At 67.3% G+C, this 224291-nt stretch carries 226 protein-coding genes, 1 pseudogene and 2 riboswitches (3 of these 229 cut by a window edge); of the genes and pseudogenes, 129 read left to right on the top strand and 98 right to left on the bottom strand.

What is annotated here, in order from left to right; all coding sequences use genetic code 11:
• Positions 1-50: the end of an alanine racemase gene (alr, locus tag ACXPWS_RS27295; protein WP_458709646.1), read on the top strand. 1084 nt of this gene lie to the left of the window's left edge; the window shows 50 of its 1134 coding nt (coding positions 1085-1134); its start codon lies off the left edge, out of view; it ends in the stop codon at positions 48-50.
• Here the strand turns inward: alr and ACXPWS_RS27290 are convergent.
• Together ACXPWS_RS27290 and ACXPWS_RS27285 are read right to left on the bottom strand one after the other, a co-directional pair.
• Positions 1-856 carry the 5' portion of an SDR family oxidoreductase gene (locus tag ACXPWS_RS27290; RefSeq protein WP_458709645.1) on the bottom strand. It extends 5 nt beyond the left edge of the window, so only the first 856 of its 861 coding nucleotides appear in the window; its start codon is at positions 854-856; its stop codon lies off the left edge, out of view. The genes alr and ACXPWS_RS27290 overlap by 55 nt on opposite strands.
• A 20-nt stretch (positions 857-876) precedes the next feature.
• Positions 877-1989, bottom strand: coding sequence for an FAD-dependent oxidoreductase (locus ACXPWS_RS27285; protein ID WP_458709644.1), 1113 nt, complete (start codon positions 1987-1989; stop codon positions 877-879).
• Between the two features lie 72 nt (positions 1990-2061).
• Here ACXPWS_RS27285 and ACXPWS_RS27280 point away from each other — a divergent pair, with 72 nt between their 5' ends.
• Positions 2062-2727, top strand: a complete 666-nt coding sequence (locus ACXPWS_RS27280) for a TetR/AcrR family transcriptional regulator (RefSeq protein ID WP_458709643.1) — start codon at positions 2062-2064, stop codon at positions 2725-2727.
• Here ACXPWS_RS27280 and ACXPWS_RS27275 read toward each other — a convergent pair.
• Positions 2724-3008, bottom strand: a complete 285-nt coding sequence (locus ACXPWS_RS27275; protein ID WP_458709642.1) for a barstar family protein — start codon at positions 3006-3008, stop codon at positions 2724-2726. The two genes, ACXPWS_RS27280 and ACXPWS_RS27275, sit on opposite strands and share 4 nt — an antisense overlap.
• On the bottom strand, positions 3005-3370 hold the full coding sequence (locus tag ACXPWS_RS27270; RefSeq protein ID WP_458709641.1) for a guanyl-specific ribonuclease: 366 nt from the start codon (positions 3368-3370) through the stop codon (positions 3005-3007). Before ACXPWS_RS27270 ends, ACXPWS_RS27275 begins: the two co-directional genes overlap by 4 nt.
• A gap of 93 nt (positions 3371-3463) precedes the next feature.
• Between ACXPWS_RS27270 and ACXPWS_RS27265 the strand changes: the two genes are divergently transcribed.
• A complete protein-coding gene (locus ACXPWS_RS27265) occupies positions 3464-4573 on the top strand; it encodes an LLM class flavin-dependent oxidoreductase (RefSeq protein WP_458709640.1) in 1110 nt (369 codons plus the stop codon).
• A gap of 9 nt (positions 4574-4582) precedes the next feature.
• Entirely contained in the window at positions 4583-4873 is a 291-nt protein-coding gene (locus tag ACXPWS_RS27260; protein WP_458709639.1) for a hypothetical protein, read from the top strand.
• On the opposite strand, the gene ACXPWS_RS27255 is transcribed toward ACXPWS_RS27260, so the two are convergent.
• Entirely contained in the window at positions 4866-5612 is a 747-nt protein-coding gene (locus tag ACXPWS_RS27255) for a class I SAM-dependent methyltransferase (RefSeq protein WP_458713713.1), read from the bottom strand. The genes ACXPWS_RS27260 and ACXPWS_RS27255 overlap by 8 nt on opposite strands.
• Before the next feature lie 14 nt (positions 5613-5626).
• Positions 5627-6358 (bottom strand): MBL fold metallo-hydrolase, encoded by a 732-nt coding sequence (locus ACXPWS_RS27250; RefSeq protein WP_458709638.1) that lies wholly within the window; start codon positions 6356-6358, stop codon positions 5627-5629.
• A gap of 35 nt (positions 6359-6393) precedes the next feature.
• Between ACXPWS_RS27250 and fgd the strand changes: the two genes are divergently transcribed.
• The gene (gene fgd, locus ACXPWS_RS27245; RefSeq protein WP_458709637.1) at positions 6394-7404 is read left to right on the top strand and encodes a glucose-6-phosphate dehydrogenase (coenzyme-F420); all 1011 of its coding nucleotides are present in this window, start codon (positions 6394-6396) and stop codon (positions 7402-7404) included.
• Here the strand turns inward: fgd and ACXPWS_RS27240 are convergent.
• The 3 genes from ACXPWS_RS27240 to ACXPWS_RS27230 are packed head-to-tail and all read right to left on the bottom strand — an operon-like array spanning position 7364 to position 9925.
• On the bottom strand, positions 7364-8131 hold the full coding sequence (locus ACXPWS_RS27240; protein WP_458709636.1) for a GntR family transcriptional regulator: 768 nt from the start codon (positions 8129-8131) through the stop codon (positions 7364-7366). The genes fgd and ACXPWS_RS27240 overlap by 41 nt on opposite strands.
• 19 nt (positions 8132-8150) lie before the next feature.
• Positions 8151-8927: a 3-oxoacyl-ACP reductase FabG gene (fabG, locus tag ACXPWS_RS27235; protein ID WP_458709635.1), complete on the bottom strand. Its 777-nt coding sequence runs from the start codon at positions 8925-8927 to the stop codon at positions 8151-8153.
• Positions 8928-8935: 8 nt separating this feature from the next.
• Positions 8936-9925, bottom strand: a complete 990-nt coding sequence (locus ACXPWS_RS27230; protein ID WP_458709634.1) for a phosphotransferase enzyme family protein — start codon at positions 9923-9925, stop codon at positions 8936-8938.
• Positions 9926-10177: 252 nt separating this feature from the next.
• Between ACXPWS_RS27230 and ACXPWS_RS27225 the strand changes: the two genes are divergently transcribed.
• From ACXPWS_RS27225 to gloA2, 7 genes are all read left to right on the top strand, one after another.
• Positions 10178-11737 carry an APC family permease gene (locus ACXPWS_RS27225; RefSeq protein ID WP_458709633.1) on the top strand — a complete coding sequence of 520 codons (1560 nt, stop codon included), beginning with the start codon at positions 10178-10180 and terminating at the stop codon, positions 11735-11737.
• 8 nt (positions 11738-11745) lie between these two features.
• On the top strand, positions 11746-12990 hold the full coding sequence (locus ACXPWS_RS27220; RefSeq protein WP_458709632.1) for an aspartate aminotransferase family protein: 1245 nt from the start codon (positions 11746-11748) through the stop codon (positions 12988-12990).
• On the top strand, positions 12987-13379 hold the full coding sequence (locus ACXPWS_RS27215; protein ID WP_458709631.1) for a YybH family protein: 393 nt from the start codon (positions 12987-12989) through the stop codon (positions 13377-13379). Before ACXPWS_RS27220 ends, ACXPWS_RS27215 begins: the two co-directional genes overlap by 4 nt.
• A gap of 105 nt (positions 13380-13484) precedes the next feature.
• A complete protein-coding gene (locus ACXPWS_RS27210; RefSeq protein WP_458709630.1) occupies positions 13485-14849 on the top strand; it encodes an HNH endonuclease signature motif containing protein in 1365 nt (454 codons plus the stop codon).
• Between the two features lie 40 nt (positions 14850-14889).
• Positions 14890-16971, top strand: coding sequence for a phosphate acetyltransferase (gene pta / locus ACXPWS_RS27205; protein ID WP_458709629.1), 2082 nt, complete (start codon positions 14890-14892; stop codon positions 16969-16971).
• Positions 16968-18083 (top strand): acetate kinase, encoded by a 1116-nt coding sequence (locus ACXPWS_RS27200; protein WP_458709628.1) that lies wholly within the window; start codon positions 16968-16970, stop codon positions 18081-18083. Before pta ends, ACXPWS_RS27200 begins: the two co-directional genes overlap by 4 nt.
• A gap of 2 nt (positions 18084-18085) precedes the next feature.
• The gene (gene gloA2, locus ACXPWS_RS27195) at positions 18086-18472 is read left to right on the top strand and encodes an SMU1112c/YaeR family gloxylase I-like metalloprotein (protein ID WP_458709627.1); all 387 of its coding nucleotides are present in this window, start codon (positions 18086-18088) and stop codon (positions 18470-18472) included.
• Here the strand turns inward: gloA2 and ACXPWS_RS27190 are convergent.
• Genes ACXPWS_RS27190 through glnX form a run of 3 tightly spaced genes read right to left on the bottom strand, consistent with a single transcriptional unit; the run spans position 18469 to position 23026 of the window.
• Positions 18469-20748 (bottom strand): serine/threonine-protein kinase PknG, encoded by a 2280-nt coding sequence (locus tag ACXPWS_RS27190; protein WP_458709626.1) that lies wholly within the window; start codon positions 20746-20748, stop codon positions 18469-18471. The genes gloA2 and ACXPWS_RS27190 overlap by 4 nt on opposite strands.
• Positions 20748-21710 carry a glutamate ABC transporter substrate-binding protein gene (locus ACXPWS_RS27185; RefSeq protein ID WP_458709625.1) on the bottom strand — a complete coding sequence of 321 codons (963 nt, stop codon included), beginning with the start codon at positions 21708-21710 and terminating at the stop codon, positions 20748-20750. Before ACXPWS_RS27185 ends, ACXPWS_RS27190 begins: the two co-directional genes overlap by 1 nt.
• On the bottom strand, positions 21710-23026 hold the full coding sequence (gene glnX, locus ACXPWS_RS27180; RefSeq protein ID WP_458709624.1) for a protein kinase G-activating protein GlnX: 1317 nt from the start codon (positions 23024-23026) through the stop codon (positions 21710-21712). Before glnX ends, ACXPWS_RS27185 begins: the two co-directional genes overlap by 1 nt.
• A gap of 122 nt (positions 23027-23148) precedes the next feature.
• Between glnX and ACXPWS_RS27175 the strand changes: the two genes are divergently transcribed.
• Positions 23149-23631 carry an NUDIX hydrolase gene (locus ACXPWS_RS27175; RefSeq protein ID WP_458709623.1) on the top strand — a complete coding sequence of 161 codons (483 nt, stop codon included), beginning with the start codon at positions 23149-23151 and terminating at the stop codon, positions 23629-23631.
• Here ACXPWS_RS27175 and thiE read toward each other — a convergent pair.
• The gene (gene thiE, locus ACXPWS_RS27170; protein ID WP_458709622.1) at positions 23621-24256 is read right to left on the bottom strand and encodes a thiamine phosphate synthase; all 636 of its coding nucleotides are present in this window, start codon (positions 24254-24256) and stop codon (positions 23621-23623) included. The two genes, ACXPWS_RS27175 and thiE, sit on opposite strands and share 11 nt — an antisense overlap.
• A 64-nt stretch (positions 24257-24320) precedes the next feature.
• Positions 24321-24432, top strand: a riboswitch (TPP riboswitch).
• On the opposite strand from thiE, the gene thiO reads away from it, so the two are divergent.
• The 12 genes from thiO to ACXPWS_RS27110 all read left to right on the top strand — a co-directional run bounded on the left by thiO (position 24421) and on the right by ACXPWS_RS27110 (position 34842).
• On the top strand, positions 24421-25413 hold the full coding sequence (thiO, locus tag ACXPWS_RS27165; RefSeq protein WP_458709621.1) for a glycine oxidase ThiO: 993 nt from the start codon (positions 24421-24423) through the stop codon (positions 25411-25413). Its footprint overlaps the riboswitch before it by 12 nt.
• Before the next feature lie 7 nt (positions 25414-25420).
• Positions 25421-25618: a sulfur carrier protein ThiS gene (gene thiS / locus ACXPWS_RS27160; RefSeq protein ID WP_458709620.1), complete on the top strand. Its 198-nt coding sequence runs from the start codon at positions 25421-25423 to the stop codon at positions 25616-25618.
• Positions 25619-25667: 49 nt separating this feature from the next.
• A complete protein-coding gene (gene thiG, locus ACXPWS_RS27155; RefSeq protein ID WP_458713712.1) occupies positions 25668-26375 on the top strand; it encodes a thiazole synthase in 708 nt (235 codons plus the stop codon).
• Positions 26372-27130 (top strand): SGNH/GDSL hydrolase family protein, encoded by a 759-nt coding sequence (locus tag ACXPWS_RS27150; RefSeq protein ID WP_458709619.1) that lies wholly within the window; start codon positions 26372-26374, stop codon positions 27128-27130. Before thiG ends, ACXPWS_RS27150 begins: the two co-directional genes overlap by 4 nt.
• Complete coding sequence (locus tag ACXPWS_RS27145; RefSeq protein WP_458709618.1) at positions 27127-28023, top strand: ABC transporter ATP-binding protein; 897 nt, start codon at positions 27127-27129, stop codon at positions 28021-28023. The genes ACXPWS_RS27150 and ACXPWS_RS27145 overlap by 4 nt, the downstream gene beginning before the upstream one ends.
• Before the next feature lie 50 nt (positions 28024-28073).
• Positions 28074-28730 carry an ABC transporter permease gene (locus ACXPWS_RS27140; RefSeq protein ID WP_458713711.1) on the top strand — a complete coding sequence of 219 codons (657 nt, stop codon included), beginning with the start codon at positions 28074-28076 and terminating at the stop codon, positions 28728-28730.
• Positions 28731-28755: 25 nt separating this feature from the next.
• Positions 28756-30258 (top strand): M28 family metallopeptidase, encoded by a 1503-nt coding sequence (locus ACXPWS_RS27135; RefSeq protein ID WP_458709617.1) that lies wholly within the window; start codon positions 28756-28758, stop codon positions 30256-30258.
• Entirely contained in the window at positions 30255-31649 is a 1395-nt protein-coding gene (locus ACXPWS_RS27130) for a M28 family peptidase (protein WP_458709616.1), read from the top strand. The genes ACXPWS_RS27135 and ACXPWS_RS27130 overlap by 4 nt, the downstream gene beginning before the upstream one ends.
• 10 nt (positions 31650-31659) lie before the next feature.
• Positions 31660-31932, top strand: coding sequence for a hypothetical protein (locus ACXPWS_RS27125; protein ID WP_458709615.1), 273 nt, complete (start codon positions 31660-31662; stop codon positions 31930-31932).
• A gap of 276 nt (positions 31933-32208) precedes the next feature.
• Positions 32209-33297: a type III polyketide synthase gene (locus ACXPWS_RS27120; protein ID WP_458709614.1), complete on the top strand. Its 1089-nt coding sequence runs from the start codon at positions 32209-32211 to the stop codon at positions 33295-33297.
• Between the two features lie 5 nt (positions 33298-33302).
• On the top strand, positions 33303-33797 hold the full coding sequence (locus tag ACXPWS_RS27115) for an isoprenylcysteine carboxyl methyltransferase family protein (protein WP_458709613.1): 495 nt from the start codon (positions 33303-33305) through the stop codon (positions 33795-33797).
• A gap of 10 nt (positions 33798-33807) precedes the next feature.
• Positions 33808-34842, top strand: a complete 1035-nt coding sequence (locus ACXPWS_RS27110) for an NAD(P)/FAD-dependent oxidoreductase (protein ID WP_458709612.1) — start codon at positions 33808-33810, stop codon at positions 34840-34842.
• Here the strand turns inward: ACXPWS_RS27110 and ACXPWS_RS27105 are convergent.
• From ACXPWS_RS27105 to thiD, 6 genes are read right to left on the bottom strand one after another with little or no spacing between them, the layout of a single operon-like run.
• Positions 34823-36094, bottom strand: a complete 1272-nt coding sequence (locus ACXPWS_RS27105; RefSeq protein WP_458709611.1) for a uracil-xanthine permease family protein — start codon at positions 36092-36094, stop codon at positions 34823-34825. The two genes, ACXPWS_RS27110 and ACXPWS_RS27105, sit on opposite strands and share 20 nt — an antisense overlap.
• Before the next feature lie 17 nt (positions 36095-36111).
• Positions 36112-36954: a hypothetical protein gene (locus ACXPWS_RS27100; protein WP_458709610.1), complete on the bottom strand. Its 843-nt coding sequence runs from the start codon at positions 36952-36954 to the stop codon at positions 36112-36114.
• Between the two features lie 7 nt (positions 36955-36961).
• Complete coding sequence (locus tag ACXPWS_RS27095; protein ID WP_458709609.1) at positions 36962-37231, bottom strand: hypothetical protein; 270 nt, start codon at positions 37229-37231, stop codon at positions 36962-36964.
• Between the two features lie 20 nt (positions 37232-37251).
• A complete protein-coding gene (locus ACXPWS_RS27090; protein WP_458709608.1) occupies positions 37252-37842 on the bottom strand; it encodes a septum formation family protein in 591 nt (196 codons plus the stop codon).
• Positions 37839-38462 carry an alpha/beta hydrolase family protein gene (locus ACXPWS_RS27085; protein WP_458709607.1) on the bottom strand — a complete coding sequence of 208 codons (624 nt, stop codon included), beginning with the start codon at positions 38460-38462 and terminating at the stop codon, positions 37839-37841. Before ACXPWS_RS27085 ends, ACXPWS_RS27090 begins: the two co-directional genes overlap by 4 nt.
• Positions 38452-39288: a bifunctional hydroxymethylpyrimidine kinase/phosphomethylpyrimidine kinase gene (thiD, locus tag ACXPWS_RS27080; protein WP_458709606.1), complete on the bottom strand. Its 837-nt coding sequence runs from the start codon at positions 39286-39288 to the stop codon at positions 38452-38454. Before thiD ends, ACXPWS_RS27085 begins: the two co-directional genes overlap by 11 nt.
• 163 nt (positions 39289-39451) lie before the next feature.
• Here thiD and ACXPWS_RS27075 point away from each other — a divergent pair, with 163 nt between their 5' ends.
• Positions 39452-40480, top strand: a complete 1029-nt coding sequence (locus tag ACXPWS_RS27075; protein WP_458709605.1) for an adenosine deaminase — start codon at positions 39452-39454, stop codon at positions 40478-40480.
• On the opposite strand, the gene ACXPWS_RS27070 is transcribed toward ACXPWS_RS27075, so the two are convergent.
• From ACXPWS_RS27070 to ACXPWS_RS27055, 4 genes are all read right to left on the bottom strand, one after another.
• Positions 40477-41460 (bottom strand): nucleoside hydrolase, encoded by a 984-nt coding sequence (locus ACXPWS_RS27070; RefSeq protein WP_458709604.1) that lies wholly within the window; start codon positions 41458-41460, stop codon positions 40477-40479. The genes ACXPWS_RS27075 and ACXPWS_RS27070 overlap by 4 nt on opposite strands.
• 8 nt (positions 41461-41468) lie before the next feature.
• On the bottom strand, positions 41469-42497 hold the full coding sequence (gene mgrA, locus ACXPWS_RS27065) for an L-glyceraldehyde 3-phosphate reductase (protein WP_458709603.1): 1029 nt from the start codon (positions 42495-42497) through the stop codon (positions 41469-41471).
• A gap of 133 nt (positions 42498-42630) precedes the next feature.
• Positions 42631-43686, bottom strand: a complete 1056-nt coding sequence (locus tag ACXPWS_RS27060; protein WP_458709602.1) for a LacI family DNA-binding transcriptional regulator — start codon at positions 43684-43686, stop codon at positions 42631-42633.
• Positions 43687-43817: 131 nt separating this feature from the next.
• Positions 43818-45779: a primary-amine oxidase gene (locus ACXPWS_RS27055; protein WP_458709601.1), complete on the bottom strand. Its 1962-nt coding sequence runs from the start codon at positions 45777-45779 to the stop codon at positions 43818-43820.
• 462 nt (positions 45780-46241) lie between these two features.
• Here ACXPWS_RS27055 and ACXPWS_RS27050 point away from each other — a divergent pair, with 462 nt between their 5' ends.
• From ACXPWS_RS27050 to ACXPWS_RS27030, 5 genes are read left to right on the top strand one after another with little or no spacing between them, the layout of a single operon-like run.
• Positions 46242-46835, top strand: a complete 594-nt coding sequence (locus ACXPWS_RS27050; protein WP_458709600.1) for a hypothetical protein — start codon at positions 46242-46244, stop codon at positions 46833-46835.
• Entirely contained in the window at positions 46835-47665 is an 831-nt protein-coding gene (locus ACXPWS_RS27045) for an energy-coupling factor transporter transmembrane component T (RefSeq protein WP_458709599.1), read from the top strand. Before ACXPWS_RS27050 ends, ACXPWS_RS27045 begins: the two co-directional genes overlap by 1 nt.
• Positions 47611-48519, top strand: coding sequence for an energy-coupling factor ABC transporter ATP-binding protein (locus ACXPWS_RS27040; RefSeq protein WP_458709598.1), 909 nt, complete (start codon positions 47611-47613; stop codon positions 48517-48519). Before ACXPWS_RS27045 ends, ACXPWS_RS27040 begins: the two co-directional genes overlap by 55 nt.
• Complete coding sequence (locus ACXPWS_RS27035) at positions 48509-49303, top strand: energy-coupling factor ABC transporter ATP-binding protein (protein ID WP_458709597.1); 795 nt, start codon at positions 48509-48511, stop codon at positions 49301-49303. Before ACXPWS_RS27040 ends, ACXPWS_RS27035 begins: the two co-directional genes overlap by 11 nt.
• Before the next feature lie 7 nt (positions 49304-49310).
• Complete coding sequence (locus ACXPWS_RS27030) at positions 49311-50195, top strand: ribokinase (protein WP_458709596.1); 885 nt, start codon at positions 49311-49313, stop codon at positions 50193-50195.
• On the opposite strand, the gene thiC is transcribed toward ACXPWS_RS27030, so the two are convergent.
• Positions 50178-51734, bottom strand: a complete 1557-nt coding sequence (gene thiC / locus ACXPWS_RS27025) for a phosphomethylpyrimidine synthase ThiC (RefSeq protein ID WP_458709595.1) — start codon at positions 51732-51734, stop codon at positions 50178-50180. The genes ACXPWS_RS27030 and thiC overlap by 18 nt on opposite strands.
• Positions 51727-51838, bottom strand: a riboswitch (TPP riboswitch). (Overlaps the previous gene by 8 nt.)
• A gap of 95 nt (positions 51839-51933) precedes the next feature.
• Here thiC and ACXPWS_RS27020 point away from each other — a divergent pair.
• A complete protein-coding gene (locus tag ACXPWS_RS27020) occupies positions 51934-53673 on the top strand; it encodes an MFS transporter (RefSeq protein ID WP_458709594.1) in 1740 nt (579 codons plus the stop codon).
• A gap of 6 nt (positions 53674-53679) precedes the next feature.
• Here ACXPWS_RS27020 and ACXPWS_RS27015 read toward each other — a convergent pair whose 3' ends face one another.
• The gene (locus ACXPWS_RS27015; RefSeq protein WP_458709593.1) at positions 53680-54771 is read right to left on the bottom strand and encodes a MinD/ParA family ATP-binding protein; all 1092 of its coding nucleotides are present in this window, start codon (positions 54769-54771) and stop codon (positions 53680-53682) included.
• A 4-nt stretch (positions 54772-54775) separates the two neighbouring features.
• On the bottom strand, positions 54776-56593 hold the full coding sequence (gene eccA, locus ACXPWS_RS27010; protein ID WP_458709592.1) for a type VII secretion AAA-ATPase EccA: 1818 nt from the start codon (positions 56591-56593) through the stop codon (positions 54776-54778).
• 160 nt (positions 56594-56753) lie between these two features.
• Between eccA and ACXPWS_RS27005 the strand changes: the two genes are divergently transcribed.
• The 13 genes from ACXPWS_RS27005 (at position 56754) to ACXPWS_RS26945 (ending at position 65824) form a co-directional block, all read left to right on the top strand.
• Positions 56754-57089: a hypothetical protein gene (locus ACXPWS_RS27005; protein WP_458709591.1), complete on the top strand. Its 336-nt coding sequence runs from the start codon at positions 56754-56756 to the stop codon at positions 57087-57089.
• Positions 57086-57436, top strand: coding sequence for a YbaB/EbfC family nucleoid-associated protein (locus ACXPWS_RS27000; RefSeq protein WP_458709590.1), 351 nt, complete (start codon positions 57086-57088; stop codon positions 57434-57436). Before ACXPWS_RS27005 ends, ACXPWS_RS27000 begins: the two co-directional genes overlap by 4 nt.
• A gap of 112 nt (positions 57437-57548) precedes the next feature.
• Entirely contained in the window at positions 57549-57839 is a 291-nt protein-coding gene (locus ACXPWS_RS26995) for a hypothetical protein (protein ID WP_458709589.1), read from the top strand.
• Positions 57840-57852: 13 nt separating this feature from the next.
• Positions 57853-59259 (top strand): hypothetical protein, encoded by a 1407-nt coding sequence (locus ACXPWS_RS26990; protein ID WP_458709588.1) that lies wholly within the window; start codon positions 57853-57855, stop codon positions 59257-59259.
• A 15-nt stretch (positions 59260-59274) separates the two neighbouring features.
• Complete coding sequence (locus ACXPWS_RS26985; RefSeq protein ID WP_458709587.1) at positions 59275-59571, top strand: PE family protein; 297 nt, start codon at positions 59275-59277, stop codon at positions 59569-59571.
• Between the two features lie 46 nt (positions 59572-59617).
• Positions 59618-60694, top strand: a complete 1077-nt coding sequence (locus ACXPWS_RS26980) for a PPE domain-containing protein (protein WP_458709586.1) — start codon at positions 59618-59620, stop codon at positions 60692-60694.
• Positions 60691-61503, top strand: a complete 813-nt coding sequence (locus ACXPWS_RS26975) for an ESX secretion-associated protein EspG (protein WP_458709585.1) — start codon at positions 60691-60693, stop codon at positions 61501-61503. Before ACXPWS_RS26980 ends, ACXPWS_RS26975 begins: the two co-directional genes overlap by 4 nt.
• Before the next feature lie 76 nt (positions 61504-61579).
• Positions 61580-61849, top strand: coding sequence for a hypothetical protein (locus ACXPWS_RS26970; RefSeq protein ID WP_458709584.1), 270 nt, complete (start codon positions 61580-61582; stop codon positions 61847-61849).
• A gap of 16 nt (positions 61850-61865) precedes the next feature.
• Entirely contained in the window at positions 61866-62156 is a 291-nt protein-coding gene (locus tag ACXPWS_RS26965; protein ID WP_458709583.1) for a hypothetical protein, read from the top strand.
• A gap of 94 nt (positions 62157-62250) precedes the next feature.
• Positions 62251-62589 (top strand): hypothetical protein, encoded by a 339-nt coding sequence (locus tag ACXPWS_RS26960; protein WP_458709582.1) that lies wholly within the window; start codon positions 62251-62253, stop codon positions 62587-62589.
• Between the two features lie 27 nt (positions 62590-62616).
• Positions 62617-64065, top strand: coding sequence for a hypothetical protein (locus ACXPWS_RS26955; RefSeq protein WP_458709581.1), 1449 nt, complete (start codon positions 62617-62619; stop codon positions 64063-64065).
• Between the two features lie 116 nt (positions 64066-64181).
• A complete protein-coding gene (locus ACXPWS_RS26950; RefSeq protein ID WP_458709580.1) occupies positions 64182-65060 on the top strand; it encodes a beta-ketoacyl-[acyl-carrier-protein] synthase family protein in 879 nt (292 codons plus the stop codon).
• A gap of 11 nt (positions 65061-65071) precedes the next feature.
• Entirely contained in the window at positions 65072-65824 is a 753-nt protein-coding gene (locus ACXPWS_RS26945) for an ESX secretion-associated protein EspG (RefSeq protein WP_458709579.1), read from the top strand.
• A 5-nt stretch (positions 65825-65829) separates the two neighbouring features.
• Here the strand turns inward: ACXPWS_RS26945 and ACXPWS_RS26940 are convergent, their stop codons facing one another.
• The 16 genes and pseudogenes from ACXPWS_RS26940 to eccCa all read right to left on the bottom strand — a co-directional run bounded on the left by ACXPWS_RS26940 (position 65830) and on the right by eccCa (position 87499).
• Positions 65830-67095 carry a hypothetical protein gene (locus tag ACXPWS_RS26940; RefSeq protein WP_458709578.1) on the bottom strand — a complete coding sequence of 422 codons (1266 nt, stop codon included), beginning with the start codon at positions 67093-67095 and terminating at the stop codon, positions 65830-65832.
• 243 nt (positions 67096-67338) lie between these two features.
• Positions 67339-67794: a hypothetical protein gene (locus ACXPWS_RS26935; RefSeq protein ID WP_458709577.1), complete on the bottom strand. Its 456-nt coding sequence runs from the start codon at positions 67792-67794 to the stop codon at positions 67339-67341.
• On the bottom strand, positions 67787-68584 hold the full coding sequence (locus ACXPWS_RS26930) for a hypothetical protein (protein ID WP_458709576.1): 798 nt from the start codon (positions 68582-68584) through the stop codon (positions 67787-67789). The genes ACXPWS_RS26935 and ACXPWS_RS26930 overlap by 8 nt, the downstream gene beginning before the upstream one ends.
• An 86-nt stretch (positions 68585-68670) precedes the next feature.
• Positions 68671-70053: a hypothetical protein gene (locus ACXPWS_RS26925; protein WP_458709575.1), complete on the bottom strand. Its 1383-nt coding sequence runs from the start codon at positions 70051-70053 to the stop codon at positions 68671-68673.
• A gap of 16 nt (positions 70054-70069) precedes the next feature.
• Positions 70070-70546, bottom strand: a complete 477-nt coding sequence (locus tag ACXPWS_RS26920) for a hypothetical protein (RefSeq protein WP_458709574.1) — start codon at positions 70544-70546, stop codon at positions 70070-70072.
• Positions 70543-71073, bottom strand: coding sequence for a hypothetical protein (locus tag ACXPWS_RS26915; protein ID WP_458709573.1), 531 nt, complete (start codon positions 71071-71073; stop codon positions 70543-70545). The genes ACXPWS_RS26920 and ACXPWS_RS26915 overlap by 4 nt, the downstream gene beginning before the upstream one ends.
• Before the next feature lie 77 nt (positions 71074-71150).
• Complete coding sequence (locus ACXPWS_RS26910; protein WP_458709572.1) at positions 71151-71825, bottom strand: hypothetical protein; 675 nt, start codon at positions 71823-71825, stop codon at positions 71151-71153.
• 13 nt (positions 71826-71838) lie between these two features.
• Positions 71839-72156: a hypothetical protein gene (locus tag ACXPWS_RS26905; protein WP_458709571.1), complete on the bottom strand. Its 318-nt coding sequence runs from the start codon at positions 72154-72156 to the stop codon at positions 71839-71841.
• 18 nt (positions 72157-72174) lie between these two features.
• Positions 72175-73644, bottom strand: coding sequence for a hypothetical protein (locus ACXPWS_RS26900; protein ID WP_458709570.1), 1470 nt, complete (start codon positions 73642-73644; stop codon positions 72175-72177).
• Complete coding sequence (locus tag ACXPWS_RS26895) at positions 73641-77396, bottom strand: alpha/beta hydrolase (protein ID WP_458709569.1); 3756 nt, start codon at positions 77394-77396, stop codon at positions 73641-73643. Before ACXPWS_RS26895 ends, ACXPWS_RS26900 begins: the two co-directional genes overlap by 4 nt.
• A 67-nt stretch (positions 77397-77463) precedes the next feature.
• On the bottom strand, positions 77464-77751 hold the full coding sequence (locus ACXPWS_RS26890) for a hypothetical protein (protein WP_458709568.1): 288 nt from the start codon (positions 77749-77751) through the stop codon (positions 77464-77466).
• A gap of 46 nt (positions 77752-77797) precedes the next feature.
• Positions 77798-78292 (bottom strand): YbaB/EbfC family nucleoid-associated protein, encoded by a 495-nt coding sequence (locus tag ACXPWS_RS26885; RefSeq protein ID WP_458709567.1) that lies wholly within the window; start codon positions 78290-78292, stop codon positions 77798-77800.
• Between the two features lie 28 nt (positions 78293-78320).
• Positions 78321-79751, bottom strand: a pseudogene (locus tag ACXPWS_RS26880) (MinD/ParA family ATP-binding protein); the annotation flags it as partial.
• 859 nt (positions 79752-80610) lie between these two features.
• The gene (gene mycP / locus ACXPWS_RS26875) at positions 80611-81975 is read right to left on the bottom strand and encodes a type VII secretion-associated serine protease mycosin (RefSeq protein ID WP_458709566.1); all 1365 of its coding nucleotides are present in this window, start codon (positions 81973-81975) and stop codon (positions 80611-80613) included.
• Positions 81975-83474 (bottom strand): type VII secretion integral membrane protein EccD, encoded by a 1500-nt coding sequence (gene eccD, locus ACXPWS_RS26870; RefSeq protein ID WP_458709565.1) that lies wholly within the window; start codon positions 83472-83474, stop codon positions 81975-81977. Before eccD (ACXPWS_RS26870) ends, mycP begins: the two co-directional genes overlap by 1 nt.
• Positions 83471-87499: a type VII secretion protein EccCa gene (gene eccCa, locus ACXPWS_RS26865; RefSeq protein ID WP_458709564.1), complete on the bottom strand. Its 4029-nt coding sequence runs from the start codon at positions 87497-87499 to the stop codon at positions 83471-83473. The genes eccD (ACXPWS_RS26870) and eccCa overlap by 4 nt, the downstream gene beginning before the upstream one ends.
• 91 nt (positions 87500-87590) lie before the next feature.
• Here eccCa and eccD (ACXPWS_RS26860) point away from each other — a divergent pair, with 91 nt between their 5' ends.
• Complete coding sequence (eccD, locus tag ACXPWS_RS26860) at positions 87591-89090, top strand: type VII secretion integral membrane protein EccD (RefSeq protein WP_458709563.1); 1500 nt, start codon at positions 87591-87593, stop codon at positions 89088-89090.
• A gap of 4 nt (positions 89091-89094) precedes the next feature.
• On the opposite strand, the gene eccB is transcribed toward eccD (ACXPWS_RS26860), so the two are convergent.
• Positions 89095-90600 (bottom strand): type VII secretion protein EccB, encoded by a 1506-nt coding sequence (gene eccB, locus ACXPWS_RS26855; protein ID WP_458709562.1) that lies wholly within the window; start codon positions 90598-90600, stop codon positions 89095-89097.
• 59 nt (positions 90601-90659) lie between these two features.
• Between eccB and eccE the strand changes: the two genes are divergently transcribed.
• Both eccE and ACXPWS_RS26845 read left to right on the top strand, forming a co-directional pair.
• Positions 90660-92363, top strand: a complete 1704-nt coding sequence (eccE, locus tag ACXPWS_RS26850) for a type VII secretion protein EccE (protein WP_458709561.1) — start codon at positions 90660-90662, stop codon at positions 92361-92363.
• Between the two features lie 33 nt (positions 92364-92396).
• Positions 92397-93188 carry a DUF5336 domain-containing protein gene (locus ACXPWS_RS26845; RefSeq protein WP_458709560.1) on the top strand — a complete coding sequence of 264 codons (792 nt, stop codon included), beginning with the start codon at positions 92397-92399 and terminating at the stop codon, positions 93186-93188.
• Between the two features lie 37 nt (positions 93189-93225).
• On the opposite strand, the gene ACXPWS_RS26840 is transcribed toward ACXPWS_RS26845, so the two are convergent.
• The 5 genes from ACXPWS_RS26840 to ACXPWS_RS26820 all read right to left on the bottom strand — a co-directional run bounded on the left by ACXPWS_RS26840 (position 93226) and on the right by ACXPWS_RS26820 (position 102904).
• Positions 93226-93729, bottom strand: coding sequence for a hypothetical protein (locus ACXPWS_RS26840; RefSeq protein WP_458709559.1), 504 nt, complete (start codon positions 93727-93729; stop codon positions 93226-93228).
• An 874-nt stretch (positions 93730-94603) separates the two neighbouring features.
• Positions 94604-95422, bottom strand: a complete 819-nt coding sequence (locus ACXPWS_RS26835; protein ID WP_458713710.1) for an RHS repeat-associated core domain-containing protein — start codon at positions 95420-95422, stop codon at positions 94604-94606.
• A gap of 448 nt (positions 95423-95870) precedes the next feature.
• A complete protein-coding gene (locus ACXPWS_RS26830) occupies positions 95871-101840 on the bottom strand; it encodes a putative T7SS-secreted protein (RefSeq protein WP_458709558.1) in 5970 nt (1989 codons plus the stop codon).
• 3 nt (positions 101841-101843) lie between these two features.
• Positions 101844-102506 (bottom strand): hypothetical protein, encoded by a 663-nt coding sequence (locus ACXPWS_RS26825; protein WP_458709557.1) that lies wholly within the window; start codon positions 102504-102506, stop codon positions 101844-101846.
• Positions 102494-102904, bottom strand: coding sequence for an SseB family protein (locus ACXPWS_RS26820; RefSeq protein WP_458709556.1), 411 nt, complete (start codon positions 102902-102904; stop codon positions 102494-102496). The genes ACXPWS_RS26825 and ACXPWS_RS26820 overlap by 13 nt, the downstream gene beginning before the upstream one ends.
• A gap of 116 nt (positions 102905-103020) precedes the next feature.
• On the opposite strand from ACXPWS_RS26820, the gene ACXPWS_RS26815 reads away from it, so the two are divergent.
• From ACXPWS_RS26815 to ACXPWS_RS26780, 8 genes are all read left to right on the top strand, one after another.
• Positions 103021-103728 carry a hypothetical protein gene (locus tag ACXPWS_RS26815; protein ID WP_458709555.1) on the top strand — a complete coding sequence of 236 codons (708 nt, stop codon included), beginning with the start codon at positions 103021-103023 and terminating at the stop codon, positions 103726-103728.
• Positions 103729-103933: 205 nt separating this feature from the next.
• The gene (locus tag ACXPWS_RS26810; protein WP_458709554.1) at positions 103934-104785 is read left to right on the top strand and encodes an alpha/beta hydrolase; all 852 of its coding nucleotides are present in this window, start codon (positions 103934-103936) and stop codon (positions 104783-104785) included.
• The gene (locus tag ACXPWS_RS26805) at positions 104785-105624 is read left to right on the top strand and encodes an SDR family NAD(P)-dependent oxidoreductase (protein ID WP_458709553.1); all 840 of its coding nucleotides are present in this window, start codon (positions 104785-104787) and stop codon (positions 105622-105624) included. Before ACXPWS_RS26810 ends, ACXPWS_RS26805 begins: the two co-directional genes overlap by 1 nt.
• 14 nt (positions 105625-105638) lie before the next feature.
• A complete protein-coding gene (locus tag ACXPWS_RS26800) occupies positions 105639-106559 on the top strand; it encodes a ferritin-like domain-containing protein (protein ID WP_458709552.1) in 921 nt (306 codons plus the stop codon).
• Positions 106560-106569: 10 nt separating this feature from the next.
• Positions 106570-108039, top strand: a complete 1470-nt coding sequence (locus ACXPWS_RS26795) for a flavin-containing monooxygenase (RefSeq protein ID WP_458709551.1) — start codon at positions 106570-106572, stop codon at positions 108037-108039.
• Positions 108040-108048: 9 nt separating this feature from the next.
• Positions 108049-108795 carry a MerR family transcriptional regulator gene (locus ACXPWS_RS26790; RefSeq protein ID WP_458709550.1) on the top strand — a complete coding sequence of 249 codons (747 nt, stop codon included), beginning with the start codon at positions 108049-108051 and terminating at the stop codon, positions 108793-108795.
• Complete coding sequence (locus ACXPWS_RS26785) at positions 108792-109118, top strand: hypothetical protein (protein WP_458709549.1); 327 nt, start codon at positions 108792-108794, stop codon at positions 109116-109118. Before ACXPWS_RS26790 ends, ACXPWS_RS26785 begins: the two co-directional genes overlap by 4 nt.
• Entirely contained in the window at positions 109115-109750 is a 636-nt protein-coding gene (locus ACXPWS_RS26780; RefSeq protein WP_458709548.1) for a class I SAM-dependent methyltransferase, read from the top strand. The genes ACXPWS_RS26785 and ACXPWS_RS26780 overlap by 4 nt, the downstream gene beginning before the upstream one ends.
• Here ACXPWS_RS26780 and ACXPWS_RS26775 read toward each other — a convergent pair.
• The 7 genes from ACXPWS_RS26775 to ACXPWS_RS26745 are packed head-to-tail and all read right to left on the bottom strand — an operon-like array spanning position 109728 to position 118047.
• Positions 109728-110369, bottom strand: coding sequence for a DUF1275 family protein (locus ACXPWS_RS26775; RefSeq protein ID WP_458709547.1), 642 nt, complete (start codon positions 110367-110369; stop codon positions 109728-109730). The two genes, ACXPWS_RS26780 and ACXPWS_RS26775, sit on opposite strands and share 23 nt — an antisense overlap.
• A complete protein-coding gene (locus ACXPWS_RS26770) occupies positions 110366-111133 on the bottom strand; it encodes an exodeoxyribonuclease III (protein ID WP_458709546.1) in 768 nt (255 codons plus the stop codon). The genes ACXPWS_RS26775 and ACXPWS_RS26770 overlap by 4 nt, the downstream gene beginning before the upstream one ends.
• Positions 111124-114456, bottom strand: coding sequence for an ATP-binding protein (locus ACXPWS_RS26765; protein WP_458709545.1), 3333 nt, complete (start codon positions 114454-114456; stop codon positions 111124-111126). Before ACXPWS_RS26765 ends, ACXPWS_RS26770 begins: the two co-directional genes overlap by 10 nt.
• Positions 114449-115120 (bottom strand): DUF4194 domain-containing protein, encoded by a 672-nt coding sequence (locus ACXPWS_RS26760; RefSeq protein WP_458709544.1) that lies wholly within the window; start codon positions 115118-115120, stop codon positions 114449-114451. The genes ACXPWS_RS26765 and ACXPWS_RS26760 overlap by 8 nt, the downstream gene beginning before the upstream one ends.
• Before the next feature lie 32 nt (positions 115121-115152).
• Positions 115153-116583 carry a DUF3375 domain-containing protein gene (locus ACXPWS_RS26755; RefSeq protein WP_458709543.1) on the bottom strand — a complete coding sequence of 477 codons (1431 nt, stop codon included), beginning with the start codon at positions 116581-116583 and terminating at the stop codon, positions 115153-115155.
• Positions 116576-117454, bottom strand: a complete 879-nt coding sequence (locus ACXPWS_RS26750) for an N-acetylglutamate synthase, CG3035 family (RefSeq protein WP_458709542.1) — start codon at positions 117452-117454, stop codon at positions 116576-116578. The genes ACXPWS_RS26755 and ACXPWS_RS26750 overlap by 8 nt, the downstream gene beginning before the upstream one ends.
• The gene (locus ACXPWS_RS26745) at positions 117454-118047 is read right to left on the bottom strand and encodes a peptide deformylase (protein WP_458709541.1); all 594 of its coding nucleotides are present in this window, start codon (positions 118045-118047) and stop codon (positions 117454-117456) included. Before ACXPWS_RS26745 ends, ACXPWS_RS26750 begins: the two co-directional genes overlap by 1 nt.
• A gap of 128 nt (positions 118048-118175) precedes the next feature.
• Here ACXPWS_RS26745 and ACXPWS_RS26740 point away from each other — a divergent pair, with 128 nt between their 5' ends.
• Genes ACXPWS_RS26740 through ACXPWS_RS26715 form a run of 6 tightly spaced genes read left to right on the top strand, consistent with a single transcriptional unit; the run spans position 118176 to position 121836 of the window.
• Positions 118176-118484, top strand: a complete 309-nt coding sequence (locus tag ACXPWS_RS26740) for a DUF3263 domain-containing protein (RefSeq protein WP_458709540.1) — start codon at positions 118176-118178, stop codon at positions 118482-118484.
• A 19-nt stretch (positions 118485-118503) separates the two neighbouring features.
• Complete coding sequence (locus ACXPWS_RS26735) at positions 118504-118971, top strand: LytR C-terminal domain-containing protein (RefSeq protein WP_458709539.1); 468 nt, start codon at positions 118504-118506, stop codon at positions 118969-118971.
• A 9-nt stretch (positions 118972-118980) separates the two neighbouring features.
• Complete coding sequence (sodC, locus tag ACXPWS_RS26730) at positions 118981-119658, top strand: superoxide dismutase[Cu-Zn] (RefSeq protein ID WP_458709538.1); 678 nt, start codon at positions 118981-118983, stop codon at positions 119656-119658.
• Entirely contained in the window at positions 119615-120781 is a 1167-nt protein-coding gene (locus ACXPWS_RS26725) for a glutamate--cysteine ligase (protein WP_458709537.1), read from the top strand. Before sodC ends, ACXPWS_RS26725 begins: the two co-directional genes overlap by 44 nt.
• Complete coding sequence (locus ACXPWS_RS26720; protein WP_458709536.1) at positions 120782-121207, top strand: hypothetical protein; 426 nt, start codon at positions 120782-120784, stop codon at positions 121205-121207.
• A complete protein-coding gene (locus tag ACXPWS_RS26715; RefSeq protein ID WP_458709535.1) occupies positions 121204-121836 on the top strand; it encodes an LON peptidase substrate-binding domain-containing protein in 633 nt (210 codons plus the stop codon). The genes ACXPWS_RS26720 and ACXPWS_RS26715 overlap by 4 nt, the downstream gene beginning before the upstream one ends.
• Here the strand turns inward: ACXPWS_RS26715 and mnhG are convergent, their stop codons facing one another.
• From mnhG to ACXPWS_RS26680, 7 genes are read right to left on the bottom strand one after another with little or no spacing between them, the layout of a single operon-like run.
• Positions 121837-122163 carry a monovalent cation/H(+) antiporter subunit G gene (gene mnhG, locus ACXPWS_RS26710; protein ID WP_458709534.1) on the bottom strand — a complete coding sequence of 109 codons (327 nt, stop codon included), beginning with the start codon at positions 122161-122163 and terminating at the stop codon, positions 121837-121839.
• Positions 122160-122453: a monovalent cation/H+ antiporter complex subunit F gene (locus ACXPWS_RS26705; RefSeq protein WP_458709533.1), complete on the bottom strand. Its 294-nt coding sequence runs from the start codon at positions 122451-122453 to the stop codon at positions 122160-122162. Before ACXPWS_RS26705 ends, mnhG begins: the two co-directional genes overlap by 4 nt.
• Complete coding sequence (locus ACXPWS_RS26700) at positions 122450-122989, bottom strand: Na+/H+ antiporter subunit E (RefSeq protein WP_458709532.1); 540 nt, start codon at positions 122987-122989, stop codon at positions 122450-122452. The genes ACXPWS_RS26705 and ACXPWS_RS26700 overlap by 4 nt, the downstream gene beginning before the upstream one ends.
• Positions 122986-124575, bottom strand: coding sequence for a Na+/H+ antiporter subunit D (locus ACXPWS_RS26695; RefSeq protein ID WP_458709531.1), 1590 nt, complete (start codon positions 124573-124575; stop codon positions 122986-122988). Before ACXPWS_RS26695 ends, ACXPWS_RS26700 begins: the two co-directional genes overlap by 4 nt.
• Complete coding sequence (locus tag ACXPWS_RS26690; protein WP_458709530.1) at positions 124572-125030, bottom strand: Na(+)/H(+) antiporter subunit C; 459 nt, start codon at positions 125028-125030, stop codon at positions 124572-124574. Before ACXPWS_RS26690 ends, ACXPWS_RS26695 begins: the two co-directional genes overlap by 4 nt.
• On the bottom strand, positions 125027-127885 hold the full coding sequence (locus ACXPWS_RS26685) for a Na+/H+ antiporter subunit A (RefSeq protein WP_458709529.1): 2859 nt from the start codon (positions 127883-127885) through the stop codon (positions 125027-125029). Before ACXPWS_RS26685 ends, ACXPWS_RS26690 begins: the two co-directional genes overlap by 4 nt.
• Before the next feature lie 42 nt (positions 127886-127927).
• On the bottom strand, positions 127928-128344 hold the full coding sequence (locus ACXPWS_RS26680) for a DUF1707 domain-containing protein (RefSeq protein WP_458709528.1): 417 nt from the start codon (positions 128342-128344) through the stop codon (positions 127928-127930).
• Between the two features lie 156 nt (positions 128345-128500).
• Between ACXPWS_RS26680 and ACXPWS_RS26675 the strand changes: the two genes are divergently transcribed.
• The 5 genes from ACXPWS_RS26675 to ACXPWS_RS26655 all read left to right on the top strand — a co-directional run bounded on the left by ACXPWS_RS26675 (position 128501) and on the right by ACXPWS_RS26655 (position 133084).
• Positions 128501-128941: an SRPBCC family protein gene (locus ACXPWS_RS26675; RefSeq protein WP_458709527.1), complete on the top strand. Its 441-nt coding sequence runs from the start codon at positions 128501-128503 to the stop codon at positions 128939-128941.
• Positions 128942-128983: 42 nt separating this feature from the next.
• Complete coding sequence (locus tag ACXPWS_RS26670) at positions 128984-129568, top strand: GntR family transcriptional regulator (RefSeq protein ID WP_458709526.1); 585 nt, start codon at positions 128984-128986, stop codon at positions 129566-129568.
• A 135-nt stretch (positions 129569-129703) separates the two neighbouring features.
• Complete coding sequence (locus tag ACXPWS_RS26665) at positions 129704-131158, top strand: MFS transporter (protein ID WP_458709525.1); 1455 nt, start codon at positions 129704-129706, stop codon at positions 131156-131158.
• A 25-nt stretch (positions 131159-131183) separates the two neighbouring features.
• Positions 131184-132107, top strand: a complete 924-nt coding sequence (locus tag ACXPWS_RS26660) for an ABC transporter substrate-binding protein (protein ID WP_458709524.1) — start codon at positions 131184-131186, stop codon at positions 132105-132107.
• A complete protein-coding gene (locus ACXPWS_RS26655; RefSeq protein ID WP_458709523.1) occupies positions 132104-133084 on the top strand; it encodes an ornithine cyclodeaminase family protein in 981 nt (326 codons plus the stop codon). Before ACXPWS_RS26660 ends, ACXPWS_RS26655 begins: the two co-directional genes overlap by 4 nt.
• Here ACXPWS_RS26655 and ACXPWS_RS26650 read toward each other — a convergent pair.
• From ACXPWS_RS26650 to ACXPWS_RS26630, 5 genes are read right to left on the bottom strand one after another with little or no spacing between them, the layout of a single operon-like run.
• Positions 133081-135225, bottom strand: coding sequence for an AAA family ATPase (locus ACXPWS_RS26650; RefSeq protein ID WP_458709522.1), 2145 nt, complete (start codon positions 135223-135225; stop codon positions 133081-133083). The genes ACXPWS_RS26655 and ACXPWS_RS26650 overlap by 4 nt on opposite strands.
• Positions 135222-136088 carry a CDP-alcohol phosphatidyltransferase family protein gene (locus ACXPWS_RS26645; protein WP_458709521.1) on the bottom strand — a complete coding sequence of 289 codons (867 nt, stop codon included), beginning with the start codon at positions 136086-136088 and terminating at the stop codon, positions 135222-135224. The genes ACXPWS_RS26650 and ACXPWS_RS26645 overlap by 4 nt, the downstream gene beginning before the upstream one ends.
• Entirely contained in the window at positions 136085-136795 is a 711-nt protein-coding gene (locus ACXPWS_RS26640) for a phosphatidylserine decarboxylase (RefSeq protein ID WP_458709520.1), read from the bottom strand. Before ACXPWS_RS26640 ends, ACXPWS_RS26645 begins: the two co-directional genes overlap by 4 nt.
• A 49-nt stretch (positions 136796-136844) precedes the next feature.
• Positions 136845-138047, bottom strand: coding sequence for a molybdopterin molybdotransferase MoeA (moeA, locus tag ACXPWS_RS26635; protein ID WP_458709519.1), 1203 nt, complete (start codon positions 138045-138047; stop codon positions 136845-136847).
• Complete coding sequence (locus ACXPWS_RS26630; protein WP_458709518.1) at positions 138047-138991, bottom strand: SDR family NAD(P)-dependent oxidoreductase; 945 nt, start codon at positions 138989-138991, stop codon at positions 138047-138049. The genes moeA and ACXPWS_RS26630 overlap by 1 nt, the downstream gene beginning before the upstream one ends.
• Positions 138992-139053: 62 nt before the next feature.
• Here ACXPWS_RS26630 and ACXPWS_RS26625 point away from each other — a divergent pair, with 62 nt between their 5' ends.
• Complete coding sequence (locus ACXPWS_RS26625) at positions 139054-139869, top strand: HAD-IIA family hydrolase (RefSeq protein WP_458709517.1); 816 nt, start codon at positions 139054-139056, stop codon at positions 139867-139869.
• Here ACXPWS_RS26625 and ACXPWS_RS26620 read toward each other — a convergent pair.
• Positions 139866-141572 carry a DEAD/DEAH box helicase gene (locus ACXPWS_RS26620; RefSeq protein ID WP_458709516.1) on the bottom strand — a complete coding sequence of 569 codons (1707 nt, stop codon included), beginning with the start codon at positions 141570-141572 and terminating at the stop codon, positions 139866-139868. The two genes, ACXPWS_RS26625 and ACXPWS_RS26620, sit on opposite strands and share 4 nt — an antisense overlap.
• Positions 141573-141660: 88 nt before the next feature.
• Positions 141661-142167, bottom strand: a complete 507-nt coding sequence (locus ACXPWS_RS26615) for a cupin domain-containing protein (protein ID WP_458709515.1) — start codon at positions 142165-142167, stop codon at positions 141661-141663.
• A gap of 77 nt (positions 142168-142244) precedes the next feature.
• Here ACXPWS_RS26615 and ACXPWS_RS26610 point away from each other — a divergent pair, with 77 nt between their 5' ends.
• Positions 142245-143024 (top strand): polysaccharide deacetylase family protein, encoded by a 780-nt coding sequence (locus ACXPWS_RS26610; protein ID WP_458709514.1) that lies wholly within the window; start codon positions 142245-142247, stop codon positions 143022-143024.
• Here the strand turns inward: ACXPWS_RS26610 and ACXPWS_RS26605 are convergent.
• A complete protein-coding gene (locus ACXPWS_RS26605; RefSeq protein WP_458709513.1) occupies positions 142971-143912 on the bottom strand; it encodes an SDR family NAD(P)-dependent oxidoreductase in 942 nt (313 codons plus the stop codon). The genes ACXPWS_RS26610 and ACXPWS_RS26605 overlap by 54 nt on opposite strands.
• A 99-nt stretch (positions 143913-144011) precedes the next feature.
• On the opposite strand from ACXPWS_RS26605, the gene ACXPWS_RS26600 reads away from it, so the two are divergent.
• On the top strand, positions 144012-144554 hold the full coding sequence (locus ACXPWS_RS26600; RefSeq protein ID WP_458709512.1) for a TetR/AcrR family transcriptional regulator: 543 nt from the start codon (positions 144012-144014) through the stop codon (positions 144552-144554).
• 231 nt (positions 144555-144785) lie between these two features.
• On the top strand, positions 144786-146411 hold the full coding sequence (gene groL, locus ACXPWS_RS26595; protein WP_458709511.1) for a chaperonin GroEL: 1626 nt from the start codon (positions 144786-144788) through the stop codon (positions 146409-146411).
• 75 nt (positions 146412-146486) lie between these two features.
• On the opposite strand, the gene ACXPWS_RS26590 is transcribed toward groL, so the two are convergent.
• Positions 146487-146816: a hypothetical protein gene (locus ACXPWS_RS26590; protein ID WP_458709510.1), complete on the bottom strand. Its 330-nt coding sequence runs from the start codon at positions 146814-146816 to the stop codon at positions 146487-146489.
• 174 nt (positions 146817-146990) lie between these two features.
• On the opposite strand from ACXPWS_RS26590, the gene ACXPWS_RS26585 reads away from it, so the two are divergent.
• Entirely contained in the window at positions 146991-147824 is an 834-nt protein-coding gene (locus tag ACXPWS_RS26585) for an endonuclease domain-containing protein (RefSeq protein WP_458709509.1), read from the top strand.
• Between the two features lie 66 nt (positions 147825-147890).
• Here ACXPWS_RS26585 and ACXPWS_RS26580 read toward each other — a convergent pair whose 3' ends face one another.
• Positions 147891-149207, bottom strand: a complete 1317-nt coding sequence (locus ACXPWS_RS26580; protein ID WP_458709508.1) for an MFS transporter — start codon at positions 149205-149207, stop codon at positions 147891-147893.
• 74 nt (positions 149208-149281) lie between these two features.
• Positions 149282-150355: an oxygenase MpaB family protein gene (locus ACXPWS_RS26575; RefSeq protein ID WP_458709507.1), complete on the bottom strand. Its 1074-nt coding sequence runs from the start codon at positions 150353-150355 to the stop codon at positions 149282-149284.
• Positions 150356-150412: 57 nt separating this feature from the next.
• Between ACXPWS_RS26575 and ACXPWS_RS26570 the strand changes: the two genes are divergently transcribed.
• On the top strand, positions 150413-151039 hold the full coding sequence (locus ACXPWS_RS26570; RefSeq protein ID WP_458709506.1) for a TetR/AcrR family transcriptional regulator: 627 nt from the start codon (positions 150413-150415) through the stop codon (positions 151037-151039).
• On the opposite strand, the gene ACXPWS_RS26565 is transcribed toward ACXPWS_RS26570, so the two are convergent.
• Positions 151036-152772, bottom strand: coding sequence for an N-acyl-D-amino-acid deacylase family protein (locus ACXPWS_RS26565; protein WP_458713709.1), 1737 nt, complete (start codon positions 152770-152772; stop codon positions 151036-151038). The genes ACXPWS_RS26570 and ACXPWS_RS26565 overlap by 4 nt on opposite strands.
• A 52-nt stretch (positions 152773-152824) precedes the next feature.
• Here ACXPWS_RS26565 and ACXPWS_RS26560 point away from each other — a divergent pair, with 52 nt between their 5' ends.
• The 6 genes from ACXPWS_RS26560 (at position 152825) to ACXPWS_RS26535 (ending at position 158145) form a co-directional block, all read left to right on the top strand.
• Entirely contained in the window at positions 152825-153208 is a 384-nt protein-coding gene (locus ACXPWS_RS26560) for a VOC family protein (RefSeq protein ID WP_458709505.1), read from the top strand.
• A 36-nt stretch (positions 153209-153244) separates the two neighbouring features.
• Complete coding sequence (locus tag ACXPWS_RS26555; protein WP_458709504.1) at positions 153245-154204, top strand: SDR family NAD(P)-dependent oxidoreductase; 960 nt, start codon at positions 153245-153247, stop codon at positions 154202-154204.
• Positions 154205-154239: 35 nt separating this feature from the next.
• Positions 154240-154764: a mycothiol transferase gene (locus ACXPWS_RS26550; RefSeq protein ID WP_458709503.1), complete on the top strand. Its 525-nt coding sequence runs from the start codon at positions 154240-154242 to the stop codon at positions 154762-154764.
• Positions 154765-154817: 53 nt separating this feature from the next.
• Complete coding sequence (locus ACXPWS_RS26545) at positions 154818-156329, top strand: aldehyde dehydrogenase family protein (RefSeq protein WP_458709502.1); 1512 nt, start codon at positions 154818-154820, stop codon at positions 156327-156329.
• 66 nt (positions 156330-156395) lie between these two features.
• Positions 156396-157250 (top strand): polyphosphate kinase 2, encoded by an 855-nt coding sequence (gene ppk2, locus ACXPWS_RS26540; protein WP_458713708.1) that lies wholly within the window; start codon positions 156396-156398, stop codon positions 157248-157250.
• A 37-nt stretch (positions 157251-157287) separates the two neighbouring features.
• Complete coding sequence (locus ACXPWS_RS26535) at positions 157288-158145, top strand: hypothetical protein (protein ID WP_458709501.1); 858 nt, start codon at positions 157288-157290, stop codon at positions 158143-158145.
• Here the strand turns inward: ACXPWS_RS26535 and ACXPWS_RS26530 are convergent.
• The 3 genes from ACXPWS_RS26530 to ACXPWS_RS26520 form a co-directional block, all read right to left on the bottom strand.
• The gene (locus ACXPWS_RS26530) at positions 158125-159018 is read right to left on the bottom strand and encodes a crotonase/enoyl-CoA hydratase family protein (RefSeq protein ID WP_458709500.1); all 894 of its coding nucleotides are present in this window, start codon (positions 159016-159018) and stop codon (positions 158125-158127) included. The genes ACXPWS_RS26535 and ACXPWS_RS26530 overlap by 21 nt on opposite strands.
• A 31-nt stretch (positions 159019-159049) precedes the next feature.
• Positions 159050-159292: a hypothetical protein gene (locus ACXPWS_RS26525; RefSeq protein WP_458709499.1), complete on the bottom strand. Its 243-nt coding sequence runs from the start codon at positions 159290-159292 to the stop codon at positions 159050-159052.
• Between the two features lie 73 nt (positions 159293-159365).
• The gene (locus ACXPWS_RS26520) at positions 159366-161480 is read right to left on the bottom strand and encodes a prolyl oligopeptidase family serine peptidase (RefSeq protein WP_458709498.1); all 2115 of its coding nucleotides are present in this window, start codon (positions 161478-161480) and stop codon (positions 159366-159368) included.
• A 33-nt stretch (positions 161481-161513) separates the two neighbouring features.
• Here ACXPWS_RS26520 and ACXPWS_RS26515 point away from each other — a divergent pair, with 33 nt between their 5' ends.
• Positions 161514-161990, top strand: a complete 477-nt coding sequence (locus tag ACXPWS_RS26515; protein WP_458709497.1) for a DUF779 domain-containing protein — start codon at positions 161514-161516, stop codon at positions 161988-161990.
• On the opposite strand, the gene ACXPWS_RS26510 is transcribed toward ACXPWS_RS26515, so the two are convergent.
• Positions 161974-162837 carry a cyclopropane mycolic acid synthase family methyltransferase gene (locus ACXPWS_RS26510; protein WP_458709496.1) on the bottom strand — a complete coding sequence of 288 codons (864 nt, stop codon included), beginning with the start codon at positions 162835-162837 and terminating at the stop codon, positions 161974-161976. The two genes, ACXPWS_RS26515 and ACXPWS_RS26510, sit on opposite strands and share 17 nt — an antisense overlap.
• Positions 162838-163032: 195 nt before the next feature.
• Here ACXPWS_RS26510 and lpdA point away from each other — a divergent pair, with 195 nt between their 5' ends.
• Together lpdA and ACXPWS_RS26500 are read left to right on the top strand one after the other, a co-directional pair.
• Positions 163033-164427: a dihydrolipoyl dehydrogenase gene (gene lpdA, locus ACXPWS_RS26505; protein ID WP_458709495.1), complete on the top strand. Its 1395-nt coding sequence runs from the start codon at positions 163033-163035 to the stop codon at positions 164425-164427.
• Positions 164428-164432: 5 nt separating this feature from the next.
• A complete protein-coding gene (locus tag ACXPWS_RS26500; RefSeq protein ID WP_458709494.1) occupies positions 164433-164702 on the top strand; it encodes a hypothetical protein in 270 nt (89 codons plus the stop codon).
• 3 nt (positions 164703-164705) lie between these two features.
• On the opposite strand, the gene ACXPWS_RS26495 is transcribed toward ACXPWS_RS26500, so the two are convergent.
• Both ACXPWS_RS26495 and ramB read right to left on the bottom strand, forming a co-directional pair.
• The gene (locus ACXPWS_RS26495; RefSeq protein WP_458709493.1) at positions 164706-165281 is read right to left on the bottom strand and encodes a carboxymuconolactone decarboxylase family protein; all 576 of its coding nucleotides are present in this window, start codon (positions 165279-165281) and stop codon (positions 164706-164708) included.
• Positions 165278-166714: an acetate metabolism transcriptional regulator RamB gene (gene ramB / locus ACXPWS_RS26490; RefSeq protein WP_458709492.1), complete on the bottom strand. Its 1437-nt coding sequence runs from the start codon at positions 166712-166714 to the stop codon at positions 165278-165280. Before ramB ends, ACXPWS_RS26495 begins: the two co-directional genes overlap by 4 nt.
• Before the next feature lie 90 nt (positions 166715-166804).
• Between ramB and ACXPWS_RS26485 the strand changes: the two genes are divergently transcribed.
• The 4 genes from ACXPWS_RS26485 to ACXPWS_RS26470 all read left to right on the top strand — a co-directional run bounded on the left by ACXPWS_RS26485 (position 166805) and on the right by ACXPWS_RS26470 (position 171089).
• Positions 166805-167602, top strand: coding sequence for an acyl-ACP thioesterase domain-containing protein (locus tag ACXPWS_RS26485; protein ID WP_458709491.1), 798 nt, complete (start codon positions 166805-166807; stop codon positions 167600-167602).
• A gap of 273 nt (positions 167603-167875) precedes the next feature.
• On the top strand, positions 167876-169162 hold the full coding sequence (gene aceA, locus ACXPWS_RS26480; RefSeq protein WP_458709490.1) for an isocitrate lyase: 1287 nt from the start codon (positions 167876-167878) through the stop codon (positions 169160-169162).
• A gap of 117 nt (positions 169163-169279) precedes the next feature.
• On the top strand, positions 169280-170095 hold the full coding sequence (locus ACXPWS_RS26475; RefSeq protein ID WP_458713707.1) for a 3-hydroxybutyryl-CoA dehydrogenase: 816 nt from the start codon (positions 169280-169282) through the stop codon (positions 170093-170095).
• A gap of 121 nt (positions 170096-170216) precedes the next feature.
• On the top strand, positions 170217-171089 hold the full coding sequence (locus tag ACXPWS_RS26470) for a cyclopropane mycolic acid synthase family methyltransferase (RefSeq protein ID WP_458709489.1): 873 nt from the start codon (positions 170217-170219) through the stop codon (positions 171087-171089).
• Positions 171090-171160: 71 nt separating this feature from the next.
• Here ACXPWS_RS26470 and ACXPWS_RS26465 read toward each other — a convergent pair whose 3' ends face one another.
• Positions 171161-172024, bottom strand: coding sequence for a polyphosphate kinase 2 family protein (locus ACXPWS_RS26465; protein ID WP_458709488.1), 864 nt, complete (start codon positions 172022-172024; stop codon positions 171161-171163).
• Positions 172025-172028: 4 nt separating this feature from the next.
• The gene (locus ACXPWS_RS26460) at positions 172029-172733 is read right to left on the bottom strand and encodes a TetR/AcrR family transcriptional regulator (RefSeq protein WP_458709487.1); all 705 of its coding nucleotides are present in this window, start codon (positions 172731-172733) and stop codon (positions 172029-172031) included.
• Positions 172734-172838: 105 nt separating this feature from the next.
• On the opposite strand from ACXPWS_RS26460, the gene ACXPWS_RS26455 reads away from it, so the two are divergent.
• The 6 genes from ACXPWS_RS26455 (at position 172839) to deoC (ending at position 176897) form a co-directional block, all read left to right on the top strand.
• Positions 172839-174170, top strand: coding sequence for a DUF445 domain-containing protein (locus ACXPWS_RS26455; RefSeq protein WP_458709486.1), 1332 nt, complete (start codon positions 172839-172841; stop codon positions 174168-174170).
• An 83-nt stretch (positions 174171-174253) separates the two neighbouring features.
• Complete coding sequence (locus ACXPWS_RS26450; protein WP_458709485.1) at positions 174254-174799, top strand: helix-turn-helix domain-containing protein; 546 nt, start codon at positions 174254-174256, stop codon at positions 174797-174799.
• A 16-nt stretch (positions 174800-174815) separates the two neighbouring features.
• Positions 174816-175454 carry a heparin-binding hemagglutinin gene (locus ACXPWS_RS26445; protein WP_458709484.1) on the top strand — a complete coding sequence of 213 codons (639 nt, stop codon included), beginning with the start codon at positions 174816-174818 and terminating at the stop codon, positions 175452-175454.
• A gap of 38 nt (positions 175455-175492) precedes the next feature.
• Positions 175493-175777 (top strand): DUF2516 family protein, encoded by a 285-nt coding sequence (locus ACXPWS_RS26440; RefSeq protein WP_458709483.1) that lies wholly within the window; start codon positions 175493-175495, stop codon positions 175775-175777.
• A gap of 47 nt (positions 175778-175824) precedes the next feature.
• Positions 175825-176220, top strand: coding sequence for a DUF2599 domain-containing protein (locus tag ACXPWS_RS26435; RefSeq protein ID WP_458713706.1), 396 nt, complete (start codon positions 175825-175827; stop codon positions 176218-176220).
• Positions 176217-176897 (top strand): deoxyribose-phosphate aldolase, encoded by a 681-nt coding sequence (deoC, locus tag ACXPWS_RS26430; protein ID WP_458713705.1) that lies wholly within the window; start codon positions 176217-176219, stop codon positions 176895-176897. The genes ACXPWS_RS26435 and deoC overlap by 4 nt, the downstream gene beginning before the upstream one ends.
• Before the next feature lies 1 nt (position 176898).
• On the opposite strand, the gene ACXPWS_RS26425 is transcribed toward deoC, so the two are convergent.
• Genes ACXPWS_RS26425 through ACXPWS_RS26410 form a run of 4 tightly spaced genes read right to left on the bottom strand, consistent with a single transcriptional unit; the run spans position 176899 to position 179891 of the window.
• Positions 176899-177765, bottom strand: coding sequence for an LmeA family phospholipid-binding protein (locus tag ACXPWS_RS26425; RefSeq protein ID WP_458709482.1), 867 nt, complete (start codon positions 177763-177765; stop codon positions 176899-176901).
• Entirely contained in the window at positions 177762-178598 is an 837-nt protein-coding gene (locus ACXPWS_RS26420) for a carbon-nitrogen hydrolase family protein (protein WP_458709481.1), read from the bottom strand. Before ACXPWS_RS26420 ends, ACXPWS_RS26425 begins: the two co-directional genes overlap by 4 nt.
• A 10-nt stretch (positions 178599-178608) precedes the next feature.
• On the bottom strand, positions 178609-179388 hold the full coding sequence (locus ACXPWS_RS26415; RefSeq protein WP_458713704.1) for a class I SAM-dependent methyltransferase: 780 nt from the start codon (positions 179386-179388) through the stop codon (positions 178609-178611).
• Positions 179385-179891, bottom strand: a complete 507-nt coding sequence (locus tag ACXPWS_RS26410) for a DUF2505 domain-containing protein (protein WP_458709480.1) — start codon at positions 179889-179891, stop codon at positions 179385-179387. Before ACXPWS_RS26410 ends, ACXPWS_RS26415 begins: the two co-directional genes overlap by 4 nt.
• Between ACXPWS_RS26410 and ACXPWS_RS26405 the strand changes: the two genes are divergently transcribed.
• Positions 179890-180972, top strand: a complete 1083-nt coding sequence (locus ACXPWS_RS26405) for a UDP-N-acetylmuramate dehydrogenase (RefSeq protein WP_458709479.1) — start codon at positions 179890-179892, stop codon at positions 180970-180972. The two genes, ACXPWS_RS26410 and ACXPWS_RS26405, sit on opposite strands and share 2 nt — an antisense overlap.
• A 6-nt stretch (positions 180973-180978) precedes the next feature.
• Positions 180979-182316 carry a L,D-transpeptidase gene (locus ACXPWS_RS26400; RefSeq protein ID WP_458709478.1) on the top strand — a complete coding sequence of 446 codons (1338 nt, stop codon included), beginning with the start codon at positions 180979-180981 and terminating at the stop codon, positions 182314-182316.
• Here ACXPWS_RS26400 and ACXPWS_RS26395 read toward each other — a convergent pair.
• Positions 182300-183049, bottom strand: a complete 750-nt coding sequence (locus tag ACXPWS_RS26395; protein ID WP_458709477.1) for an SDR family NAD(P)-dependent oxidoreductase — start codon at positions 183047-183049, stop codon at positions 182300-182302. The two genes, ACXPWS_RS26400 and ACXPWS_RS26395, sit on opposite strands and share 17 nt — an antisense overlap.
• A gap of 276 nt (positions 183050-183325) precedes the next feature.
• Between ACXPWS_RS26395 and ACXPWS_RS26390 the strand changes: the two genes are divergently transcribed.
• The 6 genes from ACXPWS_RS26390 (at position 183326) to regX (ending at position 189341) form a co-directional block, all read left to right on the top strand.
• Positions 183326-184546 carry an ROK family protein gene (locus ACXPWS_RS26390; RefSeq protein WP_458713703.1) on the top strand — a complete coding sequence of 407 codons (1221 nt, stop codon included), beginning with the start codon at positions 183326-183328 and terminating at the stop codon, positions 184544-184546.
• Between the two features lie 178 nt (positions 184547-184724).
• On the top strand, positions 184725-186041 hold the full coding sequence (gene mshA / locus ACXPWS_RS26385; protein ID WP_458709476.1) for a D-inositol-3-phosphate glycosyltransferase: 1317 nt from the start codon (positions 184725-184727) through the stop codon (positions 186039-186041).
• The gene (locus tag ACXPWS_RS26380; RefSeq protein ID WP_458709475.1) at positions 186038-186535 is read left to right on the top strand and encodes a type III secretion system chaperone family protein; all 498 of its coding nucleotides are present in this window, start codon (positions 186038-186040) and stop codon (positions 186533-186535) included. The genes mshA and ACXPWS_RS26380 overlap by 4 nt, the downstream gene beginning before the upstream one ends.
• 44 nt (positions 186536-186579) lie before the next feature.
• Positions 186580-187323: a phosphoglyceromutase gene (locus ACXPWS_RS26375; protein WP_458709474.1), complete on the top strand. Its 744-nt coding sequence runs from the start codon at positions 186580-186582 to the stop codon at positions 187321-187323.
• Positions 187324-187457: 134 nt separating this feature from the next.
• The gene (locus tag ACXPWS_RS26370; protein ID WP_458709473.1) at positions 187458-188648 is read left to right on the top strand and encodes a sensor histidine kinase; all 1191 of its coding nucleotides are present in this window, start codon (positions 187458-187460) and stop codon (positions 188646-188648) included.
• Between the two features lie 6 nt (positions 188649-188654).
• Positions 188655-189341 carry a two-component sensory transduction protein RegX gene (regX, locus tag ACXPWS_RS26365; protein ID WP_458709472.1) on the top strand — a complete coding sequence of 229 codons (687 nt, stop codon included), beginning with the start codon at positions 188655-188657 and terminating at the stop codon, positions 189339-189341.
• Between the two features lie 33 nt (positions 189342-189374).
• Here regX and ACXPWS_RS26360 read toward each other — a convergent pair whose 3' ends face one another.
• The gene (locus ACXPWS_RS26360) at positions 189375-190184 is read right to left on the bottom strand and encodes a hypothetical protein (protein WP_458709471.1); all 810 of its coding nucleotides are present in this window, start codon (positions 190182-190184) and stop codon (positions 189375-189377) included.
• 13 nt (positions 190185-190197) lie between these two features.
• Here ACXPWS_RS26360 and ACXPWS_RS26355 point away from each other — a divergent pair, with 13 nt between their 5' ends.
• From ACXPWS_RS26355 to ACXPWS_RS26320, 8 genes are all read left to right on the top strand, one after another.
• Positions 190198-191208 (top strand): Ppx/GppA family phosphatase, encoded by a 1011-nt coding sequence (locus tag ACXPWS_RS26355; RefSeq protein ID WP_458709470.1) that lies wholly within the window; start codon positions 190198-190200, stop codon positions 191206-191208.
• Positions 191205-192254: an FUSC family protein gene (locus tag ACXPWS_RS26350; RefSeq protein ID WP_458709469.1), complete on the top strand. Its 1050-nt coding sequence runs from the start codon at positions 191205-191207 to the stop codon at positions 192252-192254. The genes ACXPWS_RS26355 and ACXPWS_RS26350 overlap by 4 nt, the downstream gene beginning before the upstream one ends.
• An 18-nt stretch (positions 192255-192272) precedes the next feature.
• On the top strand, positions 192273-193118 hold the full coding sequence (locus tag ACXPWS_RS26345) for a sugar phosphate isomerase/epimerase family protein (RefSeq protein ID WP_458709468.1): 846 nt from the start codon (positions 192273-192275) through the stop codon (positions 193116-193118).
• Between the two features lie 142 nt (positions 193119-193260).
• Positions 193261-194112, top strand: a complete 852-nt coding sequence (gene proC, locus ACXPWS_RS26340; RefSeq protein ID WP_458709467.1) for a pyrroline-5-carboxylate reductase — start codon at positions 193261-193263, stop codon at positions 194110-194112.
• Between the two features lie 139 nt (positions 194113-194251).
• A complete protein-coding gene (locus ACXPWS_RS26335; RefSeq protein ID WP_024453219.1) occupies positions 194252-194482 on the top strand; it encodes a cell division/environmental response transcriptional regulator in 231 nt (76 codons plus the stop codon).
• Between the two features lie 100 nt (positions 194483-194582).
• The gene (locus tag ACXPWS_RS26330) at positions 194583-194684 is read left to right on the top strand and encodes a 30S ribosomal protein bS22 (protein WP_003402602.1); all 102 of its coding nucleotides are present in this window, start codon (positions 194583-194585) and stop codon (positions 194682-194684) included.
• 28 nt (positions 194685-194712) lie between these two features.
• Positions 194713-195792, top strand: a complete 1080-nt coding sequence (locus ACXPWS_RS26325; RefSeq protein WP_458709466.1) for an SDR family oxidoreductase — start codon at positions 194713-194715, stop codon at positions 195790-195792.
• Positions 195780-196901, top strand: a complete 1122-nt coding sequence (locus tag ACXPWS_RS26320) for a lysophospholipid acyltransferase family protein (RefSeq protein WP_458709465.1) — start codon at positions 195780-195782, stop codon at positions 196899-196901. The genes ACXPWS_RS26325 and ACXPWS_RS26320 overlap by 13 nt, the downstream gene beginning before the upstream one ends.
• Before the next feature lie 19 nt (positions 196902-196920).
• On the opposite strand, the gene ACXPWS_RS26315 is transcribed toward ACXPWS_RS26320, so the two are convergent.
• Positions 196921-197448, bottom strand: coding sequence for an FAS1-like dehydratase domain-containing protein (locus tag ACXPWS_RS26315; protein ID WP_458709464.1), 528 nt, complete (start codon positions 197446-197448; stop codon positions 196921-196923).
• 14 nt (positions 197449-197462) lie between these two features.
• On the bottom strand, positions 197463-198296 hold the full coding sequence (locus ACXPWS_RS26310) for an HAD family hydrolase (protein WP_458713702.1): 834 nt from the start codon (positions 198294-198296) through the stop codon (positions 197463-197465).
• A gap of 125 nt (positions 198297-198421) precedes the next feature.
• Here ACXPWS_RS26310 and ACXPWS_RS26305 point away from each other — a divergent pair, with 125 nt between their 5' ends.
• The 9 genes from ACXPWS_RS26305 (at position 198422) to ACXPWS_RS26265 (ending at position 205399) form a co-directional block, all read left to right on the top strand.
• Positions 198422-198679: a glutaredoxin family protein gene (locus ACXPWS_RS26305; RefSeq protein ID WP_458709463.1), complete on the top strand. Its 258-nt coding sequence runs from the start codon at positions 198422-198424 to the stop codon at positions 198677-198679.
• 130 nt (positions 198680-198809) lie between these two features.
• On the top strand, positions 198810-200159 hold the full coding sequence (locus tag ACXPWS_RS26300; protein ID WP_458709462.1) for a glutamyl-tRNA reductase: 1350 nt from the start codon (positions 198810-198812) through the stop codon (positions 200157-200159).
• Between the two features lie 31 nt (positions 200160-200190).
• On the top strand, positions 200191-201126 hold the full coding sequence (hemC, locus tag ACXPWS_RS26295) for a hydroxymethylbilane synthase (protein ID WP_458713701.1): 936 nt from the start codon (positions 200191-200193) through the stop codon (positions 201124-201126).
• A complete protein-coding gene (locus tag ACXPWS_RS26290) occupies positions 201123-202778 on the top strand; it encodes a bifunctional uroporphyrinogen-III C-methyltransferase/uroporphyrinogen-III synthase (protein ID WP_458709461.1) in 1656 nt (551 codons plus the stop codon). Before hemC ends, ACXPWS_RS26290 begins: the two co-directional genes overlap by 4 nt.
• 62 nt (positions 202779-202840) lie before the next feature.
• A complete protein-coding gene (gene hemB, locus ACXPWS_RS26285; protein WP_458709460.1) occupies positions 202841-203773 on the top strand; it encodes a porphobilinogen synthase in 933 nt (310 codons plus the stop codon).
• The gene (locus tag ACXPWS_RS26280; protein WP_458709459.1) at positions 203770-204198 is read left to right on the top strand and encodes a hypothetical protein; all 429 of its coding nucleotides are present in this window, start codon (positions 203770-203772) and stop codon (positions 204196-204198) included. The genes hemB and ACXPWS_RS26280 overlap by 4 nt, the downstream gene beginning before the upstream one ends.
• Before the next feature lie 12 nt (positions 204199-204210).
• Entirely contained in the window at positions 204211-204645 is a 435-nt protein-coding gene (locus tag ACXPWS_RS26275; protein ID WP_458709458.1) for a hypothetical protein, read from the top strand.
• Positions 204642-205124 (top strand): DUF3093 domain-containing protein, encoded by a 483-nt coding sequence (locus ACXPWS_RS26270; RefSeq protein ID WP_458709457.1) that lies wholly within the window; start codon positions 204642-204644, stop codon positions 205122-205124. The genes ACXPWS_RS26275 and ACXPWS_RS26270 overlap by 4 nt, the downstream gene beginning before the upstream one ends.
• Entirely contained in the window at positions 205121-205399 is a 279-nt protein-coding gene (locus ACXPWS_RS26265; RefSeq protein WP_458709456.1) for a hypothetical protein, read from the top strand. Before ACXPWS_RS26270 ends, ACXPWS_RS26265 begins: the two co-directional genes overlap by 4 nt.
• Here the strand turns inward: ACXPWS_RS26265 and ACXPWS_RS26260 are convergent.
• Positions 205345-205482, bottom strand: coding sequence for a hypothetical protein (locus tag ACXPWS_RS26260; protein WP_458709455.1), 138 nt, complete (start codon positions 205480-205482; stop codon positions 205345-205347). The two genes, ACXPWS_RS26265 and ACXPWS_RS26260, sit on opposite strands and share 55 nt — an antisense overlap.
• Before the next feature lie 217 nt (positions 205483-205699).
• On the opposite strand from ACXPWS_RS26260, the gene ACXPWS_RS26255 reads away from it, so the two are divergent.
• The 4 genes from ACXPWS_RS26255 to ACXPWS_RS26240 are packed head-to-tail and all read left to right on the top strand — an operon-like array spanning position 205700 to position 207895.
• Positions 205700-206569 (top strand): oxygenase MpaB family protein, encoded by an 870-nt coding sequence (locus ACXPWS_RS26255; protein ID WP_458709454.1) that lies wholly within the window; start codon positions 205700-205702, stop codon positions 206567-206569.
• Positions 206556-207146: a TetR/AcrR family transcriptional regulator gene (locus ACXPWS_RS26250; protein ID WP_458709453.1), complete on the top strand. Its 591-nt coding sequence runs from the start codon at positions 206556-206558 to the stop codon at positions 207144-207146. The genes ACXPWS_RS26255 and ACXPWS_RS26250 overlap by 14 nt, the downstream gene beginning before the upstream one ends.
• A gap of 49 nt (positions 207147-207195) precedes the next feature.
• Positions 207196-207405: a hypothetical protein gene (locus ACXPWS_RS26245; protein ID WP_458709452.1), complete on the top strand. Its 210-nt coding sequence runs from the start codon at positions 207196-207198 to the stop codon at positions 207403-207405.
• The gene (locus ACXPWS_RS26240; protein ID WP_458709451.1) at positions 207362-207895 is read left to right on the top strand and encodes a pyridoxamine 5'-phosphate oxidase family protein; all 534 of its coding nucleotides are present in this window, start codon (positions 207362-207364) and stop codon (positions 207893-207895) included. The genes ACXPWS_RS26245 and ACXPWS_RS26240 overlap by 44 nt, the downstream gene beginning before the upstream one ends.
• A 47-nt stretch (positions 207896-207942) precedes the next feature.
• Here the strand turns inward: ACXPWS_RS26240 and ACXPWS_RS26235 are convergent, their stop codons facing one another.
• Both ACXPWS_RS26235 and ACXPWS_RS26230 read right to left on the bottom strand, forming a co-directional pair.
• Positions 207943-208326 (bottom strand): nitroreductase family deazaflavin-dependent oxidoreductase, encoded by a 384-nt coding sequence (locus ACXPWS_RS26235; RefSeq protein WP_458709450.1) that lies wholly within the window; start codon positions 208324-208326, stop codon positions 207943-207945.
• 31 nt (positions 208327-208357) lie between these two features.
• Positions 208358-209512, bottom strand: a complete 1155-nt coding sequence (locus ACXPWS_RS26230; RefSeq protein ID WP_458709449.1) for a PE-PPE domain-containing protein — start codon at positions 209510-209512, stop codon at positions 208358-208360.
• 366 nt (positions 209513-209878) lie between these two features.
• Between ACXPWS_RS26230 and ACXPWS_RS26225 the strand changes: the two genes are divergently transcribed.
• Entirely contained in the window at positions 209879-211876 is a 1998-nt protein-coding gene (locus ACXPWS_RS26225) for a prolyl oligopeptidase family serine peptidase (protein WP_458709448.1), read from the top strand.
• Between the two features lie 2 nt (positions 211877-211878).
• Here the strand turns inward: ACXPWS_RS26225 and ACXPWS_RS26220 are convergent, their stop codons facing one another.
• Both ACXPWS_RS26220 and ACXPWS_RS26215 read right to left on the bottom strand, forming a co-directional pair.
• Complete coding sequence (locus ACXPWS_RS26220) at positions 211879-212448, bottom strand: TetR/AcrR family transcriptional regulator (RefSeq protein WP_458709447.1); 570 nt, start codon at positions 212446-212448, stop codon at positions 211879-211881.
• Between the two features lie 47 nt (positions 212449-212495).
• Positions 212496-213323 (bottom strand): enoyl-CoA hydratase/isomerase family protein, encoded by an 828-nt coding sequence (locus ACXPWS_RS26215; RefSeq protein WP_458709446.1) that lies wholly within the window; start codon positions 213321-213323, stop codon positions 212496-212498.
• A 184-nt stretch (positions 213324-213507) separates the two neighbouring features.
• Here ACXPWS_RS26215 and ACXPWS_RS26210 point away from each other — a divergent pair, with 184 nt between their 5' ends.
• On the top strand, positions 213508-214674 hold the full coding sequence (locus tag ACXPWS_RS26210) for a serine hydrolase domain-containing protein (protein ID WP_458709445.1): 1167 nt from the start codon (positions 213508-213510) through the stop codon (positions 214672-214674).
• 22 nt (positions 214675-214696) lie between these two features.
• Here the strand turns inward: ACXPWS_RS26210 and ACXPWS_RS26205 are convergent, their stop codons facing one another.
• Both ACXPWS_RS26205 and ACXPWS_RS26200 read right to left on the bottom strand, forming a co-directional pair.
• Entirely contained in the window at positions 214697-215575 is an 879-nt protein-coding gene (locus ACXPWS_RS26205; protein ID WP_458709444.1) for a TIGR03620 family F420-dependent LLM class oxidoreductase, read from the bottom strand.
• A gap of 45 nt (positions 215576-215620) precedes the next feature.
• Positions 215621-216232, bottom strand: a complete 612-nt coding sequence (locus ACXPWS_RS26200; RefSeq protein WP_458709443.1) for a TetR/AcrR family transcriptional regulator — start codon at positions 216230-216232, stop codon at positions 215621-215623.
• A gap of 115 nt (positions 216233-216347) precedes the next feature.
• On the opposite strand from ACXPWS_RS26200, the gene ACXPWS_RS26195 reads away from it, so the two are divergent.
• Both ACXPWS_RS26195 and ACXPWS_RS26190 read left to right on the top strand, forming a co-directional pair.
• Positions 216348-217256: a carbon-nitrogen hydrolase family protein gene (locus ACXPWS_RS26195; protein ID WP_458709442.1), complete on the top strand. Its 909-nt coding sequence runs from the start codon at positions 216348-216350 to the stop codon at positions 217254-217256.
• A gap of 1 nt (position 217257) precedes the next feature.
• Complete coding sequence (locus tag ACXPWS_RS26190) at positions 217258-218631, top strand: APC family permease (protein WP_458709441.1); 1374 nt, start codon at positions 217258-217260, stop codon at positions 218629-218631.
• 10 nt (positions 218632-218641) lie between these two features.
• Here the strand turns inward: ACXPWS_RS26190 and ACXPWS_RS26185 are convergent, their stop codons facing one another.
• Positions 218642-219538: a LysR family transcriptional regulator gene (locus tag ACXPWS_RS26185; RefSeq protein WP_458709440.1), complete on the bottom strand. Its 897-nt coding sequence runs from the start codon at positions 219536-219538 to the stop codon at positions 218642-218644.
• Between the two features lie 92 nt (positions 219539-219630).
• On the opposite strand from ACXPWS_RS26185, the gene gabT reads away from it, so the two are divergent.
• The 4 genes from gabT to ACXPWS_RS26165 form a co-directional block, all read left to right on the top strand.
• Entirely contained in the window at positions 219631-220965 is a 1335-nt protein-coding gene (gene gabT / locus ACXPWS_RS26180) for a 4-aminobutyrate--2-oxoglutarate transaminase (RefSeq protein ID WP_458709439.1), read from the top strand.
• Positions 220962-222230 carry a Glu/Leu/Phe/Val family dehydrogenase gene (locus ACXPWS_RS26175; protein WP_458709438.1) on the top strand — a complete coding sequence of 423 codons (1269 nt, stop codon included), beginning with the start codon at positions 220962-220964 and terminating at the stop codon, positions 222228-222230. Before gabT ends, ACXPWS_RS26175 begins: the two co-directional genes overlap by 4 nt.
• Positions 222227-223714 carry an NAD-dependent succinate-semialdehyde dehydrogenase gene (locus tag ACXPWS_RS26170; protein ID WP_458709437.1) on the top strand — a complete coding sequence of 496 codons (1488 nt, stop codon included), beginning with the start codon at positions 222227-222229 and terminating at the stop codon, positions 223712-223714. The genes ACXPWS_RS26175 and ACXPWS_RS26170 overlap by 4 nt, the downstream gene beginning before the upstream one ends.
• A 186-nt stretch (positions 223715-223900) precedes the next feature.
• Positions 223901-224291: the 5' end (the start) of an alcohol dehydrogenase catalytic domain-containing protein gene (locus ACXPWS_RS26165; RefSeq protein WP_458709436.1), read on the top strand. 602 nt of this gene lie beyond the right edge of the window; the window shows 391 of its 993 coding nt (coding positions 1-391); its start codon is at positions 223901-223903; the stop codon falls past the right edge of the window.

Raw genomic sequence — 224291 nt, 5'->3', positions numbered from 1 at the left:
TGCCGTCGGACTCGATGACGCCCTGGGCGGCCCGCGCGCGGTCCTCGTAGCTCTTGCGCTTGGCCTTGTCGAACTCCAGGAACACCCGGTCCAGGCCGAGTGCCTTGTTCATCGCGCGCCGGGCCTTGGGGGGCAGCATCTGGGCGGCTTGCGCGGTGAACCGCAACGGTGGGGGCACCGACACGTGGGTCTTCGGCTTCTCCAGCGTCTTGATGATGGCCGCGGCGATGTCCTCAGGCTCGACCGGTTTGATGGCGCCGCTGGACTTGGTGCCCGCGATCAGCTCCGTATTGGTGAACGGCGGCATGACCACCGAGACGTTCACCCCATAGGGCGCCATCTCGTCGGCGAGCGCGGTGGACAGACCGACGACGGCGTACTTGGCGCCGACGTAGACCACCTGCCCGGGCAGCGGGATCAGGCCCGACAGCGAGGCGATGTTGATGATATGGCCGCTGCGGCGTTTGACCATGTCCGGCAGTGCCAGCTGCGAGCCGGTGAGCACGCCGTACACGTTCACCTCGAGGGAGGACCGGATCGACTGTTCGGTCTCGTCCAGGAACGGGCCCACCGGCATCACCCCGGCATTGTTGATGAGCACGTCGATGTGGCCGCCACCGTCGGTGCGGGCCTTGTCCAGGAAGGTCGCGAACGATTCCCGGTCGGTGACGTCCAGCGGATAGCCGGAGACCTGTCCCAGCTTGGTGAGTTCGACGACCGCCGACTCCTGCAGCGCGACATCACGGTCACCGATGACGACGCGGGCGCCGCGGGCCAGCAGGGCTTTGGCGGTGGCATAGCCGATACCGCGGGCGGCTCCGGTGATCGCGATGGTCTTGCCACTGATGTTGTCCATGGCGGCGAACTTTACACGTGTCAAGTTTTTCGCGAAAGGGTGGCCATCAGGTCGGGTTGGGCCTGTTCGCCGTGCAACGCGGCCTGCATCTGTAGCGCTTCCCGTGCGGCAGACTCGCTGCGCGGGAACATCACCGCCTCGTATGCGCTCAGGGCGGCCTCGACGTCACCGGGGTGTGCGGCGATCGCCGCGGCGAGTTCGGCACCGTCGCGCATCGCCAGGTTTGCGCCCTCACCCGATGGCGGCGACAGGTGGGCGGCATCACCGAGCAGCGTCACGCCCGCGACGCGGTCCCAGCGGTGATCGGCGGGCAGGGTGTAGATCTTGCGCACGGTGGGGCCGGCGTCGCAGTCGGTGATCAGTGCGGTGAGTTCGGTTGCCCAGCCATCGAATTCGGCGGCGACACGGGTGGGATCGGTGAGGTCGACGGATTCGATCCAGTCGGCGGATCGGTGCAGGGCGATGTAGCTGTGCAGCACGTTGTCCGGTTCGCGGTGCGCACCGATCCACTGTCCGGCGGCCACGGCGAACATCGATCCGGCGCCGACCGCCTCGGCCGCCGCCGGGTGTTTTTCGTCCGCGTCGTACAGATAGGTTTCGACGAATGTCATCCCGGCGTAGACGGGCGTCGCGTCCGACAGCAGGGGCCGCACCTTGGACCACGCACCGTCGGCGCCCACGAGCAGGTCGGTGGTGACAGATAGGCCGTTGGCGAAGTGCAGTTCGTGGCGTCCGGCCCGGACCGTGCGGACGCCGGACACCTTGTGGCCCCAGCGCACGGTGTCCGCGGGCAGGGAGTTCAGAAGTACCCGGCGCAACTCCCCGCGCAGCACCTCCGGGCGGTCCCCGGCGCCGTCGTCGGGCTGGTCGAGCAGCACCGTGCCGTCGGGGGCGAGCACGCGGTCCGCCTCGGCGCCGTGATGGATGACGGCGCGGAACTGCTCGGTCAGCCCGGCCATCGCGAGGGCGGGCTGACCGGTGTCGGAGTGGATGTCGAGCTGTCCGCCCTGCGTGCGGCTGCCCGGCGAGGGCTCCGCTTCGTAGACGGTGCTCGCGATGCCGTGCACGTGCAGTGTCCGCGCCAGCGTGAGACCGCCGATTCCGGCGCCCACGATCGTGACGTGTGGCGTCATCCAGACCTCCTTGGTTGGAACGTTGTTCCAACCAAGGTTGGAACAACGTTCCATGCATGTCAAGATGGGCAGGTGACGGAACGCCGGGTCGACGCCCTGTCGAAGGAGCGCATCGTGGAGGCGGCGATCGACATCCTCGATACCGAGGGCGAGAACGCTTTGACCTTCCGCGCCCTCGGCGCCCGGCTGGCCACCGGCAGCGGGGCGATCTATCACCACGTGGCCGACAAGAACGCGCTACTGGCCGCGGCGGCCGACACCGTCGTCACCCGCGTCCTGACCGGCGCCACGGGAGCTGTGAATTCCTCCCCGTCGGAACCAGAGGCCGGCATCCGGGCCATCGCGCTGGGCCTGTTCGACGCCATCGACGAGCACCCCTGGGTGGGCGCCCAGTTGCATCGCCACCCCTGGTCGGCGCTGTTGCAGATCTTCGAAGGTATCGGTGGCAGGATTCAAGCGCTCGGGATTCCCGAAGCGGCGCAGTTCAACTCGGCATCTGCGCTGTCGAACTACATCCTGGGGGTCGCGGGGCAGAACGCCGAGAACGCCCGTTCCCAGGTGGCCGGAGCGGACCGCGCGGCCTTTCTCGCCGAGGTCGCGCGGCAGTGGACGCAGCACGATCCCGCGCGCTACCCGTTCGTACATCAGGTGGCCGCCCAGCTTCGCGATCACGACGACCGCGACCAGTTCCTGGCCGGGATCGACCTCATCCTGGCCGGGATCGCGACCGTTCGCTAAGCGGCGTTCGTCAGCCAGAGGTCCACGCCGGAGTCGGCGAACACCCTCAGCAGCGTGCTCCACACCGGTTCGCCGATGGCCGCCCTGGCCTGCTTGTACGGCGCCAGCACGAACCGGAAGCCGCCGTCGGCCGGGGTTCCGAAACCCCCTCGCAGGCAGTCGGCCAGCGCATCGAGATTCGACCCGAAATAGCCGCCGTCGCCGTTGACCGCCCTGCCGATCTCGGTGAAGAAATCGGCCTTCGAACCGATCCGGCTCCCGTCGATCAGGTAGCTCTTCATACCCCTCCGATCAGGCAGAACGACTCGTAGTGATCACCGGTGTAGTAGAACTCGGGCGGGTCGGTGAGGGGTTTCCCGCCGGTGATCACCCGCCGGGTGCCGCGGTGCGACACGCCGGGGGTCGGCACGGTGTACTCGTGGTAGTAGCCGCGCTCGTGCTGCGGCAGCCTGCCCTCGAAGTTGCCGAACACCACGCCGTCGTTGCGGGGATAGGGAAACGGGCCGCCGGATTCGATGCGGTGCACGGTCTCGCCGGCCTGTGCCGGCAGGCCGCGCAGATCGCAGGTACCGTCCGGTTGGGGGTCCGCGCCGCAGCCGGAAAGCAGCGTGCACACCAGTGCCACCAGAGCCGCCGCGCGCATCGGGACGACGCTAGCAGGCCGAAATTCTGATCATGGTGATTCGATCACCCCCATCCGGAATGTGCGCACTCCCGGCACGTTAGACATGAGGTGATGACCGTTCCGCTTTCCATCCTCGATCTCGCGCCGATCAGCGCGGGCAGTGACGCGGCCACGGCACTGCGCAACACCGTCGACCTGGCCCAGCACGCCGAGCTGTGGGGTTATCGCCGCTACTGGGTGGCCGAGCACCACTATGTCGCGGTGGCCAGCTCGTCGCCCGCGGTGCTGATCGGGCAGATCGCGGCGGCGACCAACAGCATCAACGTGGGAGCGGCCGCCGTTCAGCTGGGGCACACCACGGCGATCGCCGTGGTCGAGAGCTTCGGCATCCTGGATGCCTTCTACCCGGGCCGTATCGATCTCGGTGTCGGCCGCTCCGGCCAGCGGCGTGCCGAGTCGCTGCGCGAGGGTCCGCGCACCCCGAAACCACCGCGGGAACGCCACGAGGTGGACGGCGTGGTGATACCCGCCCCGTTCGACGTCGGGGCGTTGATGCGCAATCCGCGGCTGCGCGCCATCATGGCGACATTGCAACAACCCGAGGCCGTTGCACCGGATTTCGGTGATCAGGTGGCCGATATCGTGGCGCTGCTGCGTGGCACCTACCGTGCCGGGGACTTCGAGGCGCACGCCACGCCCGGTGACTCGACCACGTTGCGACCCTGGATCTTCGGCAGCTCGAAGGGTCAGAGTGCACAGGTGGCCGGTGCGCTGGGGCTGCCGTTCGTGGCCGCCTATCACATCGCGCCCGCGACCGCGCTGGAGGCAGTTGCGGCCTATCGCAACGCTTTTGCGCCTTCGCCCGAGCTCGCCGAGCCCTATGTGGTGCTATCGGCCGACGTGCTGGCGGCCGATGATGAGAAGACCGCGCGCCACCTGGCGGCCAGCTTCGGCCATTGGGTGCATTCCATCCGCGCCGACGGCGGCGCCGCCCCGTACCCGGATCCCGACACCGTCGCCCCGCTGACCGACGAGCAGCTGGCCCTGGTCCAGGACCGGCTGGAAACCCAGTTCGTCGGCGACCCGGACCAGGTGGTAGACCGGCTGGCCGCGCTGCAGCGGGTGACCGGTGCCGACGAGCTCGTGATCACCTCGGTGGCGTTCCGGCACGAGGATCGGCTGCGTTCGCATGAGCTCGTCGCCAAACGGTGGGCAGGCTAATCTGATTCGGTGTCGCAAACGACCGTCGGGCTGCTGATCCTGGCGGCGGCCCTGTTGACGGCACTGGCCGGGGTGGGCTTGCGTCTTGCCGTCGGCCGCAAGAGCGAGTCCCCGGGCGTCCGCCGGGTGGTGATCACCCTGCGCGGCAATGTGATCGGCAGGGTGCTGTTCGGCCGGGTGCTCACCGATCCCTTCGACGACGACGAACTGGACGGGATGATCCTGATGCCGGCCATCGTCTTGGCCTGCGGACTGTTCTTGACCGGAGTGTTCCTTCTCGGTTACGGCGTGCTCACCTAGGCGTGCCGTCCGTGGCACGACACAGCACGGTCAGCGCGTCATTGGCGGCGTGCACGCCGGCGTCGCCGATGGTCGCGGTGAGCCGGGCACGCAGCGTGTCCTGATCGGCGGCGGGCAGTCGCAGCACGTTGGAGTAGGTGGTGACCAGGTCCACCCAGTCGGCGCAGGCATAGTGCGGCTGCTCGACGTAGCGGTGGCGCTCACCGGTGAAACCGGCGGCGGCCAGCAACGGGTCGAGGTCGGCGCCCTCGATATCGGTCGACGGCCGCTGCCATTGCGCGAGGATCCCGTCGTACGCCGAGCCGAGTCGGTCCGGTGTCGGCGTGACGGGCACGATGCGGTTCCACAACAGCGCCAGCCTGCCGCCGGCGGTCAGCAGTGCGCGAACCTTGGGTAAAGCGGTCGTCGGATCCACCCAATGGAAGGACTGCGCGAACACCACCAGTTCGAAGGTGCGGCCCGCCGGGTCCCAGTCCTCGAAGGTGGCCACCTCGACGGTCAGGCCATTCCGTTCGGCGATCTCGGCCATCTGCGGGTCCGGTTCCACCGCCAGCACATGGGCGCCCGCGTCGCGCAGCTGGGCGCTGGCTATCCCGGTACCAGCGCCCACATCGAGCACCCGAATTCCTTGGCGGTCAACAAGATCGGTGATGAGTGCGGCAGGATAGCGTGGCCGGTGCCGGTCATAACGCGCGGCCGCGGACCCGAACGAGTTCGCTCGCAGCCGGTCCCGGTGCAGCGGTGCCGGGTCGCTCACCGGGCGGCCTGTTCGGCCGCATCGAGGATCCGGCCGCGCCAGGCCGGGCCGTGCCCGGGCAGCAGCACCTCGGTGTCGAGCATGCCGAGCGCGGCCAGGCTGCGCACACACCCGTCCTGATCGTGGTTGAACAGACCCGGCAGCAGCTGCGGGCCGCGGCGGGTGCTTACCGGGTGGCCGGTGATCAGAGCGTCCCCGGCCACCAGCACCCCGTCGACCAGATAGGAACAGTGTCCACCGGTGTGTCCGGGTGTCGGAACGGCGATCGGGGCACCGGGCAGGGTGGCCGCGATGTTCTCGTCGAACGCCGCGGCCGTCGGGATGCCCTCATGGGTCAGGCCGCCCTTGCGAATCAGTGCCAGCGACCACGCGAGGTAGCGCGGATTCCAGGCGCGGGCCAGCACATCCACCGGCGACGCCTGCTCCAGGTACTGCCGCTTGGCGTGTCCGACCTCCGTGGCGTGCGTATACACCGGTGTGCCATGGGTTTTCGCGAACCAGATGGCCGAGCCGAGGTGGTCCACGTGGGCGTGGGTCAGCAGGATGGCCCGCACATCCTCGGGGCCGAAGCCCAGCTCGCGCACCGAGTCGAGGACCTCCTCACGGCTCCCCGGATACCCGGCGTCGATCAGGATGACGCCGTCGTCATCGGCCACCAGCGTCCAGTTCACCAAATCGGTCTGGACGAAATAGATGGTGTCGGTGATACGGGTCAGGGCTGCCGGCATGCCCGCGAGTGTAGGCGGGGAGTAAAAAGGACTCTGTGGCTGAACTCAAACTGGGGTACAAGGCATCAGCGGAACAGTTCGCTCCGCGCGAACTGGTGGAGTTGGCGGTGGAGGCCGAGGCGCACGGCATGGACAGCGCGACGGTCAGCGATCACTTCCAGCCATGGCGGCACGAGGGCGGGCACGCGCCGTTCTCACTGGCATGGATGACAGCGGTGGGGGAGCGCACCAAGCGGCTGGTGCTGGGCACCTCGGTGCTGACCCCGACCTTCCGGTACAACCCGGCGGTGATCGCGCAGGCGTTCGCCACCATGGGGTGTCTGTACCCGGACCGGATTTTCCTCGGTGTCGGCACCGGGGAGTCGCTCAACGAGATCGCCACCGGCTATGAGGGCGAGTGGCCGGAGTTCAAGGAGCGTTACGCGCGGTTGCGCGAATCGGTGCGGCTGATGCGGGAATTGTGGCTGGGCGACCGGGTCGACTTCGAGGGCGAGTACTACAAGACCAAGGGCGCCTCGATCTACGACGTGCCCGAGGGCGGCATCCCGATCTACATCGCCGCCGGTGGTCCCCAGGTGGCCAAGTACGCGGGTCGCGCGGGCGACGGTTTCATCTGCACCTCGGGTAAGGGCGAGGAGCTGTACAAGGACAAGCTGATTCCGGCGATGCGCGAGGGCGCCGAGGCGGCGGGCAAGAATCCCGACGACGTGGACCGGATGATCGAGATCAAGATCTCCTACGACACCGATCCCGAACTGGCTCTGGAGAACACCCGCTTCTGGGCGCCGCTGTCACTGACCGCCGAGCAGAAGACCAACATCCACGATCCGCTGGAGATGGAAAAGGCCGCCGACGAGCTGCCCATCGAGCAGGTCGCCAAGCGCTGGATCGTGGCATCGGATCCCGACGAGGCCGTCGCGAAGGTCAAGGATTACGTGGATTGGGGCCTGAACCACCTGGTGTTCCACGCGCCCGGACATGACCAGCGGCGGTTCCTGGAGTTGTTCAAGCGAGATCTCGAACCTCGGCTGCGCGCGCTAGCGTGATGCGGGTGTTGCTGGTCGCGGTCAGCCGCACCCGGTCCGCCCGGAACAGGTCGTAGGCGTACTCGAACGGTCGGCCGGTGGTATCGCGGGCCACCCGGGTGATGGCCAGCAGTGGCCTGCGGTGCGCGATGTCGAGCCACTGCGCCTCCCGCGGACTGGCGCTGACCACCTCGATCGTCTCGTTCGTGGTGGCCGGCGCCAGCCCGTAGCGCACCCGCAACAGTTCGTAGAGCGATCCCCCCAGCGGCTGTTCCAGCAGATCGCCCACCTGGTCGGCGACGAAGCAGGACATGTCCACCGACAGCGGTACCCCGTCGGCGTAGCGCAGCCGCCGGATGACGAACACCTCGGCGTCCTCGGCGATTTCCAGTGCTGCGGACTCGGCGAAGGTCGCGGGCCTGCGGTCGGTGGCCAGCACCTTGGTGGCGCTGGTGTGGCCGCCGCTCTGCAGCAGGGCGGGCAGACCGGCCAGCTCGGCGGCGTTGCGCTGCACCATATCCGCGCGCACGAAGGTGCCCCCGGAGCGGCCGGTGCGCCGTTCCAGCACCCCGGCCTGGCTCAGCGGCAGCAGTGCGCTGCGCAGTGTCGCCCGGGACACCGCGAAGCTCTCGGCCATCTCCCGCTCGGTGCCGAGTCGCGAGCCCGGCCGCAACGCCCCGCTGGACAGCATGGACAGAATTCGCCGGCGCACATCCTCGGCGACGGCGCCCCCCGCCGTCTCTTCCATGATCAGGCCTCTTCCACGATCAGTTGATGATCGCATCCAGGGATTCGGGCAGCACCTGGCCGCCGTCGACGGCGATCGCCTGGCCGGTGATGTACCCGGCTTCGGCGGTGGCCAGGAACGCCGCCAGGTGACCGATGTCCTCCGGGGTGCCCAGGGCGCCGGCCGGGATGGACCGCGCCATGCTGGCGATGTACTCCTCGCCGTTGGCGATCATGCCTTCGCTCATGATGTTGCCGGGCAGAATCGCGTTCACGGTGATCTTGTGTGGTGCCAATTCGATTGCCGCCGTGCGCATGAAGCCCAGCTGCGCGGCCTTTGTGGCACCGTAGTGGGACCAGCCGGGGTAACCGGTGATCGGCCCGGTGATGGACGAGGTCAGGACCACCCGGCCGCGCCCGGAAGCGATCAGCGCATCCAGGCAGGCCTGCACGGCGAAGAAGGTGCCGTTGACATTGATGCCCATGATCTCGTTCAGTTGGTCAGGCGTCATGGTGGCCAGCGGCGCATCGGGGAAGATCCCGGCGTTCGCGCACAGCACGTCCAGACCGCCGAACGCCTCGACCACCGTCGCCGCCATCTCGTTGCAGGACTGCCGGTCGCTGACATCGACACGGACGCCGACGACCTTGCCCGGTCCCAATCCGTCCAGGGCTCCGACGGCCTCGTCGAGATCGGCCGCGGAACGGGCCGCGACCGCGACATCGGCCCCGGCGCGGGCGAACACGGTGGCGATGCCGCGGCCGATTCCCTTGCTTCCGCCGGTCACCAGTACCGAGCGGGACTGCAGGTCGAACATCTGTCTCCTTAACGTAACCAGGTGTGATCGTCGAGATAGCGCTCGGCGAGACGCGCTGTGCCGACGGCGAATCCGGGACCGACGGCGATAGCGGCGTCGGCATCGGAGTGCGAGGCGATCCATGCGGTGAGCTGGATGCGCCGCAGCATCACGAACGTCGGGATGAGGGCCAGATGCGCCGCGGGCAGCGTGCGCACCTTCAGGTAGCCGCGCAGCCATTCGTCCACGATGCGTTCGGCCTCGGGGGTGTCCTCGATCCACGACACCACCGCGCCCAGATCGGCCAGGTGCCAGCCCCAGCCGGAGTCGTCGAAGTCGATCACGGTGATGCCGTCCGACGGCGCCGCCGGGTCGACCATCAGGTTGGACAGCCGCAGATCCGCGTGGATCAGGCCGAATCTGTCTGCACCGGTACCGAATTCGGCCAGTTGCTCGGTGATGTGGTGCACCGCGCGCATGATCGAGACCCGGTCGGCGTCAGCCAGGGCCGGCGCCGCGCGCCAATCACCCCACCGGGCGCCGGGGCCGAGGATGTCGTCCAGATCCCAGCGGAACCTGGTGAAGTCCGCCGGCACGGACCAGTTCTGGACGTGTTCGTGCATGATGGCCGTCAACTCGCCCAAGGTGGCGAAGCCGACCGAGTCCGGCACCTCTTCTGCGGTACAGCCCGGAATCAGGGTGACGGCGTCGACGTACAGTTCGCGGCCGTCCACCGCGGCGGTCACCACCTCTTGGCCGGCGCCCGCGAGCACCAGCTCGGGGGTGCGCACCGAGGTCTCCCGGCGCAGGGCGCTCATCCAGGCCAGCTCCGAGCGGATGGCCGCCTCCGTGTGGTACCCCGGGCGGTGCACCCGCAGCACGATCGGGGCATCGTCGTCCACCAGGTAGGTGGCGTTCTCGGACAGGCTCAGCAGGCGTAGCGGTGTCTCCGGGTCACGCCGGTAGGCGGGAAGTGCCGTCCGGGCGAAGCGCTGATGATCGGCAGGCAGTCCCGGCATGCCGAACAGTGTGAAGCAAGGATCGGTCCAAAGCAGACCAAATAGGCGAGATTTACCTCGCTGTTGCAAACTCTCCCAGGCTCGAAACATGTCCGAAACAATGGGTGTGACGACCGAGTTTCCCGGTTGACCAAGCATTCTGGACGAGGTAACAATGGCCGACGTTGCACTACGTCGCCGGCATCGAGGCAGGTGACGTTTGGATACCAGACCAAATATCGGTCACCAGAAATGCCCTCAGATTGGGATTCAATGAGCGAGATCATCGATCCACCGGCGCCCGCGGGTGCCGACTCCATCCAGCGCCTCAAACCGAATGCCGTCGGTCTGGTCGGTGTGTTGTTCATGGCAGTGGCCACCGCCGCGCCCATCACCGCAATGGTCGGCAATGTGCCTATCTCGGTGGGCTTCGGCAACGGCGCCTATGCGCCGGCCGGCTATTTCGTCGCCACCATCGTGCTGACCCTGTTCGCCATCGGCTACGCCGCGATGAGCAAGCACATCACCGCCACCGGTGCCTTCTACGGTTACATCTCGCACGGGCTGGGCCGAATCGTCGGACTTGGCGCGGGTTTCCTGACCGCTCTGGCCTACATGGTGTTCGAGGCATCGCTCATCGGAATCTTCTCGTTCTTCGGTAACGACCTGTTCTCATCGCTGTTCAACATCCACGTGCCGTGGATCGTCTTCGCGCTGGTGATGCTGGCGATCAACGCCCTGCTCACCTATTTCGACATCAACCTGGCCGCCAAGGTGCTCGGCGTCTTCCTGATCACCGAGATCGTGATGTTGGCGCTGATGGCGTTCTCGGTGCTGTTCACCGGTGGCGGCCCGCAGGGCTGGTCGTGGGGATCGCTGAACCCGCTCAACGGTTTTCACAGCCTGTCCGGTGTGGTCGCGGGCGCCGACGGTCACATGATGACCGTCGCCGGATCTGCCGGCGTCGGCCTGTTCTTCGCCTTCTGGTCCTGGGTCGGGTTCGAATCCAGCGCCATGTACGGCGAGGAATCGCGCAATCCCAAGAAGATCATCCCGATCGCCGTGGTCAGCTCCGTCATCGGTATCGGCGTGTTCTACGTGCTGGTGTCCTGGTTGGCTATCGTCGGTACCGGACCGGATAATGCCGTTGCGCTGGCACAGGATTCGACGACGGCGGGCAATATCTTCTTCAACCCGGTGCACGAGCATCTCGGGCAGTGGGCGGTCGACCTGTTCAAGATCCTGCTGATGACCGGATCGTTCGCCTGCGGGATGGCGTTCCACAACTGTGCCGCCCGCTACCTGTACGCGCTGGGCCGCGAAGATGTCATCCCCGGGATGCGTAAGACTGTCGGCGCCACCCACCCGCTGCACGGCTCTCCGCACGTCGCCGGGTTCGTGCAGACCGGCTTCGCCACGGTGGTGGTGCTGTTCTTCGACCTGACCGGCCGCGATCCCTACACCGGCCTCTACGGCCTGATGGCGCTACTGGGCACCACCGCGATCATGATCGTGCAGGCGCTGGCGGCTTTCTCGGTGATCTCGTATTTCCATGTGCAGAAACGTCATCCGGAGACCGCCAACTGGTTCACCACGTTCCTGGCTCCACTGCTGGGTGGGCTCGGCATGGTGTACGTGATCTATCTGTTGGCCAAGAACGCGTCGTTCGCCGCGGGCACCGCGGCCAGTGACTGGGTCTTCGCGGCCATCCCCTGGGTCGTCGCGGTGGTCGGCATCGGCGGCGTGCTGTGGGCCGTCTTCCTGAAGTTCAGGGAACCCACCCGGTACGCCGAACTGGGCCGTACCGTGTTGGAAGAAGCGCACGAGCGCTGACCACGACTATGGCATTTTCCAACATCATGGATTCCAACAGCTATCAGGGCGGTCGGCAGGACGACCCCCTGATAGCCGCCAGGGATCGGATGCTGGGCCCGGCGTACCGGCTGTTCTACGAACGGCCGGTACACCTGGTTCGGGGCCAGGGCACCCGGCTCTACGACGCCGACGGAAACGATTACCTGGATGCCTACAACAACGTCGCCAGCGTCGGGCACTGCCACCCGCACGTCGTCGCGGCGGTGACCCGGCAGCTGGGTCTGCTCAACACTCACACCCGGTATCTGCACGACGGGATCGTGGACTACTCCGAGCGCCTGCTCGCGACCTTCCCGGACGAAGTCGATCAGGTGATGTACGCCTGCACCGGGTCGGAGGTCAATGACCTGGCGCTGCGGGTGGCGCAGACCTACACCGGGGCGACCGGCGTCATCATCACTTCCGACGCCTATCACGGCAATACCGCTGCGGTGACCGCGATTTCGCCGTCGATCGGCGGGGCGGCCATGGTCGGTGCACACGTCCGCACCGTTGATCCCGGCCTGGCCGGCGTGCCTGCGGCGATCGCCGACCTGCAGGAGTCCGGGCTCGGGGTGAGCGCGCTGATCGTCGACACCATCTTCTCCTCGGATGGCATCTATCCGGATCCGTCCGTGCTCGCGCCCGCGGTCGCGGCGGTGCGTGCCGCCGGCGGGGTGTTCATCGCCGACGAGGTACAGCCGGGATTCGGGCGTACCGGGGAGGCCATGTGGGGATTCGAACGTCACGGCGTGGTGCCCGATCTGGCCACCATGGGTAAACCGATGGCCAACGGACTGCCGGTTGCCGCGATGGCGGCCCGCAGTACCGTCCTCGGCGAATTCGCCAGGGGAATACCGTATTTCAACACCTTCGGGGGCAACCCGGTGTCGATGGTGGCGGCGGCTGCGGTGCTCGACGTGATCGAGGACGAGAAGCTGGTCGCCAATGCCTTGGAGGTGGGCACCGCACTGCGCGAGGAGCTGACCCGGCTGGCCGCCGGGCATCCGGCCATCGGCGAGGTGCGCGGGGCCGGGTTGTACATCGGCGTCGAGGTCGCCACTAGGGACGATGCCAAGCGTATGGTCAATGCCATGCGGGAGCGCCGGGTGCTGATCTCGGTCTGTGGGGCGCACGGCAATGTTCTCAAAGTGCGTCCCCCGCTGGTGTTCTCGATGGCCGACGTGGACCGCTTCTGTACCGAGTTCGAGGGGACGCTGGCGCAACTGTGAATTCCGAAGACGTCCTCGCCGCCGCCGATCACCTGATCGGGGCCTTCGCCGCGACGGACACCGCGGGGTACTTCGCGTGGTTCAGCCCGGATGCGACGTTCGTGTTCCATCCCGAAGATGCCCGCCTGAACGACCGCGCCGAGTACGAGGCCCTGTGGGCCGGCTGGCTGGCGGCCGGCTGGCGGGTGCGCTCGTGCACCAGCAGCGACCAGCTCGTCCAGTTGTACGGCGACGTCGCTGTGTTCACCCATACGGTGCGCACCACCACCGCCCAGAACGGCATCGAGACCACCTCCGATGAGCGGGAGACGATCGTGTTCGTCCGGGACGGTGACCGGCTGGTTGCCGTGCACGAACATTTGTCGCCGGTTCCCGCGGTCGACGACTAGGCCGTTTGTCAATCCCCAAACCCGTTGTCCACCTTGATCTGTGGATGAATCGGTGACTGTGGATAACGTCGGGTTTTGTCGGTGTCTCGTACTAATGTTCGATTCATGGAGGGCGTCGGCGATCTTGCGGCCATGGTGGACAAACTGTCCGCGGCCGCGTTCGATGACGCCACGGTGGCCGAATTGCTCGAGGTGCAGTCGGCCCTGGAGCAGGTCTACCGACGCATCCCGGCGGTCCAGCATCAGGTGTTGGCGGCGGTCAAGGCTCAGTCCAGCCCCGGCGAGTTGGGGATCCGCAGTTGGGCCGACGTGTTGTCGATCAGGTTGCGGGTCTCGCACACCGAAGCCTGCCGGCGCCTCGCCGAGGGTGAGCTGCTCGGGCCGCGCCGCGCGCTGACCGGTGGAGCACTGGAGGCGGTGTATCCGGCGACGGCCGCGGCGTTGGCGCGGGGCGAGTTGACCGCCGAGCACGTCCGCATCATCACCACGACCATGAAGAAGATCCCATTCCAGGTCGATGACCAGGGCCGTACCGAGGCCGAAGTGACGCTGGCGGCGGTTGCAGCCACCCAAACACCGGAAGGTTTACGCCGCGCTGCGCGGTTGCTGCTGGAGTTGCTGGACCCCGACGGACCCGAACCCAACGACGACGACTCCGCCGACCGAAGAGAGCTGCTGCGGGGGCTGTTCCTGGGGCCACAGGACGCCGACGGGATGTCGGAGTTCCGGGGCAGGATCACCCCCGAATTCCGGGCCTACCTGGAGCCGTTGTTCGCCAAGCGCGCCGCCAAGGGCATGTGCAACCCCGATGACGTGCAGCCGTGCACCACGGGCACGCCGTCAAGCGTGGCGGTGGCCGCCGACACCCGCAGCCTCGGCCAACGCCAACACGATGCGCTGATGACCCTGGCCCGTACCGCCCTGGCCTCAGGAGACCTCGGCGAGCACAACGGCCTGCCCGTCAGCGTGGTGGTCAGCACCACCGTGAACCAACTGCAGGACGCCGCCGGGGTGGCCCGCACCGGAGGGGGATCGGCCCTCCCGATGCGGGACCTGATCCGCCTTGCCAGCCACTCCTACCTGTGGCTGACCGTCTTCGATGACGCCACCGGCATACCTCTCTATCTGGGACGGACCAAGCGCATCGCTTCACAGGGCCAACGCATCGTCCTCTACGCCCGCGATCGTGGCTGCACATTTCCCGATTGCTCGATCCCGGCTTATCTGTGCCAGACCCATCACGCCGTCACCGACTTCGGTGCCGGCGGGGGAACCGATATCGACAACGAGACCCTGGCCTGCGGTCCCCACAACCGCCTCGTCAAAGAAGGCGGCTGGCGCACCACCATCAACCCCACCACCGGCCGCGCCCATTGGCACCCGCCCCCACTACTGGACACCGGCCAAGACCGAACCAACCACCACTTCCACCCCGAGGAACTCCTCGGGGACGATGCCGATGACCCGTGACGAGTTGGCTCAGCATCTGTGATTTGGTTGGCTCTTACCCATGGCCCCAGAGTCAGCGGCATCCGCGATCTACATCGCCTCCCCCGAAGGGGACACCGGCAAGTCCACCATCGCATTGGGCATCCTGGCGCGGCTGGCGGCCACCGTCGCCAAGGTGGGGGTGTTCAGGCCGATCGCCCGCACCGAGGGGGAGCGGCGCGACTACATCCTGGAACTGCTGCTGGCCCGCACCACCGCTGGGCTGAGCTACCAGGACTGCGTCGGGGTCAGCTACCAGCGCCTGCACGAAGATCTGGACGGCGCCATCGCCGAGATCGTCGAGCGCTACCACCATGTGGCCGACAAGTGCGATGCCGTCGTCATCGTGGGCAGCGACTACACCGATGTGGCCAGCCCCAGCGAGCTGGCGGTCAACGCCCGCATCGCCGTCAACCTGGGTGCTCCGGTGGTGCTGGCGGTACGCGCGTCGGATCGGACCCCGGTCGAAGTCGCCCAGGTGGTGGAACTGTGTCTGGCCGAACTGACCGCCCAGCACGCGCACACCGCGGCGGTGGTGGCCAACCGATGTGACCCGACCCAGCTGACCGAAGTGGCAGCCGCCCTGGCCCCGCTGGCGCCGAAAAGCTATGTGCTGCCAGAGGAACCGCTGCTGGTGGCGCCGTCGGTCGCCGAACTGCGGGATGCGGTGCACGGCATCCAGACCGGCGGTGACGAGGCGCTGCTGCACCGAGAGGCCCTCAGCGTGCTGGTAGCCGGGATGACCGCCGAACACGTGTTGGAACGGCTGAAAGACGGCATGGCCGTCATCACCCCCGGTGACCGCTCCGATGTGGTGATGGCGGTGATGGGCGCGCACGCCGCCGAGAACTTCCCGTCGCTGGCCTGCCTCATTCTCAACGGTGGACTGGAATTGCATCCGGCGGTCGCCAAACTCGTCGACGGACTCAAGCTGCGGTTACCGGTCATTGCCACCGAATCGGGCACCTACGACACGGCGCGGGCGGTGGCCAAGGCCCGCGGACGGGTGACGACGGCCTCCACCCGCAAGATCGACACGGCGCTGGCGCTGATGGAGATGCATGTTGATGTCGCGGATCTGCTTGCCCAGCTTGCGATTCCGATACCCGAGGTGATCACCCCGCAGATGTTCACCTATCAGCTGCAGGACAGGGCCCGCAACGACCGTAAACGCATCGTGCTGCCCGAGGGTGACGACGATCGGATTCTGCGTGCAGCGGGCCGGCTGCTGGCGCACCGGGTGGCCGATCTGACCATTTTGGGCGACGAGTCCGCGGTGCGGGCCCGCGCCGCGGAACTGGGTGTCGACCTCGACGGTGCCCAGGTGCTCGACCCGCGCACCAGCGAGCTGTGTGACCAATTCGCCCGGCAATACGCCGAATTGCGGCGCAAGAAGGGCATCACCGTCGAACAGGCCCGCGAGATCATCCACGACGTCTCATATTTCGGCACCATGCTGGTGCACAACGACATGGTCGACGGCATGGTGTCGGGCGCTGCGCACACCACCGCCCATACCGTGCGGCCGGCCTTCGAGATCATCAAGACGCAGTCGGGGGTCTCCACGGTCTCCTCCATCTTCCTGATGTGTCTGGAGGACCGCGTGCTGGCCTACGGCGACTGCGCGATCGTGCCCGACCCGACCTCGGAACAGCTCGCCGATATCGCGATCTCCTCGGCCGGCACCGCCGCCCAGTTCGGCATCGAGCCCAGGGTCGCCATGCTGTCCTACTCCACCGGCACCTCGGGTACCGGAGTTGACGTCGACAAGGTCAGGGCGGCAACGGAACTCGTGCGTAAGCGGGATCCGAATCTGCTGGTGGAAGGTCCCATCCAGTACGACGCCGCGGTCGAACCGTCGGTGGCGGTCACCAAGATGCCGGACTCGCCGGTCGCCGGCCGGGCCACCGTGCTGATCTTCCCGGACCTCAACACCGGCAACAACACCTACAAAGCGGTGCAGCGCAGTGCCGGGGCCATCGCCATCGGACCGGTGCTGCAGGGCCTGAACAAACCCGTCAACGACCTCTCCCGGGGTGCGCTGGTGGAGGATATCGTCAACACCGTGGCGATCACGGCGATCCAGGCGCAGGGTGCGAAGTGAAGATCCTGGTACTGAACTGCGGCTCGTCCTCGATCAAATATCAAGTCCTGGAGCCCCATTCTGGGGAATCCGTATGCAGCGGCCTGATCGAACGGGTGATCGACTACAGTGCCGCACTGCAGGAGGTCTTCGACGGCCTGACGTCGGCGGGGGTGCACACCGACGAGCTGGCGGCGGTGGGGCACCGGGTGGTGCACGGCGGACGCCGCTTCTACCAACCGACCGTAATCGACGACGAGCTGCTGGCCAGGCTCGACGAACTGGCCCCGCTGGCTCCGCTACACAATCCGCCGGCGATCCTGGGGATCCGGGAAGCCCGAAAGTTGCTGCCCGGTCTGGCTCATGTCGCGGTGTTCGACACCGCGTTCTTCCACGATCTGCCCGCGGCTGCGGCGGAGTACGCCATCGACCGCGAGATCGCCGAGAAGTGGCACATCCGGCGCTATGGCTTCCACGGCACGTCCCATCGGTACGTGAGCGAACAGGCGGCCCTGTTCCTGGACGCACCGCTGGACTCACTGAATCAAATTGTGCTGCACCTGGGTAACGGCGCCTCGGCATCGGCCATCGCGGGTGGCCGGCCGATCGACACATCGATGGGCCTGACCCCGATGGAGGGACTGGTGATGGGCACCCGATCCGGCGACCTGGACCCCGGCATCATCATGTACCTGAACCGCACCGCCGGAATGACGGTGCAGGACATCGAAACCATGCTCAACCGCCGGTCCGGTGTCTTGGGCTTGGGCGGACAGACCGATTTCCGGGAGTTGCACAAGCAGATCGACGCCGGTGACGCGGACGCACGGCTGGCGTACGACGTCTACATCCACCGGTTGCGAAAGTACGTCGGGGCCTACCTGGCGCTGCTGGGCCGCGCGGACGTCATCACGTTCACCGCCGGGGTGGGGGAGAACGACGCCCTGGTCCGACGGGACGCCCTGTCCGGATTGTCCGCGCTCGGAATCGAACTCGACGAGGCGCTCAACGCGGCGCCCGAGCGGGGAGCCCGGCGGATCTCGGTGGACAAGTCGCCGACCACCGTGCTGGTGATCCCCACCAACGAGGAACTCGCCATCGCCAGGGCCTGCGCGACAGTGCTGGAGGCGTAGCCGTGCGGATCGAAGGCATTCACCACGTCGCGGTGATCTGCTCGGATTACCAGGTGTCCAAACGGTTCTACACCCAGACGCTGGGCCTGCCGGTGATCCGCGAGGTGCACCGCGCCGAGCGGGATTCCTACAAACTGGATCTGGCCCTGCCCGGCGGCGCGCAGATCGAACTGTTCTCCTTCCCGGACCCGCCGCCGCGACCCAGCCGGCCCGAGGCCCAGGGCCTGCGGCATCTGGCGTTCTCCGTCGGTGACCTCGACGACGCGGTACGCGAATTGCAATCCAAAGGCGTTGCCGTGGAACCGGTCCGCGTAGACGAACACACCGGCCGCCGATTCACCTTCTTCAAGGATCCCGACGGCCTGCCGCTGGAACTCTACGAACGTTAGAACGTGCTCATCGGCCGCACACTGTTGGCCAGGTCGACCAGCGCATAGCGGTGCGCCTGGGTGGGCGCCACCCTGGCCAGGCTGCGCAGCGAGGCCTCCACCCCCAGTTGCAGGCCGTGCTGGGTGAATGGGAAACCCAGAATGTGGTTGGTGCTGGCCGTGTTGTCGGCCAGCCAGTCCATCGCGGTGCCCAGCACCAGGGCACGGATCTGCAGCACGCGCGGTTCGCCCTCGGGCAGTGCCTCCACCCGCCGCGCGGCGTCCCGGATCTGCCGTTCGGACACCTCGTTGATGGACCGGCCGGACAGCAGCGTCACCGCACTGGTCAACCGCGCCGTGGTGAAATGCCTTGAGGTGGCGGGCACCAGGTCCAGGGTGCGGACGGCATCGTCGCGGTCGCCGTCCGCGGACTGGGCACGGGCCAGCCCGAAACCGGCGGAGATGACGCCGTTGTCGGTACGCCACACCGTGCCGTAGAACTTGCGTTCGTCGGCGGTGCCGGCCAGTTCGGCGGTCGCGGCCAGTGCCACCTTCGGTGCCAGCTCGCCGGGCAGCGTGTCGAGCACCTCGGTGAAGTACTTGGTGGCGGTGTCATAGTCGGCGGTCAGCAGCGCCGCCACCCCGCGAAACCAGGTCAACCGCCAACGCCAGCCGATCCGCTCGGCCAGGTCCTCCAGTTTGCGGGTGGCCTTGGCGACGTCGCCCAGATCCAGCAGGGCGCGCACCTCCATCAGCGGCAGTTCCACCGACTCGGACAGGTCGATGCCCTCGGAGTCCAGGGTGCCGTGCCGGGCGGAACGCAGCGAATCCAGGGTCTGCACAGGCTGACTGAGCACCGTGGCGGACAAGATCGGCGCGCCGACGTCCGCCGGGTCCACCAGCGGCACCTGCAGTGCTTTGACGATCTCCGGTGCCGTCAGCTTCGCCGAATGTACCTGCCCGTCCAGATAGACGTCGGTGTGCGCGACCAGCAGATCGACCCCGAACGTGGACCTGGGCGGGCTGAACACCGTCGACAGGCCGGGCCGCGGCACCCGGGAATCCTGGGCGACCACCTCACGCAGCACGCCGAGCAACTGACTGGACATCTCCTCGGCGCTGGTGAACCGCCGCCGCGGATCGGGGTCGATGGCGCGGTGCAGCAGGCGGCCGAACGAGTCATAGGAGGCCAGTACCGGGTCGTCATCGGGCACGCCGTCGACGTAACGGCCCCGGCGGGTGCGCAGGTTCAAAGTCAGCGCGGCCAGGGTACGGCCGACGGTGTAGATGTCGGTCTGCACCGTCGGCCCGGTACGCACGATCTCCGGTGCCTGGTAACCCGGTGTGCCGTAGAGGAATCCGAACGAATTGATCCGCGACACCGCGCCGAGGTCGATCAGCTTGAGCTGCTCCTCGGTGACCATGATGTTCTCGGGTTTGAGATCGTTGTACACCAGACCCAGCGAGTGCAGGTAGCCGAGCGCGGGCAGGATCTCCAGCATGTATGCAATGGCCTGCGCGACAGGTAGTTTGGCGCCTTTGCGCTGCTTGAGTGACGTTCCGCCGACGTACTCCATCACGATGTAGCCGACCGGATCGCCCTGCTTGTCGTCGTGTTCGACGAAGTTGAAGATCTTCACGATCGCCGGGTGGGTCACCTCGGCCAGGAACTGGCGCTCTGCCATCGCGGTGGCTTGGGCCTCGGCGTCACCGGAATGCACCAGGCCTTTGAGCACCACCGGCCGGTAATTCACATTGGTGTCGAAGGCCAGGTACACCCAGCCCAGGCCGCCGTGCGCGATGCAACCCTTGACCAGGTACTGGTCCACCACCATGTCGCCCGGACTGAGCTGGGGCAGAAACGAATACGCGCTCCCGCAATAGGGGCAATTGCCCTCGGACTGCGCCGGACCGTCCTTGGACGCGCGGCCGACCGGTTTACCGCAGTTCCAGCAGAACCGTTTCCGCTCGGCCACCACCGGATTGGTCATCAAGGCGGCCAGCGGGTTGCGTTCGGTCACCCGTGGGATCTCGACGAGGCCACCGCCGAGCCGCCGGATCGGGGACCGCGGCCGGGTCGCCGGCGTCATGGAATCGGTCGGTTCGGTCGATGCGGCACCGTCGGTGGACCGGGTGGTTTTCTCGGTGTCGCCGAAGTCCGGCCGATACACCGCCTGGGTGGCCATCGGCCGTGCCGTCGCCACGGAGTCGTCGTCCTGGAAGTCCTCCAGGTCGGCCAGGCTGGCCGGCCGGGTTCCCGGGCCTTCGGTGTCGGGGCCTGCGTCGGGGTCGGTCATCAGTCCACGTACCTCGCCACCGGAGGTGCCGGAGCGGGGCCGAGCACCGTCAACCATTTGCGGTACAACGTGTTCCACGTGCCGTCGCGCCGGATGCGTTCCAGGGTGCCGTTGACGAAGCGGACCAGACCGGGGTTCTCCTTGCCGATCCCGATGCCGTAGGGCTCCTCGGCCATGCTCGGGCCGACGATGTGCAGGTACGGGTCCTGGCTGACCAGACCGGCCAGGATGGTGTCATCGGTGCTGACCGCGTCGACCTGGCGTTGTTGCAGCGCCACCAGGCAGTCCGCCCAGGTCACCGTCTCGACGATGACCGGCGGCGGGTCGATCTGTTTCACCCGCTCCAGCGAGGTGGTGCCGGTCGCCGCGCAGACCCGCTTGCCCGCGAGATCCTTGGCTTGCCTGATCTGCGAATCGCGCGGGGCCAGGATGCGCTGGTTGGCCGACAGGTACTCGGTGGAGAACGCCACCAGCTCCTTGCGTTCGCAGGTGATGCTCATGGTCTTGACGACGATGTCGACCTGGTCGTTCTGCAGGGCGGTCAGCCGGTCGGCCGAGGACAGGATGCGGTACTCCACCTGCGACGGGGTGCCGAAGATGTCGCGGGCCACCTCACCGGCGATATCGACGTCGAAACCGGTGATGGTCCCGGTGATGGGGTCGCGGAAGGCGAATAGGTTGCTGCCGATGTCCAGCCCGACGATCAGCCTGCCGCGATTGCGGATCTTCTCCACGGCCTCGTCGGCCTGTCTGCGGTCGAGGAACGGCCGCAGGCTGGCGGTGCGGTCACAGTGCTCGTTGGCCGGGACCGGGTCCGGTGCCCGATCGGGTGCCAGTTGCTGCATGCCGGCCGGCGTGGGTGGGGCCAGCGTCACCTCCGGCAGCGGGGCGGCGGGGGCGCTCTGGGAGCAGCCCGCGAGCACCAGCACCGCGGCGAACAGAACTGCGCGTTTGTCGACCACTAGCGGTACTCACTCAGTCGGGGCCACAGGCCCAGCGCGACGGCGATCGCCGCGATCACGCTCAGCGCCGCAGCGCCGAACGTCGCCCCGGACAGCACCCGGCGGGCGTTGAGGATATCGGTGCGCAGTTGATTGCGGCTGTCGGCGATGCCCTTGGTGAGCGCCTCGTCGAGCTTGCCGAAGGCGGGGGTGGAGTCGTCCTCGCCGGTGCCGAGGGCCACCTGGGTGGCGGCCTGGTAGTCACCGACGGCGATATAGGCGTTGATCCGGTCGTCGGCGGCGCGCCATTTGCGCAACAACTGCTCGGCGTCGGCGAGGTCGCCCTTGTTGTTGTCATCGCTGCTCAGGTAGATCGACAGTTGCTGCTGCATGGCATCGATGCGCTGGTAGTAGGACTGTTTGCGGACGTCCTCGTCACCGCGGCGCACCAGGGCCAGAGTCTCGTCGGCGCGGGCCTGCTGCGCGGTGATCGCCATCGTGGTGACCGTCTTGAGCGATTGCGCCGCAGTATTTTTCGCACTGCGACTGTCGGTGGTCGAGATGACCAGTGCGGTACCCACCCAGACCACCATAATCAGCACCGCCAGTCCGCCCGCGACGAAACCGATGTTCACCCGCCGCCGGGTTCGCCGGGCCAGCCAGCGGTTGGCGAACAACCCGAACAGGATCGTCACGGTGACCACGACGATGACCGACGCCGGGATCCGCGCCGAAGCGGCGGTCTCGGCGTCCACGCGCGAGGAGGTCGCCTCGTAGAGCCGCTGGGCGTCGGGCAGGATCTGGGTCTGCATCAGGGCCGACGCTTCGGACAGATACGACGAACCGACCGGATTTCCGGCCCGGTTGTTGGTCCTGGCCGTCTCCACCAGGCCGGTGTAGACCGCCAGCTCCGCGTTGACCCGGCCGAGCACCTGGATCATCGGCTCATCGGTCAGCCCGCTGGACGCTCGGGTGACGGCCACCGAGGCATCGGTGATGGCCTGTTCGTAGCGCTTGCGGACATCGCTGGGTTCGGCGCCGGCGATGAAGGCGGTGGCCGCCGCGGCGTCGGCCACCGACAGCGTGGTGTACAGCTGGCCGGCGGCGAAGGACAGCGGCTCGGTGTGGTTGAGCACGGTGGTCAGCGCCTGCTGGCGGTCGTTGACGGTCTTGGACGTCGCGAACGCGCACGCGATGACGAGTGCGGACAGCACCATGCCGATGGTGAGGATGCGCCCCGGTGTGGTCCACAGGAACCACCATCGGGGGTGCGCCGGGGCGGCCGGCGACCGTGACGCCAGCGGTTCGGTCGACGGATGCGCCAACTCCACGGTCACGGGTTCGCGGACCTCCCTCCAAGGCGATTAATGAAAGTCTAAGAGAGATTGGTGTGACGTGTGGGAATTCCGAGCTCACACTGCGTGGCCAAAAGTCGGCACGGGTTCCCTATTGTGAATCTGTGCGTGGCGACGGTGACGGCTGGGTGATGTCCGACGGCGGTGCGCACTTCTGGGGCCGCCATGGTGCGGCCGGGTTGCTGCTGCGGGCGCCGGGCCCGGGCGGCGCGGCCGCCGTGCTGCTCCAGCATCGCGCTCCGTGGAGTCATCAGGGCGGCACCTGGGGGTTGCCCGGGGGCGCCAGGGACAGTCATGAGTCGGTCGAGGAGGCCGCGGTCCGGGAGGCGCACGAAGAGGCGGGGCTGACGCCGGATCAGATGACGGTCCGGATCACCGTGGTCACCCACGAGGTGCCGGGTTGGTCGTACACGACCGTCATCGCCGACGCCGTCGAGATGTTGGTCACGACGCCGAACCGGGAGAGCTCGGAATTGCGCTGGGTGGCCGAGGACGAGGTGACCGGCCTGCCTTTGCACCCGGGATTCGCGGCCAGCTGGGACCGGCTGCGCACCGTGACCGCGACCCTCCCACTGCTCAGGCCGTGAGCGCGGATTTGAGGTGACGCGCGGCGGCCTGCGGGTCGTCGGCCTCGGTGATGGCGCGCACCACCACGATCCGCTGGGCCCCGGCGGCCAGCACCTCGGGCAGCCGGTCGGCGTCGATACCGCCGATGGCGAACCACGGCTTGTCCGGTGCCAACGCGGCGGTGTGCCGGACCAAGTCCAGGCCGGGGGCCGGTCTGCCGGGTTTGGTGGGGGTGGGCCAGCACGGCCCGGTGCAGAAGTAGTCGACGGCTTCGTCCACGGCGGCCGCCACCTGCCGCACGTCATGGGTGGACCGGCCGATCACGGGATCGGTGCCGATGATGGCGCGGGCCACCTCCAGCGGAAGATCGTCCTGCCCGAGGTGCAGCACGTCCGAACCCGCCGCCCGCGCCACGTCGGCCCGGTCGTTCACCGCCAGCAGCGCGCCGTGCCTGCGGGCGGCATCTCCCAGGATCTCCAGCGCTTCCAGCTCTTGGCGGGCTTCCAGGCCCTTGTCCCGCAACTGGATGATGTCCACGCCGCCGGCCAGTGCGGCGTCGGCGAATTCGGCGAGATCGCCCCGGGCCAGCCGCGCGTCGGTACAGAGATACAGCCGGGCGTCGGCGAGACGCGTACGTGGATCCACGTGCCGACATTAACGGGCGCGAGATCGGCGGGGCGAAGTGGAAACCATCGGGCCGAGTAGGCTGGGCAGCCGACACGGGAGTCCCGGGACCGGGACTGAGAGTGGGCCAATTGCCGGCCCTGACCGTTACACCTGATCCGGGTCATGCCGGCGAAGGGAGAGGGATGTCTGAACGCTCACTGGCAGTGATCGGCGGCGGAGTCATCGGACTGTCCGTGGCGCGGCGGGCAGCCCAGGACGGCTGGTCGGTTCGGGTACACCGCACCGACGCCCATGGTGCGTCCTGGGTGGCCGGCGGCATGCTGGCCCCGCACAGCGAGGGCTGGCCCGGCGAGGATGCCCAGCTGGCTCTGGGCCTGGAATCGCTGAAACTGTGGCACACCGGCTTCCTGGACGGACTGCCCGAGGACGTGGTGACGGCGCGTGAATCGCTGGTGGTGGCGGTTGACCGGGCCGACGTGGCCGACCTGCGCACCGTCGCGGATTGGCTCTTGGCGCAGGGGCACCCCGTCACGGCGACGACCGCCGCCCGCGATATCGAGCCGCTGCTGGCTCAGGGCATCCGGCACGGTTTCCGCGCCGAGACCGAACTGGCGGTGGACAACCGCAGGCTGGTCGAGGCGTTGCAGTCCGCGTGTGCGGCCGCGGGCGTGCAATGGGCGCCACCGGTCACCGACCTGGCCGACGTGCCCGGGTTGCGGGTGATCGCCAACGGGATCGACGCCCCGGCACTGTGGCCGGGCCTGCAGGTGCGTCCGGTCAAGGGTGAGGTGCTGCGACTGCGATGGCGTAAGGGGTGTATGCCGGTGCCGGACAGGGTCATTCGAGCCCGGGTGCACGGCAGGCAGGTGTACCTGGTGCCCCGCGTCGACGGTGTGGTGGTCGGCGCCACCCAGTACGAGCACGGCCGGGACACCGCGCCGGTGGTCACCGGGGTGCGTGATCTGCTCGACGACGCGTGCGCGGTGATACCGGCGCTGGGGGAGTACGAACTGGCCGAGTGCGCCGCCGGACTGCGGCCGATGACACCCGATGGGTTGCCCGTGGTCGGCAGACTGGATGAACGCACGCTGGTGGCCACCGGTCACGGCCGCAACGGTTTCCTGCTGGCGCCGTGGACCGCGGAGCGGATCGCCGCCGAACTGGCCGGGTGTTAGGAGCACGATGAAATTGCTGGTCAACGGCGAACAGGCCGAGGTGAGAGACGACATCACCGTCGAAGAACTGGTGGGTGAATTGGGCTTTCCGGACAAGGGCATCGCGGTGGCTGTCGATTGGGAGGTGCTGCCGCGTTCGGCCTGGCACACCGTGCTCTGCGACGGTGCCCGGGTGGAAGTGGTGACGGCGGTGCAGGGTGGCTGATTACCCGAAGCTCACCATCGCGGGCCGTGAGTTCAGTTCGCGGCTCATCATGGGCACCGGCGGCGCGGCCAACCTCGCCGTGCTTGAGGAGGCGCTGATCGCCTCCGGCACGGAACTGACCACGGTGGCGATGCGCCGCGTCGACGCCGACACCGGCACCGGGGTGCTTGATCTGCTCGGCCGCCTCGGTATCACCCCGCTGCCCAACACCGCGGGTTGCCGCGGCGCGGCCGAGGCGGTGCTCACCGCCCGGCTGGCGCGCGAGGCACTCGGCACCGAGTGGGTGAAACTCGAAGTCATCGCCGACGAGCGCACGCTGCTCCCCGATGCCATCGAATTGGTCAGGGCCGCAGAACAACTGGTGGACGACGGGTTCGTGGTGCTGCCCTATACCAATGACGATCCGGTGCTGGCGCGCCGGCTGGAGGACACCGGCTGCGCGGCCGTGATGCCGCTGGGATCGCCGATCGGGACCGGGCTGGGCATCGCCAACCCGCACCACATCGAGATGATCGTGGACCGGGCCGGAGTTCCGGTAATCCTGGACGCCGGCATCGGCACCGCCAGTGACGCCGCGCTGGCCATGGAACTCGGATGTGACGCCGTGCTGCTGGCCACCGCCGTGACCCGGTCCGCCGACCCGCCGGTGATGGCCGCGGCGATGGCCTCGGCCGTCAACGCCGGCTACCTGGCCCGGCGCGCCGGGCGGATCCCGAAACGGTTCTGGGCACAGGCTTCCAGCCCGGCCGCTCCGTGAAACGCTATGTGGCGCTGGGCAGCTCGATGGCCGCCGGCCCCGGTATCACGCCGCACGCCGCCGGGGCGCCCCGGCTGGCCATGCGCTCTGCGCGCAACTACCCGCATCTGGCCGCCGCGCGGCTCGGGCTCGACCTGATCGACGTCACGTACTCCGGCGCCACCACCGCGCACATCCTGACCGAATGCCAGCACGGCGCGCCCCCGCAGATCGAGGCACTCGACGGTTCCGAGTCGCTGGTGACGGTGACCGTCGGCGGGAACGACGTCGGCTACGTGCCGCTGCTCAGCGTGGCCGCACTGCCGTCGCTGCTGCGCCGGATGACCCCGGTCGGCGACCTGTTCGACGAAGCCGCGCGCGACGCCGCACTGGCGACGGTGCGCGACGCGCTGGTCCGGGTCGGCACCGCCATCCGGGAGTGTGCGCCGGGAGCGTTGGTGGTGTTCGTCGACTACCTCACCCTGCTGCCCGCACCGGACACCACGCCACCGCCGCTGCCCGCGGAACTGTTCGCGCTCGGCCACCGCGTCGCCGACGGTCTGGAGCGGGCCACCGCGGAGGCCGCCGCGGAGACCGGTTGTCACCTGGTGCGCGCCGCGGCCGCCAGCCGGGAACACCATCCCTGGTCGCGGGAACCCTGGACCACCAGGCCGAGCTGGATCGTGCTGCCACTGCCCGGCCGTGGCCCCGCGCCGCTGCACCCCAATGCCGCGGGCATGCGCGCGGTCGCCGACCTGGTCGTAGAGGCCGTGTGATCCAGCTAACCGGACTCACCAAACGCTTCGGCCGCACCACCGCCGTCGACGACCTCACCTGCACGGTCGAATCCGGGGTCGTCACTGGGTTTCTCGGGCCCAACGGGGCCGGCAAGTCGACCACCATGCGGATGATCCTCGGCTTGGACCGGCCGACCGCGGGCACCGCGACCGTGCTGGGCCGGCGCTACCACGAGCACACCCATCCGCTGCGGACGGTCGGCGCGCTGCTGGACGCCCGGCAGGTGCACCCGAACCGGTCGGCCCGCGCGCATCTGCGCTGGATCGCCGCCAGCAACCGGATCCCGGCCGCCCGGGTGGACGAGGTGCTGGAGACCGTCGGGCTCACCGACGTCGCCGGTAAACGCGCCGGGGCGTTCTCGCTGGGAATGAGCCAACGCCTCGGTATCGCGACCGCCCTGCTGGGCGACCCGCAGGTGCTGCTGTTCGACGAGCCGGTCAACGGCCTGGACCCCGAAGGCATCCGGTGGGTGCGGACCTTCATGCGCTCGCTGGCCGCCGAAGGGCGCACCGTATTCGTCTCCAGTCACCTACTCGCCGAGATGGCCAACACCGCCGACCGGCTGGTGGTGATCGGCCGCGGCAAACTGATCGCCGCCACCACCATGGACGAGTTCGTGGCCTCCGCGGTCGACGTTCTGGTCCGCAGCCCGCAGGTCGACCGACTGGCCGAGGCGCTCATGGCCGAAGGCATCGAGGTCATCCGCGACGGCGCCGCGCTGCGGGTGCGCGGTGTGCCGACCGAACGAGTGGGCGACCTGGCCGCCCGGCACGGCGTCACCCTGCACGAGTTGACGGCGATGCGGGCCTCACTGGAGGAGGCGTACCTGAACCTCACCGCCGACACCACCGAATACCGGGCGGGCGCGTGACCATCTTCAGCGAGTACCTCAAACTGCGGACCACCCGGTCTCCGCTCTGGATGGCGCTGACGGTGGTGGTGCTCAGTCTCGGCCTGGCCGCCATCCAGGCCTACGCGTCCTACGGTCCGCTGGACCCCGATCGGGCCGCCCAGGGTGCCGCCACGTTCGGTGTTCCGGTACTGATGATCCTGTCTGCGCTGACCGTCACCGGCGAGTACCGCACGGCCATGATCCGCACCACGTTCCTGGCCACCCCGAACCGGGTCCGCGTGCTCGGCGCCAAAGCTCTTGTCGCCGCGGTGTTCTCCGCAGCGGTGACACTGCTGGCCACGCTGGGTTCGATCCTGCTGGCTGCCGGGGCGTCGTTGTCGGGTGTGCCGGCGTGGCGGACGGTGGGCGCGGTGACGCTGTATGCGGCCCTGGGCGCGGTGTTGGCCGTCGGCCTGGGCGCCGTGGTGCGGCACAGCGCGGCCGCCATCGCCGTGCTGCTGCTGGCGCCCTTCGTGGTGGAACCGCTGCTGGGAGTGACACCCCGGCTGGGCGCGCGCCTCGGCCCGCTGTTGCCGTTCACCAACGCCAACGCGTTCACCGGCGTCACCTGGATCCAGAGTTTCACCATGTGGTGGGGTCCGGCGGGTTCGGCGTTGTACTTCGCCGCCGTGGCCGCAACGGTCTTCGCCGTGGGCGCCGTGGTGGTGACGCGGCGGGATGCCTGACGGCCGTCCGCTACCGTGGGGTCCTATGCGGCTCAGATCACACGCGGCCATCGCCTTCGTCTCCGTCGCCGCAGTCCTGGCCGGGTGTGCCCACGCGCCCGCACCGCAACCCACCGCCGTCCCGCCGAGCCCGGCCACGCCGGCTTCCGACTACGCGGGCACCGTTCGGGACCGGGTCACCGCCGACGCCATGCTGGCCCACATGAAGAAGCTGCAGGAGATCGCCGATGCCAACAACGGCACCAGGGCGATGGGCACTCCCGGATACACGGCAAGTGTCGAGTTCGTGGCGAACATGCTGCGGGACAAGGGCTTCGACGTGCAAACCCCGGAGTTCGAGGTCCGGCTGCCGTTCGCCGAGGAGCCGGTGCTGACGGTGTCGGGAGCCAAGGTGACCGCCAAGCCGTTCAACTACACCATCGGCACACCGGAGGGCGGTGTGCGCGGACCTCTGGTCGCCGCGCGGGCCGACGACACTCCGGGATGCGCGGAGTCGGACTACGACGGCCTGCCGGTACAGGGTGCGCTGGTGCTGGTCGACCGCGGCTCCTGTCCGTTCGGCGACAAGCAGGCCGTCGCCGCCAAACGCGGGGCGGTGGCCCTGATCGTGGCCAACAATGTCGACGGCGACGAATTCGGCGGCACCCTCGGTGAAACCACCGACGTGTTGATCCCGGTGATCAGCGTGAGCAAAGCCGACGGAGCCCGGCTACGCGCCGCCCCCGGTCCGGCGAGTCTGACGCTCAAGGCCGGTGTCAACGTCGACCGCACCCGCAACGTCATCGCCCAGACCAAGACCGGGTCGCCGTCGGATGTGGTGATGGTGGGCGCTCACCTGGACAGCGTGCCGGAAGGGCCCGGCATCAACGACAACGGGTCGGGTACCGCGGCGGTGCTGGAAACCGCGCTGCAGATGGGCAGTTCGCCGAACGTGCGAAACGCCGTGCGGTTCGGGTTCTGGGGCGCCGAGGAGCTCGGCCTGCTGGGCTCCAGCAATTACGTGTCCACCCTCGGTGTCGACCAGCTCAAAGACATTTCGCTGTACCTGAACTTCGACATGCTCGGCTCACCCAATCCCGGCTACTTCACCTACGACGGTGATCAGTCCCTGCCGCCGGCCAAGGACGGCGACGTGCCCAGGGTGCCGGAGGGGTCCGCCGGTATCGAACGGACGCTGGTGGCCTACCTCGACGGTGCAGGTAAGCCCGCCCGGGACACCTCGTTCGACGGAAGGTCCGACTATGACGGGTTCACCAAGGCCGGAATCCCTTCCGGTGGACTGTTTTCCGGCGCCGAGGAGAACATGACCGAGGAGCAGGCGCAGCTCTGGGGCGGCAAGGCCAACCAGCCGTTCGATCCGAATTACCACAAGGCCACCGACACGCTCGACCACGTGGACCGCACCTCGCTGGAGATCCAGGGCAAGGGCGTCGCCTACGCGGTGGGGCTGTATGCCCAGGATCAGAGCGGCCGCAACGGGGTTCCGGTCCGCGACGACCGCACCCGGCACACTGTGTCGGCCTCATGAGGCGGCGCCTCACCGTCCTGGCGTGTACCGTCCTGGCCCTGAGCGCCTGCTCGTCGGCCCCGCCGCCGCCGGAACCGTTCTCACCGCACGAGCTGGCGGGCAAGGTGACCGCCGATGCGATGTATCCGCACCTGCTGAAGCTCGGCGAGATCGGCAGCCGTGAGCCCGGTACGCCCGGCTATGACGCCGCCGTGGACTATGTCGCGGGTGTGCTGCGCGACAAGGGTTTCGACGTGCAGACCCCGGAGTTCGAGTGGCTCAAGACCGGCGATCCGGGGGCGCCGACGCTGGAGGTGGCCGGTCAGCGCTACCCCGTGGACCAGGGTTCGCCGCTGGCCCCCACCGCGGCGGGCGGGTTGAGCGCATTGAGCGTCCGCCCGGCCAAGCCGTCGGGCTGCGCCACCGCGGACTACCGCAAAGCCCGCGCGGCGCTGGTGATCGTCGATGCCCTGGGATGTTCGGTGGTGGACAAGCAGAACGCGGCGGTGGCGGCGGGGGCGGCCGGCCTGCTGGTGGTGGCCACCGACGGTGTGCCCGGACTGTTCCCGCTGGGTTACTACCAGCAACTCAAGGTCCCGGTCGCGATCATCGACCGGGAGGTGGACGCCGCCCTGCGCCGCACCAACTCCCCGGTTCGGTTGACGCTGAACGGGAAAGCCAGCTTGGCGCGCTCCCGCAATGTCATCGCACAGACCCACACCGGGGCCACCGGGAACGTGATCACCGCCGGTGCCCAATTGGACAGCGCGCCGGGCAGTCCGGGCGTCAACGACAACGGGACGGGGGTGGCCGCGTTGCTGGCCACCGCGACGGCACTGGGGTCGAAACCGGCCGTGGCGAACGCCGTGCGGTTCGCCTTCTGGGGTTCGGAAAGTCTCGGTGCCGCAGCGAAATACCTGGCCGGCCTGGATGCCGGCCAACGTGACGACATTGCCCTGTATCTGGACGCCGATATGCTGGGCTCGCCCAACGCCGGCTTCTTCACCTACGACGGCGATCAATCGGGTGCGCCCAACCCCGACATCACCTCGGTCCCGGACGGTTCGGCGGGGGTGGAGCGCACCCTGGCCGGTTATCTCAATCTCGCCGGGGTGCGGCCCGCCGATATGCCGCTGGACCGGATCAGTGACTACAGCCCCTTCCTGGCCGCCGGTATCCCCGTCGGCGGCGTCACCACCGGCGCACTGCAGAAGAAGACACCGGTGCAGGCCCGGCTGTGGGGCGGCAAGGCCGGTGCGCCGTTCGACCCGAACACCGGTGGACCGCGCGACGGCATCGACAACGTCGACCGGCGCGCCCTGTCGGTCACCGGCCCGGCGATCGCGTTCGCGGTCGGCACCTACGCCCAGTCCACCGACGGCGCCAACGGCGTCCCGCATCGCGGATCCTGAAAGGAGTGCTGTGTACCTGCGCATCGATACCCGCACCGTCCCGCCGCACGTCGAGGTCTGCGAGCCGGAGGACTTCACCGCCTTCAAGGTCGTCGTGGTGACCGCGGCGCATTCGTGGGTGGATCCGGCCGACCTCAGCGCGCTCGCGGGCCGGACCGGGGACGCCGAATGGCAGCACAAACTCGCCGCGATGATCGGTTACGCGGAGTCCAAGGGCTGGACCGACGAAGCCGGCCGGATCCGCGCGCACGTCGAATTGGATGAGCAAGCGCGCGACAGCTGACACCCGCCAGGCACCCGGCCCATGTTGGCCGGCGGCGCCCTGGTAGCTGCACCTGCTCGACGGCCGGAGCCGATCTCACCCCGAAAAGGCTTGTTCGCACGCTGTTTTCGGGCGCACCCGGATTCGTCGGCTGCGATACTGGCATCGTTTGCTGTGCCGGACGTGGCTAACCTCGTGGCGGAAAGCGTTGGCGCGGTTGCGAGATCAGTTCGGATTCACAGCGCAATTCCAGGAAGCCGCATTGAACCGGATGAGGTAGCGCCCCGTGTGAAGGGCATGGGAACTAATGTCGCCGCAGTGTCCAGCTACAGCACCATCGCCGGAGTCCACGGCGTTCTTCCGCCTCATCGATACACCCAAGACGAGGTGACCGAAGCGCTGTTGACCTTTCCCGGCTATCAGGAACATGAGGAGATCGTTCGGGCCCTGCACAAGAGCGCCAAGGTGCAGAGCAGGTACCTGGTCCGGCCGCTGGAGGAGTATGCGCAACTCACGGATTTCGGTGAAGCGAACAACTTGTTCATCGAGCACGCCACCGACCTCGGGTGCGCGGCACTGTCCGGTGCGCTCGACGAGGCCGGCCTGCGGCCCGAGGACGTGGATCTGATCATCACCACCACGGTGACTGGAGCGGTGGTGCCGTCGCTGGACGCCCGCATCGCCGGCCGGCTCGGCCTGCGGCCCGATGTGCGCCGGGTTCCGATCTTCGGGCTGGGTTGTGTGGCCGGGGCCGCCGGGGTCGCCCGGCTCAACGATTACCTGCGCGGCGCCCCGGACAAGGTGGCGGTGTTGGTCTCGGTGGAACTCTGTTCGCTGACCAGCAAGCACCATCCGTCGATGCCGACACTGGTGGCCGGCGCCCTGTTCGGTGACGGCGCGTCCGCCGTGGTGGCCGTCGGGCGCGACGTGGCCGAACGGATGGACCCCACCGGACCCGATGTGCTCGACTCGACCAGCCACCTGTACCCGAATTCGCTGCATGCCATGGGTTGGGACATCGGCACCAAGGGTTTCGAGATAGTGCTGAGCGCCGAGGTGCCCGGATTCGTCGGCCGCTATCTCGGTGACGATGTCACGAATTTCCTTACCGGCCATGGTCTCACCATCGAAGACATCGGCACCTGGGTGAGTCATCCCGGTGGCCCCAAGGTCATCGAAGCGATCATCGATACGCTCGGGTTGCCGCCGGATGCGCTCGATCTGACCTGGCAGTCGCTGGCCGAGGTGGGCAACCTGTCCTCCTCATCGGTGTTGCACGTGTTGCGCGACACCATTCGCAAGCGGCCCGCTGCCGGCACGCCCGGCGTGCTGATGGCCATGGGGCCGGGCTTTTGCTCGGAACTCGTCCTGCTGCGCTGGCGCTGATCGCGATGCGCGGTTTTCTGACGCTGATCCTGCTGGTGGCCGTCGAGCGAGTGGCCGAACTGGTGGTATCCAAGCGCAACCTGGCGTGGAGTGTTGCCCACGGCGGCAAGGAATTCGGTGCCGGTCACTATCCGGTGATGGTGGCGCTGCACACCGGGCTGTTGGCGGGTGCCGTTGCCGAGGCGCGGCTGCGCAAGCGCCGATTCTGGCCCGCGCTCTGGGTGGTGCTGGCCGCGCAGGTCCTGCGGTGGTGGTGTATCACCACGCTGGGCAAGCAGTGGAACACCCGGGTGGTCGTGGTGCCCGGTGCCGCCCGTATCGACGGCGGTCCGTATCGCTATGTGCCGCATCCGAATTACGTAGCGGTGGTGGCCGAAGGGGTGGCACTGCCGTTGGTCGGTGGTGCCTGGGTCACCGCCCTGGTGTTCTCTTTCGCCAATGCGGTTCTGCTGCGCACCAGGATCCGTGTGGAAGACGAAGCACTCCGGAGCCTGCAGTGAGCGGCCCGTCGTGATCGACCTGCTCGTCGCCGGGGGCGGCCCGGCCGGGCTGGCCACCGCGGCGCACGCGGCTCGCGCCGGGCTGCAGGTCGTCGTCGTCGAACACCGCCGCGGCCCGATCGACAAGGCGTGCGGCGAAGGCCTGATGCCGCATTCCCTCGGCCATCTGCGGCGGATCGGCGTCGATCCCGACGGGCAGAGCTTCCACGGAATCCGTTACCTGGACGGCAAACACACCGCCGAGGCGCGGTTCACCCACGGCGCCGGACGTGGCGTCCGGCGCACCGTTCTGCACGCCGCGCTGTCCGAGGCGGTGGCCGCGGCAGGCGTGCGAGTCGTGCATGCCGAAGTCGGTGAAGTCACCCAGGATGCGGAATCGGTGTCGGCGGCCGGATTCCGGGCCCGGTACCTGGCCGCCGCCGACGGCCTGCACTCGCCGATCCGGCAGGGCCTCGGCCTGTCGGTGGCGGACGGACGGCGGTGGTCGCCGAATACGCCCCGCAGGTGGGGGATTCGGCGGCATGTGCAGGTGGCACCCTGGTCCGATTGTGTGGAGGTGTACTGGTCCCGCGACACCGAGGCATATGTGACGCCGATCAGTGCGGACTGCGTGGGCGTCGCGATTCTGAAGTCGACCCGCGGCGGCTTCGCCGAGCACTTGAAACAGTTTCCGGCACTGACGGACCGGCTCGACGGCCTGCCGCACGGTCAGGACAGGGCGGCTGGACCGCTGCGGCAGAAGGTGCGCGACCGGACCGCGGGGCGGGTGCTGTTGGTCGGCGACGCCGCGGGGTACGTGGACGCACTGACCGGGGAGGGAATGGGACTGGCCTTCGGCGCGGCCGAACTCCTGGTCGATTGCGTCGTCACCGGGCGCACAGCCGACTACGACCGGCGTTGGCGCGCCCTGACCCGGCGCTATCGGTTCTTGACGGCGGGGCTGTTGCACGCCAGCAGGTTTCGTCCGGTGCGCGCCACCATCACACCGGCATCGGCGGCGCTGCCCGGGATGTTCTCCCGCGTCGTCAACGCCCTTGGTGAATAGGCTCAAGGTGGCTGGGCGCGCCGAGTAGCCGCATCCCGTGGTACACCACCAGCGCCGCGATAGCCCCGAGCGCGATCCCGGTGAATGTCAAAGAGCCGATCTGCCAGGTGAAGTCGGCGATGCCGATGATCAACGGGATCGCCGCGGTCATCTGGTTGACCGGTAGCGAGAAGTCCACATGGTTGGTCAGCCAGATGCGGATGCCCAGCACCCCGACGAGCCCGTACAGCACGATCGTCGCGCCGCCGAGCACACCGGGCGGGACCGCCGAGATGGTCGCGCCGACCTTGGGGCACAACGACAGGACGATGGCCACCGCGGCGGCCACCCAGTACGCCGCGGTCGAGTAGATCCGGGTCGCCGCCATCACGCCGATGTTCTCGGCATAGGTGGTGGTGGCCGAACCGCCGCCGGCACCGGCCAGCACGGTGGCCACGCCGTCGGCGGCCAGCGCCCGGCCCAGCACCGGATTCAGATCGGTGCCGGTCATCTGGCCGACGGATTTGACGTGCCCGATGTTCTCGGCGACCAGCGCGATCACCGCAGGCAGGAACAGCGGCAACACGGACAGGTCGAACGACGGCGTCTGGAATTGCGGAAGCCCGATCCAGGGTGCGGCCGCGATGGCCGCGGTATCCACCTCGCCGAGGGCCAGCGCCAGCAGATAGCCGATCACCACGGCAAGGAAGATCGCCAGCCTGCCGATCATCCCCTTGAAGAACGCGAGCACACCGACGAGCAGCACCAGCGTCACGATGCCGACCAGCGGGCCCTTGTCGAAGTTGTTCTTTGCCGCCGGCGCCAGGTTGAAGCCGATGAGCGCCACGATCGCGCCCGTCACCACCGGGGGCAGGGACACGTCGAGCCAGTGCGTGCCGACCACGTGCACGATCCCGCCGATCAGGATGAGCAACAGACCTACCGCCACCAAACCGCCCAGCGCACTGCCTGTCCCGTGGGAGGCGACGGCCGCGGTGACCGGGGCGATCACCGAGAAGCTGGAACCCAGATAGCTGGGTAACCGGTTGCCGGTGATGAGCAGGAATGCGATGGTCCCCACACCCGAGAACAGCAGGGTGGTGGCCGGCGGGAACCCGGTGAGCACCGGCACCAGGAAGGTGGCACCGAACATGGCCACCACGTGCTGGGCGCCGATGCCGATGGTTCGCGGCCAGCTCAGCCGCTCGCCCGGCCCGACGACGAAGTTGCCGTCACCGGGGGCCTCGACATACTTCCAGCGCAGTGTGCTCATCTGCGGGATGTTAGCGGCTAACCGTCGACCGTTCCGAACATCGCCACCGCCACCGCGCCCGCCACGGCAGTGCAGAATGCGAGCACGACCAGCCAGTCGAACCCGGGCCGGGCGGTGTCGCCGAGCAGTACGACGCCGATGATGCCCGGTATCACCGTCTCGCCGACCACCAGTGCGGCCGCGGCGCCGTTGACCGACCCCAATTGCAAAGCGACGGTGAACAAATAGAAGCCACCCACCCCGGCGATGGCGACGGTCCACGCCGCCGGATCGGCAAGCAGCACGCCCGGCTGCAGTGGTTCGACACCGTCGGCGACCCGCACCGCCACCGACATCGTGCCGAACAGGATGCCGGCGACCAGGCCGGCCGGGATCGCGGCACGGGCGCCGAGGAACCGGATGAGCGCGGCCCCGCAGCCGAGGATGACCACGGCAGCGATCAGCAGTACCCAATGCAGACCGGGCGGGCCCGCACTGCTGCCGGTACCACCGGCGCCGAACCCGAGCACCAGCAGCGCCGCCACCACGGTTCCGATGGCCAGCCAATCCCTGCGCTGCAGACGCACATTGAGCACGAAGATGCCCATGACCGCGGTCACCACCAGGTTGGCGCTGATGATGGTCTGGGACAGAAACAGCGGTACCAACCTGGCCGAGACCAGGCTGCCGACGAAACCGAGCGCGTCGAGCACCATGCCCGCGAGGAACATCGGGGCCAATGCCGCGCGGATCGTCGAGCGCAGCGTCGGCCCGCCGGTCTGCGATGGGTCCCGGGTACTGCGTGCGCCATACGCCTGCAGCACCGAGGCCGTGCCGTAGCTGACGCAGGCCAGCCCCGCGACAGCGACACCGGCCAGCATCCGGCAGCTACCGGTTGCGAATCGCGTTGGCGGCCAGATAGCCGATGTACCCCAGCGAGCCGAGCTTGGCCAGCTTGCGGGTTTTGGGGACCAGCAGGCCGACGCCGATCGCGGTCTCGATGCTGCCGTTTATCTTGATGTGGCGTTCGGTGTCGCGCGGGAACGCGGGCCGGGTGGCCGAATCGAACACCTTCGGTGCGATGAAATGCGTGACACCGGCGCCCGCCAGGGCCAATCCGGTGAGGACGACGGCCGGGGACTTCTTCTTCTCTGACACGGAACCGACGGTACCGTAGGTCATCCTTTGATCGATCCGGTCCTCGGTGTGTCGGTGGTCGCGATGCAGGTGACGGCGCGGTCCCCGCGCTTCCACGATGCCTCGGTCGGGTACAGGACGAACATGCCGACCTCGGAATCCGCCAGGGCCGCCGACGAATACGCCGCCAGCGCGGGCTGGCACTTGTCCTGGTAGCCGACGATCTTCGATTGGCCGGGGAAGTCGTCGCCCGCCACGGTGATGACGGCGAACACCTCGCCCTTGTGCGGCCGGCTGCACTCGACGGTTTTCACCGCTGACACCAGGCTCGAATCCGAGGGGATATCGGTCAGGCAGTCACCCACTGCGATCTCGGCGGCGTCGACCACATCGGAGTTCTTCATCAACAGTACGATCCCGACCACCCCCACGACGGCCAGCAGTGCGAACCCGCCCGCGATGAGCCCGATGATCAAACCCCACCGGGTCTTGCGCGGCGGCGGTGGTGGCGCCTGGTACGGGTAGCCGTACGAATACGGCTGCGGGGGTGGCGGTGGCGCCCCATAAGCCGGCGGTGTATGTCCCCCGTCGCTTCGCTCGCCCCAGGGCGGCCCGTAGGGCGGCTGCGTCATGGGATGACGATAACCGCCGCCGACACCGCGAGCGCGGGAACGTCCAGGGTCTTGGAGCCCAGATCGTGCCGGGCTCCGGTGATCTCCACGACCGTGGTGGGACCGGTGATCAGGGCCGCGGCGGCGGTGATCTCGTCGATTCTGCCGAACGGATCGGCGGTGCCGTGGGTGAACACCGTCGGCACGCCGATCTGCGGCAGGTGCTCGGTGCGGGCTCGTTCCGGCTTACCCGGTGGGTGCAGGGGATAGGAGAACAACGTCAGCACATCCGGGCCGTCGTTTCCGGCCGCGACCATCGATGTCATCCGTCCGCCATAGGAGTGACCACCGGCGAGCACCGGGCCGTGGCCCAGTGCGCGCGCCCATCCGATCGCCTCGGCGATGCCTTCCTGATCGGCCTTCGCGGAACCCGACGGCGGCCCTTTGGGGCGGCGCCGCCGGTAAGGCAGGTTGTACCGGACCGCGAGGAAGCCGTTGCGTGCCCACTGTTCGCAGATCCGGATCAGCAGCGGGGAGTCCCGGCTACCGCCCGCGCCATGGGTGAGCAGCACCACGCCTTTTGGGCCCGTCGGGCCCACCTCGGGTTCGTGCGCCACCCCGGCCAGTTCGTCAAGACTCATGGGCGAGCCTGAACAGGGCGTTCACCGGGCCATGGCCCCGACCCAACGGGTATGCGGCGCGCAGGCACTCGGTGACCCAACGTTTGGCGAAGGCCACTGCGTCGGGGACGGTGTAACCGTGCGCCAGCGCGCAGGTGGTGGCCGCGGCCAGGGTGTCACCGGCGCCGTGGTCGTGGCCGGTGTCGATGCGTTCGGCATCGAATTCGTAGAAGTCGGTGCCGTTATAGAGCAGGTCGGGGCTGTGTGCGGAGGATCGCAGGTGGCCACCCTTGACCAGAGCCCACTTCGGCCCCAGTGCGTGCAGAGCCTTGACGGCGTCGCGCTGGGTGGCGGCGTCGATCACGTCGATCCCGGTGATCAGCCGGACCTCGTCGAGGTTCGGTGTCACCAGGGTGGCGATCGGAAACAGTTGGGTGCGAACCGAATCCAGTGCCGACGGATGCAGCAGCGGGTCGCCGTGCATGGACGCGCACACCGGGTCGACCACCAGGGGCGCCTCGATGTCCAGGCCGCGCCAGGTGTCGGCGACCACACCGATGATCTCCGCGGAGGCCAGCATGCCGGTCTTGGCGGCCTCGATGCCGATATCGCCGGCGACCGACTCGAGCTGGCCGGCGATGATGTCCAGTGGGATCTCGTGAAAACCCTTCACGCCCACTGAGTTCTGCACCGTCACCGCGGCGACGGTGACCAGGCCGTGCAGCCCGAGCATCGCGAAGGTGCGCAGATCGGCCTGGATGCCTGCCCCACCGCCGGAATCACTGCCGGCGATGGTCATGACGCGTAACGGGGTCTGGCCCGCCTGCGCGAGCGGTAGGTACTCCACGTGACATCTCCCTGCTCCGGCGGTCCCTGAGTGCAACTTTAGTCAGTTCGCAATGTGGAACCAGCTGGGGGACGCAGTACCGGGGTGGGGGTGTCCGGGAATGGGAGCGAGCGATTCCGTCAAACCCTTGACGTAAAGCGTGTAACGCGGTTCTATCAGGGGCATGTCGAACGCCGGAACGTCACCACACTCCGCCTTCATCGCCGGGCTTCCCAAGGCGGAACTGCACGTACACCATGTCGGCTCCGCATCGCCACGCATCGTCTCCGAGTTGGCGACCCGACACCCCGGCACGGTGCCTTCGGACCTCGACGAACTCAAAGACTTCTTCAAGTTTCGGGACTTCGACCACTTCACCGACGTCTATGAAGCGGTGGTCGCCCTCATCCGCGATCCGGAAGACATCCGGCTCCTCACCTATGAGGTCGCCTCCGAACTGGCCGCCCAGAACGTCAGGTACGTCGAACTGACGTGCACGCCGTACACGTCTATCGAAGCGGGAGTGCCGATCGAGGCATATGTCGAGGCGATCGAGGCGGCGCGCGTCGAAGCCGAGCGAGAACTCGGTGTGGTCATGCGGTGGATCTTCGACATACCCGGTGAATTCGGACTCCCCGCAGCCGATGTCACCCTCGACGCCGCGCTACGGCACGGGCCGCCGGCCCTGGTCGGCTTCGGACTTGGCGGCCCCGAGGTAGGGGTCGGGAGGCCGCAGTTCAAACCGCATTTCCAGAAGGCGGTTGCCGCGGGTCTGCACAGCGTTCCTCACGCAGGCGAGACCACCGGCCCGGAGACTATTTGGGACGCCCTCCGCGACCTTGGCGCCGAACGCATTGGACACGGTACGTCGTCGACCCAAGATCCCACGCTGATGGCGCATCTCAAGGAGCACGGAATCGCACTCGAGGTGTGCCCGTCGTCGAACATCGCCACCCGAGCGGTCGCATCGCTCGACGTGCATCCGATCGTCGACATGTGGGCTGCGGGCGCCATGGTGACGATCAACTCCGACGACCCACCGATGTTCGGCACCACGCTCAACCGCGAGTACGAGATCGCTGCTGAACTCTTGAGTCTCGACGAAGCTGGAATCGCCCAGCTGGCGCGCAACGCGGTGGAGGCATCGTTCTTGGATGGCCCTGGGCGTGCAGCGTTGGCGGCGGAGATCGATGCCTACCTCGGCAGTCGCTAGAGCGGTTGACGGGTTTGCCGCGGGCCGGTCAGCGTCTCGATGAGATGTGGCGCAACTCCGGCGTCGGTCGCGAGGGTGATGCGGGTGCGCACACCCAGGTGGTCGCCGTCGCCCCGCCGCTGTCCCCGCATATCGCAGATCGTCTGTCCACGCCCCGGTCCGTGCGTCGTGTCGACTTCGATCGGCACTGCGGGGGCCACGGTTGGGTTGATGTTGCCCGCGGCGATCGCCGCTGCGAGCGGATCATGAAGCGCGCAGCACCGCCGACCGTATACGGACTGGTAGAACCCGAAGTAGTAGTCGAGCATCTCGCCAACGTGGCCGGCCAGGGGATTGTCGGAGTCGCTAAGCAGTCGTTGATGCTCGTCGTGGAAGGTGTTCTCCATCGTGACGTCCAACGGGACGAGATTGACGTCCCAGTCGGCGGAGATGACCCGCTGTGCCGCGTCGGGGTCGTGCCAGATGTTCGCTTCGGCAACGGGAGTGACGTTGCCGGGAACGAGTGCGGCGCCACCCATTACGGTGACCGAGGCGACGCGCGATGGCAGGCCCGGTTGCCGATCGAGCGCGTGCGCAAGGTTCGTCAATGGCCCAATGGCCAGCACATGCAACGTGCCGTGGTACTCGTCCGATAGTTGGATGAGCAGCTCGGCGGCGTCCACGTTGGCGGGGCCGTGGGGAGCCCGGGGGAGTTCGACGTCGCCGATTCCGTTGTGTCCGTGCACCGATGGCGAGCCACCATCGAAGGGCTGGGTGAGCCAGTCGTGCCCGCCGATCGCGACCGGCACGTCGAGGCGCCCGGCCACGGCAAGGAGGTCGAGTGTGTTCTGTCCCGCCTGGGCGGCGCTGGTGTTGCCGCTGACTGTGCCGACGCCAACCAGGTCGACCGCGGATGAGGCCAGCAGGTACGCCAGGGCCAGTGCGTCGTCGATCCCGGTGTCGCAGTCGAGGAAGATGGGACGAGGGTCGGAGTTGAGCATGGTTGACCTCAGTTCTCGCTAGAGTCGTGCCAGAGATTGACGCCGAGATCGACTGCGTGCTCGTCGATCTGGGCGAGTTCGTTCGCCGTCAGATCTAGGTTCCCGACGACTGCCAAGTTGTCGTCGAGTTGCGCCGTGCTGGATGCACCGATGAGAACCGAGGCGACAGTGGTGTCGCGCAGGGCCCACGCGAGAGCAAGCTGTGCCAGTGACTGCCCGCGCTGCTCGGCGATCATGTTGAGCTTGCGAACGCGCGCCAGGTTCTCCTCTGTGAGGAACGCGGGGCGCAATGACCCCTCCCGTGCTCCGCGTGAACCCTTGGGGGTGCCCGACAGGTAGCGGTCCGTGAGGAGACCTTGGGCCAGCGGGGAGAACGCGATCAGCCCGATGCCCAATGTCTTTGCCTCGTCGATCAGCTCGCTCTCGATCCATCGATTGACCATCGAGTACGAAGGTTGATGGATGAGCAGAGGCGTTCCCAGGTCCTGCAGGATGGCGGCCGCTTCTCTCGTTCGTTGCGCGGAGTAGCTCGAGATGCCGGCGTAGAGCGCCTTACCGGAGGTGACGGCCGAATGTAGTGCCCCCATGGTTTCCTCGAGAGGAGTGTTCGGGTCGAACCGGTGAGAGTAGAAGATGTCGACGTAGTCCAGGCCCATCCGTCGTAGCGACTGATCGAGGCTGGCTACCAAGTGCTTTCGCGATCCCCATTCTCCGTACGGGCCTTGCCACATGTCGTAGCCCGCCTTGGTCGAGATGACTATCTCGTCGCGGTGCTGACTGAGATCTTCTTGGAGGATTCTGCCGAAGTTGATCTCTGCACTGCCGTATGGCGGTCCGTAGTTATTCGCCAGGTCGAAGTGGGTGACACCACAGTCGAAGGCTCGCAATATGATTGAACGCTGGGTGTCCAGCGGAGCCTCGTCTCCGAAGTTCTGCCACAGACCCAGTGATATGGCCGGCAACTGCAGACCACTCCTTCCCACCCGGCGGTACACAGCGGATTCGTACCGGTCCGCGATGGGGAGATGGTTGGGCATGGGTGTCCTTTCGGTGGGGTAGGTGTACCCGGGTCGTCGTTCGGTTGATCAAACGTTTGCCGTTATACGTTTGACGTGGGTGATTCTGTTCTCGTAAGAGGTATGCGTTGTGGGCCGCTGTTGGCCCTAGGCGTTACGGACTACCGAAAGTGTGCCGCGCAGGGCCAGTCGATGCTCGAACGATGAGCTCGGTGGGCACTTGAATCGTCGGCGGCGCGATCTCCGGCTGTTGCTCGATGAGGTCGAGCAGCACCGTGGCACCCATTCGCCCAAGGGTGGCGGCAGGCAGATCGACAGTCGTGAGGCTCGGAGTCATCAACGACGAGAACGGCAGATTGTCGAATGCGGCAACCGATACCTCGCCGGGGACGGCAACGCCGAGATCGGCGAGCGCTGCGAGAACTCCGTATGCCTGCACGTCGGTGGCAGCGACGATGACACTGATGCCGCTATCGCGCCAGGCCGACCACTCTTGCATGACGTGCGCTTTCGTATCTTCGATGGAGGAGCTGGCTCTCGTCAATTTGATCTCGGGTTCGTGCGCGAGCCGCGAGAACTCGGATGTCAAGGCCTGTCGCCGCCGCTGGAATGTCGACACCCTCCGAACGAAGTCGACGTAGACCATTCGTTGGTGGCCTAGTTCTACGAGATGGCGGGCCAGCTCGGCGGCGCCAGTTGAGGCCTTGTAGGAGATTCGCGCGAATTCCCGCTTGGCACGCGGCTGGTAGTCCAGAAGCACGGCGGGGGTGTGTGCGGGCACCTGGGCGACCTGCTCCGGAGTGGGGGCATGCAGCAGGATGCCATCTACGCCGAATCCGATGACCTTCGCGATGTCCGATTCGGCATCTTCGGGTTCGGACACAGCCAGCATGAGTTGGATGTCCCTGCCGATCAGCACTTCGGAAATGGCAGAGGCCATCAACGACATGACGGGGTTCGTCAGGTCACGGGTGACCAGGGCCAAGCAGCTACGTCGACCGGTGACGAGGCTGCTCGCGGAACGATTCACCACGTAGCCGAGGTCGGTGATCGCCTGCTGCACGCGTTCCTGCAGCTGCAGCGAGATCCTGCCCTCGGCCTTACCGTTGGCGATCAACGAGACGGTGGCGGTCGACACCCCAGCGCGTCGCGCGACGTCTATGGCTCGCGCAGGCCTGCGCGGCGGGTCGAGTACCTTCTCGTCGGTCATGAAGTCCTGCGTTTCACGTCAGTGGTGCGGGCTTCGGATGGTACCGGAAGCCACGGTGGCTCTGCCGTCGCAGCGCCGTGGTGCGGCCGGGTGATTGGCTGGTATCGGCGTCCGAACATCGTCAACGGTGCTCAATCATCTACGGACGCATGGCAATGCGACGACTTCACCGCGGTTGGTCGAGGCAGGTCGAGCGCTGGGTTACCGTCGAAGAAGCCGATGGGCCGCAGATCGAATCCGGCGTGGGCGACGGGCATGACCGGCCAGTCTTCTGGCCGCACGATGTGGTGGACGCCGAAGACGTACCAAACGACGAGATCCACGTCGACTACGTCGCGGTCGCGAGCCGCGAACTGCGGAAGTCCCTGGCCGATACCGAAACTGCGGTGGGGGAACTCGCCGGCGGCGTAGAGCTCGTTGGGCTCGTACCTTGTGACCCACAGGTGGTAGTCGACGAAGCCGGCGCGGCGGCGCACGGGTGCGTTGGCGGTGAACATCGGGTTGGCGTTCATGCCGGGGACCAATCCGTACGCGGTCGGTTGTCCAAGCCGGTTTCGTGCGTTGTCGTTGGCGATGGTCCAAAGTCGCTGCTTGTCGAAGCTGACGTGGCGGCGTGCGGACTGCTCGGTCTTGAGCGCACTGGATTCGACGTACCAGGCGTTGCCGCGCACGTTGTCAGGGTCGTGTTCGGCGAGCACACTGTTGTGCTCGTAAACGGTGTTGGTGGCTCCGTCGACCATCGGGTCGATGCGTACGCAGAAGAAGTGTTGATGATTGGGTCCGTAGAGCCCAGGGGCGACGGGCACCCCATACCGCGGCTCGTTACAGGAGTCGTAGGCGCCGGTGGCGATGATTCCCGTCAGTTTGACTTCGAACTGGATGCTGCCGTCGATGTTGAAACACCAGTAGAAGCCATAGTCGTAGTTTCCGATCGTGGTGAACGACGAGACGATGAACCTACGACCGCGTCGCACGTGGCTGCCTGCGGCGTCGGTGTGTTTCCAGGCGATGCCGTCATCCTCCTCGTGCATGCAGATCGCGTTCGCGATCACCTGTGCCTCACCGGTCTCGGTGTTGATCACGGCATCCAGGTATTGAGTACCACCCGGACAGTCGCAACCCAGCGACAGACTGTTGGCGGTCATGCCGAGCCCGCACTCGCCGGCATCGAAGGCGTTCCGCAGGCGGTGCATGGGCGCGGTATCGCCATACGGCACCACCATTTCCGACACCGCAGCGCGGTAGGCCACCGGCCTGCGCTCACCGCGGTCGCTGTAATGAACGTCGTAGATCACCAGCCCTTCCCGCGTCGACCAACCGACCCGGAACTCCCAATTGCTCCAGGTAACCCGGTGGCCGTCGATCTGGAAGGTCACACCGTCGGGCTGGACGGTATCGATCGCTGCAAGGCCGGAGCGTTCGCCGTCAGGAAAGGTGGGTACGTTGCCCGGCGCACGGAAGAGTTCGGGGGTGTAGTTGCCGTCGTGCTCGGGGATCGACACGACGCCGTAGTCGAAGACCTTCACCACCTGCTCCCGATCCAGGTCGACACGAACGATGAGGCCCTCGACCGGTCGTGCGTATTCGTTGTCACCCTCGTTGCGGTGCAGCATCGTGATGGTGTCGACGAACCGGTCGTCGGGGGAGATCACATCTTCTTCGGCATCGGGTGTGATGCCCCATGGCGAGATCGACGTCAGCGCCGGATCGGTGATCCCCCGCTTGCCAAGCGCTTCGAGCCACTCCGGGTTGGACCGGACGACCTGCTCGGCGCGCAGGCAGTCCTCGTAGATGAGCGCGGTCTGCTCCCCGGGGCGCTCCGTCCAGGACAGAACCGCACCATCGGTCAGCGAAACCGTTCCGCTGTACGTCTTGCGGGCGGCAGGATCGCGGGCGGTGAGAATTGCGCGCCGTTCGATTGCCTTGTCACCCGAGGTGGCGTCCTTGGCCGGTTCCAACAGGTCCACCGTTGCGATGCGCAAGGGTCCGTCGTGATGGCCGAGCAGCAGTCTGGCTGCCGCTTCGATCTCGCTAGCGGACAACGGATCCAAGGGGTGCCGATGCTGCTCGGGGTGAGGGCCGGTGGGAAACATGTTGTCCTTTCGTCAGTGCTGCCTATCAGCCACGGGCATTCGCGTCGGTCGGGTGTAGGTGAGTAACGAGATTCGACGAGGACCGTGGCGATTAACGACTGGACACTGCTGCACTTGCAATCGACGGTCGCGTGGCCGGCAGTGCAACCATGTCAATGTCAAGCGCTTTACGTCAAGCCTTTGACTAATTTCGCCCAGAGTATTGCGGTGCCAACGCAGCGTTGTTAACCTCACTCAAATGCTCGACACGCGACCCGTGTCACGGAAACACCTGATTGCAGCCGCTCAATGCGAGCCACATCAGCGCAACAGCAGGGGCGACGGCGCCTACGCAATGTTCTCGAATCTGTTCGCACACAGGCGAGTTACTCCGAATCCGCCTCTACTGAAGGAGAATCCAGCGTGGCAAATGACGGGAGGTTCGTCCGCTTCCTCAAGGGGTATGGACGCCTCACTATCTTCATGATCCCAATCGGCATCGCGATCAACATCGTGGGCGGTCAGATCGCGATCCTGCTGAAGCTGCCTGCCTACCTCGACAGCGTCGGCACGATCCTCATCGGCGCATTGTGCGGCTGTTGGCCCGGTGCAATCGTCGGCGCGGTCTCCAACCTGCTCAACGCGATCACTCTGCCGACCGCGGCCCCGTACACACTTCTCAGCATTCTGTTCGGCCTGCTCGCCGGCTACCTATCCAGGCTGGGCGTGTTCCGTGTCTTCTGGAAGGCGCTGCTGAGCGCAATTCCGTTCTCGATCATCGGTGGTGGGGCCGGGGCATGCATCACCTTGGCGCTCTACGGCGGATTCGGCGGCCAAGGAACCGATTTCATCACCACCAGCTTCATCGCGGCGGGCATTTCCAAGAACGTTGCGGTGTTCTTGGCGGCGGTACCGGTGGACGTCATCGACAAGATCCCGACGGTCATCTTGGTGTACTTGATCATCGGGCGCATCTCCAAGCGACTCATGTCTAAGATGCCGCTGGGTTACGTCTATCTCGAAAAGCCCAAGAAGGCGGCCAAGGCGGCGACAGCCTCCGAGACCGCCGGCGCCTGATGAGCCGCCCGATCGCCTCTGCGTCCGGAACGGCGCTCAACAAGGACGCCATCTGTCAGCGCTTCCGAGAGCCTCAAACGCTGCACAATCGGATTCGGGACTGCACTCCAGGAACGATCTTCGTCGTCGTGCTGTCCATGGCCGTCGTCGCAGCCTCCCGCGACGGCTACTGGTGGAAGGCGGCGATGTGCGTTGCCTATCTGGTGCTGGCCTATATGGCGGGCGTTGGCACGTCCTTCCTGCTGGCCTTTCTTCGGCTGGGTCTGGTGGTCGGTGGGATCCTGTTCGTCGCGCGGTCGCTGGTGCTGCCGGGGGAGCACGTGCTCTTGACGATCGGCGCGCTGAAGGTCAGTCGCGAAAGCATCGACGGTGCAGGAAGATTCGCGCTCGTCGTGGTGGTGATCTCTGGCGCGGTGATCCTGCTCTTCAAGATCGTGCCCATGAAGAACATGATGCAGGCGCTCGAATCGTCCGGCCTGACCCCACGGGCAACGTTCGTCGTGCTGGCGTCGATCCAATCTATCACCAGCCTCGGCGAGCACTCTCGCATCGTGTCGGAAGCGCAGGAATCGCGGGGCATCGAAATGGGCGGCTCACTGCCCCGAAAGGTCAAGGCGTTCTTCTCGATTGTCGCGCCAGTGTTCCTTGCCGCGATCAGCGAGACCGAGGAGCGCGCCCTGGCTCTGGATGCGCGCGCGTTCAATGCGTCCAACAAGCACACGCACCTCGTTCAGATGAAGCCGGCGTCGATCGGGCAAAGGATCGCGGCGCTGGCATGCCTGACACTGGCAGTGCTCTCGGTTCTGGGAGCGGTGACATCGTGGTCCTAGCCAGGCTCAGAGACGTCACGTTCACCTACGAGTACACCGAAACCCCCGCACTCCAGAATGTTTCGGTCGACATCGAGGAAGGCAAGCTCACCGGCATCGTGGGGCTCAACGCCAGCGGAAAGAGCACGCTATGCAGTCTGTTGCGCGGCATCATCCCGCACTTCCACAAGGGAGACTTGGAGGGGCAGGTCGAGATATTGGGCCGCGACCTCGCCGACTGGGATCCCGGTGAACTGTCGGTCAAGATCGGCTACGTCTTCGAGAACCCGTTCACGCAGATCAGCGGCGTCAAGGAGACGGTCTTCGAGGAGATCGCCCTTGGCTTGGAGAACCTTGGCACCGAGCGTGAGCTGATCATTCAGCGTGTAGCGGGTGTCATCGACGAGCTCGCGCTCTGGCCGATCGCCGAGAAGAACCCAAACTCGTTGTCCGGAGGGCAGCGTCAAAAGGTCGCCTTCGCATCGATCATCGCCATGGACGCAGACGTGCTCGTCATCGACGAGCCCACGTCCCAACTGGATCCCGAATCCTCGGACGAGGTGTTGCAGATCATCAGCCAGCTCAAGGACGACGGTAAGTCCATCGTGCTTGTCGAGCACAAGATCGACTTGCTCGCCCAATACGCCGACCGCCTCGTCGTCATGCACGAAGGCTCTGTGGCCTTCGAGGGCGCCGCGCGCGAGGTGCTGACGTCTCCGAAACTGCTCCAAGCCGGCGTTGCCCCACCGGATGTCACCGATTTGGCACTGCGGCTTCAGGCCGTAGGCCGAGGTCTTGACTTCCTGCCGATAACCCGCGGGGAGGCTCGGCCCCTCATCGAGGCCCGCCTAGAAGGAGCCATCGGTGCCCATTGAGCTGAACGAGGTGTCATTCGCCTACCCGGACGGCTCACTCGCCATCGAGTCTGTCTCACTACGGGTCGGCGATGGGGAGCGGTTGGCGATCGTTGGTCAGAACGGTGCGGGCAAGACCACGACGGCCAAGATGATGAACGGACTGCTCAAACCTACCAGCGGGGTCGTCCGGGTCAATGGTCAAGAGACGGCTGGACGTTCCACCGCGGCCATCGCCAAGGACGTCGGCTACGTCTTTCAGAACCCCGACGACCAGATCTTCTCCAGCACGGTCAAGGACGAGTTGGAGTACATGCCGCACTACTTCAAGTGGGACGACGACCGCACTGGGCAACGGGTGCATCGCGCTGCGGACATGGCCGGGGTTGCTGAATTTCTAGACGAAAACCCCAACGACCTTCCGTTTGCGGTCAAGAAGTTCGTCGCGATGGCGGCGATTCTCGTCGCCGATCTCCGATTCATCGTGCTCGACGAACCGACGGCCGGGCTCGATCACCGCGGCATCGCACTCCTCAACGGCGTGATCGATCAGCTTCGCGGAGAGGGTGTCGGCGTCGTAACCATCACCCACGACATGCGTTTCGTGGTCGAGAGCTTCGACCGCGTCGTGGTGATGGCCAACCGGCGGGTCGTCGCGGACGGTCCTTGTCGCGACGTCTTCTCCGACAGCTCGCTACTTCAAACCGCCCGCCTGCGCCGACCCGAAGCGACACAACTCGCCAACGACCTGAACCTCGGCCGTGAAGCTCTCCGCCTGGTCGACATCGTGGCTCGGATTCCCTGACCGGGCCGTGAGCATCGCCGAAACGAAAGGCATTTCCTGCATGGCTGTTTCACCGAAGATCGCCGTCGTTGGAAGCATCAACGTCGACCTGACCGCACGGGTTGACCGTCTCCCAGCTCCCGGCGAGACCATCGGCGGCGGAACCCTACAGCGGGCACCGGGTGGCAAAGGAGCAAACCAAGCTGTTGCCGCCGCCCGGCTCGGCGCAACTGTGCGCATGATCGGCGCTGTCGGAGATGATCCCGACGGGCGCTGGTCCGTCGCGCAACTCCAGGCAGCCGGCATCGACGCCACCGGTGTCAAGGTGGTGGGCGAGGCCACCGGGATTGCGCTGATCGGCGTCGATGACAACGGCGAGAACCAGATCATGGTCTGCTCCGGCGCCAACACCACTGTGAGCATCGATCAAGTGCAGCTCGCGCCAGACGAGACGGTCCTTACTCAGCTGGAGATCAGCGTCGGCGTCTTGGTAGCACTCGCCAGACGACGCCCAGGGTTTCTCGTCGTGAATGCCGCACCCGCGCAAGAACTCCCGCAAGAGCTGATCGCAGGTGTCGACCTGTTCGTCGTCAACGAGACTGAGTACGCGCTGATGCCCGAACTGCGCTCCGCGCGGCGAGTCGCCGTCACCTACGGCGAACGGGGGGCCTGTTTGGTGACCGGCGGCGTCGAGAGCGCCCGCGTACCCGCCGTCCGTACAGACGTCGTCAACACCGTAGGAGCCGGTGACGCGTTCTGCGCCGCCCTCGTGTTGGCGCTGCGCCTTGGCGCCTCCGACACCGATGCATTAGCTACCGCGTGTGCAGTCGGTGCCGCCGCCGTCGAACACCCGGACAGTCAACCGCCGTTCCAGCCGATCGACTGGTACAGCCCGTCAGGTGCTCAACGGTAGATACACCCGGTTGCCGTGTTCGGCGAACTCCTGCGATTTCTCCGCCATGGCGTCACGAATATCCTGGGTGATCCGCATCGAGCAGAACTTCGGGCCGCACATCGAACAGAAGTGCGCGGTCTTGGCCGGTTCGGCGGGCAGCGTCTCATCGTGGAACTCGCGCGCGGTATCCGGGTCCAGGGACAGTGCGAACTGGTCGTGCCAGCGGAACTCGAAGCGGGCTTTGGACAGTGCGTTGTCGCGGTCCTGGGCACGGGGATGACCCTTGGCCAGGTCCGCGGCGTGTGCGGCGATCTTGTAGGCGATCACCCCGTCCTTGACGTCCTTGCGGTCCGGCAGCCCCAGGTGCTCCTTGGGGGTGACGTAACAGAGCATCGCGGTGCCGGCCTGGGCGATGATGGCCGCCCCGATCGCGGAGGTGATGTGGTCGTATGCCGGGGCGATATCGGTGGTCAGCGGGCCCAGAGTGTAGAACGGGGCCTCCTCGCAGAGCTCTTCCTCCAGCCGGACGTTCTCCACGATCTTGTGCATCGGGACATGCCCAGGGCCTTCGATCATCACCTGCACGCCATGGGCTTTCGCGATCTTGGTGAGCTCACCGAGGGTTTCCAGCTCCGCGAACTGCGCGGCGTCGTTCGCATCGGCGATGGACCCGGGACGCAGGCCGTCGCCGAGAGAAAAGGTGACGTCGTAACGGGCCAGAATGTCGCAGAGCTCGGCGAAGTTCTCGTACAGGAACGATTCCCGATGGTGTGCCAGCATCCAGGCCGCCATGATCGAGCCGCCTCGGCTGACGATGCCGGTGACCCGGTTGACGGTCAGCGGGATGTAGCGCAGCAGTACCCCCGCGTGCACCGTCATGTAGTCCACGCCTTGCTCGCACTGCTCGATCACGGTGTCGCGGTAGGCCTCCCAGGTGAGCTTGGTGGGATCGCCGTCGACCTTCTCCAGCGCCTGGTAGATCGGCACGGTGCCGACCGGCACAGGGGAGTTGCGCAGGATCCATTCGCGGGTCAGGTGGATATCGCGCCCGGTAGACAGGTCCATGATGGTGTCCGCGCCCCAGCGCGTCGCCCAGACCATCTTGTCGACTTCTTCGGCGATCGAGCTGGTGACCGCCGAGTTGCCGATATTGGCGTTGATCTTCACTGCGAACGCCTTGCCGATGATCATCGGCTCGGATTCGGGGTGGTTGTGGTTGGCCGGGATCACGGCACGGCCGCGGGCGACCTCGTCGCGCACCAGCTCGGCCGGTACGCCCTCGCGTTCGGCGATGAACGCCATCTCCGCGGTGATCTCGCCGGTGCGCGCCCGTTGCAACTGGGTGCCCTTGTCGCGGAGCACGCCGGGTCGCGGCCGTAGACCTTTCTCCAGGTCGATGGTGGCGTGCTCGTCGGTGTACGGCCCCGACGTGTCGTACAGATCGAAATGCTCACCGGTGGTCAGGTGCACACGGCGTAACGGCACGCCTTGCTCGGTGTACACCTTCGAGCTGCCCGCGATCGGGCCGAGGGTCACGGCATCAACAGAAACGGTCATCAACAGATCTCCCTACGCCGGCATTACCCGGTCAGGTTCGTACGGTCGACGGCCCGACTAGCCGTCCTCTCAGCGCACTTGGGTGCGCTCCCGCGTTGGACGGTTCCAAGCTAGCCCACGCCGCCCGGAATGTGAATTGCCGGGGGATCGTTTGGATAGCTAATATATGTTTTTTCCCGATACGTAGAGCTGAAGGTTGATGACGACCGACATTGAGCTGACTGCCGAGGCCGACACCGCCCGCCGTCGCACGCGGATGGACCACGATCACCCGTTCTACAAGTGGGTGGTGCTGTCCAACACGACGCTGGGCATCCTGCTGGCGGCCATCAACGCGTCCATCGTGCTGATCTCGCTACCCGCCATTTTCCGGGGCATCGGGCTCAACCCGCTGGCCCCCGGCAACGTCAGCTACCTGCTGTGGATGCTGATGGGTTACCTGGTGGTGACGGCCGTGTTGGTGGTCCCGTTCGGCCGGCTCGGCGACATGTACGGCCGGGTGCGCATCTACAACCTCGGGTTCGTGGTGTTCACGGTGGCGGCGATCGCGCTGTCCTTCGACCCGTTCCACCTCGGTGGCGGCGCGGTGTGGTTGATCGCATGGCGGGTCATCCAGGGCATCGGCGGCGCCATGCTGATGGCTTCCTCGTCGGCGATCCTGACCGACGCGTTCCCGGCCAACCAGCGCGGGATGGCGCTCGGCACCAACATGGTGGCCGCCGTGGCCGGGTCCTTCCTGGGCCTGCTGATCGGCGGATTCCTGTCCGAATGGCACTGGAAGGCCGTCTTCTGGGTGGGCGTGCCGATCGGCGTGCTCGGCACCATCTGGAGCTACCGGTCGCTGCGCGAACTGGGCAGCCGCACGTCCGGCCGGCTGGACTGGGCCGGCACGGTGACATTCGGGCTGGGCCTGACGGTGTTGCTGATCGGCATCACTTACGGCATCCAGCCCTACGGCGACTCGACCACCGGGTGGACCAGCCCGTGGGTGCTCGGTGCGATCGCGGCCGGGCTGGTGCTGCTGGTGGTGTTCTGCCTCATCGAATTGCGGGTCGAGTCCCCGATGGTCGACATCCGGCTCTTCAAATCGGCCGCGTTCGGGATGGGCAACCTGGCCGGGCTGATGTCGTCGATGGGCCGGGGTGGTCTGCAGTTCATGCTCATCATCTGGCTGCAGGGCATCTGGTTACCGCTGCACGGCTACACCTTCGAGTCCACACCGCTGTGGGCCGGTATCTATCTGCTTCCGGTGACCGTCGGGTTCCTGATCGCCGCACCCCTTGCCGGGTGGCTGTCCGACCGGATGGGCGCGCGGCCGCTGACCGTCGGCGGGATGTTGCTGATGGCAGCCACTTTCGTTGCGCTGCTGCTCATCCCGGTCAATTTCGACTATTGGATGTTCGCGGTCCTGGTGTTCCTCAACGGGCTCGGCGGCGGCATCTTCACCGCCCCCAACACGGCGGCTATCATGTCGAGCGTGCCGGCCGATCAGCGCGGCGCCGCCTCCGGCGTACGGTCGACGTTCTTCAACGGCGGCAATTCGCTGTCGATCGGTATCTTCTTCTCGCTGATGATCATCGGTCTGGCCAACACGCTGCCCGCCGCCATGTCCAGTGGCCTTGCCGCACAGGGTGTTTCGTCACAAGTGGCGCACGATGTGGCGAACTTGCCGCCGGTCGGCAGCCTGTTCGCCGCGTTTCTCGGCTACAACCCGATGGCCGAGTTGCTGGCCCCCTCGGGTGCACTGCATCAGCCGGGCGTGAACGCCGACGTGCTCACCGGGCAGACCTTCTTCCCGCAGTTGATCACCGAACCGTTCCACTCCGGTCTGGTGGTGGTCTTCAGCGCAGCCGCGGTGATGATGATCATCGGTGCGATCGCCTCGTTGTTCAGCGCCGGTAGGTACGGGACGGAGCCGGGCGCCGACAACGCGGCGTGAGGTTTCTCAGCCCAGCCGGGGGGCGTGCCGGCTGCGCGTGAAGGCGTCGGACAGCGACGCGACCAGTTCGCCGAAGGCCTGCCGGGTCTTGCGGTTCAGCAGCTCCATCGAGATCTCGGCGCCCTCGGCGAGATGGTCGTCGAACGGTATGACGAACACCGCGCGCACCCGCGAGCGGAAATGCTGTGTCAGCCTTGCGATGTCGACCGGGACGGCGCCGGGGCGGGCCGAGCTCAACACCACGGTGGCGTCGGGAACCAGATGGGCGTAGCCGTGGTACTGCAGCCAGTCCAACGTGGCAAGCGCGCTGCGCGCGGAGTCGATCGCCGGTGAGGCGACGAGCACCAGCGCGTCGGCGGTGTCCAGCACGCCGGTCATCGCCGAGTGCGTCAGCCCGGTGCCGCAGTCGGTCAGGATGATGTTGTAATACCGATCCAGGATGTCGTGCACCGCGCGGTAGTCGGCTTCGGAAAACGCTTCGGACACGGCCGGATCCCGCTCGGAAGCCAAGATCTCGAGCCGGCTCGCACTCTGCGAGGTGTGCCGCCGGACATCCGAATAGCGGAAGATCTCCTGATCTGCCAACAGATCCCGCACTGTGGAGCGGGTGGTGTTGGGGCCGCGCTGGGCCAGTGTCCCGAAGTCGGGGTTGGCGTCCACGGCGATGACGCGGTCACCACGGGTGGTGGCGAACATCGACCCCATGCACACCGTGGTGGTGGTCTTCCCGACGCCACCCTTCAGTGACAGCACGGCGATGCTGTACGCACCGCGCGCCGGCTGGGCCGACCGCTGCGGCGCCGCCGGATCCTGGTGTGCGCCAGTCGGATCGACGGTGCCGCCGGTCATCCGATTCATCGCCTTGCGCCAGCTGTTCTGTTGCGCCGGCTTGCGGCGCAACAAGCCGAGGTCCTCGGCGGTGGTACGCACGGTGTACTCGCGGGCCGGGTCGTCGGGAACGGCGGTGGTGAAATTGGTGGCGATCGGGACCACACCGGGATGGGTGGGGTGCGCCGCCTCGGGCGCGACCGGTATCCGGATAGGACCGGTCGGCGCCTCGGAATCGCGGTGGTCGTCCGGGTGTGAAGGTGTTGTCACTGTCTCACGAACTCAGATTGAGGGTCTGCAGGATGGCGCTCAGCGCTGCCTTCATGTCGACGGCCTCGATGCGCATCAGCGCGTCTTCGTCGAGATCCGCCAGTTCGGCGCCGTGGCTCTCGCTGAGCCGGTACTCGCGCTCCTCCTCGGCCGACTCGATGACATTGCGGACGAACCGGCCGTTGCCGGCCAGGTCGATCACGCGCCGTATCTTGCCATCCTGGTCGGTGGATTCCTGGTTGTACAGCCGCGTGCAGGCGGCCACCAGCTCGTCGTACGCGTCCGAGCTGAGCTCGGAGTCGCGCGTCCGCGCCGTCAGCCGGCCGATGTCGCCGAGTTCGGCCGGTGTGTAGGAATTGAACCGGATCCGCTTGGTGAAGCGCGAGGACAAGCCTTCGTTCGCGGCGAGGAACCGATCGATCTCGTTGTCGTACCCGGCGATGATGACCACCAGCCGGTCGCGATCGTTCTCCATACGGGCCAGCAGTGTGTCGACGGCCTCCCGGCCGAACGCGTCACCACCGGACAGGCCGGTCTGGATCAGGGTGTAGGCCTCGTCGATGAACAGCACGCCGTCCATGGCGCTGTCGATCAGCGCCGAGGTCTTGATCGCGGTGCTGCCCAGGTGCTGGCCGACGAAGTCCTGACGCTTGGCCTCGATCACCGCCGGAGTCTTCAAAAGTCCCAGACCGCAATAGGTCTGGGCGACAATGCGGGCAATGGTGGTCTTGCCCGTGCCGGGCGGCCCGGTGAAGGCCAGGTGCAGGCTGCGCGCCGCGGTGGTCAGGCCCTTGTCCTCACGCACCTTCGCCAGCCGTGCCGCCGAGCGCAACTTGGCCACCTGGAGTTTCACATCGGCCAGTCCGACTTGGCGGTCCAGCTCGTCCTGCGCCGCGCGCAGGTACTCGTTTCCGCGTTCGGTCAGGCTCTCGGCGTCGACATCGGCGGCGGTCCGGGCGGATGCCGGATCCCATTTGTCGGTGCGCGAGTCGATGGTCTCTTTGGTGGTGACGATGAGCCGGTACTTCGGGTCGTTGAGCGCGGCGTAGTTCGCCTCGAAACCGGGCTCCTCGCTGTAGATCCGTTCGAAGATCTGGCGGGCTTCGGGTTCGTTGCCCATCTCGCGCAGCGTGAGGCCTTTGCAGAATTCGGCCGCGCGCCGCGCCGCCGGGATCGGCCCCTCGATGGCCTGGTCCAGCCGGCGCAGGCCCTCGCCGAACAGCCCCATCTGCGCGCAGGCCGAACCCACCATCAGATGGGCGCCCGCGGAGATGTACTCATCGGTGAACGATGCCGACGCGGCCAGCGCCGTCAGTACGTCGGGCCAACGCTGGGTGGTGAAGTGCAGCACGCCGCGGACATAGGCGCAGATCTCATTCGACGCCGAGTCGTCGGGCATCTGCGCGCGCAGGGCGTCCAGGCCGTTGAGTGCCTTCTCGGCTTCCTCGTAATCGTGGCCCGCAATCATGCTGGCGGCGTACGCCAGCCAGACCTCGGTCAGCGAGCTCAGCGTGTAATCGAGGTAGAGGCCGGTCTGGAACCGGCCGCCGAGCGCCCGTGGGGCCAGGCCCAGGCGGCGCTGTTCGCGGCCCAGGTTCTTGCTGGTGCGGTGCAGGTGGTGGATGACCTCGGGGGTGGATTCCCCGGCGGCGGCGCGGCCGAGCCAGGCGTCGCACATGTCGGGGTCGTACTCGGTGGCCCGGGTGAATGCCAATGCGGCGTACTGGACATCGCGCTCGGTCTCCAACCCGTCGATCGCGATACCGAGCGAGAGCACACCGGCGTCGAAGACCCGTTGTGCGTCCCTGGTGCCACCACTCATCCGTGGGTTACCTGTCCTTGCCTTCGGTTCATCCGGGCGGGTTCGCGGAATGGCCGATACGGGTTCGCCCCCCTCGGGCACAAGATTTCTGCGGCCCGGCCGAGCGCCAGTGTACTAAGTTCGGGGTGGTACAGCGCCGGAGGTGGGGAGGTGCATGACGATGGTTGACCGGGTTGACCGGCCGGTTCGCTCGCCGGGTGGCGGTATTCAGGTCGTGACGACGGATCGCGGCCTGCCGATCCGCCTCAAGCTCCAGCAGCGCGAGCTCAATCGGCAGCCGCAGGACCTGGCCAGGGAGATCCTGGCGCTCTGCCAGCTCTCCGCCAAACGGGCCCAGGTGGAGATCCGGCAGGACATGGCCGCCCGCGGCGCGAGCCCGCAGACTCTGCGCGGGATGAACCTGGCCACCGAGGATGAATTCCAGGCGGCCAAGACGGCCCTGTTCGGCGGGGGCGATGACGACGAGCAACCCGACACCTGGTTGAGGTCGGTATGACCAGCCTCGCGGAATCGCTGATCGCGCGCATCATCAAACAGCGCGACCTGATGCAGGCGATGAACGAGCACCTCAACACCATCTCCGTGCGGGTCACCAGCAAGGATCAGTCGGTCAGCGTCGAGGTGGACGGGCTCGGGGCGATGACGGGGCTGTGGCTGACCGATGCGGCGTACCGGCACGGGGCCGACGGACTGTCCAAGCTCATCGTCGACACCGCCCAGGCGGCGGCGAAACTGGCCATGGAACGGCAGAGCTACCTGGTGAAGGAATTCAACCAGCGAATGTCCGGATTGCAGGAATCGCCGTTGACCAGGTGGGACGGCAGTACGGTCATACCGTCCTGAGTAAGAATTTGCTGAGCAGAAAATTCATTTCGGCTCACAGTGCATCCGCAGGATATAATCGACCGCAACAGCATTGTCGCGACGAATGTCGCTGATGGGGGGAGGGGTCCCTATGGCAGGCCAGGATCTAGGGGTTGTTCCTGCAGGTATGGAAATGGTTTCGTCCGTACAGCAGGCAGCATCGACCATGATTTCGACAGCCGGAACGGTTGATTCCGAAGCCATGATGATGGCGGTTGCGCAGGCGATCGGGCCGATCGGTGCCGCTCCGTACTTCGCGCCCTACGGGATGGCGCAGTCGAGCAACCTGGCTGCGACTTTGCTCACGGCCATGGTGCACGCCGGTATCGGCGCGGCCACCGAAGGGTCGAAGCTGGGTTATATCGCCACCGACAGCGTCTAACAGCGGGGCTGCCATGCCGATCACTCCGTCGCCGGCCCCGGTCAACCCGGGCGCAGGCAGTGGATCTTCCTATGTTCCGTCCAATCCGACGGGACAGCTCGCACAGGCATTCCCCGGGTTCGATCCGGCGCCGGCGATCAACGCCCAGGAGCAGATTCTCTCGGACTACCTGAACCAGCCGGTACAGGACATTCTGGCCAAGCTGGGCTTGTCACCGTTGCCCAACGGCGCTCCGCCACCGGGCGCGCCGCCCCCGGAGGGTGCACCGGCCGGCGGCAATCCGATGGACCCGAGCTCGCTGATCCAGCCGGTCACCGACGCGCTCGGCACTCTCGGCGACGGCCTGTTCAAGAACCTCGATCCGACGAAGATGTTCGAGGGCATCTCCAAAGCGTTCGAGTCGGCGGGCAGTTCGGTGCAGCAAGCGCTGGGCTCTCTGGAGGGCATCTGGTCGGGCGCGGGTGGACCGGCGGCCGCGGCGAAGACCGGTGAGGCCCTTGCCAACGGAGCCGAGGTCGGTGCGCAGTCGGCCGGTATCGGCAGCAATGTGGCGACATCGGCGGCCAACGTGCAGCAAGCGCAGGCACGTCTGATCGAGATCATCAACGAGTTCCACGCCAAGATCGAAGCCATCGGCCCGAACATCGTCTTCCCCTGGGGACAGGCGCAGGCGGTCGAGGCCGCCACCCAAGCCATCACGATGACCACCGAGGTCATCACCGAACTGCAGAGCACCCTTGGCGCCCAAGGTGCCGCGGTCGCGGCTACCGGTGCGCCGGTTGCCGTCACCGCCGCACCGGAGATGGGCGCCCAGATGATCGGCCCGATGATCCAGGTGGCCACCGGCATGGCGTCGCCGCTGATGCAGATGGCGACTCAGGGGTTGTCGCAGGGCATGCAGGCCATCACCGGTGCGGTGCAGACCGGCGTGCAGACCGCCACCGGGCTGGCGTCCAGCCTCGGCGGGGCGGCCGGGGGTGCGGCCGGCGGTCCGGCAAGTGGTGCCGGGGGTGCGGCCGCAGCGCTGAGCAAGATGAGCGGTGCCGCCGGCGGTGGAGCCCATGTCGGCGGCGGTGGCGGTGGCGGAGGCGGGGGGATCGGCGCCGTGGCCCCGTCTCGCTCGATGACGCCGATGTCGGTGCCCACCTCGGAGAACGGCACGGCTGCTGTGCAGAGCGTCGCCAAGACCGGAGCCGCAGGCGTGGCCGGTGGCGGCGGCATGATGGGTGGTGGCGGCGCCATGGGAGGCGCCGGGCACGGTGGGAAGGCCGGGGTGGACGGCAGCGGTCACAACGCCGCGAGCTTCCTGCACACGTCCGATCAGGGCGATGAAATCGTCGGCGATCTCGGCAATGTGGCACCGCCGGTGATCGGCGAGATCGACCCCAATGACAGTCCCGATATCGAATTGCGGATTTAGGACAGGAGATTCGACATGGCGAACAACAACGATTTCGCGATGGCGCCGGCGGAGGTGGCCGACGCCACCAAGCAGCTCGACGAGCTGGCCAGCCGGGTGGAGAAGGTGCTGCAGACCGAGGCGCCCAACCTGACGGTGACGGCATCGGGTCGCGACGAGGTGTCCCAGCGGGTGGCCTCGACGCTGAACCAGGTGCACGATGCTTTCGGTAAATCGTCGGAGCAGGGCATCACGGAGATCCGTGAGGTCGCCGCGACATTGCGTCAGCACACCGACAACGTGGTCGCAGCCGACCAGGGCTTCGTGGTCTGAAACGGTTTTCGCCGTTCACGGCAATTTGTTGAGGGGGGGTTAGAGCATGGGTTTCACCAACGTCAACTGGGAATCACGCAGCACGGAGCAGCTTGCCCGTGATCTGACCGACGGTCCCGGACCGAACTCGGTGGGGCAGGCCGGTGCCGCCTGGGTCCGGGTTGCCAATGAATTGGCAAGTGTCTCAGCCGACTTCGACAAGATCAATGAACGAATCAAGGCCTCGTTCGCCAGCCAGGGCTCCGATGCCGCCACCCGTAAGCTCGAAGAGTTCGGTAAGTGGTTGCAGGCCATCAGCCTGAGCGCCGCGGCAAACGGACAGCGGGCCGAGCAGGCCGCGGTCGCCAATACCGTTGCCATTCTGGCGATGCCGAGCGTGTCGGAGGCCATCGAGGCCAAGGCGTCCCAGGACATGATGGCCTCGCTGGCCGCCTACAACGGTGCCGTACTGACCGGAACGTTCGCCGAGTTCGACGAAGCCGCCACCGCCGATCAGGCCAATGCGGCGGCCGTCATGCAGCAGTACGAAGACGCTTGCGTCGAACTGGCCGAACCGTGGGAGCAGCCGCTGCCGCCGGACGTGGCCAAGAGTGACGCTCTCAAAGCCGAGCAGGATGCTAAGGCCGGGGAAGGTTCCGGCGGCGGAGGGGGAGGTGGCGGAGCCGGTGTGGCACCGCCGCCGCTGTCGCCGTTCCGTGTCACCAGCGCCGCGTCCAGCACCGAGCCCAAGAATCTGCAGAAGGTGGCTGCCGCCAGCGCCGGGGGCGCCGGCATGGGTGGTGGTGGATACGGGCCGATGGCCGGTGCACATGGTCGTGGGGACAACAACCGTGAGCATGAATCATCCATTCCGGCAGCCGCTTTGGATGGTGGCGGCGAACCCGGTGCCGGCCTGTCCGACAACGGGGGCGCGTGGCTGCCCGCGGCGGCGCAGAGTGACGCGCCGTTCAGCGTGGCCAACGTCAGCTGGGGTCCGAACACCTCGGTGTTCGACGAACTGGTGGTACCCGACGGACCGGAAGCGCCCAGCTTTGCCGAAGAGCCCGAGCGCGCGCTGGAGCAGGTGTCTGACCGCTGGGTGGCGCCGCCCGTGATCGGCGTGGACAAGGAGCTGTCGATATGACGGCCTCCGTCGCGCCGCAGTTCGCGCTCACCGATGACGAATTGCAGGTGGCGGCGGCGCGCATCGGGGTGCAGAACTTCCCGACGGTGCTTGCGGTGCGGTCCAGGCACAGCACGCTGGACCGACTCGACGCTGCCGTCGACCGCGCCACGCAGACGCTGACGGCGCGCGAGGTGATTGTCGACGGTGTCGTCGACGCAGACCTGGTGGCACTGCTGCATGTGCTCCAGCGCCCGGACCGCGAGCTGGCGATGCGACTGGTGACACCGGAGGGCACGGCGCGGATCTGCGTGGCTCGCCGTGGCGGGTTGTGCGTGCTGGCCCGGCGGATCGGTCACGACCTGGTGTTGCGGGCGGTCGGCCACGGCGCCGAGTTGCGGGACGCGGTCTCGGCGGTGCTGGCCGAGCTGCCGCGCTCGGCCGCTGCCGACATCACGCCCGTCGGTGCCCCGCTCGCGGCGGTGGCCGAAAAGCTTTCCGGCACACATGATCCCGCTGTGCTGGCCGACCGGATTCGCGCGCTGGGCGCGGAGCCGCGGGCGGCCATGCTGCTGGGTTCGGCGCTGGCGTCGCGCCAGGCCTTCGCCGAGATCGTCTATTACACGCTGATCAACGAGGAAGGCCGGATTGCCCGCAGTCCAGCCGCGGTCGGCGTGTTCTACACCAAACGGGGCCGAATTGTCGGCGCCCCCAGTGCATCTCCGGCAGGGCAGCTGTGGACGACCCTGAAAGCCGGCTCCGATCACGCCGTCAGTCAGGCGATCGGCCAGTTGGTGGAGCTTTCCGGCGAGGGATGGGGGGACCTTTAACGGGAATGCACGTTGGCCCAGAGGCGCAAACATCATGGACGACAACAGATCACGACAACAGAGAGAGAAGTGACACATGACGGTTTCACTCACCCCGGCCGAAGCCGAGGCGAAGATCGAGCAGATCAACGCCGCGCGTGACCAGGCCGTGCAGAAGTTGAACCAGATCGAGGACGCCCAGCAGCAGATGCTGTCGGCCTCCTGGCACGGTGACTCGGCCGGTAGCTACGGCCGGGTGTCGCAGGGTCAGCGCGAGGAGTTCGACCAGATCATCTCCACGTTGAACAACATCGTCGAAAAGGGCTCCGAGCACATGCGTTCGGTCGCCAACCTGGACCAGAGCTAAGGAAAGGTAGAACACCATGGCTGCAGACGGCATTCTCTACAACTTCGGCGCCAACGCCGGACACCTCGAAGACATCACCGGGATGACCAACGCCATCCAGGATGTCCGCGAGGATATTCAGAGCATCTTCCAGACCCTGGCCGAGGTGTACGAAGGTGAAGGCGCACTCGCGCTGAACCAGGCGCACCAGCAGGTCAACAACATGCTCGAAGAAGCGCTGAACACGACTGTGAACACGCAGAAGCAGGCCCAGGAGCAGCAGGACGCCATGCAGGCGATGGACCGGGCCAACGCTGCCGCGTTCTGACCGGTGACCGTGGAGCCCGGGCCCGCTGTGTGGTGGGCCCGGGCTTTGCGGGTCGTATGGAACGAACCACATCTGAGTGCTGGAGGCTTGGGAAATGGCTGATGACAGCCAGCTCGGAACACTGACTGACCAAATGAAGGGCTGGCAGTCGGGTGCCGGTGATGCTGATCTGAAGATTTCGGTGGCGGGACGCGATCAGTACGTAAAGGCGATCGACGCGCTGCGCTCGGACCTGGTGTCGGCCAAAGCGCAACTTTCCCAGCTGAAGGCGATCGGGAACGCCGGCACGTACCCGTCGGCCACCGACACCAAGGCTGGGCTCGAGGGCGATGCGCAGACCCTTGAGGACACGTTGACCGGGTACATCGCCTACCTCGACGCCTACAAGCAGACCGTGATCGATGCTTGCAACCGCATGATCCAATCTGGATAGACGGTTCGGTGACGGTGAGGCATCAGGATGGAGGGCATCGTGTGCTGGAGTGATATCGGCGACGGTATCGAAAGCGGCGCCGAGTGGCTCGATAACTGGGGTGAGGAAACCCTGGGCCTGCCGGGCATGTTCACTGATTGGACCACCTACGACGGTGAGTACGACCCGTCGAAGGGCAAGATCGACCTGTCCGACATGCCGGGCGGAAACCCGCTGAAACCGCTTGATGTGGCTCCGGGTTCATACACAACTGTGAGCTTCGACGACGTGTACGACCACATGAAAGACGCCGGTGAGGACATCACCAGCGGGCACGGCGCCATCTGGGAGACCATCGCCAACAAGATGTCGCAATCCGTGCGCGACTACCGAACCTTCCTGGAAGGTATGAAGGGTTCGGAGCACAACTGGGTTGGTTCGGCCGCCGACGCCGCGAAGCAGAACATCGACGCATCGTTCGTCCAGCTGAACGGGGCCTCGCAAGCCGCGACGGGCATGGTGCACCTGTCACCGGCCTTTGCGACGACCATCGGCAACGTGGTGCGTGAAGTCGTGCACCGCAAGAGCGACTACGACGACGACATGAATTCCTGGCCGGAGCACCGCAACGAAATCAAGCAGGAGTACGACACTCTCGCACAGCAGGTGATGACCAACTATGCGTTCAACATCGGCCAGATCGCCGCACGCAACCCCGACCTGACCGGCGGTGTTGCGACGCCGCAGAATCCGGGACCCGTTGCCCCCACGCACCGCCCGAACATCGGCGGCGGTGGCGGTGTTGGCGGCGGTGGTGGTATTTCCGCCGGAGGCGCAGGCAAGCCTGATTTCAAGATTCCGGACAAGCTGACCGCTTCGCCACCCGGACTTGCCGATCCCGGCAAGTCCGATCTCTCGCAGCAAACCACACCGCAGTCGGCAATGCCCGAGTTGCCGACGGACGCGCTGTCGGACGCGGCGGGTGCGGCTAAGGACGCGGCCGGGCAGGCCACCGACGCGGTCAAACAAGCCGTCGGTCAGGCACTCAGCGGCATCAATGATCCACAGTCGCAGGGTCTTCCGGAGGGGATGTTGGGCCTCGGCCCGAACGGTCTGAGGGGCGAAGCCGCCAAGGGGCTGGGCGCTGGCGGCGGCGCCAAAGGCGGCGGCGGTCCGGGTATGCGCAGCGCACCCCTAGCACGAAACATGGGCGTGTCGGCCGCCACGCCGGCCAGCGGAGCGGGCACACCGATGCAGGCCTCCAGAGCCGGGCTCTCCGGCGGAGCCGGGTCAGGTTCGGCCGGGGGCGCCGGCGCCCCGGCGGCGGGCCATCGCGGAGGCGGGGCAGACGGATCGGTCCACAAGGCCAACAAGGCGTTGCGTCGCAAGAAGAACGGCGAAGAGGTAATCGGTGCCACCGAGGCCGTGGTGGCGGTCGTGGGTGACGAGGCACGGGAACTCGCCGAAGGGCCCCCGACGGCACCTGCTGACAGGTGACGGCACTGTCATCGCTGGCACTGTTGTCGCCACCAGCTGTGCCGATACCGGAGCGGGTGCGCAACAGGACTGGTTGGCGTGCGGTCTGTGAGTTGCCGAATTCGTCGCCTGCCGAAATGGCGATTCAGGCCGGGCGGGCGGCGGTGACGGCTTCGGGTGTGGATCCTGGCGACATCCGGTGGGCGCTCCACGCCGGCTCGGGCTACCAAGGTCCCATGGGGTGGCCGGTACATCACCACATCAAGCTGGGTGTGGTGGGGCACGCCGGAAACGCCTTGGAGCTGAAGCAATATTGTGCGGCGGGCCTGACGTCATGGTTGGTTGCCGCGGGTCTGCAGGCCGGCAGCGATGCCGGGGCCATCGTGTGTACCGGTGCCGACAACTGGTCGTGGGGTGATCGTTTCGCGGTACTGCGTGCGGTCGGAGGTGAACCTCACTCCGACGTCGCGCACGCTGCGGTGCTCACGACGGATCATGGCTTCGCCGATATTCTCGGGACCGGGACGGCGAGCCATCCGGAGACCGTCGATCTGTGGAAGACCCGAGACAGATTCTCAGACCACGCGTCGATGGACGACTATCAGGCGTCGTACCGTCGGGCCGTGGCGGCAGCCGACGTGGATACGGCCGGGAACTGGGTCAGGGTGCTGGCTACTGCCACCCGTACCGCCTTGACGGGCGCCGGCGTGAGTCCGCAGTACGTCACACACTTTGTCCCGCACGGCTCTGGCAGCGGTGAACCGTATCGGACGCTGGCGAAGAAGATGGCATTGCCGTGGTCGGAGTCGCTGCACGAGCACCAGATGGGGCTGGGCTACCTGGGTGTCAGCAGCCACGCCGCGGGCCTGATCTGGTGTTGTGAAACGGGGTTGGTGGCCGACTCGATCGTCCTTCTGCTGGCGGCGGAGTACCAGTTGAGCGCGACGGCCGTCGTTTTGAGAATCCGCAGGACACCGGGCGTGAAGGCAGAGGGCGACCTCAAGGTGGTGGCGTGAAACGTATCTCGATGAAGCAGGTCGGCTCGATCTCGGTAGTCGACCTCACCGCGGTGAGTAGTCACTACGGCCGTGACTTCATCCCATTCCCGTTCATGCAGACGATGGCCCCGCAGTTCTCGCCCGAAGCCTTCGCTGTGCACGAGCGGGACGTGGTCGAGCGCTTTCAGAACGGCGATCTGCGGGTGCTGCAGAACTGGGCGGGCACGTACACTCGGGCCGACATCCGAGTGGAGGCCCATGTGCAGTTCGTCGCCTCGGACAGCACCAGCGTTCGCGTTGTTGCGCACCGCAAAGGCGAATTGGGCTATCTGGCGCGCCAGAACTATGCCGACGTCATCGAGATGTTCTCGCTATCGCCCTATGACCTGGGCGGGGCCGTAGCGGACGCGATGGGCGACATCACGCCCGGCACCAAAGCCGCCATCATGGTTCCCGAGTATCGGGGTCGAGAAACCGTCCATGAGGAGTTCGACCCTGCGGTGCGGGCATACAGCGAGGCTTTGGACGTCGTGCGGGTCGCCCGGAGCGATATCGCCGCCGTCGGGACGGTGCAGAGTCACTGGCGCCCGACGCGGCGATGGGGAGTGGACCGGGGAAAGAACGCGGTCGTGTGGCTGCGGTTGCGCGGCGATGGTGATTACCTGTACGCACCGGACTTCAGCGCCGCGCAGCCGATCTCGAAGGACAAACTGGCCGACCGTATCGATCGGCTCATCGCCGACGACGTAGCTGTGTTACGCCAATTCCGCAATGGCGCGTAGGCTTTTCATCCGGCCGTCAGTGCGTTGATCTGGTCCCGGGTTGCTTGGATGAGTCCGGTGCCGACCTGCCAGAGATGTAACGGCTCGTTCGGCTGCTCCGGGTCGATCTGCCAGACCGTCTCGCAGGTGCTGGGGTCGATGGCGGTTACGGTACTGGAGTTGGGGCCGCTGCCCGTGACGATGATCGAGCCGTCCGACCCGACGTAGTCATATCCGAGGCCCAGCGCACACACCTGACCTGATGCCCCCGTCTTGAGATCCCACTGCTGCCAACGGTCCTCGGCACCGGGCTGGCTGATGAACAATCGGGTGCCCACGATCTTGAAACTGACGTCGGGGTCGGGCGCCGGCAGCGTTTGCACCATGTCACCGGCCGCCGAGAGCACCAGCCACTTGGCCGGGTCTGAACGAAGCCGCGCCATCGGCATCACCGGATTGTCCACGGCTGTCAGATCTTCGGTCTTGTCCTGGTATCGGCCCACCGGGTTGCCGTCGGTGTCGTAGAACAACAGGCCGTCGGGTTTACCGGATTGCTGGAAGCTGTAGGCGAAGCCTTCGTTGTATACCAGTGATTTCCGGATCGCGGTGCCTTCCGGAGGGCTGGGTGTCAAGTCCTTGCCGTCGACGACGGAGAACACTCGATAGGGGGCGTCCGGGGTGTCGATCGGTGCATTCTGCGTGGCGATCGTCGGCGCAGGGACGCCGCTCTGTTCGCGATAACCCGGGTCGAAGATCTCACCGCCGCCCGCGACGAACCACGTTCGTTCGGCCTTGGGACCTATCCCATAGACGCCCTCACCTTCACGCGCGGCGACCAATCGCGTCTCGGCCCGGTAGCTGCCGATGGCGAAAACGGAGTACTTGTCGGCGCCGCCGTCTCCTTGCAGGTGCAGATCTGTCTCACCGGTGAACGTCACCCGGCCCTGCTTCAAGTCGACAACCCAAACCGTCTGCGGCACTCCATGATCAATGTTGGCATCGGCTAGACACAGCGCAACTCCCGGTCCGTTTCCGTAGCACTCACCCAGCGGATAACCACGGAACCCCATGAGCTCGACGGGCGGAAAGAGAGGCTTGCCGGACTGGGTGTCCACGCCGTAAATCCAGCCGGCTGAGGCTGCACCGGCCGGATCGGTTCGGTCGGTGACGAAATACGCCTTATCGCCGGTACTCGCAAACAACGTGCCGACCGAAACTCCTTCGGGGAGGCCGATCTCGGCAGCATTGAGCCGCCAGCCGGGTACCGGTTTTCGGCTGAGCTGGAAGGACACGAGCCGGTCCTGCGGTGATCCGATCGTGGCGTCTATGTGCGTGCCCGAGCCGCGGAATGATCGCCATACCAGCACACCGCCCACCACCAGAACCGCTACGAGCAGGAATGCGAGACCCGCGAAAAGGAGCCGCCGTCGACGGCCGTGCGGCGCACCGGTGGCGCCAGCGCCTGTCGGCGGATCGATCCAACGAAATCCGTTTTGTGGTAGTCGATTCGGTCCGGGAGTGGTCACATTCATCTCCTAACTGCTCGGCACGGGCACGGGACCCATTTCACATACCCGAAGTCGGCCGTTTTCGATGTGCAGGGTGAACATGCCGCCGTGGTCTGGGCTCAATCCGTTGATCGTCCAAGACTGGCCGCGCCGACTGAATCCGGTCAAAGCGGTGATCTTCCAGGGTTCGAGTGAGATTCCCTCGCGGGCGTGATCCAACTGGCGGGAGACCCACGATTGCGGGGGGTCGGAGCAGGTCAGTTCCTGGAGATTCTCGAAGCGGCCGGCATTGCGTTCCCGTGCCCACGCCAGCACCGTCTTCTCGGCGACGGTGCGGGCTTCGTCGTCGTGCATCGAATTGTCGGCCGGGATGGCACTCAATGTCGGGCCGTCGCCCCGGCCGACCACGGCGACGACGAGCAGGCCCACCGACGCTATAGCGATCAGCCACAGCCACAACGGGGCTCGCTTGCCGTTACGCACCGTCACACACCTTCCACGAACCGGATTCGTTCACCAAGGTGATGGTGCGGTTGGCGAGTCCCGATCCGTTGCGCTGGTTGTCGGCCACAGCTTTTTTCTGGAGGTCGCTGATGGGGTGCACGCGCAGCAACACCTTGGCGACCATGGTCGGTCCGTTGTCGCGAAAATCGACGATTGCCTCGAGGTGATCCACACTGCCGAGATAGTCGCCGCGCAATGCGTCGATGTCATTGCGGACCGAGCCAGCAGGATTTCGGCAGCTCAGTTCCTGCGCCGCAGTCGCGTCTCGGGCGTCGAGCGCCCCGAGCCAATCGTCGATGACATTGAATGCCTGTTGTTGCTGGGGCGACGGTGCGGGCAACAGATCGGCATCAGCGGCAGGTGGTGCAGACCAGCGCCATCCGAACATGAAGACGGCGCCCGCCGCGGCACAACAGGCCACCGAGAGTCCGATCAGTGAGTATCTGATCCAGGGGCTGGGCCGCGCCCCCGGGGCAGGTTCCGTTCGGGCGGAGAGCCGGCCATCCGGGTAGACATCGACGACGAGTTGCTGTGACCCCGAGGTGGCCGCCCTGGCGAGATAGGTATGCAGTGGCGCAACGCCTTGCGGCGGTACGTTCACCGGTTGGGCGGGCGTCCCCGCAGTTCCGGTCCAGAATGCCTGAACCTCGCCCGACGGCGCACACTCGATGTGAAGATGCGTCCATCCGGGCGCCAATGACGCCCGCAGAAGCGTCACAGCACGTTCGACGAGTTCGCGGTCACCGTTGCCGGCCGGATTCAGCGACATGGGGACAGCCTAGGTGTGATGTCCGAGGAGGTTGGTCAGTCTGGTGATTGGCCGCCTCCGATGGCGGCGTGTTGCCTAGCGACCGATCAGCTCCGTAGCCCGTTGTACTGCGCGTCGGAACTCTGTACCAGCGCGTTGCCAATTTTGACGATGCCATCGTCTCTGCCGGTGATCGACCAGAGCGTCTGGCAGGTGTCGGCGCTGACCGCACTTTCGGTGATTTCGCGGTTGGGTTCGAATCTTGCCGACAGGATGGTTTTACCGTCGGACGCGACGTAGCCGCGCATGTTGAGATCATTGCAGGTCCGCAGGAACGACCCGGTGCTGAGATCGATCTGCTTCCAGGGGTTGTCCTTGTCGGTGTTCTCGGTACCGACGATCTGCGAGACGTACATCTTGTCGCCGGCGACGATGACGCGCTGCTTGTCCGGGTCGGCGGGGGCGGGGAATTCGGAGATCTTGGTACCGGACTTGTCGAACACTTGCCAGCGTCCCTCTGGGGCATCGGGTTCGCGGAAGTCCAGGACCAGAAGTTCACCACGGGTGGCCATCGACTTGACCAACTGCTTGGCGTCCATCTTCAACTGCGACAACTGATTTCCGGATTCGTCAAAGAACGTGACCGTTCCGGCCGGATCGGCCTTTGATCGGGACGGTACGGCGTACCCGCCGCTGTAGAGCCAGGGGCGGCCCGGGAGCTTCTCCGCGAGGACTCTGCCGTCGCTGGCTGAAAAGACCTGAAACTGGCCGTCCTTGTCTTCGGCAGCGACCAGTCGCTGTGGTGGAACATCCTCGGACCAGGGGATGTCTGCGGTTGACAGGCCATTTCCGGGAACGAACCAGGTGCGTTCGCCGTGGGCGCCGATGCCGTACCAGCCGGTGCCGAAGACCGACGCCACTGGGTAATTGCCGACGCTGTAAACCTTCATGTCGCCGACGGTGTCATTGTGGATATCGGTTGCCCCGCTATAGGTCAGCGCGCCGGTATGGCTGTCGATAACCCAAGCCGTGGGCTGGGCATCGGTCGATGACGCGTCCTGCCGGCCGAGGCAGACGAGTAGGTCCGGACCGTTGATGTAGCACTCGTCGGGGCTTCCCACCATCTCGACGGGAGGGAACAGCACGTCGCCGTTGTGGTAGTCGAACGAGTAGACCCAGGCGTGCGTGCGCCCAGCCTTCTCGTCCGCAGGATAGACGAAGCTGAAGGCCCGGTTGTCGACGTAGCCCGGGATGATGCCCTGCCGGAGGTCCGGTACCTGAATCAGGTCACCGAGTTTGACCGTCCAGCTGGGTTCAGGCTTGCTGGTAGGTATCTCGGCCAACAGGTCGGCGGGCGTACCCATCGCGGATGTCTGCGGCGGCGAGGCGCTGTCGGCTCCGGTGAACTTCCAGATCGCCACGCCGATACCGGCGATCAGCGCCAGGACGAGAACGATCGCGGCGCCAATGAGTGCGCGGTTCCTGCTCATGGACGGGCTCTCTCCTTCATTGCAGTACCGGTGGGTCAGTGATGTCGCAGAGTCGCATTTCGCCGTCTTCGACCGCGAAATGGAAGATCTTGCCGTTATCGCTGGCGCCGGGCCAGAAGAAGAAGACCGGCAGCGACCATCCCGATGGGCCTTCGCGTGTCAGGTCGCCGAACCCGAGAATCTCGATGGGCGTGTGTGGTTTGCCGACGCGGGCGAGGTGCCGGCCGCCGGCGTCGCCACCGCGCGATGCGCTGCAACTCAGAGCCGCCAGGTTCACAGCGTTGCCCGCGCGGACCTCCTGGGCCCACAGTCGTGCGGTGCTCTGCACAGTGGTCAGGGCTTGCTGCTCAGACATCCCGGGCGAGGCGGCGATCGGCCGCAGCGTGACTCGCTGGTGGGTGAATGCCAGGACCAGTGACACCGCCAACGCGCCGATACCAATGACGCCGGCGCCTATCGGTGCCCAGCTTTTCGCCGGACTCTCCCGCGTCACGCGATTCCCCCGCACAACTTGAGGGCTCCATCTTCTTCCACCAGCACATACGTCTCGCCGAAGTAGTTGTTGGCGGCAATGTCCGCGTTCGCCTGGCCTTTCGGGGTGAGGCCTCTTTCGCGGTACATGATGTCGATCTGAGCTCCATCGCGTGTCGGCGTAAAACGAACGAAAGCATCGATGTGCGTCTGCGCGATTACGTCATACCCGGTCGGGTACTCGATCTCCTTGAGATCGCGGGCCACGAGCCCGGTGGGGTTCGCGCACGTCACCTCCTGCACCGCCGCAACGTCTTTCGCCTCGGCAGCCCTGAAGAACCGGGTGATGACCTCTTGAGCGCGCACCTGATCGGCAGAGGGTTGCGGTGTGTCGGTCAAGCCCGCTCGCGGGGCCGGCCAGAACGTCAAGCACAGCACCGCTATCGCCGCGATCAGCGAAAGCCCACCGACCGCCCAGAGCACTCCTCGTATTACCCGCTCACTACGGCCGGGTGCGTCGTCGCCGGTCCGCGATGAATCGCTCAACACGAAGTGTTCCCCTCCACAACGATGCGGCGCTGCCGTTGCCGCCTGTCAGTCTACTGAACGCCGAGCGATCGTCCGACTCACCCGAGTGTTCGGATATCCGGTCGGTAATGGCGGAGCCAACTCCCGATGACGCCATTGCGCCAGTCGGATTCGAATTCGGAGGGGAAGATCAGAGCGCGGTCGGTGTTGTTCACGTCGCCGAACTGGAGCCTTGAGCCGTTGCGCTCGTCGTGCAGTTGCAGGGCCCGCTGCGTGGCCCCCGGTCGTGGGGCGACGGTGCCGACACCGAGGAGGCCCAGTGCCGTCGTGGAGTGCGCAGCCCTTTTCGCCGCGTTGGCGACACCTGTCACCGGAAAGACGATGGGCCCTTTGGAGTTGGCGGCGAAGCTCACGGGCTCTTCTTGAAAGCGGGTGACTCCGTGCCACGAGATCTCTACGACGGTCGTCCCGTCCGTTCGGCGCAACCCTTCCGGCGATAACCGAAGCGTCTTGTTCAGCCGGTACTCGTCATTCAGTTGCCGGCGTTTCTGCACATACATCAGAGTCGGAACTGCCACGGCCAGAGCCACACTGGCGGGGTAATAGACGCCTGGAACGCCAGGCATCAGCAGTCCGAGAATGAGCAGGGTCAACACCAGAACCCCACCAGCCATCAGCACCAGGACGGGCAGGAATCGCACGAGGGTCCGGTCCGCGCTCTGGATGCTTCTCAGCTCTACCGGAGTGGTGAAATCCGACGGTGGTGCGGGCATCGCGATGTACTCCTCATCTTCGTCGGACAATTCGATCGGCGAGACCGCTCAGACCGACGGTCAACAGAGCGCCGACGAGCAGCGCCACGACCGGATAGAAGAACGTGTATCCGTCTGTGTTCCAAGCGAGTACAACTGCCGCGACGTACACGGCGACCGCCCCGATCGGAACGCCCACCACGCCCAGCAGGACACCCGAGAACCCGCGCTTGTCCGAAACCCCGTCACCCAGCATCGCCATGTGCAGACCGACGAACACCGCTGCGATGACAGCGGGTATGAGCGCGACGAACAGCACGATGGTGACGACGGTGTCGGTTGTTTCGCTCATGGATTCATCAGCCCGCGCTCAGGGTGCCAGGCCGGCCAGCGACAACTGGTCATACGCGGCATCGAGATCGGCGTCGGCGCCCACGAGCATGGCTGCCAATTCGGACCTGGAGGCGGTCCGGGCGTGCGCCGCCGCGATGAGCGACATCGCCAGCTCCCGACGCTCCGCGCCGAGTTCGGCCGCGATGGCATCTACTGCTTCCTCATCCGTCCAGATTGCAGGAAGTGGGTCGTCGAGTTCGTCGAAGGTGTCTGTTCCGCCTCGATACCACCGGCCATCAAACCACCAGTAGCAGAACGTGAGTGCGCCCCGCTGCGATCGAGGGTTCAGCACGGAGTCGGTCACCCATTCCGGGGCACCGTCATATAGCTGCGGTAGTGCACCGCCGCCGTTGTAGGCGGCGTCGAGCAACGGCGAATTCCACAGTCCGCCCGACAGCACGGCGCGTTCGCGAGGCAACACGCACAATGTCGCGCCGCTGCCCGCACCGTTCTCGAATATCGCCGTGGCGGGTTCGATCCAGGCCCCCGTGATGCGCCGCAACCCCGCCCGGACGGCCGCGAGCACGGCCCACCGGGCCCAGGCTTCCTCGAGCGGAACGATGTCGTCCGTGGGCGTACCGGAGACACCGTTCTCGGCGTCGGCACGTGCCGCAGCCACGGCACGATCGGGACTACGCCCTTGAGCCACGGGGCCTTCGACGTATCCGGCCAACCAGACCGGAACCCGTCGGCGCGGGAATGCCTCGAGGTCTGCGCGGTAGTCCTCGGGCCGGAACAATTGATCCTCGGGGAATGGTTCGTCGCCGTAGTCGAAGTGCTGGGACACCTGCCCTCGATTATCGACTTCCAGTCGCATCCGCCACCACGGCCCTGCCGACATCCGGCCAGAAACGGCGCGGTGTTCCCGGACAAGTCCCATGATTTCGCGGGGCACCGGGATCGGGGTGGAATCATCTCCGCGCGCGAAGATCAACGTGGCGACCTCGGCAGGGCCCGCGACGGCGAAGGTCGCGGTAAACGAATCCCAGCTCGCGGGCCCCAGGACGGCCAGTTCCTGGACGATCGGCTCGATCAGTTTTCCGGCAGCGGTGGAGAGTTCGGCATCCTGTTGAGTGGAGTCACCGCCGTCGGCCGTCTTCTCGGTATACCTGCGCTGCGGCTCAGGCTGGTTTCGAACCGTTGCCCGAAAGCCCGCAGCTTCGACAGCGCGGACGAGTTCATCACCGATCTTCTCGAGTTCTGCGCTGCCGGAGGGGAACTGGCTGGTTGAGAGGATTTGCAGGTTCCAGGAGTTGTCGAATTGGCGGAGCAAGCCGGTATTGAAGTGACCGTCGCCTGGACTGTCGTCGATCCGATAGCCGAATTCCTGATCCCAGTCGTCACTCAGGCGGCCCTGCTTGTGCAGTCCGAGGCTGGCGCGCAAGCGATCTAGGCCGGACTGGTCCACGTCGCCGTGGATGTCGATCACCAGGACGAGATGCATCATCGTGGCTCGGTCCTTTCAGGGTGGATGCGCCAGTCGGTGTCACGAAAATGCGAGGAGACGCCGGTTGTTGAGGTGTCGGGCGGTCCGGAGCCAGGAAACAATGCGGGGACCACGGGTCTGCCGGTTGATGTAATCCATTCATCCGCCCACTGCCATAGGGCGGGGAACATCTGTTTGAAGATGTCTTTCGTGACGAATCCGTACTTGGGATGAACGAGGTCGTCGGGCGCACCGAGGGCTTCCCACCGTTGCTTGCATGCCTCCACCATCGCATCCGACGAGATCTGGATGTCGTAGTCGCTGGGTTCGGAGTCGAGTTTCAGGCGATACATCGAGTCGAAAGGGCGGCGTAACGGGTGGTTGGTGTCACTGCCGAACCAGTCCGACATGCGGGCTTGTGCCTCGGCATCGCCGTGGAGATCCGAATACGCCGGGAGCTCTTTGTGTTCACCAGAGAAGAAGCGCGCTGAGGAACCTTGCAAGCGGATGTCCACCTCCTGTGGGCCGAAGCCGTCCCGCGTCAGCGCGTGCCCGAGGGAGCTACTGAATTCTTTGAACTCGGCCGGCGTCATGCCGAGCGGAGCCTCCCTGGCCGCCCACGCCTGCACCTGTTCTGGAGTGATGCCGAGGAACTCACAATCTCGGGGCGTAATTCGGTACCCGGAGTCGTCGGTTGGCAACAAGTGCGCTGCCTGTTCGCCCGCCGGACCTTCCCAGCTTGATGAGGAATCGCGGGGAACGTGGTGGTCCGCCGCGCCCGCGCCGTCGTCCAGTGGACGCTGTGGCCGGTCTGATGACTGATCTGCCGATCCAGCCTCCCCTCGATGCCAACGCGGGTCGAAAGGCTTTCTCTCCACGGAGTGCTCGTGACCGGAGGTGTCGTCATCGAGCCGCAGCGGCCTTCCCACAGCAGGCTCTTCGGTGCGCAGGCCGGGCAACCACCCGGACCTGCCGGTGTCACGCCGGTGTTGTTCGGCATCAAGGCGTTCCGGATGCCCGGCGGCGATGCGACCGAAGTTCGCCAGTGACTCGCTGCGTACCCCTGGATGAGTCCCCGAGGGACCTTCGACGTAGTGGTAGTACGCGGTGTGCGTTCCGACGGTCCCGGCGGTATCCATATCGGCCGGGAACTCGGAGGTGATCCGGTGTCCGCCCCAGGTGTCCATCGCCGGGTCTCGGCCCAACCCGAATCGGCCGAGGAAACGGCCACCGGAATCCCGTCCGCCCAACGTGGTGACCCAGTCCCGTGACGACGAGGCGACGTAGACGTTGTCACCGATTCCGAAACCCTCGGCGGTGTGGTGCGGGCCGGCGCCGGGCGAACCCAGCAGGGTCACGGTCGTCACCTGGTCGTGCAGCCGGCCGCCTTCGCCGGCGTAGCTGGTGGTGGTGGACCCGTAGGAGTGGCCGAAGACATGGTTGTTGTTGAAGTGGCTACCGTCACCGGCCAGAGCATCGCGGGCAGCGTTGAATCCGGCGATATCGCTGTGCAGGATGTCGCCGCCCTCGTGGGCCAGCCCGTGGAACGCGACTCGCCAACTGCCCAACCCGCTCGGGGCGTCGTAGCCGATCCAGGCGATGGACGATGCCGAGATCCCCGGCCGTTCCAGATGGGTGGACTGCAGGTGGTTCAGCGCGTTCGTCATGTTGGTGCCGAGACTGTCGACCGTTGTGGTCAACCCGGGTACATGCCACGAAACCGAATCAGCCCGGTAAGGATCGTCACCGAAAGCGACGACGGCACGGCCGTCGCCACCGAACGCACGCGGGTCGAAAGCCATGACGTAGGGGCCGCCGACGCCGGCGTCCTCCGCGGTTCGCCGCGCCTCCTGCAGCGCGTCGTCGATCTTGTCGAGTCGGTTGAGGTATTTCTGTTCGGCGCGGGTGAGTCGTTCGCCGCTTTCCTGACGACTCCTCAGCTGATCGCGGTCATGGGCGATCGAGTGGGTGTTCGCCTCGTGGCGAGCCGCGGCCGGGATCCCTTCGGCATTGCCGATGTCGCGGGGGTAGGAGTCGATCAGCGCGCGTTGCTCATCGCCGGTCAAACCGTGCCACCAGTCGGCATTGTCGTGTGCCCGGGCCAGTGCCTGATCGCGGAAGCCTTGGGGCGTGCGCAGCGCCTCCGGTTCGACGGGCGGGATGCGACGGGACAGCGCGTCGTCGGCGAGTGCTCGGGCGTGTGACTCGTCGGTGTGACGTGCCGCGTCCTGCCAACGGTCACCGGGGTGCTGGGCTTCAGGAGCGGAGTGTTCGGTCCGCTCCGGGGTACCGGTTGAGTGCGAGGAATCCGGTTCGACGGGGGTAGGGGCTTCTGCCGAGGTATGCGGCGTGGACCGAGGTTCGTCGGGCGTCAGCGCTTCGCGGCGTGGCGCACCGTCGGTAGCTGCGGCGGCACGCGGCGCCGGCGAATCTGCAACCCGCGCCGCGGGTTCCACTGGGGCACCGGCGTGGCCCGCCGGAGCTGCCGCCAATCCGGATTTGGGGGTCGCCGACGGTGAAGGTGTTGCGCTGGAATTCGGGGTCGAAGTCACCGGCGCGTCCTGGCGTGCCGGAGGCGCCGTGGGCGGCGCCTCCGGTGCGCGCACCGCAGGCCCCGCGGTGGTGGTGGCGCTACTGCCGGCCGCGGTGTGCGCGGCCGTGTTCGGCTCGGCCACTGCCGGTGAATGAGCCTCGGGGGAACCGATATTCAGCGGCCGATCGACCTCGGTGACACCCGCGCTGCGGGTATTGGAATTTGTTGCGTCGGCCATTGTGGGGTCTGGTGACCGGCTTCCCTGGGGCGCCGTCCCGTGTTCGTCGCTGCCGAACGATGCTCGGTCCGAACCGAGCGCGCCGAGCCCCGATTCGGCCGAAAGATGCGGAACGCGTGCTGCATTCGGATGAGCCCCATCGATGCCTCCGAACAGCAGCCCGGACATGGTCGCATCACCGAAATTGACATGTCCGGTCAGTGCATACTGGGAGGCAATGCTACCGGTGGTGTTGGCGGCGAAGCTGGCACCAAAGGTCTTGAACTGGTTGCCCAGCGGCGAGCCGGCATCGACGAACCTGGCGCCGTGTAACAGCGGACCTGCTATCGCCCCCGCCAGCAGACCGCCCTTGATGTCGTTGCCGAGTGATGCGCCGTCGAATTCGTGGCGGTGGCCTTGCAGCATCTGCAGGCCCTGGACACCGGCGTTGAGACCGCCGGACACGATGGCATTGATGGCGGCACCCTGAAGCGCACGCAGGGCCAGCTCGGTGATGATCTTGCTGGCGCCGGCTTCGACCACCTTGGCGATGGCCGCGCGGATGATCTGCGAGATGGTGAATTCGGTGGCGGCGATCGCCGCGGCACCTTCGACCGGCGCGCCCCAGTTGATCCAGGCCGACGCTGCGAGAGCGATCAATGTGGCGGCCAGGATCGCCAGGTTCGCGATGTACATCTCTTTGGCGAACTCGATCTCGGTGCCGGTCTTGTCGACCGCATCCGACAGTTCACGCAGCTGTTGGACCAGAACGTCGAGCGATGCATCACCCGACGTCAGCGTCTGGAACTCCGTGCTCATCGCCGTGTGGGCTTGCCCTTGGGCGAAGCCACTCAAAGTGGTACGCGAGGCCGCTTCGATCGCGGACTTCTGAGCTTCCAGTTGATCGGCGAAGTCTTTCCATCGCCGCGCCTGCGCCCAGACCTTGTCCTCGTCACCGTCGGGAAAATCCTCACCGATCAGGTCGCCGACCCAACGCAGCCAGCCGGGAATCTCGATGCTCATTGTGGTGGTGTGATGATGGCCCAACCAGCCGATTCAGCTGATTGCGTATCCACGGTCAGACCCGAGATCAGTCCGGGGTGTCGGTGCGGACGACGCCGTTGGCAGCGTCGGTGATGGCAGGACCGTAGCTGGAGACCTTGGACGCGAAGTTCTTGACGTTGCTGATCGCCGTCGCCCGATGCGGGTCGAACTGCGAACCGAAACTCGACCCGATCTTGTCCTCTGACCAGGGCGAATCGTTACCCACCTCGGACTCCAGGCTGCTGCCGATGCGACTCAGTGTCTCGCCGATGTCCTCGAACTGACTCGCACCTGCCCGAGCGCGGCTGTTGTGGTAGTCCAGATTGTCGGTCATGGGCCTCCCCTCCCGGTTCCCTGCGTTCATCGTAGAACGACTCGCGTCATCCCCGAAGCGTGAAGTCCCAACCGTCCTGATCGCCGGCGTTTCCACCGCTCGTCGTTTCCTGGTTTGACGTGGCGTTATCCAGCCTATCGCGGGCAGTGGGAGGAGACGTCGGAATGGACGGCTGCACGATCCCGAGTTCGGGGATGTCGGTCAAGGACGTCATGGCGGCCGGTGCGAGCCCGGCGAGGCGTTGCCGTAGATCGGCCTGGAACGCAGTCACCTTCTCCTGCATCTTGGCCGCCGCGGCTTGAGCTGCCTGTACCGTCGCGGCGGCGATGCCCTCGGCCGTGGCGGAGGGGAGTTCACGCTCGTCCACCTCGGCGTCGATCACGACTCCTCGAGCGTTGACCCACACGCGAACCAGGTGATCCTCGGACCATGCGTCGGCGACCTCGACCGCAAGGCGTTGGCTGGAGCCGGCCACGTCCTGCTGGAACTTCTGCACGCCCTCCAGCAGGCCTTCCAGGTCGAATTCACCGCCGCTCGTCACTCGGCCAGGCTAACAGTGGCGCGAACTGTCAGCGCCCGTCGTACGAGACCCGCAACCGCGAGAACTTCTCCGACACCGCTCCTGCAAGCTCGATGTAGGCCTGCATGGTTGCCGGCTTCAACAGGCTGAAATCGATATCGGCGCCTTCGGCGAGGTGCTGATCGAACGGGATCATATGGATCGACTGGCAGCGGGCTTCGAAATGCTCGTACACCTTGTCCATCTTCAGCGCGGCCGAACCGGGCCGTGAGGCGCTGAGCACCACGTGGGCCTCGCGTACCAGACCACCATGACCATGCTGGGTCAGCCAATCCAGGGTGGCCGAGGCGCTGCGGGCCGCGTCGATGGCCGGCGAGCTCACCAGCACGATGGCATGGGCAAGGTCGAGCACACCGGACATGGCCGAATGCATGATGCCGGTACCGCAATCGGTGAGGATGACGTTGTAGTAGTGCCGCAGAATATCCATGGTGTGCCGGTAGTCCTCTTCGCCGAACACCTCGGCGACGGCCGGATCCTGCTCACTGGCAAGCACTTCCAGCCGGCTGGACGCCATCCTGGTATGGGCCCTGACATCTGCATACCGACGGATATTGGGATCGCGCAACAGGTCGCGCACCGTCGACTGGGTCGAGTAGTCGCGAACGCGTTCGGCAAGGGTGCCGCGGTCCGGGTTGGCGTCCACCGCGATCACGCGGTCGGTGCGCACCATCGCCAGCGCGGAGCCCAAACCTAAAGTGGTGGTGGTCTTTCCAACCCCGCCCTTGATGGAGAGCACCGCGATGCGGAAGTCGCCGGCGATGGGTTGCCGGATCTGCGCGAGCAGCTCCTCCATCTCACGGTTCTTGCGGGAGTCACCCGGGTTCACCCGGCCGCCGGTGGCCTTGTGCAGGGTTCGTCGCCATCCCGACTGCGGTGCATGCCGGGCCCGGTTGAACACCTCGGCTTCATCCAGCGAGGTGGGTATCCGATATGCCTGCGGCGGACGGTAATCCGGCGGCGCGGAGTGGCGCGGCTGTCGAACCTCGTCAGAGTCGTAGCCGCCGTTGTGCGGCGGCTCGTTACCGCTTGCGTGCGCGGCGGGCGGACGCCAGCCCGGGGGCGGTGGGGGAGGCGCGACCGGCCACGGAGGCGCGCCGGCCGGCCAGCCCGGCGGCGGAGGCGGTGGTGGCAGCGCTCCCCAGCCCGGCGGCGGTCCGGGAGCCGGCAGTGGCGGCGGCGGCCAATCGGCCGGCGGCGCGGGGCGCTGCGGCAACTCCTGTCGCGGCGGCTCGACCGCGACGGTCCGCTCGACTGGTGGTTCTGGAACATATTGCGGCGCAGGATCATCCGGGACTGGCGGGACGATATTCGGCTGGACCGGTTCGGCCGCTTGCGGTTGTTCGGCGACAGGTTCCTCGGCCACCTGCTCAACCGGGGCGTCGGTGACACCCGCGGGCGCCGGTTCCGGCTCAGGGGCCGGTTCGGTGGCGACTGGTGGCGCGGGTTCCGGGTCGGCGGGCCGCTGGGTCCGCCGAGATTCCATGAGCTCCACCAACTTCGCGGCCCGGGCATCGACATCGTCGAGTTCGGGACGCTCCGCCGGTTCCGGTTCTGGTTCGGCAGCTGCCACGCGCTGAGACTCGACGCGCGCCAGCAGCTTGGCTGCGCGCGCTTCGATGTCATCGAAGTCCGGCGGTGCGGGCACTGGTGCCGCTGGCGTGGGCTTCGGTTCAGGTTCAGGTTCGGGTTCCGGTGACTGGGCGGCGATGGCCGGTTCCGGTTCGGCGGCGACAGGCTCCGGCACCACCGGCGGTGCCTGCTGCGGTGCAGGTACAGGTACAGGTGCGGGTGCCGGTGCTGGGGGCCGTGGAGCCGGGGCGTGGTAGTCGCGGGCCACCTCGTTGAACAACGGCGAATCGGTCATCGATGCGGGTGCAGTCCACGCCGGCGGTGGGGCCGGTTCCCACTGCGGGGGCCGTTGTTGGGACGGTGCCTGGGGCAGCTCGGCAACCGGCGGTGGCGGTGGCAACCGATCAGGCAGCGACGGCGCGGGCGGCTCGCTGAACAACGGCGGCAGCGGTTCGGACTCCAGCTCCGGATCGGCGCGATGCGATTGTTTGCCACGCCTCGAGCGGCGACGTTCCTCGCGGGGCTCGTCCTGCACCGGCATGTGGGACAGCCAGGGAGGACGCGCGGGCCCGCTACGCTCCGCCGGCGGCGGTTCGTGATCGGCCAAGATTCCTCGATCCCCTCAGGACACCCAACCAGTCAATCCTACGGGGATTCTGTGGGCGGGTAAGGCGCGGCCGCTGCGGGTGCTGGTGGGCACGCCGCCGCTAGCCCCTGGCCTTCTTCACCACTGCCAGCGCGATGGCCGCGGCGGCCGCGGACAAGCCCAGCACCGCGAGCACGATATTGCGGGCCAGCAGGCTGGCCGGATCGGGCTGCGGAGGCCCGGCGATGGGACGGCCGGTGTCCGGGTCGGGCAGGTCGGCAGCCGGTGGCAATTCATGGGTGAGCGCGGCGACGGGGTCGACAACGCCGTATCCGGTGGCCAGGTTCGGGCCGGCCTCCGGGGTGTGGGCGGTGCGCTTGATCCGATCCATCACCTCACCGGCGGACAGCGCGGGAAAACGCGCGCGCACCAGTGCCACCACGCCGGATACGAACGGGGTGGCGAAGCTGGTCCCGTTGATCGGCACCAGCGCACCGTTCTGATCGACGAAAGCGTTCACCAGGCCGGGCCCGTTCGGGCTGAGCGAGGTGATCTTCTCGCCCGGTGCTGCCAAGTCCAGCCACGGACCGTGCAAGGTGAAATCGGCGGGCTCGGCCTCCGGGGTCAAAGCGCCGACGCTGAGGACGTAATCCTGGAACCACGCCGGACTGGCGATGGTGCGGACCGACTTCCACGCATCGGCCAGCGGCAGGTTGGGATCGCTGATCTCGTTCTGGGTGCTGCACAGGCCCTGCTTGTTGAAATTGCCTGCGGCGGCCACCACCACGACGTTGCGCTCGAAGGCGAACCGGACCGCCTGGCCGAGCTCGGCGTCGTCCATCCCGGCACCCACCGGCGCGCAGGCCACCTCGGACAGGTTGATGACGGTGGCCCCCATATCGACCGCGCGCACGATCGCCCGCGCCAGCGTCTGGGTGCTGCCATACCCCAGTGACACGGCGTTCGGGTCGTTCTGCGCCGAACTGGATCCGCGCACCGCGTACACGCTGCTGTTCTGCCGGATCGAGAGAATCGCCGCATCGGGGGCCACGCCGGCAAAGGCGTCCTCGGGGCTCGGCGACGCCGCGATGAGCCCGGCCACCAGCGTGCCGTGCGCATCGCAGTCCACCAGGCCGTCCGAGGACGACACGAAGTCGCCGCCGCCCTCGAGCACCCGCAGCCGCGGATTGGGGGCCACCCCGGTGTCGATGACCGCGACTTTCTGCCCGGCACCGGTGGAGAACTTCCAGGCGTCGGAAAAATTCAGCATGGCGTCCGCATTGGGCTGCAGGCTGAAATCGGTATTCGGAAACACCCCGCCGATACCGCAGATCGACTTCTGCTCCGTTGCGTCGGGTGCGCCGCCGGCCCCGCTGGGCGGGCCTCCGGGTGGCACCACCGGCGGACTGATCGCGTGCGCCGCCGGTGCCACTTCGAAAGCCGCAACGATCAGCGTGGCGGCTGTGGCCGCCGCCCAGCGTCGCATCAGATGACCAGCCGGCTGTACACCCCGGCCACCCACAGCGCCAACGGGATCAGGGCGGCCGACGCCAGATAGTCCAGGTAGGTCAGTGTGGTGACGAGACGGGCGGGCGCGTCGCCGTCATGCACCGTCATCCCGATCACCGCTGCCACCACGGCGGCCAGCAGCAAGACTCCGAACGCCACCAGCGGTATCGGCTGGCTGCCGTCCTGGGCGGCCCAGCACGCGTAGCCGGTCAACGCCACCGCCGGAATCGCGAGCGACGCCCGCTCCAGCACGCTCGACGGTCGCCGGACGTAGAGGCCCAGCGCGGCCGCACAGGTCAGAGCGAACACCAGAGCGGACCAATGCGGAACAGGCGCGGCGGCCAGCACCACCGACGCACCCACGGCGGCGCCGGCTCCGAAGCCGGCGTACAGCGCCGACCTGGTCAGCAGCGCCGTGCGCACCCGGTCCCACACCCCCTCGGCGGTGGGTGTCTGCTGGGCAGGCTCATCGGCGTCGGCCTGCGGGATGGCCGCTGCAGCGCCGCCGAACGGATTCTCGAACAGGGATGCCTCGGGTTCGGCCTGCACGCGAGTGCCCGGTGGGGTGAATCGGCCCATCGGGGCGATCAGCCACGGCACGATCAGACAGGCCAGCGTGGACACCACGGCCAGGCCGGCGCCGACCAGGTCGGCGCGCACGCCGACCTGATGCACCACCAGCGCGATGCCGCCCAATGCGAAGAAGGCGCCCGCCGCGAGGTAGCCCCACCGGCCGGTCCCGACGGTCCGATACAGGCCGTACAGCACCAGCACCAACGTCGCGCACCCGGCGGCGAGGCCGTAACCGCCGAACCTGGACAGCACCGCCCACACGATCCCCGCGCTGACCGGGATGGCCGCCCAGCCCAGCGTCGCACCTGCCGATGGCCGGCCGTATGAGCGAGCCACCAGCGCACCCACCCCGGTCAGCGCCAGCGCGACCACCACCGACACGCCCACCAGAGCGGCTCGGTGGGGTGTGAAAGCTTCTCCGACAAGGAAATACAGCAGGGCCAATGCGCAAAGATGGATCCCGACGAATGCCATCCAGCCGGCGGCGGTGGCGTCCCATCCCGCGTACGCGGCCTTGTTCAGCCGCGCGGCGGCGTCCACGACGTCGTCATAGAGGGTGGGGGCGGACAGCGCCCGTTCGGCGCTCAGTCGCAGCAGTGAACCGTTGGAGACCCCGGCTTCCCGCAACGTCGAGTCCGGTGCCAACGGCTGGTCGTCGTCGGCGGTGGAGAGCACCCAGAAGTTGCGTTTGGCGTCCTTGGCCGTCGACTCCTCGGGCGGGGCCCCGGCCAGGCCGTCCCGCGAACGGACCAGCTTGACCAACTCAGGCAGCACGCTGGCGACGGGGGCGTCCAGCGGTAGGGACACGTCGAGTTGGGTGCTGGCCGAGACGACGGACAGCCGGACATGTTCGGGAGCAGCCGGCACCACCCGGACCTGAACCAGTTCGCGTGCGCCGGTCACAGGTCGGGCATCTTCGACAGCTGGACGACGTCACTGCGCACGGTCCGGGAGACCAACATGCCGCGCCCCGGCGGCATCTGCTGGGGCTTGTATCCGAACAGTGCGCCCTCCTCCTTGGTGCCGTTCATCACCAGGCCATTGCAGGACAGGTCGCGCAGGCGCCCGATGATCGGGTCCATGATCGCGCGTCCGGCACCGCCGATGCGTCGCGAGATGATCACGCGCAGACCGATATCGCGGGCTTGCGGCAGATACTCGATGAGCGGGGCCAGCGGATGGTTCAGCGAGCCGCCGGGTATCAGGTCGTAGTCGTCGATCAGCACGTACAGGTCGGGGCCGGTCCACCAGGAGCGGTCTTTGAGCTGTTGCTGGGTGACATCGCTGGGCGGCAGACGGTCTTTGAGCGAGTCGCCAAGAGCCTTCATCAGTTCCGCGCACGACTGGGCGGCGGTGGCATAGCCACCGAGGTAGTCGTTGTCGACCACGCCCAGCATGGTGCGCCGGAAGTCGACGAGGATGAGCTTGGCCTCGCTGGGGGAGGCGTTCTCCATGATGCCGGCGGCGATGTTGCGCAGCAGGTTCGTCTTGCCGCACTCGGTGTCGCCGAACACCACCAGATGCGGCTGGGCGTCGAAATCCAGTACCACAGGTGCCAATTCGGACTCGCCGATGCCGATGGCCACCCTGGCCTTACCCAGGGCGCCGGCCCGGCGGGCGGCTTCGACCACTTCGGTGCGGTCCAGTTCGTGCGGGAGCATCCGCAGCCGCGGGGCCTGACGCTCGCCGTAGAACTGGCGTACCGCCTCGCACGATCCGGCGACACCGGCGGGCAGTGATTCGACATCGGAGCTGGAGTCCAGCCGGGGCAACCCGATCAGGATGTGCAGCCGGTCGGGGCTCATGCCGCGACCGGGCCGGCCCAGCGGAACCAGCTCGGCGAACTTGCGGCCCACGTCGCTGTCGATCGGGTCACCCATCCGCAGTTCGATGCGGGTGCCCAGCATGTCCTTGACCGCCGGACGGATCTCCATCCAGCGAGTCGCGCTGACCGCCAAGTGGATTCCGTAGGACAGGCCCTGAATGGCGATCGCCTGAAGGGCCGGTTCCAAGATGTCGAAGTCGGCTTTGATGGTCGCCCAGCCGTCCACCACCAACACGACATCGCCGAATCGGTCACGGCTCAGCGGATCCTGGGCGGCCACCTCAGGCGGCAACTTGGCCAGCTCGGCCTTGCGCTGCCGGAAGTCGCGCATCGACTCGATGCCGAGGTCGCGGAAGCGCAGTTCACGTTCGCGCAGCAGTCCGGTGACCTCGGCAACGGTACGCCGGATGCGGTCGGAGTCCATCCGGCCCGCCACGCTGCCCACGTGCGGCAGGCTGGACAGGCTGCCCAGCGTGCCGCCACCGAAGTCCAGGCAGAAGAACTGCAACTGTTCGGGGGTGTGGGTGGCCGCGGCCGACATGATCATGGTCCGCAGCGCGGTCGACTTGCCCGACTGCGGGCCGCCGACCACCGCCACGTTGCCCTGGGCGCCCGACAGGTCGACGGTCAGCACATCGCGGCGCTGATCGTAGGGACGGTCCACCACACCGATCGGAAGCAGCAACCGGCCGTTGACGTTTCGTGGGTCGTTCCACGTCGAATCGGGCAGCAGATCGTTGACGGCAGGGCTTTCCTCCAGCGGCGGCAGCCACACCTCGTGCGCCGGCCGGCCGTGACCACGCAGCCTGCTGACCACCATGTCCAGCAGGGTGACCTTGGTTGGCGAAGACGGGGTTTCGGCGGCGCGATCGGGCTCGACGGCCTCAACCGGTGCGGCGGGCACCGGGTCTTTTTTGACCGGGGTCGCGGTGAACAACTTCGGGGCCAGCGCACCCAGTTGCGACGAGCGGCCCGACCGCGCCGACACCCGAGGTTTGACGTATTCACCCGACACGTAGCAGGTGTTGAAGCGAAGCGGTTCGTCGGCATCGCATTTGAGGAACGCGGAGCCGGGCACGCTGGGTAGGTGGTAGGCGTCCGGGACGCCCAGCACACTGCGAGATTCACCGGCCGAGAAGGTTTTGAGGCCGATTCGGTAGGACAGGTGCGAGTCCAGGCCGCGCAGCTTGCCTTCCTCCAGGCGTTGCGAAGCGAGCAGCAGATGGATGTGCAGAGAGCGGCCCAGCCGGCCGATCATCACGAACAGCTCGGCGAAATCCGGCTTCTGGGATAGCAATTCGGAGAACTCGTCGACGACGATGAACAGTGCGGGAAGCGGGTCGAGGTCCGCCCCACTGGCGCGGGCGCGTTCGTACTCGGTGACGTTGGGGAAATTGCCCGCCGAGCGCAGCAGCTCCTGGCGGCGGTTCATCTCGCCGGCCAGGGCGTCGCGCATCCGGTCGACCATGGTCAGTTCGTCTTCGAGGTTGGTGATGATCGCCGCGATGTGCGGTGCGCCGTCCAATCCGAGGAAGGTGGCGCCACCCTTGAAGTCGACCAGCACCAGGTTCAGCGCCTCGGGCGAATGGGAGGTGATCATGGCCAGCACCAAGGTGCGCAAGAACTCCGATTTGCCGGATCCGGTTGCGCCGATGCACAACCCGTGCGGGCCCATGCCGTTCTCGGCGGACTCCTTGATGTCCAGCTCCAGCGGCTGCCCGGACGGGGTGTAGCCGATCGGCACCCGCAGCCGCTCGCGGGGAGACCGTTGACGCCACACCTCTTCGGGCACGATGTCGGCGGCGTCGGGAATCTTCAACAACGCCATCAGGCCAGGATCGGTGGCCCGGCTCTCGGCCTCCAAGCTCACGATGTGGGCGGCGTTTCCGGGGCGGTAGCGGCCGAACCGGCGGGCGGTGGCCTGGGCCTCGGCGACCGTCAAACGGTCCGGGGTGGCGAATCTTTCCGTGCCCGCGGCGGTCTTGGCGCCGATGTCGTCGTTGTCGACGACCAGCTGCAGGCCGCGGCGCGCGGCGGCGCCGTCGGGCGGCCCGTTCAGGTCGAGCACCGTGACGCTGTCCAGGCCGGCGTCGGTGACCAGGCGTTCGTCACCGGTGACATAACCGTCGTCGATCACGATCACCAGCTGCTTGGTGCCCTGCGGGAGTTGGGAATTGCGGTTGAACCGGCCGCGCTCGGACAGGTCTGCCGACAGCGAGCTCTCCAGCAGTTCCAGCGACGGGTAGAGCATTCGCATGGTGCCGCAGCCGTCGTGGGCGGTGGCGTGCTGCGCCTGCGGCAGCCACTTGACCCAACTCCAGTTCTCGTTGTCGGGGTTGGCCGTGACGATCGCCACCTGCAAATGGTCGGGGCCGTGAAAGGCGCAGAGCTCCAAGATCATTGACCGCACGAGTTGCTGAGCGAGCTTGCGGTCACCTTCGAACGTGACGGTGGGGAACGCCCGCAGCGACACCGCGGTGGGCAGTGCGTGCACCACCGAATGGGTCTTGACGAAGCGCCGCAGCGCCACGGTGGACACCGGTTCCAGGTCCTCGGGCGGACCCGTTTCGGGGGCCAGCAGGCGGGTTGCCAGCCGGTGCGTGCCGACGCCGACGCGCACATGGCAGAAATCCTGATCGTTGGGGCGACGCTCCCACATCCGGCGGGTGCCCGCCACGTCGATGAGGGTGCGCGGGTCCGGGTGGCTCCACTCCAGTGCCGTGCGCTGCGAGTCCCCGGTGTCGTCGGCGTCATCGCGCAGATTGGCCAGGTAACTGAAGTAGTCCTTGCGTTCCTCGTTCAGCTCGGCCGCGGCCTTACCCGACCGGCCGCCACCGCCCATGAACATGCCGGCCATCGACATGATCATCATCATCGGGAAGATCAGGAACATCGGGTTGCGCGTCAGGTCGCGGCCGCCGACCGTCACCATCAGCGCGAGCATCCCGACGACCGCGACGATCATCACGAACGGCATCAGCTTCATCAACAGATTGCCGGGGATGACGCGGGGCACCTCGGGTGGTGACTGCAGGTTCACCTCGCCGCCGGGCATTCGCGGCGGCGATACCCGTAGACGACGAACAAACCCCTGCGTGGCCACGTGACTCCCCCCGAATACTCGCTTTGTCAGGCTAACGAGCGATCGTCGGTATTGTCACACCATCGGGAGACGAGGTGGGAGGCCCTATCCGATGACGTTGCCGTTATCGCTGTCGGAACTGGATTCGCAGTCCGAATCCGAGCAGGAGCTCAGCCGCGTCTCGGTGCTCATCGGCGGACTGGTGCTCGATATCGGGCTGCCCACCCACGTCAGCATCGGTGCGGTCATCTTCGACGTCATCGACCTGGCCAACGATCAGCTTCCCGTCGTCAGCGACCTGGAGGACGTCCAGTTCGACAACGTCGAAGGCAAGTGGACGTTCGCCCGGCTGGGCGGCGGTGCGATCGATCCCAGCAGGTCACTGGCCGAGGCCGGCATCTACGACGGTGATTTCCTGGTGGTGCAGCAGGTGGGTGTGCCCTCGGCACCACTGTTGTTCGACGACGTCGAGGCGCTCGCCGCAGAGACCGACAGCCGCAAGGCGTGGCTGGTGCAGAACGCCCGCCCGGCAGCCTGGTTCGGGTTGAGCATTCTGATGGGTGTGCTGGTGGCGGTGTTGTTGCCTCGGCAGGCCGTTGTCCCGCTGGTTCCCGCGGTCCCGATCGCCGCGCTGGCCGCGCTCGTCGTCGGGGTGGTGTGCGCCGCGGTCGCGTGCGTGCTGCCCTACCGGTCCGGGGCGGGTCGCCGGTCGGCGTGGCTGGCCGGCGCGGCGATGCCGCTGATCTTCGGTGGCTCGCTGTTCGTGGTGCCCGGTGCGCACGGGGTCAAGGCGCTGCCCATGGCGTTCGGCCTGACCGCCCTGGTGGCCTTGCTGATCCTGCTGATCTCCGGTCGCGGCCGGTCGCTGTACACGACGGTGATCGCGGTGGCGGTGCTGTGCGTGCCCGCCGCGGTGGCCGAATTGGTGCTCAACCCGGCCCCACGCTCCATCGGCGCCATCCTGGCGACGGTGGCGGTGATCATCGTCTACCTGGCCCCGCGAACCACCATCATGCTGTCCAAGCTGCCGGTGCCGCGGGTGCCCACCGCCGGTGAGCCGCTCGATGACATCGAAACTCAGGGCGGCACAACGGTCGAAGGTGTCAACGCCATCGGTAAGCAGGTGATCCCCACCGAGGAGGGGATGGCCGAGCGGGTGCGTCGGGCCAACGAATACCTGACCGGCATCATCGCTGCGGCCGGGGTGGCCGCCATCGTCGGCTGCTACCTGGCCGTGGATGTGAGCAACGGGTTCTTCTGGCAGGGAACGGCATTTTCCATCGCCGTCGCCACGGTGCTGTGCCTGCGCGGACGCAGCCACCACGACCTGGTGCAGTCGGCAACGCTGATCGGTGCGGGCCTGCTGATCGTGCTCGCCATGATCGTCAAGACCGCAGTCAATCTCGACGGCTGGCAAGTCAATTCGGCGCTGCTGCTGGTGGCCCTCGGTGTCCTGGTGGTGTGCACCGGGCTGGTGGCGCCGCGGCTGGAATTCTCGCCCGTGATGCGACGGCGAGTGGAACTGCTCGAGTACCTGGCCATCGCTCTGGTCTTCCCGCTGGCGTGCTGGATCATCCGGTTGTATGCGTTCTTCCGGGAGCTGCGGATCTAACGCCCTACTTCGGCGGGACCACCTTGAACCCGTCGGGATCGGCGGCCATCCCGTCGTGGGCGATGAGTGCGGCCTGCTGAGACAGCTCCGGTCCCGGCGGCAACAGCGAGATCACCGGCCACGGCGCGAACTGCGGTGTCTCTTTGGGATTGTCGGGGTCTTTGACACCGACGACGCCGAGTGCGGTCGCGGTCGGCAGATCCTTGATGTGGTAGCGCACGCCCGTGTCGGCGATGTAGAACAACTGGCCCATGGCCCTGCTGTTGGGCTCGCCGCCGGTGGACTGAACGTATTCTCCGGTACCGGGTTTGAGGTAGGCATAGTCCAGACCGGGGCCGTTGCCGTCGGCCGTCGCCAACCGCACCGGCTGCGCGTCCTTGGGCAGCGGCAGCCGGTGACCGACCAGCAGTCGGTTGGTCGCCTCGGCGGCGGTGTTGCTGCGCTGCCAGGACAGGCAGATCACCCGATCGGGTTCGACATTGATGAATTGCGGTGAGGCCGTTGGGTAGTGGTCGACGTGCAAGGCGTGCACGATCGGAGCATTGCTGATGACCGCCGGTGAGATGGTGTTGGGGTCCGACAGCGTCGGCGACCCCGCGTCGCCGTACCGGATGATGTCCGCGGTGGCTTCCGAAATGGGCTGCAGCCCTTCCCGAAGCACGACGTAGAGCTGGGTGCCGCGGGAGTCGACCGTCTTGACGATCGAGCCCACCCGGTATTGCGCGTCGAGGAAGTTGACGGGCTCGCCGACACCGTCGATGGTGATCGGCTGAATCGGGTCGACCAAGGGGAACGCGTTGAGCAACCCGGGGGAGACCTCGCGCACTTCGGCATCGCCGAGGTGCAGGGCGCTGTGCAGCACGGGATTTGCCGGGTCGATCGGGGCGCGCACCCCGTTGTAGATCAGAAACGTGGTGTCACCGGTCTTTGTGAGCAGCATCTGCGCGGGCGTGGCCGCGCGGATGTCGTCGGTGAGCACCGGATTGTTGCCCAGCACGGTGGTCTCCACCGCGAAACTGCCGATGTTCTCGGTGACCTTCGGGGTCTGGGTGGTATCGCACACCGTCCACGACGACAGGTTCATATCGTCGCCCTGATGGATGGCGGCGGGACCGCCCACCACGCCCACCATGGGGCCCAGCGGGACGGTGTTGAGGAACTTGTCGTCCACCTGTTTTGGTGGGTCGTTCTTGCCGGCGATCATGCGGGCCGAGGCCAGGTTCAACACCGGATGCAGCTTGTCGCCGATGCGGACGAAGATGGCACCGTTCGACTTGCTGAGCATGATCGTCGAATTGCCGAAGTTGGGCATCGGTTTGAAGAAGGCCAGCACGCCCCCCGCGCCGGCGATGAGAATCGCGATCACCATGCCGACCAGCAGCGCGCGCATCTGGCCACGCATCGGGTCGTGGATCATCCGTGAATCGCCGCGAATCAGGGCATGTTCGAGGCGCCGGATAAGAAAGCGATACCCATTGACCTGAGCACGCGTGGTAACTTGCGCTGGCATGGCTGCTCCCCCAATCAGCGATCAGGGTACAGCCGTTCAACGAATGAGGGACCGGGGGTGTGACAGTTCGTCGTAGGTCCGAGCGAGGCCGGGGGGACACGGCTGCGCCGGGATATTTCGCGTCGACCGTCGACATCATCCCGCAGCGCGCCCTGCCCTTACGGGATCTGCTCCTGGTCGAATTGCTCGTCGGAATCGGTGTCGCCACCGCGTTGCTGTTGCACCAGCCCGGTTGGTACGGCGCGGCCGCCGGGCTCGGGGTGGCCCTGCTGTTCGTGGTCCGGGTACGAGGGCTGACCCTGCCGCGCTGGATCGGGATGCGCGCGGGGTTTGCGCGGGACCGTCGTCGCCGCACCAAACGCAGTGTGCGCCACGAGCCGTTCGACGCCGAACTGCCCGACGGTGCGCAGATCGGCTTCCACTGGGACGGCAAGACACTGCTGTCCGTGGTGCGGATTCAGGAGAACCCGCAGGCGCTGACGGTGTTGGAGCCCGGCGTCACGGTGTCCGGCGAGATGGTGTCGGTGCAGATGGTCGCCGACTGCCTGCAGCAGTTCGATATCACCCTCGACTCGATCGACGTGATCAGCCAGGGCGCGCGCTCCCAGGGGCACGGCCAGATCGCCGCGATCTACGACGCGGTGCTGGGCCCGCTGCCGGCCATCGCGCAACGCACCGTGTGGGTGGCCGTGCGCTTCGATCCCACCCGATGCCCCGATGCGGTGCGCAACCGCGGCGGTGGGCGCGAAGGGATCATCAGAACCGCAGGAACCGCGACCCGACGGGTGGCCAATCGGCTGGCCGAAGCCGGTCTGCGACCGCACATCATGACCGCCAGCGAAATCGCCCAGGCCACCAATCAACTGTCCGACGGGGTGGCCCTGAGCAGCGTCGAGGAAACCTGGTTCACCTGCCAGGAGGGGCTTTTCCAGCTGCGTAGCTTCGCGGTGCAGCCGTCGATGTTCGACACCGCAGGCCTCGGCCTGCTGTGGACGGTGCCGAGCTACTCGACCACGGTGTGTGTGTCACTGCGCCGCGACCAGGACAACGACCTGGTGAAAATCCGTGGGCTGGTGCGGTTCAACAGCCACGGCCGGATCCGGGCGCGGCTGCGCGGGCTGAGTCACCTGCGCGGATACCAATTCTCCGCGCTGGCGTCCAGCCTGCCCCTGCCGCCGCCACGGCGAGTGGTCGACCGCTGGGCATTCGCCACCGACGCCGACGCACTCAAAGACCTGGCACTGCCCGCCTCCGGGTGCGGGCAGGTGATCGGCGCCGACGCGCACGGACGCGCCGTCGCGCTGCCACTGTTCGGTCCGCAGATCGAACGGGTAGAGGTCTGCGGAACTCTGCACCTGGCGCAACAGGCCGTGCTGCGGTCGTTGGCGCTCGGGGCGCGGGTGCGCGTGCACACCCGCCGGCCGGCGGCGTGGCGGGACATGGTCGAAGCCGTCGCCGATCAGAACGTCCTGCGGGTCACCGACTTCAACCGCGGGTCCATGCAAGCCGGTGCGGAACGCAACTACTCGGTAGAGATGTTCGACGGGGTGGCTGAGCAGGCGGTGCGGGTCGGGGTGACCGCGATTGTGGTGAAGCCGCCGCAGGCCGCGCCGTCGCGGGATGTCGATGTGAGCCTGCGGCTGATCGACCCGAAGAACGACGTGGTGGCGGTGCGCACCCGGTCCGGGTCCGCCGAGGTCACGATGGTGGCCACGGACGACGAGATGCGATATATCAAAGCGTCGTTCAATTCGGCTGACTGACGTAATAGGTTGGAATTCCAGGGAGGGACAGCCATGACGAATTCGCCGGACTATTACGCGGGGTATGGCGGTTATGAGCTGGCCGCCGAGCCGGAAGGCAATACCCAACGCGCACGGGCGTTATGGATCGCCACTGCGGTATTGGGCCTTCTGACCTTCGGCGTCAGCTTCGGGTCACCGGTGACGCTCGGTTGGGCCGTGTGGTTCAGCGTGTTGGCAGCGGTGATCGCCGGGATCGGTCTGTTGCCCCGGCAGGGTGATCACGGTTGGCTGGCCGCCGCGCTCGCGGTGACCGGATTCCTGGTGGCACTGAGTACCTGGCTGACCGCCGACGACGCAGGCGGGGCCGGCTGGGCGGTCGTGGTGATCGTGGTGCTCAACCTGCTGCAAGGCGCGGTGGCGCTGGCCGCGTTGCTGCTCGGCGGCGAGGACAAACCCGCGCAGACCGGGCCGGACTACGCCGCCTATGCCCAGTACATGCAGGCCTACCAGGCCTACGCGCAATATCAGCAGGTTCCGCCAGCGCAGGCTGTGGCGCAGGGTCAGGCGACCGCGCAGGCGCAGGCCCACGGTGCGGCGACCGCGCAGGCTCGCGGGGTGTCCGGGGTGCGCGCCGATGCCGCTCAGGACTCCTACGAGGCACTACAGCAGCGTTACCGGCAGGCCGGATATCCGCCGGCGCCGCAGCAACGTGGTGCGGCCGGAGCGCCGGCGCCCGCTGCTGGGGCGGATCCGGGGATTCCGAGTTACGGGCGTGGCGGCGCCGCGGGTGTGCAGCAGCCGGGGGTGCGCGGCGAGGAGCCGGGTGAGGTGTCGTCGAACTGAGCCGCGGCCACGTGAATGTCGTGCCGGGTTCGTCGAGTCACGGTGTTGCGCCGAGAGGGCCTGTGGAACCGATAGTGCCTGGTGATTCGGTGGTGTGCAGGCTGGTGGTGGCACCCATACCGTAGGAGTGCTTATCGTGGTGAATGAGCTTGCCGATGGTGCCGAGCACAACGAGCAGCACGAATAGCAGGACGGGAATGGCCACTACGATCAGCAGGATTCGCAGCCCCCATCGGGGGCGTTGCGGCAGTGCGGGTGGTGGTGGAAACACCCGCGCCCGATCCTGATCGGTGCCGTAATACGTGGCCCACCACCATGCATACTCGTGAGCCCGCTGAGCCTCCTGATAGAGAGTGCGTCGCGCAGAACTATTGTGCGACAGCGCAATCCAGTTCCACAACACGATCGAAGGCAGACTCCACCAACCGGCACCGATGCAGTAATCACGCGCCTGCCGGATGGCAGCGTCGCATTGAGCGAAAGTGCCCGTGACAGTGCTGTACTGGTTAAGCCAGAACAGCACGATGCCCGTGTGCTTCATGACTCGTACCTGAAAGTACGGCTCGGCCGGCGGTGGTTGTGGCACAGCGGATTGCGGCATTGACATGGTGATTCCCCCCGAATGTTCCCCACGTTTGAGGGCAGTCTAGTCGTGTCGGTGGTCCCGTTTGCGTCAAAAAGACAGCGCGCCTACGTAGTCCGTGGATCACGTCAGAAGATCAGGATGGCGCGATCCCGTTGTTCAGTCGCGGGTATGTTGGAAGCATAGGCGCACGGGGGTGTACGTGAGATATCGATTACAGTCGGGTTGCGCTGCTGTGGTGACCATGCTTGCGGTTGGCTGCGGCGGACCAAGTAGTGAGGTCCAAGCGGCCCGATCCATTTGAGACTCCGGGTCAGAAGCCTTTCGCTGGTCTCAACGTAGGCGAATGCATATCATCGCAGGAAGTTCAGAGCAGAAAAGGTTCCGTGTGGTCGGTCGCTTGCCCAGCGAACTCCAGTCCGTACGAACTGGCGTATAGAGGCGCGGCTGAAAAAGGATGTCCCGACGGGAAGACGATCGAACAAAAAACGATCTACACTTCGGTGACGGAAACCGGAGCCAAGACACCAACAACTCCTTTTCCCCGACAATGATCTCCTGTTTCGTGCTGAACATGGTGCCTGGTGAATGCTATTTCAGCGGGTCGGTGAGCAACTACTTCACGCATACAGCAGGCTGTCAGATCCCCGGCGAAAAATTCAGAGTGGCCAGTCAGCGACCCGATCCGAACGTCAAATGTGAACCTGGGCAGGAGCGGTACTCGTGGCCCGTTCCTCCACGGACAGTTTGCCTCACGCCGATCTCTTGATGAGCTATGTGAGAAGACCGTTCGAGTTGGACCCTCTTGTTGAGCGTTCGTCCGCATACGGCTTTAAGAACTACGGATGTATAGAAACGAAGTCGGTAACGCATTCCTCATTAGAAATATCCAGCGTTCCGTGCCACGCGAAAGTGTGAAGAATTCAACATCTCCGGGTTCATTAAGTGCGCACAGAAAGTCATCGAAGTTTTCGATATATGGACCATCTCCTGCCCGGTATGCTTCATGTCTGACTGAGTATATCTTCCGTAAATCGTGAGCGGAAACTCGTTGGATCCGGATCATCGATGAGGGTCCATAATCTGCCAGCAATTCAATTGCAATTTTGCTTCCGTGCGCGCTAGATGTTAGAAAGCGACGTCGAAGCGATTCCGCAGGCATTTCGAGAGTCATCGTAGAATTTCTGCTCCCTCGACCGGTCCTCGAATTAAGGATCTCACTTTCGTAGAATACGTCAGGGCTCCACTCATACGATCGCCCTGGGGCTGGGCCGGCAGGGGGCCGAAGAATTACGCCGTCTTCTCCGGCATAACGGGTGGCGACGTCTATATCTCTTGTCCACGAAGTGAATGGCGAGCGCGTGTTACCGAGGTTGTGTTCCTCGCCAGTTACGGTGCTGAGTGGGTCACGGGGGTATACGTTGCCTTGTATAGCATCGGGGTATCCGGGGTGGTCGGCTGCAACTCCACGATAAAGATAAGAACGTTCGGTCTGGGCCGGGTCACACGGGTTCAGCCCGTATGGATCCGTGAAGGCCGTCGGGTTTCCCACGTATCCATAGGGATTGGGTGCGGGTGCGAGTCCGAGTGGGTCGGGTGAGAGGTATCTGCCGGTGCCGGGTTGGTAGTAGCGGTGGTGGTTGTAGTGCAGGCCGGTTTCGCAATGATAGGCGATTCAATGCGCGCGCGAGTGAGCTCAGCCCCGTGCCCGTCGGATCTGCTAACGAAAAGCATGGTCGCTACAGACTTTCACGGACTTCTTGCAGGAACCTCTACCAAGGGCTTGATACTGCAATAGAGGACGTGTCATCTATGAGGGAGGAAAGTCGTCAAATATGGCGTAGTGAGTGATACGTTGGAGTAGATCTTGATCGATCCCGTTGAAACCTTCGAGTAACTCTTTGATAACCGATAGTTCGAGGTAGTATGTCCAATCGCCAGCGTCCCGCAATGTCGATTCGGAGATATAGGCCGGAGTCTCAAGAGTGATCTGCCGATTCGAGTAGGACTCTTTGGGCACGAAGATGGATCCATCTGGAATTTCGGTGTATGAGCTTTCAAATACTTGCTCGAGCAGCGTTCGTATGGGTTTCGGGTGCTCAGCCCCAAATTGCCATTCCACCGCGTCCTCCCGGATGCATCAATCGCCAGGTATTGGGTTTACCACCAGCGCCGACTGGGTGGTGTATCTCGGGCACCAGCTGCATTCTTCCTGGATCGACATGATGGTGCCAGGTCCATCCTAGCTCTGCCGGTGAACGAGGACGTGCAGCGCCGGTAGGACCTTGGATCGAGTCACGAATGCCCGGGATGAGATTCTCCATCGCTTCAGCGAAGCGGGGGTCCGCGTCGATCGCGTCCAGAAGCGCCTGGTTGGCCGCTCGGAAGTGTTCACCCCGCGTATGCCCCGGAAAGAGATCGGGTTCGATCGTGGTGTCGTACGCGACCGTGTAGGCATTACCGTTACCGTACCGTTCGCCTGACCGGTTTCCGCGATCCTGCGCGTTGGGTTCACACGGGTTCAGCCCGTATGGATCTACGAACGCCGTCGGATTCCCCACGTATCCATAGGGATTGGGTGCTGGTGCGAGCCCGAGTGGGTCGGGTGAGAGATACCGTCCGGAGTGGGGTTGGTAGTAGCGGTGGTGGTTGTAGTGCAGGCCGGTTTCGGGGTCGTGGTACTGGCCGGGGTAGCGCCAGGGAGTATCGGTGCCGGTCCAGGTGGTCTGGCCCCACATGCTGGCGTGGGCCTGGCCGGCCAGGGTTCCGGTGGTGGGATCCAGAAGACCGACCGGGGTGTCGATGTGGTCGGTGACCAGTGCGTAGAAGCGGCGGTCGATCTCGGTCTGCGGGGCGAGTGCGGCCGGTGTATCGAGGGAGAGTTCACCGGCGCGCAGATCCGACGTGGTTGCGGTGGTGTGGGTTTGGGTGCGCGGGGTGAACTGGCCGGGTAGATACGACCAGGAGGTGACCTGCCCGGTGGTGGTGGTCTGCTCGACCAGTTGGGTGCCGTGCCAGGCGAAGGTGACGGTTTCCTGGTCGCTGATCTTGGTGAGTCGGCGCCCGGATGGGTCGTATGTATAGCGGTAGGTCTGTCCATCGGGGGTGACGACGGTGCGCAGCCGGTCCCACGCATCCCAGTGGTAGTGCCAGACATCGGGTTTGCGGCTCAGCCGTTTGGTGACGGTCTGGATCAACCGACCTGCGGCGTCGTAGTGATAGCGCGCCCGGCCGTCATCGATCAGCCGGGTGCCCTCATACCGCCAACCCGCAGTGGCCGCGGATCCCTCGGTGATGGTCGGGTTTTGCGCGGCGTCGAACACGGTGGACTCGGCCACCGCATCGGCGGGTCGACGGGAGACCAGTCTGCCCAGGATGTCGGTGCCGTAGGAGGCGGCCGTACCCAGCACGGGCGCGGTGGGATCGGCGGTGCTGACCTCAGCCAGGGTGTCATCCGGCCGGAAGGTGTAGGACGCTGCGGCCAATACCTGTGTCGCACCACCGGATCCGGTGCCCAGGTTCAGCACCGACAGATCCCGCAACCCGGCCAGCACCCGGCGGCCGGTCAGCCGACCGGCGGTGTCGAACGCCGAGTCGATGGCCGTCGTGCCGTACTGCAACCGCGTCGTCCGGCCCAGCTCGTCGCTGGTGATCTCACAACGCTGCCCCGCGGTGGACAGCGACTCGACCAACCCGCGCCGGTCATAGGACAACGCGGTCCGCAACCCCGACGGGGTGAACGTCTCCACCGCATCGCCGGCGGCATTGAACACCGACTGCACCACCCGGTCATCGGTGGTCTCCGAGATCACCCGGCCGGCCGCGTCGTACCCGTATTCGATGTGGGCCCAGGGCATCACGACGGACAGCAGCTTGCCGGCCGCGTCGTAGGTGTAGTCGACGCGCTCGCCGCCGAAATCACCGTCGCCGCTCGATTCGGAAATCATCCGGCCGGCCGCGTCGTAGCTGTAGGTCACCGTCTGACCGACCGCGTTGGTACGTGAGGCCAGCCGGCCCGCCGCGTCGTAGGTGTATCGGGTGGTGGCCCCATCGAAATCGGTTTGCGCGGCCAGCATTCCGTCGGCTGCGTACTGGTAACTCCACGTCAGCCCGGCCGCGTTGGTGACGGCGATGAGTCTGCGGGCATTGTCGTAACTGAAATGCGTGCGGGAACCGTCGGCGTCGATCCGTGCCACCGGCAAATCGTAGAACCCGTACTCCCACCGGGTCGTGGCACCGACCGCGTTGGTGTAGGAGATGCGGTTGCCCTCACCGTCATAGCTCCAGGATTCCGACGACCCGTCGGGTGCAGTCCGGGACGTCACCCGGCCGGCGCGGTCATAGCTCAGGTGCGTCCGCGCGCCATCGAGGCCGAGAATTTCGATGAGCTGGCCGAAATCATCGTAAGAGCAGTGCGTTTCGAAACCTGCGGCATCGGTGATGGTGACAGGCAACCCGGCAGGATTGGTGGCGTACCGGGTGCGCCGGTCCATCGGGTCGATCCGCTCGGCCACCGCGCCTGACCCGTCGTACACCCAGCGCCACACCCCGCCGGCCGCGTCACGCATCTGCACCCTGTTACCGGAATCGTCGTAGCCGAACACGGTGACCGCGCCGTCCGGCGCGGTGACCTGCGCGGGCCGTGGACCGGCGGCGGTAGTGACGTAATTGATGGTGGTGACGCCGCCGAGCGGATCGGTGATCTGCGCGGGCAGCCCGTCGGGGGTGTAGCGCAATGTTGTTGTCGCGCCGGTGGGATCGGAAATGGCCAGTGGATCACGATCGGCGTTGAAGTCGGTGCGCGTCACCCGGCCCAGTGGGTCGGCAACGGCCCGCGGCCGCAGGTCGGTGTCGAACCCGTACACGGTGGTGTTGCCGACGGCGTCGGTGAAGGTGCTGGTGCGTCCGCCGGCATCATCGGTATAGGTGAAGGTGCCCGACCAGACGCCCCGATCGCCGACCTGGCGGACCACCCGGCCCTGTTCGTCGAACGTGTTCGCGTAGTGCGCGCCGGACGAATCCGTCCACGCGAGCATCCGGTGCTGGTCGTCGTACTCGAATGAGGTGGTGGCTCCGGCGGCATCGGTCACCGCGGTGAGATCGCCCCGGGTGTAGCCGAACCGGCGCAGCACCGTGGATTCGGTGTCCGTTGCCAGGGTGTAGCCGCGGATGCGTGATCCGGCGCAGTCCACGCCGATGCGGTAGCCGCCCGAGTGCACGACCCCGGACGGAGCGCCGGAATCGTTGTAGGTGAACAAGATCCGATTGTTGTGGGCATCGGTGATCGCCGAGATGAAGATGACTCCGTCGGCGGCGTCCGCGCCGCCCAGATGTGGTTTCGGCGCGAAGTGATAACTGAGCCCGGCATGCGGTGGCTGCAGCCGGTACCCGCCATTGGGCGCATTCCACAGCTGCCAGGGCCGGCCGATCCGGGCCACGCTGGGCTCATCGGCGACCGGCGGGTCGAAGGACAGCATGGTGCCGTCGGCGTCGACGGTGGTGACCGAATCGGCGGTGACGATGACGCGGGAATCGAAGGTGCAGGACCAGGACGGACCCAGCCAGATCCCGGCCCGGTAATTCGACTTGTGGGTGCGGGACAGGCGCAGCCCCAGGACTGCGGGCAGGTCGACATCCACCGCGGGCAACACGTATGCGCCGGTGGCCATGTCCACCGGGTCATTACAGGTCTTGGTGTCGTGCGGTTGATTCGACGCGGCCGGGTCGTTCTTGGCGGTTTCGGGCGTGTCCTGCTTGTCGTGGTAGCCGCCGTCCTCGGGGCCGTCCGGATGGTGATCGTCGGGCTTGTGGCCGATGCCGGGACCGTCGCCGCCGTGGCCGCCGGACTTCGTCGGCATGGTCCGGTCGCCGCCACCGGGATGCGCCGGCCCGCGGTCCATCACCGCGACCGCCTCGCCGGGTCGGGCCGCCTCGGTCGGGTTGACCGCGTCCTTGGCGGCTGCCGCGGCGGGCTTGGGCGCGTTGTCGGCCGCCGCGGCGGGGCTGGGTTTGGCTGCGGGCGCCTCTGGAGGTCGCGATACCGGTGCTTCCCTGGCGGTCGGCACCTCGCGGGCGGCTTGAGTGGGAGCGTCACGCATCGGGCTCGGCGTTTCGGCGCGGGCCGGATTCACCGGAGTCTGCGGGGCCGGCGAATTGCTGTGCGGTGCGGTCGAAGGCGTGCTCGACGGCGCCGGATCCGTGCGGGCCGGGGTGGGCGACTCGTCGCGGACGGCCGGGGTCTCGGGCCTGGGTGTGGTGCTGTCGTGCGGCGCGCTGGCCGGTTCGGTCTTGTCGGTGTGCGGTGTCTCGGCGGGCCGGTCACCGTCGGGCCTGGGGTTCTCGGTGGGGCGTTCGGCCGGTGTGCTGTCGTGCGGGCGTTCGGTGGGGGTGCCGTCATGCTCCCGGGGAGTGGGGCTTTCGTCGGGCACGCGTTCCTGACGAGGTTCGGGATCACGCCCCTCGGGATCACGCGGGGATGGTTCGGGATCGTCACCGTGGCGGCCGCCGGGCTCCGGGGACCGGTCGTGTGGCGCGGGGGAGTCGGTGCGCGGTTCCGGTGTGCGGTCCGCGGGAGGCGTCTCCTGGCGCGGCTCCGGGTCGGGACCGCGGTCATGAAGCGCCGCCTGATCGGGGTCGTGGCGTTCCGGTGCCGACGGTGAGTGCTCGGCCGGGGGCCGCTCGGCCGACGGCGGATCGGCGGCGCGGGGCGGCTCCGGTGCGGGCTCGTGCGGTGATTCCACGCGGGGTTGGGTTTCGGCCGGCGCGTCGGCGTGCGGATGCTGCGCCGGAGCTGCCGGTGCCTCGTGGGTGGTGGCCGCGGGTGTCGCGTCGTGCCCGCCGGTGTGCGGCGACACCGAGGCCTCGGGCGGGCTGTGCGGCGTGCTGTGGGATGCCAGGCCTTCGGCGGGCCGGGAATGCGTGGCCGCGCCGGCGGCGGTGCGGCCCACGTCGCGAGCCCCACCCTCGGCCGCGTCCTTGAGCACGGTCTTGATGGCGCCCGTGCCCTTGGGGCCGAACGGGATGAAGTTGGACGCGAAGGTGCCGAACGCCTGGCCGGGGTCCTTGCCCCAGCCGTCGCCGATGAACCCCTTGATCAACTGGTCGGGGTGGGCGGCCATGTTGGTCAGCCCGGCACCGACGGCGGTGGTGTTGCGGACGTATTCAGCCGGGTGCGCGATGTTGTACGGGTTGGTCGGGTCGACGGTGCGGACCAGCTTGCCCAGATCGGTGACGGCACCGACCAGCCCGACCACCGAATGGCTGTTGAACATCGCGGCGGTGTCGGCGAAGTCTTTGAAGTCCGCCGCGACGCGTTGCGAGGGCGGCGGTTCCGGTGGCGCCTCGTTGGCCGCATTGTTGAACGCCGACGCCGCGGACGATGCCCCTTCGTTGCGTGCCTTGCGGGCGTCGTTGAGGATCTGGACCGCTTCCTCGCAGAGCTTCTTGCCCGGGTCTTCGTCGGGCGGCTTGGGCGGCAGGGTGTCGGCGTCGCTGTCCACCGCGGCGTTGTACTCGTTGCAGGCCTGCACCCACTGCTCGTGCTGGCGCAGGCCTTCCTTCCACTTCTCGATGGCCTCGGCGGCGCGCTGCTGGGCGGCTTCGACGATGGGCGCGAAGGTGTTCAGCGCCGCCGCGGCGCTCTTGCAGGCGCTGGCGGCATCGCGCCACTTCGGGATCTCCTGGCTGATCTTCTGGTGATAGGCATCGGCGGCTTCGCCCTGGAATTCGCCGACGTTGATGCCGGCCAGTCCGTCGGCGGCGGTGCTGAAGTTGGTGGACAGCCCCTCCAGCTTGCCGGCGCGGTCGCGCATCACTCCCGGTTCGCCGTGGATCAGGTCCTTCGGGACGTCGCTTTCGTTCAGGTTCTTCTCGTCCGGGGTGGCGCCGAGTTCGTCGGCGATGTGATCGCCCCACTCGCGGATATTGTCGGCCACCCCGTCGGCGCCCAGCGCGTCGGCGACATCGGCCACCGCGTCGGAGCCGACATCGACGACCTTGCCGACGACCTCCTTGGTGTCGTCCCAGAGGTCCTCGGCGTCGCCGATCAGGTCGTCGAGACCCCAGCCCATCGGTCAGAGCCTCGGGTCGGGGGCCTGTTCAACCGGGGGCGCCGGCGCCTGGTCGCCGTTGAGGAAGCCGTCGACGGTCACCCTGGCGGCTTCGGCGGGATTGACGGCGTTGAGGCCGGCTTGCAGCGAGTTGTCCTTCATGGCCTGCAGGTTCTGATCGATCTGGTCGTTGACCTTGTCGAACGATTCAGCCGACCAGTCCGGGTGGGACAGCCGGTTGGCGTTGTAATCGACCATGTCGCCCCACGACATGTCGTCGGTGCCGCGGACGACGATGTTGCCGTCGGCGTCTTTCACGGACTCCTTCTGCAGCGACGGGTCGCCGGCCAGGTCATTGACCATGTCCTTGGCGGCGTCGTTGAAGTACTTCTCCTGGAGCTCGTAGCGCCCGGCACCCAGGTCGAGCGCCGAACCGATATCGCTGGCCGCGGTGATCAGGGCGCGGGTGCCCCATTCCCAGCGGTTGGTGAAGTTGGCGAAGCCGGACTGCACGTCGGGGTGGCTGGCCTCCAGGCCCGTCATGGCGAGGTCGCCGAACCCGCGGCCGAGTTGGCCCTGGTAGCTGCCCATCATGCCGCTGGAGATGCCTTCGATGACCCCATTGATGCCGGTCGCGGCCTGCCTGAGGGTGTCGGGGTTGACGCCGAGAACCTTTACGCCGCCCATGTGCGGACCGCCTTCCCTGTCGCTTCGTCGATATAGCAGTGCGGGGTGATCGTCTTGACCGGGGGAAACACCATGGCCTCGGCGTGGGCCGCGTCGACCACCAGACCCGTGGGCTCCGGGGCGCGGTCCAGGCCGTCGAGCACCGCGGCGCCGCGGACCCGGCAGATCTGCACGGCGGCGCTGTCACGGCCGGCTGCCTCGGCGAACGCGGCGCAGCGGTTCACCCCGGTGAACGCCACCAACCACGGCAGACCACCCCAGACCCAGGTGAACACCGCCCCCTGCTCATCCAGCGGCACCACCAGCTCGGCGGCGCGAAGGCCGGCGAGCAGCGCCGAGGGGTCACCGAAACCCCCCAAGAACGCTGAACGCTCCACCTCGAACGGAAACACGGCCACCCCCGCCAGAAAGTCCTGGCTAGCATCCTACTTAACTGTGCGTTGGCTACCAGGTGTCAGTTGCCCGCGTGCGATATTGGGGCGCGTGAGTTCGCGAGGATGGGGGAAGACTCGGCGTGAATACACCGCAGCCACCGTGGGGGCCGAACGGCCCCGATCCCAGGGACTGGCGCGCGGCGCCGCCGCCCGGCGGCCCGGCGTGGGACCAGCTCTTCGAACTCGACGACATCCGCCGGCCGGTACCGCGTCAGCGCGAGAACGGACCCGGTCCGAAGCTGGCGCTGGGCGCCATCGCACTGGTGGTCGTGATCGTCATCGCGGCCGTTGTCGGCTGGCTGGTGACCCGCGACGGCGGCGAAACATCCACCACGGCAACATCTTCGGTGGACCCGACGGTGACCCAGGCGCAGGCCCGGTTGGCGGCCCTGTTGCCGGCCGGGTATCCGGAAGGCAGTTGCGAGCAGGCCCAGCCCGGTGACGGCGGCGCGGCTGCGATGTCGTGCAAACGGAACACCGATGCCGGCGGGCCGACGGCGGCGACGTTCACGCTCGCCAAGGACAAGGCCGCGCTGGATGCAGCGCTCAACGGGGTGGTCGGCGCGTCGACGACCGTCGAATGCCCCGGGCGGATCCAGTCACCGGGTCCGTGGCGGCGCAATGCCACTCCGCAATTGGTCAGCGGCACGCTGTTCTGTGGCTACGTCGGCAGCAGGCCCGTCGTGGCCTGGACCGACAACGCAAAACTGCTGTTGGGCGAGGTTCGCGGGGAGACCGGCGGACCAGCGTTGACCGACCTGTACGCCTGGTGGTCCTCGCACTCCTGACGCGCGGAAGAAGCTGTCGCCACCAACTGTGCCATTGACAAATGACACAGTTGGTGATGACCTATTTGGCGTGACGGACTGTGTTGTGCCGAACCGCGGCGTTGTGCCGAACCCCGGCGATGTACCGACCCGCGCAACGGCGCGCGCGGTGATTTCCGCCCTGGCCACCCGATGGACGCTGGGCTGTCTCACCAGCGTGCTCCCGATGACCCCTCCCGGTGTGTGGTTCGGCCGCCGGCTGATTGCCACCATCATGGCCGCCGGTGGATCCATGCCGGCCGGGACGACGATCATCCCGGAGGAAGCCGGCGAGTGGGTGCTCGGACCCGGAGTCGAATTCGGTAGGCGGGCAGGCTATTACGTGCACGGCAGTGCCTACGTCATCTGCTCGGCCCGAACGCACCGCAAGTTGGTGGCCCGGTTGTCCGAGGCCACCGGCATGCCGTTCTTTGTGGTGGACTACCGGTTGGCGCCCGAACACCGCTTCCCGGCTGCGGCCCAGGACGTCGAGGCCGGCTACCGGTGGCTGCTGGCGCAGGGCTACCAGGCCTCCGACGTCGTGATCGGAGCGGACTCCGCGGGTGGGCATCTGACCTGCGACATGCTGCTGGCCCATGCCGGCGACGCCGCCTTCCAGCCCGCGGGTGTGGTGCTGTTCTCCCCGCTGATCGACCTCACCCTCGGCCTGGCCGAGCAGCAGGAGAAGCAGCGTCGCGACCCGGCGATGTCGGCGGCCGCGGCACGCAAGATGGTGGGGCTCTACACGCAGGGCCAGGACCCCGACCATCAACGGCTGCGACTCGACTTCACCGGCGCGCGCACCTTGCCGCCCATGCTGATCCAGGTCGGTGATTACGAAATGCTCAGCGCCGACGCGCGATACCTGGCCGCCGAGCTCGAGAAGGCAGGTGGCACCGGCACCCTCGAGGTATGGCCGGGCATGGTGCACGTCTTCCAGGCGCTACCGAACCTGGCGCCCGAGGCGAAGGTGGCGCTGCGCCGGGCGGCGGACTTCATCGCCGGCCGGTTTTCCGACGAACTCCAGGAGATCTGTTGATGTTCAACCTGTTCGGCGGTCCCAAGCGCACCGCTGACGCCAAGGCCGTGGTGACCGGCGCCGGCAGCGGTATCGGGCGGTCGTTCGCCCTTGAGCTCGCCCGGCGGGGTGGCGAGGTCATCTGCGCCGACATCGATGCCGAGCGCGCCGCCGAGACGGTTGCCCTGATCGACCGGCTGCCGACCGGCGCCGGTCACGCCGTGCAGTGCGACGTGTCCGACCGCAGCGCGATCGAACTGCTGGCCAAACAGGCGCAGCAGATCTTCGGCGGTGCGCCCACCTGCGTGATCAACAACGCCGGCGTCGGAATCGGTGGAAAACCGGTCGGCGACATCGGTTTCGAGGACTGGGAGTGGGCGCTCGGGATCAACCTGTGGGGCGTGGTCTACGGGTGCGAGGTCTTCACCCCGATCCTGCGCGAAGCCGGCCGGGGCGGAATCATCAACGTCGCGTCCGCGGCGGGATTCGCCGCGGCACCCTCGATGGCCGCCTACAACGTGTCCAAGGCCGGGGTGATGTCACTGTCGGAGACCCTGGCCGCGGAACTGAACGGCACCGATATCGCCGTCACCGTGCTGTGCCCGACGTTCGTGAAAACCAACGTCTTCACCGACGGGCGCATCACTCCGGCATCGATGAACCTGAGCCAGCAGCTGGCGCGCTGGACCGGACTGTCCGCCGACAATGTCGCCGCGCGGACCCTCGACGCCCACGACGGCGGCCGGCTGTACGTCGTCCCGCAGTTGGACGCGACCGTCATCTGGCATCTCAAGCGGCACTTCCCAGCCCTCTACGTGCGCGGCGCCGGGCTGCTCGGCCGCCTCCTCCCCGACAACTGAAAGGACCGGCAATCATGGCGATGAATCTCGACGAGATGTTGCAGAAGATCAAGGACAAGCAGTGGGCCCTGGTCGACATCGACTGGGACGCACCGGGAGCCGAGCTGATCGAGCCCGAGCTGTGGACCAAGCTCAAGCCGTTCATGACCGATCTGATGTGGATCGAGAACGTCGGTGCCCGTGGCTTCGCGGCCCTGGCCAAGAAGGCCCCCACCCCGACGCTGAAGAGCATCTACGAGCACTTCCACGCCGAGGAGCAGAAGCACGCCAACGCCGAGCTGGCGCTGATGCGGCGCTGGGGCATGCTGGAGAATGACGAAATCCCGCCGCCGAGCGTCAACGTGCAACTGGTGATCACCTGGCTGGACAAGTTCTCCGACGGCATGTCCCTGTCCATCCTGGGCACCGTCATCCCGATGCTGGAGGTCGCACTCGATGGTGCGTTGATCAAGTTCATCACCGACGAGGTGAAAGACCCGGTGGCGCAAGAGGTGTTCAAGCGGATCAACTCCGACGAATCCCGGCACCTGGCGGTGGACTTCGAGGTCATGGACATCCTGGGCCACGCCGGAATGCGCAAGTTGGCGGTCGAATTCGTCGGCAGCTGGATGAACCCCGCGCTGGTGATCGGCACGCTCAGCTACTTCCCGCTGCTTAACAAGATGCGCGACAACATCGTGGCCATGGGCGTCAACGAGGAACGGCTGTACCAGGCCATGCGCCGCTTCCGGAGTGTCGGTGAGCGAAGCGAATTCGTCCACCGGGTACCGATGTACCGGTTCATCTCGTGGCACAGCAAGAAGGTCATCGACCGTAGCTCCAAGTATCACTGGCTGGCCGACTCGCTGGTGAAGGCCACCGGCGCCATCCCGATCTCGATGGTGCGCAACACCCCGACCTGGTCGCAGGAACTGACCTACGAACCCGTGGCTTGAGGAGCTCACCATGACTGTTTCCGTAGCCATCATCGGCGCCGGCTTCGCCGGGATCGGCGCCGCCATCCGCCTCCAGGATCAGGGCGTCACCGACTTCGTCATCTACGAACGTGGCACCCGGGTCGGAGGCACCTGGCGCGACAACACCTACCCCGGGGCGGCGTGCGATATCCCGTCGCGGCTGTACTCCTACAGTTTCGCGCCCAACCCGGACTGGTCACACACCTACTCCGGCAGTGCCGAGATCCTGCAGTACATCGACACTATGGTCGAATCCGCGGGCATCGCCCCGCAGATCCGTTTCGAACACAACGTCACCGGGGTGGTCTACGACGAGGCCGCGGGCGAGTGGACGGTGAGTTTCGCCGGCCGCGACAGCGTGCGGGCCCGCACCGTGATCGTCGCCTCCGGCCCGCTGGCGAACGTGAGCCTGCCGGACATCCCGGGTATCGAATCCTATGAGGGCAAGAAAATCCACAGTGCCCGTTGGGATCACGACTACGACTTCACCGGCAAGAAGGTCGCCGTCGTCGGTACCGGCGCCAGCGGGGTCCAGATCGTGCCGGAACTGGTCAAGGTCGCCGATTCGGTCAAGGTGTTCCAGCGCACCGCGGGCTGGGTGTTGCCGCGCGTCAACACCCCCACCGCCGGCTGGGCCAAGCGGATCTACCAGAAATCGCCACTGGCCGAGAAGATCATCCGGTCGGCATGGTTCTGGGGCCATGAGTCGGTGGCGCTCGGCGTGGTGTGGGACACCCCGTTCACCCGGTTGGTGGAGACCGTCAGTTTGGCCAATCTGCGTCTGCAGGTGAAGGATTCGTGGCTGCGCAGGCAACTGAAGCCAGACTTCTCGGCCGGCTGCAAGCGGCTGCTGATGACCAGCGACTACTACCCTGCGCTGCAGGCAGACAACTGCAAGCTGGTGACATGGCCGATAGCCCGGTTGTCGCCCAACGGTATCCGCACGGTCGAGGGTATCGAGCACCAGTTCGACGCCATCGTCTTCGCGACCGGGTTCGAGGTGTCCAAGGCGGGTACGCCGTTCCCGGTCACCGGCATCGACGGGCGGGATCTGGCGTCGGAATGGAGCCGCGGCGCCTACGCCTACCGCAGCGTGGCGGTATCGGGTTACCCCAACCTGTACTTCACCTTCGGCCCGAACTCCGGCCCCGGGCACAGCTCCGCGCTGGTGTACATGGAAGCCCAGATCGACTACATCACCGAGGCGATCGCCAAGCTGCTGCAATTCGGCTGGAAGGCGCTGGACGTCCGGCCCGAGGTGCAGGCCCGCTACAACGAGGACATCCAGCGCCGGCTGCAGTCCACCACCTGGAACTCGGGATGCCAGAGCTGGTACCTGACCGAGGACGGCTTCAACGCGACGATGTTCCCCGGCTTCGCCACCCAGTACGTCAACCAGTTGAAGCGCCTCGAGCTGCAGGACTACCGAATCACCGTGCCCGATCTCGTGACCGCATAGAATTCGCTGGTGACCGAGTACCGGATCGACGACCTCGCACGCGTGGCGGGGACGACCACCCGGAACGTTCGCGTCTACCAGGAGAGCGGGCTGCTGCCCCGGCCCCAGCGCCGGGGCCGGGTGGCGATCTACACCGACAAGCACCTCAGCCAATTGCAGGCGATCATCCGGTTGCTCAGCGAGGGCTTCACGGTCAAGCACATCCTGAAGTTCCTGACCGGGCTGCAGCGCGGTCAGGAACTGGTCGAGGTGCTGGATTTGGCCGACCTGGGCGAGCTGGTGACCGAGCCGTGGTCACACCCGGTGCCCGAGACGATGACCCGCGAGCAACTGGAAAGCCGGCTCGGCAAGCTCGACGCCGCGATCCTGCGGCGGCTGGCCGCCAACGGGATCATCGAGCCCGCCGAGGACGCGGGTTCCTATCTGGTGCGGGACAAGCGGGTCATCGACGACTTCGGCACGCTGGTGTCCCGTGGCATGCCGTTGCCGGCGATCCTGAAGACCACCGCGGCGGTGGACAAGAAGCTCGACGAGGCGGCGCGGGCACTGTCCGGCGCCGGCCATGCCGAGGTGGTGCGGCAACGGGGGACAGGCTGGTACCCGGAAACCGATGTGGAACTCGCCTGGGCCGCCGACCTCATCGATGCCATGCGCCGGGTGGCCCGGCGTTCTGCCCACGCCAGCCTGGATCGCGCGCTGGACGAAGCCGTCCGGGCCGAGCTGCGGGACTACCAGCAAGGAGAGCGCAACACGTGAAACGACTCAAGGTCCTGGAGGACATCTCCGAGCTGCGGCGGTCGGCGCAGTTCATCGCCCAGAACATCGCCGAGCTCAGCGAGAGCGCCGCGGGTATCAACCGGCACGCCGAGATGATCGCCGACGAGATCGCGACCCTGACCGAGGCCGCCGCCGGCATCGACGCGTCGGCGGAGAAGATCGCCGCGGGAGCCAATTCGATCGCCGACGCGCTGCCCAGGATCCAGCGGCTGGCCGAGGTGGTCGACCCGCTGGAGAGCACCGTGGCGCGATTGGGCTGGGTTGTCGACAAGATTCCCGGCGGAAAGCGAACGCAGTCATGACGACCACGCAACGCAGAGGTTTCAACGACGCGGTCACCCGGTTCTGGAGTTTCGCCGCCCCGGCGTATGACCAGCAGTGCCTGCAGCGCTGGGTGTACAAACCGGCCCAAGACGAGGTCATCGCGGCGCTCCGGCAGCGCGGTTCCCGCCAGATCGCCGATATCGCCTGTGGCACCGGCATTCTGTCTGACCGGATGCAGCGCGAGCTGCGCCCCGACGAGGTCTACGGCATCGACTTGTCCGACGGCATGCTGGCTCAGGCGCGTAAGCGGTCCGACCGGGTGCGGTGGATGTCGGCGCCCGCCGAGGCACTGCCGTTCGAGGACGGATTCCTGGACGCGGTGGTGACGACGTCGGCGTTCCACTTCTTCGACCAGCCCGCTGCGCTGCGGGAGTTCCGGCGGGTGCTGGCCCCGGGCGGTGTGGTGGCGGTGACCACCATCAGTCCCCGTCAGGCGCTACCGCTGCATGCGCTGTCGGCGGCATTGTGGAATCCCGCGCACAACCCCAGCGAGCAGGAGATGCGGACACTGTTCACCGACGCCGGTTTCACCGTTGCCGACCAGCACCGGGTGCGCCGGCCGTTCTGGACTCCCGTCTCGGACCTGATCACAGTCGGCGTGCGGCCGTAACCACAACAGCCAGCAGCAGTCCGGCCAGCCCGAGCGCCCACGCGTGGTACCCGGGTATCACCAGGGCCGCGCCGGCCAGCGCACCGCCGAACATGGCCAGCACCGGCACCAGCCGGCGGCCGGCCTTGCTGCCGTGCCCGGAAGTGGCGTCGGCGGCGATCCCGGTAAGCGTCAAGGTCAGCACCGTGGTGGTCAGATCGGGCACGGCCAGCGCCCGCGCGGTCGCGTTCTGCAGCCCCATGCCCACCCCGAGCAGCACGATCAGCGACGTCAGCACCCACCCGCCGTACGGTGCGGGGGCGACCAGCGTCACCGCCAATGCTGCCGCGACACAGCATAATTCGATGAGCGTCGAGGTGAACAGGTGGCGGCGTGGCAGCCGGCGCAACCGGCCGCCGAGCGCGGCTCCCAGCAGAAAGGCCGCCACCGCCAGCAGCAGTGCCCACCACACGAAACCGGGTGCGCCGGCCAGTGCGAAGCCGCTGAACACCACATTTCCGGTCATGTTGGCCACCAGCACATGGCCCAGCGCCAGGTAGCTGAAGGCGTCCACCACGCCGGTCACCACCGTCAGCAGCAACAGCAACCGCGGGAGCGGGTCGAGAAGCCGCCCGGTCACGCCAGTTCGACCATGACCGGTGCGTGGTCGCTGGGTTGCTTGCCTTTTCGCTCGTCCCGGACGATCTCGGCATGGGTGACGCGGGCGGCGAACTCCGGTGAGCCGAGGATGAAGTCGATGCGCATGCCCTGCTTCTTCGGGAAACGCAGCTGGGTGTAATCCCAATAGGTGTACACGCCCGGGCCCGGCGTGTAGGGCCGCACCACATCGGTGAACCCGGCGTCGTTGATGGCTTGGAACGCGGCCCGCTCCGGCTCGGAGACGTGGGTGGCGCCGCGGAAAACCTCGGGGTCCCAGACATCCTCGTCGGTGGGCGCGATGTTCCAGTCGCCCATCAGTGCCACCGGGCCGGGCCACGCCGCCGAGGAACTGCGCAGCGCCTCAAGCCATTCCAGCTTGTAGGTGTAGTGCTTGTCGGCCAGCGTGCGGCCGTTGGGAATGTAAAGGCTCCACAACTTCACCCCGGCGCAGGTGGCGCCGATGGCGCGCGCCTCGACCAGGCCATCCCACAGCGGCTGGCCGGGGAAGCCGATCTCGATGTCGTCGAGGCCGACCCGGGAGGCGATGGCCACCCCGTTCCACTGGTTGAGCCCGATATGCGCGACCTCATAACCCAGCGCCGCGAACGGCATCGACGGGAACTGCGCGTCGGTGCACTTGGTCTCCTGCATGGCCAGCACATCGACGTCGGCGCGGGCCAGCCAGTCGGTGACGCGGTCGACACGAGTGCGGATGGAGTTGACGTTCCAGGTGGCTACACGCACGCGAGATCCTTACGCAGGGCGGTGAAATCGGAGATGGTCTTCGTGGCCACGGACGCCACCGGGCGAGCGTTGCGGCCGGTCGCCTCGGTCTTGGAGACCATCACCACGCCGTCGATATAGGGCTGGATGGTGGTGGCGTTCTGCACGGTCGCGACGATCACGAGCTGGAAACCGAACTTGCGGAACGCCTCCAGCGCCTGCGAGGCGAACTGCGGATCCGACTTGGAGAATGCCTCGTCCAGCATGAGCTGAGCGAAAACCGGTGTGTTGTCCCCACTCTCGGGATTGGCCAGGTTGAAGCTCAACGCACCGGCCAGGCAGAACGCCATCAGCTTCTCCTGCTCACCGCCGGAGTTGTCGCCGGCGTTGCTGTGCGTGCGGATCAGCTCGTCGCTGCGCACATCCCATTCGGCGCAGTCGAAGGTGAACCGGTTGCGCACATCCAGCGCGTCGCGGGTCCAGTTGCGGTCCTCGGGGGCGGTGCTGGACAGCCGGTTGCGCAGCCGCAGGATGTCGGCGTACTGCTCCAGGATGGCCTTCTTGTCGCCCATGCTCACCTCGGTGACGCGCCGCGATATCGCCTTGACCACCTCGGTCAGCTCGGCGACCGCAGCCAGGCTCCGGGGCGTGGCACGCAGCGTCAGCCGGGTGCCGCGGTTGAACTCCACCGCGCTCAAACCGCCGTTGACCCGGTCGATCTGCTCGCTGATCCGCCGGGTCTCCTGCTCGGCCACCCGGTGCAAGGTCAGGATTGCGTCGGGCGCCTGCTCGGTGATCAGCCGCATCATCCGGTCATAGGCGTCCGGCAGTTCGCGTTCGTCGATATGCCGGCACACCGCCACGTAGTCGTGCACCCGCTCGTCGAGGTCGTCGGAGTCATTGGGAATGGCGTCGGGGAACGACGTGTCGAAGGTCGTGATGATGCGGGACAGCTCATCGTAAGAGCGCCTGCGGCTTTCGGTCAGCTGATCGCGCTCCCGCCGGATCGCCGAGTACAGGGCGTCGCGGTGCGGCTCGGGGTTCAGCAGTTCCAGCGCAACCGGCACCTCGGCCGAGTAGCGACGCAACAGTTCGGTGGCCGGTTCGGATACCGCGGCCGGCGCCAGCCGGTCGGCAAGCTCCAGCAACCGAGTGCGACGGCTGTCCAGGTCGTCACGGCGGGTCTGGATCGCGCCGCGCCGCGTCATCAGCGTCTGGATGCCCGTCCAGCACTCCTCGGCGCGCGCGCTGAGTGCCTCGATGTCCGGATGATCGGCCAGCAGCAGCTCGTACTGGTCGCGCAGCCGGTCGGCGTGCCCGTCGGCCGTCTCGATGTCGATCTGGCTCCACTGCGGGAACTGCTCGTAGATCGCCTTACAGGCGGTGGCCCGGTCCCGCCACCGCTGGCGTTGCGCGGCAATGTCATCGGCGGCCTTGCGGGCACGCTGGAAACTGTCTTCGGCCTCGGCCAGTTCGGTGTGCAGCGCCTCCAGTTTGGCGCCGATATCGCCCTGGTAGATGTACTCGGACGGTTTCAGCGGTTGCCGGTCGTCCTTGACGGCCAACCGGTCGGAGTCCTTGTACAGACCCGAGTCGGTGACCGCGCGGCGGAATCGGGCGAACACATCGGGGGTGTCGACGCAGATGTGGTCACCGGTGGCGGCGATGATGTCGAGTGCTTCGGCGGCACATGCGTGATCGGGGTTGACCAGGAACAGCTTGCCGGCCAGGGTGTTGGGCTCGGCGGCTGTTCCGCCGGCGCTGTTGCGCACGTGATGCAGTGCCAGCCGGCCGCGCATGTTCGTCTCGTTGACGAACCGCAGCACCTTCGCGTGGTGGCGGTCGGGCACCAGCAGTCGCAGGCCGACGCCGCGCAGCACCTTCTCCACCGCCACGCGCCAGCGCTGCTGATCCGGGCGCAGATCGAAAAGTTCTGCCACATAAGGCAGTTCGGTCGGGTCGACACCGACGGCGGTGCAGATGTGGTCACGCATCATGATGGCGAACTCGGGGAGTGCCGAACCTACCTGTTCGACCCGTTTGAGTTCCTTGGCGGCGTTGTCGCGCAGGATGCGGGCCGACTTCTGGGCGTACTCGGCGTCGGTGGAGGCCTCGCGGCCCCATTCCAGCTTGCCCAGCATCTCGGTGGCCTGCTTGGTCAGGTCCTCCCGCAGATTCCAGAACTCGTCGGCGCTTTCCGGGATCTCGATACCCTGGGCGGTGACCAGTTCCTCGAACGCGGCGCGCCGCCGGGATACCTCTTCGGCCTGCGATTCGGCGGCGGTGACCTGCGCCTGCAGCGGTCCCACGTTCGCGCTGGCGCCGGTGATCTGCGCGTTGAGCGAATCACCCTCGGCCTTGGCCAGATTGAGCTGACGGGTCAGGTCGGCGTATTCGTGGTCCAGCTGGGTGACGGTGGCGTCCAGCGCCTCGACCTGGGCCGGGCATTCGCGCAGCCGGACATGATCGGTGTAGGCCCGCACCATCGGCGGGTCCACCAGATCGATGATGCCCAGATCGCTGGACTCCGAGGCGTAGCGCACCTGGACGGCCTCGATATCGCCCAGGATCTTGCGTTTGCGCTGCGCGACGGCCAACAGCTCGCGGGCCTCGACCAAGGGATCGATCTGCTTGAGCGCCTCCGGCAGCCGGGCCAGGCTGTCGGGCTCGTCGAGCATGAAGTCACGTACGAACTGCTCAAGTCCACCAACGCTTTTCAGCGACTTGGCTTTGCCGAGCAGCTGCTGGGCGGCATCCGATGCCCGGATGCCGATGGCCGAATACAGCTGGGCCAGGTACTGCGACTCCACTTTGGTGGAGAACCGCCAAGGGCCGTCCCTGAAGACGTTGGCGTCGAAACGCCCCGCCGCCCAGCGGTTGCAGACATCCTCGATGTCCAGATCACCGTCACCGAGCACGTAGCGACTGGAGGAATCCGAACGCGATTCACCGGTGAGCCATTTGAGCACCAGGCCGGTGATGGTGCGCCCGGTGTTGCTGGTGTAGGTGACCGCGATCGCCGACCAGGTGGTGCCCTCGCCCCGCAGGTACATCACCTGGCTGGTGCCCGCGTCGCTGCGCTGCCCCCACGCGCCGCGGACATACTTGTCCACGGTGCGCCGCCCCGCGCTGGACCCGGCGGCCGTGTTGTCACCGGAGGCGTTGAAGTTACGGCGGTTGAACGGCAGGAAGCCCAGCGAGATCGCGTCCAGCAGTGACGATTTGCCGCTACCTGAGGCCCCGGCGATCAGGGCGCCGCCCGGACCGAACCCGATGGAGTGGTATCCGTCGAACACGCCCCAGTTGATGACCTGCAGCCGGGACAGGTGGAACTGCTCACTCATCGGTGCCGCTTCCCTTGCGCAATTCCTCGAACTGCTGCTGCAGTTCGGTGATCACCGAGGCCGTCATGATCGCGCTGATCACCGGGCTGACGGTGTAACTGTCTTCGTCGTCGCGGGTTTTGCGCAGGATCTCCAGGCCGGCCAGCCGCGCGATGGCGGCGTCGACGCGCGCGGTGAAGGTGACGGCATCCCGGTCGGTGTCGTTGAGCACCCCGGAGAACAGGCCGTGGATCTCGTCGCGGCTGATGACGAAGCCGGTGTCGCCCCCGGCCCGCATCATCTGGGCGAGGTGCAGTGCCAGGATCGAGTCGTAGGTGCCCAGCGGTTCGCGGCGCAACAACTTGACCCCACGGGCGGATTCGTACCGGGCCTGTTCGATGAACGCGATCTCCACACTCTCGGCGATCTGCAGTTGTAGGTCCAGCTCGGACAACCGCACCGCCAGATCGGCGCGGTACTCCTTGATCCAGCTGTAGATGTCGGCATCGGACTCGTTGCTGACGAAGCGCCGGGTGAGCAGGTGCTGCAACGCCCAGCACGCGCGGTCGGGCAGCGCGCTGACATCACCGTCGAAGCGGGGGCGGCGCTGCTGCGGTTGGGCGCTGCGGCCGGTCCGCTCGACCTCGGGCAGCGAGGCGAAATCAACCGGCACTTCTTCAGTCATGCGCGATCCGCCTTCGGCTCCTCGCTGGGAATTCACGATGCAACTCCAGCAATCGGTTCGGTGAACATCAGGCTCGGAACCTCCATCTCGCGGTCACGGCCGTCGAGCGAGTGGAACCGGACTCGCACCGGTTCGGCGCCCGAATGGCCGTCGCCGGTGGCGGGTTGCTTGAGCGCCCACGACCACAGCACGATCACATGCCCCAGATAGGCGGTGTCCAGCAGGGACACCGCATCGGGCAGCGACAGCGGGGCCTCGCGCAGGGCGGTGTTGATCATGGCCGTCATCGCCGGTGCATCCACCTGGGTGGTCAGCGACGCGAAGGTGGACAGGTCGACATCGCCCTCGGCGACGGCCGCCGGTTTGGGGGCGGACAGGTCGTTGATGCGGAAGCTCAGGGCGCCGATCGAACTGATGGTGTGCCGGGCCAGCGGCACGTCGAGATCGAGGCGGGAATCGGTCAGCGAAACCTTCAGCAGGGCGCGGGCCGCGCCGATGGCCTCGTTGAGCTGGCGCGCCACCCCGCGGCTCTGCTCGAGCGTGCCGAACGCGGTGAACCGCTTGACCCGCTGCGCGCACCGCTGCTGGATGCGTTCCACCTCATCGATCTGATGCCCCACCAGTTCGAAGAATCCCGCCATCACCTTGCGCAGCGCGGGGTCCAGCTCGGGCAGGGCGCCGGCCACCGCCGCGATATCGCCCTCGAACGCGTTGCGCTGCTCGGGGTCGTTGATCATCCGCAGGAACGCCCGGTGCGAGTCGCGGCCGGCCGACTCCCAGGCCTGCTGATAGTCGGCATACATCTGCCGCTGCCGGTCGCGGTACTCGGTGTTGGTCTCGATCGGATCGTCGAGTGCCTGGGTGGCCTGCTCGATCATGGTGCCGTACAAGCCGATATCGGTGATCAGGCGTTCCATTTGCAGCGCGATGGCGCGGGCCTCGTCGTACATCGAGGTGACATCGGGTTCCGGCCGCAGCCCGGCATCCAGTTCGTCGAGTTCGCGGTTCAGGGCGGCGATCTCGGCTTCGATGCCGGCCCGGATACGGTCGGGGTCGTTGTCCACGCGGACGGCGACCTGCTTGAGCCGGGAAGCGATGCCGTTGATGGATCCACCGGTGGCGATGGTGTCGTTGCGGCGCATTCCGCGCACGAAGTCCAGGGCGCGGCGCGCATCCTGGGTCAGGTAGCAGATGTTTCGTTCGTGCCCGGCGCGTGTTTCGAGCACCCGGTGCAGCCAGCCTTGACTGGCCCACGTCTTGATCAGCGCCAGCCCGGACTGCTCACCCTCGTCGAGCGCTTCCAGGTCGCGATCCAGGGCGACCACCAGGTCTGTTTCGGCCACCACCCCGTCGAGCAGGTGGCGCTCCATCAGCGTGGCGTAAACCCCGAGGTTCAGGGTTGCCAGCAGCCGCACTGCGCGCGAGCTCTGCACGTCGCGGTTGAGTTGGAGTAGCTCATGCATGGGGTAGGAGGCTTTCTGCGCGCAGGTACCGCAGCGTGTGGTGCAGGCGGAAACCCATCGAGTGGTACAGCGTTGCGGCGGGCTCGTTGTCGGCGAGCACTTGCACATAGGCGCGGGTGGCGCCGCGGGCGGCCGCCCAGCCGAGCAGTGCCGAACATACCGCGCGGCCGTGCCCGCGGCGACGGTGCTCCTCGGCCACCCGGACCGCCGACAGCCCGGCCCACCGGGTGCCGTCCGGTGCCGTCGTCACCGCGGCGCGCCCGACGGCTGCGTCCGCGACGGTCGCGAACCGCACCTCGCCGTCGACCACGGCGGTCAGCACATCGACGGGGACGTCGCGGTGGTAGATCCGCAGCCACTGCGCATCGGGTGTGGGGGAGAGCGCGGCGGCGGGGGAGTCGGTGGGCGAGATGTCACGGACCAGGACGCGGGTGGGTTTGATGCCGGTCGCCTTGACCGGCAGCAGGCGCTCGGGCAGCGCCAGCCAGGCCGGCAGCCCGCGCGCGGCGTACCAGTCGACGATGCCGGGCAGTGCGTGCACATCGGCTTCGAAGAGCAGTGGCACCGCCGAATTGGCGCGGCTGGTGTGACCCCCGCCGGCCCGCAGCAGCCAGCCGTCCAGCCAGTGCTGCTCGGTGCCCGGCCACGCCAACGCGGCCGCGTGCTCGAGCGCGCGGATCTGCGAGTTGCGCACCGTGACGTGTGACAGTTCACGCACCGCGACCACGTCGGCGGGTGAAATCTGGACCGCTTCGCCGGATTTGGTGCGTACCGCCACCAGCGGGGTGAGGGCTTCGATCACGCCGACGACGTCGGTCAGGCCGTCTGGCCGGCGGTAGCGCAGCGACACCCGGTCACCGATCGATGGCACTAGTGCCCGAAGGGGTCGGGATCCTCGCCGGGCAGCCAGCTGCGCCCGGGCACCCCCCAATCGTTGGCCTTGACCATGCGCTTGGCCGCGCGGGCGTGCCGGCCGATCAGCCCGTCCAGGTAGGTGAAACCGTCGAGGTGGCCGGTCTCGTGCTGCAGCATCCGGGCGAACAGCCCGGTGCCCTCCAGGGTGATCGCCGTGCCGTCGGCGTCCAGGCCGGTGACGCGGGCCCATTCGGCGCGGCCGCGCGGGAACGACTCGCCCGGCACCGACAGGCAACCCTCGTCGTCGTTGTCCGGGTCGGGCATGGTCTCGGGCAGCTCGGAGGTCTCCAGCACCGGGTTGATCACCACGCCGCGTCTGCGGGTGGTGCGGCCGCGCTCGTCGGCGCAGTCGTAGACGAACACACGCTCGGTACGGCCAATCTGGTTGGCGGCCAGGCCAACCCCGTTGGCGGCGTCCATGGTCTCGTACAGGTCGGTGATCAGATCGGCCAGCCCGGCGGGCAGCGAGCCGTCGGGTCCGACGGGTACGGGGGTGGTCGCGGTGTGCAAGACGGGATCGCCCACGATGCGAATCGGTACAACAGCCACGGTTGGCAAGCTTAAGTCAGCCGACTCGCGGGTAACGATCACGCCCGCGCTACCGCAGCCGTGATTGAATGAGCGCCGAACAACAGTCTTGTAATTTCGGCATGTATCGGAAGGGCCCAAGGAGCGATATGGACGGCGCTATTGCGCGGACTGAGCAATCCGGGGACGGTACCGAGCCCGCGGACGGTTTGAGCCGCCGCGAACACGACATTCTGGCCTTCGAGCGCCAGTGGTGGAAGTACGCGGGATCCAAAGAAGAAGCCATCAAGGAACTGTTCGGCTTGTCGCCGTCGCGGTACTACCAGGTGCTCAACGCGCTGGTGGACCGTCCGGAAGCGCTGGCCGCCGACCCGATGCTGGTCAAGCGGCTGCGGCGGGTGCGCGCCAGCCGGCAGAAGGCCAAGGCCGCACGGCGGCTGGGCTTCGAGGTCACCTAGACCGCTAGTCTGGGCTCCGATGAATCAGCGTGACTCCTCCGGGCTGCCCCTGCGCGCCATGGTCATGGTGCTGTTGTTCCTCGGCGTGGTCTTCTTGCTGGTCGCATTCCAGTACCTGGGCCCCGACGACGACAGTGACAGCAGCGACTCGACCTCGGCCAGCGTGACCACCAGTGCCACCCCCACCTCGAAGACCTCCGCCGCGCCCGCGCCGGCGAAGGTCGACGTGCGGGTGTTCAACATCTCGGAGGTGGCCGGCGCCGCGGAGAACACCGCCACCAAATTGCGCGACGCGCAGTGGAACGTGACCGAGACCGGCAACCTCGCCTTGGAGGGCGTCACCGCCACGACGGTCTACTTCGGTGAGGCCGCCGGGGAGAAGGAAGCGGCCGAAGAGGTGGGCAAACTCCTCAACGCCCCCGTCGAACCGCGTCTGCCTGCACTCGCCGAGCAACCGCCGGGCGTCATCGTGGCGGTCACCGGCTAGGCTCTCGGCATGCCGATTTCAGCCTCGCTTCGTCTGCTCGCCGCCGTCGCGGTCATCGTGCCGATCGCCAGTGCCTGCGCTCCCTCCGAGCCCGTCGCCACCCAGCCCGGCACCCCGCCGCCCGTCTGGACCGGGTCGGCCGCCCCCACCGCGACGGCCGGTCACGGCGAGGGCAGTTCGCAGGCCCCCGCCGCCGCGCACGGCCAGAAATTGAGCGCGCAACTGAAGCTGGCCGACGGGACCGCCGTGGCCACCGCCGACTTCGAATTCGCCGACGGTTTCGCCACCGTCACCGTCGAGACCACCACCGCGGGCAAGCTGGCCCCCGGTTTCCACGGCCTGCACATCCATTCGGTGGGCAAGTGTGAGGGCGACTTCACCAGCGCCGGCGCTCATCTGCAGGTACCCGGCCACACCACCCACCCGGCCAGTGGCGACCTGAGTTCGCTGCAGGTCCGCGGTGACGGCACCGGCAAGCTGGTGACGACGACGGACGGGTTCACCGCCGAGCAGCTGCTGGCGGGCACCCAGACCGCGATCATCATCCACGAGAAGGCCGACAACTTCGCCAACATTCCTGCCGAGCGCTACCAGCAGGTGAACGGCACCCCCGGCCCGGACGAGACGACCATGGCAACCGGCGATGCAGGCAAGCGGGTGGCTTGCGGTGTCATCTCCGCGCAGTAGTCCGCAACAAAGGACGCGAATCGACTTCGCTGGGTCACCCCGGCCGACCCTCGGCGTCGAGTGGGAGTTCGCCCTGATCGACCCGGTCACCCGCGACCTGGCCAACGAGGCCGCTGCGGTGATCGCCGAGCTCGGCGAAACCCCGCACGTGCACAAGGAATTGCTGCGCAACACCGTCGAGATCGTCACCGGCATCTGTGACACCGTGCCCCAGGCGATCGACGATCTGGACGGCACGCTGTCCACGGTGCAGCGCATCGTGCGGGCCCGCGGGATGGAACTGTTCTGTGCGGGCACCCACCCGTTCGCCGAGTGGGAGATGCAGCAGCTCACCGACGGCGCCCGCTACGCCGAACTGATCAAGCGCACCCAGTGGTGGGGCCGCCAGATGCTGATCTGGGGCGTGCACGTGCATGTCGGGATCTCCTCGGCGCACAAGGTGATGCCGATCATCACCTCGCTGCTCAACCAGTACCCGCACCTGCTGGCGCTGTCCGCGTCGTCGCCGTACTGGGACGGTGAGGACACCGGGTACGCGAGCAACCGCGCGATGATGTTCCAGCAGCTGCCGACGGCGGGCCTGCCGTTCCATTTCCAGAAGTGGTCGCATTTCGAGAGGTTCGTCGCCGACCAGAAGAAGACCGGCATCATCGACCACATGAACGAAATCCGGTGGGACATCCGGCCTTCACCGCATCTGGGCACCATCGAGGTGCGCGTCTTCGACGGCGTGTCGAATCTCGCGGAGCTCGGTGCGCTGGTGGCGCTGACGCACTGCCTGATCGTCGACCTGGACCGGCGCCTGGACGCCGGTGAGCAGCTGCCCACCATGCCGCCCTGGCATGTGCAGGAGAACAAGTGGCGCGCGGCCCGGTACGGCCTGGACGCCGAGATCATCCTGGACGCCGACAGCAACGAGCGCCTGGTGACCGATGATCTCGACGATCTGCTGACCCGCCTCGAGCCGGTGGCGGCGTCGCTGGGGTGCGCGAAGGAACTGGCGCGGGTGGAGACCATCTACCGGCTGGGCGGGTCGTATCAGCGGCAGCGCCGGGTGGCCGAGGAACACGACGGTGATCTGCGGGCCGTCGTCGACGCGTTGATCGGGGAGTTGGTGCTGTAGATGCGTGCCGTCATGGTGGGACTGCTGGTCGCTGCGGCAGCGGCCGGACTGGCCGGGTGCAGCAAGGAGATCACCGGCACCCCAATGGCCGATCCGGCCGCGACGGTATCTGAAACACCCAGCACCACAAGGGCTCCCAGGACCATCCAGATTCCCATCCCGTCGTTCCCGAATCTGCCGATTCCGGGACTGCCCGGCCCCACCACCAGCGGGCCGCCGCCGACCGGACTGGCCGCCACCACGTGCGGTGACTACCTGACGATGACCAAGCAACAGCAGCGCCAGGTGATCGACGCGATCGGCAAGGACAATGAGCTGGTCCAGATGAACCCCGAGCTGTGGGTCGGACTGGGCACCGCGATGTGTTCGTTCACCCCGAAGACCACCCTGGTCAAGGATGCCGTTGCCGGACAGGGCTTCCGGTGAGCGCGACGCCGATGTTCCCGCTCGAGGTGGCCATGCTGCCCGGCGAGCAGCTGCCACTGCGGATTTTCGAACCGCGCTATTCGGCCATGATTTCCGACTGCCTGGCCGGGGACCGCTCGTTCGGGGTGGTGCTGATCGCCGCGGGCCGTGAAGTCGGTGGTGGCGACGCCCGCAACGATGTGGGATCGCTGGCCACGATCGCCGAGTGCACCGAGCAGGGCGCGGGCCGATACCGGTTGCGCTGCGAACTGGCCGACCGGTTCCGGGTGATCCGCTGGCTCGACGACGATCCGTACCCGCGGGCCGAAGTGGTGCGCTGGCCCGACGAGCCGGGCATGCCGGTCACCGGTTCGGACATCGCGGATGTGGAAGACACCGTGCTGAGCGTGTTCTCCCTGGTCGCCGAAGCCAAGGGACAAGGACTTCCGTCCCGCGAGGAACTGCTGGGCGGACCCGAGCCCGGTGAGGACGCCGGACACCGGCTGTATGCCCTTGCCGCCCGGCTGCCGATCGGACAGGCCGACCGCTACGCGGTGCTGGCCGCGCCCAGTGCGTCGGCCCGGCTGGCCGTGCTGCAGGAGGCGGTCGAGACGCTGCGGGCGATGGTGGAGTTCCAGCTGTCGGAATAGTCAGTCCGACAGTTCGCCCAGCTCATCGGCGGCCAACTGGTCCTTCACGTTCTGCTCGCGGTAGGCCAGCTGACCCACCCGGTTGGCCACCACCGGCGCGGTGATCAAGGTGAACAACCCGGCCAGGACGACCATGCCGACATCGGCGTTGCCGCGCAACCGGATTGCCGCGCCCGCCAGCACCAACAACAGCCCGAGCACCTGCGGCTTGGACGCGGCGTGCATGCGCGACAAGGTGTCCCGGAACCGCACCACGCCGATGGCGGCGGTCAGCGCCAGCGCCGAACCGGCCAGCACCAGGACGGCGGCGAGCACGTCCAGGATCATGAGCGGTTCCGTTCGTCGGGCGGGCCGGCCGGCATCTCGTCGCGCACCCGGAACCGGGCCACACTGACCGAACCGACGAAACTGATCAGGGCCAGCGCGGTCAGGCTGTAGGTCACCGTGGTGTCCAGACTGAATGCCGCCCAGGTGCCGATCGCGCACATCGACACCGCCACAAAGGTGTCCAGCGCCACCAGCCGATCCAGGGTGCTGGGCCCGGCCAGCAGCCGGAACATCGTCACCGCCGCCGCGGCCGACAGCATCACCGCGGCGATGATCCACACCCAATTCATCCGCGGGCCCCCTGCCAATCGGAATCCCGCTCGAACGCGGCGATCATCAACCGCTCCACCGTGGCGGTCTGACGATAGAACCGGTCCACCGCGCGTTCGGAACCGACATCGATGACGTGGACGTAGATCAGTCTGCGCGTCTGGTCGATCTCCAGCACGATCGAGCCCGGGATGAGGTTGATCACGTTGACCGCCAGTGCCAGAACGAGATCGGACTTGATGTTCAGCGCGGCGCGCAGCACCGCGGTGGGCGGTGGCGGGCCCGGCTTGATGGCCAGCCACGCCACCTGCACCGAGGACAGCACCAGCGACCACGTGACATAGGCGACCAGCACCGCGAACGACAGCGGGCGCAACCGTCCCTCCACGGGCACCGCGGGCAGCGGCAGCAGCAGGGTGATCACCAGGGCGATCACCAGACCGCTGATGATATTGGCCGCGGACACGGTGCCCCACAACAGGATCCACACCAGTGTCAGCCAGCACAGCGTCCAGATGCGAAGGGCCGTCTTCCGCGGCTGGGTCCGGGCGCTCATCGCAACACCGCGGAGATGTACTGGCCCCGGTCGAGCACCTGGGCGGCCGCGCGCTCGCTGTAGGCGAAGATGGGTCCGGCCGCGACGGTGAGCACCAGACCGACGACGATCAGCGCGCCCGTCGGGATCAGCATCCCCACCGGCATCCGGCCGACATCGTCGCGGTCGGCGAAGTCGATATCGTCGGCGTCGTCGATCAGCGCCACCGGGACCGCGGCGGCCAGGTTTCCCTCGGGCGCATCGGCGCGGGAGCGCCAGAAGGCCTTGGTCCACACCCTGGTCACCGCGTACAACGTCAGCAGACTCGTCACCACGCTGCCGGCGACCAGCATCCAGGCCAATGGGGTGCCCGCCGCTCCACCTGCCTGCAACAGCGCCACCTTGCCGACGAACCCGGAGAACGGCGGAATACCACCGAGATTCAGCGCCGGGATGACGAAGACGAATGCCAGTACCGGGCTGGCCGCGGCCAGCCCGCCGAGCCGTTGCAGGGTGGACGCCCCGGCTTGGCGTTCGATGAGTCCGACGACCAAGAACAGCGTGGTCTGCACGATGATGTGGTGCGCGACGTAATAGATGGCGCCGGACATGCCGAGCTGATTGGACAGCGCGATGCCGAACACCATGTAACCGATATGGCTGACCAGGGTGAACGACAGCAGCCGTTTGATGTCGTTCTGAGCCAGTGCGCCGAGGATGCCGAGCACCATGGTCAACAGTGCGGCGACCAGCAGCACGTTGTCCAGACGACCGCCGGGGAACAGCAGCGAATGGGCCCGGATGATCGCGTACACACCGACTTTGGTGAGCAGGCCGGCGAACACGGCCGTCACCGGGGCCGGGGCGGTGGGGTAGGACTCCGGTAGCCAGGCCGACAGCGGGAACACCGCGGCTTTGATGCCGAATGCCACCAGCAGCACCGCGAACAACGCGGTGCGGGTACCCGAGGGCACGTCGTCGAGGCGCACCGCCAGCTCGGCCATGTTCAGGGTGCCCGCCGCCGCGTACACCATGGCCAACCCGATGAGGAACACCAGCGAGGACACCATGGACACCATCACGTAGGCGATCCCGGCGCGCACCCGGTCGGCGCTGCCGCCGATGGTCAGCAGTACGAAGCTCGCCGACAGCAGCACCTCGAATCCGACGAACAGGTTGAACAGGTCACCGGCCAGGAACGCGGTGCACACGCCGGCCGACAGGATCAGATAGGTCGGCAGGAAGATCGACACCGGCTGGCGGTCGTTGCCGTCGCGGATACCCTGCCCGATGGCGTAGAAGACGACCGCCAGCAGCACGATTGCCGACACCACCAGCATCAGCGACGACAACCGGTCGGCGACCAGGGTGATGCCCAGCGGCCCCATTCCCGGCTCGCTCTGGCCCCAGCCGCCGACCTGCACGGCGGTGGTGCCGTCGCGGTCCACCAGGTACAGCAGGGTGGCGCACACACCGACCACCGCGGTCAGTGCGGTCAGGGTGACCAGCTGCTGCAGCCGCGGGGTACGTCCGGCGAACAACGTGACGGCCGCGGCGATCGTCGGGATCAGCACCGGCAGTGGTGTCAGCACCGTCGAGAGACTCATCGTGACCCCTCCGCGCCTGGCAGGGCGTCGAGCTCGTCGGCCTCATCGGTGTCCCGCGAGGGCACCACATCGGGAATGTCGTCGTCGTCCATCTCGGTGCCTTCGGCCACTCGGGTGGTCTCCGGATCGTTCTCGACTTCCTCGGCCGTGGTCAGCTGGTACGACCGGTACGCCAACGCCAGCACGAAGGCCGCGATGCCCATGCTGATGACGATGGCGGTCAGGATCATGCCCTGGGCCAGTGGATCTGCGGTGGTGGTCTGCCCGTCGCTGGTGCGCCCGCGGATCGGTGGATTGCCCGCATCACCACCGACGGTGAGGATGAGCAGGTTCACGGCATTGCCGATCAGCAACAGCCCCAGCAGCATTCGGGTCAGGTTGCGTTCCAGCAGGAGATAGACGCCGGCGCTGGTGAGGCCGCCGATCATGATCAGCGGGAGCAGGTGAGCGGTCATGTCCGAACCATCTCCACGTCGACGCGGGCACCCAGGCTGCGCAGGATGTCGAGCACCAGGCCCACCACGATCAGGTACACCCCGAGATCGAAGAACAGCGCGGTCACCAGCTTGACCGGGCCGAGCACCGGGACGTCGAGATGGATGACCGCCGAGGACAGCACCGGCGCGCCCAGGAACAGTGACGTCACGGCGGTGCCCGCGGACAGGGCGAGACCGGCACCCAAGATCTTGCCGGCGTCCAGCGGCAGGGTCTCGCCCAGTTCGTAGCGGCCGCCGGCCAGGTAGCGCAGCACCAGGGCGAGCCCGGCGGTCAGCCCTCCGGCGAAACCCCCGCCCGGGGTGTTGTGCCCGGCGAAGAAGAAGTAGGCCGACAGCACCATGATGAGCGGGAAGATCAGGCGGGTGGCGACCTCGAGGACCAGCGAGCGGTGCCGTGGGTCGCGCAGATCGCTGCCGCGCAGCCAGGTGATGTCCCCGACAGCGGGACTGTAGGCACTGACCGGCCCGATGTCGGGCTGCCCGGCAGACGCCTGCGGTACCCGTGGTGCGGCGCCGAACCTCCGGTGCCGGAACACCATCGACGCCACACCCGTCGCGGCGACCAGCAGCACCGAGATCTCGCCCATGGTGTCCCAGGCGCGGATGTCGACGAGCAGCACGTTGACGGTGTTGGCGCCGTGGCCGCGGTAATACGCCGCGTCGGGCAGCAGGGCGGCGATCGGGGTGGTGCGCCGCGCGGCCATCGCGAACACGGCGAGCCCGGTCACCGACACACCGACCGCCAGCGCCAGCGCCGCGCGCGGCAACCGGTTGCGTTTGAGGTTGGTGCGGTCCGCCTCGGCGGGCAGGGTCCGCAGCACCAGCACGAAGATCACCAGCACCAGCGTCTCGACCAGGAACTGCGTCAGTGCCAGGTCCGGCGCGCCGTGGAAGACGAAGATGACACCGCAGCCGTACCCGGTCACCCCGACCAGCAGGACCGCCGCGAGCCGGTTGCGCATGACCGTCGCGCCGACGGCGGCGGCCAGCATCACCAGGCCGACCACCACCTGCAGCGGCGAATCCCAGAGCCGCATTTCGGGACGGTCCCGGGCGCCGGACAACAGTGCGCCGACGGGCAGCACGATGAGGGTGCACAAGATGACGGCCTGCGTCGCCGGAATGGACCCGCGTTGGGTCTGGGCGGTCAGCCGGACGGCCACGATATCGAGTCCGCGGATCACGGCGTCGTAGATGCGGTCGGCATTGCCCAACGGCAGATAGGCACTGCGGGTGCGCGGCAGCCGGTTGCGGCCGAAGAACAGGGCGGCGCCGGCGGCGAGCACCACGGCGGAGAGCAGCAGCGGCAGCCCGAGGCCGTGCCACAGCGCCAGGTGGTAGTCCGACTCACCCGGCATGGTGTCCGCGTAGTCGTCGAGCTTGTCGTCCAGGGTGGCGGGGAACAGCCCGAACAGCAGGCCGGCGGCGGCCAGGATGGCCGGCGAGGCAAGGAAACTCCGCGACGGATAGTGCATTTCGGCGACCCGCACGCTCGGGGTGGCCGACCCCTTGCCCGCGAAGGCGCCCCACAGGAAACGGAGGCTGTAGACGGTGGTGAACACCGATCCGATCACGATACCGGCCAATACGAACGGCGCGGCAGAGCCGAGGGATGCCGAGTGCAGCACCGTTTCCAGGTCGGCCTCTTTGGCGATGAAGCCGAAGAACGGTGGCAGCGCCGCCATGCTGGCGGTGGCGCCGGTGGCGATGATCGCCAGCGGTGGGTACTGCCGGCCGAGTCCGGCCAGTTTGCGGATATCGCGCGTTCCGGTGGCGTGATCGATGACGCCGACGACCATGAACAGCGCGGCCTTGAACATGGCGTGGGCGCACAGCATGGCCAGGCCGGCGAGCATCATGTCCGGCCCACCGGCCCCGACCATGACGGTGATCAGGCCGAGCTGGCTGACGGTGCCGAAGGCCAGGATCAGCTTCAGGTCGTACTCACGGACCGCGCGCCAGCCGGCCATCAACATGGTCAGCAGGCCCAGCCCCACCACCATCGGTCGCCACAGTGGGTTGTCGGCGAAGCCCGGGGTCAACCGCGCCACCAGATAGACACCGGCCTTCACCATCGCCGCCGCGTGCAGATACGCGCTGACCGGAGTGGGCGCCGCCATCGCGCCGGGCAACCAGAAGTGCAGCGGCACGATGGCGGATTTGGACAGCGCGCCGACGAGTATCAACCCCACCGCGATGGACGCCGCGGTTCCGGTGGGCGGCGCAGCGATCAGCTCGGAGAGCAGGTAGGTGCCCGACAGCTGGCCCAGCACGACGATGCCGACCAGCATCGCCAGGCCGCCGAAGGTGGTGACCAGCAGTGCCTGGGTGGCGGCGCGGCGGCTGGTGGCGCGCTCGGCGTAGTGACCGACGAGCAGGAACGACAGGACGGTGGTGGTTTCCCAGAAGATGTAGAGCACCAGCATGTTGTCGCTGACCACCAGGCCGAACATCGCGCCGGAGAAGGCGACGAGCTCGGCGGCGAAACTCGGCAACCGTTTCTCGGTGTGGCCGTCGTGGTGGTGGAAGTAGCCGGCGCAGTAGAACAGGACGAGAGCGCCGATACCCAGCACCAGCACGCTCATGATCGCGGCCAGCGAATCGAACCGGAGCGCGATGTCCATCGACAGCTCCGGCACCCAGGAAATGTGGCGCGTGGGTACGCGGTCATCACCCGGCCAGTTCTGCACCACCCAGATCAGCGAACCGAGCGGGACCAACGCGAGTGGATAGAACGCTGCCCGGCCCCACCTGGCCACCAAAAGCGGCGCCAGCGCGGTCGCGACCGCGTGGGCGAGCAGGACGGTGAGCATGGCACTCCGATCGGGTTGGGTCGGGGTGTCAGCCGATTAAGGCTAGGGAACTGACTTTGTCTTGACAGCCATCCTAGTTGGGCCGATGTGCGACACGACGCCGATGCCCCAGCCGAGGATCGGCCATACCGGCCAGAAATACCACTCGCCCGCGCTGAGGCCGATGATCAGCCAGATGGCCAGCATGAGTGCGCATCCGGCGAGGTACGCGCCGAGATGGATCTGCATGCCGAGCCGCGCCGCGCGCAGCCGGGCTTCTCGGCGGCGTGGGTCGAAGCGGCGCAGCCGGGCCGTCGGCAGGTCGGCGGTCAGCGAGTGCAACTCGTCGGCGGTGTGCGCGGCGAACGCCCGCTGCAGCCGCTCTTCGTACTCGGTCATCGGCAGGTAGCCCTGGGTCAGGGCCAGCCCCAGATCGCCCGCCGTCCGTTCCCGTTCCCGATCGCCTACCAAGGTCGCCATGGCGTCTCCCCAGAATCTAGTCAGTGTCTAGTTAAATATCGCACCGGCAACTTGTCAACGTCAAGATCGACTTCTCTGTTACCCCTTCTCGGCCGGCGGCGCTCGCCCGGCTGACTGGACGACGATCTAGCCGACTCGATCCGTAAGCTGTTGCGGGTGAGCACAATCGTCACCGTCAGCCGGACCATCGCAGCACCCGCCGGCACGATTTTCGAACTGATCGCCGATCCGGCGCAGCAGCCCCGCTGGGACGGCAACGACAATCTCGCCGAGGCTGCCGCCGGTCAGCGGGTGCACGCCGTCGGCGACGTGTTCCGGATGGTCCTCACCAACGGCGCGGTGCGGGTCAATCACATCGTCGAGTTCGATGAAGGCCGGAGCATCGCCTGGCTGCCGTCCGAGGAAGGCAAGGAACCGCCGGGGCATCTGTGGCGGTGGGAGCTCGAACCGGTGGACGAGACCACGACACGCGTCACCCACACCTACGACTGGACCCGGCTGACCGACGAGAAGCGGCTGGAGCGGGCCCGCGCGACCACCGCCGACAAGCTGCTCGGGTCGATCGACCGGCTGGCGAAGGTGAGCGAGAGCTCCTAGTTCGCGGCGTCGAATCTGCCGGTGGCTGGGTAAGTTCGACGCATGACCAGCTCGACGGGCGATTCGATAGCTCTCGCGTTGCGCGAGGAGATCCTCGCCGGCCAACTGATCGCAGGCGAACGTCTGGTCGAGGAGGCGATCGCCAAACGTTATGGCGTCTCCCGTGTACCGGTTCGCGAGGCGCTGAACAGGTTGCAGTCGGAAGGCTTCGTGACCATCGTTCGCTACCGGGGCGCGGCGGTGTCGGAGACTTTGGTGCAGGACGGCCGCGAGCTGCTCCAGATCCGGCGCGGGCTGGAAGTCCTGGCCGCACAATTGGCCGCGCACAATCGCGGCGGGTCGGTGGCCAGGGAACTGGTGGCTGCGGCGGAGCGTGACACACCCGAGGGCTCGTTTCATGAGTTCGTCGCCACCGCGTCGGGCAACAGGCAACTGGGCGAGATGCTGGCCGGCGTCACCCGTCGCGTGCGGTGGGCACTGGGGCACAACCCCGATGCCTCGACCAGTGACCACCGGGTGCTTGCCGGCGCGATCATCGATGGTGCCGCGGTGCAGGCCGGCTACCTGATGAACGAGCACCTGCAGCGCGACGAAGTCTATTTCGCGGAGAAGTTCGACAGGCGATGACAGCCCAGTTTGTATACAATTCTTGGCATATATCCGTCGTGTAACGTCAAATAACCTGGATAGAAACGCCATTGTAATCGCAGTTGTATACAAATTGCTCCAGCATGATTCACCTCGACTTCGCTGGAGCACACCATGTACCTCGACCGTTCAACCACCTCCGTCCCCCCTGAACACACCTGTGCCGATGATCCCGCGGCAGCGCCCGCCCTGTCCGCCGCGCTGGACCGCATCGGGTTCGGCCGCGTGCAAGCGGTGTTGATCCTGCTGCTGATGGCCGGACTGTTCTTCGATTCGCTCGAACAGAACTCGACCGGAGCGATGGGACCACTGCTCAAAGAGTCCTTCGGCATCGGTAACGCCGAACTGACCATGATCAACACCGCCACGGTGCTCGGCGGACTGGCCGGTCGACTGATCGGTGGCTACATCGCCGATCGATGGGGGCGCCGGGCAGCACTGAGCCTGAACCTGCTGGTGTACACACTCGGCGGGCTGGTCAGTGCCGCCGCGCTGAACTACGAGATGCTGCTGGCCAGCCGCTTCGTCGTGGGCGTCGGACTGGGTGGCGAATTCACCGTCGGTTTGGCGATCCTCGCCGAGATCGTCGCAACGCGGCACCGTGGCTCATTGCTCGCCACGCTGAACATCTCCTCGGGCGGCGTCGGAAACATCGCCTCCTTCGGATTCTTCTGGCTGGTTCTCGGACCACTGAACGGTGTTCTGGGCGGCAATGAATCCGCGTGGCGCTGGACCTACGTGATGCTCGCCGTCCCGGCAGTGCTGGTGGTGTACTTCCGTCGTTATCTGCCCGAATCACCGCGCTTCCTGTTGTCGAAGGGGCGCGTCGAGGAAGCCAACAAGAGTCTCACCCGCCTGGCGGGCGGCAGCATATCGGGACTGCGAAAGTCCGGGCGGACAACACAATTCGTCACCATCGCCGATATCCCCGCGCAGACCAGGAGCAGCTACCTCGAGGTTTTCAAGGGTCAGAGTTTGCGACGTACGGCCGCGATCGGCGCGGCGTCGTGGATGTCCTTCGGTGCACAGGTCACTCTGCTGTTCCTGATGCCGATCCTGCTGGTGTCGCGCGGCTACTCGCTGTCTGACTCACTGGCCTTCACGATGATCATGAACATCGGTTCCCTGTTCGGGGCGTGCGCGGCCTCGTATCTGGCAGGTAAGGCGCCGCGCCGGATGACCGTCAGCATCGCCGCCGTCCTGGGCTGTATCTCGGCAATCTGCTTTGCGTCCTTCGCCCATACCACCGTCCTGATCTTGTTGCTGGGCATGATCTTCCAGTTCTTCACCATGATGCTCAACACCATGCTCTCGGTGTGGTCGCCGGAGTTGTACCCGACATCGGTGCGAGCCATGGGTGCCTCGGTGGTCAACGGAATCGGCAATGTGGCCGGAGCAGTCATGCCGTTCGCCGCCCTGTTCTTCTTCGACCGGGCGGGCGTGGCCGGCGTGTTCGGCATGATCGCGGTGATGTACGCCCTCTTGGTCGTCGCTGCCCGCTTCGGTCCAGAGACGTTCGGCAGGTCACTGGAAGCCGTTGCCGAACAACCTGTACCCGCACACCTATGACAACCGTCCATCGAGGAGCCCGAAAATGTTGCACCTGAACATATCCGCCACCGCGCACGCACCCAACTACCTGCCGCAGTATCACGCCGACGCCCTCGGCTTGTTCGCCGAACGCGGCCTGACGGTCACCGCCACCGCGCGCGATCCATGGACCGGGGTTCTCGACGACCTGGACAGCGGTGCCGCTGATATCGCGCTTGGCGGATTGTGGGTGCCGGCCATGTATTGGGACACCCCCCGCGAGCTCACGGTGTTCGCCCAGGTGAATCACCAATTCCCCAAGGCGCTGGTCACCAGGACTGCGCAAGCGGACTTCAGCTGGTCCCATCTCATGGGTGCGACGGTGCTGGCACCGGGTATAGGCGGCAGTGCGCCCTACGCCTTCACCGCCGGACTCATCCGCGAAGCCGGAATCGACCCGGCATCGATCACTTTCCTGCGCGATCTGTCCACGCCGATGTTCGTCGAGCTGTTCGAAGCAGGTCTCGGTGATGCCGTCGTGCTGGATCTGGTGAATGCGGAAGTCCTGCAGGACAGGGGAACCGGGTTCATCGCAGACGACTACACCCGCACCGGCGGGATCGGCCCCAACAGCGTCTATTACTGCCGCACAGATCGGTTCGGGGAACTCGCCGACCGCTTGATCGCGTTCACCGCGGCGCTACAGGAGTCGATGCAGCTGATGAAATCGGTGGACCTTGCCGACCTTCATCCGCTGCTGGCGCGACATTGGCCCGGTACGCCACAGGAGCCGCTGCGTGCCGCCTGCGACCGGATGCAGCAATCCCGGACCTGGGAGACCGTACGGATCGATGACACGGCGACCGAACGCTGGTTGCAAATCCTGCTGGACGAGAAGATGGTTCGGGAAGCGCCCAAATTCTCAGACCTGGTGGACACCAGCATCGTCGACCACATCGAGTCGGCGCGAGCGGCATCCGCGCGATGACGTTGATACTGTCGCACTCCGATATCAGCGCCGTGCTGGACCGGGCGCAGGTGCACAAGGCCGTCGAGACGGCGTTCGCCGACCTCGCCTGCGGTGACTGCCAGAATCCGGCACCTCGCGCGCTGGCCATGGCGGGCGGTGACGGCCTCGCGCTCCCCATGGTGGCAACCTCCCGCGATCGCGTGGCCGTCAAGCTGCTCTGCGACCTGCCGGGCAACCGCGACAGCGGCCTGCCGGTGCAGCGGTCAACCATCATGCTGACCTCCGCACGGACCGGTGAGTGCATGGCAATCCTCGATGGCCGAGCCGTCACCGCGATACGGACCGCGGCGGCCAGTGCGGTGGCCACCGACCACCTCGCGGCGCCGTCCGCCCACATCCTGGGACTGATCGGGGCCGGCAAGCTCGCCGTCCAGCATGCCCACGCCATCGCCGCGGTGCGATACCTCGACTCGATCCGGGTGTGGTCCCGCAGCGCCGCCACACTTCGGGATTTCCGGTCGGCGACCGAAGTCCTGGGTATCCCCGTTGTCGCAGCGGAATCACCCGAATCGGTGGTGGCACACGCAGATATCGTGTGCACACTCACGCCCTCGCGTGAGCCCGTGGTGCGAGGTGACTGGCTGCGCCCCGGCCAACACGTGAACTGTGTCGGATCGCCACCACGACCGGACCACCGGGAGATCGATGCCGCCGGCATGCGCCGATCCCGCATCGTCGTCGACAGTCACGCCACCGCGCTGGCCAAGTCCGGCGCCGTGCTGCTGGCGCTTGCTGAAGGGGCCGTCACCACCGACGATGTGCGCACCGAATTGGGTGGTGTCGTAGCGGGATCGGGCGAGGGTCGCACCGCGGCAGACCAAATCACCATGTTCGTCTCCGTTGGCCTCGCGCTGCAGGATCTGGTCACCGCCGATCTGGTGGTCGCGCGGGCACGAGAGCTGGGTCTCGGCACGGAGATCGGGCTGTCGAGCTAGCGGTTATCCGCGAACGCCCGCAACGACGCCACCTGCTCGGGATCCAGCGACGGGCGCACCGCCTCGCGTGCCTTGGCCACATCGTCCATGGTGACGTCGGCGGCGTCGATCGACCGGCGCATCGCCGCCAGCGCCGCCTCTCGAAGCAGGGCCACACAGTCGGCGGCGCTGTACCCGTCCAGTTCCACCGCCAGGGCGTCCAGATCGACATCGGGTGCCAGCGGAATGGATTTGCCCGCGGTGCGCAGAATGTCCTTGCGCGCCTCGCCATCCGGCGGCTCGACGAACACCAGCTTCTCCAGCCGGCCGGGGCGCAGCAGGGCCGGGTCGATCAGATCCGGCCGGTTGGTGGCCCCGAGCACCACGACGTCGCGCAGCGGGTCGATACCGTCCATCTCGGTCAGCAGCGCGGCCACCACCCGGTCGGTGACGCCGGAGTCGTGGCTCTGCCCACGTCGCGGCGCCAGCGCGTCGATCTCGTCGAGGAAGACCAGCGACGGTGCCGAATCGCGTGCCCGGCGGAACAATTCGCGCACCGCCTTCTCCGAGGCGCCGACCCATTTGTCCATCAATTCGGCGCCCTTGACGGCGTGCACACTGAGGCGGCCCGAACTGGCCAGGGCGCGCACCACGAACGTCTTGCCACAACCCGGCGGGCCGTAGAGCAGCACGCCGCGCGGCGGCTGAACGCCGAGCCGGGCGAAGGTATCCGGATGCTGCAGCGGCCACAGGACGGCTTCGGTGAGTGCCTGCTTGGTCTGCACCATATCGCCGACGTCGTCGAGGGTGACCGAACCGACCGCCACCTCTTCGGTCGCCGACCGGGACAGCGGACGGATCACCGACAGCGCGCCGGTGAGATCGGCTTGGATCAGGGCCGGCGGCTGCCCGTCGGCGCTGGCCCGCGCCGCGGCTCGCAACGCGGCCTCGCGCACCAGGGCGGCCAGATCGGCGACCACGAAACCCGGTGTGCGCTCGGCAATCTCGTCCAAGTTGAGGTCTCCGGCGGGGACGCCGCGCAGCAGCACCTCCAGCAGCGACTTGCGGGTGCCCGCGTCCGGCAGGCTGACGCCGAGTTCGCGGTCGCACAACTCGGGTGCACGCAGCCGGGCGTCCACGTTGTCCGGCACCGCCGAGGTGGCGATGAACGCGACCCCCGTGGTGGCCACCGCGTTGCGCAACTCGGTGAAGATGAGCGTCGCGACGGGTTCGCCCGTCGCCGGGAGCAGCGCGTCGATGTCGGTGATGAGCAGCACTCCGCCGCCGGCCCGCACCTTGGCGACCGCCGCGGCCACCGCGGCCAGTCGGTCCTCGGCCCGCAGCGCGCCGATCTCGGGTCCGTCGAGTTCGACGAGCGTACGCTGGGCGCAGACCGCCCGGACCAGCGTTGCCTTGCCCGCGCCGGCAGGGCCGGACACCAGCACTCCGAGATTGGCTGTGGCGCCCAGGGTTTCGAGCAGCTGGGGTTCGTCGAGCGCGAGCTTCAACCACTCGGTGAGTTTTCCGGCCTGGACGTGCGCACCCTTGAGATCGTCGAACGGCACCGCGACGATGTCCGTCGCTGGGGTCCGCAGTGGCACGGGTTCGGAAAGCCCGTCACCCCAGGACACCATCGAATTCGGTTGCACGCTGACCGTTCCGGCCGGATCCACGCCGGTGACGGTGAGCAACTCGGAGGTCCAGGTGATCCCGACCGTGGTGGTCAGGGCGGTGGTCGCCGCCGACGTGGAGGTGCCGGGGCCGAGATCGCGCGGCAGCAGCGACACGGTGTCGCCGACCGTCATCACCTTGCCCAGCAGAGCCATTCGCAAGGTCGCGGGGGAGACCGACTGGGTGGCCAGCCGCGACCCGGTCAGGGTGACCGACTTCGCGCCGTTCACCGTCACCGGCGCCACCACCACGGCGGCGTCCTCCCGCAGGCCCGCGTTGGACAGCGTCACATCGTCGAGCAGGGCGACACCGGCGGGCGTGCCGGCCGGGGCCACGCCGACCACCGCGGCGGTGGTCCGCGAACCCAGCAGGGACACCGCGTCCCACTCCCGGATGCCCAGCGCCGCGATGGCCTCCGGGTGCAGGCGCACCACCCCACGGCGCGAATCCAGGGCGGAAGTGTTCAGGCGTGCGGTCAGCGACAGCGTCATTGGCGGCCCGGCGGCTTGCGCAGACCGAGACGCGAGACCGAGCGGCGGTGCGGTTGGGTGCGGCGGATGGCCCGCCGGGCCGCGCGCTGTTGGCGCGGTTTGTCGTTCCAGGCCTCCGGATGCGCGGCCACCCAGCGCTTGCTGCGCACGGCGAACGGGATGTGGATGACGTAGGCCAGGATGATCACCATGATCACCACATAGCCGTACAGCACCGAGGCGGCCACGCCGATCGCCAGCAGGGCCAGCAGCGGGGCCACCATGTTCGGCGGCACCGTGAAGGTGTGCACCTTGCGCATCGGGATGGCGCTGACCACCAGCAGCGAGACGCCGATCATCCAGGCGATGACCAGCCATTCGGCCAGCGGGCTGTTCCACCAGTCACCGGGGAACTGCAGTTTGGCGGCGATCGGCCCGATCGCGCCGATCGCGCCTGCCGGCGCCGGCATCCCCATGAAGTACTCCTTCTCGTACGCCGGCAGATCGGCGTCGAGCATGGCGTTGAACCGGGCCAGTCGCAGCACGATGCAGACCGAGAAGAACAGCACCACGATCCAGCCGATCTGGGAATGCGACAGCAGCGTGGCGTAGACGATGAAAGCCGGTGCGACACCGAAATTCACGGCGTCGGCCAGCGAGTCGATCTCCTCGCCCATCTTGGAGGTGGCGTTGAGCATCCGGGCGGTGCGGCCGTCGAGGGCATCGAGGATCGCGGCGACGGCCAGCAGCGCCATCGCCTCGGTGGGTCTGCCGTCCAGGGCGAATTTCACCCCCGACAGGGCCAGGCAGATGGCCGCGACGGTCATGGCGCTGGGCAGGAACCGCAGGCTCACCGTCGGTGATTTGATTCGGGCCTTGATCACGGCAACTCAGCCAACACGGTTTCGCCGCCGATCGCGCGCTGACCGATCTCGACGCCCACGGTGGCGCCGACGGGCAGGTAGGTATCCAGCCGCGAGCCGAACCGGATCAGCCCGTAGGTCTCACCGAGCGCGAGTTTGTCCCCGGCCCGTGCGCTGCACACGATGCGCCGCGCCAGCAGGCCGGCGATCTGCACGACGACCACGTCGACGCCTTCGGGGGTGCGGATCAACAGGCTGTTGCGTTCGTTGGCCTCGCTGGCGGTGTCCTTGTCAGCGGACTGGAACTGGCCGGGGCGGTGCTGGGCGGCCACCACCTCGCCGGCGACGGGTGCGCGCTGCACGTGAGCGTCGAACAGCGACAAGAAGATGCTGATCCGCGTCATCGGGGTGGCGGGCAGTCCGAGTTCGGCCGGTGGCACCGCCTCGTCGATCAGGGTGACCCTGCCGTCGGCGGGGGCCACCACGACCCCGTGCCGGGTCGGCGGCACCCGCGACGGGTGCCGGAAGAACAGCGCGCAGAAGCCGGCGGCGGACAGTCCGGTGTTGCGCAGCCAGCGCCGGTTGCGGCCGGCGATGGCGATACCCAGCCCGCCCGCGATGAACGGCAGGCCGGCCGGGTGAACCGGGGGGACGGTGGAACGGACGAGTTCGGCGAAGCGTTGCGCTTCGGACGCGGTGTCGTCGGAGGGGCGGGCAGGTCTGGCCATGGCGGCTCCCGATTCTACGTGGATTCAGGCCTTTGACAGGTCGGCGACGTCAGCGACCGGACAAATCCCACACCTCGACCGGGGATCCGGCCGAGAGCTGGTCGACATCCGCGCCGATGTCCAGCAGGCAATTCGACGACGCCAGCCAGCGCAGATGGTGTGAGGCCGGGGGGCCGTAACCGGTGACGGTGGTGCCGGCGAGCACACCGCGGCGGAACTGGCGTTTACCCTTCGGCGACGTCAGATCCTCGGTGAGGGTGGCGGTCAGCCGGGGCCGCTCGGGCGGCAAGCCCATCGCCGCGCGCAGCGGGGCGCGAACGAACACCTCGAAGGACACCAGCGAGCTCACCGGGTTTCCGGGCAGCGTGACGATCGGCGTCCCGTCGACTCTTCCGCTGCCCTGAGGCATACCCGGCTGCATGGCCACCTTGACGAACTCCGCACCGTCGGTGAGGGCATCTTTGACCACCTCGTACGCGCCGGCGCTGACGCCGCCGGTGGTGATGATCAGGTCGGCGGTGCCGGCGTGTGCGGCCAGTGCGGCGCGGAACGCGTCGACGTCGTCACCGACCATCGGGGCGGCCACCACCTCGCCGCCGGCGTCGCGCACCGCCGCGGCCAGCATCACCGCGTTGGACTCGTAGATCTGTCCGGGTAGCAGCGCGGTGCCCGGCGCCACCAGCTCCGAGCCGGTCGACATCACCAGCACACGCTGGCGGGGCAGCACCGTCAGCTCGCCGAACCCGAGCGCGGCGGCCAGACCCAGCGCCGCCGGGGTGAGCACCTGGCCCGCCCTGGCCACCGTCGTCCCGGCCGCGACATCCTCGCCGGCGCGCCGAACGTGCTGGCCGGTCCGGGCGGCGCTGCGGATGGCCACCTGCGCGGCCGTGGTGGTGAAGTCGGCGTCGGTGGCCTCGACCGGGATCACCGCCGTCGCCCCCGCCGGAAGCGGTGCGCCGGTCATGATCCGCTGTGCGGTACCACGTTTCAATGAGCCGGTATCGGTGCGTCCGGCCGGGATGTCATCGGCGACGGGCAGGATGACCGGCCGCTCGGCGCTCGCGTCGGCGATGTCGTCGGCGTAGACCGCGAATCCGTCCATGGCCGAGTTGTCGAATCCCGGCAGCGACAGCGGCGCCACCACATCGGCGGCCAGGGCCAGTCCCAGCGCCTCGGCCAGCGGCACTCGCACCGGCGCGCGCGGCGAGATCAGGTTCGCGATGACGCGCTGGTGCTCGTCGACGGATCGCATCAGACGGGGAACGTCACGCCGGTGAGTTCCTCGGACACCTGCCAGAGCCGGCGGGCCAGCGCCACATCGTGGGACTGCGCACTCGAGCTCACCAGCTGTGGATACCCGACCAGGCCGAACGAGGGGACCGGGAGCGCGGGTCCGTAGTACTGGCCACCGCGCACGGCGGGATCGGTGGCGGCGCGCAGCGTGCCCAGCGCGCCGATCTCGGGACTGTTGGTGACCAGCCCGGACAGCGTGCTGAAGCCGGGCAGTCCGTTGCCCGGGGTGTGGCGCATCAGTTCGGTGTTGGAGATTCCGGGGTGGGCGGCCACCGCGATCGTCGGGTTGTGGTGCGAGGTGAGCCGGCGCTGCAGCTCATAGGTGAACAGCAGGTTGGACAGCTTGGACTGACCGTAGGCGGCCACCCGGTTGTAGCTGCGCTCCCACTGTAAGTCGTCGAAATGGATACCGGCCTGGATCCGGTGGGCGATGCTGGCGACCGCCACCACCCGCGAATTCGCCACGGGCAGAAGACGATCCAGCAGCAAGCCGGTCAGGGCGAAGGCGCCCAGATGGTTGGTGCCGAACTGCAGCTCGAATCCGTCGGCGGTGGTCTGCTTGGGCGGATACATCACGCCGGCGTTGTTGATCAGCAGATCGATCTTGTCGAATTGCGACCGCAGCTGCTCGGCCGCGGTGCGCACCGAGTCCAGCGATCCGAGATCCAGCGGCTGCACGCTGACCTCGGCGTCGCGGGACGCCGTCGTGATCCGGGCGGCGGCGGCCTCACCTTTGGCGGTGTCGCGCGCCGCGATGACGACGCGTGCGCCGCGGGCGGCCAGCACCCGCGCGGTCTCGAAGCCGAGGCCGGTATTGGCGCCGGTGACGATAGCGATTCGGCCGCTCTGGTCCGGAACGTCGGTTTCGGTCCAGCGTTCTCCGAAAAACGGAAGGCTCCCCATGATGGGCAACACTACTGGGCGGCCCGAGTTGCGCCGAAGGGTTGGCCGTTTACTGTCGGCACATGGCGATCGGTGGGGTGCTTTTCGATATAGACGGTGTGCTGGTGACGTCGTGGCAACCGATCGATGGCGCGGCCCAAGCGTTGCGCACGTTGTCGGACCACCAGATTGCGCGTAGCTACCTGACCAACACCACCACCCGCACCCGCACCCAGATCGCCGACCTGCTCACCGCGGCGGGGATGGCCGTGTCGCCGGACGAGGTGGTGACCTCGGCGCTGCTCACCGCCGACTATGTACGCGATCACTATCCGGGCGCCCGGTGTTTTCTGGTGAACAGTGGCGATATCGCCGAGGACATGGCGGGTGTGGATTTCGTCTATTCACACGAGTACACCGGACCCGCCACCCCGGAGACCCCGGATGTGGTGCTGCTCGGCGGGGCCGGCCCGGAGTACACGCACCTGACCCTGAGCTGGGTGTACGACTGGATGGCCCAGGGCGTCCCGGTGGTCGCGATGCACCGCAGCACGGCCTGGACCACCACCGACGGACTGCGGGTGGATACCGGGATGTACCTGACCGGGATGGAGGAGACCTCGGGGCGCAAAGCCACCGCCGTCGGTAAGCCCGCGCCGCGGGGATTCCTGGCGGCCGCCAACCGGCTAGGGGTGGATCCCGACGAGATGTACATGGTCGGCGACGACCTGAACAACGATGTGCTGGCCGGTCAGGTGGTCGGTATGACGGGCGTGCTGGTGCGCACCGGGAAATTCCGGCAGGCCACATTGGACCGTTGGGCCACAGACGAATTCGCGATGCAGCCCAATCACGTCATCGACTCGGTGGCCGACCTGCCCGCGCTGCTGGGGCTCTAGCCGCCCGACAGCTCGCGCTGCATCTCCCGCACCGCCTCGATCCGCTCCTGCAGTTGTTCACGGGTGGCGGCGGCGACCGGAGGACCGCCCCGGCGGCGGCGCAGCTCGTTGTGGATCCAGCCGTGCGGCCGGCCGGTGCGGTGATGGAACGCGGACACCAGCACGTTGAGTTCACGGCGCAGATCGCGCAGCTGATTGTGGGTGGTCGGTGGCGGCACCGCACCGGAGGCGGTGCGCTTCTGCAGCTGCGCGTCCTGGCGGCGGTTCAGCAGGTCGCGCATCTGGGTGGTGTCGAGGAGGCCGGGGATGCCCAGGTAGTCGGCCTCCTCGTCGCTGCCGGCCGGGGTGGCGGTGCCGAACGACGAGCCTTCGAAGATCACCTGGTCCAGCTCGGCGTCGGCGCCGAGGTACTCGAAACCCCGGTCCATATCCGACTTCTCGTCCTTGCGCTTCTCGGCGTCCGCGAGCAGCTCGTCGTCGAGCCCGTCGGATTCCCGGTGCGGCTTGCCCAGCACGTGGTTGCGCTGCGCCTCCATCTCGGAGGCCAGCTGCAGCAGGTTGGGCACCGAGGGCAGGAAGATGCTGGCGGTCTCGCCGGCCCGGCGGCTGCGCACGAACCGTCCGATGGCCTGGGCGAAGAACAGCGGGGTGGACGCGCTGGTCGCGTACACCCCGACGGACAGCCGAGGTACGTCCACGCCTTCGGACACCATCCGCACCGCGACCATCCACCGGCTCGACGATTCGGAGAACTGCGAGATCTTGTTCGACGCCGTCGGGTCGTCCGACAGCACCACGGTCGGCTCTTCACCGGTGATGGTGTGCAGCAACTTGGCGTACGCCCGGGCCGCGGTCTGGTCGGAGGCGATGACCATGCCGCCCGCGTCGGGGACGTGCTGGCGTTTCTGCTGCAACCGGGTGTCCGCGGCGGCCAGCACCGCGGGCATCCATTCGCCGGCCGGGTTGAGCGCGGTGCGCCAGGCCCGGGCGTTCTGCTCGGCTGTGAGCGGCTCGCCGAGGCGCGCGGCGTGTTCCTCGCCGGCGCTGTCCCGCCAGCGCGCCTCGCCGGAGTAGGCCATGAAGACCACCGGGCGCACCACGCCGTCGGCCAGGGCATCGGCATAGCCGTAGATGTGGTCGGCTTGCGAACGCTGGAATCCCGCGCCGTCGGCCTCATAGGTGACGAACGGGATGGGGCTGTCGTCACTGCGGAACGGGGTACCGGTCAGCGCCAGCCGCCGGGTCGCGTCGCCGTAGGCCTCCCGGATGGCATCACCCCAGGTCTTCGCGTCGCCGCCGTGGTGGATCTCATCGAAGATGACCAGCGTCTTGTGGTTCTCGGTGCGCACCCGGTGCCGGGTGGGATGGCTCGCGACCTGCGCATAGGTGACGGCGATGCCGTGGTAGTCGCTGGAGGTGTGGCCGGCCGAGTTGCTGAATTTCGGGTCGAGGGCGATGCCGACCCGCGCCGCGGCCTGTGACCACTGGGTCTTGAGGTGTTCGGTGGGGACCACCACCACGACCTGTTCCACGCTGCGGTCGGCCAGCAACTCCCCGGCGATGCGCAGAGCGAATGTCGTCTTGCCGGCGCCGGGCGTCGCGACTGCCAGGAAATCTTTGGGCTTGGCGGATAGATACTTCACCAGCGCTCGACGCTGCCAGCCCCGCAAAGCCTGGGTGCTGGGCGCTTCGTAAGGCCGCACCCGAGACTCCTATCTGGTCGAAGGGCAGTCTAGGGCAAGGGGTTACGGGATCGCACACCCGCAGCACGTGTCGGGCGCGGCGCGCCGGTCAGACGAAGAAATTGTCGTTTTTGACGAACCACTCGGCGCGTTCGGCGTCGGTCATCTCACCGAGTTGGGCCAACCCTTCGAAGTAGTGCTCACGCGGCGCGCCGGGGGCAAACAGCATCAGCAGGGACGCCGGAGCGTCGGCGACGTTGCGGAAGCCGTGTACCCCGCCGGGCGGCACATAGAGGAAGTCATTGGCCGCCGCGGTAGACCAGTCGGTGCCGTCGTGGATCTCCACCTCGCCGCCGAGCACGAAGAATGCTTCGGACATGGCGCGGTGATAGTGCGGTGCCGGGCCGCCGCCGCGTGGGCTGATCTCGACGCGGTAGAGGCCGTAGTCGCCGTCGGTCTGCTGCTGGTTGGCCAGGTAGTGGTACTTCACCAGGCCGAAAGCGTCGTAGTCGGCGGGGGGCCCGCCGTTTTCGGGGGCCCGGCGCACCCACGCGCTGACCTCGGGTTCGTCCGCGGTGTACCGGGGCGGGGGATAGGGCGGCACGATCAGCGACATCGCTGCCGATCGTACGACAGCAACCGCACAGCCGACCCGCACAGCGGTTGCAGAGTCGGCACATAGCCTCCGGACGTGTGATCGACAGACGGGCTTTGCTGGCCACGGCGGCGCTGGGCGCGGCAAGCATGTGGCTGGGCACGCCACGCGCGCGGGCCGCGCTGGACCCGACGGTCGTCGCGGGCGAGTACGCCCGGCGCGCACCCACCCAATGGGGAATGGCGCTGCCCGGCATCGCCACCTCGTTCGTCCCGAACGGGCGGCAGATCGCGCTGACCTTCGACGCCTGCATGGGCGGGTGCGATGACGCGCTGCTGGACACGCTGCGTCGCAACGACGTGCCCGCCGTGCTCTTCTTCAACGCCAAGTGGATGGACCAGCACCCCGACCGGGCCGCGCAACTGGCGGCCGATCCGTTGTTCGAGATCGGCAATCACGGCACCCGCCACGTCCCGTTGTCGGTGACCGGGCGGGCGGCCTACGGCATCGCCGGCACCCGCTCGGCGGCCGAGGTGGTCGACGAGGTGTGGGCCAGCCACCAGAAGATCACCGCCTTGGCCGGCAAGCCACCGACCTGGTTCCGGCCGGGCACCGCGCACTACGACGACGTCGGCGTGGCGATCGTCCAGGAACTCGGTGAGCGGCCGCTGGGCTTCACCGTCAACGGTGATGCAGGGGCGACGCTGCCCGCGGCGAAGGTGCGCGCCAACGTCGTCGGCGCTGCCCCCGGATCGATCGTGATCTCGCACATGAATCATCCGCGGGCGGGGACCGCGGCGGGATACGCCGCGGCCATCCCGCAGTTACGCGCGGCCGGTTGGGAGTTCGTCCCACTGCGTGACCGGGTGGTCCAGTGAGTCCGGGAACGTCACCCCGGTGAGTTCCTCGGACACCGCCCACAGCCGGCGCTGCGCCTCGATGTCATAGGAGTATTCGGTCGACGTGACCACCTTCGGGTGGCCTTTCTGCTCGGCGAAACCGTCGGGACCGTAGTACTGACCTCCGAGCGCTCCGGGGTCCGTCGCGGCGCGCAGCGTCGGCAGCGCACCCATGGCTGCGGGTTGGAACAGCGCGCGCGCCGCGGGCAGGGCCAGCTGGAAGGCGCGTGGCAGGTGCCGCACGAGTTCGGTGTCGGACCCGCCCGGGTGCGCGGCCAGCGCCGTGGTGCGTTGCCCGGTCAGTCGGCGCTGCAGCTCATAGGTGAACATCAGGTTGGCGAGCTTGGACTGGCCGTAGGCGACGATCCGGTTGTAGTCGCGCTCCCACTGCAGATCCTCGAATCGGATGGACCGGGCGAACCGGTGTCCGACGCTGCTCACGGTGACGATGCGGGAGCCGGTCACCGGCAGCAGCCGGTCCAGCAGCAGGCCGGTGAGGGCGAAGTGGCCGAGATGATTGGTGCCGAACTGTAGCTCGAAACCGTCGGTGGTGTTCTGCTTGGGCGGGGTCATCACGCCCGCGTTGTTGATCAGCAGGTCGATGCTGGCGTAGGTGTCCTTGAGCTTCGCGGCGGCGGCGCGGACCGAGTCCAGGGAGCCGAGGTCGAGCTGCTCGACGACGACGTCGCCGCCGATCTGGTGGGCGGCCGCGCGGCCCTTGTCGAGATTGCGGACGGCGAGCACGACGTGTGCGCCCCGGCTGGCGAGTGCCTTAGCGGTTTCGAGGCCCAGCCCGGTATTGGCGCCGGTGACGACCGCGGTGCGGCCGGCCTGATCGGGAATGTTGGCGGTGGTCCAGTTCGACATGAGAAACTCCTGGTGTGGGTTAAGCGGGGTGCGTTCTCCGGTTGGTTCCGACTATACGGAACCTGCGCCCCGTTTGTTTGATTCCCTGGGAGGTGGGTCATGCGCGCCGATGCGGCACGGAACCGCGCGCGGGTGCTCGAGGTGGCCTACGAGACCTTCGCGGCCGAAGGGCTGGGTGTGCCGATCGACGAGATCGCGCGCCGGGCAGGTGTGGGTGCGGGCACGGTGTACCGGCACTTCCCTGCCAAGGAGGACCTGTACCGGGCCGTGGTGGCCGAGCGGATCCGCGGCATCGTCGAGCTCGGCCGCGGGTTCCTGGAGTCGCAGGATCCCGGCGCCGGACTGTTCGAGTTCCTCCGGGCGCTGGTGCTGCAGTGGGGTGCCGCCGACCGCGGCCTGGTCGACGCACTGGCCGGGCTGGGCATCGACATCAACTGTGTCGTGCCCGAATCCGAGGTCGATTTCCTGGCGCTGCTCGGCGAACTGCTGGCCGCGGCGCAGCGGGCCGGAGCCGTGCGCCCCGACGTCACGGTGCCGGAGGTCAAGGCCCTGTTGGTGGGTTGCCAGGCCGTCCAGGCCTACAACCCCGCGGTCGCCGAACACGCCACGAACGTGGTGTTCGACGGGCTCCGGGCCCGCTGAACGATTGATTCTGCTCTTCGCGCAAGCGGCTCATCGGTGTTTTTGCTCTTCGCGCAAGCGGCTCATCGACCTTGCACTCGCCATGGGCGAGTGCTAAAAATGACGTTGGCACTCTCGATCTGTGAGTGCTAGGTCGGGCCGGTGAGGCAGGGAGCACACCCACGCCGTCCGTCGCGGGCACTGAACCCGACCAAAAGACGTGCAATTCCCAACCGGAGGAATCACCTCGCAATGGCCAAGACAATTGCGTATGACGAAGAGGCCCGCCGCGGCCTCGAGCGGGGCCTCAATGCCCTCGCTGACGCCGTAAAGGTGACGCTGGGCCCCAAGGGCCGCAACGTCGTCCTGGAGAAGAAGTGGGGCGCTCCCACGATCACCAACGATGGTGTGTCCATCGCCAAGGAGATCGAGCTGGAGGACCCGTACGAGAAGATCGGCGCTGAGCTGGTCAAAGAGGTCGCCAAGAAGACCGACGACGTCGCGGGCGACGGAACCACCACCGCCACCGTCCTGGCCCAGGCCCTCGTTCGCGAAGGCCTGCGCAACGTCGCCGCCGGCGCCAACCCGCTCGGCCTGAAGCGCGGCATCGAGAAGGCCGTCGAGGCTGTCACCGCTCGCCTGCTCTCGACCGCCAAAGAGGTCGAGACCAAGGAGCAGATCGCTGCCACCGCCGGCATCTCCGCCGGTGACCAGTCGATCGGTGACCTGATCGCCGAGGCTCTGGACAAGGTCGGCAACGAGGGTGTCATCACCGTCGAGGAGTCGAACACCTTCGGCCTGCAGCTGGAGCTCACCGAGGGCATGCGCTTCGACAAGGGCTACATCTCGGGTTACTTCGTGACCGACGCCGAGCGTCAGGAAGCGGTCCTCGAGGATCCCTACATCCTGCTGGTCTCCGGCAAGGTGTCGACGGTCAAGGATCTGCTGCCGCTGCTGGAGAAGGTCATCCAGTCCGGCAAGCCGTTGCTGATCATCGCCGAGGACGTCGAGGGCGAAGCCCTGTCGACCCTGGTGGTCAACAAGATCCGTGGCACCTTCAAGTCTGTGGCCGTCAAGGCCCCGGGCTTCGGTGACCGCCGCAAGGCCATGCTGCAGGACATCGCCATCCTCACCGGTGGCCAGGTCATCAGCGAAGAGGTCGGCCTCTCGCTGGAGACCGCCGATGTCGCTCTGCTGGGCACCGCGCGCAAGGTCGTCATCACCAAGGATGAGACCACCATCGTCGAGGGCTCGGGCGACTCCGACGCCATCGCCGGCCGGGTGGCCCAGATCCGCGCCGAGATCGAGAACAGCGACTCCGACTACGACCGCGAGAAGCTGCAGGAGCGCCTGGCCAAGCTGGCCGGCGGTGTTGCGGTGATCAAGGCCGGAGCTGCCACCGAGGTGGAGCTCAAGGAGCGCAAGCACCGCATCGAGGACGCCGTCCGCAACGCGAAGGCTGCCGTCGAAGAGGGCATCGTCGCCGGTGGCGGCGTGGCTTTGCTGCAGTCGGCCCCGGCGCTCGACGAGCTCAAGCTCGAGGGTGACGAGGCCACCGGTGCCAACATCGTGCGCGTCGCGCTGTCGGCCCCGCTGAAGCAGATCGCCTTCAACGGTGGTCTGGAGCCGGGTGTCGTCGCCGAGAAGGTGTCGAACCTGCCCGCCGGTCACGGCCTGAACGCCGCGACCAACGTGTACGAGGACCTGCTGGCCGCCGGCGTTGCCGACCCGGTCAAGGTCACCCGCTCGGCGCTGCAGAACGCGGCGTCCATCGCGGCGCTGTTCCTCACCACCGAGGCCGTCGTCGCCGACAAGCCGGAGAAGGCCGCCGCACCTGCGGGCGACCCGACCGGTGGCATGGGCGGTATGGACTTCTAAGTCCCTTCACGAGAAAAGCCCGGTTCCCCTGGAGAAGATCCAGTGGGGCCGGGCTTTTTCGTGTCGTCGGGTTGGTTACTGCTGTACCTGCGCCGCGCGCGGGGGCACCTGTTGCGTGGCGATATGCCGGGAGTAGAAGCCGTAGTTGGGAACATTCGTGGTGCCGAGCAGCTTGCCGCTGCTGTCGTACACCTTGCACACCTCGTAGCGGTCCTGGCCGACCCGTTCCGTGCTGTACACGCCCGTCACGGCGCCGGTGGCGTAGTCCTGCGGGGCGGTGGTGCAGTGGTGCTGGAACGTATCGGCCTGGGCGGCCGGTGCGGTGAGGGCCAGCGCGCCGGCGGCCATAGCGCCCGCGGCGACGGCGGTGGCGGCGAGCTGGCGAAGGCGAGTGCTGCTGTTCATGAGGGCTCCTATGGTCTGTCGCGACTCGTTGTGTGCCGCGTTCACAGGTAGGAGCGAGCAGCCTCCGCAGTTCCCTCACTTTTTTCATCCCCAGTGTGGGTTCTATGCACAGGTGCAGGTCGACGGTGGTGCACGCGGCCCACAGTCGTCGGTGTGGTCGCCGAATGTGCGGGAATGGAACCCTTTCTCGGCAGCGCCGCCATCCGCCGCGGTGAACTGACCCGGCGTGGACTGACCCGCCGGTACGTGCCCGTCTACCGGGATGTGTACGTCTCGCGCGATATCGAACTGACGGCCCGGATCAGGGCGCAGGCGGCCTGGCTGTCCTCGGGCGCCACCCTCGCGGGTGTCTCGGCCGCGGCGGTGCACGGCGCCAAGTGGCTGAACCCTGATCTGCCGGCGGAGATCCTTCGTGCCGACCGGCACGCGCAAGCCGGCATGGCCGTGCACACCTGGAAACTCGGGGCGGGGCAGACGTGTTCGGTGAGCGGCATCGAGTGCACGACGCCGGCTCGCACCGCCTTCGACCTCGGCCGCCGGTATACCGAGACTCAGGCGGTCGCGCTGGTGGATGCGCTCATGAACGCCACCGGCGTATCCATCGCAGAGGTGATGTCCGTGGCGGCGGTCCATCCAGGGGCGCGCGGCATCGTGCGGCTGCGGGCGGTATTGGATCTGGTGGATGGCGGCGCGGAGTCGCCGCGGGAGAGCAGGCTGCGGCTGCTTCTGATCCGCGCCGGGCTGCCGCGCCCGGAAACCCAGATAGCGTTCCGCGATCTCCGCATCCGTGTCGACATGGGCTGGCGCCGATGGCAGGTCGCCGTCGAGTACGACGGCGCGCAGCACTGGACCGATCCGCGGCAACGGTCATGGGATATCGACCGCATCGCCCTGCTCGAAGAAGCCGGCTGGGCAGTCGTGCGGGTGAGCGCTGAGATGATGTCTCGCCCGGTGGTGGTCATCGAGCGCGTGAGGGCGAAGTTGCGCGCCGCGGGCTGCCCGCTGTGAATGTCGACTGTGTGGGATGTGAGCGTGCATGCGCGAAAAAGCGTGCGCGCGACCCACACTCGTGGTCTAGATGTCGGCCAGCGGGGTCGGCTTGAGCAATGACGTGGCGACCACACTGATCACCGAGGTGCCCACCAGGTAGGCGCACGCGATCCACGGCGAGCCACCGGCGGCCCCGATCAACGCCGTGAGGATCAGCGGGGTCAGGCCCGAGGCGTACACCCCGGACAGCTGATAGACCGTGGACAGTCCGGTGTAGCGGATCCGCGCCGGGAACAGCGAGGCGTACAGGGTGCCCTGCGCGCCGTAGAACAACGCGTGGATGACGCCGAACACCACCAGCATCGCCACGGCGTACAGCGCGATGTTCTTGGTGCCGAACAGCGCGAACACCGGGAACACCGCAACGCCGTACGCCGCGATACCGATGGTGTAGATCCGTTTGGCCCCGTACCGGTCGGTCAGCAGACCCGATACCGGCAGCAGCGCCGCCATCAGCAGGGCGGCCACCGTGACCGACACCAGCACCGGCACCTTCTCCAGTTTCAGGGTGCCCGTCGCGTAGGCGATCGCGAAGACACCCCAGGTGTTGAACGCCGCGCCCTCACCCCACCGGGACAACATGCCGAGCACCGTGGAGCGCAGTACCGGCGGAGTGAAGACCTCCCGCACCGGCACGCTCGCCCGTTCGCCGCTGTCGCGCACCTTCTCGAAGGCCGGGGTTTCGGTGGCCCGCAATCGAACCACCACGCCGAAGGCCACCAGCGCGATGCTCAGCAGGAACGCGATCCGCCACCCGTAGGCCAGGAATGCCGCGTCGGACAGCGTGGCCTGCAGTATCGCGAACACGCCGGTGCCCAGCGCCAGGCCCAGCGCCAGGCCGACCTGGGGAATGCTGCCGAACAGCCCGCGTTTGTGCACCGGGCTGTGCTCGACGGCCAGCAGCACCGCACCGGCCCATTCCCCGCCGAGCGCGAAGCCCTGCACGATGCGCAGCAGCAACAGCAGGATCGGCGCCATGACGCCGATCTGTGCGGCGGTCGGCAGCACGCCCATCAGGGCGGTGGCACCGCCCATCAGGAACATCGTCAACGCCAGTGTCTTCTTCCTGCCGATCCGGTCACCGATGTGGCCGAACACGAATCCGCCGATGGGGCGGACCACGAACCCGACGGCGAACGTCGCGAAGGACAACAGCGTGCCGACGAACGTCGTCTGGTCCGGGAAGAACGCGTGGTTGAAGACCAGGCTGGCGGCGGTGGCGTAGAGGAAGAAGTCGTACCACTCGATGGTGGTACCGACCAGGCTGGCCCACAGCGCGGTACGCGCCTGAGGCGAGATGGTCCGGTCCTGATCACCGGGGGCCGGCGCGGTCACAGTCACGGGAATCAATCCACGCATGTGGGCCGGTCTGCCGGCCAGGGTTACGCGCGCGGTGATCGAAAGGGCGGCTCAGCTCAGGTGATCGACCCCAGGATGGGCTGGGATTCCAGCAGGCCGTCATCGCTGGGTGCGGTGCCCTCGGTGAACACGCGCTGATGCTGACGGGCGCGCCACTCCAGATGGGCCTGGGCCGGTTTGTCGTATCCGTAACGTTCGCGGGCTTGCGCCGGGGTGATCACCTCGCGGTGCACAGGAGGCACGCCGCGCAGCACCGGTGCGACCACGGGAACCGTTGCCGGCGAGATGATCCGGATCACCCGCAGCCGGATCGCGGGCGGGCTGACCTGCAGGGCCGCGAAGGACAGCCGCAGGATGGGCCGCACCAGGATGTCGGTCAGCCGGGACTGTCGCAATTCACCCATCTCGCGCATCCACCGGGGCATGGTGGCGATGACCCCGGCGCGCAGGATGCGGTTGATCACCCAGGTGGCCGGGGTGAGCACGCCACGCATAGGTGACACCAGCGCGGCCCCGTTGGCCAGGTGGGTCATGGCTTGGCGGGCGATCGGTGAGCCGGCCAACTGTGGGCGCATCCGCTCGAAGTAGGCGCGGACGCCGTCGCGGTCGCGGGGGACGTCGGCGGGGTCGCAGGTCTGCAGTTCGGCGGCCACCGCGCACTGGGCCCAGTACTGCCGCTCCTCGTCCTGCGACAGCTTGCCCGGTCCGTAGGTCTCGTATGCGTACAGGATCGAATGCCAAGCGGTCAGGTGGATCCACAGTTGCGATTCGGGATCGTTTGCGTCATAACGTTTTCCGCTGTAGGGGTCGTTGCCGATCGCTTTCGAGTGCACCTTGACCAGCACGTCGGCGGCCTTGGCGGTGGTCCGCGAATCCCCGAAGGCGACCAGGGCGAAATAGTGCAGGGTGCGGTCGTAACGGGTGCGCGGGCGACGGTAGATGTCCTGAGTGGTGTCGACGGCGGCGACCAGTGCGGGGTCGAGTTCCTCGACCACCACCGACCGGATGAACCCCACGGTCAGGGAGGTGGGATAGCTCCACACTTTCCACGTCACCGAATCCGGTCCGAAAAAGCCGTAGTCCTCGGCCGGTTCCGTGGTCACCGGTGTCCGGAGATGTTGCAGCACCATGAGCGATCCTCCCGTTCGTCGTAGCGCAATTCCTACATTGATGTAGCATTTTCCTACATGACCGTAGGAACTGCCGTCAAGAGGCGGGCATCGCACCTCGGGCCTGAGCGCAGGCGTCCGCAGGTGCTGGATGCGGCCATGCAGATCGCCCTGGACGAGGGCATCCCGGCCGTCACAATCGAGGCCATCGCGAGCCGGCTCGGCGTCACCCGGCCGGTGGTCTACGCGTGCTACGGCAACCGGGTCGAGGTGCTGACCGCGCTGCTGGAACGGGAGGAGCGCACGCTCATCGAAGGCGTGCTGAGTGCTTACCCGGCGCCGGGCAGCTACCCCAAGACCGAAGCGGCCTACGTCGGCGGTATGCAGGCACTACTGAGCACGGTCGCCGCGCACCCCGACACCTGGCGAATGTTGTTCTGTGCCAACCCGGGTCGAGATGTGGCCGAGAAGTTCTCCAGAGGGCGCGCGCTGATCGGGGGGCAATTCGAGCAACTGGTGCGCCCCGACCTGCAGCGGTGGGGCATCGCAGACGCCGAACGCAAGGCGCCGGTACTGGTGGAACTGTTCGTGTCGATGGCCGAGAGTGCGGTACGCAGCTTGCTGGACGAGGGCAATGCCTGCACGGCCGAGGAATTGGGTGAGCTCGTCGGCAGGGCGGCGTTCCGGGCGATCCGCGGGGCTTAGCCCGCCGGAGCCGGCTGCCTGCCGCGCACGAGCTTGCCCGGGCGCGCGTCGGTGGGCACCCCGTGTTCGGCGATGACCTGCCCGGCGACGATGGTGGCCACATAACCCTGCGCGGTCTGATCGAGTCGGCGCCCGCCGGCCGGCAGGTCATGTACCACCGTCGGCTTGTGCAATCGCAGCGCCGCATGGTCGATGACGTTGAGGTCGCCCTTGTATCCGACGGCGATGCGGCCGCGGTCGGCCAGCCCCGCCACCCGCGCCGGCGTCGTGGTCAATTCCCGCACCGCCTCGGCGACGCCGAGTCGGCCGGCCGGCCGGTCACGCACCCAGTGGGTCAGCATGTAGGTGGGAAAGCTTGCGTCGCAGATCATCCCGTAGTGCGCCCCGCCGTCGCCGAGGCCCAGCACCACGTCGTCGCGGCGCACCAGCTCGGCGACGGTGTCCAGTGATCCGTCGCGGAAGTTGGCCAGCGTGACCAGCAGCATGGCGTGGCCGTCATCGTCGAGCAGCCGGTCGTAGGCCTCCTCCAGCGGCGTCACCCCGCGGGCCGCGGCGCGCGCGGCGATACTGTCGGACGGGTCGGGTTCGTAATCGGGCGGGTCGCCGAGGGGGAAGATGTAGTCCCAGGCCTGTACCGCGAACATCAGCGGGTGCCCGTCGCTGGCCGGTGAATCGGTCAGGATACGTTCCCGCACTTCGGGTTTGCGCATCTCGGCGACGCGTTCGGCCAGCGGCATCTCGGCGATCGCGCGGTAGCTCGGATACATGACGAACGGATTGCCGGACAGCTCCAGGCCGATGACCAGGCCGATGGGCCGCGGGAAGATCTGCGCGGTGATCATCGGACCGTCCGCTCCGGCATTCTGATTGGCCTTCTCGACCATCCGCAGCGCATCCAGATGCAATGCGGGCCCGGCATTTCCGATCGCCAGGGTGAAGGTGACGGGCAACCCGACGTCGGCGGCCACGTCGAACACCGCCTGCAGCGCGCCTTCGTAGTCGGCGGCCAGCAGGTCGGGAACGAACTGGATCAACCCACCGCCGGCATCCTTGACGCCGAGCGCGATGGCCTCGATCTCGTCGTGGCCGGCGTCGTAACTCGGAATCGGCTGGCCGCTCTCGGTCTTGTGGATGGTCAGCCGCGAGGATGCGAAGCCGAGCGCGCCGACCTCAATGGCCTCGGCCGCCAGTTTGCGCATCTGTGACAGGTCTTCGGGGGTCGCGGGTTCGCGGTCGACTCCGCGTCGGCCCATCACGTACACGCGCAGCGGTGAGTGCGGCAGGAACGCCGCCACATCGATATCCCTGCGCCTCGCGTCGACGGCGTCCAGGAACTCCGGGAAGGTCTCCCACGTCCAGGGCAAGCCATCGACCATCACCACACCGGGGATGTCCTCGACACCGGCCATCACGTCCACCAGCGTCTCGTGGTCGGCGGGCCGGCACGGCGCAAAGCCCACTCCGCAGTTGCCCATCACGGCCGTGGTCACCCCGTGCGCCGAGGACGGGGTCATCCGCTCCGACCAGATCGCCTGCCCGTCGTAGTGCGTGTGCAGGTCCACGAAACCCGGTGTGACGAGCAGGCCGGCCGCATCGATCTCGCGGGCCCCGTCTCCGGGCACCGTCCCGACCGCGGTGATCACCCCGTCGGTGACGGCCACATCGCCGAAGTACGGTTCCCCACCCGACCCGTCGACGATGGTGCCGTTGCGGATCACGAGGTCGTGGGCCACCCCATCGCGCCGTTCGCCCTGGATTGTCATACCTCGAACTTACGATGGCTTCGTGATCGATCACCTGGGAATCAACTGTGCAGACTTCGCCAAGTCGCAAGAGTTCTACGACACCGTCCTGGGGGTTCTCGGTTTCACCCGGCAGATGGATTTCGGGGTGGCCATCGGCTACGGCCGCGACGGCCACGCCGACTTCTGGATCGCCGATCAGAACGCCGGTGACGCCGGCGGTCCGAACCGGGAGGTACACGTCGCCCTGCAGGCCGCCGACAACGACGCCGTGCAGCGGTTCTACGACGCCGCGGTGGGGCTGGGTGCCGAATCGCTGCACGCGCCGCGGTTGTGGCCGGAGTATCACCCGGGCTACTTCGGGGCGTTCGTGCGCGACCCGGACGGCAACAACGTCGAGGCGGTTTTCCACGGCGCAAAGGCCTGACGGGAATCAATCCGCCGGGCAGCGGTTGGAACCGAGGTGAGCCTTTCGACTCTTGACGATGCCCGCATCACCACTCCGTTCGGCTTCGAATCGACCGCGGCCGACGTGATCGCCGGGGTGGACCTGACCGGCAGAACCGCGATCGTCACCGGCGCCTCCTCCGGGATCGGTGTCGAGACGGCCCGCGCGCTGGCCGGTGCCGGCGCCGCCGTCACGCTGGCCGTGCGCGACGTGGCCGGTACCCGCCCCATCGCCGACGAGATCCGGCACAGCACCGGCAACGACGCGGTGTCGGTGGCGGCACTGGACCTCAGCAGACCCGACAGCGTGGTGGCGTTCGCCAGCGCCTGGACCGGGCCCGTACACATCCTGGTGAACAACGCCGGGGTGATGGCCGTACAGGAACTGACCTTGACCGAGGACGGTCATGAGTTGCAGTTCGCCACCAATCACCTCGGGCATTTCGCGCTCGCCGTGGGCCTGTACGACGCACTGCGTCAGGCCGGGGGAGCGCGCATCGTCTCGGTGAGCTCGTCGGGGCATCTGCGCTCGCCGGTGGTGTTCGACGACATCGACTTCGCGTTCCGCGCCTACGACCCCTTCGGCGCGTACGGGCAGAGCAAGACCGCCAATGTGCTGTTCGCGGTCGAGGCCGGCCGGCGCTGGGCCGGGGACGGCATCACCGCGAACGCGCTGATGCCCGGCGGCATCGCCACCGCGCTGCAGCGTCACCTTCCCCTCGGCTACCACAAGGAGGCGCGCGCCCGCTTCCACCGGGCGGGGACGGCATTCAAGAGCATCGAGCAGGGTGCGGCCACCTCGGTCCTGCTGGCGGCCTCACCCCTGGTCGAGGGCGTGAGCGGCCGGTACTTCGAGGACTGCAACGAGGCCGCCGTGGTGGACCGCAGTGACGGCGGGATCGGCGGGGTGGCGCCGTACGCGTTGGATGTGGAGAACGCCGAGCGGTTGTGGGACCTGTCGCTGGCGATGCTGTAGATCGCCGGTCGGCATACGCAGGTAGCGTCGGGAACGTGGCTGAAAAGGACAATGCTGCCGCCCGCGAACTGCTCCGGGATTCGTTCACACGGCTCATCGAGCATGTCGACGACCTGACCGACGGCCTCACCGAGGAGTTGTCGTCCTGGCGGCCCACCCCGGCGGCCAACAGCATCGCCTGGCTGATCTGGCACAGCGCTCGCCAACATGATGTGCAGCTCGCCGATATCGCCGGCACCGAACAGGTGTGGACCCGAGAGGGTTGGCGGGAGCGCTTCGGACTCGACCTGCCCGGCAACGACATGGGCTACGGGCACACCTCAGAAGAAGTGGGCAAGGTGCATGCCCCGGCCGAGTTGCTGGCCGGGTATTACCACGCGGTGCACAAGTTCAGCCTGGAGTACATCGCCTCGGTGGATGACCAGGAACTGACGCGCATCGTCGACGAGCGATGGAACCCGCCGGTCACCGCCGGTGTGCGGCTGGTCAGTATCGTCGACGACGCTGCTCAGCACCTGGGGCAGGCGGCCTATGTGCGGGGTATCGCGCCCCGAAGTTGACAGGTGTCAACCCCGGTGCGAGCTGCGTCACATGCGCGGTTTAGCATGGCGGTATGACTGCCACCGCAGACCGCTCCGATATCGCCACCATCCTCAATCCCGCCACGGGTGCCGTGGCCGGCGAGGTGCGCTGGACTGCGCCCGCCGATGTCGCCCGGATCGCCACCGGACTGCGCGAGGCGCAGCGGGCCTGGGAAGCCCGCGGCGCCAAGGGGCGCGCCAAGGTGCTGGCGCGCTACGCCGTATGGCTGGACGAGCACCGCGACGAGATCGAGCGACTGCTGATCGCCGAGACCGGCAAATCGGCAACGGACGCCGCGCAGGAGGTGCTGTTGCTGAGCATCATCCTGTCGTACTACATCAAGGCGGTGGAGAAGGCGATGACGCCGGAGAGCAGGCCCGCCCCGGTGCCGTTCCTCTCGGTGAAGAAGATCGTCGTGCATTACCGCCCGCGTGCGGTGGTCGGCATCATCGCGCCGTGGAATTATCCCGTGGCCAACGCGCTGATGGACGCCATCGGCGCACTGGCCGCCGGCTGTGCGGTGCTGCTCAAGCCGTCCGAGCGAACGCCCTTGACCGCCGAGGTGCTGCTGCGTGGCTGGATCGACTCCGGCGCCCCCGAGGTGCTGGCCCTGGCCCAGGGTGCCCGGGAGGTGTCCGAGGCCGTCATCGACAATTCCGACTACATCCAGTTCACCGGCTCCTGCGCCACCGGCGTCAAGGTGATGGAACGGGCCGCGCGCCGGCTCACCCCGGTCAGCCTCGAGCTCGGCGGCAAGGATCCGATGATCGTGCTGGAGGATGCCGACGTGGAACTGGCGGCGAACGCCGCGGTGTGGGGCGCGATGTTCAACGCCGGGCAGACCTGCGTCTCGGTGGAGCGGGTGTACGTGCTGGAACCGGTCTACGACCAGTTCGTCGCCGCCGTGGTCAAGGCGGTGGAGAACCTCAAGGTCGGTGCGGGCGAGGGCTACGATTTCGGCGCGCTGATCGACGAGTCGCAGCTGGCCATCACCGAACGGCATGTCGCCGACGCCCTGGCCAAGGGCGGCCGCGCCCTGACCGGAGGTAAGCGCGCGGATGGGCCCGGCAGCTTCTACCTGCCCACGGTGCTGGTCGACGTCGACCACTCGATGGAGTGCATGACGGAGGAGACCTTCGGGCCGACGCTGCCGATCATGAAGGTGTCCTCGGTGGGTGAGGCGGTCCGGCTGGCCAACGACAGCCCATACGGGCTGAGTGCGGCGGTGTTCTCCAAGAATGTCGATCGGGCGAGAGATGTTGCGCTGCAGCTCGATTGCGGCGCGGTCAACGTCAACGACGTGATCTCGAACCTGATGTGCACGACGGCCCCGATGAGCGGCTGGAAGACCTCGGGCATCGGCGCGCGGTTCGGCGGTGTCGACGGGGTGCGCAAGTTCTGCAGGCAGGAGACCGTCGTGGTGCCCCGGCTGAACGCGGGTGCGGGCAGCAACTATTACAACCACTCGCAGAAGGCGCTGGCCCGGGCGAACAAGTTGATGACCAAGCTGGCGCAGGCCCGGCCCAGGCGCGAAGCCAAGTAGCACACCTGCTGTTCACCCGGATGTCACCGGCTGGTACGTCCGGGTGGATAGCTTCGTGCCGTGACGATTCTGGACACCAACGGCTACGCCGTCCGCGACGACGACGACGACGATCCCGAACTGCTGCTCATGCCCAGCGGCGAAGTCGTCGACACCTGGCGTGAGGGCTACCCGTACGACGAGCGGATGAAGCGCTCCGAGTACGAGGAGCAGAAGCGGCTGTTGCAGATCGAGCTGCTGAAGTTGCAGAAGTGGAGCCAGGCCAACGGCCACCGGCATGTCATCGTGTTCGAGGGCCGCGACGCCGCGGGCAAGGGTGGCACCATCAAGCGGTTCATGGAGCACCTGAACCCGCGTGGCGCGCGCGTCGTGGCCCTGGAGAAGCCGACCGAGAAGGAACGCACCCAGTGGTACTTCCAGCGCTACGTCACCCACCTGCCCGCCGCCGGTGAGGTCGTGCTGTTCGACCGGTCCTGGTACAACCGGGCCGGTGTGGAACGGGTGATGGGGTACTGCACCCCCAGGCAGCACGCCGAATTCATCCGCCAAGCACCACTTTTCGAACAGATGCTGGTGAACGAGGGAATCAGCCTGACCAAGCTGTGGTTCTCGGTGACCCAGGCCGAGCAGCGCACCCGGTTCACCATCCGCCAGGTCGACCCGGTGCGCCAGTGGAAGCTGTCCCCGACGGATCTGGCCTCGCTGGACAAGTGGGACGACTACACCGGGGCCAAGGAAGACATGTTCGCCTGGACCGACACCGAGATCGCGCCGTGGACCGTCGTGAAAAGCAACGACAAGAAACGCGCCAGGATCAACGCGATGCGCTACGTCCTGGGTAAGTTCAACTACGACAACAAGGACCATGAAGTGGTCGGCCAGTCCGACCCGCTGATCGTGGGACGCGCACTCGGCGACTAGCACCGCCAGGCCGCGGCGTCCCTGAGGGAGGGGCGCCGTGCGGTTTCTGCTGGCGGCGCTGCTGTGGGTGATCACCACGGTGCTGCTGGCGGTGACGGTGCCCGCGCTGTGGGCGCAGCACACGCTCATCGACCGGGACGGGTACACCGCCTTCGCGGCGTCGGCGGCCAAGGACCCCGCGTTGCAGCAGGCGATGGCCTCGGAGCTTGGTGGCCAGCTCAAGAGTCTGGCCAGCGGTAGCGGCTATGACACGCCCACCGACCTGCTGAGCAGGGCGGCCGGCGTGTACACCGCCAGTTCGGTTTTTCCCGGGCAGTTCGCCCAGGTCAACGGGCTGGCCCATGACTGGTTGTTCACCGACCGGGTGTCGCGTTCGGATGCGTCCGGGCGGTGGCTGGTCGACGTGTCGCCGATGCTGGCGGACAGCTCCTTTCGAGAGACCCTGACCTCTTTCGGTATCGCGGCCCCCGACAAGCTCGAGGTGCCGCTGACCGAGAACGTGTCGACACATCTGCGGCCCGGGCAGTTGCGGCTGGCCGCGGTGTGGGGGCCGTGGGCCAGCGTGGGGGTGGCGGTGCTGGCCGGCGTGTTCGCCCTGCTGACCCTGGCTGCGTCCAGGGCGCGGGGAAAAGCCCTTGCCGCGCTGGGTGTTTCGGCCCTGCTGGTGGGGGCGGCCGGGTGGGCCGGTATCGAGATCGGCCGGCGCTACGTCGATGACGCGTTGAACCGGACCACCGGGGATGTACACGCGATCGCCGATGTGATGGTCGATCACGCGGTGGGCAGCATGCACGTGTGGCTCAACCTCACCCTGACCGTCGGCGGTGGTCTGGTGATCATCGGGGTGATCGTGGCGCTGCTGAGCGGACTGGGCTCACGGCGTGATGATGTGTGACGGATCCGGGCGGCGTTCGGGTGGGGCCTGGCTGTAGTCGCCCCACGGTCCGTCGCGAAGTTCCACCGCCGCGCGCACACCGTCGGTGGCCGCGGTGTCGATGAACCGCAGCGCGTCGGGGGTGTTGCGCATCAGCCCGTCGAGGATCCCGCCCAGTGTCTGGGTGGACGCCAGGCCCATGTTCTCGTAGGCCTGGTTGACGATCAGCTTCTGGGCTTGCAACTGCGACAACGGAATTCGAGCCAGTTTGGCCGCCACTTCGGCCACCCGCGCTTCCAGCCGGTCGAACGGCACCGACTCGTTGATGAGCTCGACGGCGGCGGCCTCCTTGCCGGTGAGCGGTTCGCCGGTCAGCGAATGCCACTTCACCTTGGCCAGACTCAGCCGGTAGAGCCACATCCCGGACAGATAGGCACCCCACATCCGGGCGTACGGGGTGCCGATGACGGCGTCGTCGCTGGCGATCACCAGATCCGCGCACAACGCGTAGTCGCTGGCGCCGCCCACGCACCAGCCGTGTACCTGGGCGATCACCGGCTTGGAGGCCCGCCAGATGGCCATGAACTTGCTCGTCGGCGCCGTCTCGCGGGCGGTGACCATCGCGAAGTCCTTACCGGGGTCCCACCGGCCGTCGGTGTTCATCGACTCGCCCCAGTGGCTGAATCCGTCGCCGAAGTCGTACCCGCCCGAGAATGCTCGTCCCGCGCCCCGCAGCACGATCACCTTGACGGCCGGATCGCGTTCGGCCAGGCCGATCGCCCGTTCGATCTCGTCGGGCATCGGCGGGACGATGGTGTTCAGCTGCTCGGGGCGGTTCAGCGTGATGGTCGCGACGGGCGGCTGCGCGCTGTAGAGCAAGGTCTCGAATTCCATGGAAGGAGTCGATCCAGCACGGCCCGTGAAGTCAAGAGTCGCGTTTGCGCTTCTCGACCGCCAGCCGCTCTTGGTTGACCCAGTTTTGGGTGAGCCCCAGTGCGATGAGAATGTCTGCAGCCGTGATGAACAGGCCGGCGAAGTACATCCATTTGAGGGTCGGATCGGGCTGGGCGGCGAAGTAGACCCCCAGGAAGATCGGCCCGACGATGCCGAAGACGAACATCATGCCCTGAAACACCAGGTAGCGGCGGAATATGGTCCAGGGCGTCATCGCCGTCAGCCTAACCTGTGAGCCGTGGCGGTGAGATGCCGTCGTCGTCACGATATGGGCGGGCCAGCCGGGTTCAGCCGCCGAGCGTGCGCCACAGGTAGGTGTAGATCAGCGCTGCCCGAAACGCCGCCTGGGAGTTGTCGGCCGCCCCGCCGTGCCCGCCCTCGATGTTCTCGTAGTAGTCCACCCGGTGCCCGGCGTCCTCCAGAGCCGCGGTCATCTTGCGGGCGTGCCCGGGGTGTACCCGGTCATCGCGGGTCGAGGTGGTGATGAGGATCGGCGGGTAGCGACGCTCTGCCGAGATGTTCTGGTACGGCGAGTATTTCGAGATGAAGTCCCAGTCCGCGGGATCGTCGGGGTTGCCGTACTCGGCCATCCAGGAGGCGCCGGCCAGCAGCAGGTGGAAACGTTTCATGTCCAGCAGCGGCACACTGCACACCAGTGCCCCGAACAGCTCGGGATACCGGGTCAGCATGATGCCCATCAGCAGCCCGCCGTTGCTGCCGCCCTGGGCGCCCAGCTGCGCCACCGTCGTCACCCCGCGGTCGACCAGATCGCGGGCCACCGCCGCGAAATCCTCGTCCACCAGGTGCCGCCCGGCGCGCATCGCCTGGGTGTGCCAACCCGGCCCGTATTCGCCGCCGCCGCGGATGTTGGCGAGCACGTAGGTGCCCCCGCGGGCCAGCCACAACCGGCCCAGCACCCCGTCGTACGAGGGGGTGCGCGACACCTCGAACCCGCCGTACCCGACCAGCAGCGTCGGGCCCGCCGCGCCGGGACGCCCGACCACGAAGTACGGCACCCGGGTGCCGTCGGCGGACACCGCGAAATGTTGGCTCACCTCGAGCCCGTCGGCGTCGAAGAACGCGGGCGCCCGTTTGATCTCAGTGAATCCGGCGCTGTCGGAGCCGAGCAACAGCCGCGACGGTGTGACGAAACCGCTTGAGTCCAGGAAGATCTCGTCACCGTCGGAATCGGCGCCGGCAATGACCACGTTGGTGTTGGGCGGTAGGCCGGGCACGTCGGCGGCCGACCAGTCACCGGGGGTGACGATCTGCACCCGGCTGGCGACGTCGGCCAGGGTCACCACCACCAACTTGTCGCGGGTCCAGGAGTACTGGTGGAGGCAGGTGTGCTCGTCGGGGGTGAACACGACGGCGAGATCAGCTGTGCCGGCGACGAATCCGGAGTACTCGGCGGCCAGCAGCGAGCCGGCGGGGTAGCCCTTCCAGTCGGTGCGCAGCTCGATCAGCAGCCACTCCCGGTGCAGCGACACCGTCGCATCCGTCGGCGCATCGATCCGGATCAGCTCCGCACCGCGCAACTCGTAGATCTCGTCGTTGAAGAAGTCCACGGCCCGGCTGATCAGTGTCCGCTCGAATCCCGGTGTGCGGTCCACCGACGCCGCCACGATCACGTCACCGCGTTCGCCGGCGTACACCGTCGCGGCGTCGGCCAGGTCCTGGCCGCGCTCCCAGCGCTTGACCAGACGGGCGTAGCCGGAATCGGTCAGCGAACCCTCGCCGAAATCGGTACCGACCAGCACGGTGTCCGGACCGGCCCAGGCGATCTGGGTCTTCGCCTCCGGCAGCTCGAAGCCGCCCTCGGATCCGGCCTTGACGAATTTCCTTGTCTTCATGTCGAATTCACGGACGACCACGGCGTCCGCGCCGCCGCGGGACAGGCTGATCAGCGCGCGGGAATGGTCCGGCTCGATCACGTCGGCGCCGGCCCACACCCAGTTCTCGTCCTCGGCGGCGGCAAGCCGGTCCACGTCGGTGACGACATCCCAAACCGGCGACTCGGTCCGGTAGGACTCCAGCGTGGTGCGCCGCCACAATCCGCGCGGGTTGGCCGCATCGCGCCAGAAGTTGTAGAGATGCGCACCGCGGCGCCGGACGTAGGGAATGCGGGCATCGGTGTCGAGCACCTGCAGCGCCTCGGTGCGCATCTGCTCGAACTGGTCGCCGCCGAATTCGGCCAGCGTCGGTTCGTTGTGCCGGCGCACCCAGGCAAGAGCGTCGTCGCCGGTGACGTCTTCCAGCCAAAGGTTGGGGTCCGGGGCGGGCGAAGCGACGGGATCGGACGCCGGGGCGAGCGAAGCGACGGGATCGGACGCCGGGGCGAGCGAAGCGACGGGATCGGACGCCGGGGCGAGCGAAGCGACGGGATCAAACTCTGAACGCATGTGACCTTTCTACCGTGGGCGTAGCGTGGGGACATGACCAGCCGAGCCCTGATCACCTCCGCGGCCGCCGACCTGCTGGCGACACTGCAGAAGCGACACGGCGCGTTGATGTTTCACCAATCCGGCGGCTGCTGCGACGGCTCCTCGCCGATGTGCTATCCGGACGGCGACTTCATCGTCGGCGATCGCGACATCCTGCTCGGCGTGCTCGACGTGGGCGACGGTGTCCCGGTGTGGATATCCGGACCGCAATTCCAGGCCTGGCGCCACACCCAGCTGATCATCGATGTGGTGCCCGGCCGCGGCGGCGGCTTCAGCCTGGAAAGCCCGGAAGGGATGCGCTTCCTGTCCCGCGGCCGGGTCTTCACCGACGAGGAGAACGCCGAACTCGCCGGGCAGGTGCCGATCACCGGGGCCCAGTACGCGCAAGGGGCTCGTCCCGCCGACGGGGGGACCCGGATCGTGGCCGAAGCGGCCGACGCCTGTCCGGTGCCTACTTCTCCAGCGTGAACTGGTCGACGTCGACCTGGCGGTTGCGGAACAGATCGGCACAGCCGGTCAGGTACTTCATGTACCGGTCGTAGACCTCTTGGGACTGGATCGCGATGGCCTCATCCCTGTGCGCTTCCAGGTTCGCCGCCCAGATGTCGAGGGTCTTGGCATAGTGCGGTTGCAGCGACTGCACCCGGGTGACCTTGTACCCGGCAGCGGTGGCGTGCTCCTCGACCATCGGCACCGACGGCAGCCGGCCGCCGGGGAAGATCTCGGTGAGGATGAACTTGATGAAGCGGGCCAGCTCGAAGGTCAGTGATATCCCCAGCTTCTTGGCTTCGGCGGGGTGGATGCCGCAGATGGAATGCAGCATCATCACGCCGTCGGGCGGCAGAATGCGGTAGGTCTTGGCGAAGAACTCCGCGTACCGGTCATGGCCGAAGTGTTCGAACGCGCCGATCGAGACGATCCGGTCCACCGGCTCGTCGAACTGCTCCCAGCCCTGCAGCAGCACCCGTCGGCTGCGCGGGGTGTCCAGCTGGTCGAAGGTCTGCTGGACGTGCGCGGCCTGGTTCTTCGACAGGGTCAGCCCCACGACGTTCACGTCGTATTTCTCGATCGCCCGCCGCAGGGTGGCGCCCCAGCCGCAACCCACGTCGAGCAGGGTCATGCCCGGCTGAAGGCCCAGCTTGCCCAACGACAGATCGATCTTGGCCAGCTGGGCCTCTTCGAGGGTCATGTCGTCGCGTTCGAAGTAGGCGCAGCTGTAGGTCTGGGTGGGATCCTGGAAAAGCCGGAAGAAGTCGTCAGACAGGTCGTAATGCGCCTGAACGTCCTTGAAGTGTGGTTCCAACTGTTTGGACATGAACGGGCTCGGCCTCTCGATCGACGTTGCGGCGGGGGACTACCCCGCGGATTCACCGTTGAAACCACGAAACTGCGGCCTGATTGGTTCAGACGTCCCCAATGAGACTATTCGTAGCTGACGTGGAAAGGGATCGGACGAGTTTGGACATAGAGCTGCGTCCCCAGCCTCGGGCCGCCCCGATAGGGTGGTGCCGTGACCCACTATGACGTCGTCGTACTCGGAGCTGGCCCCGGCGGATATGTCGCGGCCATCCGCGCTGCCCAACTCGGCCTGAACACCGCCATCGTCGAACCGAAATATTGGGGTGGGGTGTGCCTGAACGTGGGCTGCATCCCGTCCAAGGCGCTGCTGCGCAATGCAGAACTGGCGCACATCTTCAACAAGGAAGCCAAGACCTTCGGTATCAGCGGGGAGGCCAGCTTCGATTACGGCGCCGCCTTCGACCGCAGCCGCAAGGTCGCCGACGGCCGGGTGGCCGGCGTGCATTTCCTGATGAAGAAGAACAAGATCACCGAGATCCACGGCTACGGCAAGTTCACCGATGCCAACACCCTGGCTGTCGACCTCAACGAGGGCGGGACCGAGACGGTCACCTTCGACAACGCGATCATCGCCACCGGATCCAGCACCCGGCTGGTGCCGGGCACGTCGTTGAGCGAGAACGTCGTCACCTACGAGAGCCAGATCCTGTCGCGGGACCTGCCCGGCTCGATCATCATCGCCGGCGCCGGAGCCATCGGCATGGAGTTCGCCTACGTGCTGAAGAACTACGGCGTGGATGTCACCATCGTCGAATTCCTGCCGCGCGCACTGCCCAACGAGGACGCCGAGGTGTCCAAGGAGATCGAGAAGCAGTACAAGAAGCTCGGCGTCAAGATCCTCACCGGCACCAAGGTCGAGTCGATCACCGACGACGGCTCGACGGTGACGGTGGCAGTCAGCAAAGACGGCAAGTCCGAGGACCTCAAGGCCGACAAGGTGTTGCAGGCCATCGGGTTCGGGCCCAACGTCGAAGGTTTCGGGTTGGAGAACACCGGCGTCGCGCTGACCGAGCGCAAGGCCATCGCCATCGATGACTACATGCGCACCAACGTGCCGCACATCTACGCCATCGGGGACGTGACCGCCAAGCTGCAGCTCGCCCATGTCGCCGAGGCGATGGGTGTGGTCGCCGCCGAGACGATCGCGGGTGCCGAGACGCTGGCACTGGGGGACTACCGGATGTTGCCGCGTGCCACCTTCTGCCAGCCGCAGGTGGCCAGCTTCGGGCTCACCGAGCAGCAGGCCCGCGACGAGGGCTACGACGTCGTCGTCGCCAAGTTCCCGTTCACCGCCAACGGCAAGGCGCACGGACTCGGGGACCCGACCGGTTTCGTCAAGCTGGTCGCCGACAAGAAGCACCTGGAACTGCTCGGCGGGCACCTGATCGGCCCCGACGTGTCCGAGTTGTTGCCCGAGCTGACCCTGGCGCAGAAGTGGGATCTGACCGCCCACGAGCTGGCCCGCAACGTGCACACGCATCCGACGCTGTCGGAGGCTCTGCAGGAATGCTTCCATGGCCTGACCGGCCACATGATCAACTTCTGACCGTCGTGCGCACGAAGGTGGTCGCCGCCGTCGGCGGGCTGGTGATCGGCCACATCCTGTGGCTGCTCGCCATCACGGCGGCGATCAGCACCAGCGATGTGAGTTTCTGGGTGCTGATCGTCTCGGCGGTGATCATCGCGCTGGCGATCGGCGTCGGCCTGCTGGGGTTGCGGGCCTACCGGCGTAAGTCGGAAGTCTGGACGGCCTTCCTGTGGGCGGTGTTGGTTTCCCCGGTGCTGATGACGGTCGCCGTGCTGGGCGTGACGTATCTCTGAGCCCTAGTCGGGGAAGTCCAGCGGAATCCGCAGCGTCGCCATGGTGGCGGCCAGCGCATCGTATTGCCCTGCGAGGGTGCAGAATTCGATGATCTGCGGGCGGCTGTACAGCTTGGCCAGTGCGGCCCAGGTCTCCGCGGACATGGATCGGGTGATGACGAATTCGTCGGTAGCGGTGACCAGCACCCGCTGCCGTGGAGTGAGCCCGTCCGCGTCCGGACCTTCGAAGATGGCGGCCTGGGTGGTGGCGTCCAGTCCCCGGCTGCGGGCCAGTCTGCGGTGCTGCTGCAACTCGTACTCGCAGTCGCGCAGATGGCCCACCCGCAGGATCACCACCTCGGCGTCCTGGCGGGACAGCTTGCCCGCGTAGAGCAGATACCCGGAGAACGGCAGCCAGGCCAGAAACAGCAGCCGGTGCTGACCGAGCACGTCGAACAGGTGGAACTTCGGTGCCCGGATGCCGCGCGCGCCCGCCTTGGCGATCGCCCAATTGACGGGCCCCAGTTCACGCAGGCCGCCGGGCGGGATACGCGGCGGCGCGGTCGGCTCGTCCTGGGACCGTTCGTGGCTGGTGCTCATGACTGTTTCACCAGGTAAGGAGACACCGTGCTGCGGTGCTCGTCGAGGTCGAGCGCGCGACCGAGTGCGGGGAACGCGCGTTGGGGACAGTTGTCGCGCTCGCACACGCGGCACCCGGCGCCGATCGGAATTGCTGCGACGTAGGGGTCACCGGTCAGTTCCAGCCCTTCGGAGTAGACCAGCCGGTGCGCATGACGGAGTTCACAGCCCAAACCGATCGCGAACGTCTTACCCGGCTGACCATAGCGCGAAGCGCGCCGCTCGACGGTGCGCGCCACCCACATGTACTGCCGCCCGTCGGGCATCTGGGCGATCTGCACCAGGATCTTGCCCGGGTTGGCGAATGTCTCGTAGACGTTCCACAGCGGGCAGGTGCCGCCCGACGAGGAGAAATGAAACCCGGTGGCGGACTGGCGTTTCGACATGTTCCCGGCCCGGTCGACGCGGACGAAGGACAGGGGCACGCCGCGCATGGAGGGACGTTGCAGGGTGGACAGCCGGTGCGCGACGGTCTCGTAGGACACCGAGTAGTACGCGGACAGTCGTTCGACGTCGTAGCGGAAGTCCTCGGCCACGGTGTGGAACTGCTTGTAGGGCAGCACGGTGGCGGCCGCGAAGTAGTTGGCCAGCCCGAGCCGGGCCAGCGTGCGGGACTCGTCGCTGGTGAACTTGCCCTCGTCGGTCAGTTTGTCGATCAGATCGCCGAACTCCAGGTATGCCAGCTCGGCGGCCAGCTTGAACACGTACTGCCCGCTGGCAAGGTGGCTGCCGATTTCCAGGGTTCGGGTGGCCGGGTCGAAACGGTGTAGCACGGTGTCGCCCAGGTCCATCCGCCGGACGATGTGCACGCCGTGCACCGCGGTGAGCCGGGCGGACAGTTCGCCGGCCAGGTCGGCCCGGTGCATGCGCATCCGGATGGTGAGGTCCTCGGCGGCGGTGTCGAGCTCGTGTAGATAGTTCTGCCGCTGGTAGAAGTAGTCGCGCACTTCTTCGTGCGGCATGGTGATGGAGCCCGAACCCGAACTCGACCCTCCGCCGTCGCCGAACCGGTCCTCGGTCACCGCGGCGAGCTGGGTGGTGGTGAGGCGGTAGCGCTGGTGCAGGTTGACCATCGCGCGGGCGATCCCCGGATGCGCGGCCACCAGGTCGGCGATCTCGGCGACATCGATCTCGAGGTCCACGTCGCGGTCCAGCGTGACCTCGCGCAATTCGGCGACCAGGCGGGTGTCGTCCTGCGAGGCGAAGAAGGTGGCGTCCACCCCGAACACCTCGGTGATGCGCAGCAGCACGGCGACGGTCAAGGGCCGTACGTCGTGCTCGATCTGGTTGAGATAACTGGGGGAGATCTCGAGCATCTGCGCCAGGGCCGCCTGGCTGAACCCGCGTTCGCTGCGCAGCTGGCGCACCCGCGATCCGACGAACGTCTTGGCCATCCATTCAGCGTAACGACGCCTGCAAAGATTGGCTTTGCATTGTTGGCAGACCAAAATGGAACCCATGAGCGAAGCGTGCGAGGGATCCGCATGACCGGTTTGGCGAAGACGATGATGCCCGTGCCCGACGGGCACCCCGATGTGTTCGACACCTCATGGTCGCTGCGAATGGCCGATGTGGACCGGGACGGCCGGTTGCGTTTCGACGGTGCCACCCGCCACATCCAGGACATCGGCCAGGACCAGCTGCGCCAGATGGGTTACGAGGACGTGCACCCGGCGTGGATCGTCCGCCGCACGATGATCGACATCGTCGAGCCCATCGAGTTTCCCGACATCCTGCGGTTGCGCCGGTGGTGTTCGGGGACCTCGACACGCTGGTGTGAGATGCGGGTGCGCATAGAAGGAAGGCGGTCGGGCGTCATCGAGTCCGAAGCGTTCTGGATCTGCTTCAGCCGCGAGACGCAGAGCCCGGGCCGAATCTCCGATGACTTCCTGGCCGGGCTGCGGCGCACGACGGATGTGGACCGGCTGCGGTGGAAGGCCTACCTCAAGCCCGGCGCCCGTGAAGATGCCGTCGCCGTGCGCAAGTACCCGGTGCGGGTCACCGATATCGACTTGTTCGACCACATGAACAACGCGGTGTACTGGAGCGTCGTCGAGGACTATCTGGCGACGGCGCCCGAGTTGCTCAAGGCACCGCTTCGGGTGACCATCGAGCACGACTCGGCGGTGGCGCTGGGCGACGACCTGGAGATCCGGGTGCACGTCTACCCGCCCGGATCGACGGACAAGTTCGGTCCCGAGCTCACCGACCGGACTGTTACAACGCTCACATATGCGGTGGGTGACGAGACCAAAGCGGTCGCGAGTTTGTTCGCCCGCTGACCCACGGCCGTTTAACAGTACGGGCGTACTGACCAGCGAAAATTGGCTACCGGCGGGTAGCTTCTGAACCGGTCAAGCTGATAGCGCGCTTCGCAATCTTTGCAAGTTGGCTCGACCTGTTAGCCAAAATTGGCAAGTGAAACGGGTGGACCTGCGCATATGGCGTAAGGCATCCTCGGATTAGCACACCAGCGAGGTCGCGGCGGCATTAACAACCGCAAGCATTGGAAAGGCCGCAGCGACACCCGCACTTGTTAACCCGATAGGAGAGCCATGTCCACCGTTGGCACACCGAAGAGCCCGGAACAGATCCAGCACGACTGGGATCACAACCCCCGCTGGAAGGGCATCGAGCGCACCTACACGCCCCAGGACGTCGTCGCCCTGCAGGGCCACGTCGTCGAAGAGAACACGCTGGCCCGCCGCGGCGCCGAGGTGCTGTGGGATCAGCTGCACACCATGGACTACGTCAACTCGCTCGGCGCGCTGACCGGCAACCAGGCCGTGCAGCAGGTGCGCGCGGGCCTGAAGGCCATCTACCTCTCCGGCTGGCAGGTCGCCGGTGACGCCAACCTCTCCGGCCACACCTACCCCGACCAGAGCCTGTACCCGGCCAACTCGGTGCCGCAGGTCATCCGCCGCATCAACAACGCGCTGCTGCGCGCCGACCAGATCGCCAAGGTCGAGGGTGACACCTCGGTGGAGAACTGGCTGGCCCCCATCGTGGCCGACGGTGAGGCCGGCTTCGGCGGCGCGCTCAACGTGTACGAGCTGCAGAAGGCCATGATCGCCGCCGGTGTCGCCGGTTCGCACTGGGAAGACCAGCTGGCCTCGGAGAAGAAGTGCGGCCACCTCGGTGGCAAGGTGCTGATCCCCACCCAGCAGCACATCCGCACCCTGACCTCGGCCCGTCTGGCCGCCGACGTCGCCGACGTGCCGACGCTGGTCATCGCCCGCACCGACGCCGAGGCGGCCACCCTGCTGACCTCCGACGTCGACGAGCGCGATCAGCCGTTCATCACCGGTGAGCGGACCAAGGAAGGCTTCTACCACGTCACCAACGGTGTGGAGCCCTGCATCGCCCGCGCCAAGGCCTACGCCCCGTACTCCGACCTGATCTGGATGGAGACCGGCACCCCGGACCTGGCGCTGGCCAAGAAGTTCGCCGAGGCCGTCAAGGCGGACTTCCCCGACCAGATGCTGGCCTACAACTGCTCGCCGTCGTTCAACTGGAAGCAGCACCTGGACGACGCGACCATCGCCAAGTTCCAGAACGAGCTCGGCGCCATGGGCTTCAAGTTCCAGTTCATCACGCTGGCCGGCTTCCACGCCCTGAACTACTCGATGTTCGATCTGGCCCACGGCTACGCCCGCAACCAGATGAGCGCCTACGTCGAGCTGCAGGAGCGCGAGTTCGCCGCCGAGGAGCGCGGTTACACCGCGACGAAGCACCAGCGCGAGGTCGGCGCCGGCTACTTCGACCGGATCGCCACCACCGTGGACCCGACCAGCTCGACCACCGCGCTCGCGGGCTCGACCGAAGAGGGCCAGTTCCACTAGAAGTGAGTTGATAGCGTCAGGCCTCGTCCGTGCATGCGGGCGGGGCCTGACGGCTGTCCGGAGTCCAAGGGAGATCAAGTGAGCATCGAACGAGTCGGCGTGATCGGCGCCGGGCAGATGGGCGGCGGTATCGCCGAAGTGAGCGCGAAGGCCGGTGCGCAGGTGCTGGTCTATGAGCCGGCCGCCGAACTGCTGGACGCCGGCAAGGCCCGCATCACCGCCTCGCTGGACCGGGCCGTGGCCAAGGGCAAGCTCAGTGCCGAGGATCGCGATGCCACGTTGGGCCGGCTGGGTTTCACCACCGACCTGTCAGATTTCGCCGACCGGCAGTTGGTGATCGAGGCGATCATCGAGGACGACAAGGTCAAGACCAAGGTCTTCGCCGAGCTGGACCAGATCGTGACCGACCCGGACGCGGTGCTGGCGTCGAACACCTCGAGCATTCCGATCATGAAGATCGCCGCGGCCACCAAGAATCCGCAGCGGGTGCTCGGCCTGCACTTCTTCAATCCGGTACCGGTGCTGCCCCTGGTCGAGCTGATCTCGACGCTGGTCACCTCGGACGACGCGCTGAAGCGAACGGAAGAATTCGCTGGCAACGTGCTGGGAAAACAGGTGGTGCGCTGTTCGGACCGATCCGGCTTCGTGGTCAACGCGCTGCTGGTGCCCTACCTGCTCGCGGCCATCCGGATGGTGGAAGCGGGGTTCGCCACCATCGAAGACGTCGACAAGGCCGTCGTCGGCGGGTTGTCGCACCCCATGGGCCCGCTGCGGTTGTCGGACCTGGTCGGTCTCGACACGCTGAAGCTCATCGCCGACAAGATGTACGAGGAGTTCAAAGAGCCGCTGTACGGGCCGCCGCCGCTGCTGTTACGCATGGTGGAGGCCGGTCAGTTGGGGAAGAAATCGGGCCGGGGCTTCTACACGTATTGACCCGACAATATATTTAGCTTAGCTAATATGGGGTACCATCGTCGGATACGGCTCGAAAAAACCTTCGGGGGAAGGTACCCGGGCCGGGATCAGCAATTCAACAAACGAGGTCATTTTTCGTATGTCAAACGTCGAGTCCGATCTTGCGCCGTACTACGAGGAGTCGCAGTCGATCTACGACATCTCGAATGAGTTCTACGCCCTGTTCCTCGGGCCGACCATGGGCTACACCTGTGGTTACTACGAGCGCGAGGACATGAACCTCGAAGAGTCGCAGAACGCCAAGTTCGACCTTGCCCTGGGCAAGCTGGGCCTGGAGCCGGGCATGACCCTGCTCGACGTCGGCTGCGGCTGGGGCGGCGCGCTGGAGCGGGCGCTCACCAACTATGACGTCAACGTCATCGGCATCACGCTCAGCAAGGAACAGTCCGACTACGCCCGCAAGCGGCTGGCCAAGATCGAGACCAAGCGCAATGTCGAGATCCGGCTGCAGGGCTGGGAAGAGTTCAACGAGCCCGTCGACCGCATCGTGTCCATCGGCGCGTTCGAGGCCTTCAAGCAAGAGCGCTACCCGGTGTTCTTCGAGCGTGCCTACAGCATCCTGCCGTCCGACGGCGTGATGCTGCTGCACACGATCCTCGCGCACACCCAGCAGTTCTTCCGCGAGAACAACATCAAGCTGACGATCAGCGACCTGAAGTTCATGCGTTTCATCGCCGCGGAGATCTTCCCGGGCGGGCAGCTGCCGGCCGTCGAGGACATCGAGAAGCTGGCCGCCGACTCCGGCTTCGAGCTCAAGCGCACCCACCTGCTGCAGCCGCACTACGCCCGCACGCTGGACATGTGGGCCGCCAACCTGGAAGCCAAGAAGGACGAGGCGATCGCCCTGCAGGGCCAGGTTGTGTACGACCGCTTCATGAAGTACCTGACCGGCTGCGCGGACTTCTTCCGCCGCGGAATCACCAACATCGGCCAGTTCACGCTGGCCAAGTAGGACTCTCGGAAGCGCCGAGACTACGGGGTTCCGTAGTCTCGGCGCTTTTGTGCGCGGCCTCGGCGCGAAGGTCAGGCCTTCGCCAGCCGCTTCTTCTCGGCCTTGACGTCGAAGTCCGCCGGCGGCCAGGACAGGTTGAACTCCTTGAGCGCCTCGATCAGCAATTCCAGGATGGCCAGCCGGCTGTACCACTTCCGGTTGCACGGGATCACGTGCCAGGGCGCGTAATCGGTCGACGTGCGGTCCAGCATGGCCTGGTAGGCCTCCTGATATTTCGGCCACAGCAGTCGTTCGTCGATGTCGGCGGGGTTGTACTTCCAGAATTTGTCCGGCCGGTCCAGGCGCTCGGCGAGGCGCTTCTTCTGCTCGTCCAGTGAGACGAACATCGCGACCTTCACGATTTTGGTGCCCCCGTCGACGAGCTCCTTCTCGAAGGCGTTGATCTCGTCGTAGCGGGTACCCCACACCTCCGGCGGGACCATGTCGTGCACGCGCACGATCAGTACGTCCTCGTAGTGCGAGCGGTCGAACACCCCGATGTGTCCCGCTGCGGGCAGGGCGTTGCGGATCCGCCACAGATAGTGGTGGGCCAACTCCTCCTCGGTCGGCTTGCCGAAGCTGGCATAGTCGATGCCTTGTGGATTACCTGATCCCACAACATGTTTGACGATGCCGCCCTTGCCTGCGGTGTCCATGCCCTGGAGCACGAGGAGCAGTGAGCGGGTGTCCCCGGCGCGGCTGTTGGCGTAGAGCATCTCCTGCAGCTCGGCGAACCGGATGTTGCGCTCGGCCTGCAGCACGGGGGCGTCGCGTTTGGAACCGATGAACCCCGGGGTGGCCTCGGGATCGATGTCGGCGACCTTGTCCCCGGGACGGAATTCCAGATGCGTGTGCGGCTCGTGGGTCCACAGCGCGGGCAGGTCGGATTCGGTCATCCGGTCAGTCAAGCAGCTGGGTGGGCAATGACGGTGACGGGTGGGGCCGCGAGTTGAATTCCTGCAGCGACCCACCCACCTCGACGATGCCGCACAGCCCGCTCCAGGACAGCATGGTCAGATAGTCGATCAGGTCGTCGGTGCTCATCCGCGGATTCGACATCCACGAGTGGGTGGCCAGCTGAACCCCGCCGACGATCATGAAGGCCCACGGTTCGACGCCGCCGGTGTTCATGCCCGCGGCGGCCATCCGGCGGCGCAGCATGACGGCGAGCATGCGGGCGATGATCTGCTCGGAGTCGTTGATGGCCTTGGTGCGGCTCGACGAATTGTTGGACATGACGAACCGGTAGGGCTCCGGTTCGGAAGCGACGGTGTCGACGTACACCCGGATGATCTCGCGGACCAAGGTGTAGCCGTCCAGATTCGAGGACAGGGCCGCGGCCATGTTGGGGATCAGGGTGGTCTGGGCGAACCGCATCATCACCGCGGTCGTGAGGTCGTTCTTGTCGACGAAGTACCGGTACAGGACGGTCTTGGACACCCCGATCTCGGCAGCGATCTCGTCCATGCTGACGTTGCTGCCCCGCTGGCGGATCGCTTCCAGCGTGCCGTCCACAAGCTCGTTGCGACGGTCAACCTTGTGCTGATGCCAGCGTCGTTTGCGGCCGTCGGTTTTTACCGCTGCCGCCGAGCTCTGCTGTGCCACTGTCGTGAAAGTCCGATCACTAGGTCGTCTTGATAATACGGTGATTCGGCCCCTCGCGGTCGATCGCCTCGCCACCTCGGTGGCGCGGTAGCGGATGATGTAGTTGTGGCGCACAGACCAGCTCCGGGCCCGCCGTCGTTGACCGCAAGTTTTGCTACGGCGGTGACGGCTGCAGATGCCGGGCCCGACTCAAAAGCCGACCGGGAACGCCGCCGCGGATTGCGGCGGATGAAGGCCGTCGCCCTCGGATTCCTGGTCGGCGCGACGGTGCTGTTTCTCGTCTGCACGTGGGCCCAATCGCGCGGCGCCGCCGACTGGGTGGGCTACGTGCGGGCGGCCGCGGAGGCCGGCATGGTCGGCGCGCTGGCCGACTGGTTCGCGGTGACCGCCCTGTTCACCCACCCGCTGGGCATCCCGATCCCGCACACCGCGATCATCAAACGCAAGAAGGACCAGCTCGGCGAGGGTCTGGGCAACTTCGTCCGGGAGAACTTCATGTCCCCCGAGGTGGTCGCGACGAAGCTGACCGACGCCCAGGTCGCGGGCCGGATGGGCAAATGGCTCTCGGAGTACGGGCATGCCGAACGGGTGGCCGCCGAGGTGTCCACGGTGCTGCGGGTACTGGTCGAGATGCTGCGCGACGAGGATGTCCAGCACGTGCTGGACCGGATGATCGTCAAGCGCATCGCCGAGCCGCAGTGGGGACCGCCGGTGGGCCGGGTGCTGTCCGGCCTGCTGGCCGAGCAGCGCCAGGAAGCGTTGTTGCAGCTGCTGGCCGACCGGGCGTTCCAATGGTCCCTGAATGCCGGTGAGGTGATCGAGCGGGTCATCGAGCGTGATTCACCGACCTGGTCGCCGCGCTGGGTGGACCACCTGGTGGGCGATCGGATCCATCGCGAACTGATGGACTTCACCGACAAGGTGCGCCGCGATCCCAATCACGAGCTGCGCCGGTCGGCGACCAAATTCCTCTTCGAGTTCGCCGACGACCTGCAGCACGACGAGGCCACCATCGCCCGTGCCGAGAAGGTCAAAGAGCAGATCATGGCCCGTGACGAGGTCACCAAGGCAGCCGAGACCGCCTGGACCGCGGCCAAGCGGATCGTGCTGGAGTCGGTGGACGATCCGTCGTCGGCGCTGCGCACCCGGATCGCCGAGTCGGTGGTCCGGATCGGGGAGTCACTGCGTGACGACGCCGAGCTGCGGGACAAGGTGGACGGCTGGATCGTGCGGGGCGCCCAGCATCTGGTCGGGCAGTATGGGACGGAGATCACAGCGATCATCACCGAGACCATCGAGCGCTGGGATGCCGACGAGGCCAGCCGCCGGATCGAACTTCATGTCGGCCGTGACCTGCAATTCATCCGGATCAACGGCACGGTGGTGGGCGCCCTGGCCGGGCTGGTCATCTACACGGTGGCGCAGCTGCTGTTCTGAGACTGCTAGCAAGTGCTTGCAATAGTTAGCACTCGGTCGTACCGTGGGTTGTGCCAGCAGGAACCCGACGGATCGAGGCCCAGATGTCGCAGGATGCAGATTCTGCTTCGGACAAGATCGCTTCCGTCGTCGGCAACGACAAGATTGTCGCCGTCGTAGCCAACGAGAAAATCGCCGAAGTCGTGAGCAACGCCGCTTCAGACATCGGCAGCTTCATCCGCACCCAGCGCGAGGCGGCCCAGGTTTCGGTGCGCCAACTCGCCGAGAAGGCCGGGGTGAGCAACCCCTACCTCAGCCAGATCGAGCGGGGGCTGCGCAAACCGTCGGCCGATGTGCTCAACCAGATCGCCAAGGCACTACGGGTATCGGCCGAAGTCCTCTACGTGCAAGCCGGGATTCTCGAACCGTCCGAGGGCAGTCAGGTCCGTGACGCGGTCATCGGCGACAACGCGATCACCGAGCGGCAGAAGCAGGTGCTGCTCGACATCTACACGTCGTTCTGTCAGCAGAACGAAGCCGAAGCAGCGGCGGCCGAATCCGGTGCGCAGGGGGAAGCGGAAGGGGTGCCGACCACGTCTCGAGTCAAGTCTGAATCCACGACATCAGAACCACATACGTCACTTAGCTGATCCGAAAGGAAAAACCATGCCCGAGAAGACCACCGACAAGGCCCAGCCCACCATCGAGGACCTCAAGGCCCCGCTGCTCGCCGCCGTCGGCGCCGCCGACCTGGCCCTGGCCACCGTCAACGAGATCGTCACCACGCTGCGCGAGCGTGCCGAGGACGCGCGCACCGACGCCCAGGGCCGCGTCGAGGGGGGCCGTGCCCGCCTGACCAAGCTCCAGGAAGAGCTGCCGACCCAGTTCGACGAGCTGCGCGACAAGCTCACCACCGACGAACTGCGCAAAGCCGCCGAGAAGTACGCCGATGAGGCGCAGACCCGATACAACAAGCTGGTCGAGCGTGGCGAGGCCGCCCTCGAGCGGCTGCGCAACCAGCCGGCTCTCGAAGAGGCCGCAGGCCGCCTGGAAGGCGTCACCGACCAGGCCGTCGAGCTGACCCAGGACGCGCTGGGCACCGTGGCGTCACAGACCCGCGCGGTGGGCGAGCGTGCCGCCAAGCTGGTCGGCGTGGAACTGCCCAAGCGGGCCGAGAAGGCCGCCGCACCGGTCAAGAAGGCTGCACCGGCCAAGAAGGCCGCCCCGGCGAAGAAGGCCGCACCCGCCGCCACGGCAGCTCCGGCCGCCAAGAAGGCCCCGGCCAAGAAGGTCACCCAGAAGTAAGTTCGACGTTCGGGATGGCACCCGCCTAGGCTGCACGTGTGATGCTTGCAGACCTGGCGGGTGCCATTCTTTTTGTGCTGGTCGGGATCGTCGTCCTGGTTGGTGTGTATTCGTTCGTCCATGCGGCCATCCAGCGCCCCGATGCCTATACCGCCACCGGCAAGCTCACCAAGCCGGTGTGGTTGCTCATCCTCGGCGTGGGTGTCCTGCTCGCACTGCTGATGCGCGACGCGTTCGGTGCGGCGATCTGTGCCTGCGCGGCGGGTGTCTATCTCGTCGACGTCCGGCCGAAGATCCTTGAGATCCAGGGCAAGTCGCGCTGACGCGCGATGATCGACCGGTGCGGAATGCGCCCGTTGCGCCCCGCTCGATGCGCATCCTGATCGCCGCGCTCGGCGCGGCGAGCGCCGTGCTGTGTGCGGCCCCCGTCGCGCACGCCGAGGGGCACTACGTCGACCACACCAAGTGGGTGAAATGGGGCGACCTGTCCAGCCTGCGCGTTTACCCGACGCCGGCCGCCCGGGCCGAATCCGCCCGGCCCGACACCCTCGCCGAGGCCGGCCAGGCCTGGGCCGAGGTGCTGGCCGACGCGCCCGACGCCGACCTGCCGGGTATGCACGCCCAATTCCTGTGTCACTGGCAGTACGCCGAGATCGCCGAACCGGGCAAGGCGAGCTGGAATCTGGAGCCGTGGCGGCCGGAGGTCAGCGACACCGCGATGTTCGCGTCCGGCTGCAACCCCGGCGGAACCGAGGAGCCGTTCTGATGGCATCCCGCAGCCGGCACGAGGTCGCCGCGCTCGTCGACCACACGCTGCTTAAACCCGAGGCCACCGCGGCCGACGTCACCGCGCTGGTGGCAGAGGCCGCCGACCTCGGAGTGTTGTCGGTGTGCGTGTCGCCGTCGCTGGTACGGGTCGCGGCGACCGCCGCGGGTCCCGACGGCCTGCTGGTCGCCGCGGTGGCCGGATTCCCGTCCGGCAAGCACCTGTCGGTGATCAAGGCGGCCGAGGCGGCCCAGGCCGTCGCGGCCGGAGCGGCCGAGGTCGACATGGTGATCGATATCGGCGCGGCGCTCGGCGGTGAACTGGACGTGGTCACCGAGGAGATCACCACGGTGCGCGCGCACATGCCCGGCGCCACGTTGAAGGTGATCGTCGAGTCGGCCGCCCTGCTGGAGTTCTCCGGCGAGACGCTGCTGGCCGACGTGTGCCGGGTGGCCCGCGATGCCGGCGCCGATTTCGTGAAGACGTCCACCGGATTCCATCCCAGCGGCGGGGCCTCGGCGCGGGCCGTTCAGATCATGGCCGCGGCCGTGCCCGGGCTCGGGGTGAAGGCCAGCGGCGGCATCCGCACCGCGGAGGCCGCGCAGGCCATGCTCGACGCCGGCGCCACCCGGCTCGGCCTGTCGGGCACCCGCGCGGTGCTCGACGGCTTCGTCTGACTCAGTCCAGGCCGGCGAAGCACGGATCGCCGCCGTTGCCACTGCGGCCCGGCGGCATGGTGGCGTTGCGGGTCACGAACTTGGCGGCCACACCGGAGTCGGTCACCTGCACGCTGTCGGCGTGGATTCCCAGCGGGATGTTCTTGGTGATCTGATCGAGGAACGCGTCGAGCGCAGGCTGCACCGTCTCGCGCGGCAGCATGAAGCCCAGACCGGACAGGCTCTGCACCGTCAGCGTCAGGTTGTTGTTGGTGACTTCTGGCTTGACCACGATGCTGCCGAGCGCGGCCTGCAGTTCGATGGTGCCGTCGCTGGGACGCGTCGTCACGCTGCTGACGAAGCTGCCGACCAGTGGAATCTGGTTCTGGATGGTGTTCTTGATGCCGTCGGCGGTCCAGGTGATGTTCGCGTCCAGCGCGCCGATGGTGCCGGGCGCGCTCTGGTTGCCGGTCAGCCGGACGTCGTTGATGACGATCTCGGCCTTCATCCCGTCGGCCTCGCGGACCCGGTTGCCCGCCGTGGTCACCGTGATGTTGTTGTAGTGCTTGTCCAGGTGCTGCAGCAGGAACGGAGTCTTGCCGAACGACACGTCGACATCGTCCTGCACCACGCAGGAGGTGATCTGGGTGACCGTCTTGTCGGCGATGTGCCGGGCCACCAGCTCGGAGCCGACCACACCCGCCACCACCAGCGCCAGCACGATGACCACCACCAGCACGATGGACAGCGGATCGCGGAACAGTCCGGCGATCTTGGCGCCCACCGATTTCGGCGGCTCGGGCGGGGTGGGGGGCAGGGGAGCCCCGGTGGGCGCTGGAGACCCAGCCGGCACTGCGTCGGTGGGTTGAGGAGCCCAGGGATCGGTCACGCAGTCGATTGTGCCTTAGCGAACGACGTGCGATTGCGCAGCACCGCGATCGTCTCCCGGGCGCGGGCGGCCGCGTCCAGGTCGATATCGGTCACCACCAGCTGCGGTTCGTCCCCGGCTGCCTGCAGAATTTCGCCCACCGCCGACGCGACGAGGCTGCCGCCCACCCCGGTCGGCCCCAGCGCGGCGATCTCGTCACCGGGGTAGGCCTGGCCCACCGCGGCGACCACACCGGTGGTGTCGATGGCACGGGCCCGGGCCAGCAGGGTCCACTGGTCGAGCTTGCCCGGACCGGTGCCCCAGGACGCGTGCACGGTGATCAGTTGCGCGCCGCGGTCGGCGAGATCCAGGTACAGCTCCGGGAACCGGATGTCGTAGCAGAGGGTGAGACCCACCTTGACCCCGACGGACTCTGCCCCGTCGCTTCGCTCGCCCCGGACCTCGATCACCACCGGCTCGGTCCCCGGCGCGACGGTCTTGGACTCGGCGAACCCGTAGGCGTCGTAGAGGTGGATCTTGTCGTAGTGTGCGTCCACGTCCGGCCCGGCGGCGAGCAGGGTGTTGGTCACCCGGCCGTCCCCGGACGGGCAGAACATCCCGGCCACGACGGTGATCCCGGCTTGCTGGGCGACCGCGCGCACGCCGTCGGCCCAGCGGCCGTCGAGTGGTTCGGCGACCGGTGCCAGCGGCACCCCGAACCGGCACATGGTGGCCTCGGGGAACAGCACCAGGCGGGCCCCCGCCGCCGCGGCGTCCCGGGTGTACTGCGCCACCAGGTCCAGATTGGCTACCGGATCGGTGCCGGACCGAATCTGTGCCAGAGCAATCCGCATACCACCGAGACTAGTGCGGTGCGACGGTCTGCCAAGGCACGGTGAGCACACCGTCGCGCACCCGCCGGCGGGACGGCTGCACGGCCACGCCCTGGGCGCGCAGGTCCTCCAACATGGCGCGCCAGCGCACCCGGGGGCCGAACACACCGTGTCCGGCCGCGCCGGCCCAGGCCAGGTCGGCCCTGCTCAGCAGGTCATAGATCGGCTGGCCCGCAACGTTGTGGTGGATGAGCACTTTGGGCAACCGCTCGGCCAGATCCGAAGGTCGTTCGATGGCGAACGGATCACAGGCCAGGGTCAGGCTGACCGGGCCCGCCGCGTCGAGCAGCACCCAGCAGCACCGCCGGCCGAGCTCATCGCAGGTGCCGTCGATGATCAGCCCGCCCGGGGCCAGCCGGGCGCGCAGCTGGTTCCAGGAGTCATCCACCTCGGCCACCGGGTACTGGCGCAGCACGTTGAAGGCCCGCACCAGCACCGGCCGCAGCCCGGCCAGTTCGAAGCCGCCGAGGGCGAATTCGACGTCGGTGCCCGCCGCGCGCGCGGTCGCCACCCGCTGCGGGTCGATCTCCAGACCCACGACGCGGACATCGGGCCGGACCGCGCGCAGGCGCGTCGCCAGTTCGACGGTGGTGACCGGTAACGCCCCGTAGCCGAGGTCGACGACCAGGGGCTCGGCAGCGCCCGACAGTGCCGCGCGCACCAGCGGCGAATGCACCAGCCAGCGGTCGCTGCGGCGCAGCCGGTTGTACCCCGTGGTGCCACGCGTGTGATGGCCGATCGGTTTGTTCAGCCGTGATCCCTGATCCACTCGTTGGTGAAGACCTGTTCCAGCCGCAGCATCTCCATCAGGTGGCCACCGATGAAGTTCTCCAGCTTGCCGCCGACCAGCGGGATCTTCACCTCCATGGTGGCGCGCACCTCGGCGCGCGCACCGGTGTCGGTGCCGGCCAGCACCGCCGTGGCCGCGGCCCGGGCCGGGGTGCCGGGCAGATCACCCTTGATGGCCCCGGTGGCCCGGCCGTCGGTGAGCGGGCTCCAGATCTCCCGGCGGATCAGGGTCAGATCGCCGCTGTGGAATTGGGTGATGACGGCCGGCAGTTGGGTGGGCCGCACCGTCTGGGTGGTGACGATCTCGATACCGCCGTCGGCGGCCGTCTCCAGGACGTCCAGGGACGTCTGCGCGCAGCCGGACTTCTCCAACCGAGTGAGCCAGTACTGCTTCTCGGAGAACGCCGCGAGAATCTGCGCGGCGGAGCATTCGTAGGTGGCTGCCAGGTCGAAAGAACGTGGCATGCCGGCCACGCTACCGTTACCACCCGTGGTCAGTGAGTTCTTCCAGGGCGCGGCGGTCGCCGTGGGTGTCCCGCTGGCGCCGCTGACCACGCTGCGGGTCGGTCCGGTCGCGAGCCGGCTGATCACCTGCGACACCACCGGCAAGTTGATCGACGTGCTGCGCGCGCTGCCGGTGGCCGACGACGTCCTGGTCCTCGCCGGCGGATCCAACGTGGTGCTGGCCGACGACCTGACCGGCCTGACCGTGGTGGCGGTGGCCAACACCGAGATCACCGTGGCGGGGGCCACCGTGCGGGCGGAGGCCGGCGCCCGGTGGGACGACGTGGTGGTGACCTCGCTGGCGCACGGCCTCGGCGGGCTGGAGTGCCTGTCCGGCATCCCCGGCTCGGCGGGGGCGACGCCCGTGCAGAACGTCGGGGCCTACGGTGCGGAAGTGGCCGACACCATCGCCCGGGTGCGGTTGCTGGACCGACGGACCGGAGCCGACCGGTGGGTGCACCCGGCCGAACTGGGCTTCGGGTACCGGCACAGCATGCTGAAGAACTCGCCCGCGGCGGTGGTGCTGGAAGTCGAATTCGCCCTGGACGCCGCGGGGCGCAGCGCGCCGCTGCGCTACGGCGAACTGGCCACCGCGCTGGGCCTGGCGCCGGGGGAGCGGACCGACCCCTTGCGGGTCCGCGACGCGGTGCTGAAACTCCGGGCCGCGAAGGGCATGGTGCTGGACGCCGCGGACCACGACACCTGGAGTGCCGGGTCGTTCTTCACCAATCCGGTGGTCGCGCCGGAGGTGCTCGAACGTGTTCAGGCCGGATTCGAGGGCCGGGTGCCGCACTATCCGGCGCCCGACGGAGTGAAACTGGCCGCCGGCTGGCTGGTCGAACAGGCCGGATTCGGCAAAGGTTTCCCTGGTCCGGGCGCCGCAGCAACCTTGTCGACCAAGCACGCGCTGGCGCTGACCAACCGCGGCCAGGCCACCTCCGCCGAGGTGATCGCCCTGGCCAGGACGATTCGGGACGGCGTGCGCAACCGATTCGGGATCGATCTCACACCCGAACCATTTCTGCTTGGCTGCCAGCTCTAGGTACCGTTGATCCACGTGAGCCCCGCAGGTGAGACGTCCCCGCAAGTGAACAGGCGGCGTGCCCTGTCCGTGCTTGCGGTCGGCGGCGCCGGTGTGCTGGCCGCGTGTGCGGGCAAATCGCTGAAACCCGGAGCCGAGTCCGCCGCTCCGCCGCCGGCTGTGGTCATCACCTACACCCCGAAGGACAAGGCCGACGACGTCGTGCCGACCTCGCGGATCGGCATCACCGTCACCGACGGCTGGCTGCAGCACGTCAGCCTCAGCAATGCCGAGGGCAAGGCCGTCGCCGGCGCACTCAACCGGGACCGCACCGGCTTCGCGGTGACCGAGCCGCTCGGGTACGGCGTGCAGTACTCCTGGACGGGATCGGCGGTCGGCAAGGACGGCAAGGCCGTGAAGCTGTCCGGCAGTTTCACCACCGTCAACCCGACCACGACGGTCAACGGCCAGTTCCAGCTGTCGGACGGGCAGACCGTCGGTGTGGCCGCCCCGATCATCCTGCAGTTCGACGCGGCCATCGACGACAAATACCGGGCCGACGTCGAGAAGGCGCTGAAGGTCACCACCAACCCGCCCGTGGAGGGTGGCTGGGCGTGGCTGCCCGACGAGGCCGGCGGCTCCCGGGTGCACTACCGGAGCAAGGAGTACTACCCGGCCGGCACGACGATCAACGTGCGGGCCGAGCTCTACGGTGTGCCGTTCGGTGAGGACGCCTATGGCGCAACGGATTCCACCCTTGATATCAGCATCGGCCGCCGCCAGGTGGTCAAGGCCGAGGCGTCCAGCCACCGGATCCAGGTGATCACCGACGAGGGCGTCATCATGGACTTCCCGTGCAGCTACGGCGAAGGCGACCTGGATCGCAACGTCACCCGCAGCGGAATCCACGTGGTCAGCGAGAAGTACGAGGACTTCTACATGACCAACCCGGCCGCCGGCTATGCCAACGTGCACGAGCGGTTCGCGGTGCGCATCTCCAACAACGGCGAGTTCATCCACTGCAACCCGAACAGCGTCGGGTCCCAGGGCAACACCAACGTCACCAACGGCTGCATCAATCTGAACCTGGAGAACTCCCAGCAGTACTTCAACAGCGCGATGTATGGCGACCCGGTGGAGGTCACCGGCACCCGCATCGACCTGTCCTACGCCGACGGCGACATCTGGGATTGGGCCGTGCCGTGGGACGAGTGGAAGTCGATGTCGGCGCTGACGGACAGCAAGCCGCCGTCGGGCATCCCGGCCTCGGCGCCGGCGACACCGGCCGATGCACCCACCCTGTCCGGCACGCCCACCACGTCGACCACCACGTCGACGAGCCCGGCCGCTACACCCGGCGGTTGAACCGTCCGTGCGGCGCCTGGTCACGCGGCCGGATCACGATCTGGTCCAGGTTGACGTGTGACGGGCGGGCGGCGACGAATCCGATCACCTCGGCGACGTCGTCGGCCACCAGTGGGGTGATGCCCTGGTACACCTTCTCGGCGCGGTCCTGATCACCCTTGAAGCGCACCAGAGAAAACTCGGTCTCGACGGCACCGGGCGCAATCTCGGTGAGCCGCACCGGCTTTCCCAGCAGTTCGCCGCGCAGCGTGCGGTGTAGCGCGCCCTGGGCGTGCTTGGCCGCGGTGTAGCCGGCCCCGCCGTCGTAGGTCTCGAACGCCGCGATCGAGGTGACGGTGACGATCAGCCCGTCGCCGGAGTCGATCAGTTTGGGCAGCAGTGCCCGGGTCACCCGCAGCGTGCCCAGCACGTTGGTCTCCCACATCCAGCGCCAATGGTCCAGATCGGCGTCGGCCACCGGTTCCAGGCCGACGGCGCCCCCGGCGTTGTTCACCAGTACCGACACGGAGTCCAGGGCGCCGGCCAGCCGCGCCACATCCGCATCCGAAGTGACGTCCGCCACAATCGCCGACCCGCCGATCTGCGCTGCCAGCGCCTCGATGCGGTCGGCGCGGCGGGCCACGCATACGACGTGAAATCCAAGTGCAGCAAGGGTTTTCGCGGTCGCCTCACCGATGCCGGAACTGGCGCCGGTGACCACGGCGACGCGAGCGGTGGCTGATGTCGAAGTCATGTACGCCAACTTTAGTTGGCGTGCTAAGTTCACCTTGTGTTGCAGACCAGTCCGATGAACCGCGTTCTTGCGCGGCGTGCGTGTTGTTGTTGCGCATCCCGCCGCGCCCGACTGATCTAGCGGACTTTCCGTCCTCGCTGAAGTCGACGGTGTGGCAGAAGCCCCCACCCTCGCCGAACTTCAGACAAGGACAACCCTGTGCGTACCGCTACCGCCACCCCCGTTTCTGCCTCCGCCGCCGCCACTTCCGCTGCCGCACACGCCAAGCGCGCCCTACTGGCCCGCCATCACATCGTCGCCCCCTCGCTGAAGGTGGCCGACGCGGCCGCCGCGGCCGTCTTCGGCGCCGCACGCCAGCGCGGACCGATCGCCCGCGACGCCATCGCCCGGGTCACCGGCCTGAGCATCGCCACGGTGAATCGCCAGGTCACGGCCCTGCTCGACGCCGGTGTGCTGCGCGAGCGCGCCGACCTCGCGGTCTCCGGAGCCATCGGCCGGCCCCGCGTACCGGTCGAGGTCAACCACGAACCGTTCCTCACCCTGGGGCTGCACATCGGTGCCCGCACCACCAGCATCGTGGCCACCGACCTGTTCGGCCGCACGTTGGACGTCGTCGAAACGCCCACCCCGCGCGGTCCGCAGAACGCGGCGCTGGCCTCGCTGGCCGGCAGTGCCCGGCGTTACCTGAGCCGCTGGCACCGCCGGCGTCCGCTGTGGGTCGGGGTGGCCGCCGGCGGTGTGGTCGACAGCGTGTCCGGGTACCTCGACCACCCGCGGCTGGGCTGGTCGGAGGCGCCAGTGGGCCCCGTGCTGGCCGAGACGTTGGGTCTGCCGGTCTCGGTGGCCTCGCACGTCGACGCGATGGCCGGCGCCGAGCTGCTGCTCGGGGTGCGCAGGCCGGGCACCCAGACCGGAACCAGCCTGTACGTCTACGCCCGCGAAACCGTGGGCTACGCCCTGTCCATCGGCGGCCGGGTGCATTCGCCCGCCAGTGGGCCCGGAACCATCGCAGCCCTGCCGGTCAACTCCGAATTGCTTGGCGGCACAGGGCAGTTGGAGTCGACCGTCAGTGACGAGTCGGTGCTGACGGCGGCTCGTGCGCAACGCATCATCCCGTCCGAAGGCCCGGCCTCGACGCTGACCGCGGTGCTGCGTGCCGCGCGCGCCGGGCACGAGGGTGCCCGCGCCCTGCTGAACGAGCGCGCCAGGGTGCTGGGCGAGGCCGTGGCGTTGCTTCGCGACATGCTCAATCCCGACGACCTGGTGGTCGGCGGCCAGGCCTTCACCGAGTATCCGGAGGGCATGGAGACCCTGGAGCGGGCCTTCGTCTCACGGTCGGTGCTGCCGGCCCGCGACATCCGGGTGACCGCTTTCGGTAACCGGGTGCAGGAGGCCGGCGCCGGCGTGGTGTCCCTCGGTGGGCTCTATGCCGACCCGATCGCCGCGATGCGCCGGTCCCAGCTGCGCCGCGGTGAGCTCACCGCGTCGGGCGCCTGACGATCGCTGCGTTTCCCCGTCGCTTCGCTCGCGCTGCGTTGTTTCCCCGTCGCTTCGCTCGCGCTGCGTTGTTTCCCCGTCGCTTCGCTCGCGCTGCGTTGTTTCCCCGTCGCTTCGCTCGCCCGGCCTTGTTTCCCCGTCGCTTCGCTCGCCCAGGCCGGGGTGTAGACATGTTCGTGTGCGTCTTTCCACCGATGTGAGCACCCAGGCCGTCAAACGGGTGGCGGTGTTGTCGGTACACACCTCACCGCTGGCGCAGCCCGGTACCGGGGATGCCGGCGGGATGAACGTGTACGTGCTGCAGACGGCGCGCGAGATGGCGCGCCGCGGCGTCGAGGTGGAGATCTTCACCCGGGCCACCTCGTCGGCCGACGAACCCGTGGTCCGGGTGGCGCCCGGAGTGCTGGTGCGCAACGTGGTGGCCGGACCGTTCGAGGGCCTGGACAAAGCCGATCTGCCGACCCAGTTGTGCGCGTTCACCGCGGGGGTGCTGCGGGCCGAGGCCAATCACGAACCCGGGTACTACGACATCGTGCATTCGCACTATTGGTTGTCCGGACAGGTCGGCTGGCTGGCCCGGGACCGCTGGGCGGTGCCGCTGGTGCACACCGCGCACACCCTGGCCGCGGTGAAGAACGCGGCCCTGGCCGAGGGCGACACCCCGGAGCCCGCCATGCGCGCGATCGGTGAGCAGCAGGTGGTCGACGAGGCGGACCGGCTCATCGTCAACACCGAAATCGAAGCGCAACAACTGGTTTCGCTGCACCACGCGCAGCCCTCGCAGATCGACGTGGTGCACCCGGGTGTCGACCTCGCGGTGTTCACTCCCGGCGACAAGCTGGCCGCGCGTGCCGCGGTGGGCCTGGACCGCGATGAGCAGATCATCGCCTTCGTCGGCCGCATCCAGCCGCTGAAGGCGCCCGATGTGCTGCTGCGCGCGGTGGCCAAACTCCCGGGGGTTCGGGTGGTGGTGGCCGGTGGCCCGTCGGGGTCCGGTCTGGCCGCCCCCGACGGGTTGATCCGGTTGGCCGACGAGTTGGGCATCGCCGACCGGGTCACCTTTTTGCCGCCGCAGTCCCGCGAACAACTGGTCGACCTCTACCGCGCGGCCGATCTGGTTGCGGTGCCCAGCTATTCGGAATCCTTCGGACTGGTCGCCGTCGAAGCCCAGGCCTGCGGCACGCCGGTGGTGGCGGCCGCGGTGGGTGGCCTGCCGGTGGCGGTCCGCGACGGTGTCACCGGCGCGCTGGTCGGCGGGCACGACCCGCAGGATTGGGCCGCCGCCATCGACGGGCTGCTGGCGGAGGGCCCGGAGCGGATGCGGGCGGCGGCGATCGCGCACGCCGCCACCTTCTCCTGGGCGCACACCGTCGACGCGCTGCTGGGCAGCTACGGCCGCGCCATCGCCGACTACCAGGCCAGGCATCCGCGCCGGGACGCGGCGGCACGCCGCGGCGGGCGGCGGTTCACCATGCGCCGGGGGGTGCGGTTGTGAGCGTTCAAGAGCTGATCGAGGCGACGCTGCAGGAACACGAGCTGGAGTACGCCCGGCACAAGGGATCGCACGGCGGGCTGCCCGGCCTGGTGGTGGCGCTGCCGGGGGAGCGGCGCCTCAAGACCAACACCATCTTGAGCATCGGTGAGCACTCGGTCCGCGTCGAGGCGTTCGTCTGCCGCAAACCCGACGAGAACTTCGAGGCGGTGTACCGGTTCCTGCTCAAGCGCAACCGCAGGCTCTACGGCGTCGCCTACACCCTGGACAACCTGGGCGACATCTACCTGGTGGGCCGGATGGCGCTGGAGACGGTCAGCGCCGACGAGCTCGACCGGATCCTCGGCCAGGTGCTCGAGGCGGTGGACTCGGACTTCAACACGTTGTTGGAGTTGGGTTTTCGGACGTCCATCGAGAAGGAATGGGAATGGCGGGTGTCCCGCGGGGAGTCGCTCAAGAATCTGCAGGCGTTCGCGCACCTCATCGACGATGAATAAGAGCAACCTGATCGTCGCGCGCGGCTCGTGAGAAGATCTCTGCCATGGCCACCCTGATCCTGCTGCGCCACGGCGAGAGCACGTGGAACGAGAAGAACCTGTTCACCGGATGGGTCGACGTCGACCTCACCGAGAAGGGCCGGGCCCAGGCGATACGCGGCGGCGAGCTGATCGCCGAGCAGGGTGTGCTGCCCGATGTGCTGTACACCTCGCTGTTGCGCCGGGCCATCGTCACCGCCAACCTGGCGCTGGAGGCCGCCGACCGGCTGTGGATCCCGGTGCACCGCGACTGGCGGCTCAACGAGCGGCACTACGGCGCGCTGCAAGGGCTCGACAAGGCCGAGACGCTGGCCAAGTACGGCGAAGAGCAGTTCATGGCCTGGCGGCGCAGCTATGACACCCCGCCGCCGCCCATCGAGAAGGGCAGCGAGTTCAGCCAGGACGCCGACCCGCGCTACGCCGACATCGGCGGCGGCCCGCTGACCGAATGCCTGGCCGACGTGGTGGCCCGGTTCGTGCCGTACTTCGAACAGGCCATCGTGCCGGACCTGCAGGCGGACAAGACGGTGCTGATCGCCGCGCACGGCAACTCGCTGCGTGCCCTGGTCAAGTACCTGGACGGGATGTCGGACGCCGACGTCGTCGGACTCAACATCCCGACCGGGATCCCGCTGCTCTACGAGCTGGACGGTGACCTCAAGCCGACGGTCCAGGGCGGCCGTTATCTGGACCCGGAGGCCGCGGCGGCCGGCGCGGCCGCGGTGGCCGCCCAGGGCGCGAAGAAATAACCCGGCAAATAGCCGGTTAACTCAGGTGAACTGGGATGGACGGGAGGCCGAACTCCTGTGTTTGCTTATGTGACTTGTCCCGGTTTGGCCGCACGCTGCTGGGATGACGTTCACCGGATGCGTACGATTTCCGCGTGAGTGTGGCATCCGTGCTGCTGCTGACAGCGGCCGTGACGCTGCTCGCGCTCGGGATCGGCGTGGCGGCGGGTGCCGTCGTCTCTCGGCTCCTGTACCAGCGACGCGCACGTCGTGATGCCGAACAGGGCGGGATCACCGTCTCGCAGATGCTCAGCCACGTGGTGGGCCTGTCGCCCATGGGCATCGTCGTCGTCGATGCGTTTCGCGACGTCGTCTACATGAACGAACAGGCCGCCGAGCTGGGGCTGGTGCGCGACCGCCTGCTCGACGAGCGGGCCTGGCAGGCCGTGCAGCGCTGCCTGTCCTCCGGCGATGACGTCGACATCGACCTCTCGCCGCGCAAACGCGCACCCACCGGCCGGTCCGGGCTGTCGGTGCGCGGTCACGTCCGATTGCTCACCGAGGACGATCGCCGGTTCGCCGTGGTGTTCGTCGGGGACCAGTCCGAGCAGGCGCGGATGGAGGCCACCCGCCGGGACTTCGTCGCCAACGTGAGCCACGAGCTCAAGACCCCGGTCGGCGCGATGGGCGTGCTGGCCGAAGCCCTGCAGGCCTCGGCCGACGATCCCGAGACGGTGCGCCGGTTCGCCGACAAGATGCTCGTCGAGTCGCACCGGCTGGCCAGCATGGTCGGCGAGCTGATCGAACTGTCGCGGCTGCAGGGCGCCGAACCGCTGCCCGATCTCGAGGTCGTCGAAGTCGACACCGTCGTCTCGGAGGCGCTGTCGCGGCACAAGGTGTCCGCGGACAACGCCGCCATCTCCATCACCACCGACGCCCCGACCGGTTACCGCGTGCTGGGCGATCAGGGCCTGCTGGTGACGGCCATCGCCAATCTGGTATCCAACGCGATCGCCTATTCCCCGCACGGGTCGGGCGTCTCGATCAGCCGGCGCAGGCGCGGCAACGACATCGAGATCGCGGTCACCGACCGCGGTATCGGCATCGCGCGCGCCGACCAGGAGCGCGTCTTCGAGCGGTTCTTCCGCGTCGACAAGGCCCGCTCGCGTGCCACCGGCGGCACCGGCCTCGGCCTGGCCATCGTCAAACACGTCGCCGCCAACCACAACGGCACCATCCGGTTGTGGAGCCAACCGGGTACCGGCTCCACCTTCACCTTGTCGATTCCGGCATACCCCGATACCGACGACGACTCGTATGAACGAGACGACCGAGAGGACGTGTAACAAGCGATGACCAGTGTGCTGATCGTGGAAGATGAGGAATCCCTTGCGGATCCGCTGGCATTTCTGCTGCGCAAGGAGGGGTTCGAGGCCACCGTGGTGTCCGACGGCCCGTCCGCGCTGGCGGAATTCGAGCGGGTGGGCGCCGACATCGTCCTACTCGACCTGATGCTGCCCGGGATGAGCGGCACCGATGTGTGCAAGCAGCTGCGGTCGCGCTCCAGCGTGCCGGTCATCATGGTGACCGCGCGGGACAGCGAGATCGACAAGGTGGTCGGCCTGGAGCTGGGTGCCGACGATTACGTCACCAAGCCGTACTCGGCGCGCGAGCTCATCGCCCGCATCCGCGCGGTGCTGCGGCGCGGCACCGAGACCGACGAGACCGGTTCCGGGGACGGCGTTCTGGAGGCCGGTCCGGTGCGGATGGACGTGGAGCGGCACGTGGTCAGCGTGAACGGCGAAGCCATCACGTTGCCACTCAAGGAATTCGATCTGCTCGAATACCTGATGCGCAACAGCGGCCGGGTGCTGACCCGCGGCCAGCTCATCGACCGGGTCTGGGGCGCCGATTACGTCGGCGACACCAAGACCCTCGACGTGCACGTCAAGAGGCTGCGCAGCAAGATCGAGGCCGACCCCGCCAATCCGGTGCACCTGGTGACGGTGCGCGGGCTGGGCTACAAGCTGGAGGGCTAGCCGCAAGAGGCGAATTCCGTTGCGGCCGACCGATTATTCGGCGGCGCGGGTGGCCGGGTGCACGGCGATCAGCCCGAGCATGCCGCGCCGCTTGCACAGTGCGGCCAACTCGGCGTACGCCTTTTCGCCGAGCAGCGCGGTGAGCTCGGGGCCGTAGGACTCCCACACCGGCCGGGTGCCGACATGGGCGGCCGGGTCGCCGGTGCAGTACCAGTGCAGGTCGGCGCCGCCCTCACCCCAGCCGCGCCGGTCGTATTCGGTGATGGTGGTCTTCAGGATGTCCGTGCCGTCCGGGCGGGTCACCCATTCCTGGGTGCGCCGCACCGGAAGCTGCCAGCAGACCTCCGGTTTCATCGTCAGCGGTTCCACGCCCAACTTCAGCGCCTTGCTGTGCAGCGCGCAGCCGATCCCGCCGGCGAAGTCCGGCCGGTTCTGAAAAATGCAGGCGCCCTTGTACTTACGGGTGCGCAGGTTGGGTTTGCCGTCGTACTCGTCCATCTCGAGGTAGCCCTTGCGGCCCAGCCCCTTGGACCGGAATTGCCAGTCTTCGTCGGTGAGCTTGGACACGGCGTCGTCCAAGGTGGCTCGGTCGTCGTCGTCGGACAGGAACGCGCCGTGCGAGCAGCAACCGTCATCGGGCCGGCCGGCCACGGTGCCCTGACAGGCCGGTGTGCCGAACACACAGGTCCAGCGCGACAGCAGCCACGTCAGGTCCGCGGCGATCAGATGCGCAGGGTTGTCCGGGTCGAAGAACTCCACCCATTCGCGGGGAAAGTCCAGATCGACCTCGTTGCCCGAACCGCCGACGTGCGATGTGCTCACGGAGGTAAACGGTAAACCCACTAACGTGGTCCGCGTGCGATTGGGCGTGCTGGACGTAGGCAGCAATACGGTTCACCTGTTGGTGGTGGATGCGCGCCGCGGCGGGCACCCCACGCCGATGAGTTCCACCAAGGCCGCGCTGCGGCTGGCCGAGTCGATCGATCCGTCGGGCAAGCTGACCCGCAAGGGCGCGGACAAGCTGGTCGACACGGTCACCGAGTTCGCCAGCATCGCGCGCAGCTCGGGCTGCTCCGAGCTGATGGCCTTCGCCACGTCAGCGGTCCGGGACGCCACCAACTCCGAGGATGTGCTGGCCCGGGTGCAGGCCGAATCCGGGGTGTCGCTGCGGGTGCTCAGCGGGGTGGACGAATCCCGGCTGACCTTCCTGGCGGTGCGGCGCTGGTACGGGTGGAGCGCGGGCCGGATCATCAACATCGACATCGGTGGGGGCTCGCTGGAGCTCTCCAGCGGTGTCGACGAGGAGCCCGAGGTGGCGTTGTCGCTGCCACTGGGCGCGGGACGGCTGACCCGGGAGTGGCTGGCCGACGATCCGCCGGGGCGGCGCAAGGTCGCCGCCCTGCGCGACTGGCTGACCACCGAGATCGCCGAGGCCGGGGCGAGCATCCAGGACGCGGGCAGCCCGGACCTGGCCGTCGCCACGTCGAAAACGTTCCGTTCGCTGGCCCGGCTCACCGGCGCGGCCCCGTCCGCGGCAGGTCCGCGGGCCAAACGCACGCTCACCGCGGCGGGATTGCGGCAGCTCATAGCCTTCATCTCTAGGATGACAACGGCCGACCGAGCCGAGTTGGAGGGGGTGAGTGCCGAACGGGCGCCACAGATCGTGGCCGGAGCACTGGTAGCTGAGGCGAGCATGCGCGCGCTAGGTATCGAGCAGGTGGAGATCTGCCCCTGGGCGTTGCGAGAAGGGCTGATTCTGCGGAAACTCGACAGTGAGGCCGATGGCACAGCCTTGGTGGAGACCGCATTGTCGCCAGCGTCAGGATCGGTTTCCCGCGCTACCAGGCCCAAAGGCAACACACGATGACAGAACCGAACGACACCACCAGCACCCGCCCCATCTCGGTGGCGGAGTTGCTGGCCAAGAACGGCTCCATCGGCGCGCCGTCGCCCGGCGGGCGCCGCAGGCGCCGGCGCGGCAATGCCGACGCCGTGACGGTGGCCGAGCTGACCGGTGAGATCCCGATTCTCACGCTGCGCACCGATGAGCACGAGGCGATCGACGCCGAGCAGGACGCGATCGACGCCGACATCGCCGCCCGGGCCCAGTCGGTGCTGGAGCAGCCGCAGGTCACCCCGGACGAGGACGAAGCCCCCGCGCCCACCGAGACGGTCGAGTCCACCGAGACCGCCGACACCCTGGAAACCGCCGAACCGGTGGAGACCCCGGACGAGAGCGACGACGAAGCGCCCGAAGCCGCGGCCGAGGCCGACTACGAGGCGCACGTCCAACAGCGCGACGGTGATTTCGCGCCGCTGGCCTTCGATCCACGTGCCCGTCGGCACCACGGCCTGCGGCGTTCCTCGGCCATGCCGGCCGGCGGGGCCGAGGAGATGAGCCCGGATCCGCTGCTCGACGACGACGACCTGGCCTCCGGCACCGCCGAGGATGCCGAGGCCACCGCGTCGCTGCCGTCCTACCTGCGCTCCTCCGGCGGCACGTTGTTCGGCGGGGACACCGTCGCCGACGATCTGGCCCGCCGCACCCGGACGCCGGGACCCGAGGACATCTCGCTGGACCCCGACGCCGTCGTCGAGCCTGCCGAGCAGTCCCTCGAAGACCTGGAGCGTGAGCCGGAGCCACCGGCCCGTTCGCCGTTGCTGCACGGTGTGTGGATCGTCGCGCAGAGCATTTTCGCCGTCGCGTTCGGGGCCGGCTTGTTCGTCGCTTTCGACCAGCTGTGGAAGTGGAACAACATCGTCGCCTTGGTGCTGTCGGTGCTGGTCATCCTGGGTCTGGTCGTCGGAGTACGGGTGGTGCGCAGAACCGAGGACATCGCCAGCACGCTGATCGCCGTCGCGGTCGGGGCGCTGGTGACGCTCGGGCCGCTGGCTCTGCTGCAGTCCACCTGACCGGATACCTGACGACTAGTGCGCCCAGCCATCAAGGTCGGTCTGTCGACCGCCTCGGTGTATCCGTTGAGGACCGAGGCCGCCTTCGACTACGCCGCACGCCTGGGTTACGACGGTGTCGAGCTGATGGTGTGGGCCGAGCCGGCCAGCCAAGATATCGACGCCGTCGGCGCCTTGTCAGAGCGTTACGGCATCCCGGTGCTGTCCGTGCATGCCCCCTGCCTGCTGATCTCCCAGCGCGTGTGGGGAGCCAACCCCATTCCCAAATTGGAGCGCAGCGTGCGCGCCGCCGAACAGCTGGGCGCGCAGACCGTGGTGGTACACCCGCCGTTCCGCTGGCAGCGCAGGTACGCGGAGGGCTTCGCCGCGCAGGTCGCCGAACTGGAGAGCAGCAGCGACGTGCTGGTCGCGGTGGAGAACATGTTCCCGTTCCGGGCCGACCGGTTCTGGGGAACCGGGCAGCCCTCGATCGAGCGGATGCGCAAGCGCGGTGGCAGGCCCGGACCGGGTATCTCGGCTTTCGCGCCGTCCTATGACCCGCTGGACGGCGGTCATGCGCACTACACGCTCGACCTGTCGCACAGCGCGACGGCGGGCACCGATGCACTGGAGATGGCGCGGCGGATGGGTGCCGGCCTGGCCCATCTGCACCTGTGCGACGGCAGCGGTGCGTCGACCGACGAGCATCTGGTACCCGGGCGGGGCACCCAGCCCGCGGCCGAGATCTGCAGGCTGCTGGCCGCCGGCGATTTCACCGGCCACGTGATCCTCGAGGTCACCACGTCGCAGGCCCGCAATGCGGCCGAACGCGAGGCGCTGCTCGTCGAATCGCTGTCTTTCGCCAGGGAGCACCTGCTGCGCTGATACCGCGCCGGCCAACCCGGCCGGCGTCAACCGGTCCGGTCGGTCGCCCACGGACCGGCTGAAGGCCTTTGTGTGCCTTTGTGCGGGCACTGTCGGCCGGGGTGCGCCGCTCTCCCGCCGTTGCCGTGCAATGCTTTGACCCGTGTCAAGGATTGCAATCATCGGCGGCGGCAGTATCGGTGAGGCGCTGCTCTCGGGCATGCTGCGAGCGGGCCGTCAGGTCAAGGATCTGGCCGTCTCGGAGAAGTCCCCGGAGCGGGCCCAGTATCTGGCCGACACCTACTCGGTGTTGGTCACCTCCGTGGCGGATGCCGCGGAGAACGCCACCTATGTGATCGTCGCCGTCAAACCCGCGGATGTGGATGCGGCCATCGGCGAGATCGCCCAGGCGGTCGGTAAGGCCGAGGACAACAGCGCCGAGCAGGTCGTGGTGAGTGTGGCGGCGGGCGTCAGCACGGCGTTCTACGAGTCCAAGCTGCCCGCGGGCGCCCCGGTGATCCGGGTGATGCCCAATGCGCCGATGGTGGTCGGCGGCGGGGTGAGCGCGCTGTCCCGGGGCCGGTTCGCCACCGAGGAGCAACTCAAGGACGTGTCCGCGATCTTCGACACCGTGGGTGGGGTGCTCACGGTGCCGGAGGCCCAGCTCGACGCCGTCACCGCCGTCTCGGGGTCCGGGCCCGCGTATTTCTTCCTGATGGTCGAGGCGCTGGTGGACGCGGGCGTGGCCGCGGGTCTGCCGCGCGGGATCGCCACCGATCTGGTGTCGCAGACGATGGCGGGTTCGGCGGCGATGCTGCTGGATCGTCTGGACAGCGCACCGGATGCCGCATTGGACACCACGGCGGCGCAGTTGCGGGCTATCGTGACCTCACCGGGTGGTACCACCGCGGCTGGGCTGCGTGAACTCGAACGCGGGGGCCTGCGGGCCGCGGTCGCCGACGCGGTCGCAGCTGCGAAAACACGCTCTGAGCAGCTAGGAATTACATCAGAGTAATTCAAGAATTTCGGACGGATTACCCCACACCCGTCGCAATAACCCCAATGGCCACGCTATTCTCCTCGTTGTATGCACGCGTTCGTGCCAACGGTGGGGAAGCCGCTGGAACTGGCCGTGCCTTAAGGATTGGGTTGCGATGACGTCAATGAACGGGCCATCGGCGCGGGATTCTGCTGGCGAAGGCCAGCCTAAAGCTCAATTTTTGACCGTTGCCGAAGTGGCCAGCCTGATGCGGGTCAGCAAGATGACGGTTTACCGGCTCGTGCACAACGGCGAACTGCCGGCCGTGCGGGTCGGCCGGTCGTTCCGGGTGCACGCCAAGGCGGTCCACGACCTGCTTGAGACGTCGTACTTCAGCGCCGGCTGACGGCCTCATCGTCCCGCCAAGGCGGGACGCGTTTTCACCTTCACCCGGGTGCCCGCTAAAGTGGCCCGGTCAGTTCGATCATTGGTAGGTAGCGGAGTTCATGGGTTCAGTCATCAAGAAGCGGCGTAAGCGCATGTCGAAGAAGAAGCACCGCAAGCTGCTTCGTCGTACCCGGGTTCAGCGCAGAAAACTCGGTAAGTAGTCTCCGCACTTCTCGGTAGGCTCGCCCGATGGATGCGCAGGGATCCGGCGACGACCAGGACACCAAGCAATACCCCAAGGTAGTGCTGGTGACTGGTGCGTGCCGGTTTCTCGGTGGCTACCTGACGGCGCGCCTTGCCCAGAATCCGGCGATCGACCACGTGATCGCGGTCGACGCCATCGCGCCGAGCAAGGATCTGCTGCGGCGGATGGGGCGTGCCGAGTTCGTGCGCGCCGACATACGGAACCCGTTCATCGCCAAGGTCATCCGCAACGGCAACGTCGACACCGTCGTCCACGCCGCTGCGGCGTCCTACGCGCCTCGGGCCGGTGGCCGGGCCACTCTCAAAGAGCTCAACGTGATGGGTGCGATCCAGTTGTTCGCGGCCTGTCAGAAGGCTCCGACGGTGCGACGGGTGGTGCTCAAGTCCACCTCTGAGGTGTACGGGGCCAGCGCGCGTGATCCGGTGCTGTTCACCGAGGACGGCAGCGCCCGGCGGCCGCTCGGTGAGGGGTTCGCCCGCGACAGCATCGATATCGAGGGTTATGCGCGTGGCCTGGCCAGGCGCAGGCCCGATATCGCGCTGACCATCCTGCGGCTGGCCAACATGATCGGCCCGGCGATGGACACCGCGTTGTCGCGGTATCTGGCCGGTCCGGTGGTGCCCTCGGTGCTGGGTCACGACGCCCGGCTGCAGCTGCTGCACGAGCAGGACGCCCTGGGCGTGCTGGAGCGGGCCACCATCGCGGGCCGGTCCGGCACCTTCAATGTGGGTGGCTCGGGCATCATCATGATGAGCCAGGCCATCCGCCGCTCGGGACGGGTGGCGCTGCCGGTGCCGCGTTCGGCGCTGCAAGCGATCGATTCGCTGAGGCGCGCAACCAGTTACACTGAGCTCGATCGCGAGCAGTTGAACTACTTGAGTTATGGCCGGGTCATGGACACCGCGCGCATGCGCAACGACCTAGGTTACAGCCCCAAGTGGACCACTGTGGAGGCATTCGACGACTACGTACGTGGCCGTGGTTTGACGCCGATCATCGACCCGAAGTGGGTACGCTCAATGGAGAGTCGCGCCGTATCTGCGGCGCAGCGATGGGGACGGTAGCAGTCGGGTCGAACACTCCAACCGGGGCGGGAGAAGGTAACGACGTGGCGGGTGATTCGAAAGCGAAAGTGATTCCGCTGCATTCGAATTCGGGTCGGTCTGCGGCAGCGCAGCGCCGGGCCGCGCAGCGTGCGGACAGCGCCCGCCGACATCCCTCGCTGCTGACCGATCCCGGTACCCGCGCCTCGGCCGAACAGATCGCCGCAGTCGTCCGCGAAATCGATCAGCACCGCGGCTCCGCCGGCGCCGATGAGCGTGGCGCTCCCAACGAATTGTCCGGCGCGATCACCGCGGTCGCGGACTTCGTCACCAAACGGATGACCGGCGACTACACCGTCGACGAGTTCGGCTTCGATCCGCATCTGACCAATGCGGTCGTAATGCCTTTACTGCGAGTGTTTTTCAAATCGTGGTTCCGCGTTGAGGTCAGCGGGATCGAAAACCTTCCGCTGGACGGCGCCGCCCTGATCGTGGCCAACCATGCGGGCGTGCTGCCCTTCGACGGCCTGATGGCCTCGGTCGCCGTGCATGACCATCACCCGCTGAACCGGGACCTGCGCCTACTGGCCGCCGATCTGGTCTTCGATCTGCCGGTGGTGGGTCAGGCCGCGCGCAAGGCCGGCCATACCGTCGCATGCACCGCCGACGCGCACCGGCTGCTGGCCGCCGGTGAACTCACCGCCGTCTTCCCGGAGGGTTTCAAGGGTCTGGGCAAGCCGTTCAAGGACCGCTACAAACTGCAGCGCTTCGGCCGCGGCGGATTCGTGTCGGCGGCCCTGCGGGCCCAGGTGCCCATCGTGCCCTGCTCGATCGTCGGCTCCGAGGAGATCTACCCCAAGGTCGGCGATATCAAGCTGCTGGCCCGCCTGATGGGACTGCCGTACTTCCCGGTGACGCCGCTGTTCCCGCTGGCCGGTCCGTTGGGGCTGGTGCCGCTGCCGTCGAAATGGCATATCCAGTTCGGTGAGCCCATTGCGACGACGGATTACGACGAGGCGTCCGCCGAGGATCCGATGGTGACCTTCGAGCTCACCGACCACGTGCGCGAGACCATCCAGCACACGCTCTACCAGCTGCTCGCCGGCCGGCGAAACACCTTCCTCGGATAGCGAACGGCGTCCGGCCCGCTCAGCCCTTCTGCGCCGACACCATCTTCGCGATCGCGGCGTCGCGCGCCGCGGCGATCTGGGCACTCATCTCGTTGGCCTCGTCGATCTGAGCCTCGCCGAGCATCGTGACGATGCTGGTGGCCACCGGGGCGCCATCGTCGTCGCTGACCTCGGCCCGGACCTCGCAGATCACGGTGCCGTGCGACTCGATGACCGAGTCGAGGTAGGAGTCGAACCACAGCTTGTCGCCGACCTTGATGGGCCGGTGGAAGATCAGCTTCTGGTCGCGGTGCAGCACACGTTCGAGATTGACCGGCACGTCGAAGTTCTCGAACAGCTCGAGCTGCACCCGGCGCCCGGCGACCGCCAGGAAGGTCAGCGAGGCGACGATGGTGTCGTGTCCGGTCTCGGCGGCGCCCTCTTCGGAGTGGTGCGCCGGGTGGAAATCCTGCACGGCGTTGGCGAACTCACGGACCTTCTCCCGGCCCACCTCGAAGTAATCGGGGGAACGGTAGTGAGTCCCGATGATGTTCTCCGCAATACCCATGGCGGCAGAGCCTATCAGCGGCGACGCGACGCGACGGCCGCCAGCGCCCCGCCGACGGCGCCCAGGGCCAGCGCCGATGGCACCCCGATCCGGGCCGCCTTGCGCGCGGTGCGGAAGTCGCGGATCTCCCAGCCGCGCTCGCGGGCAACGTCGCGCAATGCCGTATCGGGATTGATCGCGACCGCGGTGCCCACCAGCGAGAGCATCGGCACGTCGTTGAAGCTGTCCGAGTAGGCGGTGCAGCGCCGTAGGTTGAGTCCCTCCCGGATGGCCAGCGAGCGGACCGCATGAGCCTTGCCCGGTCCGTGCAGGATGTCGCCGACCAATCGGCCGGTGAACACCCCGTCCACCGATTCGGCGACGGTGCCCAGCGCGCCGGTCAGCCCGAGCCGCTTGGCGATGGTGGCCGCCAGTTCATAGGGCGTGGCGGTGACCAGCCACACCTGCTGGCCGGCGTCCAGATGCATCTGGGCCAGTTCGCGGGTGCCCGGCCAGATCTTGTCGGCGATGATCTCGTCGTAGATCTGCTCGCCCAATTCGGCCAGTTCGGCGGTGGAACGGCCTTCGATGAAGGCCAGCGCTTTGCGCCGCCCGGCCGCGACATCGTCGCTGTTCTCCTTACCGGTGAACTGGAACTTGGCCTGGGCATACACGATCCCGAGAATGTCCTGATAGGTGAAGTACTTGCGGGCGGCTAGACCGCGGGCGAAGTGCACCAGCGACGAACCGTGCACCAGGGTGTTGTCGACGTCGAAGAACGCCGCCGCGGTCAGATCCGGCGGCGGTGGGGGCGGCGGGGTGACCTCTGTACCGAGGGCGGCCTCGGCGCTGGCCTCCCCGGCCTGCACGTCTGCGCGGCCGAACACACTGTCGACCCCGTCGATATCGGCGGCACCGGACTCGGACACCACACAACCCTAAGTCACGGATCCCGGCGTCACCGAGATGGCCGGGCGCCGCCGATACTGGTGGCGTGGACCATCAGGTGGTGTTGCTCACCCGGGCAGGGTGCAGCATTTGCGAACGGGCGGCGCAGACGCTGGCCGCGCTGGCGGACGAGTTGGGCTTCACCTGGAGCGCCACCGATGTGGACGCGGCCGCGGCGGCCGGGGAGCCGCAGCTGCGCGCGGAGTTCGGGGACAGGGTGCCCGTCGTGCTGCTCGACGGGGTCGAGCACAGCTACTGGGAAGTGGATGAGCAGCGGCTGCGAGCCGACCTGTTTCCGCGCTGAACCGGTACAGCAAATTTGGTAGGTGGGCTGGTAAACGGCTACTTTGGACCTCGACCGGGCGAGCGAAGCGACGGGGTAGAGACCGTCCTAGGCGAGCGAAGCGACGGGGAGAGACCTAGGTGATGATGCCGTGAGCGTGCTGCTATTCGGGGTTTCGCACCGCAGTGCGCCGGTCTCGGTGCTCGAGCAGCTCAGCACCGATGAGTCCGATCAAGCCAAGATCATCGACCAGGTGCTGCAGTCCTCCCTGGTGACCGAGGCAATGGTGTTGTCCACGTGCAACCGGGTCGAGGTCTACGCGGTGGTCGAGGCCTTTCACGGCGGCCTGTCGGTGATCGGGCAGGTGCTCTCCGAGCACTCCGGGATGGGGCTCAACGACCTCACCAAATATGCCTACGTCCGGTACGCCGAGGCCGCCGTCGAGCATCTTTTCGCGGTGACCAGCGGGCTGGACTCGCTGGTGATGGGCGAGCAGCAGGTACTCGGCCAGGTGCGCCGGGCCTACGCCTCGGCCGAGGCCAACCACACCGTCGGCCGCACCCTGCACGAGTTGTCTCAGCGCGCCCTGTCGGTCGGCAAGCGGGTGCACTCGGAGACCGGCATCGACAGCGCGGGCGCCTCGGTGGTCTCGGTGTCCCTGGACATGGCCGAGAAGCGCCTCGGGGCCGGCGGTTTGACCGGTAAGACGGCCGTCGTGGTCGGTGCCGGCTCGATGGGCGCCTTGGCGGCCAAGCACCTGGTGCGCGCCGGGGTGGAGCGCATCGAAGTGATCAACCGGTCGCTGCCGCGGGCGCGCCGGCTGGCCAACAACATCAGAGAACTCGGTGTGCCGGCCCAGGCGCACGTCCTTGAGGACATCTCGACGGTCCTCACCAACGCCGATGTGGTGATGAGCAGCACCGGGGCGGTCCGTCCGGTGGTCTCGCTGGCCGACGTGCACCACGCGCTGGCCGCCCGCTCGGACGAGCGCCCGCTGGTGATCTGCGATCTGGGGATGCCGCGCGATGTCGATCTGGCGGTCGCCGGCCTGCCCGGCGTGCACGTCATCGATATGGACCGCATTCAGCGTGAGCCGGCGTCCCGGGGCGCCGCCTCCGACGCCGAGGCGGCCCGCGCCATCGTCGCCAACGAGGTTGCCCAGTACCTGGCCAGCCAGCGCATGGCCGAGGTCACCCCGACGGTGACGGCGCTGCGCCAGCGCGCCGCCGACGTGGTCGAGGCCGAACTCCTGCGGCTGGACAACCGGCTGCCCGGCCTGGACACGGCCCACCGCGACGAGGTCGCCCGCACCGTGCGGCGCGTCGTCGACAAGCTGTTGCACGCTCCCACGGTGCGCGTCAAGCAACTGGCCGGAGCACCCGGCGGCGACAGCTACGCCGAGGCCCTGCGTGAGCTCTTCGAACTCGATCCGCAGGCCGTCGATGCACTCTCCGGTGGCGAATTGCCTTTGATCGCAACCGAAAACGACAAGCCTGAGTAGTCGATTGGCAATTCGAGACGACGTCGACACCGTGATCCGGATCGGCACCAGGGGCAGCCTGCTGGCGACCACCCAGGCCGGTGTCGTCCGCGACGCCCTGATCGCGCGCGGGCATGCCGCGGAGTTGGTCATCATCAGCACCGAAGGTGACCGTTCGCAGGCCCCGATCGCCGAGATCGGCGTGGGGGTGTTCACCGCCGCGCTGCGCGAGGCCTTGGCAACCGACAGGGTCGACGTCTGCGTTCATTCCTATAAAGATTTGCCGACCGCGCCCGACGAGCGCTTCGTGATCGCCGCGATCCCGCGCCGCGAGGACCCCAGGGATGCCCTGGTGGCCCGCGACGGGCTGGTGCTGGGGGAGTTGCCGGCCGGCTCGGTGATCGGGACGTCGAGCCCGCGGCGGGCCGCGCAGCTTAGAGCACTGGGTCTCGGTTTGGAAATTCGCCCCCTACGAGGCAACCTAGACACCAGGTTGAACAGGGTGAGTAGCGGTGATCTCGACGGCGTCGTCGTCGCCCGAGCGGGCTTGGCCCGCATCGGACGGCTGGCTGATGTCTCGGAGTCCCTGGAACCGGTGCAGATGTTGCCGGCACCGGCTCAGGGCGCGCTCGCGGTGGAGTGCCGCGCACGCGACGCGGACCTTGCCGCGGTGCTGGCGGAGTTGGATGACCCCGACACCCGCGCAGCGGTCACCGCAGAACGAGCCCTGCTCGCCGAGCTGGAGGCGGGGTGTTCCGCACCGGTGGGCGCGATCGCGGAAGTGGTCGAGTCCATCGATGAGGAAGGCCGAGTCTTCGAGGAGCTGTCGCTACGCGGATGCGTGGCGGCGCTGGACGGATCCGACGTGATCCGTGCGTCCGGTATCGGGTCCCCCGAGCGGGCCCGGGAGCTGGGGCTCTCGGTGGCTGCGGAGCTGTTCGAACTGGGTGCACGAGACGTGTTGGCAATTGAGCGGAGTGACAGATGACTGGGCACGCAGGGACCCGAGGCCGCAAGACCAAGCCTGGGCGCATCACCTTTGTGGGGTCCGGTCCGGGTGATCCCGGCCTGCTGACCAGCCGGGCCCGGACCGTGTTGGCCAACGCCGCCCTGGTCTTCACCGACCCCGATGTGCCGGACGCGGTGCTGGCCCTGGTCGGTGCCGAATTGCCGCCGCCGTCGGGTCCCCAACCCGATGCCGTGGCCGTCGAAGGCGAAGCCCCGCCGGTCATCCCCGGCGGTCCGGATGTCCGACCCGCGTTGGGTGACGCCGCCGAGGTGGCCAAGACCCTGGCCAGCGAGGCCCGGCACGGCGTCGACGTGGTTCGCCTGGTGGCCGGTGATCCGCTGTCGGTGGATTCGGTGATCACCGAGGTCAACACGCTGGCCCGGACGCACCTGGATTTCGAGATCGTGCCCGGCCTGCCCGTGACCACCGCGGTACCGACCTACGCCGGCCTGCCGCTGGGTTCCTCGCACACCGTCGCCGATGTGCGCGGTGATGTGGACTGGGCGGCGCTGGCCGCCGCGCCCGGCCCGCTGATCCTGCACGCCACCGCATCACACCTGCCCGACGCCGCGCGCACGCTCATCGAGTACGGACTGTCCGAGGGCACGCCCGCCGTCGTCACCGCGCATGGCACCACCTGCCAGCAGCAGTCGGTCGAGACCACGCTTTCGGGCTTGGGGGACAAGGCTATTCAGGCCGCCGCCGATACCACCGGGGGAACTCCCGGGCCACTGGCCGGGCCGCTGGTGGTCACCATCGGCAAGACCGTCGCCAACCGCGCCAAGCTGAACTGGTGGGAGAGCCGGGCCCTGTACGGCTGGACCGTGCTGGTGCCGCGGACCAAGGACCAGGCCGGCGAGATGAGCGACAAGCTGGTCGGCCATGGCGCGCTTCCGGTCGAGGTGCCCACCATCGCCGTCGAGCCGCCACGTAGCCCCGCCCAAATGGAAAGGGCCGTCAAGGGTTTGGTGGATGGCCGGTTCCAGTGGGTGGTGTTCACCTCCACCAACGCCGTGCGTGCGGTGTGGGACAAGTTCAACGAGTTCGGCCTGGATGCGCGTGCGTTCTCCGGGGTGAAGATCGCCTGTGTCGGTCAGGCCACCGCGGACCGGGTGCGCGCCTTCGGTATCAACCCGGAACTGGTGCCCGCCGGCGAACAATCGTCGATCGGTTTGCTCGACGAATTCCCGGAGTATGACGATATTTTCGATCCGGTGAACCGGGTGCTGCTGCCGCGTGCCGACATTGCCACCGAGACGCTGGCCGAAGGTCTGCGCGAGCGCGGCTGGGAGATCGAGGACGTCACCGCGTACCGGACGGTGCGGGCCGCTCCGCCGCCGGCGCACACCCGCGAGATGATCAAGACCGGTGGGTTCGACGCGGTCTGCTTCACCTCCAGCTCCACGGTGCGCAACCTCGTCGGTATCGCCGGTAAACCGCATGCCCGCACCATCGTGGCCTGCATCGGACCCAAGACTGCCGAGACCGCAGCGGAATTCGGCCTCCGGGTCGATGTGCAGCCCGAGACCGCCGCGGTCGGACCGCTGGTCGAGGCGCTCGCCGAGCATGCCGCCCGGCTGCGCGCCGAGGGTGCGCTGCCGCCGCCGCGGAAGAAGAGCCGCAGGCGCTGACCGGAGATCCCGACACCGTGTTTCCACGACATCGGCCCCGCCGGTTGCGCAGCACTGCCGCCATGCGGCGGCTGGTTGCGCAGACCTCGTTGGAGCCAAGGCATCTGGTGCTACCGATGTTCGTGGCCGACGGTTTGACGGAGCCGCGGCCCATCGGGTCGATGCCCGGGGTCTATCAGCACACCCGTGATTCGCTGCGCCGCGCGGCCGCCGAGGCGGTGGCCGCCGGAGTCGGCGGGCTCATGCTGTTCGGGATTCCGCGTGACGAGGACAAGGACGCCACCGGATCGGCCGGCGTCGCCGATGACGGCATCCTGAACGTGGCGCTGCGGGACCTGGCCGCCGACCTCGGGGACGCGACGGTGCTGATGGCCGATACCTGCCTGGACGAGTTCACCGACCATGGGCACTGCGGGATCGTGGATGTACGCGGCCGGGTCGACAATGACGCGACAAACACTCGCTACGTGGAACTTGCTGTCGCGCAAGCCAATTCAGGTACGCATGTGGTCGGTCCGAGCGGAATGATGGACGGCCAGGTGGCGGCCATCCGGGACGGACTGGACGCGGCAGGGCACACCGATGTCGCGATCCTGGCCTACGCGGCGAAGTTCGCCTCGGCCTTCTACGGGCCGTTCCGCGAGGCGGTGTCCTCCAGTCTGGTCGGCGACCGGCGCACCTATCAGCAGGACCCGGGCAATGCCCGCGAGGCCGTGCACGAGATCGAACTGGATCTCGATGAGGGCGCCGACATCATCATGGTCAAGCCGGCCATGAGCTACCTGGATGTGGTGCGCGCCGCGGCGGATATCTCGCCGGTCCCGGTGGCGGCCTATCAGATCTCCGGTGAGTACTCGATGATCTGCGCCGCCGCGGCCAACGGCTGGATCGACCTGCAGGCCGCTGCGCTGGAGTCGCTGGTCGGCATCCGGCGGGCCGGAGCCGACATCGTGCTCACCTACTGGGCAGCCGACGTCGCCGGCTGGCTGGCGTGACCCCACCTGACCAACCGGCCGAACGTCCCGACGGCCGCCCCGAGGATGTCGTCACGGGATTCTGGCTCTGGATGACGGCCCTGCCGCTGATGGTGATCGCCAACGTGATCGACGCCGTGACGGCGCCGTCACCCAAGACGCCCGGGGTCGCCTACGCCGTCACGGCGTTGTTCCTGGTGGTCGTGACCGCGCTGGTGGTGACGTTCGCGTTGCTGATGCGCTCGGGCTACCGGTGGGCCCGCACCCTGCTCACCTCGGGTGGTCTGACCGCGGTGCTGTATTCGCTCACCAGCCTGTTCACCGTGGACCGCGGCACGGCGGCGGCGCTGGGGTATGCGGTGTGCGCGATCGTCGGTTCGGTGCTGATCGTCGGCGGTGTGTACTTGCTGCACCGCCGGGCCAGCCACGAGTACTTCACCCGTTAGGCTGGCCCGACCATGCCAACAGCACCACGTCCACGGATCATCACCATCGCGTTCTGGCTGACGATGATCGGTGCGGTACTGCTGCTGGCCGGCGGAATCCTCGGCATCACCACGTCGCTGACCACCTCCCCGAGCGCGTTCCCGGATTCGCTGGGAGCGGGGCAGGTGCACCGGATCCTGCTGATGCACGCCGGTGTCGGGGCGGTGCTGGCAGTCGCGGGCCTTGGGCTCAGTTTTCTCGCCGGGCGGACCCGCAACGGCGACAAACGGTTCCGCCGGGCGCTGGCCGCACTGGCCGGCACCGTGGTCTTCATCGTGTTCCTGCTGGCCTTGTTCGCGCCCTACAACCTTGAGCTGCTCGCGCTGATCGGGGTGGTGCCGGTCGCGGTCGGTGCCACCCTGTTCACCCGGCCCGCCGCCGCGGACTGGTTCGAGGATCCGTCGTGACCTCCGCGGATCATCAGGTCGGGCCCGAGGTGCTGTTCTACGAGCCCGGTGCGAGCTGGTGGTGGCTGCTGGTCGGGCCTGCCTCGGGGCTCGCGATGGCGCTCATCCAGTTGACCGGGGGCGGCGGTGTGCAATTGGGCGTCCCCGCGTTGTTCCTGGTATTGGTGAGCGGCTTCCTGGCGATCCAGATCAAGGCCGCCCGGATCCACACCTCCGTGGAGCTGACCCCGACCACCCTGCGCCAGGGCACCGAGACCATCGACACCGCGGACATCGTGCGGATCTTCCCGGAGGCGAAGGGTGCGGCCGCCGAGCAGTGGCAGTCCTACCGTGCACTCGGCGAGCTCAGCGGGGTGCCACGGGGCCGAACCGGCATCGGGCTCAAGATGACCGACGGGCGCTCCGGGCAGGCCTGGGCCCGTCGGCACCGCACCCTGCGGGCGGCGCTGAACGGCGTGGTGGGGGAGCCGGCCCTGTGAACCGCCGTGCCGTCCTCGAACTCGTGCTGGCCGTCGCCGCATTGGTGGGCTGCGTGCTGAGCTGGCAGGCGGCCGGTCACACCGCTCAGGTGGCCCCCATCCTGGAGGGCGAGCCGGCGACGACGTCGGTGGTGTACTACCCGCCGCTGATCGTGCTGGCGCTGGTGCTGGCCACCGCGGCCGGCGTGCTGGCGGTGCTGGGTGTCGCGCGGCTACGGCGTCAGCGCAGTGCCACGACGTTGGCGGCGCCCTCGCCGATCCCCGGCCGCCCGTAGTCGGCGGCGATGGCGCCGAAGTCGTGCACGTCGACGGTCCAGCCGGAGCCGCGCAACAGCTGCGCCCACGGGTCTTCGTCCAAGCGATCGGTCCTGCCTGTCTCGGTGGCGCGGATCATCGCCACCCCGACAGCGGTCAGGGCCGGGCCGGGCCGGGCAGGTCCATCGGGAACTCCTCTCGGTCTGATCCGAGCCTACGAAGCCCGGTGTCGGGCGGCCATGACCGATGGGGAGGGCCGCGGCCGGGTGACGTCCGCCACACGCCTTGGAACAAAGTGCAGAATCTGTAACACTGTACCCATGACTGAACTCGCCGAGCAGCCGCAGCAGGTCGACGCATTGCCGTTGGGCCCCGATTCGCTGGTGTGGAAATACTTCGGCGACAACCGGATGTATCTGATCGGGCCCCGCCCCGCCGTCCTGCAGAACATGCTGGCTGAACTGGGCCAGGGCGTGCTGGACCACTCGGTGTTCTTCGCCGACACCGCCGCACGCGTCAAGCGGTCGATCCCGCCGATCATGATGACGGTGTACGGCTCCGACGACGACAACCCCGGCCAGAAGGTGCGTGATTTCCATAAGGGCATCAAGGGTGAGATGCCCAGCCAGGACGGACAACCGTCCGCGCGCTATCACGCACTTGATCCGGAAACCTACTACTGGGCGCACGCCACCTTCGTCGAGCAGGTGCTCTACTTCGCCGATACGTTCGTCAAACGGTTGAGCGACGACGAGAAGGAGCGGATCTATCTGGAGTCCAAGGCCTGGTACCGCCGTTACGGCGTGAGTGACCGCGCCATGCCCGCCACCTATGCCGGGTTCGTCCAGTACTGGGACCGGATGATGGGCGAGATCGTGGTGGGCCACAAGATCGCCAAGTACGGTGTCGGTTATGTCACCAAGGGATTTCCCAAGCCCAAGGGCGTCTCGCCGCTGGCTTGGAAATTGATTGCGCCGGTGTTCAATCCGATGGCAGCATTCCTCACCACCGGCGGCCTGCCGCCGCGGGCTCGCGACCTGCTCGACCTGCCTTGGAGTGATCGTCAGGAGCGCAACTACCAGCGCTTCGCCGCCTTCTGGCGCTCCCGGCCGGTGAACTGGGTGTGGGACCGGCTGCCGATGTCGGTGCGCTACAACAAGTTCGCGCAACGGGGTTATGCCCGCTCCTGACGCCACCGAACTGATCCTCGACGCCGCGCTCGTCGAGTTCGAACGGCACGGCTTCCGCCGCGTCGCCCTCGATGATGTCGCCAAACGTGCCGGCGTCAGCCGCACCACCATCTACCGCCGGTTCAGCAATCGCGACGACCTGGTGGGCGCGGTGATCGAGCGGGAAAATGTGGCGCTGTTCGCCGATATCGCGCAGGAGCTCAAATCTGCTGGGCCACAATCGAATTACTATACCGAGGCGTTCACCCTGTCGATTCTGCGGTTCCGCAGGCACCGGGTGCTCAACCGGATGATGGTCGACGAACCCGCGCTGGTGATGGAGTTGATGCACCGGCACTACGGCGCGGCGGTCGAGCGGATGGCCGATGCGCTGCGGGTGATCTTCCCGCCCGGTTTCGCCGAACGGATCGGCGAACCCACCGTCAACGAGTTGGCCGACACCATCCTGCGTTATGCCGCAATGGTTCTACTGCTGCCGAGCGTGGAACCGCTGCAGACCGCCGACGACATCCGGGCGTTCGCCACCAAGCATTTCCTGCCCAGCCTGCCGGCGACGCTGCGGACCGTATCGGCCTGAGGCCACCCTGGCAGTGTTTGGCGAATCACAGTTTCGGGCAGCCCTAGGTATGACTACCGAAAAGCCGGTGCCTGCCCAAGAGGCGCCAGAGGTCACCGAGGAGCACCACCGAAAAGCCGAAGACGTGATGAAGTCCTACGACGACACCCGTCCGACCGTCACGCTGCCCGGCAGCCATGGCACCGTCTCGGGCACCGCCGTCAACGACTGGCTCGATGACGACGGCAATCCCATCGAAGGCGGGCCCAAAAAGAACTAACGTGGCTGGTGTGACTTCGCTGGAACGAATAGCGCCCGCGTTCATCGAGATGGCGCACTCGATCGTGTGGGCCTCGGTGGCCACCGTGGACGCCGACGGTCAGCCCCGCAGCCGGATCCTGCACCCGGTGTGGGAATGGGACGGCACCGATCTGTTCGGCTGGATCGCGACCGCCCCCACCCCGGTGAAGAAGGCGCACCTGGCGGTGCATCCGTACGTTTCGGTGAGCTATTGGTCACCCGAGCAGAACACCTGCAGCACCGAAGCCCTGGTGGAGTGGTACACCGACGACGAGACCCGCGCGCAGGTGTGGGACAAATTCGCCAACGGTCCGGCCCCGGTCGGCTATGACCCCAGCATCATCCCGGGCTGGGACGGTCCGACGTCGCCGTCGTTCGCGGTGCTGCGGCTGACGCCCTACCGGATCCGGGTGATGCCCGCTTCGGCGATGCTCACCGGCGTGGGCGACGTGCTCACCTGGCACGGCTGATCGGACGATTGGGCCTTCTTCGATGACAGCGAGGGCGACCGGAAGTACTAGGCCGCACGGGTGAGCAGTACCGCCTGTTCGAACGGCAGCCGGGCGAACAGGAAACGTACCGGCCCGGTCACCTTCTCGGCCGCCACGGCCTTGGTGACCACCACCGGGTCGGCGTAGTCGGCGCTGCGTCCGCCCCGTTTGATGGTCGCACCGCCGGCGGCGGTGATGTTCTTCAGCCAGTCCCGGTCGGGCCCGTAAGTGAGCAGGATGGCGACGCCGTCGCGCGTGCTGAACACCGAAAGCGGTGTGCGATAAGGTTTTCCGGACTTTCGGCCGAAGTGCTCGAGAATTGCCATGGTCGGCAGCCAGCCCGCCCACAGTCGTTGGATCGGGTTGGTGACATGGCGGTTGAACCGGGCCAGCCACTGCGGCAGTTGCATACCTTGATCAAACCCCGGTAGGGGGTCTACCTCAAGCCCCGGTGGGGGGAGCGGTCTTCGGTGCCGATGCGGAATCTTCGGCGGACCGGTGACCGCGGCTGGGAAGCGCCGTCTTGGTCGAGCGTGTTCGCGGTGGTGGCGTGCCGGCGGAACCGGTGTCGGGCACCGCGCGGGAGCCCCGGCTCTTGCCCTGGGTTGGCGTCGGGATGCCGAGCATCGACCTGATCCGGTCGACCCCTGATTTCGCAACGCGCCGCGGTGGTTTCGGAACTGCTGACGCCGCGTGCGTGACCTGCGCATCCGGCACCGCGTCGTCGGTACTGGACTTGCCGGCCGGCGCGCTGTCCTCGGGTGCCGGCGGGCGGACAGAGTAGGAGCTGTCGACGCGCGGGCGCAGCCATTTGTCGACCAGCGTGGTGTTGATGCCCACGTCGCGCAGCGGTTGGGTGATGGGCAGCCCGGTGGTCGGCACAACGTAGTGCGTGGTGGTGCCGCCCACGGCGTTGACCTTGACGGTCTTCACCGTGCCCGGCTTCCTCGGGTCGGCCTCAGGACCGTAGAACGGGTGCACGTAGGCCACCCCCATCAGCGCGTTCATCACCGACAGCGCGGTCGGGCGGTCCGGCCAGTCCGACAGGCCGTCGTACTCACGCACGATTTCGGTGGTGTCGTAGGGCGTCGGCAACGGACCCGGCGGCACGGACAGCCACAGCAGCGGATTCTTTGCGACGACGCCCCCGGTGTGATTCATCGGGTCACCGAAGGTCACGAACGACAGATCGGTTCGCGGACGAGCGGGCGTGACCTGCAGGGCGAGCGACTGTTTGACGTAGTCGAGCACGATCGCGCCTTGGCTGACGCCGGCCAGGGTGATCTTGATGCCGTCGGGAACCGCCGCCAGTTGCGAGTTGACCCCACTGGCGCCAAAGGCCGAGTCGAGCGCGAACAGCAGGCCGGCTGGGTACCCGACGCCGGTGATCGGGCCGGCGCCGTCGAGGTAACCGTCGGCAAGGCCGAGCGCTTCCTGCGCGACCGGAACCGTGTTGCACAGGCAGGTGCCGCGCAGGTAGAACGCCGCGACATCGGGGTCATCGCGGTCGGCCGCCCGCGCGGCGGGCGCTGCGCCGGCCGTGAGAAACAGTGCGGTCGCAAAACCCGCAGCGGTGAGGCGCTTGGTGGAGTGCACGGCAAGACCTTTCAGCGGATGCGACGTAAGGCGTTCATCGTTTGGTACGGCCGTACAGATATCGACGATCGAAAAAATATCACGGTTGGCCGGTTCGGGCTGCCCGAGCGGTGTGGCCTGGACAACATTCCAGGCGTTCGGCTCCGAGGGTGGGATGTGTTACAGCACAACGACGCTCACCCATATGTTGGCCTGGCGTTCATCTACGCGTTTTGGCCGATGATCCGCCCCGGTCGATGTCGCATCGTTGACGTGGTCCGGACTACGTGGGCAGTTGGTCAAAGTCACCTGTCCGGTGGACCTGCGGACTAGGCTGCGGGCACCCACCGTCGGTCGATTCGACGGCGGCTCAGAGGGAGCGTTCTGATGGATGATCCGCACTTATGGCTCGAGGCCACCGGCGACGAACCGGTGACGCAATGGGTGCAGCGACATAATGAGCTGACCCGGGCCCGGTTGTCGGGTGAACGTTTCGAACGGATGCGCGCCGATGTGCTCGACGTGTTCGACTCCGACACCCGGATCCCCGGGGTGGTGCGACAAGGCGACTACCTCTACAACTTCTGGCAGGACGCGCTGCACCCGCGGGGGCTCTGGCGGCGCACCACCTTGGCGGAGTATCGCAAGGACGCACCCGAGTGGGATGTGGTCATCGATGTCGATGCGCTGGCTGCCGCCGAAGACGAGAACTGGGTGTGGGCCGGCGCCGGGATCAATGCACCCGGTTACACCCGCGCCATCGTCGCATTGTCCCGGGGTGGCGGTGACTCCACCGTGATACGCGAATTCGACATGCTGACAAGGCAGTTCGTCGTCGACGGCTTCAACCTGCCGGAGGCCAAAAGTGATATCGACTTCGAAGACGATGACACCGTGCTGGTTGGTACCGATTTCGGTGAAGGCTCCATGACCGAGTCAGGGTATCCACGCGTGATCAAGCGGTGGCGGCGCGGGACGGCGCTCGAGGATGCCGAGACCGTCTTCTCCGGCTCGCCGGGCGACGTCGGAGTCAGCATGTCGGTCAGCGCCGATCCCGGATTCGAGCGCACGTTCATCGTGCGGAGGGTCGATTTCTACCACAAGGAGACCTACGCGCTACGTGACGGTGAGTTGGTCCGCATCGATATCCCGACCGACTGCAGCATGGGCACGCACCGCCAGTGGGCGATGCTCCTGCTGGTTTCGGACTGGGCCAGGGGTGACACCACCTATAAGGCCGGTGCCATGCTCATCGTCGACTATGAGGAACTCCTCGCCGGGACCGCCGAACCCCATGTGGTGTTCGACCCCGACTGTGAAGAATTTCTGGCCGGAGGCGCGTTCACCGGCGACAAATTCCTGACCATCAAGCTGCGCGACGTGGCCACCGTCGTGGAGGTAGTCACCCCGGGCAGCTGGGAGTTCGAGCCGTTGCCGGGGGTACCCGAGAACGCCACAGTCGGTGTTGTCGGAATCGACCCGTTCGGTGACGAGATCTTCCTCAGTGCGGTCGGCTTCGACCAGCCGCCGCGGCTGCTGCACGGGGCGTCGGCGGGACCGGTCAGTCAGATCAAGTCCGCACCGGCGCTCTTCGATGCCGAGGGTCTGGTCGTCACCCAACGCTTCGCCACTTCCGCCGACGGCACCAGGATCCCGTATTTCCTGGTGTCACACCGTGATTCGACCGGCCCGCGCCCCACCCTGCTGGATGGTTACGGCGCTTTCAGGATGGCCCAACTACCCGGCTACCACGGTCCGATGGGCCGGACCTGGCTGTCCCGCGGCGGCAACTATGCGCTGGCGAATATCCGCGGCGGCGGGGAGTACGGGCTGGCCTGGCACGAGCAGGCCGTGCGCGCGAACCGGCACAAGGTGGCCGAGGACTTCGCCGCTGTGGCAGAGGATCTGGTCGCGACGGGTATCACGACCGCCGGGCAACTGGGCGCCATGGGCGGCAGTGCGGGCGGACTGCTAATCGGGGTCATGCTGACGCAATATCCGCAACTGTTCGGTGCGTTGGTCTGCCGAAATCCGCTACTGGACATGCGCCGCTTCAACCGGCTGCTGGCCGGTGCCTCCTGGACGGCCGAGTTCGGTGATCCCGACGATCCGGCCGACTGGGAATTCATCGCGAAATACTCGCCCTACCACAATATCTGCGCCGATCGCGGCTATCCGCCGGTGCTCATCACCACGTCCACCAACGACGACCGGGTGCATCCGGGACATGCACGCAAGATGACCGCCGCGCTGGAAGCCGCGGGACACCGGGTGCTCTATTACGAGAACACCGAAGGTGGCCACGCAGGCGCCTCGAACAACGCCCAAGCGGCGGTCGAGCGCGCGATGCGCTACGAGTTCTTGATCCAAACCCTGTATCCCTAGCCTCAAAGATCCTTGAGTGCGGCCGCGGTGTCGGACAGGATGTCATCGGAGAGCTTCCCTTCGCCGACCGCTCGCGCCATGGCGATGGCGCCGACCAGTGCGCTGAGTATCAGGCAGGCGCGACGGCGGTCAGCGGCGGGATCCGAACTCGGTGTCAACCCGGCCAGAAGCTCGAGGTACTGCTCGACTTGGTGTCCGTAGGCCGTGCGGGGACGGTCATCGGCGCGCGAGATGTCCTCGGCCAGTGCGGCCACCGCGCATCCGGCCTCCGGCTGATCGCGGTGGGCACGACTCAGGTAGTCGTCGACGATCGCCTCCAGCGCCGCTCTGCCACCTCGGGCGGCCGTATCCACCGTCCGCTCACTTCCTTGGGCCAAGGCACGCTCCACCGCGGCGGCGACCAGATCCTCTCGGGACTCGAAGTGTCGGTAGAAGCCGCCGTGGGTGAGGCCGGCTTCCCGCATCAGCTCTGCGACACCGACACCTTTGATGCCGTTACGGCGCATCCGGGCTGACGCGATGTCGACGATTCGGTCGTGGCTTGCCGCCTTGTCTGCCTGCGAACTACCCACGAGTGGACCTCCGACTTCCGATGCGACGTCGGTTCGATGCTATCGGTCTAGGTGCCGAGATCGGCCAGGTAGTGGCTGAAGCGAGCCTCGAAGTCGGCACCCACTTCACCGGCTTTGCGACGGATTGTGGCCCCCCGTTCCGCTACGGTCGGCCAGGAGAACGCGTCGAGGAAAGCGTCCTGAGTTTGCAACAGGTCGTCGGCGGTAGGCAGTGTCCTGCGGTTGATCAGCCGCTTCGCCTCGGCCAGCGCGGGTTTGTCGAACGACGCGATGCGCCGAGCGAGGTTGTCGACGTATGCGTCGAGCTCATCGTCTGGCAACGCACGGTTGACCCAGCCGTAGTCCGCTGCCGTGGCGGCGTCGAAATCGTCACTGCCCAGGACGATTTCCAGCGCCCTGGCTCGCCCTACGAGAAGGGGTAGCCGTTCGATCCCGCCGCCGCCGGGGAAAACGCCTGCGCCTACTTCGATTTGGGCAAAGATCGCTCGCTCCAGGCTGGCGAAACGCATGTCACATGCCAACGCAATCTCCGAACCACCACCGCGCGTGCGGCCCCGGATTGACGCGATGGTCACGACCGACGAGTTGGCCAACCGGGTGGTGGCGTCGATGAACGTCGGCAGGCCGGTCGGGCCGGGCGCCAACGGGAAATCCGCAACCCGGGACACGTCGTAGTGATTGATGAAGAAGTCGGGGTCAGCACTGTCGAGCACGACCACCTGCAAGGCGTCCTCGGACTCGATGAGGCCGATCAGCTGCTGTAGCTGCAGAAGGGTGTCCGGATCGCACAGATTGATCGGCGGGTTGCTGAACGTCACCCGCCAGTAGCCCGTCGACACCTCGGTGATCGTGAACTGGGTCAGTGGAGCGGTCATCGCAGTTTCCTTTGTTCTGGGGCATCGCGCACCGGAAGTGTCGGGTGCGCCGCGCATTTCACGCTTGACAATGAGGATGATGCACATCATCCTCATTGTCAAGCGTGCTACCGAGACGCTGCTCGACCGCTGGACGCGCGAATTTCGCTACAGCGGCTGAATGCCACTACGAAGGGGCCCGTACATGACAACTGCCACACATGCGCTCGGCATCGACACCGAACGACTATCGCTGCTGCCGGCGGCCATCAGGGCCGACATCGACGCTGAGAAGTACGACGGGGCTGTGGTCCTGGTCGCCCGCCACGGCGAGGTCGTTCTCCACGAGGCGATCGGATTCGCCGACCGGGCGGCCCGGCGCCCGGTGCAACTCGACTCGGTCTTCGTCACGATGTCGATGTTCAAGCCGATGACCAGCTCCGCGGTGCTCCAATTCATCGATCGCGGGCAGATCTCCTTCACCACGCAGGTCCGCGAAGTCATTCCGGAGTACGCGGCCAACGGCAAGGGCAACACCACCATTGCTGATCTTCTGTTGCACAAGGCAGGGCTGCCTCTGGGGGCGCCACTCCCGCCCGAAGTGTTGGGCGACATCGAGGCGACCACCGCCGCGGTGTGCAATATGGTCCCGCAATCGGTTCCCGGGACCACCATCAGCTATTCGGCGGTGCTCGGACATAGCGTCCTGGCCGAGATCGTGCGCCGATTGGACGGCGGCAGCCGCACTTTCGGTCAGATCTTGAACGACGAGCTGATCGAGCCGCTCGGCATGTTCGACACGTCACTCGGTGCCGGGCTCCGGGCGCATCTTGCCGACCGGGCGGTTCCCCTGGTGGTCCGTGACCGCGGACCTGCGCTCTTTGCTCCCGAATTGGTGGAGGGAGTTGGGGCTGCGGCCGCCATCGAGGGCGTGGAGATTCCAGCCGGTGGCGCCTTCACCACCGCGGCGGACTGGCTCCGCTTTGCGGAGGCTTTGCGGCGCGGCGGTGAACTCGACGGGGTCCGCGTGCTGAGTCCGGCCATCCTGCGGCTGGCCACCACCATTGCCACCGGCGATCTCCCGAACAGTCTGTGGGATTACACGCGTCAAATGCGCGGGTGGCCAGAGATGCCCGCGAATCTGGGACTGGGCTTCTACGTACGCGGACACGGGGTCTTCATGCATCCGTTCGGGGTGCTGTCTTCGCCGCGAACATTCGGCGGAATTGGTTCGGGCTCAACGTGTTTCTGGGTCGATCCGGAACATGAGATCTCCTACGTCTTTCTGTCTGCCGGTCTGTTGGAGGACTCGTACAGCTCCGAGCGCCATCAGCGCTACGCAGACCTCGTTCAATCGGCCGTCATGGACTGAGCACCAGGGCCGCAGACCGAAACTAAAGCTGTAGGTTGGCGGCGAACAATTCGAGGGCCGGGAACGGGTCGTCGGCGGTGGGCAAGGGCATGATGGCCACGTGGTCGGCGCCGGCCGCGAAATGCTGGCCGATCCGTTGGAGGCTGCCGGCCACTCCGTCGAGCGGTACCAGCGCCTGCAGTAATTCTTCACTCGGCTCGTCGCCGACCTTCAGGTCGGGGAACCCGTTCTCCCGCAGATTGCGCACGTAATTCTGCAGGCCGAGGTAGAACGACGAATGCTGCTGGGCGACAGAACGATTCACGTCGGGGTCATCGTTCGTGGCGACGAGTTGCACCACCGCCAACGTGGGTTCGGTCCCTAGTGTCGCTCGCGCCTTCTTGGTGTGGTCGACGGTCGTGAAATAGGGGAGTGCGCCGGCGGTTTTGTCTCTGGACAGCTCCAATACCTTTGAGCGCAACGCCGCGAGAATGATCTGATCGCCGGGGACACCGAGCTCGAGCAACCGGTCTACGTACTGGGTCAGAGCGGGAAACGGTTTCTGGTAGACGTCGCCGGACATCTCCCGGTGTCCGATGCCGACGCCGAGTACGAACCGTCCCGGATGGCGGCCGTCCACCCGGTGGAAGGCTTCCGCCACGATGTCGGCATCCTCCGCCCACACGTTCACGATCGCGGTGCCGACCGTGATCGAGTCCGATTCGGCGAGCAAAGCTTCCGGGATCTGCAAGTCGCCCGGTGCGTTGCCGGCGATCCACGCCGTCCCATATCCAATTTCTTCGAGGCCCTTCACCCGTGACGCGAGGAACCGTGTCTCGAAGTCCTGAACGAGTAGGTATGCGCCGTAGCGTCCGAGCCGGGGAGTCGACATACGAGGTGCCAGCACCGCTTCGTCACGCATTATTCCTCGCTGAGGGCCAGTCGACGCGCGGGCGAAGCTGTACAACTAGCCGGCGCGCGCGGCCGCGTCGACGCCGGTGACCAGCTGTGCGTGCCGCACCAGCAGGTCGTGCACGTGCTCGGCGGTGGCCGCCTCCGAAAGCACCTCGATGCCGTAGCCGTCCTCGAGGGCGACGAAGCCGCGGGCCAGGAACGCGGCGTCGTCGACCAGGTGGAACTCGCCGCTCGCGGAGCCCTCCTCCAGGATCTGCCGGTAGAGCTCGGCCTGATCGGCGACGAACCGGCGCTGCTGCTGGTTCGCGCTCTCGTTGCGGAACGTCACGGGCAGCAGCTCGTAGAGCAGCCGGCTGGTCATCTCGGCCTCACCGGGAAACGGGACGCCCGACCGGATGCAGGCCTGCAGCCGCGGCCACGCTCCCTGTACCGCGTCGACGCTCTCGCGCCGGTGCACGATGTAGGTGCGGGTGCCGCGCTCGAAGACGGCGGCCAGCAGCTCGGCCAGGTCGGGGTAGTAGTAGAGCACCGAGGCCGGGGTCAGTCCCGCCTCGGCCGCCACGTCCCGCAACCGCGCGTTCGCCGCCCCCCGGCTGATCACCGCCTGCGCCGCCGCCTCGACCAGCTGGGCCCGTCGTGCGGCCTGGTCGCGAGGTCGGGGCATGGCTCCATCGTGGCACAGGGTCCGCGCGGGCCGGCTGCACCCGTTGACCGTTCGTCATTAGTTATCTAAAGTTTGTTTAACTTAAATGTGACCGGCACCACGGAAGGGCCTTTCCATGTCAGCACCACTTTCGATCGCGCTCGTGCAGGCGCCCGCTCTACCCACGCGCGACCTCGAGAGGTTCGCCGCCGACGTGCGCACCCTGGTCGCGCAGCGGCCCGGCCTACGCCTCCTCGTCTTCCCCGAACTGCACCTGGACACCCCGGCCGCGGAGCCCGGTGCCGCGGCCGTCAACCCGCGCGACCTGGCCGAGCCGATCGACGGCGCGCGCGGCACCGCGCTGGCAGCCCTCGCCGGCGAACTCGGGATCTGGCTGGTCCCCGGCAGCGTGTACGAGCTCGGCGACGACGGGCTGGTCCACAACACGACTCCGGTGTACTCGCCGGCGGGCGAGCGCGTCGCGGCGTATCGCAAGATCGCCCCGTGGCGCCCGTACGAGACGGTGGCCCCGGGTACCGACTTCGTCGTCTTCGACATCCCCGAGCACGGCCGCATCGGGCTGACCATCTGCTACGACGCCTGGTTCCCCGAGATCGCCCGCCAGCTCACCTGGCTCGGCGCCGACCTCATCCTCAACGTGGTGCAGACACCGACCGTGGACCGCGAACAGGAGGTCGTGCTGGCCCGGGCCAACGCGATCGTCAACCAGGTCTTCGTCGCCAGCGTCAACGCGGCCGGTCCGACCGGCATCGGCCGCAGCCTGCTCGTCGATCCCGAGGGCCGGGTCCGCACCCAGGTGCCGGGCGCCGAGACGGCCGTGCTCACCGACGTCCTCGACCTCGGCGAGGCCGCCCGCGTACGCCGCCACGGCACCGCCGGCCTCAACCGGCTGTGGGAACAGTTCCGCCCCGGCGACACCCCGGTCGCGCTGCCGCTCTACGGGGGGAAGATCGACCCCGAGACCTGGGGCGCCGGTCACGGCGCCGCCGACCGTGCCGTCACCGGCGCCGAAGGGCGGTCCTGAGATGTCCGGCGCTCCTGCCGTCGAGAGCCGGGGCGACGGCTTCGTCCCCCGTCTCACCCTGCCCTCCATCGTCGTCTTCGGCCTGGCCTACATGGCGCCGGGCGTGGTGGTTTCGACGTTCGGCGTGATCGCCGTCGCCGCGAAGGGGGCCGCCCCGACGGCCTACCTGGTGGCCACCGTCGCCATGGCGCTGACCGCGTTGAGTTACGGCAAGCTGGCCCGTTTCTTCCCGCAATCCGGTTCGGTCTACACCTACGCCCGTAAACTGCTGGACTCCCGTGTCGGATTCCTGGCGGGCTGGGCGATCCTGCTCGACTACTTCTTCCTGCCGATGGTCGCCTGGCTGATCATGGCGCTCTACCTGAACGTGCAGTTTCCCTTGCTGCCGGTCTGGGCCTGGCTGGTCGTCACCATCGCGGTCACGACGGCGATCAACGCCTTCGGAATCGTGCTGGCCGACCGGGTCAACAAGGTGCTGCTGACCCTCACCGGGCTCGGCCTGGTCGTGCTCGTCGCCGTCTGCGTGCACCACCTGGGCGGCGCCTCGGCCAGCGCGGGCTGGCACGCGCTGTGGAATCCCGTCACCTCGGTCGGCGCCGTGACCGCCGGTGCCGCCATCGCGGCGTACTCTTTCCTCGGTTTCGATGCCATCAGCACGCTCAGCGAGGAGGTGCACGACGCCCGGCGCAACGTGCCGCGCGGCATCCTGCTCACCGTCGTGCTCGGCGGCGCGATCTTCTTCGTCATCGCGCTGGTCCTGCAGTGGGTGCACCCGGGCGGTGTGTTCGAGGACGAATCGACCGCCGGGTACGCCATCGCGACCGCCGCCGGAGGCCAGCGCTTCGCCGACGTGCTCAACGTCATGGGTCTGCTCGGTGGGCTGGCCTCCTGCGTGGCGATCCAGGCCAGCACGAGCCGGCTGATGTACGTGATGGGCCGCGACGGCGTGCTGCCCCGGCGCACGTTCGGCTACCTGAGCCCGCGGTTCCGCACGCCGCTGTTCAACATCGCGCTGATCGCCGTCGTCGGCGTGTTCGCCACGAAGCTCTCCCTGGCGACCGCGACGTCGTTCATCAACTTCGGCGCGTTCCTGGCCTTCGCGATTGTCAACCTCTGCGTGGTGGCGTTGTGGTTGCGCCGGCGGCGCAGCGGCGAGCTGATGGGCGTGCTCGGCCATGTCGTGGTCCCCGTCGCCGGCGCCGTCGTCTGCCTGTACCTGATGTCGAGGCTCGGCCACACCGCCATTTATCTCGGCGTGAGCTGGTTCGTGGCCGGCATTGTCTACCTCACCGTGCTCACCCGCGGCTTCCGGCAGGACCCGCCCGAACTGAGCATCGACGATCCGAGCAGCGAGCCGGTGCCCGCGAGGTCCTGACAACCCGGCGTCACCCGGCGGCGACCTCCGGGCCGTACCGCTCCACGCAGAACGCGGCCAGCCGGTCCGCGAGCCCCGCCAGAATTCCCGCGGCGTGGTGGCGACGGTCCCAGGCAGCGTAGAGCCGGATCCGGACGGGGCCGTCCGGTGCATCGATGCCGAGCGGGACGAGGTCGAAGCGCGGGTCGTCCGAGACGACGGCCACGCCGCGGTCGGCCGCGGCGAGCGCCTGCGCCACCTGGGCGTCGGTGCACTCGATGACCTCGCCGTACGCCAGGTCCGCGCGGTCCGCGGCCACGTCGAGCAGCACGCGCGTACGGAACTCCTCGGTCAGCAGGACCAGGGTGCGGGTGACCAGCTCCGCCAGCGCGACCCGGCCCCGGTCGGCCCACGGGTCGCGGCGCCGCACGTACGCCAGCACTGGGAGCACCGCCAGCGGTCGTGACGCCAGCGCCCGCGGGGGCGGGCGGTGCACAATCGCGAGGTCGGCCCCCGAGGCGATCGCGGCCTCGGCGCCGCGTGGGTCCAGCCCGCGCAGCAGCGGGACCGGGTCGTCGCGACCGAGCGTGGCGACGAACGGAGCCAGCACGTCGGTCAGCGTCGTGCTCGGCACCGCGAGGTGTAGCCGCTGGAGGCGCCCCGAGGCCAGGGCGTGTGCGGCTTCTCCGAGCGCGTCCGCCTCGCGCAGCAGCTCCCGCGCGTGTGGCAGGAACTCCTCGCCGGCGTGGGTCAGCCGCAGCCGCCTGCCGTCGCGGTCGAACAGGCGCAGACCGGACTGGGTCTCCAGCTGGCGCAGCTGGCGCGAGAGTACGGGCTGGGTGACGTGCAGGGCAGCGGCGGCACGGGTCGCCGAGCCCTCGTCCACGGTGGCGACGAGGTAGCGCAACAGCCGCAGGTCGATGCTCACCATCCGACCCTACGTCGACCATGCCTCCTGAGCATGAAGATGTTGTCGAATAGGTCTTGGACAGCATGGGAAAGCCGGTCGAGCATGGTTCCATGCCGCTTCCTCCGCTCGACCAGACCCGCCATCTCGCCACCGCGCTCCCAGGGCCGCGCTCCCTCGAGCTGATGCGCCGCAAGCAGGCCGCCGTGAGCGCCGGCGTCGGGACCACCATGCCGATCTTCGCGGCCCGCGCGAACGGCGGCATCGTCGAGGACGTCGACGGTAACCGCTTCATCGACCTCGGCTCGGGCATCGCCGTGACGACCGTCGGCAGTAGCGCCCCGCGCGTGGTGGACGCGGTGACCCAGCAGGTCGAGGCGTTCACCCACACCTGCTTCATGGTCACGCCGTACGAGGGATATGTGGCGGTCGCCGAGCAGCTGGCCCGCGTCACCCCGGGTGATCACGAGAAGCGCACCGCGCTGTTCAACTCCGGCTCCGAGGCCGTCGAAAACGCGGTCAAGATCGCCCGCGCCCACACCGGCCGCGACGCCGTGGTGGCCTTCGACCACGCCTACCACGGCCGCACAAACCTCACCATGGCGATGACGGCGAAGAACATGCCGTACAAGTCGGGCTTCGGCCCCTTCGCCGGTGAGGTCTACCGCGCGCCGATGTCCTACCCGTTCCGCGACGCCGCGGACATCGACGGCAAGCTCGCCGCCGAGCGCGCCATCGCGATGATCGAGGCGCAGGTCGGTGCCGACCAGGTGGCCGCGCTGGTCATCGAGCCGGTCCAGGGCGAGGGCGGCTTCATTGTCCCGGCGCCCGGCTTCCTCGCCGCGCTCGCCGAGTGGTGCACGGCCAACGGCGCGCTCTTCGTGGCAGACGAGGTGCAGACCGGCTTCGGCCGCACCGGCACCTGGTTCGCCGTCGATCACGACGGCGTGGTGCCCGACCTGCTGGTCAGTGCCAAGGGCATCGCCGGCGGCCTGCCACTGTCCGCGGTGACCGGCCGCGCCGAGATCATGGACAGCGTCCACACCGGTGGCCTCGGCGGCACGTACGGCGGCAACCCGCTCGCCTGCGCTGCCGCGCTCGCCGTCATCGACACCATCGAGGCCGACGGCCTGCTCGAACGCGCCCGCCAACTCGAGGAGACCCTCGTCGGCCGGCTACGCCGGCTGCAGCAGTCCGATCCGCGCATCGGCGACGTCCGCGGCCGGGGCGCCATGGTCGCCGCCGAGTTCGTCGACCCGGCGACCGGCAAACCCGACGGCGCACTCGCCAAGGCCGTCGCCGCACACGCGCACGCCCACGGCGTCATCACACTCACCTGCGGCACCTGGGGCAACGTCATCCGCTTCCTCCCGCCGCTCAGCATCTCCGACGAGTTGCTCGACGAGGCGCTGACGATCGTCGCCGAGGGCCTGGAGCAGGCCCGATGACAGTTGTCGTGCCCGAGGCGGCTGAGCGCACCGTCCTCGACGACGCCCGCGAGCAGCTGGCCAGCGCGGTCGAGACGCTCGGCTTCGGCCCGTCGGTGTTCGCGATGCTGGCCGAGCCGCGCCGCGAGATCAGCGTGAGCATCCCGCTGCGCCGCGACGACGGCACCAGCGAGGTGCTGCGCGGTTACCGCGTGCAGCACAACTACTCGCGCGGTCCCGGCAAGGGCGGCGTGCGCTTCGACGCCCGCGTCGACATCGAGGAGGTGCGCGCGCTGGCGATGTGGATGACCTGGAAGTGCGCGCTGCTCGACGTGCCCTACGGCGGCGCGAAGGGCGGAGTGCGGGTCGACCCGCGCCGGTACAGCACCGCCGAGCTGGAGCGGATCACCCGCCGCTACACCTCCGAGATCGCACCGCTGATCGGCCCGGACAACGACACCCCGGCACCCGACATCGGCACCGACGAGCAGACCATGGCGTGGATGATGGACACCTACTCCGCGGGCCGCGGTCACACGGTGCTGGGTGTGGTCACCGGCAAGCCGATCGCGCTGGGCGGCTCGCAGGGCCGCGCCGCCTCGACCTCCCGCGGCGTCGTCGCGATCTCTGTCGAGGCGCTGCGCCACGTCGGCATCGAGGTGCGGGGTGCCCGGGCCGCTGTCCAGGGCTTCGGCAAGGTGGGCCGCGGCGCGGTCCGCTTCCTGGCGCAGGAGGGCGTGCAGGTCCTCGCCGTGAGCGACGTCTACGGCGGCATCCTCAACCGCGGCGGCCTCGACGTCGCCGCCCTGGAGCGGCACGTCGAGGAGACAGGCAGCGTCGTCGGCTTCCCCGGCGCCGAGTCGATCGCGGGCGAGGACGTGCTCACCGCCGACGTCGACCTGCTGGTCCCGGCGGCAGTCGAGGGCGTGGTGCACGCCGGCAACGCCTGCGACGTCCGCGCCCGCGTGGTCGTCGAGGGCGCCAACGGCCCGCTGACCGGCGATGCCGACCGGATCCTGGAGTCCCGCGGTGTGCTCGTCGTGCCCGACATCCTGGCCAATGCCGGCGGCGTGGTGGTGTCCTACTTCGAGTGGGTCCAGGCCAACCAGTCGTACTGGTGGAGCGAGGAGGAGGTCAACGACCGCCTCGTCGACCGGATGACCCGCGCCTGGCGCGACGTCCTGGGCTACTCCCAGGAGCGCCTGCTGACCCTGCGCCTGGCGGCCACCTGCATGGCCGTCGAACGCGTCTACCGAGCCCACGAGCTGAGAGGCCTCTACCCGTGACCGACCTGAGCACCCGACCCGAGGGCGACTCGCTCTCGCGCACCATCGTCTCGCTCGCCACCGAGCACGGTGTGCTCGTCGGCGGGCAGTGGCGCACCGGCTCCGCCGGGGCCTTCGACGTGGAGGACCCGGCCACCGGCCGGGTCATCGCCTCCGTCGCCGACGGCGACGCCCGGGACGCGGTGGCCGCGGTCGACGCGGCCGCAGGCAGCCTGCGCGCCTGGGCGGCCGTCCCGCCGCGCGGCCGCAGCGAGCTGCTCAGCCGCGTGCGTGAGCTGATGCTGCGCGACGCCGACGGGCTCGCCGAGTTGATCGCTGCCGAGAACGGCAAGTCGCTGACCGACGCCCGGGGCGAGGTCGTCTACGCGGCCGAGTTCTTCCGGTGGTACGCCGAGGAGGCCGTGCGCCCGCACGGCGACTACGGCCGCTCGCCGGCCGGCGGGACCCGCACCCTGGTCACCCACAAGCCGGTCGGCGTCGCGGCCCTCGTGACGCCGTGGAACTTCCCGGCCGCGATGGCCACCCGCAAGATCGCGCCGGCCCTCGCCGCGGGCTGCACCGTCGTGCTCAAGCCCGCCGGTGAGACCCCGCTGACCGCCTTGGCGATCGCTCGGCTGATCGCCGAGGCGGGCGTCCCCGACGGCGTGGTCAACGTGGTGCCCGGCAGCGATGCTGCCGCCATCGTGACGGCGTGGCTGGCGGACCCCCGGGTCCGCAAGATCTCCTTCACCGGGTCCACCGGGGTCGGCCGGATCCTGTTGGGGCAGGCCGCCGACCGGGTGGTGAACACCTCCATGGAGCTCGGCGGCAACGCGCCGTTCGTGGTGAGCGCCGGCGCCGACATCGCCGCCGCGGTCGACGGCGCCATGATCGCCAAGTTCCGCAACGGGGGCCAGGCCTGCACCGCGGCCAACCGCTTCTACGTGCACGCCGACGTGGCCGAGGAGTTCGTGGCCCGTTTCGGTGCGGCGGTCGAGGCGCTCCGCGTCGGCCCCGCCGAAGAGGGAAGCGACATCGGCCCGCTCATCTCGGCCAAGGCGCTGGCGGGGGTCACCCGGCTCGTCGACGGGGCGGTGGAGCGCGGCGCCACCATCGCGCACCGCGCCGCGGTGCCCGAGGACAGCAGCGGACATTTCTATCCGCCGTTGGTGCTCACCGGCCTCTCCGCCGACGACCCGCTTCTCGGCGAGGAGATCTTCGGTCCGGTCGCCCCGATCGTCGTCTGGAACGACCTCGACGAACTGCTGGCCACAGTCAACGACACCGAGTACGGCCTCGCGGCGTACGTCTTCGGTGAGTTGGCGGAGGCGTTGCGCATCGGGGAGGCACTCGAGGCCGGCATGGTGGGCGTCAACCGGGGCCTGGTCTCGGACCCGTCGGCTCCTTTCGGTGGCGTCAAGCAGAGCGGCATCGGGCGGGAGGGTGCCCGCGCCGGCCTCGAGGAGTACCTCGAGACGCAGTACCTCAGCGTCGACTGGAGCTGAGCCGGTCGCGGGCGTGTTCGACGCGGCCGACGATGCTGTCGTGCACCGCGGACTTCGTGGCCTGTCCATCGAAATCGTAAGTGTCTCAGCCATTTAGCTCCGCGGCTCTGCAATGTTGACTGATCAGTACATAACAGCTACGGTCGATCGGACAGGCGTCGCAGGCGCTCGACAGGAGATACGACGATGACACGCGCAGTGACGTTCTCGCGGGCCGGGGAGCCCGCCGAAATTCTCGAAATCAGCACCGTGGCCGCACCGCCGGAGCCCGGCTGGGGGCACATCCAGGTTCGGGTACGGGCCTTTGCCATCCACCCCGGCGATCTCCTTGCGGTCGCGATGGCCACCGACGTCGGGGCGACGCAACGCGTCGGCGTGGAGGCCGCCGGCATCATCACCGGGATCGGCCAGGGTGTGACCGGACTGACCGTCGGGCAGCGGGTCGCGTTCTTCCCGAATCCAGGATCGTGGGCGGAAACCGTGAACGTGCCTGCCGACCTGGCGGTTGCCGTTCCGGAAGGTCTCTCCGACGCGGCGGCCGCTCAGCTGATCTGCAATCCGATCACGGTGTTGATGT

The organism is Mycobacterium sp. BMJ-28 (assembly GCF_054404835.1).
The sequence above is the reverse complement of the archived record's forward strand: the minus strand, read 5'-3'. Positions and strand labels throughout refer to the sequence as shown.

What these genes read in the sequence shown, in the direction of transcription:
- ACXPWS_RS27285 (WP_458709644.1), bottom strand. Translation starts at nt 1,989, where the DNA reads ATGACGCCACACGTCACGATCGTGGGCGCCGGAATCGGCGGTCTCACG.
- ACXPWS_RS27275 (WP_458709642.1), bottom strand. Translation starts at nt 3,008, where the DNA reads ATGAAGAGCTACCTGATCGACGGGAGCCGGATCGGTTCGAAGGCCGAT.
- ACXPWS_RS27270 (WP_458709641.1), bottom strand. Translation starts at nt 3,370, where the DNA reads ATGCGCGCGGCGGCTCTGGTGGCACTGGTGTGCACGCTGCTTTCCGGC.
- ACXPWS_RS27265 (WP_458709640.1), top strand. Translation starts at nt 3,464, where the DNA reads ATGACCGTTCCGCTTTCCATCCTCGATCTCGCGCCGATCAGCGCGGGC.
- ACXPWS_RS27250 (WP_458709638.1), bottom strand. Translation starts at nt 6,358, where the DNA reads ATGCCGGCAGCCCTGACCCGTATCACCGACACCATCTATTTCGTCCAG.
- ACXPWS_RS27240 (WP_458709636.1), bottom strand. Translation starts at nt 8,131, where the DNA reads ATGGAAGAGACGGCGGGGGGCGCCGTCGCCGAGGATGTGCGCCGGCGA.
- fabG (WP_458709635.1), bottom strand. Translation starts at nt 8,927, where the DNA reads ATGTTCGACCTGCAGTCCCGCTCGGTACTGGTGACCGGCGGAAGCAAG.
- ACXPWS_RS27230 (WP_458709634.1), bottom strand. Translation starts at nt 9,925, where the DNA reads ATGCCGGGACTGCCTGCCGATCATCAGCGCTTCGCCCGGACGGCACTT.
- ACXPWS_RS27225 (WP_458709633.1), top strand. Translation starts at nt 10,178, where the DNA reads ATGAGCGAGATCATCGATCCACCGGCGCCCGCGGGTGCCGACTCCATC.
- ACXPWS_RS27220 (WP_458709632.1), top strand. Translation starts at nt 11,746, where the DNA reads ATGGCATTTTCCAACATCATGGATTCCAACAGCTATCAGGGCGGTCGG.
- ACXPWS_RS27210 (WP_458709630.1), top strand. Translation starts at nt 13,485, where the DNA reads ATGGAGGGCGTCGGCGATCTTGCGGCCATGGTGGACAAACTGTCCGCG.
- pta (WP_458709629.1), top strand. Translation starts at nt 14,890, where the DNA reads ATGGCCCCAGAGTCAGCGGCATCCGCGATCTACATCGCCTCCCCCGAA.
- ACXPWS_RS27190 (WP_458709626.1), bottom strand. Translation starts at nt 20,748, where the DNA reads ATGACCGACCCCGACGCAGGCCCCGACACCGAAGGCCCGGGAACCCGG.
- thiO (WP_458709621.1), top strand. Translation starts at nt 24,421, where the DNA reads ATGTCTGAACGCTCACTGGCAGTGATCGGCGGCGGAGTCATCGGACTG.
- thiS (WP_458709620.1), top strand. Translation starts at nt 25,421, where the DNA reads ATGAAATTGCTGGTCAACGGCGAACAGGCCGAGGTGAGAGACGACATC.
- thiG (WP_458713712.1), top strand. Translation starts at nt 25,668, where the DNA reads ATGGGCACCGGCGGCGCGGCCAACCTCGCCGTGCTTGAGGAGGCGCTG.
- ACXPWS_RS27140 (WP_458713711.1), top strand. Translation starts at nt 28,074, where the DNA reads ATGGCGCTGACGGTGGTGGTGCTCAGTCTCGGCCTGGCCGCCATCCAG.
- ACXPWS_RS27135 (WP_458709617.1), top strand. Translation starts at nt 28,756, where the DNA reads ATGCGGCTCAGATCACACGCGGCCATCGCCTTCGTCTCCGTCGCCGCA.
- ACXPWS_RS27130 (WP_458709616.1), top strand. Translation starts at nt 30,255, where the DNA reads ATGAGGCGGCGCCTCACCGTCCTGGCGTGTACCGTCCTGGCCCTGAGC.
- ACXPWS_RS27120 (WP_458709614.1), top strand. Translation starts at nt 32,209, where the DNA reads ATGGGAACTAATGTCGCCGCAGTGTCCAGCTACAGCACCATCGCCGGA.
- ACXPWS_RS27115 (WP_458709613.1), top strand. Translation starts at nt 33,303, where the DNA reads ATGCGCGGTTTTCTGACGCTGATCCTGCTGGTGGCCGTCGAGCGAGTG.
- ACXPWS_RS27105 (WP_458709611.1), bottom strand. Translation starts at nt 36,094, where the DNA reads ATGAGCACACTGCGCTGGAAGTATGTCGAGGCCCCCGGTGACGGCAAC.
- ACXPWS_RS27100 (WP_458709610.1), bottom strand. Translation starts at nt 36,954, where the DNA reads ATGCTGGCCGGTGTCGCTGTCGCGGGGCTGGCCTGCGTCAGCTACGGC.
- ACXPWS_RS27090 (WP_458709608.1), bottom strand. Translation starts at nt 37,842, where the DNA reads ATGACGCAGCCGCCCTACGGGCCGCCCTGGGGCGAGCGAAGCGACGGG.
- ACXPWS_RS27085 (WP_458709607.1), bottom strand. Translation starts at nt 38,462, where the DNA reads ATGAGTCTTGACGAACTGGCCGGGGTGGCGCACGAACCCGAGGTGGGC.
- ACXPWS_RS27075 (WP_458709605.1), top strand. Translation starts at nt 39,452, where the DNA reads ATGTCGAACGCCGGAACGTCACCACACTCCGCCTTCATCGCCGGGCTT.
- ACXPWS_RS27070 (WP_458709604.1), bottom strand. Translation starts at nt 41,460, where the DNA reads ATGCTCAACTCCGACCCTCGTCCCATCTTCCTCGACTGCGACACCGGG.
- mgrA (WP_458709603.1), bottom strand. Translation starts at nt 42,497, where the DNA reads ATGCCCAACCATCTCCCCATCGCGGACCGGTACGAATCCGCTGTGTAC.
- ACXPWS_RS27060 (WP_458709602.1), bottom strand. Translation starts at nt 43,686, where the DNA reads ATGACCGACGAGAAGGTACTCGACCCGCCGCGCAGGCCTGCGCGAGCC.
- ACXPWS_RS27055 (WP_458709601.1), bottom strand. Translation starts at nt 45,779, where the DNA reads ATGTTTCCCACCGGCCCTCACCCCGAGCAGCATCGGCACCCCTTGGAT.
- ACXPWS_RS27050 (WP_458709600.1), top strand. Translation starts at nt 46,242, where the DNA reads ATGATCCCAATCGGCATCGCGATCAACATCGTGGGCGGTCAGATCGCG.
- ACXPWS_RS27045 (WP_458709599.1), top strand. Translation starts at nt 46,835, where the DNA reads ATGAGCCGCCCGATCGCCTCTGCGTCCGGAACGGCGCTCAACAAGGAC.
- ACXPWS_RS27040 (WP_458709598.1), top strand. Translation starts at nt 47,611, where the DNA reads ATGCCTGACACTGGCAGTGCTCTCGGTTCTGGGAGCGGTGACATCGTG.
- thiC (WP_458709595.1), bottom strand. Translation starts at nt 51,734, where the DNA reads ATGACCGTTTCTGTTGATGCCGTGACCCTCGGCCCGATCGCGGGCAGC.
- ACXPWS_RS27020 (WP_458709594.1), top strand. Translation starts at nt 51,934, where the DNA reads ATGACGACCGACATTGAGCTGACTGCCGAGGCCGACACCGCCCGCCGT.
- eccA (WP_458709592.1), bottom strand. Translation starts at nt 56,593, where the DNA reads ATGAGTGGTGGCACCAGGGACGCACAACGGGTCTTCGACGCCGGTGTG.
- ACXPWS_RS27005 (WP_458709591.1), top strand. Translation starts at nt 56,754, where the DNA reads ATGGTTGACCGGGTTGACCGGCCGGTTCGCTCGCCGGGTGGCGGTATT.
- ACXPWS_RS27000 (WP_458709590.1), top strand. Translation starts at nt 57,086, where the DNA reads ATGACCAGCCTCGCGGAATCGCTGATCGCGCGCATCATCAAACAGCGC.
- ACXPWS_RS26995 (WP_458709589.1), top strand. Translation starts at nt 57,549, where the DNA reads ATGGCAGGCCAGGATCTAGGGGTTGTTCCTGCAGGTATGGAAATGGTT.
- ACXPWS_RS26990 (WP_458709588.1), top strand. Translation starts at nt 57,853, where the DNA reads ATGCCGATCACTCCGTCGCCGGCCCCGGTCAACCCGGGCGCAGGCAGT.
- ACXPWS_RS26985 (WP_458709587.1), top strand. Translation starts at nt 59,275, where the DNA reads ATGGCGAACAACAACGATTTCGCGATGGCGCCGGCGGAGGTGGCCGAC.
- ACXPWS_RS26980 (WP_458709586.1), top strand. Translation starts at nt 59,618, where the DNA reads ATGGGTTTCACCAACGTCAACTGGGAATCACGCAGCACGGAGCAGCTT.
- ACXPWS_RS26975 (WP_458709585.1), top strand. Translation starts at nt 60,691, where the DNA reads ATGACGGCCTCCGTCGCGCCGCAGTTCGCGCTCACCGATGACGAATTG.
- ACXPWS_RS26970 (WP_458709584.1), top strand. Translation starts at nt 61,580, where the DNA reads ATGACGGTTTCACTCACCCCGGCCGAAGCCGAGGCGAAGATCGAGCAG.
- ACXPWS_RS26965 (WP_458709583.1), top strand. Translation starts at nt 61,866, where the DNA reads ATGGCTGCAGACGGCATTCTCTACAACTTCGGCGCCAACGCCGGACAC.
- ACXPWS_RS26960 (WP_458709582.1), top strand. Translation starts at nt 62,251, where the DNA reads ATGGCTGATGACAGCCAGCTCGGAACACTGACTGACCAAATGAAGGGC.
- ACXPWS_RS26955 (WP_458709581.1), top strand. Translation starts at nt 62,617, where the DNA reads ATGGAGGGCATCGTGTGCTGGAGTGATATCGGCGACGGTATCGAAAGC.
- ACXPWS_RS26950 (WP_458709580.1), top strand. Translation starts at nt 64,182, where the DNA reads ATGGCGATTCAGGCCGGGCGGGCGGCGGTGACGGCTTCGGGTGTGGAT.
- ACXPWS_RS26945 (WP_458709579.1), top strand. Translation starts at nt 65,072, where the DNA reads ATGAAGCAGGTCGGCTCGATCTCGGTAGTCGACCTCACCGCGGTGAGT.
- ACXPWS_RS26930 (WP_458709576.1), bottom strand. Translation starts at nt 68,584, where the DNA reads ATGTCGCTGAATCCGGCCGGCAACGGTGACCGCGAACTCGTCGAACGT.
- ACXPWS_RS26925 (WP_458709575.1), bottom strand. Translation starts at nt 70,053, where the DNA reads ATGAGCAGGAACCGCGCACTCATTGGCGCCGCGATCGTTCTCGTCCTG.
- ACXPWS_RS26910 (WP_458709572.1), bottom strand. Translation starts at nt 71,825, where the DNA reads ATGCCCGCACCACCGTCGGATTTCACCACTCCGGTAGAGCTGAGAAGC.
- ACXPWS_RS26905 (WP_458709571.1), bottom strand. Translation starts at nt 72,156, where the DNA reads ATGAGCGAAACAACCGACACCGTCGTCACCATCGTGCTGTTCGTCGCG.
- ACXPWS_RS26900 (WP_458709570.1), bottom strand. Translation starts at nt 73,644, where the DNA reads ATGATGCATCTCGTCCTGGTGATCGACATCCACGGCGACGTGGACCAG.
- ACXPWS_RS26895 (WP_458709569.1), bottom strand. Translation starts at nt 77,396, where the DNA reads ATGAGCATCGAGATTCCCGGCTGGCTGCGTTGGGTCGGCGACCTGATC.
- ACXPWS_RS26890 (WP_458709568.1), bottom strand. Translation starts at nt 77,751, where the DNA reads ATGACCGACAATCTGGACTACCACAACAGCCGCGCTCGGGCAGGTGCG.
- mycP (WP_458709566.1), bottom strand. Translation starts at nt 81,975, where the DNA reads ATGCGACGCTGGGCGGCGGCCACAGCCGCCACGCTGATCGTTGCGGCT.
- eccD (WP_458709563.1), top strand. Translation starts at nt 87,591, where the DNA reads ATGACGTTGCCGTTATCGCTGTCGGAACTGGATTCGCAGTCCGAATCC.
- eccB (WP_458709562.1), bottom strand. Translation starts at nt 90,600, where the DNA reads ATGCCAGCGCAAGTTACCACGCGTGCTCAGGTCAATGGGTATCGCTTT.
- ACXPWS_RS26845 (WP_458709560.1), top strand. Translation starts at nt 92,397, where the DNA reads ATGACGAATTCGCCGGACTATTACGCGGGGTATGGCGGTTATGAGCTG.
- ACXPWS_RS26840 (WP_458709559.1), bottom strand. Translation starts at nt 93,729, where the DNA reads ATGAAGCACACGGGCATCGTGCTGTTCTGGCTTAACCAGTACAGCACT.
- ACXPWS_RS26830 (WP_458709558.1), bottom strand. Translation starts at nt 101,840, where the DNA reads ATGGGCTGGGGTCTCGACGACCTGATCGGCGACGCCGAGGACCTCTGG.
- ACXPWS_RS26825 (WP_458709557.1), bottom strand. Translation starts at nt 102,506, where the DNA reads ATGGGCGGCGTAAAGGTTCTCGGCGTCAACCCCGACACCCTCAGGCAG.
- ACXPWS_RS26810 (WP_458709554.1), top strand. Translation starts at nt 103,934, where the DNA reads ATGACCCCTCCCGGTGTGTGGTTCGGCCGCCGGCTGATTGCCACCATC.
- ACXPWS_RS26805 (WP_458709553.1), top strand. Translation starts at nt 104,785, where the DNA reads ATGTTCAACCTGTTCGGCGGTCCCAAGCGCACCGCTGACGCCAAGGCC.
- ACXPWS_RS26800 (WP_458709552.1), top strand. Translation starts at nt 105,639, where the DNA reads ATGGCGATGAATCTCGACGAGATGTTGCAGAAGATCAAGGACAAGCAG.
- ACXPWS_RS26795 (WP_458709551.1), top strand. Translation starts at nt 106,570, where the DNA reads ATGACTGTTTCCGTAGCCATCATCGGCGCCGGCTTCGCCGGGATCGGC.
- ACXPWS_RS26780 (WP_458709548.1), top strand. Translation starts at nt 109,115, where the DNA reads ATGACGACCACGCAACGCAGAGGTTTCAACGACGCGGTCACCCGGTTC.
- ACXPWS_RS26765 (WP_458709545.1), bottom strand. Translation starts at nt 114,456, where the DNA reads ATGAGTGAGCAGTTCCACCTGTCCCGGCTGCAGGTCATCAACTGGGGC.
- ACXPWS_RS26760 (WP_458709544.1), bottom strand. Translation starts at nt 115,120, where the DNA reads ATGACTGAAGAAGTGCCGGTTGATTTCGCCTCGCTGCCCGAGGTCGAG.
- ACXPWS_RS26755 (WP_458709543.1), bottom strand. Translation starts at nt 116,583, where the DNA reads ATGCATGAGCTACTCCAACTCAACCGCGACGTGCAGAGCTCGCGCGCA.
- ACXPWS_RS26740 (WP_458709540.1), top strand. Translation starts at nt 118,176, where the DNA reads ATGGACGGCGCTATTGCGCGGACTGAGCAATCCGGGGACGGTACCGAG.
- ACXPWS_RS26735 (WP_458709539.1), top strand. Translation starts at nt 118,504, where the DNA reads ATGAATCAGCGTGACTCCTCCGGGCTGCCCCTGCGCGCCATGGTCATG.
- sodC (WP_458709538.1), top strand. Translation starts at nt 118,981, where the DNA reads ATGCCGATTTCAGCCTCGCTTCGTCTGCTCGCCGCCGTCGCGGTCATC.
- ACXPWS_RS26725 (WP_458709537.1), top strand. Translation starts at nt 119,615, where the DNA reads ATGCAGGCAAGCGGGTGGCTTGCGGTGTCATCTCCGCGCAGTAGTCCG.
- ACXPWS_RS26720 (WP_458709536.1), top strand. Translation starts at nt 120,782, where the DNA reads ATGCGTGCCGTCATGGTGGGACTGCTGGTCGCTGCGGCAGCGGCCGGA.
- mnhG (WP_458709534.1), bottom strand. Translation starts at nt 122,163, where the DNA reads ATGATCCTGGACGTGCTCGCCGCCGTCCTGGTGCTGGCCGGTTCGGCG.
- ACXPWS_RS26705 (WP_458709533.1), bottom strand. Translation starts at nt 122,453, where the DNA reads ATGAATTGGGTGTGGATCATCGCCGCGGTGATGCTGTCGGCCGCGGCG.
- ACXPWS_RS26700 (WP_458709532.1), bottom strand. Translation starts at nt 122,989, where the DNA reads ATGAGCGCCCGGACCCAGCCGCGGAAGACGGCCCTTCGCATCTGGACG.
- ACXPWS_RS26695 (WP_458709531.1), bottom strand. Translation starts at nt 124,575, where the DNA reads ATGAGTCTCTCGACGGTGCTGACACCACTGCCGGTGCTGATCCCGACG.
- ACXPWS_RS26690 (WP_458709530.1), bottom strand. Translation starts at nt 125,030, where the DNA reads ATGACCGCTCACCTGCTCCCGCTGATCATGATCGGCGGCCTCACCAGC.
- ACXPWS_RS26685 (WP_458709529.1), bottom strand. Translation starts at nt 127,885, where the DNA reads ATGCTCACCGTCCTGCTCGCCCACGCGGTCGCGACCGCGCTGGCGCCG.
- ACXPWS_RS26680 (WP_458709528.1), bottom strand. Translation starts at nt 128,344, where the DNA reads ATGGCGACCTTGGTAGGCGATCGGGAACGGGAACGGACGGCGGGCGAT.
- ACXPWS_RS26670 (WP_458709526.1), top strand. Translation starts at nt 128,984, where the DNA reads ATGACCAGCTCGACGGGCGATTCGATAGCTCTCGCGTTGCGCGAGGAG.
- ACXPWS_RS26665 (WP_458709525.1), top strand. Translation starts at nt 129,704, where the DNA reads ATGTACCTCGACCGTTCAACCACCTCCGTCCCCCCTGAACACACCTGT.
- ACXPWS_RS26660 (WP_458709524.1), top strand. Translation starts at nt 131,184, where the DNA reads ATGTTGCACCTGAACATATCCGCCACCGCGCACGCACCCAACTACCTG.
- ACXPWS_RS26655 (WP_458709523.1), top strand. Translation starts at nt 132,104, where the DNA reads ATGACGTTGATACTGTCGCACTCCGATATCAGCGCCGTGCTGGACCGG.
- ACXPWS_RS26650 (WP_458709522.1), bottom strand. Translation starts at nt 135,225, where the DNA reads ATGACGCTGTCGCTGACCGCACGCCTGAACACTTCCGCCCTGGATTCG.
- ACXPWS_RS26640 (WP_458709520.1), bottom strand. Translation starts at nt 136,795, where the DNA reads ATGGCCAGACCTGCCCGCCCCTCCGACGACACCGCGTCCGAAGCGCAA.
- moeA (WP_458709519.1), bottom strand. Translation starts at nt 138,047, where the DNA reads ATGCGATCCGTCGACGAGCACCAGCGCGTCATCGCGAACCTGATCTCG.
- ACXPWS_RS26630 (WP_458709518.1), bottom strand. Translation starts at nt 138,991, where the DNA reads ATGGGGAGCCTTCCGTTTTTCGGAGAACGCTGGACCGAAACCGACGTT.
- ACXPWS_RS26625 (WP_458709517.1), top strand. Translation starts at nt 139,054, where the DNA reads ATGGCGATCGGTGGGGTGCTTTTCGATATAGACGGTGTGCTGGTGACG.
- ACXPWS_RS26615 (WP_458709515.1), bottom strand. Translation starts at nt 142,167, where the DNA reads ATGTCGCTGATCGTGCCGCCCTATCCCCCGCCCCGGTACACCGCGGAC.
- ACXPWS_RS26605 (WP_458709513.1), bottom strand. Translation starts at nt 143,912, where the DNA reads ATGTCGAACTGGACCACCGCCAACATTCCCGATCAGGCCGGCCGCACC.
- ACXPWS_RS26600 (WP_458709512.1), top strand. Translation starts at nt 144,012, where the DNA reads ATGCGCGCCGATGCGGCACGGAACCGCGCGCGGGTGCTCGAGGTGGCC.
- groL (WP_458709511.1), top strand. Translation starts at nt 144,786, where the DNA reads ATGGCCAAGACAATTGCGTATGACGAAGAGGCCCGCCGCGGCCTCGAG.
- ACXPWS_RS26590 (WP_458709510.1), bottom strand. Translation starts at nt 146,816, where the DNA reads ATGAACAGCAGCACTCGCCTTCGCCAGCTCGCCGCCACCGCCGTCGCC.
- ACXPWS_RS26585 (WP_458709509.1), top strand. Translation starts at nt 146,991, where the DNA reads ATGGAACCCTTTCTCGGCAGCGCCGCCATCCGCCGCGGTGAACTGACC.
- ACXPWS_RS26575 (WP_458709507.1), bottom strand. Translation starts at nt 150,355, where the DNA reads ATGGTGCTGCAACATCTCCGGACACCGGTGACCACGGAACCGGCCGAG.
- ACXPWS_RS26570 (WP_458709506.1), top strand. Translation starts at nt 150,413, where the DNA reads ATGACCGTAGGAACTGCCGTCAAGAGGCGGGCATCGCACCTCGGGCCT.
- ACXPWS_RS26545 (WP_458709502.1), top strand. Translation starts at nt 154,818, where the DNA reads ATGACTGCCACCGCAGACCGCTCCGATATCGCCACCATCCTCAATCCC.
- ACXPWS_RS26530 (WP_458709500.1), bottom strand. Translation starts at nt 159,018, where the DNA reads ATGGAATTCGAGACCTTGCTCTACAGCGCGCAGCCGCCCGTCGCGACC.
- ACXPWS_RS26525 (WP_458709499.1), bottom strand. Translation starts at nt 159,292, where the DNA reads ATGACGCCCTGGACCATATTCCGCCGCTACCTGGTGTTTCAGGGCATG.
- ACXPWS_RS26520 (WP_458709498.1), bottom strand. Translation starts at nt 161,480, where the DNA reads ATGCGTTCAGAGTTTGATCCCGTCGCTTCGCTCGCCCCGGCGTCCGAT.
- ACXPWS_RS26515 (WP_458709497.1), top strand. Translation starts at nt 161,514, where the DNA reads ATGACCAGCCGAGCCCTGATCACCTCCGCGGCCGCCGACCTGCTGGCG.
- ACXPWS_RS26510 (WP_458709496.1), bottom strand. Translation starts at nt 162,837, where the DNA reads ATGTCCAAACAGTTGGAACCACACTTCAAGGACGTTCAGGCGCATTAC.
- ACXPWS_RS26495 (WP_458709493.1), bottom strand. Translation starts at nt 165,281, where the DNA reads ATGAGCACCAGCCACGAACGGTCCCAGGACGAGCCGACCGCGCCGCCG.
- ramB (WP_458709492.1), bottom strand. Translation starts at nt 166,714, where the DNA reads ATGGCCAAGACGTTCGTCGGATCGCGGGTGCGCCAGCTGCGCAGCGAA.
- ACXPWS_RS26485 (WP_458709491.1), top strand. Translation starts at nt 166,805, where the DNA reads ATGACCGGTTTGGCGAAGACGATGATGCCCGTGCCCGACGGGCACCCC.
- aceA (WP_458709490.1), top strand. Translation starts at nt 167,876, where the DNA reads ATGTCCACCGTTGGCACACCGAAGAGCCCGGAACAGATCCAGCACGAC.
- ACXPWS_RS26475 (WP_458713707.1), top strand. Translation starts at nt 169,280, where the DNA reads ATGGGCGGCGGTATCGCCGAAGTGAGCGCGAAGGCCGGTGCGCAGGTG.
- ACXPWS_RS26470 (WP_458709489.1), top strand. Translation starts at nt 170,217, where the DNA reads ATGTCAAACGTCGAGTCCGATCTTGCGCCGTACTACGAGGAGTCGCAG.
- ACXPWS_RS26465 (WP_458709488.1), bottom strand. Translation starts at nt 172,024, where the DNA reads ATGACCGAATCCGACCTGCCCGCGCTGTGGACCCACGAGCCGCACACG.
- ACXPWS_RS26450 (WP_458709485.1), top strand. Translation starts at nt 174,254, where the DNA reads ATGTCGCAGGATGCAGATTCTGCTTCGGACAAGATCGCTTCCGTCGTC.
- ACXPWS_RS26445 (WP_458709484.1), top strand. Translation starts at nt 174,816, where the DNA reads ATGCCCGAGAAGACCACCGACAAGGCCCAGCCCACCATCGAGGACCTC.
- ACXPWS_RS26435 (WP_458713706.1), top strand. Translation starts at nt 175,825, where the DNA reads ATGCGCATCCTGATCGCCGCGCTCGGCGCGGCGAGCGCCGTGCTGTGT.
- ACXPWS_RS26420 (WP_458709481.1), bottom strand. Translation starts at nt 178,598, where the DNA reads ATGCGGATTGCTCTGGCACAGATTCGGTCCGGCACCGATCCGGTAGCC.
- ACXPWS_RS26405 (WP_458709479.1), top strand. Translation starts at nt 179,890, where the DNA reads ATGCCGGCCACGCTACCGTTACCACCCGTGGTCAGTGAGTTCTTCCAG.
- ACXPWS_RS26410 (WP_458709480.1), bottom strand. Translation starts at nt 179,891, where the DNA reads ATGCCACGTTCTTTCGACCTGGCAGCCACCTACGAATGCTCCGCCGCG.
- ACXPWS_RS26395 (WP_458709477.1), bottom strand. Translation starts at nt 183,049, where the DNA reads ATGACTTCGACATCAGCCACCGCTCGCGTCGCCGTGGTCACCGGCGCC.
- ACXPWS_RS26375 (WP_458709474.1), top strand. Translation starts at nt 186,580, where the DNA reads ATGGCCACCCTGATCCTGCTGCGCCACGGCGAGAGCACGTGGAACGAG.
- regX (WP_458709472.1), top strand. Translation starts at nt 188,655, where the DNA reads ATGACCAGTGTGCTGATCGTGGAAGATGAGGAATCCCTTGCGGATCCG.
- ACXPWS_RS26350 (WP_458709469.1), top strand. Translation starts at nt 191,205, where the DNA reads ATGACAGAACCGAACGACACCACCAGCACCCGCCCCATCTCGGTGGCG.
- ACXPWS_RS26335 (WP_024453219.1), top strand. Translation starts at nt 194,252, where the DNA reads ATGACGTCAATGAACGGGCCATCGGCGCGGGATTCTGCTGGCGAAGGC.
- ACXPWS_RS26330 (WP_003402602.1), top strand. Translation starts at nt 194,583, where the DNA reads ATGGGTTCAGTCATCAAGAAGCGGCGTAAGCGCATGTCGAAGAAGAAG.
- ACXPWS_RS26325 (WP_458709466.1), top strand. Translation starts at nt 194,713, where the DNA reads ATGGATGCGCAGGGATCCGGCGACGACCAGGACACCAAGCAATACCCC.
- ACXPWS_RS26320 (WP_458709465.1), top strand. Translation starts at nt 195,780, where the DNA reads ATGGGGACGGTAGCAGTCGGGTCGAACACTCCAACCGGGGCGGGAGAA.
- ACXPWS_RS26315 (WP_458709464.1), bottom strand. Translation starts at nt 197,448, where the DNA reads ATGGGTATTGCGGAGAACATCATCGGGACTCACTACCGTTCCCCCGAT.
- ACXPWS_RS26290 (WP_458709461.1), top strand. Translation starts at nt 201,123, where the DNA reads ATGACTGGGCACGCAGGGACCCGAGGCCGCAAGACCAAGCCTGGGCGC.
- hemB (WP_458709460.1), top strand. Translation starts at nt 202,841, where the DNA reads ATGCGGCGGCTGGTTGCGCAGACCTCGTTGGAGCCAAGGCATCTGGTG.
- ACXPWS_RS26275 (WP_458709458.1), top strand. Translation starts at nt 204,211, where the DNA reads ATGCCAACAGCACCACGTCCACGGATCATCACCATCGCGTTCTGGCTG.
- ACXPWS_RS26255 (WP_458709454.1), top strand. Translation starts at nt 205,700, where the DNA reads ATGACTGAACTCGCCGAGCAGCCGCAGCAGGTCGACGCATTGCCGTTG.
- ACXPWS_RS26250 (WP_458709453.1), top strand. Translation starts at nt 206,556, where the DNA reads ATGCCCGCTCCTGACGCCACCGAACTGATCCTCGACGCCGCGCTCGTC.
- ACXPWS_RS26245 (WP_458709452.1), top strand. Translation starts at nt 207,196, where the DNA reads ATGACTACCGAAAAGCCGGTGCCTGCCCAAGAGGCGCCAGAGGTCACC.
- ACXPWS_RS26240 (WP_458709451.1), top strand. Translation starts at nt 207,362, where the DNA reads ATGACGACGGCAATCCCATCGAAGGCGGGCCCAAAAAGAACTAACGTG.
- ACXPWS_RS26235 (WP_458709450.1), bottom strand. Translation starts at nt 208,326, where the DNA reads ATGCAACTGCCGCAGTGGCTGGCCCGGTTCAACCGCCATGTCACCAAC.
- ACXPWS_RS26225 (WP_458709448.1), top strand. Translation starts at nt 209,879, where the DNA reads ATGGATGATCCGCACTTATGGCTCGAGGCCACCGGCGACGAACCGGTG.
- ACXPWS_RS26215 (WP_458709446.1), bottom strand. Translation starts at nt 213,323, where the DNA reads ATGACCGCTCCACTGACCCAGTTCACGATCACCGAGGTGTCGACGGGC.
- ACXPWS_RS26210 (WP_458709445.1), top strand. Translation starts at nt 213,508, where the DNA reads ATGACAACTGCCACACATGCGCTCGGCATCGACACCGAACGACTATCG.
- ACXPWS_RS26205 (WP_458709444.1), bottom strand. Translation starts at nt 215,575, where the DNA reads ATGCGTGACGAAGCGGTGCTGGCACCTCGTATGTCGACTCCCCGGCTC.
- ACXPWS_RS26200 (WP_458709443.1), bottom strand. Translation starts at nt 216,232, where the DNA reads ATGCCCCGACCTCGCGACCAGGCCGCACGACGGGCCCAGCTGGTCGAG.
- ACXPWS_RS26195 (WP_458709442.1), top strand. Translation starts at nt 216,348, where the DNA reads ATGTCAGCACCACTTTCGATCGCGCTCGTGCAGGCGCCCGCTCTACCC.
- ACXPWS_RS26190 (WP_458709441.1), top strand. Translation starts at nt 217,258, where the DNA reads ATGTCCGGCGCTCCTGCCGTCGAGAGCCGGGGCGACGGCTTCGTCCCC.
- gabT (WP_458709439.1), top strand. Translation starts at nt 219,631, where the DNA reads ATGCCGCTTCCTCCGCTCGACCAGACCCGCCATCTCGCCACCGCGCTC.
- ACXPWS_RS26175 (WP_458709438.1), top strand. Translation starts at nt 220,962, where the DNA reads ATGACAGTTGTCGTGCCCGAGGCGGCTGAGCGCACCGTCCTCGACGAC.